This is a genomic window from Clostridioides sp. LIBA-6622, assembly GCF_056716095.1.
The window spans coordinates 3,593,125-3,823,810 of sequence record NZ_CP196998.1 but is presented as its reverse complement, the minus strand read 5'-3'; the positions used below and the strand labels follow the sequence as shown (position 1 = coordinate 3,823,810).

At 29.1% G+C, this 230,686-nt stretch carries 224 protein-coding genes, 1 other RNA gene, 1 pseudogene, 4 riboswitches and 1 other annotated feature (2 of these 231 running past the window's edge); of the genes and pseudogenes, 178 read left to right on the top strand and 48 right to left on the bottom strand.

The window, feature by feature from the left end:
• The 8 genes from ACTG47_RS17835 to clpX form a co-directional block, all read left to right on the top strand.
• Positions 1-21 carry the end of a DUF3783 domain-containing protein gene (locus tag ACTG47_RS17835; protein WP_479925547.1) on the top strand. 402 nt of this gene lie to the left of the window's left edge, so only the last 21 of its 423 coding nucleotides appear in the window; its start codon lies off the left edge, out of view; its stop codon occupies positions 19-21.
• 100 nt (positions 22-121) lie between these two features.
• The gene (locus ACTG47_RS17830) at positions 122-1,060 is read left to right on the top strand and encodes a phosphoglycerate dehydrogenase (RefSeq protein WP_479925546.1); all 939 of its coding nucleotides are present in this window, start codon (positions 122-124) and stop codon (positions 1,058-1,060) included.
• Positions 1,061-1,460: 400 nt separating this feature from the next.
• A complete protein-coding gene (gene ligA / locus ACTG47_RS17825) occupies positions 1,461-3,485 on the top strand; it encodes an NAD-dependent DNA ligase LigA (protein ID WP_479925545.1) in 2,025 nt (674 codons plus the stop codon).
• A gap of 155 nt (positions 3,486-3,640) precedes the next feature.
• Positions 3,641-4,990, top strand: a complete 1,350-nt coding sequence (gene rph, locus ACTG47_RS17820) for a ribonuclease PH (RefSeq protein WP_479925544.1) — start codon at positions 3,641-3,643, stop codon at positions 4,988-4,990.
• On the top strand, positions 4,990-5,460 hold the full coding sequence (locus ACTG47_RS17815) for a metallophosphoesterase family protein (RefSeq protein WP_479925543.1): 471 nt from the start codon (positions 4,990-4,992) through the stop codon (positions 5,458-5,460). The genes rph and ACTG47_RS17815 overlap by 1 nt, the downstream gene beginning before the upstream one ends.
• 193 nt (positions 5,461-5,653) lie before the next feature.
• Positions 5,654-6,940, top strand: a complete 1,287-nt coding sequence (gene tig, locus ACTG47_RS17810) for a trigger factor (protein WP_169467085.1) — start codon at positions 5,654-5,656, stop codon at positions 6,938-6,940.
• 149 nt (positions 6,941-7,089) lie between these two features.
• Positions 7,090-7,674 (top strand): ATP-dependent Clp endopeptidase proteolytic subunit ClpP, encoded by a 585-nt coding sequence (clpP, locus tag ACTG47_RS17805; protein ID WP_021386274.1) that lies wholly within the window; start codon positions 7,090-7,092, stop codon positions 7,672-7,674.
• Between the two features lie 18 nt (positions 7,675-7,692).
• Positions 7,693-8,943, top strand: coding sequence for an ATP-dependent Clp protease ATP-binding subunit ClpX (clpX, locus tag ACTG47_RS17800; protein ID WP_054271743.1), 1,251 nt, complete (start codon positions 7,693-7,695; stop codon positions 8,941-8,943).
• Between the two features lie 70 nt (positions 8,944-9,013).
• Here clpX and ACTG47_RS17795 read toward each other — a convergent pair whose 3' ends face one another.
• Both ACTG47_RS17795 and ACTG47_RS17790 read right to left on the bottom strand, forming a co-directional pair.
• Complete coding sequence (locus ACTG47_RS17795) at positions 9,014-9,541, bottom strand: chromate transporter (RefSeq protein ID WP_479925542.1); 528 nt, start codon at positions 9,539-9,541, stop codon at positions 9,014-9,016.
• Positions 9,529-10,041, bottom strand: coding sequence for a chromate transporter (locus ACTG47_RS17790; RefSeq protein ID WP_479925541.1), 513 nt, complete (start codon positions 10,039-10,041; stop codon positions 9,529-9,531). Before ACTG47_RS17790 ends, ACTG47_RS17795 begins: the two co-directional genes overlap by 13 nt.
• Positions 10,042-10,212: 171 nt before the next feature.
• Between ACTG47_RS17790 and lon the strand changes: the two genes are divergently transcribed.
• Together lon and yihA are read left to right on the top strand one after the other, a co-directional pair.
• Complete coding sequence (gene lon, locus ACTG47_RS17785) at positions 10,213-12,576, top strand: endopeptidase La (RefSeq protein WP_169467089.1); 2,364 nt, start codon at positions 10,213-10,215, stop codon at positions 12,574-12,576.
• Positions 12,566-13,177 carry a ribosome biogenesis GTP-binding protein YihA/YsxC gene (gene yihA / locus ACTG47_RS17780; RefSeq protein ID WP_479925540.1) on the top strand — a complete coding sequence of 204 codons (612 nt, stop codon included), beginning with the start codon at positions 12,566-12,568 and terminating at the stop codon, positions 13,175-13,177. The genes lon and yihA overlap by 11 nt, the downstream gene beginning before the upstream one ends.
• Before the next feature lie 219 nt (positions 13,178-13,396).
• On the opposite strand, the gene ACTG47_RS17775 is transcribed toward yihA, so the two are convergent.
• Positions 13,397-14,767, bottom strand: coding sequence for an MFS transporter (locus tag ACTG47_RS17775; RefSeq protein ID WP_479925539.1), 1,371 nt, complete (start codon positions 14,765-14,767; stop codon positions 13,397-13,399).
• A gap of 180 nt (positions 14,768-14,947) precedes the next feature.
• A riboswitch (FMN riboswitch) is annotated at positions 14,948-15,063 on the bottom strand.
• A gap of 287 nt (positions 15,064-15,350) precedes the next feature.
• Here ACTG47_RS17775 and ACTG47_RS17770 point away from each other — a divergent pair.
• The 18 genes from ACTG47_RS17770 to proC all read left to right on the top strand — a co-directional run bounded on the left by ACTG47_RS17770 (position 15,351) and on the right by proC (position 35,384).
• Entirely contained in the window at positions 15,351-16,430 is a 1,080-nt protein-coding gene (locus ACTG47_RS17770) for an ATP-binding protein (RefSeq protein ID WP_479925538.1), read from the top strand.
• Positions 16,431-16,646: 216 nt separating this feature from the next.
• A complete protein-coding gene (locus ACTG47_RS17765; protein ID WP_169467095.1) occupies positions 16,647-17,327 on the top strand; it encodes a DUF881 domain-containing protein in 681 nt (226 codons plus the stop codon).
• A 28-nt stretch (positions 17,328-17,355) separates the two neighbouring features.
• Complete coding sequence (locus tag ACTG47_RS17760; RefSeq protein ID WP_479925537.1) at positions 17,356-18,699, top strand: GspE/PulE family protein; 1,344 nt, start codon at positions 17,356-17,358, stop codon at positions 18,697-18,699.
• Between the two features lie 114 nt (positions 18,700-18,813).
• Positions 18,814-19,899 carry a type II secretion system F family protein gene (locus tag ACTG47_RS17755; protein WP_169467099.1) on the top strand — a complete coding sequence of 362 codons (1,086 nt, stop codon included), beginning with the start codon at positions 18,814-18,816 and terminating at the stop codon, positions 19,897-19,899.
• A 51-nt stretch (positions 19,900-19,950) separates the two neighbouring features.
• Entirely contained in the window at positions 19,951-20,301 is a 351-nt protein-coding gene (locus ACTG47_RS17750; protein WP_054271734.1) for a type II secretion system protein, read from the top strand.
• A 39-nt stretch (positions 20,302-20,340) separates the two neighbouring features.
• Complete coding sequence (locus ACTG47_RS17745; protein WP_479925536.1) at positions 20,341-21,213, top strand: pilus assembly protein PilM; 873 nt, start codon at positions 20,341-20,343, stop codon at positions 21,211-21,213.
• 18 nt (positions 21,214-21,231) lie between these two features.
• On the top strand, positions 21,232-21,657 hold the full coding sequence (locus tag ACTG47_RS17740) for a hypothetical protein (protein ID WP_479925535.1): 426 nt from the start codon (positions 21,232-21,234) through the stop codon (positions 21,655-21,657).
• Between the two features lie 14 nt (positions 21,658-21,671).
• Entirely contained in the window at positions 21,672-22,256 is a 585-nt protein-coding gene (locus tag ACTG47_RS17735; RefSeq protein ID WP_479925534.1) for a hypothetical protein, read from the top strand.
• A gap of 252 nt (positions 22,257-22,508) precedes the next feature.
• The gene (locus tag ACTG47_RS17730) at positions 22,509-23,546 is read left to right on the top strand and encodes a YecA family protein (RefSeq protein WP_479925533.1); all 1,038 of its coding nucleotides are present in this window, start codon (positions 22,509-22,511) and stop codon (positions 23,544-23,546) included.
• Positions 23,547-23,626: 80 nt separating this feature from the next.
• Positions 23,627-23,992, top strand: coding sequence for a hypothetical protein (locus ACTG47_RS17725; RefSeq protein WP_169467110.1), 366 nt, complete (start codon positions 23,627-23,629; stop codon positions 23,990-23,992).
• 4 nt (positions 23,993-23,996) lie between these two features.
• A complete protein-coding gene (locus ACTG47_RS17720) occupies positions 23,997-24,314 on the top strand; it encodes a hypothetical protein (RefSeq protein WP_479925532.1) in 318 nt (105 codons plus the stop codon).
• Between the two features lie 47 nt (positions 24,315-24,361).
• On the top strand, positions 24,362-25,966 hold the full coding sequence (locus ACTG47_RS17715) for an NAD(P)/FAD-dependent oxidoreductase (protein WP_479925531.1): 1,605 nt from the start codon (positions 24,362-24,364) through the stop codon (positions 25,964-25,966).
• Between the two features lie 123 nt (positions 25,967-26,089).
• A complete protein-coding gene (locus ACTG47_RS17710; protein ID WP_169467116.1) occupies positions 26,090-27,718 on the top strand; it encodes a Na/Pi cotransporter family protein in 1,629 nt (542 codons plus the stop codon).
• Between the two features lie 350 nt (positions 27,719-28,068).
• Positions 28,069-29,418, top strand: coding sequence for a glucose-6-phosphate isomerase (locus tag ACTG47_RS17705; protein WP_479925530.1), 1,350 nt, complete (start codon positions 28,069-28,071; stop codon positions 29,416-29,418).
• 153 nt (positions 29,419-29,571) lie between these two features.
• A complete protein-coding gene (gene htrA, locus ACTG47_RS17700; RefSeq protein ID WP_479925529.1) occupies positions 29,572-30,651 on the top strand; it encodes a serine protease HtrA in 1,080 nt (359 codons plus the stop codon).
• Positions 30,652-30,995: 344 nt separating this feature from the next.
• On the top strand, positions 30,996-31,904 hold the full coding sequence (locus ACTG47_RS17695; protein WP_479925528.1) for a trans-4-hydroxy-L-proline dehydratase activase: 909 nt from the start codon (positions 30,996-30,998) through the stop codon (positions 31,902-31,904).
• 4 nt (positions 31,905-31,908) lie between these two features.
• The gene (hypD, locus tag ACTG47_RS17690) at positions 31,909-34,278 is read left to right on the top strand and encodes a trans-4-hydroxy-L-proline dehydratase (RefSeq protein ID WP_479925527.1); all 2,370 of its coding nucleotides are present in this window, start codon (positions 31,909-31,911) and stop codon (positions 34,276-34,278) included.
• 302 nt (positions 34,279-34,580) lie between these two features.
• Entirely contained in the window at positions 34,581-35,384 is an 804-nt protein-coding gene (gene proC / locus ACTG47_RS17685) for a pyrroline-5-carboxylate reductase (RefSeq protein WP_169467126.1), read from the top strand.
• A gap of 70 nt (positions 35,385-35,454) precedes the next feature.
• On the opposite strand, the gene ACTG47_RS17680 is transcribed toward proC, so the two are convergent.
• Positions 35,455-36,036: a TetR/AcrR family transcriptional regulator gene (locus ACTG47_RS17680; protein WP_479925526.1), complete on the bottom strand. Its 582-nt coding sequence runs from the start codon at positions 36,034-36,036 to the stop codon at positions 35,455-35,457.
• Between the two features lie 179 nt (positions 36,037-36,215).
• Between ACTG47_RS17680 and ACTG47_RS17675 the strand changes: the two genes are divergently transcribed.
• Complete coding sequence (locus tag ACTG47_RS17675; RefSeq protein WP_169467129.1) at positions 36,216-36,401, top strand: hypothetical protein; 186 nt, start codon at positions 36,216-36,218, stop codon at positions 36,399-36,401.
• Positions 36,402-36,803: 402 nt separating this feature from the next.
• Here the strand turns inward: ACTG47_RS17675 and feoB are convergent, their stop codons facing one another.
• Together feoB and ACTG47_RS17665 are read right to left on the bottom strand one after the other, a co-directional pair.
• Positions 36,804-38,747: a ferrous iron transport protein B gene (feoB, locus tag ACTG47_RS17670; RefSeq protein ID WP_479925525.1), complete on the bottom strand. Its 1,944-nt coding sequence runs from the start codon at positions 38,745-38,747 to the stop codon at positions 36,804-36,806.
• Positions 38,748-38,764: 17 nt separating this feature from the next.
• Positions 38,765-38,983, bottom strand: coding sequence for a FeoA family protein (locus ACTG47_RS17665; RefSeq protein WP_021386230.1), 219 nt, complete (start codon positions 38,981-38,983; stop codon positions 38,765-38,767).
• A 206-nt stretch (positions 38,984-39,189) separates the two neighbouring features.
• Between ACTG47_RS17665 and ACTG47_RS17660 the strand changes: the two genes are divergently transcribed.
• From ACTG47_RS17660 to rgaR, 17 genes are all read left to right on the top strand, one after another.
• Positions 39,190-39,699 carry a Gx transporter family protein gene (locus ACTG47_RS17660; protein ID WP_479925524.1) on the top strand — a complete coding sequence of 170 codons (510 nt, stop codon included), beginning with the start codon at positions 39,190-39,192 and terminating at the stop codon, positions 39,697-39,699.
• Positions 39,700-39,776: 77 nt separating this feature from the next.
• A complete protein-coding gene (locus tag ACTG47_RS17655; protein WP_169467135.1) occupies positions 39,777-39,938 on the top strand; it encodes an aspartyl-phosphate phosphatase Spo0E family protein in 162 nt (53 codons plus the stop codon).
• 149 nt (positions 39,939-40,087) lie between these two features.
• Positions 40,088-40,753: an MgtC/SapB family protein gene (locus ACTG47_RS17650; protein WP_479925523.1), complete on the top strand. Its 666-nt coding sequence runs from the start codon at positions 40,088-40,090 to the stop codon at positions 40,751-40,753.
• Positions 40,754-40,819: 66 nt separating this feature from the next.
• Positions 40,820-42,604 (top strand): oligoendopeptidase F, encoded by a 1,785-nt coding sequence (gene pepF, locus ACTG47_RS17645; protein WP_479925522.1) that lies wholly within the window; start codon positions 40,820-40,822, stop codon positions 42,602-42,604.
• A gap of 256 nt (positions 42,605-42,860) precedes the next feature.
• Complete coding sequence (locus tag ACTG47_RS17640; protein ID WP_169467140.1) at positions 42,861-43,694, top strand: phosphate ABC transporter substrate-binding protein; 834 nt, start codon at positions 42,861-42,863, stop codon at positions 43,692-43,694.
• Positions 43,695-43,927: 233 nt separating this feature from the next.
• A riboswitch (cyclic di-GMP riboswitch) is annotated at positions 43,928-44,011 on the top strand.
• Between the two features lie 574 nt (positions 44,012-44,585).
• Positions 44,586-45,263, top strand: coding sequence for a response regulator transcription factor (locus ACTG47_RS17635; protein ID WP_169467141.1), 678 nt, complete (start codon positions 44,586-44,588; stop codon positions 45,261-45,263).
• Positions 45,264-45,334: 71 nt separating this feature from the next.
• Positions 45,335-47,350: an ATP-binding protein gene (locus ACTG47_RS17630; RefSeq protein ID WP_479925521.1), complete on the top strand. Its 2,016-nt coding sequence runs from the start codon at positions 45,335-45,337 to the stop codon at positions 47,348-47,350.
• 49 nt (positions 47,351-47,399) lie between these two features.
• The gene (gene cmrT, locus ACTG47_RS17625) at positions 47,400-48,080 is read left to right on the top strand and encodes a response regulator transcription factor CmrT (RefSeq protein ID WP_479925520.1); all 681 of its coding nucleotides are present in this window, start codon (positions 47,400-47,402) and stop codon (positions 48,078-48,080) included.
• Positions 48,081-48,419: 339 nt separating this feature from the next.
• Positions 48,420-49,337 carry a phosphate ABC transporter permease subunit PstC gene (gene pstC, locus ACTG47_RS17620; protein ID WP_054271711.1) on the top strand — a complete coding sequence of 306 codons (918 nt, stop codon included), beginning with the start codon at positions 48,420-48,422 and terminating at the stop codon, positions 49,335-49,337.
• Between the two features lies 1 nt (position 49,338).
• Entirely contained in the window at positions 49,339-50,163 is an 825-nt protein-coding gene (gene pstA / locus ACTG47_RS17615) for a phosphate ABC transporter permease PstA (protein ID WP_479925519.1), read from the top strand.
• Between the two features lie 18 nt (positions 50,164-50,181).
• Positions 50,182-50,946, top strand: a complete 765-nt coding sequence (gene pstB / locus ACTG47_RS17610; protein ID WP_479925518.1) for a phosphate ABC transporter ATP-binding protein PstB — start codon at positions 50,182-50,184, stop codon at positions 50,944-50,946.
• Between the two features lie 27 nt (positions 50,947-50,973).
• On the top strand, positions 50,974-51,627 hold the full coding sequence (gene phoU, locus ACTG47_RS17605) for a phosphate signaling complex protein PhoU (protein ID WP_169467150.1): 654 nt from the start codon (positions 50,974-50,976) through the stop codon (positions 51,625-51,627).
• Between the two features lie 157 nt (positions 51,628-51,784).
• Entirely contained in the window at positions 51,785-52,657 is an 873-nt protein-coding gene (locus tag ACTG47_RS17600; RefSeq protein ID WP_479925517.1) for an FUSC family protein, read from the top strand.
• Positions 52,658-52,740: 83 nt separating this feature from the next.
• Positions 52,741-54,177 (top strand): [Fe-Fe] hydrogenase large subunit C-terminal domain-containing protein, encoded by a 1,437-nt coding sequence (locus ACTG47_RS17595; RefSeq protein ID WP_479925516.1) that lies wholly within the window; start codon positions 52,741-52,743, stop codon positions 54,175-54,177.
• A gap of 47 nt (positions 54,178-54,224) precedes the next feature.
• Positions 54,225-55,052, top strand: coding sequence for a polysaccharide deacetylase family protein (locus ACTG47_RS17590; RefSeq protein ID WP_169467156.1), 828 nt, complete (start codon positions 54,225-54,227; stop codon positions 55,050-55,052).
• 314 nt (positions 55,053-55,366) lie between these two features.
• Positions 55,367-55,628 (top strand) — a binding site (T-box leader).
• Positions 55,629-55,705: 77 nt separating this feature from the next.
• Positions 55,706-58,372 (top strand): valine--tRNA ligase, encoded by a 2,667-nt coding sequence (locus tag ACTG47_RS17585; RefSeq protein WP_479925515.1) that lies wholly within the window; start codon positions 55,706-55,708, stop codon positions 58,370-58,372.
• A 425-nt stretch (positions 58,373-58,797) separates the two neighbouring features.
• Positions 58,798-59,508: a two-component system response regulator RgaR gene (gene rgaR / locus ACTG47_RS17580; protein WP_169467160.1), complete on the top strand. Its 711-nt coding sequence runs from the start codon at positions 58,798-58,800 to the stop codon at positions 59,506-59,508.
• Between the two features lie 270 nt (positions 59,509-59,778).
• On the opposite strand, the gene ACTG47_RS17575 is transcribed toward rgaR, so the two are convergent.
• The gene (locus ACTG47_RS17575) at positions 59,779-60,102 is read right to left on the bottom strand and encodes an AzlD domain-containing protein (protein WP_169467162.1); all 324 of its coding nucleotides are present in this window, start codon (positions 60,100-60,102) and stop codon (positions 59,779-59,781) included.
• Positions 60,092-60,808 (bottom strand): AzlC family ABC transporter permease, encoded by a 717-nt coding sequence (locus ACTG47_RS17570; protein ID WP_479925514.1) that lies wholly within the window; start codon positions 60,806-60,808, stop codon positions 60,092-60,094. The genes ACTG47_RS17575 and ACTG47_RS17570 overlap by 11 nt, the downstream gene beginning before the upstream one ends.
• A gap of 801 nt (positions 60,809-61,609) precedes the next feature.
• Between ACTG47_RS17570 and ACTG47_RS17565 the strand changes: the two genes are divergently transcribed.
• Together ACTG47_RS17565 and ACTG47_RS17560 are read left to right on the top strand one after the other, a co-directional pair.
• Positions 61,610-62,629, top strand: coding sequence for a S8 family peptidase (locus ACTG47_RS17565; RefSeq protein ID WP_479925513.1), 1,020 nt, complete (start codon positions 61,610-61,612; stop codon positions 62,627-62,629).
• A 133-nt stretch (positions 62,630-62,762) separates the two neighbouring features.
• On the top strand, positions 62,763-64,061 hold the full coding sequence (locus ACTG47_RS17560) for a bifunctional folylpolyglutamate synthase/dihydrofolate synthase (RefSeq protein WP_479925512.1): 1,299 nt from the start codon (positions 62,763-62,765) through the stop codon (positions 64,059-64,061).
• 122 nt (positions 64,062-64,183) lie between these two features.
• Here ACTG47_RS17560 and ACTG47_RS17555 read toward each other — a convergent pair whose 3' ends face one another.
• Entirely contained in the window at positions 64,184-64,429 is a 246-nt protein-coding gene (locus ACTG47_RS17555; protein WP_054271699.1) for a TIGR03905 family TSCPD domain-containing protein, read from the bottom strand.
• A gap of 148 nt (positions 64,430-64,577) precedes the next feature.
• Here ACTG47_RS17555 and ACTG47_RS17550 point away from each other — a divergent pair, with 148 nt between their 5' ends.
• Positions 64,578-65,444 carry a YncE family protein gene (locus ACTG47_RS17550; protein WP_054271698.1) on the top strand — a complete coding sequence of 289 codons (867 nt, stop codon included), beginning with the start codon at positions 64,578-64,580 and terminating at the stop codon, positions 65,442-65,444.
• 3 nt (positions 65,445-65,447) lie between these two features.
• On the opposite strand, the gene ACTG47_RS17545 is transcribed toward ACTG47_RS17550, so the two are convergent.
• Together ACTG47_RS17545 and ACTG47_RS17540 are read right to left on the bottom strand one after the other, a co-directional pair.
• Positions 65,448-65,984 (bottom strand): DUF4364 family protein, encoded by a 537-nt coding sequence (locus ACTG47_RS17545; protein ID WP_009891708.1) that lies wholly within the window; start codon positions 65,982-65,984, stop codon positions 65,448-65,450.
• A 190-nt stretch (positions 65,985-66,174) separates the two neighbouring features.
• Positions 66,175-66,378 (bottom strand): alpha/beta-type small acid-soluble spore protein, encoded by a 204-nt coding sequence (locus tag ACTG47_RS17540; RefSeq protein ID WP_003422115.1) that lies wholly within the window; start codon positions 66,376-66,378, stop codon positions 66,175-66,177.
• Between the two features lie 290 nt (positions 66,379-66,668).
• Here ACTG47_RS17540 and ACTG47_RS17535 point away from each other — a divergent pair, with 290 nt between their 5' ends.
• The 22 genes and pseudogenes from ACTG47_RS17535 to ACTG47_RS17430 all read left to right on the top strand — a co-directional run bounded on the left by ACTG47_RS17535 (position 66,669) and on the right by ACTG47_RS17430 (position 92,288).
• On the top strand, positions 66,669-67,433 hold the full coding sequence (locus ACTG47_RS17535) for a polysaccharide deacetylase family protein (RefSeq protein WP_479925511.1): 765 nt from the start codon (positions 66,669-66,671) through the stop codon (positions 67,431-67,433).
• Positions 67,434-67,823: 390 nt separating this feature from the next.
• Positions 67,824-69,137, top strand: coding sequence for a proline reductase-associated electron transfer protein PrdC (gene prdC / locus ACTG47_RS17530; RefSeq protein WP_479925510.1), 1,314 nt, complete (start codon positions 67,824-67,826; stop codon positions 69,135-69,137).
• 411 nt (positions 69,138-69,548) lie between these two features.
• Positions 69,549-69,634, top strand: a riboswitch (cyclic di-GMP riboswitch).
• Positions 69,635-69,649: 15 nt separating this feature from the next.
• Positions 69,650-71,839, top strand: a complete 2,190-nt coding sequence (locus ACTG47_RS17525; protein WP_479925509.1) for a Cys-Gln thioester bond-forming surface protein — start codon at positions 69,650-69,652, stop codon at positions 71,837-71,839.
• A gap of 370 nt (positions 71,840-72,209) precedes the next feature.
• Positions 72,210-73,970 carry a sigma-54 dependent transcriptional regulator PrdR gene (gene prdR, locus ACTG47_RS17520; protein WP_479925508.1) on the top strand — a complete coding sequence of 587 codons (1,761 nt, stop codon included), beginning with the start codon at positions 72,210-72,212 and terminating at the stop codon, positions 73,968-73,970.
• A gap of 437 nt (positions 73,971-74,407) precedes the next feature.
• Positions 74,408-74,830 (top strand): annotated as a pseudogene (locus ACTG47_RS17515) (D-proline reductase (dithiol) proprotein PrdA); the annotation flags it as partial.
• A 140-nt stretch (positions 74,831-74,970) separates the two neighbouring features.
• The gene (prdA, locus tag ACTG47_RS17510; RefSeq protein WP_479925507.1) at positions 74,971-76,848 is read left to right on the top strand and encodes a D-proline reductase (dithiol) proprotein PrdA; all 1,878 of its coding nucleotides are present in this window, start codon (positions 74,971-74,973) and stop codon (positions 76,846-76,848) included.
• 62 nt (positions 76,849-76,910) lie between these two features.
• A complete protein-coding gene (locus ACTG47_RS17505) occupies positions 76,911-77,195 on the top strand; it encodes a CBO2463/CBO2479 domain-containing protein (protein ID WP_074179789.1) in 285 nt (94 codons plus the stop codon).
• A 37-nt stretch (positions 77,196-77,232) separates the two neighbouring features.
• Positions 77,233-77,958: a D-proline reductase (dithiol) protein PrdB gene (gene prdB, locus ACTG47_RS17500; RefSeq protein ID WP_079739805.1), complete on the top strand. Its 726-nt coding sequence runs from the start codon at positions 77,233-77,235 to the stop codon at positions 77,956-77,958.
• Positions 77,959-78,037: 79 nt separating this feature from the next.
• Entirely contained in the window at positions 78,038-78,796 is a 759-nt protein-coding gene (prdD, locus tag ACTG47_RS17495; RefSeq protein ID WP_479925506.1) for a proline reductase cluster protein PrdD, read from the top strand.
• A gap of 14 nt (positions 78,797-78,810) precedes the next feature.
• A complete protein-coding gene (locus ACTG47_RS17490; RefSeq protein ID WP_479925505.1) occupies positions 78,811-79,278 on the top strand; it encodes a glycine/sarcosine/betaine reductase component B subunit in 468 nt (155 codons plus the stop codon).
• A gap of 26 nt (positions 79,279-79,304) precedes the next feature.
• Entirely contained in the window at positions 79,305-79,778 is a 474-nt protein-coding gene (locus ACTG47_RS17485; protein ID WP_479927095.1) for a glycine/sarcosine/betaine reductase component B subunit, read from the top strand.
• 19 nt (positions 79,779-79,797) lie between these two features.
• A complete protein-coding gene (locus tag ACTG47_RS17480) occupies positions 79,798-80,805 on the top strand; it encodes a proline racemase (RefSeq protein ID WP_169467180.1) in 1,008 nt (335 codons plus the stop codon).
• Positions 80,806-80,924: 119 nt separating this feature from the next.
• Positions 80,925-81,806: a TSUP family transporter gene (locus tag ACTG47_RS17475; RefSeq protein WP_169467182.1), complete on the top strand. Its 882-nt coding sequence runs from the start codon at positions 80,925-80,927 to the stop codon at positions 81,804-81,806.
• A gap of 658 nt (positions 81,807-82,464) precedes the next feature.
• The gene (locus tag ACTG47_RS17470; RefSeq protein WP_479925504.1) at positions 82,465-83,100 is read left to right on the top strand and encodes a single-stranded DNA-binding protein; all 636 of its coding nucleotides are present in this window, start codon (positions 82,465-82,467) and stop codon (positions 83,098-83,100) included.
• Positions 83,101-83,283: 183 nt separating this feature from the next.
• The gene (locus ACTG47_RS17465; protein ID WP_479925503.1) at positions 83,284-83,853 is read left to right on the top strand and encodes a class I SAM-dependent methyltransferase; all 570 of its coding nucleotides are present in this window, start codon (positions 83,284-83,286) and stop codon (positions 83,851-83,853) included.
• Between the two features lie 77 nt (positions 83,854-83,930).
• Complete coding sequence (locus ACTG47_RS17460) at positions 83,931-84,068, top strand: hypothetical protein (RefSeq protein ID WP_167639843.1); 138 nt, start codon at positions 83,931-83,933, stop codon at positions 84,066-84,068.
• Positions 84,065-85,840 carry a sigma-54 interaction domain-containing protein gene (locus ACTG47_RS17455; protein ID WP_479925502.1) on the top strand — a complete coding sequence of 592 codons (1,776 nt, stop codon included), beginning with the start codon at positions 84,065-84,067 and terminating at the stop codon, positions 85,838-85,840. Before ACTG47_RS17460 ends, ACTG47_RS17455 begins: the two co-directional genes overlap by 4 nt.
• A 436-nt stretch (positions 85,841-86,276) precedes the next feature.
• On the top strand, positions 86,277-87,584 hold the full coding sequence (locus ACTG47_RS17450; RefSeq protein ID WP_169467189.1) for an L-serine ammonia-lyase, iron-sulfur-dependent, subunit alpha: 1,308 nt from the start codon (positions 86,277-86,279) through the stop codon (positions 87,582-87,584).
• A 314-nt stretch (positions 87,585-87,898) separates the two neighbouring features.
• Positions 87,899-88,438, top strand: coding sequence for a hypoxanthine phosphoribosyltransferase (gene hpt / locus ACTG47_RS17445; protein WP_479925501.1), 540 nt, complete (start codon positions 87,899-87,901; stop codon positions 88,436-88,438).
• 220 nt (positions 88,439-88,658) lie between these two features.
• Positions 88,659-89,192 (top strand): sigma-70 family RNA polymerase sigma factor, encoded by a 534-nt coding sequence (locus tag ACTG47_RS17440; RefSeq protein WP_479925500.1) that lies wholly within the window; start codon positions 88,659-88,661, stop codon positions 89,190-89,192.
• 62 nt (positions 89,193-89,254) lie between these two features.
• A complete protein-coding gene (locus tag ACTG47_RS17435) occupies positions 89,255-90,472 on the top strand; it encodes a DUF4179 domain-containing protein (RefSeq protein ID WP_479925499.1) in 1,218 nt (405 codons plus the stop codon).
• Between the two features lie 103 nt (positions 90,473-90,575).
• The gene (locus ACTG47_RS17430; RefSeq protein WP_479925498.1) at positions 90,576-92,288 is read left to right on the top strand and encodes an exosporium protein; all 1,713 of its coding nucleotides are present in this window, start codon (positions 90,576-90,578) and stop codon (positions 92,286-92,288) included.
• Positions 92,289-92,498: 210 nt separating this feature from the next.
• Here ACTG47_RS17430 and dapB (ACTG47_RS17425) read toward each other — a convergent pair whose 3' ends face one another.
• The gene (dapB, locus tag ACTG47_RS17425; RefSeq protein ID WP_479925497.1) at positions 92,499-93,254 is read right to left on the bottom strand and encodes a 4-hydroxy-tetrahydrodipicolinate reductase; all 756 of its coding nucleotides are present in this window, start codon (positions 93,252-93,254) and stop codon (positions 92,499-92,501) included.
• Between the two features lie 337 nt (positions 93,255-93,591).
• Between dapB (ACTG47_RS17425) and ACTG47_RS17420 the strand changes: the two genes are divergently transcribed.
• Positions 93,592-94,581, top strand: coding sequence for an SPFH domain-containing protein (locus ACTG47_RS17420; protein ID WP_479925496.1), 990 nt, complete (start codon positions 93,592-93,594; stop codon positions 94,579-94,581).
• A 113-nt stretch (positions 94,582-94,694) separates the two neighbouring features.
• Here ACTG47_RS17420 and dapD read toward each other — a convergent pair whose 3' ends face one another.
• From dapD to dapA (ACTG47_RS17395), 5 genes are all read right to left on the bottom strand, one after another.
• Positions 94,695-95,411, bottom strand: coding sequence for a 2,3,4,5-tetrahydropyridine-2,6-dicarboxylate N-acetyltransferase (gene dapD, locus ACTG47_RS17415; protein ID WP_169467203.1), 717 nt, complete (start codon positions 95,409-95,411; stop codon positions 94,695-94,697).
• A 184-nt stretch (positions 95,412-95,595) separates the two neighbouring features.
• Positions 95,596-96,348: a 4-hydroxy-tetrahydrodipicolinate reductase gene (dapB, locus tag ACTG47_RS17410; RefSeq protein WP_479925495.1), complete on the bottom strand. Its 753-nt coding sequence runs from the start codon at positions 96,346-96,348 to the stop codon at positions 95,596-95,598.
• 66 nt (positions 96,349-96,414) lie between these two features.
• Positions 96,415-97,302 carry a 4-hydroxy-tetrahydrodipicolinate synthase gene (gene dapA, locus ACTG47_RS17405; protein ID WP_003422063.1) on the bottom strand — a complete coding sequence of 296 codons (888 nt, stop codon included), beginning with the start codon at positions 97,300-97,302 and terminating at the stop codon, positions 96,415-96,417.
• Between the two features lie 116 nt (positions 97,303-97,418).
• Positions 97,419-98,420: an aspartate-semialdehyde dehydrogenase gene (locus tag ACTG47_RS17400; protein WP_169467209.1), complete on the bottom strand. Its 1,002-nt coding sequence runs from the start codon at positions 98,418-98,420 to the stop codon at positions 97,419-97,421.
• 177 nt (positions 98,421-98,597) lie between these two features.
• Positions 98,598-98,771, bottom strand: a riboswitch (Lysine riboswitch).
• Positions 98,772-98,848: 77 nt separating this feature from the next.
• On the bottom strand, positions 98,849-99,730 hold the full coding sequence (gene dapA / locus ACTG47_RS17395; protein ID WP_479925494.1) for a 4-hydroxy-tetrahydrodipicolinate synthase: 882 nt from the start codon (positions 99,728-99,730) through the stop codon (positions 98,849-98,851).
• A gap of 322 nt (positions 99,731-100,052) precedes the next feature.
• Here dapA (ACTG47_RS17395) and ACTG47_RS17390 point away from each other — a divergent pair, with 322 nt between their 5' ends.
• The 15 genes from ACTG47_RS17390 (at position 100,053) to ACTG47_RS17320 (ending at position 118,050) form a co-directional block, all read left to right on the top strand.
• On the top strand, positions 100,053-101,246 hold the full coding sequence (locus tag ACTG47_RS17390) for an L-serine ammonia-lyase (RefSeq protein WP_479925493.1): 1,194 nt from the start codon (positions 100,053-100,055) through the stop codon (positions 101,244-101,246).
• Between the two features lie 205 nt (positions 101,247-101,451).
• On the top strand, positions 101,452-102,570 hold the full coding sequence (locus tag ACTG47_RS17385) for an N-acetyldiaminopimelate deacetylase (protein WP_169467215.1): 1,119 nt from the start codon (positions 101,452-101,454) through the stop codon (positions 102,568-102,570).
• Positions 102,571-102,700: 130 nt separating this feature from the next.
• Positions 102,701-102,946: a small, acid-soluble spore protein, alpha/beta type gene (locus ACTG47_RS17380; RefSeq protein WP_169467217.1), complete on the top strand. Its 246-nt coding sequence runs from the start codon at positions 102,701-102,703 to the stop codon at positions 102,944-102,946.
• Positions 102,933-103,679: a class I SAM-dependent methyltransferase gene (locus ACTG47_RS17375; protein ID WP_169467219.1), complete on the top strand. Its 747-nt coding sequence runs from the start codon at positions 102,933-102,935 to the stop codon at positions 103,677-103,679. The genes ACTG47_RS17380 and ACTG47_RS17375 overlap by 14 nt, the downstream gene beginning before the upstream one ends.
• Before the next feature lie 266 nt (positions 103,680-103,945).
• Entirely contained in the window at positions 103,946-104,821 is an 876-nt protein-coding gene (hslO, locus tag ACTG47_RS17370; protein ID WP_169467221.1) for an Hsp33 family molecular chaperone HslO, read from the top strand.
• A gap of 279 nt (positions 104,822-105,100) precedes the next feature.
• Positions 105,101-105,901 carry a PIG-L family deacetylase gene (locus ACTG47_RS17365; RefSeq protein ID WP_479925492.1) on the top strand — a complete coding sequence of 267 codons (801 nt, stop codon included), beginning with the start codon at positions 105,101-105,103 and terminating at the stop codon, positions 105,899-105,901.
• Between the two features lie 228 nt (positions 105,902-106,129).
• A complete protein-coding gene (locus tag ACTG47_RS17360) occupies positions 106,130-108,370 on the top strand; it encodes an ATP-binding cassette domain-containing protein (RefSeq protein ID WP_479925491.1) in 2,241 nt (746 codons plus the stop codon).
• A 354-nt stretch (positions 108,371-108,724) separates the two neighbouring features.
• Positions 108,725-110,260, top strand: coding sequence for an ABC transporter permease/substrate-binding protein (locus ACTG47_RS17355; RefSeq protein ID WP_479925490.1), 1,536 nt, complete (start codon positions 108,725-108,727; stop codon positions 110,258-110,260).
• Positions 110,261-110,274: 14 nt separating this feature from the next.
• Entirely contained in the window at positions 110,275-111,042 is a 768-nt protein-coding gene (locus ACTG47_RS17350) for an ATP-binding cassette domain-containing protein (RefSeq protein WP_479925489.1), read from the top strand.
• Positions 111,043-111,274: 232 nt separating this feature from the next.
• On the top strand, positions 111,275-111,967 hold the full coding sequence (locus tag ACTG47_RS17345) for a response regulator transcription factor (RefSeq protein ID WP_479925488.1): 693 nt from the start codon (positions 111,275-111,277) through the stop codon (positions 111,965-111,967).
• Positions 111,957-113,021, top strand: a complete 1,065-nt coding sequence (locus ACTG47_RS17340; protein WP_479925487.1) for a sensor histidine kinase — start codon at positions 111,957-111,959, stop codon at positions 113,019-113,021. The genes ACTG47_RS17345 and ACTG47_RS17340 overlap by 11 nt, the downstream gene beginning before the upstream one ends.
• Positions 113,022-113,309: 288 nt before the next feature.
• On the top strand, positions 113,310-113,999 hold the full coding sequence (locus ACTG47_RS17335) for an ABC transporter ATP-binding protein (RefSeq protein WP_479925486.1): 690 nt from the start codon (positions 113,310-113,312) through the stop codon (positions 113,997-113,999).
• Positions 113,986-116,550 carry an ABC transporter permease gene (locus ACTG47_RS17330; protein ID WP_479925485.1) on the top strand — a complete coding sequence of 855 codons (2,565 nt, stop codon included), beginning with the start codon at positions 113,986-113,988 and terminating at the stop codon, positions 116,548-116,550. The genes ACTG47_RS17335 and ACTG47_RS17330 overlap by 14 nt, the downstream gene beginning before the upstream one ends.
• A gap of 208 nt (positions 116,551-116,758) precedes the next feature.
• Positions 116,759-117,628: an AraC family transcriptional regulator gene (locus ACTG47_RS17325; protein ID WP_479925484.1), complete on the top strand. Its 870-nt coding sequence runs from the start codon at positions 116,759-116,761 to the stop codon at positions 117,626-117,628.
• Positions 117,629-117,798: 170 nt separating this feature from the next.
• Positions 117,799-118,050 (top strand): DUF3781 domain-containing protein, encoded by a 252-nt coding sequence (locus ACTG47_RS17320; protein WP_479925483.1) that lies wholly within the window; start codon positions 117,799-117,801, stop codon positions 118,048-118,050.
• A gap of 134 nt (positions 118,051-118,184) precedes the next feature.
• Here the strand turns inward: ACTG47_RS17320 and ACTG47_RS17315 are convergent, their stop codons facing one another.
• From ACTG47_RS17315 to ACTG47_RS17305, 3 genes are read right to left on the bottom strand one after another with little or no spacing between them, the layout of a single operon-like run.
• The gene (locus ACTG47_RS17315; protein ID WP_479925482.1) at positions 118,185-118,835 is read right to left on the bottom strand and encodes a flavodoxin family protein; all 651 of its coding nucleotides are present in this window, start codon (positions 118,833-118,835) and stop codon (positions 118,185-118,187) included.
• The gene (locus ACTG47_RS17310) at positions 118,832-119,335 is read right to left on the bottom strand and encodes a flavodoxin family protein (protein WP_479925481.1); all 504 of its coding nucleotides are present in this window, start codon (positions 119,333-119,335) and stop codon (positions 118,832-118,834) included. The genes ACTG47_RS17315 and ACTG47_RS17310 overlap by 4 nt, the downstream gene beginning before the upstream one ends.
• A gap of 45 nt (positions 119,336-119,380) precedes the next feature.
• A complete protein-coding gene (locus tag ACTG47_RS17305) occupies positions 119,381-119,896 on the bottom strand; it encodes a PadR family transcriptional regulator (protein ID WP_479925480.1) in 516 nt (171 codons plus the stop codon).
• A gap of 335 nt (positions 119,897-120,231) precedes the next feature.
• Between ACTG47_RS17305 and ACTG47_RS17300 the strand changes: the two genes are divergently transcribed.
• Positions 120,232-120,693 carry a MarR family transcriptional regulator gene (locus ACTG47_RS17300; RefSeq protein WP_169467245.1) on the top strand — a complete coding sequence of 154 codons (462 nt, stop codon included), beginning with the start codon at positions 120,232-120,234 and terminating at the stop codon, positions 120,691-120,693.
• On the top strand, positions 120,677-122,080 hold the full coding sequence (locus tag ACTG47_RS17295) for an MATE family efflux transporter (RefSeq protein WP_479925479.1): 1,404 nt from the start codon (positions 120,677-120,679) through the stop codon (positions 122,078-122,080). The genes ACTG47_RS17300 and ACTG47_RS17295 overlap by 17 nt, the downstream gene beginning before the upstream one ends.
• 221 nt (positions 122,081-122,301) lie before the next feature.
• On the opposite strand, the gene ACTG47_RS17290 is transcribed toward ACTG47_RS17295, so the two are convergent.
• Complete coding sequence (locus ACTG47_RS17290) at positions 122,302-122,895, bottom strand: nitroreductase family protein (protein WP_479925478.1); 594 nt, start codon at positions 122,893-122,895, stop codon at positions 122,302-122,304.
• A gap of 725 nt (positions 122,896-123,620) precedes the next feature.
• Here ACTG47_RS17290 and ACTG47_RS17285 point away from each other — a divergent pair.
• The 7 genes from ACTG47_RS17285 to ACTG47_RS17255 all read left to right on the top strand — a co-directional run bounded on the left by ACTG47_RS17285 (position 123,621) and on the right by ACTG47_RS17255 (position 129,442).
• Positions 123,621-124,271 (top strand): YidC/Oxa1 family membrane protein insertase, encoded by a 651-nt coding sequence (locus ACTG47_RS17285; RefSeq protein WP_479925477.1) that lies wholly within the window; start codon positions 123,621-123,623, stop codon positions 124,269-124,271.
• Between the two features lie 162 nt (positions 124,272-124,433).
• Positions 124,434-125,105, top strand: coding sequence for a response regulator transcription factor (locus tag ACTG47_RS17280; protein ID WP_479925476.1), 672 nt, complete (start codon positions 124,434-124,436; stop codon positions 125,103-125,105).
• Positions 125,102-126,250 (top strand): sensor histidine kinase, encoded by a 1,149-nt coding sequence (locus tag ACTG47_RS17275; protein ID WP_479925475.1) that lies wholly within the window; start codon positions 125,102-125,104, stop codon positions 126,248-126,250. The genes ACTG47_RS17280 and ACTG47_RS17275 overlap by 4 nt, the downstream gene beginning before the upstream one ends.
• A gap of 177 nt (positions 126,251-126,427) precedes the next feature.
• A complete protein-coding gene (locus tag ACTG47_RS17270; protein ID WP_285891500.1) occupies positions 126,428-126,556 on the top strand; it encodes a hypothetical protein in 129 nt (42 codons plus the stop codon).
• A complete protein-coding gene (locus ACTG47_RS17265) occupies positions 126,553-127,398 on the top strand; it encodes an ABC transporter ATP-binding protein (protein ID WP_479925474.1) in 846 nt (281 codons plus the stop codon). The genes ACTG47_RS17270 and ACTG47_RS17265 overlap by 4 nt, the downstream gene beginning before the upstream one ends.
• Positions 127,399-127,526: 128 nt before the next feature.
• A complete protein-coding gene (locus ACTG47_RS17260) occupies positions 127,527-128,426 on the top strand; it encodes an ABC transporter permease (RefSeq protein WP_479925473.1) in 900 nt (299 codons plus the stop codon).
• Complete coding sequence (locus ACTG47_RS17255; RefSeq protein ID WP_479925472.1) at positions 128,426-129,442, top strand: ABC transporter permease; 1,017 nt, start codon at positions 128,426-128,428, stop codon at positions 129,440-129,442. The genes ACTG47_RS17260 and ACTG47_RS17255 overlap by 1 nt, the downstream gene beginning before the upstream one ends.
• 137 nt (positions 129,443-129,579) lie before the next feature.
• Here ACTG47_RS17255 and ACTG47_RS17250 read toward each other — a convergent pair whose 3' ends face one another.
• From ACTG47_RS17250 to ACTG47_RS17230, 5 genes are all read right to left on the bottom strand, one after another.
• The gene (locus tag ACTG47_RS17250) at positions 129,580-130,830 is read right to left on the bottom strand and encodes an MFS transporter (protein ID WP_479925471.1); all 1,251 of its coding nucleotides are present in this window, start codon (positions 130,828-130,830) and stop codon (positions 129,580-129,582) included.
• An 85-nt stretch (positions 130,831-130,915) separates the two neighbouring features.
• Positions 130,916-131,662, bottom strand: coding sequence for a MerR family transcriptional regulator (locus ACTG47_RS17245; protein ID WP_479925470.1), 747 nt, complete (start codon positions 131,660-131,662; stop codon positions 130,916-130,918).
• 95 nt (positions 131,663-131,757) lie between these two features.
• Positions 131,758-132,780 carry a serine hydrolase domain-containing protein gene (locus ACTG47_RS17240; RefSeq protein ID WP_479925469.1) on the bottom strand — a complete coding sequence of 341 codons (1,023 nt, stop codon included), beginning with the start codon at positions 132,778-132,780 and terminating at the stop codon, positions 131,758-131,760.
• Positions 132,780-135,191: an excinuclease ABC subunit UvrA gene (locus ACTG47_RS17235; RefSeq protein WP_479925468.1), complete on the bottom strand. Its 2,412-nt coding sequence runs from the start codon at positions 135,189-135,191 to the stop codon at positions 132,780-132,782. The genes ACTG47_RS17240 and ACTG47_RS17235 overlap by 1 nt, the downstream gene beginning before the upstream one ends.
• Before the next feature lie 85 nt (positions 135,192-135,276).
• Complete coding sequence (locus ACTG47_RS17230) at positions 135,277-136,197, bottom strand: GyrI-like domain-containing protein (protein ID WP_169467269.1); 921 nt, start codon at positions 136,195-136,197, stop codon at positions 135,277-135,279.
• A 462-nt stretch (positions 136,198-136,659) separates the two neighbouring features.
• Here ACTG47_RS17230 and ACTG47_RS17225 point away from each other — a divergent pair, with 462 nt between their 5' ends.
• Positions 136,660-137,562 (top strand): conserved phage C-terminal domain-containing protein, encoded by a 903-nt coding sequence (locus ACTG47_RS17225; protein ID WP_479925467.1) that lies wholly within the window; start codon positions 136,660-136,662, stop codon positions 137,560-137,562.
• A gap of 126 nt (positions 137,563-137,688) precedes the next feature.
• Here ACTG47_RS17225 and ACTG47_RS17220 read toward each other — a convergent pair whose 3' ends face one another.
• From ACTG47_RS17220 to ACTG47_RS17195, 6 genes are all read right to left on the bottom strand, one after another.
• Positions 137,689-138,309: a response regulator transcription factor gene (locus ACTG47_RS17220; RefSeq protein ID WP_479925466.1), complete on the bottom strand. Its 621-nt coding sequence runs from the start codon at positions 138,307-138,309 to the stop codon at positions 137,689-137,691.
• Positions 138,281-139,804 (bottom strand): sensor histidine kinase, encoded by a 1,524-nt coding sequence (locus tag ACTG47_RS17215; protein WP_479925465.1) that lies wholly within the window; start codon positions 139,802-139,804, stop codon positions 138,281-138,283. Before ACTG47_RS17215 ends, ACTG47_RS17220 begins: the two co-directional genes overlap by 29 nt.
• 217 nt (positions 139,805-140,021) lie before the next feature.
• Positions 140,022-142,049 carry an ABC transporter permease gene (locus ACTG47_RS17210; protein WP_479925464.1) on the bottom strand — a complete coding sequence of 676 codons (2,028 nt, stop codon included), beginning with the start codon at positions 142,047-142,049 and terminating at the stop codon, positions 140,022-140,024.
• 12 nt (positions 142,050-142,061) lie between these two features.
• Entirely contained in the window at positions 142,062-142,811 is a 750-nt protein-coding gene (locus tag ACTG47_RS17205; RefSeq protein ID WP_479925463.1) for an ABC transporter ATP-binding protein, read from the bottom strand.
• Positions 142,812-143,100: 289 nt separating this feature from the next.
• The gene (locus ACTG47_RS17200) at positions 143,101-144,759 is read right to left on the bottom strand and encodes a cell wall-binding repeat-containing protein (RefSeq protein ID WP_479925462.1); all 1,659 of its coding nucleotides are present in this window, start codon (positions 144,757-144,759) and stop codon (positions 143,101-143,103) included.
• A gap of 194 nt (positions 144,760-144,953) precedes the next feature.
• Complete coding sequence (locus ACTG47_RS17195) at positions 144,954-145,292, bottom strand: winged helix-turn-helix transcriptional regulator (RefSeq protein WP_479925461.1); 339 nt, start codon at positions 145,290-145,292, stop codon at positions 144,954-144,956.
• Between the two features lie 180 nt (positions 145,293-145,472).
• On the opposite strand from ACTG47_RS17195, the gene ACTG47_RS17190 reads away from it, so the two are divergent.
• From ACTG47_RS17190 to ACTG47_RS17175, 4 genes are all read left to right on the top strand, one after another.
• The gene (locus ACTG47_RS17190; protein ID WP_479925460.1) at positions 145,473-146,858 is read left to right on the top strand and encodes an MATE family efflux transporter; all 1,386 of its coding nucleotides are present in this window, start codon (positions 145,473-145,475) and stop codon (positions 146,856-146,858) included.
• Between the two features lie 165 nt (positions 146,859-147,023).
• Positions 147,024-148,145, top strand: coding sequence for an aldo/keto reductase (locus tag ACTG47_RS17185; RefSeq protein ID WP_479925459.1), 1,122 nt, complete (start codon positions 147,024-147,026; stop codon positions 148,143-148,145).
• A 182-nt stretch (positions 148,146-148,327) separates the two neighbouring features.
• The gene (locus ACTG47_RS17180) at positions 148,328-148,717 is read left to right on the top strand and encodes a MerR family transcriptional regulator (RefSeq protein WP_169467287.1); all 390 of its coding nucleotides are present in this window, start codon (positions 148,328-148,330) and stop codon (positions 148,715-148,717) included.
• Positions 148,718-148,733: 16 nt separating this feature from the next.
• Positions 148,734-149,273 carry a flavodoxin family protein gene (locus tag ACTG47_RS17175; RefSeq protein ID WP_479925458.1) on the top strand — a complete coding sequence of 180 codons (540 nt, stop codon included), beginning with the start codon at positions 148,734-148,736 and terminating at the stop codon, positions 149,271-149,273.
• Positions 149,274-149,381: 108 nt separating this feature from the next.
• Here ACTG47_RS17175 and ACTG47_RS17170 read toward each other — a convergent pair whose 3' ends face one another.
• Positions 149,382-149,867: a hypothetical protein gene (locus ACTG47_RS17170; RefSeq protein WP_479925457.1), complete on the bottom strand. Its 486-nt coding sequence runs from the start codon at positions 149,865-149,867 to the stop codon at positions 149,382-149,384.
• A gap of 852 nt (positions 149,868-150,719) precedes the next feature.
• On the opposite strand from ACTG47_RS17170, the gene ACTG47_RS17165 reads away from it, so the two are divergent.
• The 17 genes from ACTG47_RS17165 (at position 150,720) to eno (ending at position 175,596) form a co-directional block, all read left to right on the top strand.
• Positions 150,720-151,097: a RidA family protein gene (locus ACTG47_RS17165; protein WP_003421988.1), complete on the top strand. Its 378-nt coding sequence runs from the start codon at positions 150,720-150,722 to the stop codon at positions 151,095-151,097.
• Positions 151,098-151,494: 397 nt separating this feature from the next.
• The gene (locus tag ACTG47_RS17160; RefSeq protein WP_169467296.1) at positions 151,495-153,291 is read left to right on the top strand and encodes a sigma 54-interacting transcriptional regulator; all 1,797 of its coding nucleotides are present in this window, start codon (positions 151,495-151,497) and stop codon (positions 153,289-153,291) included.
• 581 nt (positions 153,292-153,872) lie between these two features.
• Positions 153,873-155,087 (top strand): diaminopropionate ammonia-lyase, encoded by a 1,215-nt coding sequence (gene dpaL / locus ACTG47_RS17155; RefSeq protein ID WP_479925456.1) that lies wholly within the window; start codon positions 153,873-153,875, stop codon positions 155,085-155,087.
• A 170-nt stretch (positions 155,088-155,257) separates the two neighbouring features.
• A complete protein-coding gene (locus ACTG47_RS17150; protein ID WP_479925455.1) occupies positions 155,258-156,445 on the top strand; it encodes a YgeY family selenium metabolism-linked hydrolase in 1,188 nt (395 codons plus the stop codon).
• 15 nt (positions 156,446-156,460) lie between these two features.
• Complete coding sequence (locus ACTG47_RS17145; RefSeq protein ID WP_479925454.1) at positions 156,461-158,044, top strand: N-acyl-D-amino-acid deacylase family protein; 1,584 nt, start codon at positions 156,461-156,463, stop codon at positions 158,042-158,044.
• A 25-nt stretch (positions 158,045-158,069) separates the two neighbouring features.
• A complete protein-coding gene (gene ssnA, locus ACTG47_RS17140; RefSeq protein WP_169470030.1) occupies positions 158,070-159,398 on the top strand; it encodes a putative aminohydrolase SsnA in 1,329 nt (442 codons plus the stop codon).
• A gap of 105 nt (positions 159,399-159,503) precedes the next feature.
• The gene (locus tag ACTG47_RS17135; RefSeq protein WP_021386095.1) at positions 159,504-160,856 is read left to right on the top strand and encodes a nucleobase:cation symporter-2 family protein; all 1,353 of its coding nucleotides are present in this window, start codon (positions 159,504-159,506) and stop codon (positions 160,854-160,856) included.
• A 90-nt stretch (positions 160,857-160,946) separates the two neighbouring features.
• Positions 160,947-162,056 carry a 4Fe-4S binding protein gene (locus ACTG47_RS17130; protein ID WP_479925453.1) on the top strand — a complete coding sequence of 370 codons (1,110 nt, stop codon included), beginning with the start codon at positions 160,947-160,949 and terminating at the stop codon, positions 162,054-162,056.
• A 216-nt stretch (positions 162,057-162,272) separates the two neighbouring features.
• A complete protein-coding gene (gene hydA / locus ACTG47_RS17125; protein WP_479925452.1) occupies positions 162,273-163,664 on the top strand; it encodes a dihydropyrimidinase in 1,392 nt (463 codons plus the stop codon).
• Positions 163,658-166,219, top strand: a complete 2,562-nt coding sequence (xdh, locus tag ACTG47_RS17120) for a selenium-dependent xanthine dehydrogenase (protein WP_479925451.1) — start codon at positions 163,658-163,660, stop codon at positions 166,217-166,219. The genes hydA and xdh overlap by 7 nt, the downstream gene beginning before the upstream one ends.
• A gap of 151 nt (positions 166,220-166,370) precedes the next feature.
• Positions 166,371-167,717 carry an RNA polymerase factor sigma-54 gene (gene rpoN / locus ACTG47_RS17115; protein ID WP_479925450.1) on the top strand — a complete coding sequence of 449 codons (1,347 nt, stop codon included), beginning with the start codon at positions 166,371-166,373 and terminating at the stop codon, positions 167,715-167,717.
• Positions 167,718-168,156: 439 nt separating this feature from the next.
• Complete coding sequence (locus tag ACTG47_RS17110; RefSeq protein ID WP_479925449.1) at positions 168,157-169,179, top strand: sugar-binding transcriptional regulator; 1,023 nt, start codon at positions 168,157-168,159, stop codon at positions 169,177-169,179.
• Between the two features lie 59 nt (positions 169,180-169,238).
• Complete coding sequence (gene gap / locus ACTG47_RS17105) at positions 169,239-170,246, top strand: type I glyceraldehyde-3-phosphate dehydrogenase (protein ID WP_169470036.1); 1,008 nt, start codon at positions 169,239-169,241, stop codon at positions 170,244-170,246.
• Between the two features lie 221 nt (positions 170,247-170,467).
• Complete coding sequence (locus ACTG47_RS17100; RefSeq protein ID WP_479925448.1) at positions 170,468-171,670, top strand: phosphoglycerate kinase; 1,203 nt, start codon at positions 170,468-170,470, stop codon at positions 171,668-171,670.
• A 25-nt stretch (positions 171,671-171,695) separates the two neighbouring features.
• Positions 171,696-172,439 carry a triose-phosphate isomerase gene (tpiA, locus tag ACTG47_RS17095; RefSeq protein WP_479925447.1) on the top strand — a complete coding sequence of 248 codons (744 nt, stop codon included), beginning with the start codon at positions 171,696-171,698 and terminating at the stop codon, positions 172,437-172,439.
• An 11-nt stretch (positions 172,440-172,450) separates the two neighbouring features.
• On the top strand, positions 172,451-173,980 hold the full coding sequence (gene gpmI / locus ACTG47_RS17090; protein WP_479925446.1) for a 2,3-bisphosphoglycerate-independent phosphoglycerate mutase: 1,530 nt from the start codon (positions 172,451-172,453) through the stop codon (positions 173,978-173,980).
• Positions 173,981-174,303: 323 nt separating this feature from the next.
• Positions 174,304-175,596: a phosphopyruvate hydratase gene (gene eno, locus ACTG47_RS17085; protein ID WP_169470038.1), complete on the top strand. Its 1,293-nt coding sequence runs from the start codon at positions 174,304-174,306 to the stop codon at positions 175,594-175,596.
• A 98-nt stretch (positions 175,597-175,694) separates the two neighbouring features.
• Here eno and ACTG47_RS17080 read toward each other — a convergent pair whose 3' ends face one another.
• Positions 175,695-176,123 carry a MarR family winged helix-turn-helix transcriptional regulator gene (locus ACTG47_RS17080; RefSeq protein WP_479925445.1) on the bottom strand — a complete coding sequence of 143 codons (429 nt, stop codon included), beginning with the start codon at positions 176,121-176,123 and terminating at the stop codon, positions 175,695-175,697.
• A gap of 84 nt (positions 176,124-176,207) precedes the next feature.
• On the opposite strand from ACTG47_RS17080, the gene ACTG47_RS17075 reads away from it, so the two are divergent.
• Complete coding sequence (locus tag ACTG47_RS17075; protein ID WP_479925444.1) at positions 176,208-176,714, top strand: GNAT family N-acetyltransferase; 507 nt, start codon at positions 176,208-176,210, stop codon at positions 176,712-176,714.
• A gap of 117 nt (positions 176,715-176,831) precedes the next feature.
• The gene (gene secG / locus ACTG47_RS17070) at positions 176,832-177,056 is read left to right on the top strand and encodes a preprotein translocase subunit SecG (RefSeq protein ID WP_003421948.1); all 225 of its coding nucleotides are present in this window, start codon (positions 176,832-176,834) and stop codon (positions 177,054-177,056) included.
• Between the two features lie 168 nt (positions 177,057-177,224).
• Here secG and ACTG47_RS17065 read toward each other — a convergent pair whose 3' ends face one another.
• The 6 genes from ACTG47_RS17065 to ACTG47_RS17040 all read right to left on the bottom strand — a co-directional run bounded on the left by ACTG47_RS17065 (position 177,225) and on the right by ACTG47_RS17040 (position 180,980).
• Complete coding sequence (locus tag ACTG47_RS17065) at positions 177,225-177,611, bottom strand: DUF3795 domain-containing protein (RefSeq protein ID WP_479925443.1); 387 nt, start codon at positions 177,609-177,611, stop codon at positions 177,225-177,227.
• 200 nt (positions 177,612-177,811) lie between these two features.
• Positions 177,812-178,750, bottom strand: coding sequence for an AEC family transporter (locus tag ACTG47_RS17060; protein WP_479925442.1), 939 nt, complete (start codon positions 178,748-178,750; stop codon positions 177,812-177,814).
• A 3-nt stretch (positions 178,751-178,753) separates the two neighbouring features.
• Positions 178,754-179,128 carry a VOC family protein gene (locus ACTG47_RS17055; protein ID WP_479925441.1) on the bottom strand — a complete coding sequence of 125 codons (375 nt, stop codon included), beginning with the start codon at positions 179,126-179,128 and terminating at the stop codon, positions 178,754-178,756.
• A 251-nt stretch (positions 179,129-179,379) separates the two neighbouring features.
• Positions 179,380-179,877 (bottom strand): YbhB/YbcL family Raf kinase inhibitor-like protein, encoded by a 498-nt coding sequence (locus tag ACTG47_RS17050; protein ID WP_169470043.1) that lies wholly within the window; start codon positions 179,875-179,877, stop codon positions 179,380-179,382.
• 108 nt (positions 179,878-179,985) lie between these two features.
• Positions 179,986-180,348, bottom strand: a complete 363-nt coding sequence (locus ACTG47_RS17045; protein ID WP_479925440.1) for a winged helix-turn-helix transcriptional regulator — start codon at positions 180,346-180,348, stop codon at positions 179,986-179,988.
• Positions 180,349-180,365: 17 nt separating this feature from the next.
• Positions 180,366-180,980, bottom strand: a complete 615-nt coding sequence (locus ACTG47_RS17040) for a DNA alkylation repair protein (RefSeq protein WP_479925439.1) — start codon at positions 180,978-180,980, stop codon at positions 180,366-180,368.
• A gap of 603 nt (positions 180,981-181,583) precedes the next feature.
• Between ACTG47_RS17040 and rnr the strand changes: the two genes are divergently transcribed.
• From rnr to ACTG47_RS17015, 5 genes are all read left to right on the top strand, one after another.
• Positions 181,584-183,719 (top strand): ribonuclease R, encoded by a 2,136-nt coding sequence (gene rnr / locus ACTG47_RS17035; RefSeq protein WP_479925438.1) that lies wholly within the window; start codon positions 181,584-181,586, stop codon positions 183,717-183,719.
• A gap of 338 nt (positions 183,720-184,057) precedes the next feature.
• Complete coding sequence (locus tag ACTG47_RS17030; protein ID WP_479925437.1) at positions 184,058-184,549, top strand: YfbM family protein; 492 nt, start codon at positions 184,058-184,060, stop codon at positions 184,547-184,549.
• Between the two features lie 1,081 nt (positions 184,550-185,630).
• Positions 185,631-186,503 (top strand): ABC transporter ATP-binding protein, encoded by an 873-nt coding sequence (locus tag ACTG47_RS17025; protein ID WP_169470048.1) that lies wholly within the window; start codon positions 185,631-185,633, stop codon positions 186,501-186,503.
• A 48-nt stretch (positions 186,504-186,551) separates the two neighbouring features.
• On the top strand, positions 186,552-187,778 hold the full coding sequence (locus tag ACTG47_RS17020; RefSeq protein WP_479925436.1) for an ABC transporter permease: 1,227 nt from the start codon (positions 186,552-186,554) through the stop codon (positions 187,776-187,778).
• Positions 187,708-188,352: an ABC transporter permease gene (locus ACTG47_RS17015; RefSeq protein WP_479925435.1), complete on the top strand. Its 645-nt coding sequence runs from the start codon at positions 187,708-187,710 to the stop codon at positions 188,350-188,352. Before ACTG47_RS17020 ends, ACTG47_RS17015 begins: the two co-directional genes overlap by 71 nt.
• Positions 188,353-188,832: 480 nt before the next feature.
• Here the strand turns inward: ACTG47_RS17015 and ACTG47_RS17010 are convergent, their stop codons facing one another.
• Positions 188,833-189,660, bottom strand: coding sequence for an AIM24 family protein (locus ACTG47_RS17010; RefSeq protein ID WP_169470051.1), 828 nt, complete (start codon positions 189,658-189,660; stop codon positions 188,833-188,835).
• Between the two features lie 505 nt (positions 189,661-190,165).
• Between ACTG47_RS17010 and smpB the strand changes: the two genes are divergently transcribed.
• Entirely contained in the window at positions 190,166-190,621 is a 456-nt protein-coding gene (smpB, locus tag ACTG47_RS17005) for an SsrA-binding protein SmpB (RefSeq protein ID WP_169470052.1), read from the top strand.
• Positions 190,622-190,778: 157 nt separating this feature from the next.
• Positions 190,779-191,128, top strand: a transfer-messenger RNA (tmRNA) gene (gene ssrA / locus ACTG47_RS17000).
• A gap of 143 nt (positions 191,129-191,271) precedes the next feature.
• On the opposite strand, the gene ACTG47_RS16995 is transcribed toward ssrA, so the two are convergent.
• A complete protein-coding gene (locus ACTG47_RS16995) occupies positions 191,272-192,450 on the bottom strand; it encodes a tyrosine-type recombinase/integrase (RefSeq protein ID WP_479925434.1) in 1,179 nt (392 codons plus the stop codon).
• A gap of 47 nt (positions 192,451-192,497) precedes the next feature.
• Positions 192,498-192,719 carry a helix-turn-helix domain-containing protein gene (locus ACTG47_RS16990; RefSeq protein ID WP_107612641.1) on the bottom strand — a complete coding sequence of 74 codons (222 nt, stop codon included), beginning with the start codon at positions 192,717-192,719 and terminating at the stop codon, positions 192,498-192,500.
• Positions 192,720-192,885: 166 nt separating this feature from the next.
• Here ACTG47_RS16990 and ACTG47_RS16985 point away from each other — a divergent pair, with 166 nt between their 5' ends.
• Together ACTG47_RS16985 and ACTG47_RS16980 are read left to right on the top strand one after the other, a co-directional pair.
• Positions 192,886-193,023 carry a hypothetical protein gene (locus ACTG47_RS16985; protein WP_479925433.1) on the top strand — a complete coding sequence of 46 codons (138 nt, stop codon included), beginning with the start codon at positions 192,886-192,888 and terminating at the stop codon, positions 193,021-193,023.
• A gap of 167 nt (positions 193,024-193,190) precedes the next feature.
• Positions 193,191-194,354, top strand: a complete 1,164-nt coding sequence (locus tag ACTG47_RS16980) for a type I restriction endonuclease (RefSeq protein ID WP_479925432.1) — start codon at positions 193,191-193,193, stop codon at positions 194,352-194,354.
• Positions 194,355-194,399: 45 nt separating this feature from the next.
• Here the strand turns inward: ACTG47_RS16980 and ACTG47_RS16975 are convergent, their stop codons facing one another.
• Positions 194,400-194,717 (bottom strand): helix-turn-helix domain-containing protein, encoded by a 318-nt coding sequence (locus ACTG47_RS16975; RefSeq protein ID WP_107612637.1) that lies wholly within the window; start codon positions 194,715-194,717, stop codon positions 194,400-194,402.
• Between the two features lie 164 nt (positions 194,718-194,881).
• Between ACTG47_RS16975 and ACTG47_RS16970 the strand changes: the two genes are divergently transcribed.
• From ACTG47_RS16970 to ACTG47_RS16770, 41 genes are all read left to right on the top strand, one after another.
• Positions 194,882-195,082 carry a helix-turn-helix transcriptional regulator gene (locus tag ACTG47_RS16970; protein WP_479925431.1) on the top strand — a complete coding sequence of 67 codons (201 nt, stop codon included), beginning with the start codon at positions 194,882-194,884 and terminating at the stop codon, positions 195,080-195,082.
• Between the two features lie 58 nt (positions 195,083-195,140).
• On the top strand, positions 195,141-195,578 hold the full coding sequence (locus ACTG47_RS16965; protein ID WP_107612633.1) for a helix-turn-helix domain-containing protein: 438 nt from the start codon (positions 195,141-195,143) through the stop codon (positions 195,576-195,578).
• 11 nt (positions 195,579-195,589) lie between these two features.
• Positions 195,590-195,820 carry a helix-turn-helix domain-containing protein gene (locus tag ACTG47_RS16960; protein WP_021425779.1) on the top strand — a complete coding sequence of 77 codons (231 nt, stop codon included), beginning with the start codon at positions 195,590-195,592 and terminating at the stop codon, positions 195,818-195,820.
• A 66-nt stretch (positions 195,821-195,886) separates the two neighbouring features.
• On the top strand, positions 195,887-196,627 hold the full coding sequence (locus ACTG47_RS16955) for a hypothetical protein (protein WP_479925430.1): 741 nt from the start codon (positions 195,887-195,889) through the stop codon (positions 196,625-196,627).
• A gap of 12 nt (positions 196,628-196,639) precedes the next feature.
• Entirely contained in the window at positions 196,640-197,995 is a 1,356-nt protein-coding gene (locus ACTG47_RS16950) for a DnaB-like helicase N-terminal domain-containing protein (RefSeq protein ID WP_479925429.1), read from the top strand.
• The gene (locus ACTG47_RS16945; RefSeq protein WP_479925428.1) at positions 197,988-198,371 is read left to right on the top strand and encodes a single-stranded DNA-binding protein; all 384 of its coding nucleotides are present in this window, start codon (positions 197,988-197,990) and stop codon (positions 198,369-198,371) included. The genes ACTG47_RS16950 and ACTG47_RS16945 overlap by 8 nt, the downstream gene beginning before the upstream one ends.
• Before the next feature lie 14 nt (positions 198,372-198,385).
• Positions 198,386-198,541 carry a hypothetical protein gene (locus ACTG47_RS16940; protein WP_479925427.1) on the top strand — a complete coding sequence of 52 codons (156 nt, stop codon included), beginning with the start codon at positions 198,386-198,388 and terminating at the stop codon, positions 198,539-198,541.
• On the top strand, positions 198,534-199,184 hold the full coding sequence (locus ACTG47_RS16935) for a DUF2786 domain-containing protein (RefSeq protein WP_479925426.1): 651 nt from the start codon (positions 198,534-198,536) through the stop codon (positions 199,182-199,184). Before ACTG47_RS16940 ends, ACTG47_RS16935 begins: the two co-directional genes overlap by 8 nt.
• Before the next feature lie 24 nt (positions 199,185-199,208).
• Positions 199,209-199,652: a transcriptional regulator gene (locus ACTG47_RS16930; protein ID WP_479925425.1), complete on the top strand. Its 444-nt coding sequence runs from the start codon at positions 199,209-199,211 to the stop codon at positions 199,650-199,652.
• Positions 199,653-199,944: 292 nt separating this feature from the next.
• The gene (locus tag ACTG47_RS16925) at positions 199,945-200,100 is read left to right on the top strand and encodes a hypothetical protein (protein ID WP_479925424.1); all 156 of its coding nucleotides are present in this window, start codon (positions 199,945-199,947) and stop codon (positions 200,098-200,100) included.
• Positions 200,100-200,648: a tyrosine-type recombinase/integrase gene (locus ACTG47_RS16920; protein ID WP_479925423.1), complete on the top strand. Its 549-nt coding sequence runs from the start codon at positions 200,100-200,102 to the stop codon at positions 200,646-200,648. The genes ACTG47_RS16925 and ACTG47_RS16920 overlap by 1 nt, the downstream gene beginning before the upstream one ends.
• Before the next feature lie 275 nt (positions 200,649-200,923).
• Positions 200,924-201,214, top strand: a complete 291-nt coding sequence (locus ACTG47_RS16915; protein WP_479925422.1) for an HNH endonuclease — start codon at positions 200,924-200,926, stop codon at positions 201,212-201,214.
• A gap of 126 nt (positions 201,215-201,340) precedes the next feature.
• Positions 201,341-201,706: a hypothetical protein gene (locus ACTG47_RS16910; protein WP_021425771.1), complete on the top strand. Its 366-nt coding sequence runs from the start codon at positions 201,341-201,343 to the stop codon at positions 201,704-201,706.
• Positions 201,700-203,385, top strand: a complete 1,686-nt coding sequence (locus tag ACTG47_RS16905) for a terminase large subunit (protein WP_479925421.1) — start codon at positions 201,700-201,702, stop codon at positions 203,383-203,385. The genes ACTG47_RS16910 and ACTG47_RS16905 overlap by 7 nt, the downstream gene beginning before the upstream one ends.
• A gap of 12 nt (positions 203,386-203,397) precedes the next feature.
• A complete protein-coding gene (locus tag ACTG47_RS16900) occupies positions 203,398-204,594 on the top strand; it encodes a phage portal protein (protein WP_479925420.1) in 1,197 nt (398 codons plus the stop codon).
• Complete coding sequence (locus ACTG47_RS16895) at positions 204,566-206,581, top strand: head maturation protease, ClpP-related (protein WP_479925419.1); 2,016 nt, start codon at positions 204,566-204,568, stop codon at positions 206,579-206,581. Before ACTG47_RS16900 ends, ACTG47_RS16895 begins: the two co-directional genes overlap by 29 nt.
• 9 nt (positions 206,582-206,590) lie before the next feature.
• Positions 206,591-206,881, top strand: coding sequence for a head-tail connector protein (locus tag ACTG47_RS16890; RefSeq protein ID WP_479925418.1), 291 nt, complete (start codon positions 206,591-206,593; stop codon positions 206,879-206,881).
• The gene (locus ACTG47_RS16885; RefSeq protein ID WP_479925417.1) at positions 206,882-207,220 is read left to right on the top strand and encodes a phage head closure protein; all 339 of its coding nucleotides are present in this window, start codon (positions 206,882-206,884) and stop codon (positions 207,218-207,220) included.
• Positions 207,204-207,626, top strand: coding sequence for an HK97 gp10 family phage protein (locus ACTG47_RS16880; RefSeq protein WP_479925416.1), 423 nt, complete (start codon positions 207,204-207,206; stop codon positions 207,624-207,626). The genes ACTG47_RS16885 and ACTG47_RS16880 overlap by 17 nt, the downstream gene beginning before the upstream one ends.
• 10 nt (positions 207,627-207,636) lie before the next feature.
• Positions 207,637-208,053 carry a phage tail terminator family protein gene (locus ACTG47_RS16875; protein WP_479925415.1) on the top strand — a complete coding sequence of 139 codons (417 nt, stop codon included), beginning with the start codon at positions 207,637-207,639 and terminating at the stop codon, positions 208,051-208,053.
• Positions 208,054-208,067: 14 nt separating this feature from the next.
• Positions 208,068-209,135, top strand: coding sequence for a phage tail sheath C-terminal domain-containing protein (locus ACTG47_RS16870; protein ID WP_479925414.1), 1,068 nt, complete (start codon positions 208,068-208,070; stop codon positions 209,133-209,135).
• Positions 209,136-209,152: 17 nt separating this feature from the next.
• Positions 209,153-209,605, top strand: coding sequence for a phage tail tube protein (locus ACTG47_RS16865; RefSeq protein ID WP_196340932.1), 453 nt, complete (start codon positions 209,153-209,155; stop codon positions 209,603-209,605).
• A 52-nt stretch (positions 209,606-209,657) separates the two neighbouring features.
• Positions 209,658-210,047 carry a phage tail assembly chaperone gene (locus ACTG47_RS16860; RefSeq protein WP_021425743.1) on the top strand — a complete coding sequence of 130 codons (390 nt, stop codon included), beginning with the start codon at positions 209,658-209,660 and terminating at the stop codon, positions 210,045-210,047.
• Between the two features lie 23 nt (positions 210,048-210,070).
• Positions 210,071-210,238: a hypothetical protein gene (locus ACTG47_RS16855; protein ID WP_021425746.1), complete on the top strand. Its 168-nt coding sequence runs from the start codon at positions 210,071-210,073 to the stop codon at positions 210,236-210,238.
• A complete protein-coding gene (locus ACTG47_RS16850; RefSeq protein WP_196340931.1) occupies positions 210,231-211,985 on the top strand; it encodes a hypothetical protein in 1,755 nt (584 codons plus the stop codon). Before ACTG47_RS16855 ends, ACTG47_RS16850 begins: the two co-directional genes overlap by 8 nt.
• Complete coding sequence (locus ACTG47_RS16845) at positions 211,985-212,620, top strand: LysM peptidoglycan-binding domain-containing protein (RefSeq protein ID WP_479925413.1); 636 nt, start codon at positions 211,985-211,987, stop codon at positions 212,618-212,620. Before ACTG47_RS16850 ends, ACTG47_RS16845 begins: the two co-directional genes overlap by 1 nt.
• 14 nt (positions 212,621-212,634) lie before the next feature.
• Positions 212,635-214,368: a C40 family peptidase gene (locus tag ACTG47_RS16840; protein WP_479927094.1), complete on the top strand. Its 1,734-nt coding sequence runs from the start codon at positions 212,635-212,637 to the stop codon at positions 214,366-214,368.
• 15 nt (positions 214,369-214,383) lie between these two features.
• Positions 214,384-214,710, top strand: a complete 327-nt coding sequence (locus ACTG47_RS16835) for a DUF2577 family protein (RefSeq protein ID WP_479925412.1) — start codon at positions 214,384-214,386, stop codon at positions 214,708-214,710.
• Positions 214,710-215,138 (top strand): DUF2634 domain-containing protein, encoded by a 429-nt coding sequence (locus tag ACTG47_RS16830; protein WP_479925411.1) that lies wholly within the window; start codon positions 214,710-214,712, stop codon positions 215,136-215,138. Before ACTG47_RS16835 ends, ACTG47_RS16830 begins: the two co-directional genes overlap by 1 nt.
• A complete protein-coding gene (locus tag ACTG47_RS16825; protein WP_479925410.1) occupies positions 215,131-216,180 on the top strand; it encodes a baseplate J/gp47 family protein in 1,050 nt (349 codons plus the stop codon). Before ACTG47_RS16830 ends, ACTG47_RS16825 begins: the two co-directional genes overlap by 8 nt.
• The gene (locus tag ACTG47_RS16820) at positions 216,180-216,797 is read left to right on the top strand and encodes a putative phage tail protein (RefSeq protein WP_479925409.1); all 618 of its coding nucleotides are present in this window, start codon (positions 216,180-216,182) and stop codon (positions 216,795-216,797) included. Before ACTG47_RS16825 ends, ACTG47_RS16820 begins: the two co-directional genes overlap by 1 nt.
• Positions 216,798-217,799, top strand: coding sequence for a phage tail protein (locus tag ACTG47_RS16815; RefSeq protein WP_479925408.1), 1,002 nt, complete (start codon positions 216,798-216,800; stop codon positions 217,797-217,799). It begins immediately after the preceding gene.
• A 16-nt stretch (positions 217,800-217,815) separates the two neighbouring features.
• Positions 217,816-219,255: a hypothetical protein gene (locus ACTG47_RS16810; protein WP_479925407.1), complete on the top strand. Its 1,440-nt coding sequence runs from the start codon at positions 217,816-217,818 to the stop codon at positions 219,253-219,255.
• A gap of 20 nt (positions 219,256-219,275) precedes the next feature.
• The gene (locus ACTG47_RS16805) at positions 219,276-219,623 is read left to right on the top strand and encodes a hypothetical protein (protein WP_479925406.1); all 348 of its coding nucleotides are present in this window, start codon (positions 219,276-219,278) and stop codon (positions 219,621-219,623) included.
• 11 nt (positions 219,624-219,634) lie between these two features.
• Complete coding sequence (locus ACTG47_RS16800) at positions 219,635-219,802, top strand: hypothetical protein (RefSeq protein ID WP_479917140.1); 168 nt, start codon at positions 219,635-219,637, stop codon at positions 219,800-219,802.
• Positions 219,803-219,836: 34 nt separating this feature from the next.
• Complete coding sequence (locus ACTG47_RS16795) at positions 219,837-220,028, top strand: hypothetical protein (protein WP_107578474.1); 192 nt, start codon at positions 219,837-219,839, stop codon at positions 220,026-220,028.
• Positions 220,029-220,041: 13 nt separating this feature from the next.
• On the top strand, positions 220,042-220,647 hold the full coding sequence (locus ACTG47_RS16790) for a hypothetical protein (RefSeq protein WP_479925405.1): 606 nt from the start codon (positions 220,042-220,044) through the stop codon (positions 220,645-220,647).
• An 18-nt stretch (positions 220,648-220,665) separates the two neighbouring features.
• A complete protein-coding gene (locus ACTG47_RS16785; protein WP_479925404.1) occupies positions 220,666-220,971 on the top strand; it encodes a hypothetical protein in 306 nt (101 codons plus the stop codon).
• Positions 220,971-221,153, top strand: coding sequence for a hypothetical protein (locus ACTG47_RS16780; RefSeq protein WP_479925403.1), 183 nt, complete (start codon positions 220,971-220,973; stop codon positions 221,151-221,153). The genes ACTG47_RS16785 and ACTG47_RS16780 overlap by 1 nt, the downstream gene beginning before the upstream one ends.
• Positions 221,154-221,218: 65 nt before the next feature.
• Positions 221,219-221,647 (top strand): phage holin family protein, encoded by a 429-nt coding sequence (locus ACTG47_RS16775; protein ID WP_479925402.1) that lies wholly within the window; start codon positions 221,219-221,221, stop codon positions 221,645-221,647.
• Positions 221,648-221,650: 3 nt separating this feature from the next.
• The gene (locus tag ACTG47_RS16770; protein WP_479925401.1) at positions 221,651-222,460 is read left to right on the top strand and encodes an N-acetylmuramoyl-L-alanine amidase; all 810 of its coding nucleotides are present in this window, start codon (positions 221,651-221,653) and stop codon (positions 222,458-222,460) included.
• A gap of 77 nt (positions 222,461-222,537) precedes the next feature.
• Here the strand turns inward: ACTG47_RS16770 and ACTG47_RS16765 are convergent, their stop codons facing one another.
• Positions 222,538-223,203: a hypothetical protein gene (locus ACTG47_RS16765; protein WP_479925400.1), complete on the bottom strand. Its 666-nt coding sequence runs from the start codon at positions 223,201-223,203 to the stop codon at positions 222,538-222,540.
• Positions 223,204-223,408: 205 nt separating this feature from the next.
• On the opposite strand from ACTG47_RS16765, the gene ACTG47_RS16760 reads away from it, so the two are divergent.
• From ACTG47_RS16760 to ACTG47_RS16745, 4 genes are all read left to right on the top strand, one after another.
• A complete protein-coding gene (locus tag ACTG47_RS16760) occupies positions 223,409-223,612 on the top strand; it encodes a DUF4236 domain-containing protein (RefSeq protein WP_196340918.1) in 204 nt (67 codons plus the stop codon).
• A gap of 462 nt (positions 223,613-224,074) precedes the next feature.
• Positions 224,075-224,290 carry a DUF3791 domain-containing protein gene (locus ACTG47_RS16755; RefSeq protein WP_021426802.1) on the top strand — a complete coding sequence of 72 codons (216 nt, stop codon included), beginning with the start codon at positions 224,075-224,077 and terminating at the stop codon, positions 224,288-224,290.
• Positions 224,290-224,769: a DUF3990 domain-containing protein gene (locus ACTG47_RS16750; RefSeq protein WP_021426801.1), complete on the top strand. Its 480-nt coding sequence runs from the start codon at positions 224,290-224,292 to the stop codon at positions 224,767-224,769. Before ACTG47_RS16755 ends, ACTG47_RS16750 begins: the two co-directional genes overlap by 1 nt.
• Before the next feature lie 5 nt (positions 224,770-224,774).
• Positions 224,775-225,005: a hypothetical protein gene (locus ACTG47_RS16745; RefSeq protein WP_070441912.1), complete on the top strand. Its 231-nt coding sequence runs from the start codon at positions 224,775-224,777 to the stop codon at positions 225,003-225,005.
• Positions 225,006-225,120: 115 nt separating this feature from the next.
• Here the strand turns inward: ACTG47_RS16745 and ACTG47_RS16740 are convergent, their stop codons facing one another.
• The 3 genes from ACTG47_RS16740 to ACTG47_RS16730 all read right to left on the bottom strand — a co-directional run bounded on the left by ACTG47_RS16740 (position 225,121) and on the right by ACTG47_RS16730 (position 227,981).
• Positions 225,121-226,287 carry a tyrosine-type recombinase/integrase gene (locus tag ACTG47_RS16740; RefSeq protein ID WP_479925399.1) on the bottom strand — a complete coding sequence of 389 codons (1,167 nt, stop codon included), beginning with the start codon at positions 226,285-226,287 and terminating at the stop codon, positions 225,121-225,123.
• Entirely contained in the window at positions 226,277-227,029 is a 753-nt protein-coding gene (locus tag ACTG47_RS16735) for a Fic family protein (RefSeq protein ID WP_009891548.1), read from the bottom strand. The genes ACTG47_RS16740 and ACTG47_RS16735 overlap by 11 nt, the downstream gene beginning before the upstream one ends.
• Positions 227,030-227,120: 91 nt before the next feature.
• On the bottom strand, positions 227,121-227,981 hold the full coding sequence (locus ACTG47_RS16730; RefSeq protein ID WP_479925398.1) for a helix-turn-helix domain-containing protein: 861 nt from the start codon (positions 227,979-227,981) through the stop codon (positions 227,121-227,123).
• A gap of 139 nt (positions 227,982-228,120) precedes the next feature.
• On the opposite strand from ACTG47_RS16730, the gene ACTG47_RS16725 reads away from it, so the two are divergent.
• The 4 genes in view from ACTG47_RS16725 to ACTG47_RS16710 are tightly spaced (at most 20 nt apart) and all read left to right on the top strand, a layout consistent with a single transcriptional unit that may run on beyond the window.
• On the top strand, positions 228,121-228,315 hold the full coding sequence (locus tag ACTG47_RS16725; RefSeq protein ID WP_021362987.1) for a helix-turn-helix transcriptional regulator: 195 nt from the start codon (positions 228,121-228,123) through the stop codon (positions 228,313-228,315).
• Between the two features lie 3 nt (positions 228,316-228,318).
• Positions 228,319-228,633, top strand: a complete 315-nt coding sequence (locus ACTG47_RS16720) for a transposase (RefSeq protein ID WP_021386028.1) — start codon at positions 228,319-228,321, stop codon at positions 228,631-228,633.
• A gap of 20 nt (positions 228,634-228,653) precedes the next feature.
• The gene (locus ACTG47_RS16715) at positions 228,654-229,397 is read left to right on the top strand and encodes a hypothetical protein (RefSeq protein WP_284182390.1); all 744 of its coding nucleotides are present in this window, start codon (positions 228,654-228,656) and stop codon (positions 229,395-229,397) included.
• Between the two features lie 12 nt (positions 229,398-229,409).
• A protein-coding gene (locus tag ACTG47_RS16710; protein ID WP_219672797.1) for a DnaB-like helicase C-terminal domain-containing protein crosses the window boundary here: on the top strand, positions 229,410-230,686 show its 5' portion. It continues 58 nt past the right edge of the window; the window shows 1,277 of its 1,335 coding nt (coding positions 1-1,277); it begins with the start codon at positions 229,410-229,412; its stop codon lies off the right edge, out of view.

Below are 230,686 nucleotides of genomic sequence, written 5' to 3'. Positions count from 1 at the left end.
AAAACAATTGAGCATAAATAATTTTGAGACATCTTCTAGTGAGTTTAACTAATATACATTAAGTATCATATTATACTGTAGGATATAAAAATTTTAATATGAGTGGATGAAGGAGATTAATATGAAAGTTTTATTTACAATAAATTATGGAAAAGAAAAGTTTGAGAAAATAAGTGAATTAGGATATGATGTTATACATTACTCTGAAGATAGTATTGAAAATAATGAAGATGTAAATACAGCAGATGTACTAGTTACATACAATCCATTTAGTAGACTAGATATTTCTAAAATGAAAAATTTAAAATATATACAAACAACTAGTGTAGGTATAGACCAACTTCCAAAAGAAGAAGTATTAAAGAGAGATATTAAAATAGCAAATAATAGAGGTGGATATAGTATACCGATTGGTGAAAGTATAGTTATGTATATTTTAGAAATCTATAAAAATAGTGCGAAACTTTTTAAACAGCAACAAAATAAAGAATGGAAGATGGATTTTTCTGTATCAGAATTATATGGGCAAAGAGTTGGATTTCTTGGAACAGGGACTATATCATCAGAAGCAGCTAAAAGACTGAAGGCTTTTGGACTAGAAATATGGGGTGTTAATACTAATGGAAGTAGTAAAAAATACTTTGATAAATGTTTTGCCACTGATAATATGAATGTTGTATTTGAAGAATGTGATATAGTTGTTGTAGCAATGCCTTCTACAAAAAGTACAGATGGGATAGTAAATAAAGACATGTTTGAACTGATGAAAGAGGGGTCTGTATTTATTAATGTTGGTAGAGGAAATACAGTTAATCAGAAAGATTTAGAAGACTGTGTAGAAAAATTCAGAGGTGTAGCATTAGATGTATTTGAAAGTGAACCTTTGGGTCAAGATAATAAGTTATGGGAGTGCGAAAATGTCATAGTAACTCCTCATAATTCTTGGGTATCTGATAAGAATAAGGAAAGAACATTTAATATGGTTTATAATAATTTGAAACACTATATAATGGAGAATAAACCTATCGATAACGTTGTAGATATATCAAGAGGTTATTAAATATAAAAAAATTATTAAATATAAAAAAAGTTGATAAAAATAAAAGGAGTTGTCTTAAAATTGATTTTTTCTAATCAAATTTTAAGTCTAACTCCTTTTTGAATTTAGTAAATCACAACTACTTTATGTTCTTTGACAACTCAACATGGAATATTTAGTATTTTGAGCATGAAACTTATATAATTGAAAAGCAAAGCGACACAATAATTATACTTCCTCACAATATCCACAGACTTAGAGCAAGAGTTCCTACATTATGTGTAGATTTTTGGACAAGTACTTTTTTGTAATAAATTTAAAGTCAAAAAAGTGATATACTAAAAAATGTATAAATAGGAAATAATCAATTATAAGGAAATTTCAAAGGAATTTAATTTAAAAAATATAAAGAGGTGCAAAAGTGAGCGTTAAAGATGAAATTAATAAACTTATAGAGAAAATAAACTACCATAATGAAAGGTATTATAATCAGGATAGCCCAGAAATATCAGACTATGAATATGATAAATTAATGAAAGAATTAATTTCTTTAGAGGAAGAAAATCCTGAACTAAAGAGAATTGATTCTCCAACAAATAGGGTAGGAGGTAAGCCATTAGATAAATTCAATCAAATTGTTCATAAAACTCCTATGTTAAGTCTATCGAATGCTTTCTCAGAGCAAGACCTGAGAGACTTTGATAAGAGGGTTCAAGAATATGTAGGAGATAATGTTGAATATGTTGTTGAGTTTAAAATAGATGGTCTTTCTGTAGGTCTTACTTATAGTAATGGAGAGTTCGAAAAAGGAGCAACTAGAGGTGATGGGATTGTAGGAGAAGATATTTCTCGCAATTTAATGACAGTAAAAAGTATACCTCTTAAAATAAGTGACAGAAAAGAACTAATAGTTAGAGGCGAAGTATATATATCAAAAGATAATTTTAGAAAAGTAAACGAGCAACAAGAAGAACAAGAACAACCATTATTCGCTAATCCAAGGAATCTTGCAGCAGGTTCACTAAGACAATTAGACCCAAAATTAACTGCAAAAAGACCTTTAGATATATTTGTATTTAATATGGAGAATATAGAAGAATATAATTTAAAAAGTCATAGTGAATCATTAGAGTATTTAGAAGAACTAGGATTCTCAGTAAGCCAAAGTTACAAAGTTTGTAAAAGTATTGATGAAGTTATTGAACACATTGAATACTGGACAGAGAATAGAGGTAATTTGGAATATGAGATAGATGGTATGGTAATAAAAGTAAACAATATAAAACAAAGGGAAGAAATGGGATATACAGCAAAAAGTCCTAGATGGGCAATTGCATATAAGTTTCCAGCAGAGAAGAAAAAAACTAAAATAATAGATATAATAGTAGAAGTTGGTAGAACTGGTACAATAACACCTTCAGCAATACTTGAACCAGTCAGACTTGCAGGTACTACTGTAAGTAGAGCTACACTTCATAATGAAGATTATATAAGAGAAAAAGATATAAAGATAAATGATACAGTATTAGTTCAAAAAGCGGGTGATATAATACCTCAAGTTTTAGAAGTTATAAAAGAAGAACGTACTGGAGATGAAATAGATTTTAAGATGCCAGAAAAATGCCCTGTATGTTCAGAGCCAACAGTAAGATTAGAAGGAGAGGCTGCTGTAAAGTGTATAAACATGTCTTGCCCAGCGCAAATAAGAAGAGGAATTATACACTTTGTGTCAAGAGATGCAATGAATATAGATGGTTTAGGGGAATCGATAATTACATTGTTGTTAAATGAAAAAATAATTCAAGATGTGTCTGATTTATACTATATAAAAAAGGAAGATGTAGTCGACCTAGAGAGAATGGGTGAAAAGTCTGCTGATAATTTAATAAATTCAATTGAAAAATCAAAGGAAAATGATTTATGGAGACTTATAAATGGATTAGGTATTAAATTTATAGGAGTTAAAGCGGCTAAGATACTTGCATCTAACTTCAAGGACTTAGATGAGGTGATTTCTTCAACAAGTGAGCAACTGGAAGAATTAGAGGAATTCGGAAGTATAATGGCAAATAGCGTTGTCGAGTTTTTTAAGGAAGACAAAAATATGAATGTTATAAACAAGTTGAAAAGTGTGGGAGTAAACACAGAATCATCAGATAATACAGGAGAAAATGTAGAAAAGATATTTGAAGGAATGAAAATAGTATTGACTGGTACACTTCCTACATTAAAAAGAAATGATGCAAAAGATATGATAGAAAAAAGAGGTGGAAAAGCTACCTCTAGTGTAAGTAAATCAACAACGTTTGTTTTGGCAGGAGAGGAAGCTGGTTCTAAGCTTACTAAAGCAAATGATTTAGGAATTAAAGTTATAGATGAAGAAAGTTTTTTAGAATTATTGAATTTATCATCGAAAGATGAAGTAAAAGCTGTATTAGAGAGCTAAAAAGTCGTTTAATTTACTAGAAAACTACTATAATTAATGATAGAATAGTTCAGTAAGCTAATGAGATTATAAAAAAACAATATAATATCTGATGAAATTAAAAATTATAAAAAATAACTTTATAAAATATAAAAAACATAAGAAAGGATATGAAAATGACCAGAAGTTATGATAGAAGTAATGACCAGATAAGACCTGTAAAGATAAGCAGAAATTATACAAAGTATGCAGAAGGCTCTGTTCTTATAGAGATGGGGGAGACAAAGGTTATATGTACTGCATCAGTGGAAGAGAAAGTACCTCCTTTTTTAAGAAATAGTGGTACTGGATGGATAAATGCTGAATATTCTATGCTACCAAGAGCGACACAACAAAGAAAGATAAGAGATGCATCTAGGGGGAAAATCGACGGAAGAACACAAGAGATACAAAGATTAATAGGAAGAGCAATAAGGTCTGTTGTAGATTTAAATAAATTAGGTGAAAGAACTATTTGGGTAGATTGTGATGTTATACAAGCTGATGGTGGAACTAGAACAGCATCTATAACAGGGGCATTTGTAGCAGTTGCAGAAGCAATATATAAATTATATAAAGCAAAGACGATAAAAGAAATGCCAATAACAAATTTTGTATCTGCAATTAGTGTTGGTATAGTAAATGAAACACATTTGCTAGATTTATGTTACGAAGAAGATTCTAAAGCACAGGTAGACATGAATATAATAATGACTGATAAGTGTGAGTTTGTAGAAGTACAGGGTACTGGAGAAGAGAAACCTTTTTCAAGAAAAGATTTAAATTTATTGTTAGAGTTAGGAGAAAAAGGGAATAAAGAATTAATAAGGTTTCAAAGAGAAGCTTTAGGTGAAATAGCAGATGAGATATTAGGTATGGAGTATGGTAATGAGGTAGTAATTGCTACTAATAATGCTCATAAACTAGAAGAAATAGGCGAAATCTTAAAGGACTTTGAATATACAGTGTATTCTTTAAAAGATGTTGACCTAGCAGGAATAGAAATAGTTGAGGATGGAAAAACATTTGAGCATAACGCATTGATAAAAGCTAGAACAATAGCTAGAAAAACTAAACTTATAGCCATATCAGATGATTCGGGCTTAGAAGTAGATGCTTTAGGCAAAAAACCTGGTGTTTATTCAGCTAGATATGCAGGAGAAAATGCAACCGATGAAGAAAATAGAGAAAAGCTATTAAAAGCTATGCAAAATGTACCAATCAGTAAAAGAAGTGCAAGATTCGTCTCTGCAATAGCAGTAGTTTTTCCAGATGGAAAAGAGTTTGTAGTAAGAGGAATCTGTGAAGGAACAATAGGTTTTGAAGAAAAGGGTAAAAATGGCTTTGGATATGATAGCTTATTTATAGTAAAAGGATACAATAAAACCTTCGGTGAGATACCTAGTGTTATAAAAAATTCAATCAGCCACAGAGCAAATGCACTAAAATTTATGAAGCAAGAGTTTATAAAAAGGGTAGTGAAGTAATGAAGATAGGTATAGTAAGTGACACACATATGATGATTAAAAATATGGAAAAAGCAATACCATATTTGAAAGAATGTGACCTAATAATTCATGCAGGGGACAATTTCACAGACTCAAGATATATTCATAGTATGACTAATGTGGGAATTATTGCAGTTAAAGGTAATTGTGACTTTGATGCTGTTGAGGAAGAAGTTGTCTTTGAAGTAGCAAATAAAACTATATTTTTATGCCATGGAGATAAGTATGGTGTAAAATACGGAACACAGATGTTAGAAAACAAGGCAAATGAAGTTGGAGCTGATATAGTTGTATTTGGTCATACCCATACTCCGTTTAGAGAAGTTAAAGATAATGTGCTTTACATAAATCCTGGAAGTACTTCACTTCCAAGAGGAGTATCGTATAAAAGTTTTGTTATTATGGACATAGAAGATAATGACATAAATATTGAAGAAATACGTATATAACGGTGTATTTATCCAAAAAAACGTCAAAAAACGCTTAAAAAATTAAAATTTATCAAATAAGTGCAACGATATTAATGGAACACTTGTAAATAAAAAAACTTATGTGATATAATTAAGTGGTTGAATTATAAATAGAATGAATTATGATACCATTATCGGGTATTACATAAATATCACTAGGAGGATTAGAAGGATGAAAGCAGAACTAATTAAAAAAGAGGGTAATAAAGTTACTTTAAAAATAACAGTAGATAACAATAAATTTGAAGCATCAGTAAATAAGGCTTATAATAAAAGCAGAAATAAATACAATATACCTGGATTTAGAAAAGGTAAAGCTCCAAGAATTGTTATAGAGACTCAATACGGAAAAGGCATATTCTATAATGATGCTATAGAAATATTATTCCCAGAAGTTTATCCAGAAGCTATCAAGGAATTAGATATAGACCCAATAGACAATCCAGATTTAGACATAGAAGAAATAAGCAAAGATAATGGATTAGTTATGGTTCTTAATGTAGAAGTTAAGCCAGAGTTTGAATTAGGAAACTACAAGGGTATAGAAATAGCTAAGGTTGAGAATACTGTAAGTGACGAAAATGTTGAAGCTAAATTACAAGAAATGGTTGAAAAAAATGCTAGACTAGTAAGTGTAGAAGACAAAGCTTTAGAAGATGGGGATACAGCTATAATAGACTTTGAAGGTTTTGAAAATGGTGTAGCTTTTGAAGGTGGTAAAGGTGAAAATTATAACTTAGTTATAGGTTCAAACACATTTATACCAGGATTTGAAGAACAATTAGTAGGAAAAAAAGCTGGTGAAGAAGTAGAAGTTAATGTTACTTTCCCAGAAGAATACCACTCACAAGATTTAGCTGGAAAGCCAGTTGTATTTAATGTGAAGATAAATGATGTAAAAGTAAAAGAATTATCTGCATTAGATGATGAATTTGCTAAAGATACTAGTGAATTTGATACTTTAGATGAGTTAAAAGCAGATGTAAGAGCTAAATTAGAAGAAGAAGCTAAAAATAAAGCAGATGCAGAAACTAGAAATTCAGTAGTAGAAAAAGTTGCTGAAAATACAGAAATAGAAATACCAGAAGTTATGGTACAACATCAAATAGATAATATGTTAAACGAACTTAACTACCAATTACAATATCAAGGATTTGGATTACAACAATTATTAGAGATGACTGGTAGAACTATGGAAGAATTAAGAGAAGAAAGAAAAGAAGATGCTAAAAAATTAGTTAAATCTTCTCTAGTATTAGAAGCAATAACTAAAGCTGAAGGAATTGAAGCAACAGAAGAAGAATTTAAAGCTGAGTTAGAAAAAATGGCTTCTGCTTACAATATGGAAATAGACAAAATAGAAGCTTCTTTAAGAGATGCTGATAAAGAAGATATAAAAGGACAAATAAAGATAAGAAAAACAATAGATTTATTAGTTGAGAATGCAACAATAGCTTAATAAAATAAACGCTAACTAATATAGTTGACGTTATAGAATGTTTAGTATATAATGATGTGCAAATATAATTTAGTTAAATGCGTATAATAATTTACAGTAGCTCAAAAAAAGCTACTGTAAATTATATAGAATAAAGGGGGTATGAAACCATGGCATTAGTACCTGTAGTTGTTGAACAAACAGGAAGAGGAGAAAGATCTTATGATATTTTTTCTAGACTATTAAAAGACAGAATAATCTTCTTAGGAGATCAAGTTAACGATGCCACAGCAGGGCTTATAGTAGCACAGCTATTATTTTTAGAAGCTGAAGACCCAGACAAAGATATACATTTATATATAAATTCTCCAGGAGGAAGTATAACTTCTGGAATGGCTATATATGATACTATGCAATACATCAAACCAGATGTAAGTACTATATGTATAGGTATGGCTGCTTCTATGGGAGCATTCTTGTTGGCAGCAGGAGCAAAAGGAAAAAGACTAGCACTACCAAATAGTGAAATAATGATACATCAACCATTAGGTGGAGCTCAAGGTCAAGCAACAGATATAGAAATTCATGCAAAAAGAATTTTAAAAATAAAAGAAACTTTAAATGAGATATTATCTGAAAGAACTGGTCAGCCATTAGAGAAAATAAAAATGGATACTGAACGTGATAACTTCATGAGTGCAATAGAAGCCAAAGAATATGGTTTAATAGATGAAGTATTTACAAAGAGACCGTAGATAGAGAGAGGTGTTAATATGTCTAAATATGAAGAAAAACGACAATTAAAGTGTTCATTCTGCGGTAAAAATCAAGATCAAGTAAGAAGATTAATTGCAGGTCCAAATGTATATATTTGTGACGAGTGTGTTGAACTTTGTGACGAAATAATTCAAGAAGAGATAGAAGATACTATAGATGAAGATACTACATCATTACCAAAGCCAAAGGAAATGATGGAGATTCTAAATGATTATGTAATAGGTCAAGAAAAAGCTAAAAAAGCTTTATCAGTTGCAGTGTATAATCATTACAAGAGAATATACAGTAAAAAATCTAGTAACAAAGATATAGAAATTCAAAAGAGTAATATACTTTTATTAGGACCTACTGGTTCTGGAAAGACATTACTTGCTCAAACTCTAGCAAGAACTCTTAATGTACCTTTTGCAATGGCTGATGCTACATCATTAACTGAAGCTGGATATGTTGGAGAAGATGTTGAAAACATACTTCTAAAACTTATTCAAGCTGCTGATTTTGATATAGAAAAAGCTGAAAGAGGTATAATATATATAGATGAGATAGATAAAATTGCAAGAAAATCTGAAAATCCATCTATAACTAGAGATGTAAGTGGTGAAGGTGTTCAACAAGCCCTTCTAAAAATACTAGAGGGTACTGTTGCAAATGTTCCGCCACAAGGAGGAAGAAAACATCCTCATCAAGAATTCCTAAAGATAGATACTACTAATGTATTGTTTATATTAGGTGGAGCTTTTGATGGATTAGAAAAAATAATCCAAAAACGTGGTGGAGATAAAACACTAGGTTTTGGAGCTAAGATAGAAAGTAAAAAAGAATTAGATTTAGGAAAGTTATATGAAAAAGTACTTCCAGAGGATTTATTAAAATATGGTATAATACCTGAATTTATAGGAAGAATACCAGTTTTAGCTACTTTAGAATTACTGGATGAAGATGCATTGATGCAGATATTACAAGAACCTAAAAATGCTCTAGTAAAACAGTATAAAAAACTATTAGAGTTGGATGATGTTGAACTAGAATTTGAAGAAGGTGCTCTTCGTGCAATAGCTAAAAAAGCTATAGAAAGAAATACAGGAGCTAGAGGGCTTAGAAGTATAGTTGAAAGCGTAATGATGGAGACTATGTTTGAGGTGCCATCTAGAGATAATATAAAGAAGGTTATAGTAACAGAGAAATCTGTGAACGAAGACTCAGTAAATCCTATCATAGTACTTAAGGATCAAGAGGAAAGTGCATAAGATGATGAAAAGGAGCTTTAAAAGCTCCTTTTTTTATGTTAATATGCTTAATATAAAACTAGATACTACATTATAAAAATGAGAGTAATATACCTAGAATACCAAAGACGAATACAATTGCAATAGAGCCAATTTTTCCTTTATATAAAAGATAAAATGATGCTATAAATGCAATTATTCCATATAAGTCCCAATTAACTTCTTTGGCAGATGAAAAAGCTGCTGATAATATAAATCCCAAAGTAATTGGTCTAAGAACCATCAATAAATTTTCTACTTTTTTATTATTTTTGAACTTAGAAAATAACTTTGATATAATAGTTAGACCTATTAACGCAAAAACCGTTACACCAATAGTTGCAGACATAGAACCAAAAAAACCTGCAGTCTTAAATCCTACGAATGTAGCACTATTTATTGCTACAGGACCTGGTGTAGATTGTGATATAGCAAGTAAATCCAAGAATTCTTGATTAGTTATAAGGTGGTATTTAGATATGAATTCTTGTTGAATAAATGGTAGCATGGCATAACCACCACCAAAACTAAAGGCTCCTATTTTAAGGAATATTAAAAAGAGTAGTGTTATTTCTGACATAGACTATATACACCTCCTCCAATTATTAAATAAATAGGGCTTATATTGAATACACCAACAGATAAAACTGCTATAATTAATAGTAGTATGTTAGTTCTAGACTTTGGCAGTTTCTTAAACATGCTCGTAAAAGAATACAATATAAGAGCTATTACAACAGGGGCAACTCCTTTAAAAAATCCATCTAAAACTTTGGATGATGAATTTTTAAAATATAGATATGATAAGACTAGCACTATACAAAATGATGGTAAAGCAGAGCCTAAGGTACATATAAGGACTCCTGGTATACCATAAAGTTTATATCCTAATAATACAGATATATTAATTGCCAGTACTCCAGGGTAACTTTGAGCTATGGATAGAAAATCGATAAATTCTTCCTGCTCTAAAAGTTTTTGTTTGTTTACAAGTTCATCTTGTATAAGAGGAACCATAGCGTATCCACCACCAAATGTAAACGCACCGATTTTTAAAAAAGTTAAAAACAATTTCAACATAATAGAAACCTCCAAAAGATAAATAACATCTAAGTATACTAACATTAATATTATATCATAATAAAATAATAATATAATATGCTAAGAATTTATCATTAATGTTGAAAATTAACTTGTTCGAATATATAATATTAAAAGCAAAATAATTAGACGAGAAAAGGAGTAATGTTGATGGAACAAAATTATACTAAAATAGATCATGAATTACCATTAATTCCTCTAAGAGGATTAGCAATATTTCCATATATGATACTAAATTTTGATATAGGAAGAGAGATATCTCTTAAAGCTTTAGACCAAGCGATGATGGAGGAAGAACTTATATTTTTAACATCTCAAAAAGAAGCTGAAGTCGATGAGCCAGGAGAAGATGATTTTTATCATGTAGGAACAATTTGTAAAGTTAAACAAATGATAAAATTACCAGGAGATACAGTTCGTGTTTTGGTTGAAGGTGTATCAAGGGGTAGAGTAAAACAAATAGAACAAGAAGAAGGATATTTCAAAGCAGTAATAGAAGAAATAGTTTTCGATAGTGACAATTTAGATAGTGAGACAGAAATTGAAATCGAAGCATTTGTAAGAAATGTATTTGATGCCTTCGAAGAGTATATAAATATTGGAAATAGAGTATCACCAGAAATATTAATATCTTTGGCTGATATAGAAGATGTTGATAGATTTATAGATACAATAGCTGCAAATATATATCTAAAGTCAAGCCAAAAACAAGAAATACTAGAAGAATTTGATATTAAGAAAAGACTTGAGCTTATTTATTCTATACTATTAGAGGAGATAGATATTCTAAAAATAGAAAAGAAGATAACTTTAAGAGTTAAAAAACAGATGAATAAAGTTCAAAAAGAATATTATCTTAGAGAACAATTAAAAGCCATACAAAAAGAATTAGGTGAAGAAGAAGATATAAATTCTGAAGCTGATGAATACAGAGAAAAGCTTAAGAAAATAAAAGCACCTAAGACGACTAAGGAAAAAATAGAAAAAGAGATAGATAAATTTTCAAAAATATCTTCAATGTCTCCAGATGTATCTGTAAGTAGAAATTATTTAGATACTATATTTTCATTGCCATGGAATAAGGAGACAAAAGATAAGCTGGATATAAATAAGGCAAATGCTATATTAGATGAAGACCATTATGGATTAGAGAAAGTAAAAGAAAGAATACTAGAGTATCTAGCTATAAGAACACTTGCTAAATCACTTAAAGGTCCTATAATATGTTTAGTTGGTCCTCCAGGAACAGGAAAAACATCTATAGTAAAATCAATAGCTAGAGCATTGAATAGAAAGTTTGTAAGAATATCTTTAGGTGGAGTTAGAGATGAAGCAGAAATAAGAGGTCATAGAAGAACTTATGTAGGTTCAATTCCAGGAAGAATAATAAATGGAGTAAAAGAAGCACAAACAAAAAATCCTGTATTTTTATTTGATGAGATAGATAAAATGGCAGCAGATTATAAAGGTGACCCAGCTTCAGCAATGCTAGAAGTATTAGACCCAGAGCAAAATAAGGACTTTGTAGACCACTACTTAGAAATACCTTTTGATTTATCAAAAATACTATTTGTTACAACAGCAAACAGTTTAGGTAATATACCAAGACCATTGTTAGACAGAATGGAAATAATAGAAGTATCTGGATATATAGAAGAAGAAAAATTAAATATAGCAAAAAAATATTTACTTCCAAAACAAATTAAAGAACATGCTTTAAAAGAAAACTTCATAAAAATGGATGATGAGACTTTAAGAAGTATAATAAATCATTATACAAGAGAAGCAGGTGTAAGAACATTAGAAAGAACTATTGGTAAAATCTGTAGAAAAGTTGCAAAAAAATATGTTGAAGACCCAACTCTTGAAGAAGTTGTTGTAAATAAGTCTGACTTAGAAACATATCTTGGAAAAGACTTATTTAAGTATCAACTTGCAGAAGTTAATCCTCAAATAGGCTTAGTAAATGGTCTTGCATGGACAGCAGTTGGTGGAGTTACACTTGAAGTAGAAGTAAATGTACTTAAAGGTAAAGGCGAAATTGTATTGACTGGGAAGCTAGGGGATGTTATGAAGGAATCTGCTAAGACAGGGATATCTTATATAAGATCAATAGTGGACAAGTTTGATATAGACCCAGAATTTTATAAAACAAATGATATTCATATACACATTCCAGAAGGTGCTGTCCCAAAAGATGGACCATCAGCTGGTATAACTATGGCTCTTGCAGTAATTTCAGCACTTACTAAAAGACCTGTTCCAGGTAATATAGCTATGACAGGAGAGATAACTTTAAGAGGAAGAGTCTTAGCAGTAGGGGGAGTTAAAGAAAAATTATTAGCAGCTCATAGAGCTGGTATAACAAAAGTATTAATTCCTAAAGAGTGTGAAGCTGATTTAGATGAAATACCAGAAAACGTAAAAGAAAAAATGGAGTTTGTACTTGTAGAACATATGGATGAAGTACTAGAACAAGCTTTATTAAAGAGTGGTGAGAAGAATGAAAATTAGAAGCTCAGAGATAACTATGAGTGCTGTGAATAAATCACAGTATCCAGCAGAAGGCGTTCCAGAGATAGCATTAGCAGGTAGGTCAAATGTTGGAAAATCATCAATAATAAACACATTGCTTAATAGGAGAAATTTTGCTAGAACTAGTCAAACACCAGGGAAGACTAGAACTATAAACTTTTATCTAATAAATAATGAATTTTATTTTGTTGACCTTCCAGGTTATGGATATGCAAAGATAGCTAAGTCTGAAAAAGAAAAATGGGGAGGTATAATGGAAAGATATCTAGAAAGTAGACAAGAATTATGTTCTATATTTCTACTTGTAGATATTAGACATGAGCCTACAGCAGACGATAAGCTTATGTATGAATGGATAAAACACTTTGGATATAACTGTGTGGTTATTGCAACTAAGGCAGATAAAATATCTAGAGGGCAATATCAAAAACATATAAGTATAATAAGAAAAAAATTACAAATGGAAAGTAGCGAAAAAGTAATACCTGTATCCTCATTAAAAAAGACTGGTGTTGAAGAATTATGGGAAGAAATTGTAAATCAATATAAGCAACATGGATATGAGATAACAGTAGATTAAATTTAAAGTATCAAATGCTGATATAATACTTGTTTAAATAATCTATATAAAATAACATTAGATTAGCTTTAATCGTATTAATATCAAAATAAAATAAGGATGCCTAGAAATGGTTTTAATGGACATTTTCGGGCATCCTTATTGACTATAAGCAATAAATATTAGCAATTTATTTTTAAAAATTAAAAAAACTACACAATTTAATATAAATTAGCATATTTAAGAAATAGATTTTTCTGTTTTTCTCATAAAGAAAATAGTTAGTATAAGTCCTATAAAACATACTGCTGCTGCAATCCAATAAGATTGATTACTAGCTATTACATAGGCTGCTGTATGGCTTTTGAAATTTTGATTATATGTAAGGCTTTGTGCAAAGAAGCTACTAAAAAATGCTGTACCAAGAGCAAATGATAAATTACGAACTGTTGCAAGAAAGCTACCTCCATATCCTTGTTTTTGAGGAGGAACATCTGCAAGAATGCTACTATTGTTTGGTGAACTAAAAGCACCTAGACCAAGTCCGAAAATAACTAAGCATACAATTAAAAGAGATAATGGTGAATCTGCTTTTAAAAGTGCCATTCCAACGAGGGCAATAGTCATAAATGAAAAAGAAGCTGTTAGAATATTCTTTGCACCATGTTTATCAGAAAGAGAACCTGCAATAGGAGCTATAAGTACCATAATAAGTGGATGGACAGTCATTACAGAACCAGCCATCATAGGAGATAAATTTTTTAATTGCTCTAAATAAAATGGAAGTAGGAAAGACACTGCCATTTGAGGAAAGTAACAAGCAATTCCAATGATATTGCCTACAGTGAAATTTCTATTTTTAAATAAAGGTAGGTCAATAAAGCTCTGTTCAAACTTTACTTCTCTTAATGCTAATAATAAGAAGATTATAAGTGATGCTATACCTAGATACAATCTTGTATTTCCTTTTCCATTCATCGCAAGTAATATAAGTGTAGTACAAGTCGCAAAGAGCAGAAGACCTGGAATATCAAAGCTCTTATTTTGTTCATCTAAAACAGGTCTAGGAAGAAATTTAATTCCAAGAAAGACTGCTATAATACCAATGGGTATATTGATAATAAAAATAGAAGGCCATCCGAAATGTTCTAAAAGTATCCCTCCAATTACAGGACCACTCATATTTCCTATACCAACTACCGCTCCAGTAATTCCTATAGCCTTTCCTTTTTCATTTGCTGGAAATGCATTAGAAACTATACCAAGTCCAGTTGCCATTAAAATACTTGCTCCAACAGCTTGAAATATTCTTGAAGAAATTAATGTTGACAAGTTGTGTGATATACTACACAGAAAAGAACCTATTGTGAATACAAAAAATCCTAATGTGTATAGTCGATTTGAGCCTACTTTATCGCCAAGTTTTCCAAAAAATAACATAGTAGCTGTTACGACAAGCATATAAGCTGTTACAACCCACTGAATCTGTGACATGTTAATTTTAAAGTCAGTAGCAATTGTAGGATTTGCGATATTTAGTATACTTCCATCAAGAGTAGACATAAATACACCAATACAGATGATAATTAATACTATCCATTTTTGTTTCATGATAACACTCCAATCTTTTATATAGTAGATTTTATAAGTACAGAATAGTTATAAAATAAACAACAAAAAAAGCACCTACATCTTAGGTACCTCGAATGTGTTTAATTTCATGAATAAATACGGTAGTTGAAGGAGTTGTATAGATTACTCATGTAAAATTACATAAAGGTACTCATATACTATTTTCTTCTACCATCCAGATTTTACTGTCGGCTTTGGAATCTGACCAAATTATGCCATAAGGCTCGCGGGCTTTTACCGCCGATAGGGAATTTCACCCGTTTCTGAAGAAAAACAGATGTATTTTGTAATATTATTTTAACATAAAATTACAACAGAAACAATTGGATTTAAGTAATATGCAACTATATTACTGTATAAAGTGCTAAATTATACTTCCAAATAAAAAGCATGTAAAAATTAAATAATACAGTATAGAATCTACTATAAGTATATAAAATTAATTTGTCAATGGTATTAAATGATAAGTTTTAGATTTATCAAAAGCATAAAGCTGTAACAAAACTCGTATAATATTAATATCTTAATTAAGAGATATTGTAAATTATGAGGAGGCGCTAATATGGAAGGAAAGGTTAAAAAGGCATTTCCAGGTGGGAACACATCACAAGGCTCATATTCTTTTTTTGAATATATAATTCCTGAGAATGTAAAAAGAGTTTTTTGTTTAAAAGGTGGTCCTGGAGTGGGAAAATCTTCACTTATGAAAAAAATTTATAAAGAATTTTTAAGTAGAGGATATGATGTTGAATTATATAACTGTCCTTCTGACCCAAGTTCATTGGACGGTGTAGTTATAAAGGAATTAGGCGTGGTACTTATGGATGCAACTGCTCCACACACTATGGACCCAAAGTTACCAGGAGCTTTAGATGAGATAATTAATTTAGGCGATTACTGGAATACAGAAGAGTTAGAAAAAAATAGACAAGAAATATCGGCATACGATAAAGACATTAGTAACGCATTTAAAAGAGCATTTAAGTTTTTAAAAGCATCAGAACCAATTTTTAGAGACATAGAGGAAAAATATTCTGACTGTATGGATTATGGTAAAGTGAATCTAGTTACAGAAGAATTTATTAAAAAATTGTTTGATGGAGTTGAGAGCACAGGGAATTTGAGAAGAGAGAAGCATTTATTTGGCTCAGCCATAACTCCTGTAGGATGCTTAGATTATACAGAAAATATTTTAAAAGATGTAAATAAGGTTTATTATTTGGATGGAGAAATAGGCACTGGCAAGACTACACTATTAAACAAAGTGTATAAGAAAGCTATTGAAAAGGGTTTAAATGTAGAAGTTTATCATTATCCACTTATTCCAGAAAAAATTGAGACTGTGCTATTGACTGACCTAGATATAGGTATAACTATAAGCACAACCTTTAAAGAAGAGGATACAATTAATTTAAATCAATTTTTAAATAGAGAAAAATTACTTAAATATGAAGAAGATATTAAATTTGACGAGAAAGTTTTGGATGATTTAATTTGTTGGGCTGTGTTAAATCTTAAGAGAGCTAAATCTAAACATGATATTATAGAAAGTTACTATAGCCCTAATATGAGATTTGATGAAGTTGGAAAGTTAAGAGACAAACTAGTTAAGCGAATTTTAAAATACGAGGAAAATGTATAAAAAAATATCTTAAATTAGATGTTAATTATAAAATATAATTTTTAGTAAATTGGTGTAGCTTTGAAGCTATGCCATTTTGCTTTTTTTGATGTATGATATTATATACTAAAGATGAATTTTAATATATAAGTTTGATATAATAAACATATGTAAATGTTCAATATTTAATCAAAGAAAATTATCATATAAAAATAAATTTGTAAGGAGTAATACAGTATGAAAAAACAATATGTGTTTATAATACTAGCAAGTACTATTTTAGGTATACTTGTTGGAACCATATTTAGAGATTATAGTAATGAAGAAACAGTTTATACAAGTAAAGATAAGTCAATAAGAAAAGAAATAAAATTGACAAGAAAGTCTATAAAAGAATTAACAAAAGAAAAAGATAGATTAGATGAAGAAATTGATTCAATGAAAAAAAATCAAAAAAATTCTGAAGAAATCTCAGAAATAGAAAATCTTAGAAATGGTTTATCATATTCAGATGTGAAAGGCAGTGGAATAGTAGTAAGTATAGATGCTATAGATGAAAAAACAGGGAATATAGCAAATAGTATAGACTATAATAAAATACTTGTAAAAGTCATAAATGAATTAAAAGTAAATGGAGGAAAATACATAGAAATAAATGGTCAAAGAATCAATCAATACTCAGAAGTTGTACTTGCAGGAAGTCATATAAACATAAATGGAGTTCCTGTGGCACAGCCCTATGAAATAAAATGTATTGGGGATAAAAATAAACTATCTAATTATGTAGATAAAGGCAGTAAATATTTAGATAGTATACAAACTACTTATCCAATGAAAGTAAGTATAAAAACTGAAGAAAATATCTCTATGAAAAAAATGAATATACCTAATAAATTAAAGTATATAAAGGGTGATTAAGATTATATTAGAGGAAAGCAGCTTACCAATGTTAATACCAGAAAAGCTAGCAAAAAAATATAATGTATTTCCAGTAGAATTTCAAGATGATAATTTAGTAGTAGAAATAGAAGATGAAGATATATATGCTCTACAGGATTTAAGATTGGCGACAGGTAAAGAAATTATATTGAAAAAAGAGAAAAAAGAACTTATAAGTGAGAAGATTGATAAATATTACAATAACTTTGAACTTGATGAAGATTATGCAAAAAAATTATTTGAAAATCTTTTAGATAAAGCTATAAAAGAAAACGCAAGTGATATACATATAGAACCATTTAAAGAGCATTTAATAGTGAGAATGAGAGTAGATGGAGAACTAAAAGAAGTATCAAAGTTTTTAATTGATATATATCCATCATTATCTACTGTAGTCAAATTAAAGGCCTCAATGGATATAACGGAAAAAAGACTTCCACAAGATGGCAGAGTGGATATAAAGTTAGGAGGGAATTTAATTGATATTAGAGTCTCATCAATACCAACTGTATATGGTGAAAAAATTGTTTTAAGAATACTTAATAGAGACTCTTTCTTAAAAGATAAGTTAGAACTTGGTTTTTCAGAGGAAGCGATAAAATCTATAAATAATATAATAAGTAAAAGAGCAGGAATATTACTAGTGACAGGACCTACAGGTAGCGGAAAGACTACAACAGTATATTCCCTATTAAATGATTTAAAAGGTATAAATAAAAATATAATGACTATAGAAAATCCAGTAGAGTATAAGATGGATGGTATAAGTCAGATTCAAGTAAACTCAAAAGTAGGACTAAGTTTTGATGTGGGTCTTAGAGCAATATTAAGACAAGACCCAGATATAATAATGGTCGGAGAAATAAGAGATGCAGAAACTGCTAAAATAGCAGTAAGAGCAGCTATAACAGGTCATTTAGTTATAAGTACTTTGCACACTAATGATGCAGTGTCTTCTATAGCTAGATTATTAGAAATGCAAATACCACCATATCTTTTAAATGCATCTCTTATAGGTGTTATATCTCAAAAATTGGTTAGAAAAGTTTGTAATCATTGTAGTCATGAGATTATGATAAAAGATAATTTTAGTGGAGATGTAAATACTAAAGTAGCTGTAGGCTGTGAAAGATGTAATGACAAAGGGTATTTTGGAAGAACGGCAATTTATGAAATATTAGAAGTAAATGATGACATGAGAACATGTATAAGAAATATGGATGATTCTAGTGCTATTAAAGACGTGGCACAAAAAAATGGAATGATAACATTTGAAGATAGTTGTAAAAGACTAATAAATGAAAAAATAACAACATTAGAAGAATGTCTAGTAGTAAATGAAATGATTTAATTAAAATGTTTGAACATAAGTTATATTTAAGTGAAACAAAATTGAATGTATTAAATTAAAAAATATTGAGTTTATTTAATTGCAATTAATATAATTTGGAAGGAATTATAGTACATGAGATTATCTAAAAGTATATTTTATAATTTAGAAAAATTCTATTTAATATTAAATAGAGTTAGTGATAAAGAAGTTAGAGTAATTTGCAAAGAGATAGGTATATTATTAGAATCTGGATGTGAAATTACAAAGATATTTGAAGTCATTGAGGGTCAGTCTAGTAAAAAAGTAAAAAATTTGCTTAATATAGTATCAAATCACATCCAAAAAGGTAACTCAATAGCAGAATCATTTCAGATAACAGGGACATTTTCTAAATTCTTTATAAGCATGGTAAGAGCAGGAGAAACCAGTGGAAACCTAGATGTAATAATGAATGATTTATCTAATTATTATGATAAAGAATACAAATTAAAAATGAAAATAATAAATATTTCAATCTATCCAATAATACTTATAGTATTATCTATCGTGTCAATGATATTTATATTCGTATTTGTAATACCTAACTTTCAGGTGGTTTTTACAAGTAATGGAATTGAGCCACCTTTAATAACTAGAGTCTTAATAGGAATATCCACAATAGTTACAAATAACCTAGGTTATCTTATGCTTAGCTTTTTATTATTTTTTATAGCAACCATTTATTTTCTTATAACTAATGATAATGTAAAAAGATTAATTAATTCTCTGAAATTTAAAATGCCTTTTATAAGAAAAATTAATCAGTTAGTAGCTACAACCAGATTTTCTAGAGCCTTGTCTATTTTAATTAGTAGTGGAATACAAATAGTGGAAGCTATAGAAATGTCAGCAAGTGTAGTAGATAATGAGTTTATTTGTGAAAGGCTAAAGATTTCCAATAACTATATAAAAAAAGGAAATGGTATAGGTAAGTCCTTGAATCTAGCAAATATTTTTCCTAAATTATTTATTTCAATGGCAAATACAGGAGAAGAAAGCGGAAAACTAGATAAAAGCTTAGATGTAATAAATAAATTCTATGAAAGTGAATTAAATAATAAAATAGAGCAAATAATGAAATTTATAGAGCCTATTTTAATTGTTTTTATGGGATTAATTATTGGAACTTTTATTTTAGCTATGGTTATTCCTATGTTTGATGCAGTTACTAGTTTTTAAGAAAAAAATAAATTTTATCTAATAAAATTTTTAAAAGGAGAGAATATTTAATTGATAAATAAAAAACGAAAGGGATTTACACTTGTTGAAATGATTGTAGTAGTAACAATTTTAGGTGTTATATCTAGTATAGCATTAGTTAAGTACAGTAAGGTTCAAGAAAGTGCAAAACTAAATGCAGATTATACAAATGCTGCCAATATAGTAACAGCAGCAAGTATGGCTATTAATGATGATGAAAACATAACACAATCTCTAAGCGTAGAATCTTTAAAGGAAAAAGGATATTTGAATACTGTTCCAGTTCCTCAAAGTACATCAGGTAAATTTGAACTTGTTATAAGTGATAGTGGAGCAGATATAAGTGTAAATGTAAATTCTAAACAATTCTATCCAAAGTAATATTTACATCTATGTAGTTTTATATTTTAATCAAAGGAGATGGTTGTAATTAAAAAAATTTTAAATTTAGAGATAAATGATGATTACATAAGGATTGTATTTTTAAGAAAAAATCACAAAAAAATTTTTATAGATAAATCAGTCACAAAAGAGATAAATTTTAATATAAAAAATGATAGTAAAGATATTATTAAGATTAGATACATAGAAGATGTAGTTAGATTTGTAAAAGAGGAGATAGGTAAATTAAAAATATCATATAAAAATTTATACTTTAATATCCAAATTCAAGACATAGTAATTAGAAATATTGAGATTCTAGACACTAAGAAAAAAAGAGATATATTAAATATGATTGAATTTGAAATAACACAATACATTCCAATAAATATAAACAACTATTCAATAAAATATAAAGTTATAAATTCTAGTCATGGGAAATTGAATATACAAGTAGTTCTTTTTCCAAAGATTATTATTCAATTAATTAAGAGCATTTCAACAAATCTAAACTTAAATCCAAAGGTCATAAATATAAATTTTGATATATTACAAAAACTCATAAACTTAGACTTGATAGAAAATTTTTTAGAAGAAGGGATTTTTATAGAGTGTAAAAAAAATCAGTTCATTATAAATATAACAAGAGATAAAAAAATAGAAGAAACATACTTACTATCAAAAGAAATAAAATCCTATGAATCAGTAAAGAAGCTATTAAGTAGTTTTAAGTGCATCTATTACTATGGGATAGAAAATTATTTTATTAAAGAATGCTTTAAAGATACAGATAGGTATATAGAAATAAGTCCATTGAAATTAAAAGATAAAGTAAAAATAGAAAATAATTTTGATAGAGATTTAGAAAATAGCAGTATAAATTATATAAGTAGTATAGGAATGCTTGTTTAAATGAAATCTTGTAAAACTATGAATTTTCTCAATGGATTAAAAGAAAATAAACCTTGTAATAAGGTATATAAAGTAATAATAGTTTTAATTTTAACATGTATTTTATTTAAGTCGTTTATTTATATGAAATCTATAAATGAACTTGAAAATTATATAAGTAAAAATAATTCAATAAATGAACCAAAACAGACTATACCAGTTGCTGAAAAGACTAGAGAGAAATTTTCTAAAATAAAACTTAACGAAATAAAAAAAATATATGAAATTGTAGGAATAAATAACATTACTAAAATATCAATAGATAAAAATAAGCTGGAAATGGAAGGCATATGTAATGATTTAGATATTTTAAATAATCTGAGAAAAATAAGTTACATAAAAGATTATTATATAGACAGTATTGTAAGAGATGGAGAAAATTACAAATTTAGAATAAAAAGTTAGATGGGTGATTGTTTTTGAGATTAAATAATAGAGAAAAAAATCTACTTAAAATATTGTTCATATTAATTATTGTATTAGCTACTAATATAATATTAAGTCCACTAGAAAAAAACTTGACTAGTTTGAGGAAAGAAAAACAAAATCTAATGGATAAAATAAATAAGCAAGATAATTATCAAATAAAGGATAATAGTTATAAAGATGATAAATATATAGAAAATGTTGAATTAAATGGAAATGAAGAATTGAAAAGTAATTTTAATAATTCATTTTTAGATAAAAAAACAGATAAAGATATGGTGTTATTAGTAGAAAATAAATTGAGAGATATAGTAAATATAGAATATATTAACCAAGAAAGCAGCTTAGATAATAATAATAAAAAACAAGTTAATTTAGAAATAAAAGTTAATGGTGAACTTGAGAATGTATTGAAAATTGAAGGTTTAATGAAGAATTTAAATTTAAATAATAAACTTGAAAAAATAGAAATTAACAAATTGAAAGCGAGTAATTTAGATGTTCAAAACATTTCTAATAAGTATGAACAAGGAAAAGACAATATTATTGAATGTAAAATGACAATTAGAGTCATATAACAAAAAAGAATAGATAAAGTAAAAAACTATTATCAATTAATAAAATTTTATAGAGGAATTAGTTTTACGATAATCCATTTCTACAAGAGGGATTGTTAGTGATTTTATCGAAATCCTAATTAAAGTTAATATATTATACCAAAATATAAGTGAATTTAAGAGAATATTTACTTATACTATAGATTGATTAATAAAAAAATGGTATAATAACAAATTGTACTTTAATTTAATAATAAGGGAGTGGAAGTCATATTGTTAGGGAGAAATGAGCTATGCCCTTGTGGAAGTGGCAAAAAATACAAGAAGTGTTGTTTAAATAAAGATATTGTTTCAGAAAGAGCATGCAGAAAAACTGAACTTTCACAAAAACAATATACAGATTTATATTCAAAGTTATATGATTATTCAAGACAGGATAAATTCAAAGACGAATGCGAAAAAGCTAAAGAAATGTTTTATATAATGCAAAATGATAGTGTAAATGAAAAGTTTGAAAGATTTTTTAATACTTATTTAATACAAGACCACATAATGGAAAATAAAAAGGTTATGACAGTTGGGTTTCTTGAAGAAAATGGTGCAAACCTAAGTCAATCAGAAGTATCAATATTAAAAAGTCTATTTGAATCATATGTAAGTATTTATGAAGTAAAAGAAGTTTCTGTGGGAAGAATAGCCTTAAAAGATTGTCTAAGTGGGAATGAACTTTACACAGAAGATGTAAAACTTCTAAGAAGTTTTAAAAGCGGAAGTTGTATGATAGCTAGAATTATTGATATTGAAGGAACTAACATACTTATAGATGTAACTATAAGTATATCAAATGAAGTTAAAGACATAATATTAAAAGATGTTATGAATTTATTTAATCAATATCAAGACTTATACAAAGATATGAAGACTTTCTTAATTTATCATACACATATACTATACAAGTATATACAACAGCTTTTAGACCCAAGTATAGCTGAATACTTAAAGAGAGAAAGAGATAAGAAAGGCATAAAAGTTAATTCAGAAAATGAATTAGCTGAAATAGAGTGTAAAGTTTTAGATACTCTTAAAGAAAATGTAGAAGAAGAAAATATAGATGCCTGTATAGAATTTTGGAATGAGTATAAGAAAAAACATGAAAATATAAAAGGAGCTGAAAATGGTTGGGCAGCTGCTGTTGAATATTATGTTAAGAAAGAAGCAGGACAACCTATAACTCAAGTACAAATATCAAAAAAATATGATATAAGTTCTAGTACGTTAGGAAAAAGATACAAAGATTTAAAAATATCTTAATTAATTATAAAAAGCTTTAAGTCATAGATAAAGAATATATAGTATAATATATGTATAATGTTGAGAAAGAGGTATTAATAATGAGTCTTAGTTTAGGAAATGCAATTGCTGTGTCAACGAACTTTATAAAATCTAATCCAGCAGTACCTGTGTACAATGGAGAAGAAATATATGCAGTTATTTATCATATAGAAATAGGATATAATAATGGTGTATCACCTGATACCAAACAATATATAATAATAGACTATAAAGAGTTCGATTTATCTATGGATAAAAAAAATGAACTAACAGAAATAGCAAAAGAATACTGCAAATCTAAAGGTATTATAGAAAATGATAACCTTGAAATAAATCTTTTAGATAATGAAGAAGCAGAAAACTTCTTAGAAAAAGTGTTTAATAACATGAAAGTTATAAGAGGTCTTATAACTAAAAGAGGATAAATAAATGGACTATGTAGGAATAGAAAATATAACACCTTACGAAAATGTACATGAATTTAGCGTGTATAACTATAATGATGAAATTACTTTAGGTAGTGAAGAATTATATGTGTGTGAATTAAGTGTTGTATTAATTAAAGTGAATTCTCTGTATATTGAAAGATTGAATAAGTCAGTTGAAGCAATGGCCTTAGTAAAAAACTTGAAAAAAGATTTAGATAAAGCAATTGTTGTAAATAAAATAAAGAATTTTGTGTTAGACGAGATTTGGGTAGAAAATCTAGTAAAAGAGAATATAGAAGTTATATTTGTAGAAAGCTAGGAATAACCCTAGCTTTTTTATATTACAATCTAAGAGAGGAAAACAATATGTTAAGAGTATCTAATATAAAACTTGGAATAGATAAAGATATATCTTTATTAAAAGATATTGTACTTAAGAAGCTAAGAATAAAGGAAAAAAACTTAGTCAAATACAGTATATATAAAGAATCTATAGATGCTAGAAAAAAAGGAAAAATGGAGTTTGTTTATTCTGTAGATGTAGAAGTTAAAGATGAAAATAAAATACTCAGTTCAGAAATAAAAGATGTAACAAAAATAAAGGAATTCAGATATGTAAATGTAAGCATGGGTAATAAAAAATTAAAGAATAATCCTTTAGTAATTGGTAGTGGACCAGCAGGCTTGTTTGCAGGTTTGATTTTGGCTCAAATGGGTTATGAACCAATCATACTTGAAAGAGGTCTTGATGTAGAAAATAGAACTAAAGATATTAGTGATTTTTGGACAACTAGAAAATTTAAAAATAATTCAAATGTTCAATTTGGAGAAGGTGGAGCAGGGACTTTTTCAGATGGGAAACTTACAACTAGAATAAAAGATATACGATGTAGAAAAGTATTAGAAGAGCTGGTTCAATTTGGAGCACCAGATGAAATCTTATATTCACATAAACCACATGTAGGAACAGATATATTAAAAAATGTAGTTAAAAATATAAGAAATGAAATAATAAATTTAGGTGGTCAAGTTAGGTTTAATTCAAAAGTTACAGATGTAGTTGTATCAAATGATTCTATACAATCTGTAACAATAAATGATACTGAAAAAATAGATACAGATACAGTTATATTAGCTGTTGGGCATAGTGCAAGAGATACTTATGAAATGTTGTATTCAAGAGGTGTAAAAATAATTCAAAAACCTTTTGCAATAGGAGCTAGAGTTGAGCACCCACAAGATTTAATAAATAAAGCACAATATAAGGAGTTTTACAATCATCCGAGACTAGGAGCGGCTGATTATAGACTTATAGAGCACGTTTCAAATGGAAGAACAGCGTATACTTTTTGTATGTGTCCAGGTGGTAGTGTCATAGCATCTGCATCAAATGATTTTGAAATAGTTACAAATGGTATGAGTGAACATGCAAGAGATAAAGTAAATGCAAACAGTGCATTTTTAGTAAATATAACTCCAGAAGATTTTAAGAGTGATAATCCTCTAGCAGGTGTACATTTCCAACAAAAATATGAAAAATTAGCCTTTGAATTAGGTGGAAAAAATTATAATGCACCCGTTCAACTTGTTGGAGACTTTATCAATAATAGAACCTCTACAAATTTAGGAAGTGTTGAGCCATCATATAGACCTGGATATACACTTACAAATTTAAGTGAATGTTTACCTAGTTTTGTAACAGAAACTATGAGAGAGGCATTTATATCTCTTGATAAAAAATTGAATGGATTTGCAATGTATGATGCTGTTTTAACTGGAGTAGAAACTAGGTCATCATCGCCAATAAGAATAGTAAGAGATGAGAATACTTTAGAGTCAATAAGTGTTAAGAATCTATATCCATGTGGTGAAGGTGCAGGATATGCAGGTGGGATAGTTACAGCAGCAGTTGATGGTATAAAATGTGCAGAAAAAATAATACAAAAATACACTAATAATACAAAAATTTAACATAAATTTAATGATTTTTTAATATTTAACATAAATTTAACATTACTACTCCTATAATTTGATAAAATACAATAGGTTATAAAATTTTTAGATACAGTAATCTCTTTACAAGGAGGAAATAATTTGAACATTATAATAAGTCTAATGGGTGGATTAGGTCTGTTCTTATATGGTATGAACCTTATGGGAGAAGGTCTACAAAAATCTGCTGGGACAAAGCTAAAGAAGATAATAAAATTACTTACTAGTAACCTATTTATGGGAGTTTTAGTAGGTACAGGAGTTACAGCAGTAATACAAAGTTCAAGTGCTACTACTGTAATGGTTGTCGGTTTCGTAAATGCAGGTATAATGACCTTAAAACAGGCGATAGGGGTCATAATGGGTGCCAATATAGGTACTACTGTTACAGCTCAATTGGTATCTTTTGATTTAACTGGTATGGCTCCAGTAGCATTAGGTATAGGTATTATACTTTATTTATTTGGAAATAAGCCTAGGATAAAAAATATAGCCGAAATACTTATAGGTTTTGGTATATTGTTTACAGGTATGGATTTTATGAAAATGGCAGTTGAGCCACTAAGAGACTATCAAGGCTTTACTGACTTACTAGTTACATTTGGTAGATATCCACTACTTGGATTATTATTGGGATTTGGGATTACAGCAATAATACAAAGTTCAAGTGCCTCTATGGGTATGTTGGTTGCATTAGCGGCAGAAGGTCTAGTGCCATTATCTGCAGCATTGCCAATTCTTTATGGTCAAAATATTGGTACATGTGTAACTTCACTGTTATCGAGTATTGGTGCCAATAAAAACGCACGAAGAGCAGCTATGATGCATCTAATCTTTAATGTTTTAGGAACGGTGATATTCTTAATATTATTAAACAAACCAGTAGTAAATATGGTTACAAGTTGGGACCCAAGTAATGTTGCAAGACAAATAGCTAATACACATACTCTGTTTAATATAATATCTGTCTTAATACTTTTACCATTTACAAAGATTATCATAAAGTTAGCAATAAAACTTGTTCCTGATAAAGAAGGCGATATAGATGAAGATGAAGCTAAGACTATTAAATATATAGATGATAGAATGATAGAAACTCCTTCTATAGCACTTGCAAATACGATAAAAGAAACACTTCGTATGGGTGAAAAAGCTAAGGAAAGTTTAAATGCATCTATGGAAGCTTTAGTAGAACATTCAACTGAAAAAATAGACAAGACATATAGACGAGAGAGATTAATCAATGACTTGCAGAAAGCTATTTTGAATTACTTACTTAAACTTTCAAAGGCACCTTTAGATGATGATTCGAGAGAAGTTGTAGATACATTGTTTAATACAGTTAATGATATAGAAAGAATTGGTGACCATGCTAAAAATATAGCTGAGTTATCACAAGTTGCAATAGATTCAAATATTTCTTTCTCAGAAGAAGGACAATCTGAACTTGATGTTATGTACAATAAAGTTGTTTCAGCATATACTTATGCATTGGAATCAATGAGAACGGATAATGTAGATTTGGCTTGTAAGGTTATAAAAATTGAAGAGCAGGTTGATATAATGGAGAAATCTTGTAGAGCTAATCATATGTATAGATTAAATAATAATCTATGTAGTATAGAAAATGGAGTTATTTATTTGGATGTAATAAGTAATCTAGAAAGAATTTCTGACCATGCTGTCAACATAGCACAACAAGTTATAGCTAAGAGATTGGGAAATGATTAAAGATAATATAAGAATTAAAATAGAAAATCAATAAAAAAAGAAACTCTAAATGATACGTTTAGAGTTTCTTTTTGTTGAACTAGTTATTTATAATATAGTTATATTGGGTGTATACCTATTCACAATGAAGGTATTTTAGTATTTACTAAAAATTCAGACAAGTAATGATTTCTCATAATTTTATTTGATTAAAAATTTATAATTTGTAGATAGTTATAGTATTTAGAAGAACCGATTTCCTAATAACAAATGGTGATATATGTACAATTTTGTGGCAAACTTTTAAAAAAAACACCCATATTTTGTGTTATAATCTCTTTAAAACGAATATGCTGAAAAGAGGGATTTAAATGGGAAAAATAAATTTTGATTATAGTAAAGCTACAGAGTTTTTTTGTCAAAACGAAATAGATGTTATGCAACCATATGTAGATATTGCGCATGACATGTTACATAACAAAACAGGTTTAGGAAATACTTTTTTAGATTGGATAGACCTTCCTGAAAATTATGATAAGGAAGAGTTTGATAGAATAAAAAAATCTGCTGAAAAGATAAAATCTGACTCAGATGTTCTTCTAGTAATAGGTATAGGAGGCTCTTATTTAGGTTCAAGAGCTGCTATAGATATGGTAAGCCATTCTTTTAGAAATGGAATTAAAAAAGAACAGAGAAAGGCTCCAGAAGTATATTTCGTAGGACATAATATAAGCTCAACATACATTATGGATTTATTGGATGTAATTGAAGGCAAAGATATCTCTGTAAATGTAATATCTAAATCAGGAACTACTACGGAACCAGCTCTTGCTTTTAGAATATTTAAAGACTACTTAGAGAAAAAGTATGGTAAAGAAGAAGCGAAAAAGAGAATTTATGCAACAACAGATTCAAGTAAAGGTGCACTTAGACAATTAGCTACAGAAGAAGGGTATGAGACTTTTGTAATACCAGATGATGTAGGTGGTCGTTTTTCTGTATTAACAGCAGTGGGATTACTTCCTATAGCTGCTGCAGGTCTTGATATTGATGCTATGATGAAAGGTGCAAATGATGCCAGAGAAGCATTTCAAAATCCTGATTTAAAAAGTAATGATAGTTATAGATATGCTGTTGCTAGAACAATTTTACATAGAAAAGGAAAAGATGTAGAGCTATTAGTTAACTACGAACCTCAATTACATTATGTAAGTGAGTGGTGGAAACAGCTTTATGGTGAAAGTGAAGGAAAAGAAAATAAAGGTTTATTCCCTGCTTCTGTAGATTTTTCAACAGATTTACACTCTATGGGTCAATATATTCAAGATGGGAAAAGACTTTTATTTGAGACAGTACTTAATGTTGAAAACTGTAAGAGAAATATAACTATAAATTCAGAAGAAGTAGATTTAGATGGTCTAAACTATCTAGCAGGTAAGACTGTAGATTTTGTTAATCATAAAGCTTTTGAAGGAACTCTATTAGCTCATACAGATGGAAAAGTGCCTAATTTAATAATAAATATACCTCAATTAGATGAATATAATTTTGGGTATTTAGTGTATTTCTTTGAAAAAGCTTGTGGAATAAGTGGATATTTATTGGGAGTTAATCCATTTGACCAACCAGGAGTAGAAGCCTATAAGAAAAATATGTTTGCTTTATTAGGAAAACCAGGCTATGAAAAAGAAAAGGAAGAATTAGAAAAAAGACTTAAATAATTTCAAATAGTTAAGGTTTAATTAAGATTAAAATAATATAATGAAATCATCGAAAAGGAGTTTACTCAAAATAGATGATTTCATTTTTTTATGAAAAATTGGGAAAAATATATTTTGATAATTTATATTATATTAGATAGGGAGTGGTATGAGATGTCAAGAAGAAAGAAAGGTATAAGTTTAGTAATATTAGTCGCTATAATAAGTTCAATACTTAGTAGTTTGCTAACAATAATTTTAGTTAAAGATAATTTAGGAAGTAAAAGTACAGGCAACTCTACGCCAATAGTTGTAAATGATGATGGTAAGAGTCAAAATATTTATCAAGCAGTTGCAGAAAAAGCTACACCATCTGTTGTAGGTATTACGACAACTAGTGTTGATAATAATAATATGTTTGCAATTCCAACTGAAACACAAGGTGTAGGAACTGGAATCATAGTAGATTCAAATGGCTATATACTTACAAATTCTCATGTTATATCAGATGGTCAAGCTACAAGTGTAAATGTACTATTTAATGATGGTTCAACAACTTCAGGTAAAGTTGTATGGTTTGACCAACAACTTGATTTAGCTATAGTTAAAGTTGATAAAACTGGTTTAACACCAGCAGAATTTGCTGATAGTGATAAAGTAAAAGTTGGAGATATATCAATAGCAATAGGTAATCCGCTTGGATTAGATTTTCAAAAAACAGTTACTCAAGGGATAATAAGTGGTTTAGATAGAACTATACAAACAGAAAAAACTAATATGACTGGTTTATTACAAACTGACGCAAGTATAAATGCAGGAAATAGTGGAGGACCATTATTAAATCAAAAAGGTCAAGTAATCGGTATAAACACAGCAAAAGCTTCTCAAGCAGAAGGACTAGGATTTGCAATACCAATTAATACTGCTAAAAGCATAGTTGAAGAAGTAATAAAAAACGGAAAATATGAAAAAGTGACTTTAGGTATAAAAGGTACAGATGTATCAAACTATGAAGCAGCTACAGGTACAAAATTAAGTACTGATAAAGGTGTTTATGTTGCAGAAGTAGTATCTGGTTCATCAGCAGAAAAAGCTGGTGTAAAAGTAGGAGATATTATAACTAAAGTAGGAGATGCAAATATAACAGGTATGAATGACCTAAATAAAAAGCTATATACTTTCTCAAAAGGAGCTAGTACAAAAATTACAGTAAATAGAGGCGGAAAAGCAGTAACAATAAATGTGAATTTCTAAATATGACTAGAGAGATAGAGACTACATGATAAAGTGTAGTCTCTATTTTTATTTAATTTTTATAGCATATATATCTAAATTAACAAAAATAATATATTGTTTATGTATTATAGCTATATTTACTTATAAAAATAAATTTAATAAATATTTAAATTTAATTTATAAAATCAATATAAATATCACAATAAAATAAATTTTTTTAATATGACTAAAAAAATATAGACAAAATAATAACAAATATAGTATTATGTAATTGTAGAAATGCTTTTCATAGATATAGTATATGAAGAAGAATCGCATAAAAGTGAAAAAATGAAATGGATATTATTTAGGGGTGAAAAATTATGAATCCATTAGTTATAAATTTACAAAAATGTAGTATACATGATGGACCAGGAATAAGAAGTACGGTTTTTTTTAAAGGATGTCCACTTGAATGTGTTTGGTGTCATAATCCAGAGAGTCAAACATATACAAAACAAGTTCTGTATAATGAGGAAAGATGTTCAAAATGTGAAGCATGTATAAACATATGCCCTCATAAAGCAATTTTTAAAGGGGAAACAAAAATATGTTTAGACCAAGACAAGTGTGAATTTTGTGAAACTTGCTTAGACTATTGTGTAAATAATGCAAGAGAGATTGTCGGTCAAGAGTATTCTGTAAAAAACTTGGTTAAAGAGATAGAGAAAGATAGAATTTTTTATGAAGAATCGGGTGGAGGAGTAACTCTATCAGGTGGGGAAGTAATGGCTCAAGATATGGATTTTATTTGTGGAGTAATAAATATGTGCAAATCAAAGGGGATTCATGTAGCAATTGATACTTGTGGCTATGCAAAGTCAGAAAATTATGAGAGAGTTGCAAAATGTGCAGATTTATTTTTATATGATATTAAGCTTATTGATGAAGAAAAGCACATAAAATTTACAGGAAAATCAAATGACTTGATATTAAAAAATGTTAAACTTTTGAGTGAATTAGGAGCGAATATAAATATAAGAATACCATTAATTGTAGGAGTAAATGTAGATGATGAAAATTTAGAGGTTAAAAAAATGATAGAGTTTTTAAAGCCTTTGAATATAAAAGATGTAAGTCTTCTTCCATATCATAATATTGGTAAACATAAGTATGATAAGATATATAAAAAGTATGAGGGAGAAGAATTACAAAGACCAACTGAAGAAAAATTAGAAGAAATAAAAGAGCTATTTGAAGCAAGTAATTTCAATACTAAGATTGGGGGGTAATAAAATGTCAAGAGGAACTTTTGAGAGAACTAAAAAATTAAGAGAAGAAAGTGTTAATGCAGAACCACACATATCTATTGAAAGAGCAGTACTTATGACAGAAGCTTATAAAAAATACGAGGGAAGTGTAGAGATTCCTGTACTTCGTGCTTTATCATTTAAGCATTATATTGAAAATAGAACTCTTAGCATAAATGATGGCGAATTAATAGTCGGTGAAAAAGGTGATTCTCCTAATGGAGCACCAACATATCCAGAAATTTGTTGTCATACATTAGAAGATTTAGATGTAATGCACAACAGAGATATAATAAATTTCAGTGTATCTGAAGAAGCTAAAAAAATACAACAGGAAGAAATAATACCTTTCTGGAAAAAGAGACAAACAAGAGAAAAAATAATAAATGCAATGACACCAGAATGGTTAGCGGCATATGAAGCAGGTATGTTCACAGAGTTTATGGAGCAAAGAGCTCCTGGGCATACAGTTTGTGGAGATACAATATATAAAAAAGGGTTTTTAGATTTAAAGAAAGATGTAGAAACAAGACTAAAAGAATTAGATTTTCTTAATGATTTAGATGCTTATAATAAAAAAGCTGATTTAGAAGCTATGGCAATAGCTTGTGATGCAATGGTGATATTAGGTAAGAGATATGCTGAGAAAGCAAGACAAATGGCAGAAGAAGAAACAGATGAAGCTAAGAAAAAAGATTTATTACTAATTGCTGAAACTTGTGATGTTGTACCAGCTCATAAACCTGAAACTTATCATCAAGCTATACAAATGTACTGGTTTGTTCATATAGGAGTTACTACTGAGCTTAATATATGGGATGCTTTTACTCCAGGAAGACTTGACCAGCATCTAAATCCTTTCTATGAAAGAGATGTAGAAAACGGAATACTAGATAGAGATAAAGCACAAGAATTACTTGAATGCTTATGGGTTAAATTTAATAATCAACCAGCACCACCAAAAGTTGGTATAACATTAAAAGAAAGCAGCACATATACAGACTTTGCAAATATAAATACTGGTGGAATAAACCCAGATGGTCAAGATGGCGTTAATGAAGTTAGTTATATAATACTTGATGTTATGGATGAGATGAAGTTGATACAACCAAGCTCAAACGTTCAAATAAGTAAAAAAACTCCTCAAAAGTTCTTAAAGAGAGCTTGTGAAATATCAAGAAAAGGTTGGGGGCAACCAGCATTTTATAATACTGAAGCAATAGTGCAAGAGCTTATGGAAGCTGGAAAGACTATAGAAGATGCAAGACTTGGTGGAACTAGTGGTTGTGTTGAAACTGGATGTTTTGGTAAAGAAGCATATGTTTTAACTGGATATATGAATATTCCAAAGATACTTGAATTAACATTAAATGATGGGTATGACCCAATTAACAAAAAACAAATAGGTATTAAAACTGGAGACCCTAGAAGTTTTAAATCTTATGAAGAATTATTTGATGCGTTTAAAAAGCAATTACATTATATGATTGATATAAAAATAGAAGGAAATGCTGTAATAGAAAATATATGTGCAAAACACATGCCTTGCCCACTTATGTCTACAATAGTTGATGATTGTATAGAAAAAGGTAAAGACTATCAAAGAGGTGGAGCGAGATACAACACTAGATATATACAAGGTGTTGGTATAGGAACTATAACAGATAGTTTAACAGCAATAAAATATAATGTATTCGATAAGAAAAAATTCGATATGGATACATTACTTAAAGCACTTGATGCTAACTTTGAAGGATACGAAGCTATATTTAATTTAGTTTCAAATAAGACTCCTAAATATGGAAATGATGATGATTATGCTGATGAAATAATGCAAGATATATTCAACACATATTATAATGAGGTAACTGGTAGACCAACTGTTTGTGGTGGAGAATATAGAGTAGATATGCTACCAACAACTTGTCATGTATACTTTGGTGAAATTATGGGAGCAAGTCCAAATGGTAGACTTTGTGCAAAACCAGTTTCAGAGGGAATCTCACCTGAAAAAGGTGGGGATACTAATGGACCTACAGCAGTTATAAAATCTTGTGCTAAGATGGACCATATAAAAACTGGTGGAACATTATTAAATCAAAGATTTGCACCATCAGTAGTTCAAGGGGAAAAAGGATTGGATAATATGGCGAATCTAGTAAGAGCATACTTTAATATGGATGGACATCATATACAATTCAATGTATTTGATAAAAACGTATTATTAGAAGCTCAAAAGAATCCTCAAGATTATAAAGACCTAATAGTTAGAGTCGCAGGATATAGTGACCATTTTAATAACCTAAGTAGAACACTACAAGATGAGATAATAGGAAGAACTGAGCAAACATTCTAGGATTGTTTGTTAACAAAACTTATTACCATATAAAAACGCAACTGGTATAATAGAGTATATACTATTAGATACCATTTGAAAAATTTAAGATTAATTATGAGCTAACTTTCTAAATTGGAAGTTAGCTCGTTAAGTTTAATGAAAAAATCGTTAAATTTATATTTAATAAGCCTTACAATAGGAATAAATTATATTAATATAATGAGGTTAAATTTCATGAGTATAAGACAATTTTAAGCAGTTAAAATACAGTTAATTTAGCTACTTTAAAATAAAAACTAATAGAAAAAAGGAGATTTGATATGAAAACTTTAGGATTTATTGGTTCAGGAAATATGGGAAGTGCAATGATAGGTGGTATAGTAAAATCAGGTCTAGTAAAAGCAGAAGATATAACTGTATCAGACTTAAGCCAAATTGCTTTAGATAAAGTAAAAGCAGAATTTCCAGTAAACACTACAACTGATTCAAAGGTAGCTGTTTCAAATTCTGATGTAATACTAGTGGCACTTAAGCCTAATATATGTGAAAAAGCTTTAACTCCACTTAAAGAATTAATAGATGCAGATAAAATAATAGTATCAATAGCAGCAGGAAAAACTATAGAAGCATTAGAAAATATTATAGGTTCAGATAAAAAAATAGTAAGAGTAATGCCAAATACTCCAGCTCTTGTTGGGGAAGGAATGTCGGCCCTTTGTAAAAATAATAATGTAACTGATGAAGAACTAAATACGATTAAGGCTTTATTTGAATCATTTGGAGAGGCAGAGATAGTATCAGAATATTTAATGGATACTGTTACAGGTGTTAGTGGGTCTTCTCCTGCATATGTATTTATGTTTATAGAAGCTATGGCAGATGCAGCAGTATTAGCTGGTATGCCAAGACAACAAGCTTATAAATTTACATCACAAGCAGTTATGGGGTCAGCTAAGATGGTTCTTGAAACTGGTAAACATCCAGGTGAATTAAAAGATATGGTTTGTTCTCCAGCAGGGACTACTATAGAAGCAGTTAGAGTGTTAGAAGAAGAAGGGTTTAGATCAGCAGTTATAAAATCTATTGTTGCTGCTATAGATAAATCTAAAGATATGAGTAAATAATAAATTACGAATAATATAAAAATAAATGTCTCAAAATTACTCTCATGGTTTGTTTTGAGACATTTTTATTTTAGATTTTATTTTTTAGTCCATTCATACCATGTGCAATAAATGTGCTAATAGTTTTTGCAGTCTTTTCTGCTGTTTCTATATTGTTTTCGCTATACTCTTTAGAAATCATCTCTAAACAGCCATCTATAATTCCTCCTATAATACAAGCATCTAAAATGTCTACAGTTTTTTTATCTTTTATTGTGTGACTACTTTCTTGGAGTCCTTTTTTTAGTATATCTTTGTATTTATAAAAGAAAGATGCATTTCTACCATTACAAGATAAATTTTTAATTGTACTTGCATGTTTTTGGAAGAAAATAACAACCTCTAAAATTTGAGGATATGGATTTTCAACTATATCGTAAATATTGCTTTCTTTCATTACAGACAGGCATTTATTGAAGAGTTCTTCTTCTATTTGCTCTTGAACTTCGTAAATATCTTTAAAATGAGCATAAAATGTTCCCCTACTTACATCAGCTAATTCTAAAATTTCTTTCACAGTAATTTTATTAATATCATGGTTTATACTTAGTTTAATAAAGGCTTGTTTTATTGATTCTCTTGATTTTCTTATATCTCTTCTTTCTTTTTTCATGTTCTAATTGTCTCCAATAGTCTTTAATAATTTTTTAATATATGTATAAATATATACAAATATAATTTAAATTGTATAAATTCATATAAAATATTAAAATCTATACATTGTGTATAATATTATATAATAGTATACTCTACTTAAAATAAAAATCAAGGCTTTAGAAAGGTGGAATATATATGAATAGTATAAAAAAAGAAATAGAGAATATTGTATCTTCTTCTAAAAAAATTGGGAATGCATATCGTGATACTGGTATTGAAGTCGGAAAAGCTTATGCAAAAGCAGGGAAAAAAACTGCAAGATTATTCAAAGAATTATATGATAGTGAAGAAACATATGAGATACAAAAAAAAGAAGATTAATCTATGAAACAGATTAATGATTGAGTGATAATTTATTACTTAAAGGTTAACGATTAACTGGATAATTTTTTAACTATATTGTAACTGTATCATAGCAGGAAGATAAAGTTTATAAGTATCATTATAGATAATCCTTATTATCAAACATTCAACTTTATAATACCTATACAATTAATATGTGGAGAAATACCTACATTAAGAGGAGTAGACCCAAGTATTCCAAAAGATACTAAGTTCCACATGAAGTTAGGTAGTAAGAAGCTTAACAAGTAAAAAAAGCTATCACATAACAATTTAAAATTGTTTGTGTGATAGCTTCTTCTATTTTATAATAAGATTTTTGTAAAACTATGTGTAAAAGATAGTTCTTTAAATTTATTTTCAAATTAAAATATTTCTATATTAGTGTGTACTGCTCTTTTTATTATTTTTATCATCTGAGCAAGAATTAGAACTTGGACATCCAGAACAACCAGAGCATCCACTACAACCGTCTCCATTCTTTGTAGATTTGAATTTGTTAAATAAAATTACAAATGCAATAACTATAATTATTCCGCCTATCAAAGCTTCCATTACTGAATTACCCATAAATAATACTCCACCAATACTTTTAACTATAAATGCCATTATCCATGCTAATATAAACTGATATGCAAATGATGCAAACATCATCTTATTACCATATTCTTTTTTCATAGTTGCAAGTGCAGCTATACATGGAGTATATAAAGCAGTAAATATCAAGAAAGTATATGCAGTAACTCCATTAAATATTGTTGGCAATACAACAGTTAGATTGCCATATAGTATATTTAAAGAGTTTACTACGATTTCTTTTGCTCCAAGACCACTTAAAATGGCAACTGAAGTTCTCCAGTCATCAAAACCAAGAGGCTTGAATATAGGAGCTATAATATGCCCCAAAGTAGCTAAAAAGCTTACATTTATATCTTCTGTATATCCAAAGACATTAAATGAAGAAAGTCCCCAAATTACAACTGACATTGCAAACATAACAGTAACAACTCTTATTAAGAAACCTTTTGATTTGTTCCATGTATTTTTAATAAGTGCATCTATAGTAGGAACTCTATATTCTGGTAATTCTAATATAAATGGTTCAGCCTCTGTTTTAAATGCTGTTTTATTTAAGAATAATGCAATTACGATTGCCATAACTATACCAACTAAATATAGTGATGTAGTCACTAAAGCAGCATTATGTGGAAAGAATATAGCTACAAATAGTGCATATATAGGTAGTTTTGCTCCACAAGTCATAAGTGGTGCAATAAGAGCTGTAACCCTTCTGTCTTTTTCACTTTCCAATGTTCTAGTTGCCATTATAGCTGGAGAAGAACATCCCATACCCATAACTATAGGTATAAAAGCTTTACCAGATAGACCAACCTTTCTCATAACTTTATCCATTAAAAATGCTGTTCTTGACATATATCCACTATCTTCAAATAATGATATACCAAAAAATAATGTAAATATTAAAGGGAAGAATGGTAAAGTACCACCAACACCTCCAATTATACCATCAACTATAAGTGACTTAAACCATGGACTAGAGTTAGATAACATATCACTAGCAGGTGTAGAGATATAAGTTTCTATAAGACTAGCAAAGCCCTCTTGTAGTGGTCCTCCGACCCAATCAAAGGTAAATTTAAATAAGAGGAACAATACACCAATAAATATTGGATAGGCTAATATGGGATTTAAAACTATATTGTCTATTTTATCACTGATAGATTTTTTTTGTGTATATGTAGTTTTTGTACATCTTGATAACATGGATTCTAATTTTTTGTATGTTTCTGTTTCACTTCCAAAATTTGTTTGATATATAAAAGCTTTTTGGGTAGCTCCTTTAATTTCTTCTTCTATTTTCTCAACGCCATTTTTCTTTTTTGCAATAATTGGAACAACGATTACTCCAAGTTCTTCACCTAATTTTTTAGCATCTATATTAATACCTTTAGATTCTGCTATATCTAACATATTAAGCAGTATAACTATAGGTTTTTTAAATTGCATAAGTTGAGTTGTTAAATATAGGTTTCTCGATAAGTTAGAGGCATCCACTACATTTACTATTACATCAACATCTTCATTTTCTAAATATGACTTAGAAACTTTTTCTTCATTTGAGAAAGTATCCATTGCATATATACCTGGTAAATCTACAACCTTTATTTCTTTCCCAATAAATCCTTCTTTTTTTTCTATAGTAACACCAGGCCAGTTACCTACATATTGATTTGAACCTGTAAGTAGGTTAAAAACAGTAGTTTTACCAACATTTGGGTTTCCTAATAATGCTACATTAATCACGGGTAGCTCCTCCTCTATTATTGTAAAGAAATATTTTTAGCATCAGATTTTCTAATAGCAAGGTCAAAACCTCTAAATCTGATTATAATTGGGTCTCCAAATGGAGCAACCTTTTTAACTTCTATTTCAGTACTATTTATACATCCAAGTGCAAGTAATCTTTTAGATAATTTAATATCTCCATCTATACTATTAATAAGTCCTTTTTCTCCTATTTTTAAATCGTAAACAGTCATTATTAGCACCTCCTAATGAAATTCATTATCATTAAAATTGTAACAAGTATGATACAAAAAGTCAAGAAGTATAGAGGTAATTGAACATTGAAATCACTAATATTTATTCTAAACAAATTGAAAAATATTTTAATCTAAATTAGGTGTTTTTATATATTTTGTATTATAATGTAAGATGATAGATAAATTTTGAAGGAGTTAACTTAATGAAAACTAGAAAAATGACATTTTTAGGTCTTATGATAGGGTATAGTTTAGCTTTATATGTATTAGAGACATACATACCAAATCCTCTTATAGTTATATTTCCAGGGGCAAAATTGGGTTTGAGCAATATTATAACTTTAATTTCATTAATGTTGTTAGGTGTCAAAGATACTGTTATAATTGTTACTATCAGGGTAATTTTGTCATCAATATTCGCAGGTCCTTTGTCTTATCTTCTATTTAGTATAGGAGGAGCTTATCTAAGTCTTTTATTTATGTATTTAGCAAGTAAAATAAAAGGTTTATCATTGATAGGAATAAGCATTATAGGTGCAATAGGACATAATATAGGTCAATTAATAGTTGCAAGTTTAATTATAGAAAATATACTTACTATAGGATACTTACCATTTATGTTAATGGCATCATTGGTAACGGGTATGTTTGTAGGCTTAGTATCTAGGTATACAGTACCCAAGTTGAAGCACTTTTATAGTAAGTTTTATTGACATAATATTGACAAAATATAATATTGTTTGATAAAATGTATATAAAAATATACAAATTTGTAATAGTGGTGATTATTATGGCGAACAATGAATTAGAAGCGTTAAAAAATGAAATTGAAGCAGTTAGGGAAGAGATAAATACATACATAGAATATCCAGAAATATTTCAAGAAGAGTTAGTAGAATCAAGTAAGAAAATAGATATATTAATAAATAAATACATGTACTTATGCAAATAGCCCACAGTTGTGGGTTTTTTTGTATCAAAAATTAACAGATAGCCATATTTTACATATATTAATAATAATATTAAGATATAAAATATTATTTCTGATGTGTAGATTATCTGTAGGACATAATTATGATTAAGTCAGGAGGGTTTTATATTATGGTTGATATAGGAAGCAAGGAGATAGCAATAAGATTATTTTTAGCCCTAATAATAGGAGGAATAATAGGTTTAGAGAGAGAAAAAATAAGGCAATTTGCGGGATTTAGGACACATATATTAATAGCAATAGGTTCTTGTATTGTTTCGATAACTTCAATTCAGTTATTTTTTGATTATAATTTATATACAAATGCTGATCCAGCAAGAATGCCTGCCCAAGTATTATCTGGAATTGGTTTTTTAGGTGCAGGAGCAATTTTAAAAAATAAAGGTGGAGTAAAGGGACTTACTACAGCTGCTGGTATGTGGGCAACTGCATGTATTGGAATAGCAGTAGGTTATGGTTATTACGAATTGTCAATTTTAGGCGGGCTATTTGTAATGATAGCATTATTTGTACTTAGAATAATAAATACTTTTCTATTCAGTCAAGAAAAAAATGTGCTGATATTAAAACTAAGTAATCTGGATTCAATACCTTTTTTATATGATAAATTTGAAAAAAATCAACTTATTGTAAGAAACATGGAAATAGAATGTCGTAATGAAGAATACTGGAAGGTTAATTTTTTTGTATCTTATGGCAAAAGAATACACTTACATGATGTTATGAAAGAAATAAATATGATAGAAGGAGTAATAAATGTAGATTATTTGGACTAAAATATATACAATATATTTTGTAAAGAGAATAAAATATAAAAACAAATCAAAATAGAGGTGTATTATATGGGAACTGATAGAAGTACAATGGAAGAAAAGTATAAGTGGAAGATAGATAAGATGTATTCTAGTAAAGAAGACATCGAAAAAGATATAAGCAAAGTAAAAAATCTTATTCAAGAGGTAAAAGGATATAAAGGTAAAGTTTCTGATAGTAAAGAGAATTTATATAAAGTATTAAATATCTCTGAAAATGCATCTAGGATTGTTCAAAATCTATATGTATATACTCATATGAAACAACATGAAGACACTAGAATTAATGACAATCAAGGTAGAGCTACTAAGACAGAAATGTTATCAACTGATTTGGGTGTGGCTACTTCTTATATAGTTCCAGAGATACTGGCTATAGAAGAGAATAAATTAAATGAATATTTAAAGGATGAGAAGTTGTCTTTTTATGCAAAGTATATCAAGGATATATTAAGAGATAAACCTCATACTTTAAGCGAAAGAGAAGAAGAAATACTTGCAGCTACATCAGAACTATCAACAGTTCCAGAAAATGTATATGATATGTTAACATATGCAGATATGGAATTTCCTGAGATAGAAGATGAAGAAGGTAATAAAGTTAAGCTTTCTCATTCTAATTACTCTTTATTTATAAAAAGTAAAAATGGTAGAGTTAGAAAAGAAGCTTTTGAAGGTGTATTTTCAACTTATGGAAAGTATAAAAATACATTTGCATCAACACTTTATGGTGGGGTAAAGTCAGAGATATTTTATGCAAAAACTAGAAAATATAATTCAGCAATAGAAGCTTCTTTATTTTCAGATGATGTAAGTTTAGATGTCTACAATAATCTTATATCAGCTATAGATGAAAGTCTCCCTACTTTGAATAAATATGTTGAACTTAAAAAGAAATTTTTAGGGTTAAGTGAAATACACATGTATGATTTATATGTTCCTTTGACAGATAAATTTGACATGGATATACCATATGACAAAGCACAGGATATCATATTAGAGGCACTTAAGCCTTTGGGAGAAGAATACTTGAAAGTTATAAGAAATGCTTTTGAAGAAGGTTGGATTGATGTATATGATAATGAAGGTAAAAAAGGAGGAGCTTATTCTTGGGGAAGTTATGATTCGCATCCTTATATATTAATGAGCTATAAAAATGACCTTAATTCTCTATTTACTTTAATTCATGAATTGGGCCACTCTGTCCATAGCCATTATTCAAGAACAAGTCAGCCATTTTTATATTCAGACTACAAAATATTCGTTGCAGAAGTTGCTTCTACTTTAAATGAATTACTTCTTATAAATTATTTATTAGAAAATTCTAAGTCTAAAGATGAAACTATATATCTACTAAATTATTATTTAGAACAATTTAGGACTACAGTCCATAGACAAACTATGTTTGCTGAATTTGAAAAAATTGTACATGGAAGAGTAGAGGGTGGAGAGCCACTTACAGCTGATGAATTTACTGATATATACTATAAACTAAATGAAAAGTATTATGGAAAATCTGCAATAGTAGATAAACAAATAGGAATAGAGTGGGCTAGAATTCCTCATTTTTATTCAAATTTCTATGTATATAAGTATGCTACAGGGTTTTCGGCTGCAAGTGCTCTAAGCCAACAGATACTTTCAGAAGGAGGTACTGCTGTAGATAGATATATAAACTTTTTAAAAAGTGGAGGGTCAGAGTATCCTTTAGAACAATTAAAGACTGCTGGTGTAGATATGACAAAAAAAGAATCTGTAGAGGAAGCTTTAAATGTATTTGCTGGTTTAGTTAAGAAACTAGAAAAAGAGTTATAAAATATAGTAAATCAATGGTTTTAGAGAACGCTTATAATAATGACATATGTTGTATGATATTCATATGCTTCAAAGGAAACTTAAAAAAATTAATCTAATTTGAAATATACCGTACAAAATTAAATCTTTACATGCATTTAACAATATTTACACTTACTTAACCTCGCTCTAATATTCACTTAACAAAAAATATGTATTATTAAAATATAGAAACTGTGACAATAAAAAAATTAAAATATAAGCGGGGGTAAGTGAAATGTTTAAAAAGAAAATAGGAGTTCTTTTAGCTAGTACAATGTTAGTTGGAGTTTTAGCAGTAGGATGTGGTTCTGGATCAGGAGGTTCAGGAGACTCAAATAAAGTTTCTGTTTCAGGTTCGACTTCAATAGGTCCTCTTATGGAAACTATCGGAGAAAAGTTTCAGGAAAAAAATCAAGGTGTTAGTGTAGAAGTACAACAGATTGGTTCTTCTGGAGGTATAAAAAATGCTATAGAAGGAACATCTGAGATAGGAATGAGTTCAAGAGATTTAAAAGATGAAGAAAAAAGTGCTGGATTAAAGGAAACTAAGATAGCGATAGATGGTATAGCATTGATAACTAATACTGCTAACCCAGTAAAAAATCTAACAATGGATGATGTTAAAGGTATTTATACAGGAAAGATAACTAACTGGAAAGACGTAGGAGGAAATGATGCACCAATAGTAATTGTATCAAGAGAAGAAGGTTCAGGAACTAGAGATGGATTCCAAGAAATTGTAGGATTCAAATCAGAAGAATTAACTAAAGATGCACAAATAAGTGATGGTTCAGGAAATATAAAAACTACAGTTGAAGGAAATGAAAATGCTATAGGATATATATCATTTGGATATGTTGATGAAAAGGTTAATAGTTTGAAAATAAATGATGTTGAAGCAACTGATGCAAATGTAATAGCTAATAAATATCCAATATCAAGACCATTTATATTAGTTAATAAAGAAGATAATTTATCAGAAAAAGGGAAAGCTTTAATCGATTATATATTGAGTGATGAAGGACAAGCACTTGTTTCAGAAAAAGGATTTATTAAAGTTAATCAATAAAATGAATATTTAATATAAAATAGATATATTACCCTGTAAGATAAGCACATAAAAATGTTGCTATAACTTGCAGGGTATTGTCTATTATTGGTGATAGAAATTCAAATATTTTAATTATATAATAGATATTTTAGTGCATTATCTCTAAAGAATATTGGAATATTGACAAAATAATATTACAATGTTAGAATAAAAAGGAAATTTATTAAAATGTATTAAAATTTTTCAACACAAATATTTTAGAAACTGAGAAGTATACCTTATTATTGGGCATCTAGGGGTATATGGAGTTAGTGGTGCAACCGGCTATGAATATAATTTTATATTGCATAGCCTTTTTTTGTTTTAAATTTAACAAAAATATAAAAAAACTAAATACTATCTTATTTAGTAGTTAGATTTAATTTAATATACGGAATTTTGGCTTGTAAAGTAGCCATTTGTTGGAAAAGGGGAATTTTTAAAAAAGCATAATACAATTATAATAAGAAAATAAAGCTTTTATAAACTTTAAGATGCGAAATATAAACTTTTTGTAACAATATATTTACCAAAATAATCCAATTTATTTTATATTATAACTATATAAACGACATAAATCAATACTCAAACTAGCTGATGAACAAGTTTATAGAGAAATAATAAATTTATAATATAAAATCGCCTTAAGCTCCATTTTCCAACAATCGGAGACTTTGATTAGTATTTAATAATGAATCTTAATATTTTATAAAATATTCAAGAATTATTCAAAAATACTTAAGTTTTATAGTCTAGTTTGTAAAGATATTATAAAATAATAATACCAGTTATATAAAAAATAAAACATCATAATTTGTAATAATTAAAATCTGAGACTATGATTGAAATATTTTTGAATGGAGTGGTGTAATGTATAACTTACTAATTGTAGATGATGATGTTGATATTTTAAATATAAATCAAATTTATTTTTCAAATATAGGTTTTAATGTATATACATCTAAGACAGCTAGAGGTGCTATGAAGATAGTAGAAAGTGTAGTTTTAGATTGTATAATTCTAGATATTTCATTGCCAGACTTAGATGGATATAAGGTATGCAATCTTATAAAAGAAAAGGTTAACATACCTATAATATTTTTATCTAATTATGAACATGAAGAAAAAAGAGTTCAGGGATTCTTAGCTGGAGGGGATGACTATATAACAAAACCATATAGCTTAAAAGAGCTTGAACTTAGAATATATGCTCGTATGAGGCAATATAAAAACATTACATCAGTTCCTAATGTGTTAAAGTTTTCATCTTTAGTAATAAATGTGAATTCAAGAAAAGTAACTTTTGACGAAAAAAGTATTGACTTAACCACCATGGAGTTTGAAATACTGTTGTTTCTAGCTGAAAATAAAGAACAAGTATTCTCAAAAATAGAAATATATAATCAAGTTTGGAAAATGCCTGATATTGGAGAACAACATACAGTACAGGTTCATATTGCACAGATGAGGAAAAAAATTAATTCTTTAAGCAGAGAACATCAATACATTCAAACCGTATGGGGAAAAGGATATAAGTTTGTACCATAAGTGAGATACTGGAATCAATAAATAGTTCTTGTTTTATTTAGTACTACTATGAAAGAGATGTGGTTGATGCAATGAAAAAGTATAATATGCTAAAAGGAACACTCATTGTATTGATAGTCTCTCTGTTGGCAATAACAGGATTAAATCTTCTGTATAAATATGATAATAAATATACATATAAGTCTATTAGAGCAAGTAATGGAATTTTAACTATAAATAATGATACTTTTACTAAAAATAAACTTGTATTCCTAATAGATGACTGGGAGTTTTATAATCATAAAATATATAAACCAAATAATTTTATAGAAAAACATATAAAACCAGAATACATTTTTATAGGTCAATATCCAGATTTCTCGATGAGAAAAGAGAACCAATCACCATATGGTAATGCAACTTATCGTATGAGAATAAAAAATGAAGGTAAGGATAAGGTGTTAAGTTTAGAGATCCCTGAAATTTTTTGTGCAAGTGAAGTATGGATAAATGGAGAACTAGCTTCCAAATTAGGAGATGTAGGCACAGAGAAGTATAGACCTAAAATTAAAAATTCAGTAGTGAGTTTTGTTGCAAAGAAAGATACAGAAATTATAATCAATGTATCTAATTTCTCACATTATTATAGTGGTATGTATTATCCACCTGCATTAGGGGAAACAAAAGACGTAAGCAATATGATATTTTATCGATTACTTTTTTATAGTATAATTTGTTTCACAACTTTTGCAATAGCTATATTTTCATTGGCTGTTTGGTTTTTATCAAAAAAAAGTAAACTCTACTTTTATTTTGGATGTATGTGTATTTTCTTTGCAATACATGTATCATATCCCTTTGTACATTTATTGGGACTTCCTTTAGTGAATTTTACATATGCAGTTGAAGATTCATCATATTTTATAGCAGTCTTATGTATTATTTGTATAAATGGAAGTATATCAAAAATAGAAGGAAATAAAGGATATAGATTTTTAATTTTACCATTAGGAATTACAATGTGTATCATATCTATTGTGATACCAGTTGTTCTTCTCCCATATGATATATATTTTGTTGATATGTATGGAAAATTAATAGATATATATAAATATATTGTATTTATTTATATACTGGTGTCTTCACTGGTTTCAATCTATAAAAAGACATGCTCTGAGCATTTAATTTCTTATATTTTAGTTTCAGTGAACATTGTGTTTGGTATTAGTGTATTATTTGATGTAGTAACTAGTAACAGGTTTGAGCCTATATTTACGGGATGGCAAACAGAATACTGTGGATTTATGATTGTAATGTTATTTTCTATTATGATGATACATAGGAACAAGATGATAATAAAAGAAAATGAGAAACTAACAAAGAATCTTGAACATGAAGTCGAAATAAGAACTAATGAACTTACAACACTATTAAATGAACGTAAAAAGTTCTTAGCCGATGTGGCTCATGATTTAAAAGCACCTGTTTCAGCTATACAGGCATTTATAGATTTAATAAAGGTTGGTAATATTCGTGTAGATGAAGAAACAAAAACTTATCTATATGCGATAAATCAAAAATCGAATGAGGTACAAAATAGAGTACGTAGTCTACAAGAATTTACATCACAAGATAAAGAGATTGGTATTAGTGAGAAGATATGTCTAAATGATTTCATCAAGGAGATATATGAAAATAACTTACCAGACACACAAGCATGTGGTGTGAATTTTGAATTGTATATGTTAGAGAAAAAGATATATGCAAATATAAATAAAGAAAGATTAGCTAGAGCATTTGAAAATTTAATCTATAATGCTTTAAGTTTTACTTCATTTGATGGGGAAATAAGTTTGTCAATGAATAAAGAAGATGGATTTGCAGTTATTAAAGTTTGTGATAATGGTAAAGGAATACCACCAGAAAATATACCAAAGATATTTGAACGATTCTTTACAGCAAGAGATACTGACATTTCAACAGGTCAAGGGTTAGGGTTATATATTGTAAAGTCCATTGTAAAAGAACATAATGGAGAAATTTTTGTAGATTCGCAGCTAGGAAAAGGAACTGTTTTTACAATAAAATTAAGTCTATGTTTTTCATAGTAATGGATTATTTAATATAAAAGAATAATGATATTTAGGAGTGATTATAATGCAAACTAAGATATTGATAATAGATGGAGACAAGAATAATTGCCAGGAATTGAAAAACTTTTTAGAAGGAAAAGGGATAAATATAGATTTAGCCTATAGCTGTGAAGAAGCTATTGGAAAAATATTTAGTAATAAATATGATTTAATATTTTTAGAGATAATCCTAACTGATGGTGATGGATGGACTCTTTGCAAGAAAATAAGAAATGTAACTACTTGTCCAATTGTTTATATGACTTACATAAATGAAGACCAAAGTATTTTAAATGCCTTAAATTCTGGTGGAGATGATTATTTAATTAAACCTCTAAATTTGGAAATTTTATATGCAAAAGTAAAAGCAATTTTAAGAAGAGTAACTTCATATGTAAATAGTAATGAAAATAATTCAAAATTAGAGGAATATAATAGAACTAGTGGAGTAATAAAATTAGAGGACAAAATAATAAAATTAACTCCAACAGAGAATAAACTATTAAATTATTTTATAGAGAATCCTGAAAAGACATTGACTACTAAAGAGATATATGAACATGTGTGGTTAAATGAATATTTAGAGGATAATTATAGTGTAGTAGTTGCAGTGAACGGATTGAGAAAGAAAATAGAAAAAGATTATAAAAATCCTCAAAAAATTATAACAATAAGAGGAGCAGGATACTATTTTAATAAGGAATAATATGAATGTATAGGTTATAAAGGACTAAATTTAATTAATAAATATCAATAGCAGATATAAGTAATGAGTTACATGGAAATGTATTATTACTTATATCTGCTATTTTAATATAATCAAATACCATCATAATGTAAACTAAATGTCAAAAATAGTTCTAAAAGTAAAATCAATGTTAAAAAAGTGAATATAATTTTACACTTGTTTAACTTAATCCTAATATAGATTTAACTTAAAAAAAGTAGAATAAAAGTATAGAAAATTTAATTGATACGAATTATAAAAATTTAAATTTTGAATACAGAATGAAAATTGATAAGTATATTTTAATGGGAGGATATTATGATAGTAAAATCTAGGTTAGTAGGTTTAGAAAAAAATGATAATAATGGCAACAAGACAAAGTATATAGTTGAAAAAGTAGCAAAAAATATTTTTCTACTTAGCGCTTTGGTAGCAGTTGCAAGTTTACTTTTGATAATAGGATTTGTATTTTATAAAGGATTAAGACCATTTATATTTGAGGGATACTCATTTATAGATTTTTTAACTGGTGCAGATTGGGTTCCTTCTGCTAATAAATTTGGAATATCATCTATGATAGTAGCATCAATATTTGCAACACTTGGAGCACTTGTGATAGGAGTACCAGTAGGGATATTAACATCTATATTTATAGCAGAAGTAGCACCTAAGAGATTAGCAAAAATAATGTCACCAGCAGTTGAGCTTTTAGCAGGTATACCTTCAGTATTATATGGTGTATTTGGTCTTGCAGTGATAGTTCCAATGATACAAAATATATTCAATCTTCCAAAAGGTCAAAGTTTATTAGCAATAGTAATAGTATTAGCAGTAATGATGTTACCAACAATAATATCTGTATCAGAAACTGCTATAAGAGCAGTGCCAAAAGCATATAAAGAAGGTTCATTAGCACTTGGTGCATCAAAAATAGAAACAATATTTAAAGTTGTATTACCAGCTGCAAAATCTGGAGTATTAGCTGCAGTAGTATTAGGAGTAGGAAGAGCTTTAGGAGAAACAATGGCAGTAATACTTGTTGCAGGAAACTCACCAGTTATGCCAACTTCAATAACAGATAGTGTAAGACCACTTACAACTAATATAGCACTTGAAATGGGATATGCATTTGGTACACATCAAGAAATGTTATTTGCAACTGGAGTAGTGTTGTTTACATTTATATTAATCTTAAACTTAGTTTTAAATAAACTTTCAAATAAGGCGGTAAATTAGGATGAGAAAGTTCAGAGAGAATACATTAAAATTATTAGTATACCTATCAGCACTATTTACAATAGTATCATTAGTAGCCATAGTAGGATTTATATTTATAAAGGGAATTGGAAATATGAATTTTAATTTCTTATTTAGCAATTATTCAGCATCAGGTGATGGTGGTATACTTCCAATGATAATTACAACATTATACACAGTAGTAGTTTCTATAGTTGTGGCAACTCCTATAGGAATCTTAGCTGCTATATATCTGCAAGAATATGCAAAAAAAGGAAAAGTAGTTACAGCAATAAGATTTGCAACTGAAAGTTTATCAGGAATACCATCTATAGTATATGGATTATTTGGAGGAATTTTCTTTGTTGTTACGTTAAAAATGGGATACTCAATAGTTGCAGGTTCGCTTACAGTTGCAATAATAATATTGCCAGTAATAATTCGTACAACAGAAGAAGCTTTAAAAACAGTACCTCAAGCATACAGAGAATCATCATTAGCATTAGGAGCTACTAAATTTCAGACATTATATAAGGTAGTACTTCCAAGTGCGATACCAGGAATCTTATCAGGAGTAATCTTGTCAGTTGGTCGTATAATTGGAGAATCAGCAGCAATCTTACTTACAGCAGGTACTGTGGCTAAGATGCCAGGGGGAATATTTGATAGTGCAAGAACATTAACTGTACACTCATACTTACTAACTAAAGAGAGTGGAGATATAGCGGCGGCAGCTAGTATAGGCATTGTTTTAATAGTAATTGTATTAGCACTAAATATGCTAGCAAGATTTGTTGCTAAGAAGTTAAATAAGGCTAATTATTAAATTTAAGAGGTGTAAATAATGGAATTAATCGATAAGATAAAAATGAGTGTAAAAGATTTGGATTTATTTTATGGTGACAAGCAAGCATTAAATAAAATAAATATGGATATAAAAGAAAATAAAGTTACTGCTTTAATAGGTCCATCAGGATGTGGAAAATCAACTTTTATAAGAACATTAAATAGAATGAATGACTTAATAGAAGATGTAACAATTAAAGGCAATATTTTTGTAGATGGAGAAGACATATATACTTCAGATGATGTCATAAATCTTCGTACTAAAGTAGGGATGGTATTTCAAAAACCAAATCCATTTCCTATGAGTATATATGATAATGTTGCATATGGTCCACGTACACAGGGACTAAGAGATAAGAAACGATTAGATAAGATTGTAGAAGAAAGTTTGAAAGGGGCAGCTATTTGGGATGAGGTTAAAGATAGACTTAAATCATCTGCATTAGGGCTATCTGGTGGACAGCAACAACGTATATGTATAGCAAGAGCAATTGCTATGAGACCAGAAGTTATTCTTATGGATGAACCTACATCTGCTTTAGACCCAATTTCAACATTAAAAGTTGAAGAACTTATAGAAGATTTAAAAAAGGAGTACACAATAGTCATAGTTACTCATAATATGCAGCAAGCTGCTCGTATATCAGATGAAACAGCTTTTTTCTTAAATGGAGAAGTTATAGAATTTAGTGATACAAAAACTATGTTTACCACTCCTATAGATAAAAGAACAGAAGACTATATAACAGGTAGATTTGGTTAAAATATATAACTATAAAGGAGTTAGACAATGGTCAATAATAGCTTAGATATAAGTATTGATACTTTAAAGGAACAAACAGTACTTATGATGGAAAAGTGTGAAGAAGCAATAGAAAAGTCTGTGACTTGTATGATAGAGAAGGATTTAGAAGGTGCAAGAAAAGTAGTAGAAAATGACGAAGAGATAAATAAATTGAGAGAAGAGATAAGAGATAAGAGTATAGAACTAATCGTATTGAAACAACCAATGGCAAGAGACTTAAGGTTTATTTATTCATTAGGAAATATATCAATAGAGTTAGAAAGAATAGGAGATTATGCAGCTAACATAGCTAGAGAAATGCTGAAAATAGGTGGAGAAGCTTATATAAAGGAGCTGATAGATATTCCTAAGATGGCAAAAGAATGTAAGTCTATGATGTCTCAGACTAGAGAAGCTTTAATCTTATTTGATGCAAGTATAGCTTATGATGTTGGAACTAAAGATGACATTGTAGATGGTTTGTATGAACAAGTACAAGTTGATTGTTTAAAAATAATGCATGAAAATACGAATACCATAGACCAAGGAGTAAAACTTTTACTTATAGGAAGATATCTTGAACGAATTGGAGACCATATAACAAATGTATGTGAAAAGATAATTTTTGCAATTGAAGGTAAAATGGTAGAGATAGGATAAAAAGCTGCTTTAAAGCAGCTTTTTTTATTGTCTAAATTAATAAGTAATTGATAAAAAATTATGATTAATGGGTAAATTTAAAAAATTGTGATATACTAGGAACATATTAAATATGAGGATGCGTATTTTATATAAGGTGCTTTTAGGAGGTGGAACTTTGAAACTTCAAAAGATGGGTATGAGAACTATAAAAACAGGAATTAGTGTAACTTTATGTATGATTCTTGGTGACTATTTAGTTGAGAATATGTTTTATTCTCTGGTAGCATGTATAATTTCTGTCCAAGATACAGTAAAAGGGTCTTTAAAAACAGGAATCAATAGAGTGGAAGGTACTATTTTAGGTGGTATAATAGGATTCATATTTGCCATCACTAAAGCTGGAGACCCATTTTTATGTGGTCTAGGAGTAATGTGCGCAATATATTTATGTAATCTGTTTAAAATAAAGTCAGTAGTAGTTGCTTGTGTAACTTTTCTAGCTATACATTTAGGTGTAGGAAATAATGACCCTGTATACTATTCTTTACATAGGGTACTAGACACATCTGTAGGTGTTTTGTTTGGGGTACTTGTTAATTACTATGTTGCTAGACCTAATTATCTAAATAGTGTTATAGATGAATTTAAAAAGATAGAAGAACTTTCAATGTCACTTATTGAAGATAAAATACTTAGAAAAAATAATTTAGATGTAGAGAGATTCGAAGAAGAAGTGGAAAAATTAGAAGAAATATACTCAAAACTTATTGATGAATTGGATTATAGTTTGAGTGAAACCAATGTAGAAAAAATCGAGAATGCCTTAAGGATATGTAGAGAAATACATTTTCATATGCAGTCTATAGAGTTACTAGAAAATAAACTTTATTTAAAGGAGCATACATATAAATACCTTAAGAAAATATATAATGTGGATGAATTAGATTGGAATATAGACGAAGAAAAAAGTCCTGTATTCAACTATCATCTAATGAAAATAATGCTTGAAATAGAGATGTTAAAGAAATTAAATAAATTATATCAATAATAGTAAGTAAATAATAAATAAAAAATAGTATCTTTGTAAATATTAAACATATATAAGTTTAATTTACGGAGGTACTATTTTTTATGGATACTAGAAATGATAATTCTAAAATATTAGAAATATATAAGATGAAGCTTTTTGGAGAACTTGTAAAGGCAGTGTGGAATGATGATACAGAAGATATTGAAAACTTACCCCAAAAAATATTGAGTGAAAATTTAAATGAAAATTTAAAAACTAATTTTGGTGAAGAATTTGATAAAGATACTATGGTAAATCTAATTAGGGTAACTATGGGATTAGATGTAACAGGAGATACAGATAAAAATCTAAAAGATACACTACATGAAGCTGTAAATTTAGATGAAGTCAAAAGACCAATAATATCTATAATATCAGATGCTTGCAAATATTGTGATGAAAATAATAAGGAAGATGAGTCATGTAAGATAAGAAGCAAGCATATTAATTGTAATGAGGAAGATGTATGTAGTGCTTGTGGCGATTGTGTATCAAGATGTAAGTTGGGTGCAATATCAGATAAGATAGAATTCATACCAATGATAAAGTTATTGAAAGATATAAAAAGTCCTGTATATGCAATAGTAGCACCAGCTTTTGTAGGTCAGTTTGGAAAAGATGTAAGCCCTGGTAAATTAAGAACTGCGTTAAAAAAGATAGGATTTGAAGATATGATAGAAGTTGCCTTGGCGGCAGATATGCTTACTGCAAAAGAAGCATATGACTATTATGAACATATGAAAAAAGATGAAGAAGGATGCTTTATAACTAGTTGTTGCTGTCCTATTTGGGTCAGCTTGATACAAAATAGTTTTCCTCAAATATTAGAGAATGTATCACCATCTGTTTCTCCTATGATTGCTTGTGGTAGAGCGGTTAAAATTTTAAATCCAGATGCTAAAGTTGTATTCATAGGTCCTTGTATGGCAAAAAAGAAAGAAGCAATGTTAGAAGATATAAAGGATGCAGTTGATTTTGTGCTTACATTTAAAGAATTACAAGAAATATTTGATGCATTAGAGTTAAATCCAGCAATCATGGATGAAAGTAATAGAGTAGAGGCATCCCTTTCAGGTAGAGTTTATGCTAGAACAGGAGGTGTAAGTAAAGCAGTTAAGTTATCAGTTAGAAGAATTGACAAGAATATAAAATTTGAAGAAAAAGCATTTGAAGGAACAAAAGAATGTATGGACGGTTTGAAAAAAGTTCTAAATAAGGAGATAGAAGCTACATTTATAGAAGGAATGGGGTGTGTAGGAGGCTGTGTAGGAGGTCCTAAACGTATTTTAAGTGTAGAAGAAGGAACTAAAAATGTTGATGAATATAGTGAAAGTACAAATATGGAAACTCCTTTTGACAATTTAAATGTATTGCAATTTTTAACTTCTTTAGGAATAAAAAGAGTAGAAACTCTAGGAGAAAAAGAAGAAGAAAAAGTGAAAAAAATATTTAGTAGAGATATAAAAAGCAATAAAAAAGAGAATAAGTATAAAAAGTAATTTTTTTACTCTTAAACTTATGCTTTTATAAAAGGGAGATATGGGGGATGAAAATTAAAGATAATAAGGCTGTTTTTCATGTAATTATAAGGATATTTCTTATAGCTGTTTTAATTTTAACTGGGACATTATTAGAAGAAAAAATTAATAATGTTCCAGTACAAAATATAAGCGCGAAAGAAGAAAATACACTAGAATTACTTTCTCAAAGTAATACTTTAGGAGAAATTATGTATAAAGCATCTCAAGAGGAATCAAAAGGACCTGGAGCTACTTCTGAAAAAGTAGCGTACATAACAATAGATGACGGACCATCAAAATATACAAATGCACTACTTGATATTTTAAAAGAAAATGATGTCAAAGCGACATTTTTCATGCTTAATCAAAATATGAAAAACCATAAAGAAGAAGTAAAAAGGGTATTAGAAGAGAAAAATTCAATTGGTTTTCATAGTGTAAGTCATGATATACATAAGCTATATAAAAGTCCAGAAGTAACAGTTGGTGAGTTTAATACATGTAATGATACTTTACAAGATATAACTGGTCAGAGCTCAAAATTAATAAGATTACCATATGGAAGTAAACCATATATGCCAGAAGGTTCATATAGTAAACTTATGGCAAATGATTATTTAATTTGGGACTGGAATTTGGATACACAAGATTGGAAATCTTCTACAAGTCAAATAGTTAGTAATATATTGTATTATGGAAGAAAAAGAGATGAATTGGTAGTGTTAATTCATGAGAAAGAACAAAGTTTAAATGCTTTAAATAACATTATAAGAATTTTAAAAGAGAGAGGATACACAATATTGCCAATTACAGAGAATATTACACCTAAAAATTTCTGGCAAGAAAATTTATAATAAATTTAAATATAGTAAAAAATAGAGTAAATTATTTATGAAATAAAACATATAATTTATAAAATAGAATATAAAAAATACAGAATAATAAGCGAAATGTAAAGAAAATATAATGTGAAATTGAAAAAATATTGTTAAGATTTAAACGAAATAATAGTATATTTGTTGGAATTAGAAAATGAAATAAGTTGAAAAGATAGTATAGAAAATAGGAATTGTCATAAAATATAAAAATACAATTAAGAAAATTCAGAAAAAATAAAATAAAAATAATTGACAAAAAGAATAATATTTGTATATAATAATATGTAACATTAAAGACTGAGAAGAAGAGGAGTAAGTAAATACTACTAAAAGAGAGGAAAATTCACTGGCTGTAAGATTTTCTGAGTATAAGGTTTGCTGAATGTAGCTTTGGAGTTTCTAAACTGAACTGTTAGTAAGTTTAGACGGTTAGAACCGTTAAATTCTTTGAGAGTCAAAGTTGATAAAACAACATTAAACAATATTTGATTATATATTAATGTGTTTTAAGCTTTGGAATTAAGGTGGTAACGCGAGCTTTTCGTCCTTTTTAAAGAGGATGAAGGGCTCTTTTTTATTTCTAGAGATATTTTAAAAAATTTATTTATAAAAATACAGGAGGCAAGACAATGGAAAATACGAACTTATCAAAAACTTATAATCCAAAAGATTTTGAGGCTAGGTTATATAAAAAATGGATGGATGAAGGGTATTTTAAATCTAAACCAAATCCAGATAAAAAACCATTTACAATAATGATGCCACCACCAAACATAACAGGGCAATTGCATATGGGACATGCTCTTGACCATACACTTCAGGATATATTAATCAGATGGAAGCGTATGGATGGGTATGAAGCTTTTTGGCTTCCAGGAACAGACCATGCTTCTATAGCAACCGAAGTTAAAGTTGTTGAAAGAATAAAAAAAGAAGAAGGTAAAACAAAGTATGAAATAGGTAGAGATGAATTTTTAAAGAGAGCTTGGGAATGGAAAGATGAATTTGGAGGAAAAATATCTAATCAGCTTAAACAATTAGGAGACTCTTGTGATTGGGATAAAGAGAGATTTACTATGGATGAAGGGTGTAATGAAGCAGTTATAGAATTCTTTGTAAAGCTATATGAAAAAGGTCATATATACAGAGGAAATAGAATAATAAACTGGTGCCCAGATTGTAAAACTACTTTATCAGATGCAGAAGTTGAACATGAAGAACATGACGGAAACTTTTATCATATAAAATACCAACTAAAAGATAGTGAGGATTTCTTAGAAATAGCCACAACTAGACCTGAGACGATGATAGGAGATACTGGTATAGCAGTAAATCCAGAAGATGATAGATATAAACACTTAATAGGAAAAACAGCAATACTTCCATTAGTAGGAAGAGAACTTCCAATAGTTGCAGATAGTTATGTTGACTTAGAGTTTGGAACTGGTGCAGTTAAGATGACTCCAGCTCATGACCCTAATGATTTTGAAGTAGGATTAAGACATAATCTTGAACAGCTAAATACTATGAATGAAGATGGAACTATGAATGAAGTTTGTGGAAAATATGAAGGTATGGATAGATTTGAGTGCAGAAAAGCTATCGTAGCAGACTTAAAAGAGCAAGGTTACCTAATTAACATAAAAGAGCATAATCATAATGTAGGAACTTGTTACAGATGCCATACAGTAGTTGAGCCTAGGCTATCAGAGCAATGGTTTGTTAAGATGGAAGAACTTGCAAAACCAGCTATAGACATTCTTAAAAACGGAGAACTAGAATTTGTTCCAGAAAAATTTGATAAAACTTATTTACAATGGTTAGAAAATATAAGAGATTGGTGTATATCAAGACAATTATGGTGGGGCCATCAAATACCAGCTTACTATTGTCAGGAATGTGGAGAAACAGTAGTTGCAAAAGAAATGCCAGATAAATGTCCTAAATGTGGAAGCACTCATTTTAAGCAAGATGAAGATGCATTAGATACTTGGTTTAGTTCTGCACTATGGCCTTTCTCTACTTTAGGATGGCCAAATAAAACTGAAGCTTTAGATTACTATTACCCAACAAGCGTGCTTGTTACAGGATACGATATAATATTCTTCTGGGTAGTTAGAATGGCATTTGCAGGTATGTTCTGTATGAATGAGAAGCCATTTGACCATGTATTAGTTCATGGATTGGTTAGAGATTCTCAAGGGAGAAAGATGAGTAAATCTTTAGGAAATGGTATTGACCCATTAGAGATAATCGAGCAATATGGAGCTGATGCACTAAGATTTACATTAACAACTGGAAATTCCCCAGGAAATGATATGAGATTCTATATGGAAAGAGTAGAATTTGCTAGAAACTTTGCCAATAAATTGTGGAATGCATCAAGATTTGTATTTATGAATATTGATGAAGATATAATTAAAAACATAACTAGAGAAAGTGTTGAAGATAACTTAACTCTAGCAGATAAATGGATAATATCAAGAGCAAATAATATTGTAAAAGAAGCAACTAATAATATGGATAAGTTTGATTTAGGAATAGCACTTCAAAAGATATATGATTTCACTTGGTCAGAGTACTGTGACTGGTATATTGAAATGGTTAAACCTAGATTATATGGAGAAGATACAAACGCTAAATCTGCAGCATTATACACATTGACTTATGTTCTTGAAAAGATATTAAAATTATTACATCCATATATGCCATTTATAACAGAGGAAATATACACTTATCTTCCTACTGTTGAAGGATGTATAATAGTATCTGAGTGGCCAAAATATAATGAAGAAGATAACATGGTTGAAGAAGAAGAAATGATGAACTTATTAATGGAAGGTATAAGAAGTATAAGAAATGTGAGAGCAGAAATGAATGTACCGCCTTCTAAAAAAGCTAAGTTGATAATAGTACCAAGTGAAGAAAAGATAGAAGCTATTGAACTTGGTAAAGATTATTTTATAACTTTAGCATCTGCTTCAAATGTTGAGATAGCAAAAGATAAATCTAATGTTCCAGAAGATGCAGTTGGAGTAGTTATTGATGGTGTTGAGATATTTATACCTCTTAATGAACTAGTTGATTTTGAAAAAGAAATTGAGAGATTATCTAAAGAAAAGAAAAAATTAGAAGGAGAAATAAAGAGGGTTAATGGAAAACTTGCAAACCAAGGATTCCTAGCAAAAGCTCCTGAGAGTCTAATTGAAGAAGAAAAAGCCAAAAAGGAAAAATTTGAAGAAATGATTAAATCTGTTGAAGAGAGACTAACAAATTTAGAATCTAAAATAAAATAGATACAATAGTTAATAAAAACATACAAAAAGTACGTAATCTGTACTTTTTGTATGTTTTTCTTTCTATATATACAAATATGATGTTATAATTCATTACAGATGTGTTATATTTTTATCTTATTTTATGAGTATATTAATCCTATATATAAAAAAATTATAAGTAATAAAAATTTGCTATATTATGATATTTAATATAGGATGATAAAATACATATTACATTTATTTTCATATATTTTTTACACAATATATCTAGAAAAATAGATGAATTTATCGTAATTTAACTTTATGTATCAAAGATAATTACTAGAGGTAGTTTAATCGACAATTTAAGTTTGTAAAAAAATTTGAATATAAAAGTCAATGAGTACAGTTTGTAAATTGAAATAAAGTAAACTAAATGATATTTTAGATTTGGAGGTGATATTATGTTCAGGGTAGTTATATGTGATGACGAAAAAATACAAAGAAGCATACTGAAGGAATTTGCAGAAAAACTTTTGTCTGAAAGGTGTCTAAATTATCAAATACTGGAATTCTCCTGTGGAGAAGATTTAATATCCAGATACCCAGAAAAAATTGACATTATATTTTTAGACATCCAAATGAAAGATATCAATGGAATTGAGGTGGCTAAAAAAATAAGAAAGTTTGATGAAAAAGTAGAAATTATATTTACAACTGCTTTTTCAGAGTATGCCCCCCAAGGTTATGAAGTACGTGCTTATAGATATTTAGTAAAACCTATAGAGTATAATAACTTTGCAATGGGTGTAAATCTTTGTATTGATAACCTTCAAAGAAAGAAGGAGCGTTATATAGTTTTAAATAGTAAAAAAGGATTTAATAGAATACTTATAGATTCTATTTTATATGTTGAAACTGTAAAGAGAGATTTAGTTGTACATACATTAGGGAGAGATTATAAAGCCAATATGAGCATGAAACAAGCAGAAAAGTTACTGTGTGAAAATGGATTTTTCAGATGTCACACGAGTTTTATTGTCAATTTGAGAAGAATAGAAGATCTTGGAGATAATATGATTACTATTAATGAGAAGTTTATACCTATTAGTAAGTATAGACTTAAAGATTTAAAAGTAGCATTAACAAGCTTGTTATGTGATATAATGTATTAATTTTGAAAAAGGTAAACTAAAATATTTTAAAAAATATTTAAAGTCATCACAGAGCTATTGATTCAAGACTGTCTTAGTATGGAAAAAATTCTCTGTATTAAGACAGCCTTTATTATGATGTAAAATAGTAGCTTATAGATTCTTGATATTATTTCATTATGTGGAGTGCACAATTATAATAGATTAATTATTAGTATATTATGACTGATTTCTATATGCAGTATTTTTCAGCATCTTAGTTTTTTAATATACATTAAAGAATATTAAATCTTACAATATGACTCCGAAAAAGCATATAGATATTGCACCTACAGCTATTGAGATAGCAATAGACTTGAATTTATAAGCTACTAATAGTACTATTACACCTGATATAATTTTTGGATTGGTGAATGACATATATAAAGTATCTCCATTAAAAAAAATATCCTTTGCTATAAGTGAACTAAGTATAGCTATAGGTATAAACTTCATGATGTCTTTAATAGAATCAGGCATATCATTTTTTGAAAATATTATCATAGGCAAAATTCTCGGAATATAAGTGACAATTGCCATACCTAAAATAACTATAAGTATGTAATTAGTATTCATAGATTTCCTCCTTCTTGCGAGTTGATTTTTGTATATAGAATCCAAATAAAGCAGATAAAATAGATGCTATTATAATGACTAAACTGCTTTTAAAGAAAGTATATAAAACTATTGATAATAGGATAGAAAGCACTGAAACGAGTATATATACTTTACTTTTAATTTGATTAACTACTAATGTTATGAACATTGCTGTAAGTAGAAAGCCTGCAACAGAATCACTTATAGTGACAACTTCTCCAAGAAATGCTCCTAAGAAACAACTACCAGCCCATACTATTATACAAAGATTGTTTAGGTATAATGCGTGTCTATCTGTCCAATTGCCATAAGTGTATTTTTCTAAGTTTATAGCGAATGTTTCATCTGTAACACCATGACAAAAATACATTAGAAACCTCATATTTTTATTTTTTATATGCATATGTAAGTTGGAACTCATTAAAAAATTACGAAGATTCAATATAAATGTGGTTAGTATTATTGAAGCAATACTTCCATTTGAAGCCAACATTGAAGCAGCTACAAACTGCGAGCTACCTGCAAATACCATAAGTGACATCATTAATATGTAAAAGGCAGATAACCCTGCTTTTTGAAGCATAATACCACAAATAAGTCCTAATGGAATATATCCTAGAAATATTGGGATTGATGTCAGAAAACTTTCCTTTAAAATTTCTTTTCTTGATATTTCTTCTCTCAAATATAATCACCTCTCTAAAATAATGAATATTTATAAAATTCTATAAATATTTGTTTCATTTTATTATATCTATTTTAATTAGTTATATCAATGCCTGAGGCGATGCAGTATATATATTAAAAGAAGCATTTATAATTTGTAGAACTTATAGTAATGAATTTATAAATAGTTTAATTCTATTAAAAGATTTCCTTTTATGCAATTTATTTATTGAAATATGATATAATGTATAAGGGTGTAGGCATTAGTCATTAGGATAATGCCTATATAAATTTTTTAGAGCTTACTTGGCGCAAGTTTTTATATATTGATTTAAATGTATATTTATTCGCTATCTTTGGTGTTTTTTTACATATTGATTCATACCTTGTAGAATAAGATGTTTTGTAAAATAGACTGCAAGACAATTACATTTAAATTAATGTTCTTATAGTATATAAATAATTATTCCCCTAAATAAAATTGAGATTTATGATATTTAAATAAAAAAGTAGAATGTGTAATTGATGGTTAATTATAAATAAAGTATACAAGGGGATTGTCTTATAAGAAGGATAATCTCCTTTTTACAAATAATTCTAAATTGTGATATAAATCTAAAAATTTTATCTTATTATTTAACAATTTAATGATAATAATTGATATAATGAATATAAATTGAATATATAGTATACTTAATTTATGTTTTTAGAAACAAATAGGGCATTTAAAAGAGAAATTGTGCAACTTAAATTAAAGTTTAAGATGAACTAATTAACATAGATATATTAAAAACTTTTAGTAATGGAGAATATATGTGATATGAATAATAAAGTTAAGGTTGCAGTAGTAGATACAGGAATAGATAAAGAACATGATTACTTAAAGGATAACTTAGTTGGAGGAATTGCTTTTGAATGTATACATGATTATATTTTTATATCAGATAAATTTGATGATGAAGATGGTCATGGAACTGCTTGTGCATCAATAATAAAGAAGGAATATGAAGATGTAGAGCTATTTGTCATAAAAGTTTTAGGAAAAGATAGTATTGCAGATATAAAAGTTCTTGAAGAAGCATTAAAATATCTTTTAGACACTAACATAAGATTGATTAACTTAAGTTTATCAGTCATAGGAGTAGAAAGTGTTAAGGGATTATTTGAGGTTTGTTATGAATTGTTTAGAAAAGGAAAAATAATAGTATGTTCATTATCTAATAACTTTGACTTAAGTTATCCAGCAATGTTTAATAATGTTATAGGAGTTAGAGGATTTACTTTAGATGTAAATGATTCTTTTTGGTACAATAAAAGATATGATGTTCAATGTGTTATGGATAGTAATTCATATATAAGTTGTGATATAAACAACTCTTACAGATTACCACCAAAATGTAATAGCTATGTAGCAGCAAAGTTTACTGGTAAAATAGCTAAGATATTGTCAGAAAATCCAGATATAGCAATATCTGATTTAAATGATAAACTTGAACTATTAGCAACTAAAAATCATTGGCATAGTTTTGATTTCAATGAATATAGTAGAATTCCAAACTTTAAACTTGATTTGTATGACAAAGAAAATACTCTTCTTATGAAAGTTGCTGATGTTGTTAGAGATTGCCTAAATATTAAAGCTGATAATGAAAAATTATTTCAAGGTAGTCTTTTTAATAAAGAAATAGGATTAGTTTATGATAATTGTTTTAATTTACTTCAAAAATTAGAACAGGTATTTAACATAAAATTTAATTATATGGATATATCTAAATATGATTTAGTTTCAATATATACATTAACTGAGTTAGTAGAAATGTATATAAATAAAAAATTATAAATAAAGAAGAAGTAGTTAGATTTAATGTATAAGGTATTAGATTATATGTATTCTTTGTCAGTAGATTAAAAGCAGAAAATATACTATAATTAGATAACATAAAAGAAAATGCCGATACAGGGGGAATTAGATAATGAAATATGAAGAAGCATTAGAGTATATATCACAAACCAATAAATTTGGTGTAAGATTAGGTCTAGAGAATATTGGAAAATTATTAGAATTATTGGGGAATCCACAAGAAACTTTAAATATAATACATGTAGCTGGAACTAATGGAAAAGGCTCAGTGTGTTCTTTTGTTTCTAATATACTAAGAGAGTGTGGATATAAAGTTGGTTTATATACATCTCCGTATTTAGAAACCTTTACTGAACGTATAAGAGTAAATGGAGAAAATATACCACAAGACGATGTTGCTAGGATAATTGAATTAATAAAAGAAAAAATAGATATTATGGTAGGACAAGGCTATGCATATCCAACAGAGTTTGAGGTGGTTACTGCAATGGCATTTTATTACTATTCAGAGCAAAAGGTGGATTTTGTAGCGTTAGAAGTTGGTCTAGGCGGAAGATATGATGCTACAAATATAATAACAAAATCACTTGTAAGCGTGATAGCATCTATAAGTTTAGATCATACAGGGATACTTGGAGATACGATAGAAAAAATAGCATATGAAAAGGCTGGTATAATAAAGGAAAATGGAGTAGTGCTTGTATATGACCAGACTGATGAAGCAAAAAATGTCATAAAGTCAGTTTGCAATGAGAAAAAAGCACAATATATAGAAGTTAATTTTGATAATATAAATATAAAGAAATCAGATATAGAATCTCAAATATATGACTGTACTGTAATGAAAGAAATTTACAAAGACCTTGAAATAAAATTGATAGGTGAACATCAGATAAATAATTCTATATTGGCAATAAGTGTAATAAAATATCTAAAAGATATAAATAAATTAGAAAATATAAATGAAAAATCTATAAGAAAAGGGCTTATAACTACTAAGTGGCCAGGGAGAATAGAAAAAATAAAAGAAAATCCAATTTTTATAATAGATGGTGCACATAATGAAGATGGAGCAAAATCTTTAGCAAAGGCACTTAATAATAATTTTAAAGATAGAAGTTTAACTCTATTAATAGGCATGTTAGAAGATAAAGACATTGATAGTGTTTTAGATATATTATTGCCACATTTTAATAAGGTAATAACAACAACACCTAGCAATCCAAGAGCCATAAATTCAGATATACTAAAAGAGAAAGTATTAAAATATGTAGATGATGTAACATCAAAACATGAGATAGAAGATGCAGTAAATTATACATTAGAAACATCAAATAAGGATGATGTGATAATAAGTGCAGGTTCTTTATATATGATTGGTACAGTGAGAACTTTAGTAAAGAAATTATAACTTTATAAAATAAATATATGAATACAAATAAAAATATGAAAAAGAGCTATCTACTAACTTAGATAGCTCTTTTTATATAAAATAAGTTTTTAATAATTTTTCTGATGTTTATATAGCAGTAATTATATAGATTGACGTATAGCTTTAGATAACTGGTCTGGGCAAGAAGTACCTTTTCCTCCACAATCAATACCATTTAATTTATCAGCAACTTCAAGGGCATTTTGACCAATGATTAAGCTTCTAAGCCCTGATAAATTACCATTACATCCTCCTATGAACTCAGCATCAACAATCACATTATTTTCATCCACTTCAAAAACCATTTCTCTACAACAGACACCGCTTGGGTTAAATGTTACTTTCATTAAAAAGACCTCCATTAAATATTATTTCATTTTTTTAACATTAATAATAATACCAAATATATGCGTAATAATGCAACTATAAAGCATAATACAAGCTAATGAAATAATATATTATTGTAGTATATGTATTGTGGAGAGGAGGGGTTATGTGAAAATCTATATTTCTAACTATCTATCAAAGAGTATTAGCATAGTTGATTATTCTACACTTGAGCTAGAAAAGGAAATAGTATTAGAAGATAATATATATCCACATCATTTTTGCATAGAAAAAGAAAAAAATTTAATATACATACCTAGCTCAAGTAATGGGATACTCTATGTCTTGGATTTAAGCAATGATAAAATAATTGATACTGTTTCCATAGGAGGAAGTCTTAGTCAAGTTGTGCTTAGTGATAATGAATTATTTGTAGCAAATGAAGATTCTAATAGTATATATGTATTGGATAAAAACACATTAAATCCAATAGGAATTATTGGTGTTGATAATATGCCGCATGGATTTGATTTTGACAGAGAAAGCAAGAAGTTATATGTACCATGTATAAATTCAATAGTATGTATAGATACAATAAATAAAAATATACAAAAGAAAATTAATATGGACTTTAGAGCCTGGCATATAGAACTTGATAAACAAAAGAAAGAAATGTATATATCAACACTCGATGGAAAGCTTATAATAGTTGATGAAGTAAGTATGGATATTAAAAAGGTATTATATGAATTCTTATTACCAGTAGAAATAAGATTTAATTATAGTGGGAAAAAAGTTTATGTCGCTGATTTGGGTTATAATAATGTGAGAATTTTAGATTATACAACAAGTAGATACATTGGAAATATTGAGATAAACGGAATTCCACAGGGATTAGAAATATCTAAAGATGAAAGGCTATTATTCGTATCAGATACACAAGAAAACTCAGTAAAAGTTTATGAAACTGCAAATAACAAATTGATAAAAGAAATTAAGGTAGGAAAAGAGCCTACAACTATAATTTGTTTGTAGGCCTTAATGTATGTCTCTTATAAGTAAGTCGATAACTTCGGCATACATATAAGATGCATTATTTTTCCAGTTGTTGCAAATAAGTTTTGCTTGTTTTTCTGATGAAACATTTAGATTTAAATCTATTAAGTTAGACTGATTTTCTATGACTCTAAGGTTGACAATAAATTCATTATCACTTTGTTTTACAAAACTAGACTTTACTTGAGTATCTGCTAGTAAATTTTCTTTATTAGAATCTATATACTTGTCTATTTTTTCTGTAACACTAGTAGGTATTCGATTAAAGAAGTATTCTAGACTTTCTACGCCTCTTTGAGTAAGAGCATAATATTCTCTGTCAGAGTCTTTATATGTAGTCAAAAACTTAGATTCCATAAGCTGAGATAAAAGCTGTTGCAATGAAAAGTAATTCATCATCTCAGTCTCTAATACTACTTGAGTTATTTGAGAATTAGTTAAATCCATTTTAATTTTTTCTAATATATATAAAATTAAAAGTTTATGATACGCTAATTCTTCAGACGAGTTTTCAAACATAAATATCATCCTCCGTCAAACTATTTCTATATATAATATATTAAACTAATTTATACAAAATTAAAAGAACAATTTGTATAGTATTATGAATCTTTAACAAATCATATAAAATTAATTTTATAAACAAATACAGAGAAACAGGGCTACTAATTAGCAGCCCTGTTGATACCCAGGTGTCAAAATTTACTATCTATTTTCCAGCCATTTGTCTTTCAGCCATTTCAACTAATTTCTTAGTCATGTATCCACCAACATATCCATTTTCTCTAGCTGTTAAGTTACCTTTGTCTATGTTTTCATAGTTAGATAAACCTATTTCGTTAGCTATTTCTAATTTCATTTGGTTTAAAGCAGCTTTTGCTTCTGGCACTACTGTTCTGTTTGAATTTGACATAGTAAATTTCCTCCTCAAATAATTAGTTTATGATGTCTAACAACACTTTTATTTATGTGATGTTAATACTAATTTCTCCAAAATAAAAACAATATATACAGAAAAATAAAGGTAAAAATGTAAAAAATATTAAAAAATTAAATAAATGAAGATTTTGAAGCATCTAACTAGAACAATATAGGCTTTGTTTTTTTACTTATTGTCTTATAAATTAAATATTACAGTACTTTTTTGAGCTAAAAAAAAATAAATTTTAAATATAGAAGAAATTATTTAAAAGGGGGAATTGTATGAAAAGAGAAGTCAAAAGAACTAAAGCTTTGATATATAGTGTTTTATTTTTTTCATTATTATTAGTATTAATATTTGCTCTTGTTTATGGAATAAAGTACATATGTTCCAATTCTGATAACTCAAAAATGCCTATATATAAAGTTGATACAAATGAGAAAAAAATAGCTTTAAGTTTTGATGTTGCGTGGGGAACTAATAATATGGATGAAATTCTAAAGATTTTAGATAAACATAATGTAAAAGCTACTTTTTTTCTAGTTGGTAGCTGGGTAGATGATAATCAAGATATTGTAAAGTCTATAGATGAAAAAGGACATGAAATTGGAAATCATTCAAATACCCATGCGAATTTGAAAGAAATATCAAAAGAAGATATAAAAAAGGAAGTAGAAACTACATCAGGAAAAATATTTAATATAACAGGAAAAAGGACTAATTTGTTTAGACCACCTTTTGGAGATGTAAACAACAAAGCTATGGACATTTGCAGTGATTTAGGTTATAAAGTAATTAAGTGGGATGTAGACTCTATAGATTGGAAAGAACTTGGTCCAAATCACGTAATTGAAAAAGTAATAAAAGAATCTCAACCTGGTTCAATAGTTTTATTTCATGCTAATATAAATGATGTAGATAACTATTTAGATACTATAATAAGTAAACTTAAAAAAGATGGATACAGTTTAGTAAAAGTATCTGACTTATTGTATAAAGATAATTACATAGTTGATTCTAATGGAGTGCAAAAACCTAGGAATTGACAAGCAGTAAATGTATATTTTAAGTAAAGTTGTGGTAAATTATATAGTATATGTTAGAAAAGTGTCGATAAAAAGACGGTGTCTATTTATTGACACTTTTTATGCATGTATGCGATATCAATAATTATAGATTAAATTGATTAAAAAAGTGTCTAATAATTGACTTTTTCAAAATGAGTTTAAATGTCTAAAAGAAATTATGGATGCTGTAAGATAGTATTTTCAAAGGGTATAAGTTTGTTTAAAAGTTGGCATAGAAATTGCTTTGTTAATAATCGATATGTTCTATAGAAATAAACAATATGTTAAGACATTGTAATAGAAAAACAACATTAACATTATTTGAACAAGCTTATAAAAAAAATTAATATACTTAAGGGGGCGTACTAGTTGAACAAACTATATTCTATTTTATTAAAACAACACGTTGGTGGTCCAGATAAGCCAGTAGTAAGTGTTGGAGATGTAGTAAAAAAAGGAACTCTAATCGCAGAACCAGCAGGATTAGGGGCAAATATTTATGCCAGTGTTAGCGGAAAAATAAGTGAAATAAATGACCAAGCTATAGTAATTGAAGCTGATGAAGTGCAAGATGATACTTTTGAACCATTAAAAGGAGAAGGTATACTTGACCTAATTAAAGAAGCTGGAGTTGTGGGAATGGGTGGAGCAGGATTCCCTACTCATATAAAATTAAACATAGATTTAAAAGGTGGAACAATATTAGCAAATGCTGCTGAATGTGAACCTTTATTAGCTCATAACATAAAAGAAATAGAAGAAAGACCAGAAATAGTTTACCAAGGTATAAAGTATGCTATGGAAGTTACTAATGCTGGAAAAGGTATGCTAGCAATAAAAAGCAAGCATCCAGAAGCAATAGCAGCATTCAAGAAAGTAATAAAGCCAGGAGATAACATAGAAGTTGCAGAACTAGTTGACATGTACCCAATGGGAGAAGAGAGAGCGATAGTAAGAGATGTTCTAGGTAAATTACTTGAGCCAACTCAATTACCTTCAGAAGCTAATGCAGTAGTAATAAATGTAGAAACGTTAACTAGAATAGTAGAAGCTGTTGAGAAAAAAAGACCAGTTATATCTAAAAATGTAACTGTAGTTGGTCAATTAAACAGTGGAAAAGAATCTATAGTATTTGAAGATGTGCCAATCGGAACTACTGTTGGAGAATTAATTGAAAGAGCTGGTGGAATAAAAGGTGAATATGGTGAAATAATCTTAGGAGGACCTTTCACTGGTAAAGCTACTACTTTAGATACTCCAATAACTAAAACTAGTGGTGGTATAATCGTTACTATGCCATTTGTTAATGAAAAGAGAAAAATGGGTCTTTTAGTCTGTGCATGTGGACCTAATGAAGAAAGAATGAGAGACATAGCAGCTAAAATGGGAGTTACTGATATAGTATCAGTTCAAAAATGTAAACAAGCTCAAGAAATTAAAGGTGCATTAAAATGTGAAAATCCAGGACACTGTCCAGGACAAGCTCAAAAATGTATAGAATTTAAGAAAGCTGGAGCAGAAGTTATATTAATCGGAAACTGTACTGACTGTAGTAATACAGTAATGGGTTCTGCACCAAAATTAAAATTAGGTGTATATCATATTACTGACCATGTAATGAGAACAGTTAATCACCCATTAATAAGAAGAATAAAAGGTGATGTAAGATTAAAAATAAAATAATATAAAAATATATAATAAAACATCCTTGGAAAAAATTTTAAAATTATTTTCAAGGATGTTTTTTGTTGTGATATGTCGATAACATTAACGAATAATATAAATAATATGGAAAAAATAGACAAAATATAATATATACTATATAATAGTGGCAATAGCTATTAAAATTATATTAGACAAAAACAAACTCAGATATGTGGCCATATTGACATATAAAAATTGAATTGAGTCAATTATCCAATAGAGTTAAGATTTTTTGTATTATCTCAAGATACTCTAAAGTATCTTTTTTAGTGTGGAAATAAGTTTTTGTCTCTTGCTAATAATTTTAGAATGTTCGTAAAGAGTGCACTTAAAAAATAAAAAGTATTACAAAAAAATAAAAAGTATTACAGACATAAAAATTACTAAAAACCTATTTATAGAAACTGTGAAGTATATCTTAAATTTGGGCACTTAAAAGATATATGGAGTTAGTAGTGCAACCTGCTATAAATATAAATAGGAGGAAAATCTTGAAAATAAAAATTAAAAAATCAAGTATAGTTAGTTTAGTAATTGCTTTTAGTATAGCATTTACTGCATTTGCACCAATAATATCTTATGCTGACGAAGTAAGTGGAAAAGATACAATACTTGATGGAGAGAAACCATCAGGAGGAGAAACACCAGACGGAGAGAAACCATCAGGAGGAGAAACACCAGACGGAGAGAAACCATCAGGAGGAGAAACACCAGATGGAGAGAAACCATCAGGAGGAGAAACACCAGATGGAGAGAAGCCATCAGGAGGAGAAACACCAGATGGAGAGAAGCCATCAGGAGGAGAAACACCAGATGGAGAGAAACCATCAGGAGGAGAAACACCAGATGGAGAGAAACCATCAGGAGGAGAAACACCAGATGGGGAGAAGCCATCAGGAGGAGAAACACCAGATGGAGAGAAACCATCAGGAGGAGAAACACCAGATGGAGAGAAACCATCAGGAGAAGAAATTCCAGATGGAGAGAAACCATTAGATGAAATTATACCATCACAAGAAGAGGAAGAATTAGAAGTAGAAGAAATGAGTTTGAATAAGAATATTGAAGATATTCTTAATCTTACTATATCTCAAATAAATAAGCTTGTATATAATTTCTGGGGAGACGAAAATGATGTAAAAACAGATGGACAGTCAGAAATTAATGAAGTACTTACTTCAAAGGATGGAAATACTAGTCTTTGGTATAATGATAAAAATTCAAAAGTAAAGAATACTTTTTTATTAAAAGAAACAGATGGTTCAGATAGACCTTATTTTAATATAAGATTTGATGAGAATACAAAAACTTTAACTTTCGATTATGTAATAGAAGGTCTTATAGGTGGAAGTTCTAAGGATGGTAAATATGTAATAGAAGGTGAAGATGGAGACCAAACTGCATTCTGTTATAATAATCATTTAAAATCTCCAAGTAGTGAACATAAGAGTCCATATTTACCAGCAGAAGACTTTAATGGTCAAGAAAATCAAAATGAAGATGCAATTAAATCTATACTATATGCAGGTTCTGAGTTTGATGGATTTGGATATAAGCAACAATTTAATTTAGGTGGAAAAGAATATGAAATTATGGCTCATTCTGTTACTCAAGATGCAATTTGGATTACACTTGGACAAATGAATGAGCAAGAAAGACTTAAGTTATATCAAAATACTATAAAACTTTATGATAGATTTATAGCAGATGCAAAAACAGAAGAAGAAAAAGCTGAGTATCTAAAAGGCAAAGAAGCAGCAATAAATAGAAAAGCTTATTTAGAAGCATTATTAGAAGCTGGTCGTAAGGAGTTAAAGCCAAATGATACAGGAAAACCTAGTTTAAGTAATGGTTTAACTGATATTAAATTTGATAAAAATCAAGATGGAACTTACGAAACAGAAGCTGTAGCTCTAGTGGGTTATAGTGGTGTGGTTAAGTTGAAATTACCAGATGGAGTAACTGCTTATGATGAAAATGGAAATATAATAGGTACAGGTGAAGTAGAAATTTCAACACAACAAAAGTTTAAACTTAAGAGTGTAGATAAGCCAGATGTAAAAGATAAGATATCTGCGTTATCTTATGATTATATTTTCCCAAAAGCTATTCAATATTTTAAGACAGTTTTCGATTTTGGAAAAAAAGACCACTCATCTACACTACCAGCTAGTAAGCAAAATTTATTGAGCTATACAATAGAACAAAAAAGTGGTGAAGAAGTTAATTTCAATATAGGTGTACCAACAGATGGAAACCCAGATGTGAATCCACCAATACCACCATATAATGGTAATGATAACTCAAATGGTCATAAACCTAAACCATCACCACCAACAGATGACACAGTGATAAATCCACCAGTGCCACCAACAGATGATACAGTGATAAATCCACCAGTACCACCATCAGATGATGATACAGTGGTAAATCCACCAATACCACCAACAAATGATGATACATTGGTAAACCCACCAGTGCCACCATCAGGTGATGTAGTGGAAAATACATCAGTACCATCAAAAGATAATACAATAGTAAATCCACCAGTACCACCAACAAATGACACAGTTGTAAAATCACCAAAAACAGGTGATGAAACTCAAATAGTGCCATATGTACTTATTGGCATTATAGCAATTTGTGGATTGGTATATCAAACTAAAAGAACAAAAAATTAATATGAAGTATTGTTTGTTATTAAATTTAAAAATATATTGTCTCAAATTGATTTAAAATCACTTTGAGGCATTTTTTTATGTAAGTATAACCTTTTTGAAAACATATGTTAATTGTTTTGTGAATAGAAAAATAACTTGAAGGTGAAAATAGTATTGAAAAAATAATATACTAAGGGTATAATTCATTTGGTTTCATTTGTATAGATTTAAGTGTTAATTTTAGTATTTACATGAATTTATATTAGAAATTTGTATATTAATAACTTAATAAATTTTAATATTAATTATTTAATGAATTGTTATTATGATATGCTAGAATAAATATATATAAATAAGTTTTGATGATGTACTACTATAAAGGGGGGACTTTATGTTTTCGATACCAGAAGTAAAAAAAGTAGAAGAGGTAATGGATACAAAATTTACAACTATAGACGAAGACACAAGAATTGAAGATGCAATAAAAGAAATGATAAAAAGCAATACAAAAACTCTAATGGTAATAGATTCATCTGGTGAATTAAAAGGTATTATATCTATGACAGATATACATAATCTTTATGACATGCATAAGAAGTATGACGGTCAGCCAGTAAAACTTATAATGAAAAAAGATGTAATATATGTCAGTGAAGGTTTAACCTTAGATGAGTGTAGAGATATAATGATATTGAAAAATATAGGAATTCTTCCTGTTCTTAGAGACAATAAAATTATTGGAGTCTTAAAACAAGAGCATATTAGAGACTATTTATATATGCATTTAGAAGACTATGGATTGACTTTGAAATATATTATAGGACAAATTAAAGAAGGAATTTGTGCTATAAATAACGAAGGTGTAGTTATATTGTGGAATAAGTTTATGGAGGAAAGGTATGATATAAAATCTGAAGACATAGTCGGTCGACCGATGAACGAATTTTTGGAAAATACTATTTCAGAAAAAGTATTAAATAGTAAAATCGGTATGAGTGACTTATATTTTACGGATAAAAAAGAAAATATGTATGCATTAGTTCATGCGAATCCTATATTTTATAAGGAAGAATTTATTGGTGTTGTATGTACAGAGGTTGATGTTACAGAAGCAAAGATACTTTCTCTTGAACTTGAAAAGGTAAATGACACATTGAAATATTTAAAGAATGAAGTTAAAAACCTATCCAAAGGTAGCTTTGATAAAATTTTAGGTAAAAGTTATAAATTGGAAAAATCGAAAGCGATTGCAAAACAAGTAGCTAGAACCAATAGTAGTATATTTATTTGGGGCGAAAGTGGTACAGGTAAAGAAGTATTTGCAAGAGCTATTCATGATTATAGTGAAAGAAAAGGTCAATTTATACCTGTTAACTGTAGTGCCATACCAAATGAGTTATTTGAAAGTGAGTTTTTTGGGTATGAATCAGGTGCATTTACTGGAGCAAGTAAAAAAGGTAGAATAGGTATATTTGAACTTGCAAAGGATGGAACCGTATTTTTAGATGAAATTGCTGATTTACCTCTTAGCATGCAGGCTAAGTTGCTTAGGGTGTTGCAAGAAAAAGAAATAAGAAGAGTTGGTGGAGATACTACAATAAAAATAAATCCTAGAATAATATCGGCTACCAATAAAGACTTAGAGAAAATGGTAAAGTCAGAAAAGTTTAGAGAAGATTTATATTATAGATTAAATGTTGTGGAGATAAAGATTCCACCACTAAGAGAAAGAAAAGAAGATATAGGATTATTAGTTCATAGTTTTTTAGAAGAAATATGTAAACAAAACAATAAATCTGTTCTTACAATTAGCAAAGATGTAATAGATATATTTCAAAATTACAGATGGAAAGGCAACATTAGAGAATTAAAAAATACAATTGAAAATATGGTTGTTTTATCTCAAAACTCTAGAATAGAGGTGGAAGATGTACCAAGTTATATGATGGATTCCACTAATAAGAGTATTGAGGAAGAGGAATATCCTTTAGATTTGACAAAAGCTACTCAAAAGATTGAAGTAAAAAATATAACAAAGGCACTTAAAATGTCCAACGGAAATAAAGCTAAAGCAGCCAAAATATTAAATATACCAAGAACTACATTGTATTATAAGATAGACCAATATAAAATAGATGTGTCTAAAATATGACACATGACTAAATTTTGACAAAATAATAAATATAAGTCTGAAATATAGTGAAATCAATGGTTGTAACAATGATGTGTATGTAGGTGTGTTAAAAAAAATGAAAAAGTGTTGATAAATTGACACTTTTTTTTGTTTGAGAAAATGTTTACATATATAAAAAATAAACTGTTTTAAATAAATATTTATGTGATATTTGGCTAAAAATAGCGATAAGAGGAGAATCTATTATAGAAAAAATCTTTTTGTTAATAAGTTGGCATAGGAATTGCTTATATATAAAGTGACTTCAAATGAGAAAAAAACAATAATTTTGATGACTTACGTGGTTTAAAAATCTTAACACTTAGAGCTGTTAGTAGGGAACAGTAAAAATGTTGATTATTAAAAGTGTTAAGATATCAATATAAATTAAAAATCAAAAGAAGGAGGCATTTTATATGTCAATAACTTTAGAAACAGCTCAAGCTCATGCAAATGACCCAGCAGTATGCTGCTGTAGATTCGAAGAAGGAACAATAATAGCACCAGAAAATTTAGAAGATCCAGCAATATTTGGAGATTTGGAAGATTCAGGATTGTTAGTTATACCAGAAAATCATTTAACAGTAGGTCAAGTATTAGGAGCTAAGTTAACAAAAACTTTAGATGCTTTATCTCCAATGACTACAGATAATGTAGAAGGATATAAAACAGCAGAAACAGATGTTGAGGAGTCTACTGAAGAAGAAGTAGAAGTTCCAGTAGCACCTGTAGCTACTTTGGCACAAGCTACAACAGGTCAAGTAATAAAAATACACATACAAGAAGGTAAAGATATAAACTTAGAGATACCTTTAGCAATTGCTACTCAAATGGGAGTAGTACCACAAAAATAATAGTTAAAATACAACTATTTAAGTAGGTTTTAATTTACTTGATTCCTCAGTTAAGGGGTTACCTGTTGAGGAATCGAGATTTAAAATAATAAATAAGAAAATAATGTAAGGAGGTATTTTATACTATGTCAATAACTTTAGAAACAGCTCAAGCCCATGCAAATGACCCAGCAGTATGTTGTTGTAGATTTGAAGCGGGAACAATAATAGCACCAGAAAACTTAGAAGATCCAGCAATATTTGCAGACTTAGAGGATTCTGGATTATTAACAATACCAGAAAATGGATTAACTATAGGTCAAGTACTAGGAGCTAAGTTAAAAGAAACTTTAGATGCGCTATCTCCAATGACTACAGAAAACGTAGAAGGATACAAAGCAGGAGAGGCTAAAGAAGTAGTAGCAGAAGAAGCAGTAGTAGAAGAAGCTCCAGCAGCTTTAGAAGCAGTAGTGCCAGTAAGCACAGGAGTTTTAGGTGAAACAGTTAAAATACACATAGGTGAAGGTAAAAATATAAGCTTAGAAATACCTTTATCAGTAGCTGGTCAAGCAGGAGTTGCTGCTCCAGTAGCAAACGTTGCAGCTCCAGTAGCAGGTGCAGCAGAAGTAGCTCCAAAAGTTGCAGAAAAGAAACTTTTAAGAAGCTTAACTAAAAAACACTTTAAAATAGATAAAGTTGAATTTGCTGATGAGACTAAAATAGAAGGAACTACTTTATACATCAGAAAAGCTGAAGAAATATGTAAAGAAGCTAATGATACTCAAGAGTTAGTTGTAGATATGAAATTAGAAATAATAACTCCTGATAAATATGAAACTTACAGTGAAGCTGTATTAGATATACAACCAATCGCTACTAAAGAAGAAGGCGAATTAGGCTCAGGTATAACTAGAGTTATAGATGGAGCTGTAATGGTATTAACTGGTACAGATGAAAATGGAGTTCAAATAGGTGAATTCGGTTCTTCAGAAGGTGAGTTAAATACTACTATGATGTGGGGTAGACCAGGTGCTGCTGACAAAGGTGAAATATTCATCAAAGGTCAAGTAACAATAAAAGCAGGAACTAACATGGAAAGACCAGGACCTCTAGCTGCTCACCGTGCATTTGACTATGTAACTCAAGAAATAAGAGAAGCATTAAAAACAGTTGACAACTCTTTAGTAGTTGATGAAGAAGTAATAGAGCAATACAGAAGAGAAGGTAAAAAGAAAGTTGTTGTTATAAAAGAAATAATGGGACAAGGTGCAATGCATGACAACCTAATATTACCAGTTGAGCCAGTTGGTACATTAGGAGCTCAACCAAACGTTGACTTAGGAAACATGCCAGTTGTATTATCTCCACTTGAAGTATTAGATGGTGGTATCCATGCATTAACTTGTATAGGACCTGCATCAAAAGAAATGTCAAGACATTACTGGAGAGAGCCATTAGTAATAAGAGCTATGCAAGATGAAGAAATAGATTTAGTAGGTGTTGTATTTGTTGGTTCTCCACAAGTAAATGCTGAGAAATTCTATGTATCTAAGAGATTAGGTATGTTAGTTGAAGCTATGGAAGTTGATGGAGCTGTAGTAACTACTGAAGGTTTCGGAAACAACCATATAGACTTCGCATCTCACATAGAGCAAATAGGTATGAGAGGTATACCAGTAGTTGGTGTAAGTTTCTCAGCTGTTCAAGGTGCTCTAGTTGTTGGTAATAAATACATGACTCACATGGTAGATAATAACAAGTCTAAGCAAGGTATAGAGAATGAAATATTATCTAACAATACTTTAGCTCCAGAAGATGCTGTTAGAATAATGGCTATGCTTAAAAATGCTATAGCTGATGTAGAAGTTAAAGCTCCTGAAAGAAAATGGAATCCAAATGTTAAATTAAATAACATAGAGGCTATAGAAAAAGTTACAGGAGAAAAAATAGCATTAGAAGATAATGAGCAATCTTTACCAATGAGTAAGAAAAGAAGAGAAATATACGAAAAAGACGAAAACTAAGATTTAGATAATAGTATAAATTTAGATCCAAGTTTAAAATAGTGTAGAGAGGTAGAATTATAATGGATAGATTAAAATATATCTCATCAGAGACTTTTTATGAGGGTATTATAGTTGACATCAAAGGTGGTGGAGTGACTATAGACCTGAAAGGTAGACTTGGACAATTTAAAATACCTAATAGAATGCTTATAACTGACTACGAACTTAAGATAGGTCAAGAAGTTGGATTCATGCTAAGCTATCCTGAGGTATTAAGTCCAGAGCCTAATCAAGAGTATGTAGAAAATATTAGGAGAGAAAAAGAAAAACAAGAAGAAATGCAATCAAAGCAAGAAGAAAAATAATAAATAATCGTTTGAAAATAGAAGGGAGAGGAAATATATGAGCCTTACAACAGTACAAGGACTTCAATCTGAAATATTCGTTCCAATAACACCTCCTCCAGTTTGGACTCCTGTAACTAAAGAATTAAAAGATATGACTATAGCTTTAGCTACAGCAGCTGGTGTTCACTTAAAATCTGACAAGAGATTTAATCTAGCAGGAGATACTACATTTAGAGCCGTACCTAATACAGCTACAGTTGATGAAATGATGGTATCACATGGTGGATATGATAATGGAGATGTAAACAAAGATATAAACTGTATGTTTCCTATAGATAGATTACATGAATTAGCTGCAGAAGGATTTATAAAAGCAGTAGCTCCTATGCACTACGCATTCATGGGTGGTGGAGGAAACCAACATGTCTTCACTGAAGAAACTGGTCCTGCTATCGCTGCTAAACTTAAGGAAGAGGGAGTAGACGGTGTAGTCATGACAGCTGGCTGAGGTACTTGCCATAGAACTGCCGTGATCGTGCAGAGAGCAATAGAGGAAGCTGGAATACCAACAATAATAATTGCAGCTCTTCCTCCAGTAGTTAGACAAAACGGAACTCCTAGAGCAGTTGCTCCATTAGTTCCAATGGGTGCTAATGCTGGTGAACCACATAACATAGAAATGCAAACACATATATTAAGAGATACATTAGAGCAATTAGTTGCAATACCATCTGCTGGTAAGATAGTTCCATTACCATACGAATATAAAGCTCACGTTTAAAATGTAATTTATATTTGAAAATATAAAACCCTTCTCCCACACAGTTGGGAGAGGGGTTTTAAGAACAAAGGTGGATATTATGGAAGAAAAAATAATGAGAAGACTTGTTATAAAACCGTTTCATATGAATGAAGTTAATTTCGGTTCAAAAACTTCTATAAAGAAAGATGTACTTACAATCAATTTATCAAGTATAGATGAAATAAAAGAAAAAGAAGATTTAATAACAGACATAAAAGTAGATATCATAAAGCCTGGAGATTATGACAGAGAAATTAACACTATTATGGACATTATACCAATATCAACCAAAGTTTTAGGCAGATTGGGAGAGGGAATTACACATACTTTAACTGGTGTATATGTAATGTTAACTGGTGCAGATGAAGATGGAAATCAAATGCATGAATTTGGCTCTTCAGAAGGAATTCTGAAAGAACAAATGGTGTTTGGTAGATATGGAACCCCATCAGTTGAAGATTATATAATTCATGTAGATGTGACTCTAAAGGGAGGTTTACCTTTCGAAAGAACACTTCCTCTTGCAGCATTTAGAGCATGTGATGATTTTATACAAGAAATAAGAACGTCTTTGAAAATGGAAGACGGAAGAAATGCTACTCAAGTTCGTGAATATTTTGACAAAATTCGACCAAATGCAAAAAAGGTTGTCATAGTAAAACAAATAGCAGGTCAAGGTGCTATGTATGACAATCAGTTATTCTCAAAGGAGCCTAGTGGTTTTGAAGGAGGGACATCAATTATAGATATGGGAAATGTACCTATGATTATATCTCCTAATGAATACAGAGATGGTGCCCTTAGAGCTATGACTTAAGAGAGGTGGATATTATGGGAATAGGACCTTCAACAAAAGAAACATCTCTTCATCACTTTAGAGACCCGCTTTTAGACATTGTTGAAAGTGATAAAGATGTAGACTTACTTGGAGTAATAGTAGTAGGAACTCCAGATGGAAACGAGAATAAGACTTTTGTGGGACAAAGAACAGCCGCTTGGCTGGAAGCCATGAGAGCAGATGGAGCTATAGTTTCATCAGATGGATGGGGAAACTCACATGTTGACTATGCCAATACATTTGAAGAAATAGGAAAAAGAGATATACCTGTAGTTGGAGTTACATTTAATGGTACTCAAGCTAAATTTGTTGTAAGTAATCAATATATGAATACTATAGTTGATATGAACAAATCAAAAGAAGGTATAGAGACAGAAGTAGTTGGAGAAAACAATACAAGTGAAATAGATGCTAAAAAAGCTTTAGCGTTTTTAAAACTTAAAATGAGAAAGCATGGATAAGAAATTTAAGTAAGGGAATGAGTTTTGTGGGAATTTCTACATCAATGAAAAACACATCACTTCATATATTTAGAGACCCATTACTAGATTTGATAGATAATGATTCTGACATAGACTTGTTAGGAGTGGTTGTAGTTGGGACATCAGAGCACAATGAATGGAAAACATTTTTAGCAACTAGACTTGGAAGATGGATTGAATCATTGCGACCTGATGGAGTGATTATAACTTTAGATATGGCAGGAAACCAGCATATTGATTTTACAAATGCTATATCAGAATTTGTAAAATCAGATATACCTACAGTTGGTCTTACTATTATGGGAGCAGATGGATTAGTAATTACCAATCCATATTTGGATAAAGCTACTATAATTGATTATAAAAAGACAACAAGCTACATAGAAACAGAAGTAGTTGGAGACAATCACATGAATGAAGTTGATGTTAAAAAAGCATTAGCTTTCCTAAAATTAAAAATGCGTGAACACGCAAAATAAACCTAAGGGGGAATTTGATATGAAATTTAGCAGAAGTATACAAGCTATAGACTCTCATACAGCAGGTGAAGCAACTAGAATAGTTGTAGGTGGAATACCTAACGTAAAAGGAAATTCTATGCCTGAGAAAAAAGAATATTTAGAAAAAAATCTAGATTATTTAAGAACTGCTATAATGTTAGAGCCAAGAGGACATAATGATATGTTTGGTTCTGTAATGACTCAACCTTGTTGTCCAGATGCTGACTTTGGAATAATCTTCATGGACGGTGGCGGATACCTTAATATGTGTGGCCATGGTACAATAGGAGCTATGACAGCAGCTATAGAAACAGGTGTAGTTCCAGCAGTAGAGCCTATAACTCATGTAGTTATGGAAGCTCCAGCAGGAATAATAAGAGGAGAAGTTACAGTTGTAGATGGAAAAGCTAAAGAAGTATCATTCTTAAACGTGCCAGCTTTCTTATATAAAGAAGGTGTTGAAGTTGAATTACCAGGTGTTGGAACAGTTAAATTTGACATATCATTTGGTGGAAGCTTCTTTGCTATAATACATGCAAGTCAATTAGGTTTAAAAATCGAACCTCAAAATGCTGGTAAATTAACTGAGTTAGCTATGAAACTTAGAGATATAATAAATGAGCAAATAGAAATACAACATCCAACTTTAGCTCACATAAAAACTGTAGACTTAGTTGAAATATATGATGAGCCAACTCATCCAGAAGCTACTTACAAAAATGTAGTTATATTTGGTCAAGGTCAAGTTGACAGATCTCCATGTGGAACTGGAACAAGTGCTAAATTAGCTACTTTACATGCTAAAGGTGAATTAAAAGTAGGAGAAAAATTCGTATATGAAAGTATATTAGGAACTTTATTCAAAGGTGAAATAGTTGAAGAAACTAAAGTTGCAGATTTCAATGCTATAGTACCTAAAATAACTGGTTCTGCTTATATAACTGGATTCAATCATTTTGTAATAGATGAAGAAGATCCACTTAAACATGGATTTATTCTTAAATAAGTAATAAATAAATTGGGAAATTAAAATAGAATAGTAGCCTTTTAGTGGCTACTATTCTATAGCTTTTAGGCTATAAGATTCAGAATATATTAAAAAATAAAAAAATAGGAGGATGGATTATGGTAGCAATATTAAAGGCATTATACGTAGTATTCGCAGCAATCTTTGCAGTTGTGTTTGGTAAAGACGTAGCTAAAGCAAACAAAGAGGGGAAACTAGAAGAACAAAGTACTCCAAAAGTTGCTGTAACAGGATTTATAACAGACTTCTTTGATACATTAGGAATAGGGTCATTTGCTCCAACAATAGCAATGTCAAAAGCTTTAAAATTAAATATACCAGATAAAAAAATGCCTGGTACATTAAACGTAGCACATACTATTCCAGTTGTTACAGAAGCATTCATATTTACATCAATCATACCAGTTGATGGTGTTACTCTAATATCTATGGTTGTGGCTGCAGCTGTTGGTTCATACATAGGTGCAGGAATAATAGCTAAGATGGACGAAAGAAAAATACAACTTGTTATGGGTGTAACTCTAGCATTAACAGCAATATTAATGTTATTAGGTCATCCTTGGGTTAACGTATTACCAGGTGGAGGAAATGAATTAGGTCTTACTGGTGTTAAATTAGTAATAGGTGTATTAGGTAACTTTATACTAGGTGCTTTAATGACAGCTGGTATAGGTCTATATGCTCCTGGTATGGCAATGGTTTACTTCTTAGGAATGTCTGCAAAAGTTGCATTCCCAATAGTTATGGGTTCTTGTGCATTATTAATGCCAGTTGCAAGTATGAAATTCATAAAAGAAGATGCATATACTAAAAAAGCATCAGTTATAATAGCTATCTGTGGTCTAATAGGGGTTTTCGTAGCTGCATATATAGTAAAAACTCTACCAATGGATATATTAAAAGCATTAGTAATAGTTGTTATAGCTTACACTTCTGCTACAATGATAATGGCTGCAAATAAAAATAAAAAGACTGCTTAGTGTTTATTAAATATTACAGCTAATAACAAAACTATAAACTGCTTTAAAATATTAATTTAATATTTTAAGGCAGTTTTTTATTTATTAAATTAATATAATTATATAAAGCAATTAATATGCCAATTGTGTAATATATATAATAATTTGGTAAATTAGATGTAGAAATTGTCATATTTCTAAAAATTAAGATATAATTTGAAGTTAAATATTTATATTTTATACTCAATAAACTCAATAAACGTTCATATATTAATACAGATTAATAAAAGCATTATTATATCAAGTCTAAAATAACTTATATCTAATAAAAATTAAGTTTATAATGACTTGGAAATTGTTTGAATTATTTGAATAAATCTAAGGTATTGAATTTACTTGTATACAAATATTTAAAATAAGTTATATATGACTTGAAGAATATATAAAGAGTTTTACAAATAATCTAAGGTGAAATAGAGCAATTAATCAGTATCATGATATATAAACCTAATAACAATTTTATAAATTCAAAATGAAAAGATTAAATGAAATTTATAACTAAATAAAAATTTTTAAATAGCAATCAAAGATTTGTAATAAAATACATCTCTTCCAAATATATTTATTATATAAGCTGATACCAGAAATATAAGAATTAACAATTGTGGAGGGATAAAATATGATAGCTGTTAAAGATGAGAATAACGTAGTAAACTTAAGAGGGGAGTTAGACAATAAGCTAGAATTTAGTCATGAGATATTTGGAGAAAAATTTTATAATATGAAAATAAAAATAAACAGACTAAGTGATTCTTTTGATATACTTCCAATGACTGTATCAGAAAGACTTCTTCAAGATATTGACCTTGATAAACAAAATTTAGTCAATGTCGTAGGTCAATTAAGATCATATAATAAAACATTAAATAATAAAAATAGATTAGTACTCACTGTGTTTGTCAGAGAAATAAAAAGCATAGATGAGGAAAATAAAGACCCCAATAGTATATTTCTAGATGGATATGTATGTAAGGAGCCTGTGTATAGGAAGACTCCTCTAGGAAGGGAAATAACCGATTTATTAGTGGCTATTAATAGACCTTATAATAAATCTGACTATATACCATCAATAGTATGGGGAAGAAATGCTAAATTTGCAAAGAATCTAAAAGTTGGTGACAGGATACAGCTTTGGGGTAGGGTTCAAAGTAGAGAATATGAGAAGAAAATAGATGAAAATAATGTAATTAAAAAAATGGCATATGAAGTATCCATATCTAAAATAAAAAGATTGGATGAAAATAACAACGAATAGACTAAAAAAGTATACTGTTTTTTATAAACAAAATATCAATAATTCTGCTATAATAACATATTAAAATCCATAAAGATTGTTTAAAAAAATACTAATGAAATATCTCTTGAATAGTTGCTCGCCATTTATTATAATGTAATCTGTACATAATTTATAATTGAGGAAATGAAGAGGTGAAGCATTGTGAAAAGCATATTGTATCAGATAAATAGACAGCCAGTTAAAGCTAAATATACATCTGATGAATTAGAATGTTTTTTGGATACAATTGAGTATAATGTAGGTGATAAAATATTGCTTGTTGGTCATATAGGAAACCTAGGCAAGAGATTGAGAGGTCTTGGTACTTCTGTAACTATACTGGAGAATAGTAACTATGAAGATGTCTGTTATTCTTTAGTATATAATGAAAATTGTAATGTAGTTAAAGGTAAGTTAGAGTTTTTACCGTTTGATGATAATCATTTCAACAAGATAATAATAGTAGACCAATTTAATGTTATTACAGATTGTGAAAAAGCTTCATCTGAAATACAAAGAGTTTTAAAGGGCAATGGAGAGGTTATATTAGAGGATTTAAATTTAAAAAATTTAAAAGTTAAGTTAAACTATCTTAAACATAAGTTTTGTGGTTCTGTTGCAAAGATTCACTATCCACATGAAGTATTCAATATATTTTCAAGATTAAACTTTGATGGTATGATTAAAGAATCAAATAAATTAAGATATATTTATGTGGGAAAAAGAAGATAAATGAGTTAAAATATAAATATGGATATAATATAAAAGACTAGGTTAAGCCTAGTCTTTTGTTATAAGGAGATGTTTAGATGGAAATAAATTATGAGTTGATAATAATTGTTATGCTCTTTGTAATCCTAATGTCAATCCAATTTACTTTAAATAAGATATACTTGATTCTTAAAGAAATAAGACAAATACTTATGTTAAGAAAAAATAAGGAATGATGATTATGATAGGTCTAGAATATATAAAATCTGATATTCAAAATATAGCTGAGGCTATAGTATCAGTACTCAATATAGATGTGACTATAGTAAATAAAGAGTTATTTAGGATTGCAGGAACAGGGATTTATGTAGATAAAATAGGTGAAAAAGTAGATAAATATACTGCTTTTAAAAAATCACTCACAGAACAAATTACAATACTAATAGACGACCCAAAGCGTAGTGATATATGCAAGGAATGCTATAAGAATGATGTTTGTGTAGAGTTTGCAGAGGTGTGTTGCCCTATTATATGTGATGGCGATTCTCATGGCGTTATAGGCCTTATAGCCTTTACAAAAGAGCAGGCACAGATTATAGAAAACAATAAAAGTGGTCTTATAAACTTTTTAGGTAAGATGGCAGATTTAATATCGAGCAAATTAAAAGCTCAAATTAAAACATATGAACTGGAATTAGAAAAGAAAAAATTAGAAACTCTATTAAACAACATGGATAAGGCTGTTGTATCTATTGATGTAGATGGCAAAATTGATAAATATAACTCAAAATTTAAGGAGCTTTTTAATCTAAAGGATAATATAACTGGAAAAAATATATTTGCTGAATTGGATTTTATACAGAAACCTTCCATAAATAACTTTAAGAAAGATAAATCATGTAGCTTTTTTTATAAGAGATATGGATATGATTCAAAAGGAATATATAATATCAATAAAATAGTATTAAAAAATGAATTAAAAGGATATGTTATTGATTTCATAGATAAAAGAGATGCTATAAAAAACTACAATAAGATTAATAAAGATTATAAGATAAAATTAGAAAATATAATTGGAGAAAGTGTTGCCATAAGAAACTCTAAAAAAGAAGCACTGATAGCTTCTAAGTCAACTTCAACAGTACTTATTACTGGCGAAAGTGGAACAGGTAAAGAACTCTTTGCAAGAGCTATACACAATCATAGTAATAGGGTTGATAATCCTTTTATAGCTGTAAACTGTGCAGCGATACCAGATAATTTATTAGAGAGTGAATTATTTGGATATGAAGAGGGGGCTTTTACTGGAGCTAAAAAAGGTGGAAAGCTTGGAATGTTTGAGGTAGCTCATAAAGGGAGTATCTTTTTGGATGAGATAGGAGATATGAGTTTGCACTTACAGTCAAAGCTATTGAGAGTCTTACAAGAAAAAGAGCTCAATAAAATTGGAAGTAAATCAAATGTTTTGATAGATGTAAGAATTATTGCTGCGACAAATAAGGATTTAGAAAAAATGGTTCAAAATGGGACTTTTAGAGAAGATTTATATTATAGATTAAATGTTATACCTATAAAATTACCTAGTTTAAGAGAAAGAAAAGATGATATACCACTTATAATTAAGCATATGGTTAAAGAGTACTCAAAAAAACTAGATAAAAATGTTATTGATATAGATAGTAGGGTTGTCGATGCTATGATTGAATATAAGTGGCCAGGTAATATAAGAGAACTACAGAATATGATTGAATATAGTGTGAATATGTCCTCATCTCCAGTCATTACAATGAATGTGATTCCTCAGAAGATAAAAAACACATCTGTAGAAGAATTGGAAGTTAAAAGTGATAGAATAGTTCCGCTTGATGAGCTTGAGAAAATTGAGATAATAAAAGCTTTAAATAGATTCAAAGATTATAAAAAAGATAAAGAATTAACAGCTAAAGCACTTGGGATATCAAGAGCTACATTATATAGAAAAATTGAAAAATACAATATAATCTCATAGAAACATAAGAAGGTAATAAAAAGTTATATAAAACTTGAATATAAATAAAAATGCTAACTGTTTGAATTTCTCTAAATTTATAAATTTTAACAGAATCATAACTATTTATTATGAGTACTTTGAATCATGTATATTTAAATCTAAAAAATAGTATATGTTAACCGTCTCAAAATGATATAGAATCTCATTTTGAGATTTTTTTTTGTCTTTTTGCGAAATTTTCATTGTTTTCTTGATTAAAGGTAATATGAAATCTTTGTATAAATAAAAAAAGTATATATATAGAATCAGCTATAGCAATGATTATAGCGTATTAAAATAAAAATATAGAAAAAATAAAAATATGGCATGTATCTTGCTATAAATATAGATAAGAAATTATTTAATAAAATTATTTGAGTACTAAATCTAAACTTAATTGGGAGGTTTATATAAAATGAGAGATATAAGAAAAGAATTGGTAGAAATGTTAAAGGCAGAAGTTAAGCCAGCGGTAGGATGTACTGAGCCAGTAGCTTTAGCACTTGCATGTGCAAAAGCAAAAGAATTGTTAGGAGAAGAAATAGTTGAAAATCGTATGTTAGTTAGTCCTAGTATATATAAAAATGGTATGTGCGTAGGTATACCAGGGACTGAAAGATTAGGATTAAAAATAGCAGCAGCTCTAGGCATAGTAGGAGGTCATTCTGAAAACGGATTAAGTGTTTTAGAAACTTTAACAAAAGAAGAAGTTAAAGTAGCTGAAGGTTACATGGATAACACTCCTTTATCAATAACACCTGCTGATACAAGAGAGAAAGTATTTATAGAAGTTGTATTAAAAGGAGCAAATCATACTTCTAAAGTGAGAATAAGAACTAAACATGATAACTTCACATACTTAGAGAAAGATGGAGAAGTATTACTAGATAATGAACCAAAAGTATCAGCTTCAAATGATTCAGCAGAAAAAGCTGAGAGCTTAATGGATACTGTAACTATACAAGAATTAGTAAAAAATATAGAAGATATTGATTTTAAAGATATAGAGTTTTTACTAGATGGAGTAAAAATGAATGAAGAAATGGCTGAATATGGATTAAAGCAAAAAACTGGTATTGGTGTTGGATATGGAATTAAAAAATCTATGGAAGAAGGTCTTTTAGGTAATGATGTTATAAACTATGCAATGATGTTAACTGCTGGAGCTTCAGATGCAAGAATGGCAGGAGTAAAAATGCCTGTTATGAGTTCAAATGGTAGTGGAAACCACGGTTTAACAGCAATTCTTCCAATAGTTGCTTACAATAAAAAATTCCCACAATCTGATGAAAGACTAGCAAAAGCTTTAGCTATATCACATCTAGTAACTGGTTATATTAAGAACTATACAGGAAGATTATCTGCTGTATGTGGATGTGGAGTTGCTGCATCTACTGGAGCTACTGCAGGTATCTCTTGGCTTATGAATGGTACTGAAAAGCAAATAGAAGGAGCTATAGAAAATATGATAGCTGACCTAAGTGGAATGATATGTGATGGAGCAAAAGCTGGTTGTGCATTAAAATTATCATCTGCTGCATCTGCTGCTATACAAAGTGCTATAATAGCTAAGCAAGACTGCTTTGTACCACCACTAAATGGTATTGTTGGTTCAAGTGTTGAGCAAAGTATACAAAACTTAGGTAAAGTAAGTGATAAAGGTATGTCTATAACAGATGAGATAATCTTAAATGTAATGAATGATATGAATAAAGTTGATTAGTATTTTAAAATATTTTTATCTTATAAAATACAGTAGAAATAACATAAATAAATTTAATTAGTGCCCCTAATAAAATATGATTATGTATAAATGGAAAAAACTTGTTATTGCAAGTTTTTTCTTTTTTTGTCTAAAATATATAGTATGTAATTTAGTATTAATATATGAGACATTTAAAATATAAGATACGTTGTTAATAATTGTTGAATGTACTTAAAAACTCAATAATATTGGCTAATATTGAATAAGAGTATTGAAAAAGTGAGCAATCTCTTATAAAATTAAGAAGGATTATTACAATTGGAGGTCTTTTTATGGATATAGAAACAAAAAAATGGGAAATGTTGTATTCAGAAGAAAAAATTAAAGATAAATTAAAAGAATTAGGAGCAGTTATAGAAAAAGATTATAAAGATAAAAATCTTATGGTAGTTTCTCTATTAAAAGGTAGTTTTATATTTTGTGCGGACTTAGTTAGAAATATAAATTTACCACTTAGAGTTAATTTTATGACTACATCTAGTTATGGAAATAGTGAAGAAAGTACTGGAAGGGTTAAAGTAGTTTCAGATGTAACTACTGATATAGCAGGATATGATGTGTTGGTTGTAGATGATATTACCGATTCTGCATTGACTATGGATTTTGTATTAAAACATTTAAAAGATAAAAATCCAGCAAGTTTAAAATGTTGTGTCCTTTTGGACAAACCAAGTAGAAGAAAAGTCGATTTAGTGCCAGATTATTGTGGATTTGAAATAGAAGATAAGTTCGTGGTTGGGTATGGATTTGATTTTGGTGATTACTATAGAAATGTTCCTTATATATTTAATGTTACTGATGAAGATAGATAAGGAATTATATAATTTTGTGGATGCCTTAATATGATTTTTTTAATCATGTTGAGGCATTTTTTTGTTTGAAAAGTAATTTAAAGTAGGGTTAGTTTAATTTTATACAATTCAACTATTTCTATTTTTATAAATATAATAAAAAAATTTAAAATAAGTGATAGGAAATGAGATTTTTAATTGTATTAGTAGTTGTAAAGGCTTTTACAAAGGAGGTATTAATTTGGAAGATAAACTGATAATTAAAAATATAAAAAAGCAAAAGGAAAAAGGGATGGAAATGCTTATTGATGAGTATGGAAATTTTATAACATCTATAGTTAGAAGAACCCTTGCTAATGCTAGAATCTATGAGGAAGAGTGTATAGACGATGTACTTTTATCAATATGGAATAACATAGAAAAATTTGATAGCGAAAAGAATTCTTTTAAAAATTGGATAGGTTCTATTTCTAAATATAGAGCAATCAATTATAGGAAAAAGTACACAAATAATAATATGCACTTGGAATTGGAAGATAGAGAAATACTCTATATAGATAAAAAATTGGATAAAAAAGAAATTGAAGAGGAAGTAAACGAACTTATAAGTACATTAAGTGATAAAGATGCAGAGCTCTTTAGAAAGTATTATTTAGAAGATATCTCTCTAAAAGACATAGCAACACAAAATGAGACTACTGTTGAAAATTTACATAATAGACTCTCAAGAGGTAGAAAAAAGATGAAAGTTCATTTAAATAGGAAGAAAGCTTAAATATAAAATGTATAATAGCAAGTATTTGAATATGAAAAATATAGAAGAAAAGGAGATTTTTTATGAAAGATAAATTTGATTTATTTAATGAGACAAAGATAGATATAGAAGAATATGATGACATTGTATTGAGTAGTGGAGAAAAAGAGGAGATGAAAAAAAGAATGAAATCTAAGGTTAAATATAATAAGAGTAATAATTTTAAGAGGTATGCTCTTGTAGGAGGATTATCAGTAGTTATTTTAGGGACATCTGCATTTACTAATGAAACTACTTTAGCATACATGCAACATATAGGAAAACAAATAGAATATTTCTTTAATAAGGATACTGAAGAACTCAAACCTTATAAAAATATTGTAGATAGTGTTGTTACAGATAAGGGAATAAGTATAACATTAAATGAGATAATGCTTGGAGATGGAGAACTATTGCTAAATATAAGTGTTGATGATAGTAAACTTGATAAAGATGCTTTGGGATTAAAGAAAGAAAATGGATTCTTAGGAATTGATGATATTAAAATTAAAGTTGGAGATATGAGTTTTGTTTCAGTGTCAGGGCCTTCTACATCAGAAAAAAATAAAGATGGGACTACTAATATGGTTATGACATGTAAACTTGAGAACTTGGATAAAGATGGAGATGGAAAAAGTGATGTAGAAAATTTTGACTTATTGAAAAATGTTGATTTAAATAAAGACTATGATATAAGTATAAGCATAAATAAAGTTGAGTATGAGTTAAATAAGAATATAAAGACATCAAAAGAGATAGAGATAGGAAATATGGGAGGAGTAGAAGGTAAGCACTTAAATGGGTATCTAAGTGGGAATTGGACATTTAATACTAGTATAAATGGTTCAAATATAGCAAAAGATACAAGAATTTATAATGTAGATAAGAATGTAAGATTAAAAAATAAAAATGTTGATATAGATTTATTAATAAAAGAGATACGAGTTTCTCCTACAAAGATTAGAGTAATGTATGGGTTTAAGACTAATGAATATAATTTTAATAAAGATGATAAAACTCCAAAAATATTAGGTTTTGAACTTAAAGATTCAAAAGGAAAAAGTTTGGAATTACTTAGTGGAGCGGGAGGCTATGGCCTAGATTATTCTAAAGGTAATTATATTGAATCTTATTTAGAGTATGAAGTCAAAAAAGATGTTAAAAAAGTAAGTGTTACTCCAATAATAGAAGATTGGAGCAAAGAAGTTAATAACATAACGACATTTAATAATCAAAGTATAGATATTGATATAAGTAAATAGATATATTCTCACATAAGAAATTGTCGATTCATATAATAATATAGAGCAATACTCAATATTTATAGAGTATTGCTCTAATTTTAAAAGGGAGAGGATTTATTATATGAGTGATTATAAAGACAATTCAGGTCCAAGCTTATATCAAGACGTAGGTCCAACAGGACCAACGGGTCCTATAGGGCCAACAGGGCCAACGGGTCCTATAGGGCCAACAGGGCCAACAGGCCCTAAAGGAACAACAGGAGCGACAGGAGCCAATGGGATAACAGGTCCAACAGGAAATACAGGAGCGACAGGAGTAAATGGAATAACAGGTCCAACAGGAAATACAGGAGCGACAGGAGTAAATGGAGCTACAGGAATAACAGGTCCAACTGGAGCAACCGGAGCAACCGGAGCCAATGGAATAACAGGTCCAACAGGAAATACAGGAGCAACCGGAGCCAATGGAATAACTGGCCCAACAGGAAACAAAGGAGCAACAGGAGTAAATGGAATAACAGGTTCTACAGGTCCAACAGGAGCAACAGGAAATACAGGAGCGAATGGAATAACAGGTCCAACAGGAAATGCAGGAGCAACCGGAGCAACTGGTCCAACAGGAGTAACAGGGAATACAGGAGCAACCGGAGCCAATGGGATAACAGGTCCAACCGGAAATACAGGAGCAACAGGGGCAAATGGAATAACTGGAGAAACAGGAGCAACCGGAAATACAGGGGCAACAGGTCCAACAGGAACAACGGGAGCAACTGGAGTAAATGGAGTAACAGGTTCTACTGGAGCAATAGGAGCAACAGGCCCAACAGGAGCAGATGGAGAAGCGGGTCCAACAGGAGCAGTAGGAGCAACAGGTATAGATGGGGCAATAGGTCCAACAGGAAATACAGGTCCAACAGGCCCAACGGGAGCAGATGGAGCAGTAGGAGCGACAGGAGCAACAGGCTCAACAGGAGTAAATGGAGCAGTAGGAGCAACAGGAGCGACTGGAGCAACCGGAGCAGCAGGTACTATAGGCCCAACAGGAGCAGTGGGAGCAACAGGCCCAACAGGAGCAGATGGAGAAGTAGGACCAACAGGGTCAACTGGAGCAACTGGAGCGAATGGAGTAGCAGGTCCAACAGGAGCAGTAGGAGCGACCGGAGCAGATGGAGCAGTAGGGGCAATAGGTCCAACAGGTCCAACAGGGGCAAATGGAGTAGCTGGAGCAACCGGAGCAACCGGAGCGACAGGGGCAAATGGAACAGTAGGACCAACAGGGGCAACCGGAGCAACTGGAGCAAATGGAACAGCAGGTGTGATAGGTCCAACTGGAGCAACTGGAGCAAATGGAGTGGCTGGAGCAACTGGAGCAACCGGAGCAACTGGGGCGAATGGAGCGACAGGTCCAACAGGAAATACTGGAGCAACAGGAGCATTGGCATCAAACAATGCACAATTTACAGTATCTTCCTCAAGCTTAGTGAATAATTCATTAGTGACATTTAACTCATCATTTGTAAATGGAACTAATATAACTTTACCAACAAGCAGTACTATAAATCTTGCAGTTGGAGGAATATATAATGTATCTTTTGGTATACGTGCTACACTTTCACTTGCAGGGTTTATGGCAATTACTACTAACTTTAATGGAACAGCTCAAAATAACTTTGTTGCAAAAGCAGTAAATACACTTACCTCATCAGATGTAAGCGTAAGTTTAAGCTTTTTAGTTGATGCTAGAGCAGCAGCAGTAACTTTAAGCTTTACCTTTGGTTCAGGTACAACAGGTACTTCACCAGCTGGATATGTATCAGTATATAGAATACAATAATTTATATGATAAATAAAAAAATTATAAAAAAGTAAATAATATAATTCCATATAAATAATTAACAAAATAATAGCTAGAAGAATATTTATATACGAAAGCAAATTATAGAAGTTATAAACTTTAGAAATATATTAAAATCTCAATCTATTAAGTATTCGAACTTTTAAGTATGAATATATAAATAGATTGAGATTTATTATGTATAAAAAACTATCCTAATATATCTGACATTTTATAAAGTCCAGATTGTCTAGTAATTAAGAATTTAGCAGCAACTATAGAACCGTTTGCAAACACCTCATCAGATTGAGAATGATGACTTAATGTAAGAACTTCATTATCGCCTGCAAATATAACATCATGGTCACTGATTATATTACCACCTCTTATAGAATGTATTCCAATCTCGTTTGGTTTTCTTTTGCAATCTCTACCGTATCTTCCATGTGTATTTATACTTTCAGGTAATACTTCTTTAATTGCATTTGCTATCATAGTAGCAGTTCCACTAGGAGCATCTTCTTTTCTATTGTGATGTTTTTCTATGATTTCAATATCAAAACCATTTAACATCTTTGATGCATCTTTAACCAATTTTATTAATATATTTACTCCAAGAGATGTATTTGATGATAATAATATAGGAATATTTTTTGATGCTTCTTCTATTCTGTTTAAATCACTATCATCATAGCCAGTAGTGGCTAATACTACAGGTGTATTATTTTTTAGTGCATATGATAATATTGGCTCTAAAGTGTCATGATGTGAAAAATCTATTATAACATCAGCTTTTTCAGTCACATCAGTCATTGTTTTATAAAGCTTTGTATCGTTATGACAACTTTTTTCATCAGCAGACCTAGCTACACCACACACTAGTTCTAATTCGATATCTTTTTTTACGCATTCTGCTAATACTCTTCCCATCGTTCCATTATAACCACTAACTATAACTTTCAACATAAATTCCTCCTATGAAATTAATAAAAATTTGTTGTATTACTATAAGTTTATTTTATCACTAATATAATTTATATAAAATAATATTAGTGAGAATAGGATTATAATTTACTGGATATCTAAAAGAGAGTATTCAAATTTAATATATATTAAATATAAGTTCATATTCTATAAAATTTACTTAAAAATCAGTATTAATAGATTAAAAACAATAAGGATATATATAAATATAGATAAAAATTTAGAGTATTAACTTCAAACCCAACATTTAGGGTATTAAAAGTGATATTATTAAATTAGAAATATCTTAACTTAATATACTAAGATGGGAGTGATAGATATGTTAAAAGAAGAAAAAACTTATCAAGAGAAAGAAGCGAAGACATTTAATGGAGTAGTAGCTTTGATAATGATTATCTTATTTTTAGTAGTTTCAATAGCTATTATGGTTTTTGGAATAATAAAACTTGATAATGGTTTTGCTGGGATAGGCTCACTTATGTTAATTTTAGGGCTTGTATTTATACTAGTAGATTTTATCCTATGTTTTGGACTAAAAATGATTAATCCTAAGGAAGCTATAGTTCTTGTTTTGTTTGGTAACTATTATGGAACTATAAAAAAAGAAGGATACTATTGGGTAAATCCATTTTGTTCTGCAATAAATCCAACATCATCAGGAATTAATATATCGAAATCTTCATCTGATGAAAAAGTAGATATATCATCTAATCCAAGAGGCAAAAAAGTATCTTTAAAAACAATGACCCTTAATAACGAAAAGCAGAAAGTTAATGATTTATTAGGAAATCCGATTATAATAGGAGTTGTTGTAATTTGGAAGGTTATAGATGCAACAAAGGCAGTATTTAATGTGGATAATTATAATACATTTTTATCTATTCAATGTGATTCGACTATTCGTAATGTTTCAAGACTTTATCCATACGATGTGTCTGAAGATGGCGATGAGAAATCTCTTCGTGGTAGTAGTCAAGAAATAGCAGATAAATTAAAAGACGAATTACAATCAAGAGTTGATATTGCAGGAATTGAAGTGTGTGAAGTGAGAATTACTCACCTTTCTTATGCACCAGAGATTGCAGCAGCAATGTTACAACGTCAACAAGCAGAGGCTATAATAGCCGCACGTAAAAAGATTGTTGAAGGGGCTGTAAGTATGGTAGAAATGGCACTAACTAATTTAAGTGAAAACAATGTTGTAACTTTAGATGAAGAACGTAAAGCAGCTATGGTAAGTAATCTATTGGTTGTCCTTTGTGGTAATAAAGATGCACAACCAGTTGTAAATAGTGGTTCAATATATTAATCTAGGGTAAAGTTAAGACATTTTAAATAATTTCAAATATCCTAAAAAGAGGGTGTCTCTAATGAATTAAATTCATGTTGAGACACCCTTTTGCTTACACATTACTTATTTAATTAGTCTAAATTTCTAAGGTCATCCATAAGTTTAGTCTTGTCAGCCGTTTTTTCATCTTTCATTTTTATAACTTTAGCAGGAGAACCAGCAACAACAGCACCAGCTTCTACATCAGTAGTTACAATAGCACCAGCTGCAACAACAGCACCTTTACCGATTCTAACACCTTCAAGAATAACTGCGTTAGCTCCTATCAAAACATCATCTTCAACTATAACAGGAGTAGCAGAAGGTGGCTCTAAAACACCAGCAACAACAGCTCCAGCACCTAAATGAACATTTTTGCCAAGAGTACCTCTAGCTCCAATAACAGCATTCATATCTACCATAGAACCTTCACCAATAACAGCTCCTATATTTATAACAGCTCCCATCATTACAACAGCATTTTTTTCTATAGTAACCATGTCTCTTATTATTGCACCTGGCTCAATTCTAGCATGTTCACTTAAAGTATTTTTTAGAGGAATAGCAGAATTTCTTCTATCATATTCTACATGAGTATCTATTATATCGTTACCATGTTTATCTAATACTTCCATTATATCTTCATAGTCACCTATAAATATATAAGAACCATTGCATCCAAATACTTTAAATTTATCAGTTGATTGGAAATGTAAAGAGTTAGTATTTACATATACCTTAACAGGTGTTTTCTTTTTAACTTCTTTTATATATCTTGCTATTTCATAAGCATCGTTTAAATTTACCATTTGTTAATTCTCCTTGTATTTCATTATATTTCTTTTATTATATACTTATTTATCAATTTTAGTATATACTTACTTTTCATTATTTATATTTTATTTTATAGATTTTTTATTATATTAAGCATAGTATCAAATAAATTTATTTATTACATATATTTGAGTTAAACTGTGTATTCTCATTATATTATTATTGTCCTAACATGCTATCCATATTATAAAATCCTGGTTTTTGTTTAACTAAATATTTAGCAGCAGCTATAGAACCACTTGCAAAGATACCACGAGATTGGGCTTGATGACTTATTGTAAGTACTTCATTATCTCCTGCAAATAGAGCATCATGTTCACCAACAATATTTCCACCTCTTATAGCATGAATACCAACTTCATTTGGTTGTCTTTTTGCACTACGACCATATCTACCATAATTATTTTCAACGTTTGGTAAAACTTCTTTTATAGCGTTAGCAATCATAACAGCTGTACCACTTGGGGCATCTACTTTTCTGTTGTGATGTTTTTCTATTATTTCTATATCAAATCCTTCTAATAATTTAGCTGCATCTTTAACCAATTTTACTAATACATTTACACCAAGAGACATATTATATGATTGGAATACAGGAATAACCTTAGCCGCTTCATGTATTTTGTTCATTTCTTCATCATTATATCCAGTAGTAGCAATTACTAAAGGTGTCTTAGTCTTTAAAACATAAGATAAGATATTATCTAAATTAGAGTGATGAGAAAAGTCTATAACTACATCAACATTTTCAACTATAGTGCTCATATCTTCATAGATTTTAAGGTCGCCTTCACAACTATCCATACCTCTAGCTGCAACACATACCAATTCTAATTCACTATCTTCTCTTATAGTATCGGCTAAAATCTTACCCATTTTTCCATCATAACCAGTTGCTATAACTTTTAACATAATTTCCTCCTATGATTAAGGGCTAACTTTTGACCAAACTTATTTTTTACCATGCATCAATTTTTACTATGCATTAACTTTTAGTCCAAAGTTAACTAATTCTTTCTTTAATACTTCTAAATTTGCTGGGTCCATTTCTGCTAGAGGTAATCTTAAATCTCCAACATTGAATCCTAGTAAATTCATTGCAGTCTTAACTGGTATAGGATTTACTTCTATAAATAACGCTGCTATTAGAGCATCCATACCAAGTTGTAATTTTCTAGAGCCTTCTATATCACCTTCAAAGAATTTGGCTACTAAATCGTGAGTTTCTTGAGGGCAAACATTAGCAAGTACTGATATAACTCCTTGACCTCCTAAAGATAATAAAGGAAGTATAGTATCATCGTTACCAGAGTAGATAGCAAAGTCATCTGGAACTAAACTAGCTATTTCTGCAACCTGTCCTAGGTCTCCACTAGCTTCTTTTACAGCGACTATATTATCTATTTTAGCAAGTTCAACTATAAGGCTAGGACTTATATTTACACAAGTTCTTCCAGGGACATTGTAAAGTATAATTGGAAGTTTGACACTGTTAGCTATTGTTTCAAAGTGACGTTTAAGCCCAGCTTTATTAGCTTTATTGTAATAAGGAGTTATGATTAATAGAGCATCTACTCCTAATTTTTCAGCTTCCTGGCTTAGATTAACTGAGTGCATAGTATCATTAGAACCACTTCCAGCTATAACAGGAACTCTTTTATTAACTTTTTCTACAACATACTTAATAGTAGCAAGTTGTTCTTCATCAGTCATAGTATTAGCTTCACCAGTAGTACCACAAGATACTATAGCATCAGTACCATTAGCTATCTGGTACTCAACCAATTCACCTAATTTGTCAAAATCAACTTTGTTATCCTTTGTAAATGGTGTAACTAGAGCAACAGCAGAACCTTTAAATATCATATAAAATCAATCCCCTCTTTTTTATTTTTGTGTTTTATATTACAGTTACTTCTAATGCTTATTTTTGTGTTATTATTAATATTTTACAAAATTATATATTTATACAAGTTTGTATATTATACTAAATCGTATGATAAAGCCATTTCAGCTATTTGAATTGCATTAGTTGCAGCACCTTTTCTGATATTGTCAGCTACAACCCAAAGATTTACACCATTGTCAACACTGAAGTCTCTTCTTATTCTTCCGACAAATACTTCATCTCTATTGTCAAATTCTACAGCAGTTGGATATTCATTTTTAGCAGGATTATCAACTACTACAACACCTGGAGCTTCTTCAAGTGTTTTCACTAAATCTTCTAATTCAAATGGATTATTAAATTCAACATTTATAGATTCACTATGACCATTTCTTACTGGAACTCTTACAGTAGTTGCAGTTATTTTTAAGTCGTAGTTACCAAGTATTTTCATAGTTTCATTTACCATTTTCATTTCTTCCTTAGTATATCCATTTTCAGTAAATGAATCTATATGAGGAAGACAATTGTAAGATATTTGATGAGGGTAGAATCCAGTAGGATTACCGTTCATTCCTTTCTCTAAATCTTCAACACCTTTAACACCAGAACCAGATACAGCTTGGTAAGTAGAGTATACAACTCTCTTAATTTTGTACTTATCATCAAGTGGCTTAAGAGGAACCATAGCTTGTATAGTAGAGCAGTTAGGATTAGCTATTATGCCCTTATGTTCTTTTATTGCTTCAGGATTTACTTCAGGAACTACTAAAGGAACATCTGGGTCCATTCTCCAGTGACTAGAATTATCTACTACTAAGATTCCATTTGATGCTGCTATTGGAGCATACTTCTCACTAATACTTCCTCCAGCAGAGAATAATGCTATTTGTATACCTCTATCAGTAAATGAAGTTTCCTTTAATTCTTCTACTATATATTCTTTACCACAAAATGTTACTTTAGAACCAGCTGATTTAGAAGAAGAGAATAAAAATAGATTTTCTATTGGAAAATTTCTTTCTTCTAATACTTTTAAAAATGTTCTACCTACCATTCCAGTAGCACCAACTATCGCCACGTTTACTTTTTTCATATAAATTCACCCCAATTTTAAATTATTAAAACATTGTTTTATTTGATTTTAGTTATACAAGTAAGATATGTTAATATTTTTTTATATCTAAAAACTTTAATATTATATTAACAACTTTAATTATATACAAAAAACGTACAAAGGTATACTTTGTACGTCTAATTTATCACTCAAAGTAAACCCTGTAGCTCATCACTTATAATATAAGTGACAGTATTACACATATTATGTGTAATCCCAGAAAATATAATTGCAAGAAATATTTTCTTCGGCTGTAAATCCTTTTTCCAATCATTAACGCCTGCCAGCTACTATTGGATACTCTTAGTTACAGCTACCTCTACCCTAGGTTAATAGGATATTAAAATTTGATTATTCTAATAATAATACATATTTAAGAAAAAATCAACTTATTTATATAAATATTGCTAAAATTTAAATCCAGAATTTGTCAATTCTTGTTTTAATACATTAAGATTAGTTTCCTCCATTTCAGCTAGAGGAAGTCTTAAATCTCCAACATTAAAACCTAAAATATTCATGGCAGTTTTAACTGGTACTGGATTTACTTCTATAAATAAGGCAGCAATTAAAGCATCCATATCAAGTTGTAATTTTTTTGAGCCTTCAATATCACCTTTAAAGAATTTAGTTACTAAGTCATGTGTTTCCTTAGGACAGATGTTAGCAAGTACAGAGATAACACCACTTCCACCTAATGATAATAATGGTAGTATGGTATCATCATTACCGGAGTATATAGCAAAGTCTTTAGGTACTAATTTAGCTATTTCCGCAACTTGAGCCAAATCTCCACTTGCTTCCTTTACAGCAACTATATTATCTATTTTAGCAAGTTCAGCCACAACAGTTGGCTTTATGTTTACTTTAGTTCTTCCAGGTACATTGTATAAAATAATTGGTAACTTAACACTATTTGCTATTGTTTCAAAGTGAAGTTTAAGACCTTTTTCATTAGTCTTATTATAGTAAGGAGTTATTATTAAAAGACCATCCACTCCTAATTTTTCAGCTTCTTGACTCATATGAACAGACAACATAGTATTGTTTGAACCAGTACCTGCAATGACAGGTATTCTTTTGTTAACTTTTTCAACTGTATATTTTATTACAGCAAAAATTTCAGATTCACTCATAGTAGTTGCCTCACCTGTTGTTCCACAAACAACTAGTGCATCTGTGTCATTCTCAATGTGGTATTCGATTAATTCACCTAATTTTTCGAAGTTGACATTATTATCCTCTGTAAATGGGGTAACTAAAGCAACAGCAGAACCTTTAAATAACATATAATCAAATCTCCTTTTTTATCTAAATTTAATTTTTTAAGTACAATAATAATTATAGTACAAATTAATTAATTTTAATAGGTATAGTTAATATCTTAACTGTTTAAATAAGATATTTATATTATATTAATATTACAAAAATTTGAAATAAATGTTTTATTCTCAAAATATGCATATTAATTTAATAAAATATACCAAAATGGAAATAAAAAATAAATTTTATGCGAATTTAATAACTAATAATTAATATATTTAGGTTATAATAAATATGTGCGTAAAATCTAATAATAAGCAATAATACCGTAAATTTAGGAGGAATAATATGGATACTTTAAAGGAACTTTTTAAAATAGGAAGTGGGCCTTCAAGTTCTCATACTATGGGACCACAAAGAGCAGCAGAAAGATTTAAAAATGAAAACCCAAATGCAGAAAGTTTTAGAGCAATATTATATGGTAGTTTGGCAGCTACGGGTAAAGGGCATTTAACTGACTATATAATTGAAAAAACTATATCACCAAAAAAAGTTGAAATTGTTTGGGAAGAAGATATTATAAAAGACTTTCACCCAAATGGGATGAAGTTTGAAGCTTTAGATAAGGATGGAAATGTAACAGCTGAATGGACTGTATATTCTGTTGGAGGAGGAACTATAGCAGAAGAAGGTCAAAGAAATAATAAAAGTAATAGTATATACCACTTAGATACTATGGATGAAATAGTAAAATGGTGTAAGGAAAATAATAAGACTTTAGTAGATTTTGTGTTGGAATGTGAACCAGAAGACATAAAAGATTATATAAAAACTATAAAAGATGCTATGAGAAAATCTATTGATGATGGACTAAGTACAGATGAAATAATACCAGGTAAATTACTATTAAAAAGAAGAGCAAGTACATTTTATAATGCATATCAAAAAGATAAAAACTTCTCAACACTTGTATATGCATATGCACTAGCAGCTTCAGAGCAAAATGCTTCTGGTAATATAATAGTTACAGCTCCAACTTGTGGTTCTGCTGGTGTAATACCAGGAATATTCTTTGCAATGCAAGATTTCTATAAGTATGATGACCAAAAAATTATTGAAGCATTACTTGTAGCTGGGATAATAGGTAATATAATAAAGACTAATGCCTCAATATCTGGTGCAGAGGTAGGTTGTCAGGGTGAAGTTGGTGCAGCTTGTTCTATGGCAGCAGCGGCAGTAGCATACCTAAAAGGTGGTACTATAGACCATATTGAATATGCAGCAGAAATAGCACTTGAGCATCATCTAGGAATGACTTGTGACCCTGTATATGGATATGTCCAAATTCCATGTATAGAAAGAAATGCTATGGCAGCTCAAAGAGCTTATGATGCGGCTAATTATGCATTATTAACTGATGGCTCACACTCTGTCTCCTTGGACCAAGTTGTTGAAACAATGAAAGAAACTGGTATCGATATGATGGATAAATATAAAGAAACTGCTAAGGGTGGACTTGCTAAACATTTCTTCTCTTGTTAAAAAATAAAATTTTTAAGTAATAATTCCCCTGTTTTGATTTATGAAACAGGGGAATTATTATTAATGGTGAATTATTTAATAATGTAAAATATTTTTATATTAAATTTAACTTTTTATTTTTAATTAGTGTGGTTTGTTATATAATGTTTTAATTATGAGAGATATAGAAATATTTTTTAATAAATTAGAATTTGGAGGAGATTACATGAGAGATGCATCGTATTTACAAGAACAACTTTATAAGCATAGAAAGGCATTAAATCCAATTGCAGAGATTGGGAGAAAAGAATATAAGACTTCAAAATACATAAGGGATTATCTTGATAAATTGGGGATTAAGTATGAAGTTTACTTAGAAACAGGTATAGTAGGAATAATAGAAGGAAAAAGACCTAAAAAAGATATAGCTTTTAGAGCTGATATAGATGGGCTTCATAGCGAGGAAGGTGTAAAACATTTATGTGGTCATGATGGACATGCTACTATATTACTTGGATTAATTGAGTATATGAATGACAATCAAGAAGAGCTAAATGATAATATAATATTCATCTTTCAACCAGCAGAAGAAGGACCAGGGGGAGCAAAAGCTTTAATAAATGAAGGTGTACTTAGAAAATATAATGTTGATGAAATATATGGGCTTCATATATATCCAGAGTTGCCAGAAGGTTATGTTGGTACAAGAGAAGGATACTTTATGGCTCAAATAGGAGATATTGATATAGAAATAGTGTCTAAAAGTGGACATGGTGCTATGCCACAAAATGGAATTGATGGGATAGTAATAGCTTCAAACTTTATAAGTTCACTTCAAACGATAGTATCGAGAAATATAAGTCCAATAGACAATGCAGTATTGACTATTGGTAGAATTGAAGGTGGAGCTAGAAGAAATATAATAGCTGAAAACATAAAGATGGAAGGTACTATGAGATGTTTCAGTCCAGAAGTGTATGAGAAAATGAAGCTTAGAGTTAGAGAACTTGCTAGAGGGTTTGAACTGGCTTATAACTGCAAGGTTAATATAAATATCATAGACGATTATATTGCTGTTAAAAATGACAAGGACTTGTATCAAGAATTTGTAACAGCTGTTGGAGATGATACTGTTGTGGAGTTAGAGCCACTTATGATATCAGAAGATTTTTCTTATTATCAAAAGGAAGTACCAGGTTTATTTTTTATGTTAGGTTCAAAAAATGAGGAAAAAGGATTTGTAAATGGTCTTCATAATATAAACTTTAATTTTGATGAAAAGATATGTGTAAATGCACTGAACGTCTATGCAAAATTATTGAAATATAAAGAGGCTATAGATTAAAAAGTAACTTATAAAGATTAAAAAGTTAAAATACTTAAATTTAAAAAAATGTGAATTGATAAATACCCCTTACATATTTGTATAAATTTCTTTTAATTGACAAAAATACAAATAAGAAGGGGTGATTTTTTTGAAAGAAAATATACAAAGAGAAAAGAAGATAACTAATAGCAAGAATACTAAAATATTGACAAATGATGATATAATGAAATATGAGATAGCCTCAGAACTAGGTCTTATGGACAAAGTTGGAGAACGTGGATGGGCAGGGCTTACAGCCAAGGAAGCTGGAAGAATTGGAGGTATGCTTACTTCACGTAAAAAGAGGCTGAAAAAGATTGTGGAGGGGCAGAATAAAAAGGATGAGTCAATATAGCGATTTTGCGTTTGTATACGATGAACTTATGAATGAAGTTGATTATGAAGGCTGGGTTAAATATATAGAAGATATAATAAATGATGAAGGTGTAAAAGTAAAAAATATATTGGAATTGGCATGTGGTACAGGGAATCTTACAATTCCATTAACTAAAAAAAGTTATGATATAGCTGGTATAGATATATCTGATGAGATGCTTAGTGTAGCAAGAGAAAAAGCAGAAAAAGAAGGAGTAGAGTTGGTCTTACTCCAACAAGATATATCAGAACTTGATTTTGAAATATCTGATTTGGATTGTGTGCTTTGTGCTTGTGATGGATTCAACTATATAACCTATGATGATGATTTGGAAAATGTATTTTCAAAGACATACGAATTATTAAAAAAAGATGGAATATTTATATTTGATATAAGTTCTTTTTATAAATTAGCCAATATATTAGGAAATAATATGTATGGTGAAAATAGAGAAGATATAGCATATATGTGGCAAAATTACTTTGATGATGAAGAAAATTTAATTGAAATGGAGCTAACATTTTTTATTAAAGATGAATGTGGAAAGTTTGAAAGATTTGAAGAAGTACATCAGCAAAGGGCGTACACTGAAGATGAAATAGTTGATATGCTTAAAGAATCTGGATTTAAATATATAAAATCTTATGGAGATTTTACATTTGATGAGCCTAATGAAGAAAGTCAAAGGATATTTTTTGTATGTAAAAAATAATATATCTTTGTAAAAAGTAAAAAATTGTGTTTTGTATGTGTACAGAAGATAAACATCATATAAAAATATAATAAATACAAGTTTATATATTAAAACAAAGTGATGATGTTTTATAAACCGTTACTTTTTAATAATTATAAAGCTTTATAAATTGAGAGTAACTATAATATAGAAGAACTCTTACCTAAGACTTAAAGAGGTAAGTATTTATATATTAAAATTAAAATAGTAAAATTAGAAAATTAATGAAATATGGAGGAATATGAATGAGAGATTATGTACTAAGAGCGACATCAGGAAATGGTCAAGTTAGAGCATTTGTTGCAACTACTAGAAATACAGTAGAAGAAGCTAGAAGATTACATGAAACTACAAAAGTAGCAACAGCCGCACTTGGAAGAACATTAACTGCAACATCTATAATGGGACTAATGATGAAAAATGATAGTGATAAATTGACTGTAATAATAAAGGGTGGAGGTCCAATTGGAACTATTATTGCAACAGCCAATTCTAAAGGTATGGTAAAAGGATATGTAGGAAATCCACAAGTAGAGGTTGAGGACTATCCAAATGGTAAGTTAAATGTAGCGGCAGCAGTAGGTACAGAAGGTGTTGTAAAGGTTATTAAAGACTTAGGTCTTAGAGAGCCATATAATGGTACTTATCCATTAGTAAGTGGAGAAATTGCAGAAGACTTTACGTATTATTTTGCAGTATCAGAACAAACTCCATCAGTAGTAGCTTTAGGTGTACTTACAAAAGAAGAAGAAGTAGAGTTTGCTGGAGGATTTATAGTACAATTGATGCCAGATGCAGAAGAAGAGACTATTGCTAAATTAGAAGAAAATGTAGCTAAATTACCTTCAGTAACTAATCTACTGAAAGAAGGAAAATCTCCAGAAGATATATTAAATATTGTTTTAGATGGTTTGGAGCCTAAAATACTTGATACTTGTGAAGTTGGCTTTATGTGTGAATGTTCAAAGGAAAGAGTAAAAACTGCTTTAGTTGCAATAGGTAAAAAATCATTAGCTGAAATAATAGAAGAAGATAAAAAGGCAGAAGTTGGTTGTCAATTCTGTAATAAGAAGTACATGTATAGCGAAGAAGAGTTACTTGAAGTTTTAAAAGAAATGTAGACTATGAAAATAGTCGCATTCATATTGTAATTAAAGTATAATTTATCTAAAATAGACATATTTAGATTAAAAATAAGCTTAATAAATTTTAAGAATTGAGAAGCTTTCTGGCTGTGATATTTGCAATATTGCGGTTAGAAGGCTTTTTTATTTTATTATAGTTCGTGTCAAAGATTGTATGAAACTATAAAATATTGTAAAATAATTTGTGTATTTCAACCTATTTGCCACAAGGATTTATCAAATATTTGAATTGATACGAAGGAGAAAATTTTAAATATGGAAAATAAAACAAAGCACATAGGCATAAGTATATTAGTATTATTGATTATATTTTTAATTGCAAGGAATTTTGATGGAAAACTTGAAATGCCTATTCCTGAAAGCAATAGCAGAAAATTTAAATCAGCAGCAGTATTTTATCCTCAACATCAAGATGATGAAGTCTTATGGGGAGGAAGTGCAATTGTAGATGCTATAAAACAGTGTGGTGTAAATAATGTATATGTTGTACTAGTCTCAGATGGCACTGGAGTTAACGTTTTTAAAGCTAATACCAAGTTTAGAAATCTAACTAGAAAGCAAAAAGAGGAGCTTAGAAACAATGAATTTAAATCTGCTTTGAAAGAACTTGGGGTAAAACCTCAAAATGTGATTATACTTGCAGATATAGATAAAAAAGAAGGAACACATTATGAGTTAATGGAGAAGACGATATTAGACTTTGAGCATAAATTTAAAGGTGATGTCACTCATATCGCTCATCATTACAAGTATGATGACCATATAATGCATAGAAAGAATGGAGAAGTTTTAAAGAAGCTTAAACGTGAGCGTAAAATACAAGATGATTTATATTTTATCAAGCCAAAATATGTGAAGTATATACCAAGAAACGAAAGAGCTATTTATAAGGCTGTGGATTTTAATGACTATAATAAAGTAAAGAGTGCATGTTATGAATATAAGGTTGTAAATTCAAAACGTAAAATGTATGGTATAGGATATATTTCAGCACATAGCTATTTTGAACATCTTTTAAATGACCCTGAACTTACATCTGTGTTAAGTGAAGATTAATTTTTTAGAAACAATAGGTTACATTTGATATCTAAATTGCAGTGTTTTAATTATGTAAAAAAGTATCTTATTTATGATTTTAAAATCGTAAATAAGATACTTTTTTATATTTTCCATAAAAATTGAACCCTACATTATACTACTATATAAAACCTACATGCTATAATTTGACCTGTGTTTATGAAAAATAAAGAGCAATTTGGATAAAAACAATGTAGGAGGGAAACTATGAAGAATGAGTTTATAATTTTAAAAGGATGCAGAGAGAACAATTTAAAAAATGTATCTTTAACAATACCAAAAAGAAAAATAACCATATTTACAGGTGTATCAGGTTCTGGGAAATCATCTATTGTATTTGAGACAATTGCAAAAGAATCTCAACGTCAATTAAATGAAAGGTTTAGTACTTTTATAAGGAGTTTTTTACCTAGATATGGAGAAGTTAAAGCTGATTGTATAGAAAACCTATCAACACCAATTATCATAGACCAAAGTAGACTTGGTGGCAATTCAAGATCAACTCTAGGGACTATTACAGATGTAAATTCATTCTTAAGAACTTTATATTCAAGATTTGGCAGTGAGTATATAGGTAATGCTAACATGTTTTCTTTTAATGATATTGAGGGTATGTGTCAACACTGTCATGGGCTTGGAAAAAAACTAATTCCTAATATGAGTCAGATTCTTGATACTAATAAATCACTAAATGAAGGAGCCATATTGCTTTCAGGATTTGGAATAGGCTCTTGGCACTGGAATATATTTGCTGAATCAAGATTCTTCGATAATGATAAAAGAATATGTGATTATTCAGAAAGAGACTTAGAAAAGTTCTTATATGGTAAAGCAGAAAAGGTTAAAGTAGAAAATGCTGGTCAATCAAACATGACATATGAAGGGTTAATGGTTAAATTTAATCGTCTATATTTAAGTAAAGAAGGAGAAATCTCAGACACTACTAAGAAAAAGTTGAGCAAACTACTTATAGAAGACAAATGTCCTATATGCAATGGGAGAAGACTTCATGAAAGAGTGTACAAGTCTTTAATTAATGGCTATAATATAGCAGATTTAACTAGTATGCAAATTGATGAATTAGTTGAAGTTATTAAAAATATAGATAAAGCAGAAGCACAACCTCTACTTAAGGGAATAATAGAAAAATTAAATAGTATTATAGATATAGGTCTTGGATACTTAAGTTTAGATAGAGAGACATCTTCCCTATCAGGAGGTGAATCTCAGCGTATAAAGATGGTCAAATATCTGAATAGTAATTTGGTAGATTTAATGTATATCTTTGATGAACCAAGTGTAGGGCTTCATCCAAAAGATGTATATAAATTAAATAACCTTTTAAGACAATTACGTGATAAAGGAAATACGATTATAGTTGTTGAACATGACCCAGATGTTATTAAAATTGCAGACCACATTGTAGATGTGGGACCAAAGGCTGGTAAGTATGGTGGAAAAATTGTGTATGAAGGGAGTTATGAAAATCTACTTGTAAGTGGAACGGTTACAGGGAATGCCTTAAATAAATCTCTTGCTATTAAAGAAAATGTAAGAGAGCATAGAGGATATTTAGAACTTAAAAACTGCAATACAAACAACTTAAAAAATATATCTATTAAAATACCTAAGGGTGTATTGACTCTAGTTACTGGAGTAGCAGGTGCGGGTAAAAGCACATTAATTAAGGACGAACTTTTAAAGCAAAATCCTAATGCTGTACTTATAGACCAAAGTCCTGTGTCAGTAAACTCAAGGTCAAGTTTAGCAACATATAGTGGCATTATGAACCATATAAGAAATGTATTTGCAAAAACAAATGGAGTAAAAGCTTCTTTATTCAGTTCAAATTCAGAGGGAGCCTGTGATAATTGTAAAGGTTCTGGGATAGTAGAAATGAATCTTGCCTTTATGGATAGCATAAAGAGTATTTGTAATATTTGTGAAGGCAAAAAATTTAAAAAAGAGGTTTTAGAATATAAATTCCAAGGGAAGAATATAATAGAAGTTCTTGAAATGTCTGTACTAGATGCAATTGAATTTTTTAGTTTAAGACAGATTAAAACAAAATTACAATGTATTGAAAAAATGGGTATCGAATACCTTACTTTAGGGCAAACTCTCGATACATTATCTGGTGGAGAATGCCAAAGATTAAAGCTCGCTAGCGAATTAAATAAGGAAAGCTCAATATATATATTGGATGAGCCTACAACAGGGCTTCATATATCTGATATTGAAAATTTTATAATTATAATTGAAGAAATTGTAGATAATGGAAATACAGTTATAATAATTGAACATAATATAGATGTAATAAAAAGAGCAGATTGGATTATTGATATAGGTCCTGAAGGTGGAGCAAAAGGTGGTAAAATAATATTTGAAGGAACTCCAAAACAATTGTGCAACAATAGAGTATCATTAACAGCAAAATATATAGTATAATAAGTAAAATATAATTAATATATGATATATTAATAAGTAGAATGGGTATATAAAATGATACTTAAACTTAACAGTAGTAAATAAGATAAGAAATATTCAAATTTAATTAAATATAGTGTCAGAAATCCGTTTAAATATCAAACTTTTAACGGTTCTGGCATTTTTTCTTATTTTTATGGAGAATATTGAGAGAGTATTCTCCGATAGTTACTTTTTTGTGCCTACTTGTAAGTTTGATATTATAATCTTAACATGTAATTTATGGAATAATTTATTGATATATTAAAATAAGTACTATTACTAAATTAAAATTTAAATCTTGTTAAGTAAAACTCATAAAAAGGAGTGAGATAAATGATAAATGATATTTTGACATTATTATCTGAGAGAAGTGATTTTTTTATAAAATTATCTATAGAGCATTTGACGATTTCTATTATTTCTATAATAATTGCAATTATTTTAGGTGGTATAATTGGTATTATTGTAAGTGAATATCATAGTTCTTCTAAACCTATATTAGGAACTATCAATTTTCTATATACTATTCCATCAATTTCTATGTTGGGGTTTTTGATACCATTTTCTGGGATTGGAAATACTACTGCCGTTATTGCTCTTACTATTTATGCATTATTGCCTATGGTTAGAAATACATATACTGGAATTACTAACGTAGATAAAAATCTTCTTGAAGCAGCTAGAGGTATGGGAAGTACAGATTTTCAGATACTATATAAAATAAAGCTTCCACTAGCCTTACCAGTTATTATGTCTGGTATTAGAAACATGGTCATTATGACAATTGCATTAGCTGGTATTGCTTCATTTATAGGTGCAGGAGGGTTAGGTGTAGCCATATATAGAGGAATCACTACAAATAATACAGTGATGACAATTACTGGAAGTATACTTATCGCTCTATTAGCTTTAGTATTTGATTTTATTTTAGGATTAGTAGAAAGCTTTTTTCAAAGAAAAAGAAAAAAGAAAAATAGAAAAAAAGTTTTTGCCATTCTAGGAAGTCTTATTATAGTGCTAGCCATCTTTACGTCATACTTCTTTAATTCTTCAAAAGCTCAAACTATTCATATTGCTACAAAACCTATGACTGAACAATATATTCTTGGTGAGATGTTGGATATTTTAATTGAGAAGAATACAGGTCTAAAAGTAGAAATTACACAAGGTGTAGGTGGAGGAACGTCTAATATTCAGCCAGCTATGGAAAATGGAGAATTTGATATTTATCCAGAGTATACAGGAACAGGCTGGAATATGGTATTAAAGAAAAATGAATTATATACTGAAGATATGTTTAATAAACTACAATCAGAATACAAAAATAAACTTAAAATGCAATGGACTGGTATGTATGGATTTTCTAATAGTTATGCATTAGCAGTTAGAAAAGAGATTGCAGAAAAATATAATTTAAAGAATATCTCAGATTTAAAACAGATATCTTCTGAATTAACATTTGGAGCAGAGTATGATTTTTATGAGAGAGAGGATGGATATACTCCATTGTGTAATACATATGGATTAAACTTTAAAAATACAATTGATTTGGACATTGGATTAAAATATCAAGCTATCAATGAGGGTAAAATTGATGTAATGCCTATATTTACAACTGATGGTCAGTACAGTGTTTCAGATGTTGTAGTTTTGAAGGATGATAAAAGCTTTTATCCATCTTATCAATGTGGAAATGTTGTCCGTTCAGAAGTATTAGAGGAACATCCAGAGTTATCAAAAGTATTTAAAATGGTCGAAAATATTTTGACTGATAAAGAAATGGCTAAAATGAATTATGATGTAGAAAACAATAATTTAGAACCTAGAGAAGTCGCACGTGAGTTTTTGAATAAAAAAGGTCTTTTATAATTGGAGGAAATATAATGACACCTATTATACAATTTAAAAATATTGAAAAACAATATGATGATAAAGCTATAATAAATAATCTTGATTTAGATATAGAAAAAGGAGAATTTTTAACTGTTATTGGTTCATCTGGTTCAGGTAAGACAACTCTTTTAAAAATGATTAATGGTTTAATTTTGCCAGATAGTGGTAATATATTGATAAATCAAACAGATATTAAAAACGAAGACTTAATTAAATTAAGAAGAAAAATAGGATATTGCGTACAGGGAAGTGTTCTTTTTCCTCATATGACTGTTGAAGAAAATATTTCATATGTACCAAATCTTCTCAATAAAAAAAATAAATTAGAAGTGAAAAGTGCTGTAGACAAGTGGATGGGGATAGTGGGTTTACCAAATGATATGAAAGTTCGTTATCCATCGGAATTATCTGGTGGTCAACAACAACGTGTAGGTATTGCAAGAGCTCTAGCTTCTTCACCCGAAATTTTACTTATGGATGAACCTTTTGGAGCAGTAGATGAGATTACACGAAAGCAATTACAGAAAGAGATAAAAGAAATTCATAAAAAAACAGGAGTTACAATTATATTTATTACACATGATATTTATGAAGCCTTGATTTTAGGTACAAAGACTTTGGTATTAAATCATGGAGTTATTCAACAGTATGACACTCCTAAGAATATTTTAAACTCTCCTGCTAATCAATTTGTAGACCAATTATTGAATATAAAAAAATCTATAATAGATGATGAGGATTATAGTAAACTCAAATAAAAATTCTAGAGATGATATTAAAAGTAGTAAGTATTAATATTTCATATAAAATGTAAATAGCATAGAGTGTATAATAAGTAAATTACTAAATATACACTCTTTTTGTTGTATATAAGTTGTATATAATAAAAAATTATGCAAAATAGTAGTATTTGAGAAAATAAAATTAGTATAATAAAAGAAACTAGAAGCTTAATAATTCAGTATACATATGTAATTTGGGGGAAATAAAATGGAGACTATAATGGTTGTAGAAGATGATGTCATGCTTAATAATGGTATATGTTTTAACTTGCAAAGTGAAGGCTTTCAAGTTATACCAACATATAATCTAAAAGAAGCAAAAGAAAAATTTAAGACAGAAAAAATAAATTTAATTATACTAGATATAAATCTTCCTGATGGAAGTGGATTTGAATTTTGTAAAGGTATAAGAAATGATTCAAAGATAGGGATTCTTTTTTTGACAGCTTGTGATATGGAATCTGATATTGTAAATGGATTTAAGATAGGAGCAGATGATTATATAACAAAACCATTTAGTATAAACATATTAATGCAGAGAATAAAAGCACTGCTTAGAAGGTGTGGTAGTGAGATACAAGAAAATATTCTAATTGAGGGTGAGTTTGAATTTAATTTTGATAAAATGACAGTTAGTAGGAACAATGAAAGTATAGTTTTTTCACCTATAGAATATAAGATTCTAAAACAATTAGTACAACATAAAAATGAAATAGTTACAAGACAAGCATTGATAGATGCAATATGGGATAGTGATAGTGAATATATGGAGGAACATGCATTAACTGTAAATATAAATAGATTGAGAAAACGAATAGACCAAAAAACATCTAAACATAAATATATAAGGACTGTTTATGGAATAGGATATATGTGGGCTGGTGAACAAGATGAGAAATAGCAAAACTTCAATGAAAAACTACTATAAAAGTATTTCTATTGTATATTTTATAGTATCTATATTAACCTTGATAGTTCTGAAATCACAAACTAATAAAATCTTATATATGTATCCTAATTCAATTGATATTCTTACAAATATTGATTGTATCATTTTGATTTTTATAATCTTTATGTTTCTAATATCATTATTTTTTGTATTTAAAATAAGAAGAGATATAGTTGACTTTAGTAATAATATTGTATGTAATATAGATGATTTTATAGTAGGTAATAAAAATATTAAGTTTAATTTAAATGAAGATACTTTAACTGCAAAAGTTCAAAATAAAGTAAAGCATATGATAGAAGTAATAGAAATTAAAAACAATAAGTATTTAGATGAAAAAGAAAATATAAAAACTCTAATATCAGATATATCACATCAAATAAAAATACCAATAGCTAATATATCAATGTACAATGAGACTTTGTTGCAAAAAGAATTGGATAGAAAAAATCAAATACTGTTTTTAGAAAATATGCAAAATCAGGTAAATAAATTAGACTGGCTAGGAAAGTCTCTTATAAAAATATCGAGACTAGAAACTGGAATTATATCTTTAAATGTAACTAAAAGCAGAATAAGCGATACTATCGCAAGTGCTTTAAGTGGTGTGTTTTTAAGGCTTGAGGAGAAAAATATATCACTAGAAATTGATTTAGATGATAAGGTAGAGGTTTATCATGATAAAAAGTGGACTGGTGAAGCTATATTTAATATTATAGAAAATGCAGTCAAATATACGCCTGAAGGTGGTAAGGTAGGAATAAAAGTTGATAAGATGGACATCTTTACTAAGATTATTATAAGTGATACTGGAATAGGTATAGATGAGAGCGATATAAATAATATATTTAAGAGGTTTTATAGAAGTATAGAAGTCACAAATACAGATGGGATAGGAGTGGGGCTGTATTTAGCAAGAGAAATTATAAATAAACAGAATGGATATATAAAAGTTGATTCTCAAAAAAACATTGGAACTACATTCAATATCTATATGAAAAATTGAGGACAATATTAAAGGGCAAGTGTAATACTTATTAAAAATTTATATTTAAAATCCTTGGAAATAGTGTATATAGTGTTTGTTAAACAACATCATATACACTATTTTTATTTAAATATCTCAAAACTGTTATAATTGATGTCTAAAATATAACAGTCCTGTGAGGATTAAAAGATGTTTAGATGATAATATCTAAGTAAGAAATTTATTCTAAGTAAAAAACTTATCAAATTAGAATTTTGGCATGTGTTTGGAAAATATATTAAAAAAAGTTAGTAGGGAGATATGATTATGAAGATACTGGAAACTAAGAATTTAAAAAAATATTATGGAAAAGATGAAAATATAGTAAAAGCTTTAGATGGAATAAATATAAGTATAAATAGAGGTGAATTTGTTGCAATAGTAGGAACATCAGGCAGTGGAAAAAGTACATTACTACATATGATAGGAGGTCTTGATAGAGCGAGTAGTGGAGAAGTAATTATTGAAAGTAACAATATATTCAATATGGATGATGAAGAGCTTACAATATTTAGAAGACGTAATGTAGGATTTGTATTTCAAAATTATAATTTAGTTCCAATACTAAATGTTTATGAAAATATAGTATTACCAATTGAACTTGATGGATGCAAAATAGACAATAAATATGTAGATGAAATAATACAAGTTTTAGGGCTTACTCAAAAAGTGGATGATTTACCAAATAATCTATCAGGAGGACAACAACAGAGAGTAGCTATTGCAAGAGCCTTGGCTACAAAGCCATCTATAATATTAGCTGATGAACCAACAGGTAACTTAGATAGTAAAACAGAACAGGATGTATTAGGTCTTTTAAAAGTTACTAGTAGCAAGTTTAGTCAAACTATAATTATGATAACCCATAATGAACAAATTGCTCAAATGGCAGATAGAATTATAAGAATTGAAGATGGAAAAGTTGTAAATAGAGGTGAGACTGATGTTAGAAAATAACAATAAAGAAATCATAAAAAAGTTGAGTGATAGAAGCTTTAAAGCAAATAAAACGAGGAATTTAGTTTCAGTAATTGCGATAGCGTTGACGACAATTTTATTTACATCGTTATTTACAGTAGGATATAGTATGTTAGAAGCCTTTGATAGCTATAAAGCTATGGAATATGGAACAAATAGCCATGTTCAACTTCAGGATGTAAATAAAAGACAGATTGAAATTATAAAAAAAGATAGTTCAGTAGACAAAAACAGTATTGGTATAATGAAGAATATAGGAAGTTTAAAAAATCCAGAGTTTTCAACACAGGCGGTGAATTTGGCTGTCTATGATGAAAAAAGTCTTGAAAATGCTGTAAATGTAGAGATGATTGAAGGAAGTTTACCAAAGAATAATGATGAAATAGTTATGCCTATAGAAGTACTAGATATGTTGAAGTTACCTCATAAAATAGGTACTGAAGTAAAGGTGATAATTTCAAAAGTTAAAGATGGAGTATCAACTGATGAAAAAGAAACTTTCAAATTTATATTAAGTGGATATTTTGGATACAAGACAGCCACAGCAATACCTCTACATGATGTATATGCAAGTGAAGCTTTCTATAATAATTATAAGGAAAAAAATGAAGTAGCGGCTACAAGTCTAGTTCTTAATTTCTTAGATGATAATAATTTGCAAGCTAGATTTGATGAATTAATTAAGAAGATTCAACCATATTCAGGAAAAGCAAGCATAAATCCTGTATATCTAAGTAAACAAGGAACCACTTTTAAAGAAATGATTAAAAATATATTACCAATAATATTAATCATAGTACTTATTCTTTTAAGTGGATACTTGTTAATTTACAATATCTTTTATATTTCAGTAGTTAAAGATATAAAATATTATGGCTTATTAAAAACAATAGGAACATCACCATATCAATTAAAAAAATTGATTATTAAACAAGCTAATAGACTATGTGTAGTAGCAATACCAATAGGTCTAGTATTAGGTTTTTTATTGGGGATGATATTTGTTCCTTTGGTTGGTAAATTTATGGACGGATTAAATAGTAACGCATTTGAATATTTTAATCCATTAATATTTGTATTTGCCATTGTGTTTTCATATATAACTGTAAGACTTTCATGTCAAAAACCTGCTAAGATTGTAAGCTCTGTATCACCTATAGATGCAGTTAGATATAGTGATAAAAGTAATAGGGTTAGACGTAAATCTAAAAAAGGTAGAAATGGTTCTAAACTTCATAAAATGGCACTTTCAAATCTATTTAGAAATAAACGCAAAGCAATTTTAGTTTTGGTTTCTATGTCGTTAAGCTCTATAATATTCTTAACTGTATCTGCAATTATAAGTAGCTCTAATCCAGAAAAAGCTGCTGAAGGTATGATGTTAGGAGATATAGAAATACATCATGGTCTTGTCGATTCTGTAAAATTTGAAGAGAATGATATTATTCCAATTGATGAAAAGTTAATTAAAGATATTAAAAATTTAGATGGAGTAAGTAAGGTAAGTAAGTTATACAAAGATTTAAGTTATATAGCTTATGAAGGCGATTTGAAAGATGAGATATTGACTCAAGAAGTAGATACAGAATATAAAAAGCAATTTCTTCAAAATAGAAATCCAGATGAAGATGCAAAGGAAAGAGGATTCTTAACTTCTGATACAATTGGATTATCTTCAGGAGAATTACTAAGTAAATTGTCAAAGAATAATATCATATATTCTGAAAAAAATCCTAAGATATTATCAGGTGATATAGATGAGAAGAAATTTGATGCAGGTGGATATGTGGTAATTAATGGGCATAAAGGAAGTAAGATAAAAGCAGGAGACAAAATTAAATTTAAATATTTAAAAGGAAATAATATAGATGAAGGGTATGTAGATACTGAATTTAAAGTTATGGCAGTTCTTGATGGAGCAAAGAATTTCCAAATTAGAATGTATATCAATGAAAATGACTTTAGAAATATGGTTGAAAAATCATATGTACAAAATCTAATAATAGATGTAAATGGCAATGTGAAATCTATTGAAGATAAAATAAAAAATTTGAATGAAAAATATAGTAACCCATATACAAAGATTTACTCAAAAAATATTTATATAGAAGAAGCACGAGAAAGTCAAAAAGTCATAAAGATTGTAGGTATGAGTGCAGTGCTTATAATAGGATTAATTGGAGTATTAAACTTTATAAATACTATGATAACGAATATAATGTCTCGTAAACAGGAATTTGCAATGATTGAAGCAGTAGGAATGACAAAAACACAGCTTAAGAAAATGATAATACTTGAGGGCTTTTATTATGGTGTAATAATAACTATTATAAATCTTATATTTGGAAGCATGGCAACATTTTTAGGATTTAATATTATGAAATTAAGATACTCTGTGTATACTTATCCAGTAGAAGCATTGGCAATGAGTGTATTGATAGTATTCTTGATAACATCTATAGTACCATTGATGGTTTATCATAATGTTTCTAAAGATAGTATAGTTGATAGGATTAGAGAAGCTGAATAAAGCTTATATAGAGTAATTTTGATAGAGTCTATATATAGTATTTTATGATTTCAAAAACGATATTTAGAGTATAAAAATAAACATGTGATGGAAAGGTACTTCAAGTTGAGGTGCCTTTTATATGTAAGAAAATAAATCAAAATATTAGCAAAAAATGTGAAAAATAAACTAAAATAATATGTTATCTTTAAAACAGGAGGTGTTTTAGGTGGATAATAATTTAATTACTGTTGAAAAAGCTTTGGATTATATAGAAATACATCTTTTGGATGAAATGTTGAATTTAGAAGCTATTGCTAAAGAAACAGGTTATTCAAAGTACCATTTACATAGAATATTTACATCTGTTGTAGGTTTTACTGTTCATAATTATATACAAAGACGTAGATTGACTGAAGCGGCGAGAATGCTTATTTTTACAGAAAAGCCAATTATTGAAATTGCTTTCATATCAGGTTATGACACACAACGTTCTTTTTCACATAGATTTAAAAAAATGTTTAAATCTAGTCCAAATTTTTTTAGAAAACATAAAGACTTCTTGCCAATACAATTAAAATTTGATATTAATAATCGAAAAAAATTACGTGGAGATATGATTTTAGATGTTAAAAAAGTTGACTGTAAAGATATAAATATTGTTGGTTATTCTGGTAAAGTAAAAAGAGGATTTCATGTTATTGGAAAGTGTTGGAGGGATTTGCATAAAAATAAAGGCTTGATAGAAAACAAAGTGGATTTAGATTTCTTAATTGGAGTCAATGATTATAGTGATTTTAAAGAAATTGAAAATACACCTACATTTACATATATTGCAGGGGCGCAGGTATCTTGTTTTGGTAAAATACCTAATGGAATGGAAAAATTCACATTGCCAAAAAGTAATTATATTGTTTTTACATTCATTGGAAAAAATGAAGATAGTATGCAAAATGTTGTAGAATATATCTATCAAGAATGGTTTCCTAACTCAAGTTGCCAATTTAATGAAAATAATTTATATGATTTTGTAAAATATGGAGAAAATGTTGATGATAGTGGTTTGAGCGAAATTCAGTTTTGGGTTCCAATTCTTTAAAAAAGTAGCAATATAAAGGAGACAAATTCATATAAAAATAGTTTTATAACTCTATGTATAAATAAGTAATTTTTAAACAGTAGGAAAGAATCTATTTTATTATAAGGTTATGATAAAATAGAATTAAATAATATATTTAACTTTGTAAAGGATGAGGTGTTACAATACAAATGAATTCAAAAAATGAATTACTTATAAACCTAGATAAATTGCATACAACAGAATTAGGTGTAGTAAGAATTAAGAAAAACCTTTCTTTGGAGACTAATAATGTAGTGAACTGGTGTAAAACCAAAATAGAATCTTCAAGTACTGTTATCAATAGAAAGGGAAAGAACTGGTATGCAAGTGTAGATGATTGTATTATAACAGTAAATGCTTATAGTTATACAATCATCACAGCGCATAAAGAAAAGAAATAAATTGTAAGATATAGAAATTAGGTGGATTTTATGTTATCTATTGTCCAGTGAATATAAATATAATAAAAACCATCAAGATGAATGGCTTTGCTATACTTGATGGTTTTTTTGATATTGTTATACCATTCTATTTTTTATTTTTTTAGTATATCACTCTTAGTTAAGCCATTTGATTTAGCTTGAGGATTCCATTGATAATTACCCATAAATTTATATAGAAATCTAGGAAAATTAGGTGAAATAAAAATATTATTTTTATGAGGATTATCAAGATTTATATTGTCATTAAGTATATTTTTTGATAATTCTTTTAGTGTAATGCCTAATTTTTTCTTAGGACCTTTATCTAAAGGCACAGAAGTCAGTGAACCAAACATCTCCCCAGCGCCAATTCCAACACCTTGAACCCATATAAAGTTGACCTTTTTACACCAATGTTCTACCATCTGAATTGCCAAATGATTATGTTTACCCTCATAGAATCCACAGTTAACAATTGCATACACTGGAATAGGCTTTTTATTTTGTGTTTTTAAAAATTTTTCACACTCCTCTAAAAAATGAACTAAATGAGATGGAATACCATCTACATAAAGAGGAAATGCAATTATCAATCTATCACAATTAAGTATAGCATTAAGAGCATCAGGATATTTAGAAGGGTTATCTACTTTAAATGTAAAAATTTCATTGTCCTTTTGAATAAGTTGTTCTACTTCAGATAAAAAATATTGTGAATTATTTTTATTTACTTTTGGACTACCATTTATCATTGTTATATTCATATAGATTCACCTCTTATATCTTGTATATTTTCATAAAAACAAACAGAGTGTTCTTTCATATTAAAATTTATAGAATTTCCATGTACTAATTTGGCAGCAGTGTCTTTTTCAGCTTCTGTAATGTGATTTCCATAGAAGATGGCTTTTAAATTTATTTGTTTGCTATATCTACTTTTATGACGCATCATATTATCTTTCATTACAAAGTATGGTAGGATATAGCTAATACTTTTATCAAGTATATTTTTTACAAAAGGGCTAAACCCCCCATAACAACATCTGCTTATTATAATAAGCTCATCAGATTCATTTATAAGTTTACTCATATTACTATAATAATCTTTTATAACACATTCAGTAGGAGTTTTAATCCAGCAACCAAAACAACCAATACACTTGTGAATTTCTTTTGTGTTTGGAAGTATTTTTATGTTGTCATCAAGTTTAGGTGATAGTCTATCTAATTCTTCTTCAGTTAAATCATGTATTAAAAGTCTCATAAGTTTCATCTCCTTTTATGTATGCTTATTTTTAAAAATTATATCTTAAAATTTTTTTAGTAAATCTTTACACCAGTTAATTACAAAACTATAATAGTCAACTCCATAAATCATTGTGGAATACATGTATGCATATTCTTCAATACAATGATTTTTTTCTGCATCAATTTTTTGTTTATTTAGTTTATCTGAGAGTAATTCAACCTCAGCTATAAATAGTTTTAAGTTTGCTTCAATTATTTCTTTAGGTAGATACTTGTAAAAGAATATATTAACAAGATGGTCTTGCTTTGTTTTAGAAAATTTTATCGGTTTCTTTAGCCATTCAAGAAAGTATTCTTTACCTGCATCAGTTATAGAATATAGTTTTTTAAATTTGCTACCGTCAATAGCTTCATGACAGTGGATATACCCCTTTGTCTCTAATCTTTTAAGTGCTGGATAGATACTGCCAAAACTAGCATCAAAAAAGTATGATGTACTATGCGACATCCATTGCTTTAAGTCGTACCCACTCAATTCTTCTTCCATTAAGAATCCTAAAATAATGTATTCTAACATATTGCCTCCTAGTATCAATTAGATATATATCGATTCGATATAAATATTATCACAGATAATAAACATTGTGTCAAGATGCCTTTTAAAACAAACTTAAAAGTAATTGATAAATAATCATGCAAAAAAATTAATAAAAGGTAATTAAATATTAGTGAGAAATTAAAAATAGTTAAATTAGAGTAATAGTCTAATATATAAAATTTATAGTAACTTTATAATTTAGATATAAATTTGGGTACTATTGACAAAGAGTAAAATTAGCAGTAAAATAATTGCATGAGCAAATAGATTATTGCGTACGCAAAAATGACGACGAATAATAAAAAGGAGAGAATATGAGAGAGCTATTAAAATGGGTTTCCATTATAAATAGATATAATACAAATTATATTGACAGGAAATTGGCGGACATTGGAATCAATAATAGCCAATATTTTTATGTGTTACACATATGTAATAATCCAGGTATTACACAAGATACTATATTTAAAAAAATCCTTGTGAATCCTAGTAATATAACAAGAGCTTTGGCAAACTTAGAAAAAGAAGGATTCATCACTAGAAAACCAAGTGTAAAGGATAAAAGAACATGGCATTTATACCCTACAGAGAAATCTTTAGAATGTTATGATGAAATATTAAAAATAACAAATGGATATGTGGAAGAATTGTTGAGTTCATTTGAGAAAGAAGAGAAAGAGTTATTTATATCAATGTTAGAAAAAGTTGCATTTTTAGCTATTGATATGAATGAAGAAGCAAAATTGGAGGCGAAGGAAATTGGAAGAAAAATATAAAGAACCATTGGAGTATGATAAAGTTTCAAAATTATTAACTAAGTATGCAATTCCTAGTATTATAGCAATGTTAGTAAGTGCCTTATATAACATTGTTGACCAAATATTTATTGGGCAAGGTGTTGGGGTATTAGGTAACGCTGCTACAAATGTTACTTTCCCATTAACTACAATATGTACAGCAATTGCCTTATTATTAGGTATTGGAGGAGCATCTAAGTGTTCATTAGAATTAGGAGCTAAAAACTCAGAAAAGGCTACAAAAGCAGCAGGAAATTCTATTTGTTTGATGGCTATTTTTGGAGTAAGTTTGTTTGTAATAGTATCAATATTTTTGACACCATTGTTAAAATTCTTTGGATCTACATCAGAAATACTACCTTATGCACACACATACACAAAAATTACATCAATCGGATTGCCATTTCTTATAATGTCCACTGGAATGAGTAAGTTGATACTTGCAGATGGGAGACCAAAAGCTTCTATGTTTTGTATGTTAGTAGGAGCAGTCATTAATACAATATTAAATCCACTATTCATCTTTGTTTTTGATATGGGTATTGCTGGGTCTGCTTTAGCAACTGTCATTGGGCAGCTTATATCTTTTGCAATCAGTGTTTATTATATAAAGAATTTTCAACATATTAAATTACATAAGAGAAGTTTTAAATTAGAAAGTATAATTTATAAACATATATTTGCACTAGGTTCAAGTTCATGTTTTAACCAATTAGCAATGACTGTAACACAGATAGTTATGAACAATACATTGGCATACTATGGAGCTAGGTCAGTTTATGGAAGTGATATTCCACTTGCTTGTGTTGGTATTATTATTAAAGTAAATATGATTTTTATATCTATAATTATAGGTATATCACAAGGTATGCAACCGATTATAGGATATAATTATGGAGCTGAAAAGTATAATCGTGTAAAAGAAGCATATAAGCTTGCAGTAGGAAGTGCAACTGTTATAGCTATTATTGCATTCTTGTGTTTCCAACTATTCCCAAGACAAATTACATCTATATTTGGTAATGGAAATGAGACTTATTTTATATTTGCAGAGCATTATTTTAGAACTTTCTTATTCTTAACATTTATAAATGGTGTTCAAATAGTATCATCAACTTTCTTTACATCAATTGGGAAATCAGTATTGGGACTTTTTACTTCATTGACTCGTCAGATTCTATTCCTAATTCCATTGATAGTAATCTTACCAATGTTTATGGGAATTGATGGAGTAATGTTTGCAGGTCCAATAGCAGATGCTGCGGCAGCAATTGTATGTATATACTTTGCACTTCATGAAATGAAGTCATTAACCATAAAGCAAAATAAGGTGATAGGTAATCATAAGGAGATTGTGGAAGTATAATAGAATCTCTAAGAAATATAATAAATTAAATTTTATTGATTAACACTAAAATAATATTCATGTATAACTTTAAAGGTGCATTTTCAAGAGCTACAGTTAGATTGCAGAGTGTAGATACATTATCTCACTTGAAAAGATTGTTTAAAAAACAATCCACTCTGCATAATAGTTCAGGAAAATGCACTATTTATAATGTTTATTTTTTTAATAAAAACAAAAACCTATCTCCACTCAGTTACATCACTTAATGGTAATCTAGGTCTCATTGATGGCTCTTCATCAGGATAACCTAAAGATATTGCTGCTACCAATTGATTATCTGTGTCTAGCCACTCACGTAATTCATGATATGCAAAATATATATCACAAATCCAAAGACTACCTAGACCTAATTCTACAGCCATAAGTGACATGTTTTGAATTGCAGCGCCAATTGATTGTATGTTTGCCATTTCATAGAAGCGTTCTTCAGCAGAGAGGCTTTCTAAAGGTGATTTACCTAATTTGTTTAAAATAAAGATTGTTACTGGAGCTTGTTCCATAATTTTGACTGTATAATTTGCACCAGCTATATGTTGACGGCTTTCTGGAAGAAGTCCATTGTCATCAATTTCATTTTGAATACCTTTGCTCATAGCTTTAAGCATGGATTCTTTTTCCTTTTCAGTGACAACAACAAAATGCCATGGTTGTCTGTTTTTAGATGAAGGTGCATTTATTCCAGCTTTAATTATTTTTTCTATAGTTTCATGTGAAATACTTTGATTTTTATATTTTCTAATACTGCGTCTTTTTGATATAGAATCACTTATCATCTTAAGTAACCTCCATTTATTTTTTGGGAAAATACATATGAGTTTTAGTTTCCATTTTTAATTATTTTAGCATTAATCAGGAAAAAAGTCATTAATCTTGAGATAGGGCTGTATTTGATATTATATTAAGGATTATAGAAAAATAAACTATAAAAATTTAGTATTGTTTTGTTAATTATACGAAATCCTATGAAGCAGGAACCCTGTGATTTTAGTCATGGGAGGTTCAGATGTGGAAAAGAGTAACATATATGTTTTCTATTAAAAGTTACATATGAAAGTATTGGATACTTATAAATATAAAATATTGTCGATAAAATATGGTAAATATAATAATATGTATGTTTACATTAGATAATTTATATACTATAATTATTTAAAACTAAATATAAAAACTCAAATTATTTAAAACTAAGTATAAATACTGAAGAGGTGATGTAGTGAAATTAGATATGGATAGTATGATATATATACTAATTTATATGACATTATTGGTATCTATCATTGGAAGTATAATTTATTTTTGTAAAGACCTCTTAAATAATAGAATTACATATGTTTTAATAAGAGACATATTTGTAAATAGAATTACATATTCTGAAGAAAGATTACCTAAACAGTATATCGTTTTTCAAAAATATGATATTTGGAGGTATTGTAGTCTGTTTTAATTTGAAATGAATCTATTATAATTCTAAAGATTAAAAATAAAAGGAGATAATAAAATGGATTTCATTTCAAGTATATTACAAGGATTATTAAGTATATTATTTAATTTTACAGGAGATTTTGGGATTTCTATCGTACTTATAACTTTAATAGTGAAGTTAGTACTAATGCCACTGTCATTGAAACAAAGATTTTCTGTAAAAAAACAACAAGAATTAGCAGAAAAGATGGAACATATAAAAGAAAAGTATAAGAATGATACTAAAGAATTGGAAAAGCAAATACAAGTAAATTCTGTAGAAAGCATGAAGAGTATGCTGGGATGCCTTATAATTTTAGTGCAAATGCCAGTAGTATATGCGTTATATCATGTATGTCTAGATATGACAAAGGAATTTACAACAATTATAATTCCATGGATTGCTAATTTAGGTACATTTGATAATTTATTTGTACTGCCTTGTATATATACATTAATTATGTTAGCTTCAAATTTGGTGAATTATATACCGTATTTTAAGGTGAATTCTCAAGTAAAGTTTAACAAGCAAATGGCTTTAGTAACTACTATAACAAGTCTTATATTGACTGTTAGAACTCCAGTAGCAATAGGTCTGTACTTTATAACAAGTGCAATTTATTCATTAATTGAAGATATTTGTTTTAGAATATATTTTAATCGAAAAAATAGAATAGTAGCAAAGTAATATAATTATTATTTTAGAAAGATTTTAGCCTGCTAACTTGAGATATAAGTTAGTAGGCTATTTTTATCAGTAATACTATAATAATACTATTAAAAATAGTTGCAAAATAAATAAAGTAATATAGACTAAAATAAAGTCTACAAAAAGAGGTGATAAACAAAAATGGCTAAAATACTGGTTGTAGAAGACGAAAAAAGAATGCAAGATATTATTGTAGAATACATGCAAAAAGGAGGATATACTTGCATAACTGCTGATGATGGAGTTGAAGCACTTGCAATATTAAAAAACAATAATATAGATTTAATGATATTGGACATTATGATGCCATATTTAGATGGATTCTCAGTATGTAGAGTTTCACGTGAAATGACTAATATACCTATTATTATATTGACAGCTAAAGGGGAAGAGGAAGATAAATTAAAGGGGTATGAGTATGGGGCAGATGACTATATAACAAAGCCATTTAGTCCCAAAGTACTCTTAGCAAAAGTTAATGCCTTATTACGTAGATGCACTAGTAATATTCCAAAAAATTCGCTAAACTTAGGAAAGATACATATTATGCTAACATCAAGACAAGTATATGTAGAAGATAATTTGATGGATTTAACATACAAAGAATATGAATTGTTGAATTTATTTATGGAAAACCCTAATCAAGTTTTCTCTAGGGAAAAACTTTTGACTTGTATATGGGGGTATGATTTTGAGGGTAATACACGAACTGTGGATACACACATAAAAACTTTACGTAAAAAACTCGGGACTGAAGGACATCATATAGTTACATTAATTCGTTCAGGATATAAGTTTGAGGTTAAAGAATGAACAGATTAAGAAAACTTAAAGAAATAATAAAAAATGTAGATATTTCAAACTGGATTAAAAAGAATTTTGGACTACATTCAGTCAGAAAAAAAGTATTTTTTCTCTCTAAATTATCAGGAGCACTAATCATATTCTTTTACTTACTTGTTGAAGAATTTTCGATGGATACTAAATTTGAATTTTGGATTTGGTTTATAATACTAGTTATATTAATTATGAATATTGATTTTTTATTGGGTAAATTTATTTCAGAACCAATCACATCTATAAATAAATCGGCAAAGAGTATGTCTCAACTTGATTTTTCTAATCCATGTACTGTAAATACTAATGATGAATTTGGAGAACTTTCTAGGAGCTTGAATACAATGTCTAAAAATCTACAACAAGCATTATTAGAACTGGAAAATGCGAATATCCAACTTGAAGAAGATGTAAATAAGGAAAGGATGTTATTAGAGCAAAGAAAAGAATTGGTAGATACAATTTCACATGAAATGAAGACTCCTCTTGGTATCATACGTGCATATACAGAAGGGCTTATGGATGAAGTTGATGAAGAAAAAAAGAAAAATTATATGGGTGTTATTATAGAGGAAACGGATAGAATGAATAATATGATTGTATCGCTATTAGATTTATCTTCATTAGAGGCAGGAGTCTCCAAACTTAATCCAGAATGTTTTGATTTTATAGAGTTTGTTGAAACTGTAGCAGGTCGTCTTTTAATTGATATACCAGATGTCAACTTCTATTTTACATATGATTTACCAGAACATGAAGTTTTTGTAGTGGCAGATAAAATGAGAATGGAGCAAGTAGTAGAAAATCTGATTGTTAATGCAAAAAAACATGTTATATGTGATGGAAATTTAGATTTATCTATTACATGTTTAGATGGACTACTTTCATTTAAAATGTACAATGAAGGTAGGGCTATAGAGCAAGAAGAGATTTCAAAGATTTGGTCTAAATTTTATCGAAGTGCTCAATCTCAGCGTACAGGAGGGTCAGGTCTAGGACTTGCAATTGTTTCACAAATACTTACAATGCAAGGGCTAGAATATGGTGTAAAAAATTATGATAAAGGAGTAGAGTTTTATTTTATAATTCCGATTTCTGAACAAAGGAGTACTAATTTATAAGTTCTTGATATGAAACTTATAAAAGCCTTGTTTTCTTAATGAAAACAGGGCTTTTTATTATTTCACCTCGATTTCACAAGAGAGACACTTCGATTTCACAGGATGGAAATAAAATAAGTTAAATAAATTAAAAAAGATTAGAAAAGTAGTCAAATAAATTGGAGAGGGGGAGCACTTATGAGATGGTCTACATGGCTGATTATTGTATTGATAGTATTAGTTTCTATTCCATTTAAAATTAAATTTGTAAAGTGGTGGGATAAACGACAAAAAGAAAAAAGTGATAGAGGAGGTCATGACAGATGATAAAAGTAAAAGAGTTGACATTTTCTTATGGGAAAGATAAAGAAATATTACATGGGCTTAATTTTGAAGTAAAAGAAGGAGAGATATTTGGATTTCTTGGACCTAATGGTTCAGGAAAATCCACAACACAAAAAATCTTAAATGGTGTTTTAAAAGGATATAATGGTCAAATGTCAATTTTTGGCAAAGAAGTTGAAACATATACAGAGTATTTATATCAAAAGATTGGTGTTTTATTTGAATTTCCTTATTTATATACAAACTTAAGTGCAATTGATAATTTAGAATATTTTTCATCTTTTTATCCTAAAAATCAGAGGAGAGATATACATGAGCTTTTAGAGTTATTAGAGTTTAAGAAATCATTTATAAATAAGCCTGTATCTTCATATTCAAAAGGGATGAAGCAACGTATTAGTATGGCAAGAGCATTAGTAAGTAACCCAAGATTGTTATTTTTAGATGAACCTACTAGTGGGCTTGACCCATCTGGAGCTGTGTTATTTCGTAAGATTATTGAAGAAGAAAGAAAAAAAGGAACAACTATATTTTTGACTACACATAATATGATGGACGCAGATTTAATGTGTGATAAGGTGGCATTTATAGCAGATGGCAAGATTATAACAATAGATACTCCTAAAAATCTAAAAACAAAAAATAGTAATAACAAAGTCGAGGTGGAATTTATACATAATGGTAAAAGATATATTAAAATTTTAGATATACAAGAACTGAAATTTGGAATGACTTTTAATTATGACGAAATTTTAAATGTACATTCTAAAGAACCTACACTAGAAGAAATTTTTATCAAATATACAGGAAGGATGTTGGAGTAATGTATTCTAAATTTTTCACCTTAATAAAAAAAGATTTTTGGATGATGATTTATGGTAAATTTTTTGTATTAACACTCGCGTCTCTTATTCTTTATTCATGTTACATTAACTTTGGTTATGTAAAATTTATGGATGAGGATAGCTATCATAATAATGTATATTTATATAATCCAGAGAATACAAGCATGGATGTCTCTTCATTAATTCATAAAGTATCTTCTATATATGAATTAAAATCAAAACTGGATGAAGATACGAATGCCATTGGTCTTGATATGAGTGATGGTAAACCAAAAGTAATCTTACATGAAGGAATTAATGGTGTTGATAATTACAGAACTGACTATGCATTGTCTTTGTTAATATCGGAAAAAGATAAGAATACTAAAAACTCGGATAACGATGGAATAATTCAAATAAGTGATAAAGATATATCTGAGATAAAACTAAGAAAAGAAATGACTTGTGAGATTTTGTTCTTTGAAATTGTAGCTATTGGATTTCTTGGGATTGCTTCTTTACTGTTTAAAGAAAAACAGATGGGGGTAATGCGTATTACTGGTATTTTACCTGTAAAAAGAAGTCTTTTTATATTATCAAAGATATTTGCTTTCTTGATATGTGACTTGTGTTTTACAGTGCTTTTAGTAGTACTTAATATTGAGATTTCTGAAGGAATAAAAATACTACCTCAAATATTAGTTCAAGTTAGTATTTTATCAATTATTATGTCTTTGATTGGATTTGGGTGTTCAATGTTATTGAGGGATTTTAAACAATTTTCTCTTGTGTATCTTTTGGTTGCCGTATTTATAACAACACCTGTATTTTTGTCTGCAAATACATCTTTTAAAATAAGTTGGATTAAATATCATCCTTTTTATCATGTCTATAGTCAACTTAAAAAAGCTTTTTTTACAAGTTTTACAAATGAATCAATCTATTTTATTGTATGTTCTTTAACAATAGTAGCTCTGTTTTTAATTGTAAAAAATATTTTTAATAAAGAGTTGGTTAGGGAGGGATAATGTTGATAGGATTACGTTACCAGTTAAAGAGTATAAGAAAAGATAAAATGTGCATAATTTCCTTCTTCTTACCAGTTATTATGGCGATTTTAATAACTTTTATGGGAAGGATTGATATATCTTCAATAGGAGAACTACACTTTGGTATAGTAAAAGATACACTTTCCATACAAACAGAGCAGTGGTTAAAAAGGTATGGAACAGTAAGTTTATATCAAACAGAGAATCATTTAATGAGTGAAATTAAGGACATTAAAACAAATACAATTGGAGTCATAAGTGATAGCAAAGGGATTAAAACTATACTTTATGGAGATGAAACTAATGCTATAAAAAATGTAGGAAATATATTACCGAAGATTTTTAGAATAAATGAAGATTTAAAAGGCTCTGAGATTACAATATTACCTAAAGATAGTATTTTAAAAGAATTTCAAAATATTTTTATTGCTATGATTCTAATTACAGCTATGTTTATGGGGTGTACCTTTAATGCAATGAATATTATATCTGAAAAAGAAGATGGAATAGCATTTATAAATGAGGTTTTACCACAAAGTCGAAGTCAGTATATTATACAGAAGGTATTTTTAGGATTTTTATGTGGGTGTCTATCTTCAATGATAACTGTGTTTATATGTCTGAATATTTCTATGTTAGATATGATAATGATGTTGTTACTTGTTGTGTTTTCAGCATTTATTTCATCATTGATAGGTCTATTTATTGGTAAGTTGTCAGAAGGTCTTATGGTGGGTATTATTTATATTAAAATAATAATGATTTTATTTATAGGTGCACCATTACTAATATATCTTCTGGGGATTGATATGAGTGGTATAGGGAATGTATGTTATATGATTCCTTCAGTAGCTACATTCAATGGAATTATGTTGATTATCAATGGGAATTCTATCGTTGTAAAAGATATTGTGATTTTAATCTTACATTGTATAGCATGGTTTATTTTGTATATGATTTTAGATAAAAATAGGAAGTTATCTTTTAGTAGATAACTAAATATAATTATCATGACTTATAGATATTTGTAAGATATGAATACTTTTGTTTTCCTCCGTTTCTACAGTAAATTTAAGTATCGATATTTATTGAATTTACTATAGAAACGGAAGTAGTATTATCCTAGTATATATTATTTAGATTCTTTTGACTTAAATATTCCTTGCTTATAAAACTGTTTTGAGTAGGGAATAGACAAGGCAAAAAATAAGAGTATAATACCTGATATTATGATTAAATTATTAATAGATATTGTATCTGCCATTGGTCCAAAAACCATCATACCAAGGGGAATAAAGCCCGTATATATAATGATAGGTAAACTAAGAACTCGACCTTGCATTTGTGGTGCTACATGTTCTTGCAACATAGTCATAGCTGATGCCTGAATAATTGGAATAGAAAAATTGGTAAAAAACATAAATATAAAAAATTGCCAAGCGTGTGTTACAAGACCTAAAATAATTGAGAAAATAGCATAAGATAATATTGCTAAGAAAAAGGTCTTATTTCTGTTTTTAAAGCCACCAAAGATTCCTATAATCAATCCACCTAAAACCATACCTAAAAATCCAATCATTTCAATAATAGACAGATATATATAACCCTTGCCAAATGTACGTTCAATCAACAGTCCTATAAGAAAGCCTGATGGAACACAGAGAAGCATGAAGGCACTATAAGTAAAAAGTATTTTTCTAATGAATTTATTTGAAAAGCAGTACCTTATTCCTGATACCATATCTGCAAAAAATGATACTTTCTCAACTTGTTTTGGTATGTTATGTTTAGGAATCTTGATAAATATCAGTAATACAATAGCTATAATTGCAGTGAATATATCAATTAAAAGAATTTGACTTATTTTATTTCCAAAGCTAAGGATTGTTGCAGCTACAATAGGGACGATAAATTGTACTATAGATTGTAGACTACCATTTATCCCATTAAAACGCATTAAATGTTCTTCTGGTACAAGTTGAGGAATCATTGCACTTACAGCAGGTGTTTGCACGCCACTTCCCAATGAATGTATAACAGATATTATTGCTATAGCTATCATTTCATCCTTTGTTCCAGTTGATGACATCATAAATAGAATTAGAACTACTGTAGAGATAGCAATTATTGCATCTGATACAATGATGAGAAATTTCCTATTGTAGTAGTCTGCCCACACACCAGCAAAAAAAGAAATTATCATTTGAGGGATAAAGGAACATATAGTCAAAATTGTTACCCATATACCTGATGATGTTTGAAGTGTGACATACCATATAAGTGCCATCTGTACAAGTGATGAGCCAAATAAGGAAATATATTGGCTAGCTAGAAAGGTGATTACTTTTTTCTTCCATGTAGAATTATTATTTTTATTTTCCATTCTATTCCTCCTTTGATTTATGTGTTGAATTTTTCTCGGTCTTAAGGATAACACACAAATCAAAGTCTGGAGTTAGAGTGTAGGGTTAAGAAAATTGTTTTTTCATAATTTGAAGATGGGTTTTCATGGTTTTTGCATTATGTTCAGCTTCTTTCAATGAAGTTATCAACTTATCACATACTGATATAATTTCATCATCTTCTTTTGGAGTGTCAATGACAACCTTAATATTGGTATTCGGATTACAAGATAAAGCATTTAACATTCGTAAAATAGCTGAAAGAGAATAGTTAGCGCAACGAAGTGAACTAATAATTTTAAGTCGCTTTATATCTTCATCAGTATATACACGATAACCATTTTGTTTTCTTTTTACTTTTAGTAAACCATTCATCTCCCAGTTTCTTAAAGTATCTATTGTAACTTTTAAGTGTTCAGCAGTTTCTTTTCTAGTTAAAAATAATTTATTTGTTTCAGTAGTAGTTCCGTTTAAAATTTGTGCAACAATAGTAAGTGCTTCCTCAGCATTAGATTTTTCTATTTCTAATTGTTGTAAATAGTGCTCTACAAGACAAATAGCCTTATCAAAGTCTCTACTTGCTGATGTTTTGATAATTTCAAGAGCGTTTTTTCTCAATCCTCTTTGCATAACTTCAATTTTTAAGGCTGTGCGAGCAAACCTAAATTGCTCTATATGAAAATCATTAAAGATACGGTATCCATTGGTATTACGCTTAGGTCTAGGTATTAAGTTGAGCTCTTCATATAAACGAACTGTATTAGGATGTACACCAATTAAATCTGCTATTTCTGATGTCGTGTAAGTGTTCATTAGTATTCAACTCCTTTATGTATGTAGTATCAATCATAATATCACTAAACCAAAGTCTGGTGTTATAGTGGAGGGTTTTGCTATCTGTAGTATGGTTAATCTACTATAGCAGTAAGTATATGTTTTTGAATAAGTTCCCATCTATCACGAGGTTTAAAAACTATCTTAGATGGTATGGCTATTACTAAGTCATATTGTGGAATACAACAGATAGCATTTCCCCCAGAGCCCATTGCTGAATACCATAAAGCTCCATCTTTTTCACATAACCACCATAGATAGCCATACTCATTAGTATTCATTTTGACTGATTCTTCAATCCATGATTTAGATATAATACTTTTATTATTCCAAATGCCATTATTTAAATACAGAAAACCAAATCGTAACATATCTCTAGCACTCAATGTAAGCCCCCAACCACCTGTAGAATTACCTTGCCTATCTTTTGCCCAACCCTTAAGATTTTTCCCAAATAAATCTTCAAAACCGAAATCATTCATATCATAATCTGGTATCACTTTCATACCAATAGGTTTAAATAAGTGTTCATTAGCAAATTCACGAGCAGATTTACCAGTAGTCTTCGTGATAATAGCTGAAAGCAGATGAGTTCCAGCAGATGAATATTTGAAAGTTCCAATATTCCCTTTTTGACCAAGTTGATTCAGAGTATACTTTATCCAATCTTTCTGTTTACAAAGTCTCTCTAATGACTCAGTCATATTTTTAAAAGGGTATGGTGCAGTCATTGTAAGTAAATGGCGTATAGTTACTGCTTTTTTACATATTTCAGAAGGACTACAAATGTATTCAGGGAAAAAATCAACAACTTTTTGGTCAATATCTTTTATATAGCCTTTATCTATTGCAATACCAATTAAAGCAGATATAATATTTTTTGTAACTGAGGCAACATGAAAAGTATCATCAACATTATAACCATTGTAATATTTTTCAAAGACTATATTTCCTTTCCTTGAAATAATTATCCCATTTATATTACTATATTGTGAAATTATTAAAGGTTCAAGCTGTGAAAGTTTTTTTGAACTCATCCCAACGATTGAAGGGTCTACATTTTCAAATGTTAAATCTAAGCAGTTGTTTTTATTCATTATAGATACCTTCCTGTTATAGATTTTGGATTTTCTTTTAGAGAGTTAGGAGAGCCTTCTGCAATTACGTAACCTCCCTTATCACCACCTTCTGGACCAAGTTCAACAATCCAATCGCAAACTTTTAAAACATCTATATCATGTTCAACAACAATTACAGAGTTTCCATTTGCTACTAATTCATCCAATAGTTTAATTAGTTTAGCAGTATCATATAGACTTAGACCAGTAGTTGGCTCATCCAATACATAAAGGATATTACCAGTTCGTTTTTTACCAATTTCTTTTGCAAGCTTAACTCTTTGGGACTCACCTCCACTTAAAGTAGGAGTAGGTTGACCCAATTTTATATATCCCATACCTATTTGTTCTAGTACATTTAAGTGTGAAACAATATTTGGAATATCTCCAAAGAAATCTACAGATTCAGAAACACTCATATTTAAAACATCATGAATATTTTTATTTTTATATCTAATAGATAAAGACTCATCATTAAATCTCTTTCCATGACATTCACTGCATATATGGTCTATACTCAAATTAGTACCAAGCCAGACTTTTTCATATCCACTACCACTACATTTAGGACAAGCTCCTTTAGAATTAAATGAAAAATGACCAGCTGTAAATCCTCGTTTTATTGATTCTGATTGATTTGCAAATAATGTACGTATCTTATCCCATATACCAATATAAGATGCAGGAGTTGAGTTCATATTTTTGCCAATAGGGGATTGAGATATCTCTGAATATCCAGAAATGTACTTAGTACCTATCAATCTGTCTGCTATAGTTTCAACAAGTGTATAATCATCTTCATCACTTATTTCACTATCTGTGCTACTATTTATATTGTGGTTATTAAAGTAACTTCTAAGAAGAGGGAGTAGGGTGTCTGATACAAGTGAACTTTTTCCACTGCCTGATTTACCAGATATTCCAACCATAGCACCCAAAGGTAGTGATACTGTTACATTTTTAAGGTTGTTTGTATTTGCATTTTGGATAGTTATACAAGGTATTTTATCAATATTAGTAATATTTTTAGAGGTTAATTTCTTAGGCATTGAGTATTTTCCTGATAAATATTGTCCAGTGAGAGATTTATCTGATTGAAGTAGACCTTCTAAATCTCCTTGATACACAAGCTGTCCACCTTCAATACCAGCCTTTGGACCAATATCAATAATATGTTCTGCCATTTCAATTGTATTTCTATCATGTTCAACTACTATAACTGTATTACCTAAGTCTTTAAGTTTTTTGATGGACTTTAAGATGTCTATCTTTTCTGATTCATGTAATCCAGCAGTTGGCTCATCAAGTACATAAATTAACGAATCCATCTCTGAATCAAGATGTGAATTTAAAAATAGTCTTTGTATTTCTCCACCACTTAAAGTTGACATTTCTCTGTATAAGGATAAATGACCTAATCGTGATTCTATTAGGTGTCTTGTTTTAGTTAAAATATCATTTATAATGTTTGTAGCAAATATGCTTAAATTTTCTTGATTCAATAAGATTTTGAGAAACTTATCAACTTCTAAAATCGTCATTTTTCCAAGTTCACCAATATGTTTTCCATTTAGGAGTACTCCACGTGCTTCTTCACCAATCTTAAAGCCATCACAATCAGAACAAACAGTCATAGTATAAATTCCATTCAAATCTTCACCTCTTTTGTAACGGTTGTGAAATAATTTTGATAAAGAGGAACTTTTTTTACCATTTTCATAATGCCCATAGAGTACTTCATTTTTTACTTCCTCAGGTAATTGTAAGAATTGTATCTCTAAGTAATCTTTGAATTTTTTAGATAATACTCTTAAATATCCTGGTGTGATTTTTGCCCTATTTAAGACTTGCTTTAAGGTATCATGCTTATCCAAGACTAGCTTTTCAATATTAATCTCAAAATATGCCCCATGCCCAGAACATTTCATACACATTCCATCTGAAGAATTGTACGAAAAGTAACTTGGTCTCAATCGTTCCTCTTCATGACCACAATTATTACAAATTAGATTAGTGTCTACAGGAGTATTACACATCGTACACATTATCTGTCCTTCTGTTGAGTACAATAGTGTAAGCATATTAAGTATATTGGTTCTTGTACCTACTGTTGAACGAGGATTACTTTGACGAATAATATTTTGTTGAACAGCTATAGTAGGAGCTAGACCTTGAATATTATCGAATTTATCTTCCTTATCAATACCTAAAAGTATACCTAAAGATTGCAGATATTGTTTACGCCCCTCTTCAAATACAATGTCAAACATAAGGCTGGATTTACCTGAGCCACTGACACCTGTTGCAACAATAAGTTTATCTTTTGGGATAGAAACATCTATATTTTTAAGATTGTGTATCTTAGCTCCATTAATTTTTATTTCTTTCATTGGTTCACCTCATTTTATCAATCTTATCAAACCGTAAAATAGGGATATTTGAATCCTTAGTGCAAGAATAATTTAGATGAGGTCATTAAAAAGGTTCTATAGGTAAATATATATCAACCAAGTGCCTATTTTGAGGGTGATTATTTGGGTTATTAAGATATACTTCAAACGGGAAGGATGCTCTTAACTTGTAATTACTATTTGATAACCATTCGCTATACATAAAATCCCAAGCATCACTGTATTCATATTTTGAAATATCAAAATGTCCCACAAGATACTTTCCAGAAGGTATTATCATATTGCCAATATTATTATTTTCTTTGACAATCTTATTATTTGGAATTGTCATACAAATACTAGTCCTTAATTGATGCTCCTGTGTAAATTGTGGATTATCATGATAAATAGCTAATATTTTTGTATTATCAAGTCCAATTAGATTCTGCTCACTTACATATGTAAAGAGCTTTTCTAAAAGTTTTGGGAAAGTACTAGTTAAATTGCCATATGAACCAGTATATCTAGTATACACAGTATTCATATTATCAAGTTCCAAAATTTCAATTTCACCCTTAACCTCTCTAGTATTCTTAACTTTAGGTTTTGATATGCTTCTATTGTACTGAGAAATTTTATATGGTTCTTTGCAATTCTTGCTATAATTATTTCTATATTTTATAGGGCTTATTTTATAATAATTTTTAAATGCTCTAGAAAAAACTGCAGAATCAGTAAAACCAAAGTAATGAGCAATATCAGTAATTGTCATATCAGTACGATGAATAAGAAAAGCTGTTGCGTTCTCTAGTTTTAACCTATTTACATACTGAGATAAGGTTTCTTTTTCTATGGCTTTGAAAATTCTATGAAAATGAAATTTTGAAAATCCTGCTATATTGGAAAGTTCATCAAGAGAAAGTGGTTCATGTAGATGTTCTTCTATATAGTCTTGTACTTTGCAAATACGATTTAGATATTCTGTTTTACTTTTTGAGCTTGTCATAAATATCCCTCCTCATTGTGTAAACTGTATATTAACTAAGTGGTAGTAATAAAATCTTATATATTTATAATTTATGGGAAATAAGGTAGTATCCAATTTTTTTATAATTAATAAAAAGTATAAGATGTCTTATATTTGTCTTTGTAGATATCAGTATGATATTTGTAATAATTAGTATACCATAGTGATTTATTTTTGATTGTGTATTTATATAAATACATAACTTATTATATGGGATAGTTATCAGGTGAATAAGAACTGAAGTTAGTTAAGGTAGAGTAGTTTAATAAAATTTTTATATTAAAAATAATATTAAATTTATTGTTTAAATAAAAAAGTTAAATCTACACCATTAACTTATTATACTTAAAGCTTTAAAATAAAAATAATCATCTAATAGATTATTTACAAATCTAAATACTTTTATAAATGATTATTTATTTAAATTGGGAGAGTGAGAATATGAGTAACAGTTTTTATCAATTAAATTCAGCAGTATTATATTTTAATGAACGAAGTGATGTAAATAGAATAAGATTTAATCATTATGTAATGAGAAAGGAAAATATACAAAGATTAAAAAAGACTTTGCCAAGAGGGCAATTTATGATGACAGTAAGAAAAGCTGCATCCGACCTTGATGTATCCATATCTACAATAAGCAGACTTGTAAATGAGTTTATAGATTTAGGCATATTGAGACTAATAAGTAGAGGCGTAAAGGGGAATTGTTGTTCTGTATATAGTTATGTTTGTTCTGAAGATAGTAATACAGAGGTTGTAACGAGAAATAGTGATATTTTCAAAAATATAGAGAAATATATTAATGGAACTATTAACAATACTCAAAAAACTATGAAATATAAACATAGAGATAAGTTGTTCAAAACCAATAATGCCAACACATATGGATGTATAGATGAAGAGAGTATAGACGAAGACTATGAGTGTGTAATTGATACAGGATGTGAAACAGAAAATGAGACAAAGAAAAAAGAGCTATTAAAAAACAATTTAAATAAAAAGAATTTAAATAAAAATACACTTGAAGAATCAACTTACAAAGCTTTAGAAAGTATTCATGAAGTTATTATAAGAAAACTAAATAATGAATCAGGAAAAAATTTTAAAGTTGATTTAGGTATAACTAAGGAGATTATAGATGAAAGATTAAAAGAAGGGTATAGTTTAGAAGATTTCTATAAGGTTATAGAGGCAAAGGTAAGAAAATGGAGATATACATCTATGGAGATGTATATAGAACCAGCAATTTTGTTTAGCAGTGACTTTAAGTCGTATTTAAGTGAAGAAAGTTCTTTAAGACCTTGTAATTATGGGGATAGCTGTGAGGATATGTATGAGTAACTGTATAGAGATATTTATTAAGAGGTTAGTTTGTTTTTAGTTGATTAAAATATGAGTATATGTAAGAATAAACAGTATATTAAAAAATAGTGTGTATTTTTTTAGTGAGAAATACACACTATTTTTTTAACATACTGGAGAAATATAACCCATTTGAATTGCTTTTGTAATGGCCTCAACTGATGAAGAAACATTTAGTTTGTCATATATGTGTTGTAAATGATTTGATAATGTCCTTTCACTTATGTATAATTCATCAGCAATCATTTTTCTTTTTTTACCACTACATATAAGTTGTAATATTTTTTTCTCCATAATTGTCAAATCTTCAATAATTATTTCATCATTTTCAGATGGAAAGCAAGTTCTACCTTGATAGACATTTAATAGAGAATCAATTAAACTATCAGGGCTAATATTTTTATTAAGGAATCCACAGATACCTATTTTTTTAGCTTCATATTTATAAACTGGTAGGTCATATCCAGTTAACATTATTATTTTAATAGTAGGGTTAGTTTCTAGTAGATTATAAGCTACCTCTAATCCACTACATTCACTTAAATCTCTAAGATTTATGTCCATTAAGACAATGTCTATTCTTTTATCTATAATCATTTCTGATAAATTATGAACGTCTTGTGTAGAATAAAATTTTTCAATTTCATCATATTCTTCTAATGCAATGGACAAGCTCTTAGCAAAAAGTATATGGTCGTCAACTAATAAAATATTTATAAGAACCATCTCCTTTCATAGGTATTGTAATTTGCACACAAGCACCATGAGGTATGTTATCAGATATGTTTATTGTTCCTCCTAGATTTTCTACTTGTTCTTTAATTGATACAATTCCTTTATGATTTGTTGCATCTAAAGGAATTTTAGATGTATCTAAATGAGTTTTAAAGGATGTATTTGTCATACCATTATCACTAATATCTAATTTTATTATGTATTTTTTAAGTGATAAAGTTATCCATGCGTGGTTACCATTTGAGTGTTTATATACATTTGTCAACAATTCTTTAATTAAACGGTATATCAATATATCATATGGCTCAACTAAGAATAAAGTATCAGAACATGTAAATGAAACTAAGATGTTTCTTTGTGGAAAAGATAAGGAGACACTTTCAATTAAATTCTGATAATTTTCTTTTACTGTCAAATTTTTTAATATTACAGGATGATAGTCTTGCATTTGATTTCTTATTAGTGTGTTTAAGTTGTTAAGTGTTTCATATATAATATCTTGTACATCTGGGCGATACGACTTACTTGTCATGTTTTTTATTGAAAGCAAGTCCTGCAATATATCATCATGTAAAAAATTAGAAAACTCTGCTTTTAGTTGTTCCTCTTGTTTTAATTTTTCTAATGCGAGAGTGTACTTGCTATCTTTAGTTATTTGATTTTTTTCATGTCTTAGATTAAATTCCAAAAGAATATTACAAATAAAAATTAACATAAATAAGGTATTTATAGCTATTAATATTATAGATAAATTGCCACCACTAAATATCACTATCATATTAATTAATGTGATACTTATAAAAAGAAGAATAGTCCCTTGTTTTAGGCTAAAGATTGTTGAAAGAGGAAAACTATCATTTTCTCTAAGTACAATCCCATGAATACTCATAGAAAATATCAATACAGTTAGATAGATGCCAAAATTACTAATATGATTTGATATTTTTATTGTGAAAAAGTAATAAATAATAAATCCTATTAGTGTTATAAATATAGAAATAAATATAGGTTTTTTTTCACTTCTTATAACAAAATTAACCCTTTTCCAATGGTAAAAAACAATATATAAAAAGCCTGTTACACTTACTACAAACTGTAGCCCATATATACCAGCATATATTCTTTTAGAAATAAATATTCCCATAATTGTACCAAAGCAGGTGATAAGTAATAAAATGTCTATTATTTTGCGAAACTTATATCCACTACCTTGAAACAAAAATAAAAGTATAAACTTGATAGAGATATACAATATAATTGGGCTTAACATTTCAAAAATAATAGTGCTTACTGGTGTTACTACAGAGGATAGAAGTAAATACCAACTATCTAGCACTAACAATCCACAAAACAATGAGATAGTATGATTTTCTCTGACATTACAAGACGTTATATATGTAATATCTATAAGTAATAATGTTGCAATTATTAAGGGAATGATGTTTTGTATACTCATAGAAGTTTCAATATTTGCGGAAGTTACCATAAAGAGGAGTGACAGGATATAATTTCCTAAAAATAATATTTTTAAATTAAAGTTTGGCAATCTTATACACCTCCTTATAGATTTATAGTATTGTATTATATCAAGTTTATGGTTACATTAAACCTATGAATTTATAGTTTTGTATTATATCAAATATTTATAAATAAATAAAGTGTCCTAAATCGTCACACATTTAAGTATGACGATTTGGAAGATGTTATTTTTTTAATACGATTTTACAACAAGATTTAGTAGTGAGTATATAATATATTAAATATACTATGGCAGTTGAGAAAATCGCAATAATTACAGGTATGTATTGTGAAAATGAGTTTCCAAGTAAATTTTGCATCAAAGCGGTTTTATAGACCAAAGTAGCAAATACACAGTCTGATATCCCAAGTAAAAACGGAATATTAAAAAATGGCAACACCTGCTTCTTAATAATTTTTTTTATTTGAACATTAGTGTAGCCCATTTTTTGTAAAATAACATAATCAGACTTTGAATCTGAAATTGCTGATATATTGTTAAAGTATAAAATACTTCCAACAGCAATAAAGAATAAAACAACAAGAAATCCTATTAAAAGAAATGTAGAGCTATTAATTGATAGTAAGTCATTAATCCTGTGGGAATGCCCTTGCAAATAAGGACTTTTATTTAAATAACCTGAGAGCTTACTATATAATCTTTCGTTGTTTTTAATTGATTTACCATTGATACTCACAATACTCGTTGTTGGTAACTTATTTTGAGCTATTTCCCTATATATACTATCACTAACAACAAGCGTTCCAACACTATTACCAAAGGAAATGGCATTGTTTAAAGATGTTTCTCTCACAGTTATAGGTATTTCTTTATCATTGATGAGTAGTGGATAAATCGTTCCATTTTCACTACTTCCATCATTATTTGGTTGATATTTCATCAAAATACATTCATTATCTCTTAAAGAGGGAAGTTGTTTTAGTAGTTTTATTCGATTTTGTGCCTTTAATAAAGTATAGTAATCAGAAAAAGATATACATTCAAACCCCGCTTCTCTTGGAATAACTTTTTTAGAGGAACTATTTTTAGATAAATTATTCTTAGATTCACCAATTGCATATTCAAGTGGAAGGTTTTTTGCTGAAGATTTCACTTTATAAATATCTGTCTGTGTAAAAATAACATCATCTGTATTAGATGTATATTGACTTACAATTTGTTTTACATCTTCAATTTGCTCATTTTTTTCTACTCTAAATTCTATCTCTGAAGGTGCAATACGTGAAATTGATGCAATTGGATAGTATAAAGAGAGTGCCATAACACTTGAAACTGTTAAAGTAGCAGCACAGAGCAGTGTAAGCATAATTAGAGTTTTAGAATTTGAGCGAATGCGATAGATAAAGTTTGGAGTAGTTATTATCTTTATATCTGTATAGAAAGCTCGTTTATTTTTTTTGCTATATTGCATAATGTATGGAAGAAAGGAACTGATAAAGAGAACTGTACCAACTACGATAATAATCATAGTTATCAAGCCTATTTGGTAAAATCCTATACGTATCCATACTGACTTAACTCCATGAAGAATATCTAATGCTAAACAATAGCCACCTAAAATCATGATAAAACCTATAAAAGCTGGAAGTTTTCTGAACTTCAACTTTTTTTCTGCACTCTTTTCATATCTCACTAATTTTATAAGTGAAGTCTTATAAAGGAATTTACCATTTGATATAGCTAATACTAAAATAACTAATACTATAAAGAGTATTGTTTTAGATATTGCACCCATATTAAAAAATTGGATTTGTGAATTGTCAATTGATAAATTGAGAAGTGCATTAATTCCAAACACAATACCCTTATGAGCCAATGCCCCCAATATCAATCCAATAATAAGAGCTCCACTACAAATTAATATATTCTCAAAAGTAAGTAGCGATAAGATTGTAAACTTGCGATAGCCAAGTAAAGCATATATGCCTAGTTCTTTTGTACGACGTCTCAAGAAGAATCGATTTGAGTATGCCATATAGAAGATAACAAATGCCATTAAAAATATAGATATAACATTACACATAGACTCAACTCTGCCATCAGTTGAAATCTTTTCTAACATTACTTTATTAACAGAAAATGAAGTAAATGCAAAAAATACAGTGATAACAAAAGAGACTGAAAGCATATATAGAGAATAGACTGAAAAGTTTTTTTTAAGGTTTTTTATTGCCATGTAAAAAATGTTCACTAAATTATCCTCCTATCTTTTAGTATCCAATTTTGTAATTTCTTTAATAATCAATTCATAAAATGTATGCCTGTTGTTTTGCTCCTTGTTTATCTCTTTAATGATATAGCCATCTTTAAAAATCAAAATTCTATTTGCAAAACTAGCTGCATAGGCATCATGCGTTACCATTAAAATTGTAGTTTTCAATTCCTCATTTGCTTCTTGTAGTGAGTAGAGTAGTTCGGTAGCTGAGTTGGAATCTAAAGCGCCTGTTGGCTCGTCTGCAAACAGAATGCTAGGTTGTTTAACTATTGCTCTAACTGCTGAAGCTCTCTGTCTTTGACCTCCAGATAATTCATTTGGATATTTATTTAATTGAGCAGTTATACCAAATCGTTCGGATAGACTTCTTACCATGTTTTCTATTTTATCTGGAGGTAGTTTTTGAAGTGTAAGAGGTACTGAAATATTTTCAAAAATTGTGAGACTATCTAGTAAAAAATATTCTTGAAAGATAAAACCTAAATTATCTCTACGAAAATCAGCAGAACTGGCATCATTAAGTGACTTCAAGTTCACATTGTTTATGAAAATATCTCCACTCGTTGGTTTATCAATTGTAGATAATACATTAAGAAGAGTGGTTTTTCCAGAACCAGAGGCCCCCATTATCCCTATAAATTCTCCTTCTGATACATTAAAGGACACCTTATCTAAACTCGGTTTTTGACCTTTAGTATAAATTTTAGTTATGCTATTTACTTTTAATATGGTATTCATTGTATATACCTCCCTTCATCTCGTTACAGTCAAATTATATATTAACTTTATTGTTAATTCATGAGTAAATCACGCAACAATTTTGTGTAAAGCAATAAAGGAATTATTATCAAAGTATTGAAATAGTAGATTATTATCAAGATATATAATATCGAATACATTTTATTAGCTTTAAGTTAAATTGTATGTGAGAGACACAATATTTAAAAAACAAAAAATAAAAAAGCCATAAATACAGAAAAATCCAGTATTTATAGCTTTATAATAATTAATAAAAGTATGAATTTTATTAATTATCTATTTCAAATTCTAATATCTTACCAGTAATTGCATTGATTGTTATCTCATATTCAGTATTTCCTTTTATTATTTCACCTTCGTATTCTTTGTCATCTTCATCATATTCAAATTTTACTATTTTTCCACCAGGTACTTTATCCAGCATTATTGATTTAGCCTTTTCAGCACCAATAATGGAATTATTGTCATTAGTATTAGAGTTATTATGATTATTATCATTGTCATCAAAGTCATCATCAGAATCATTGTCCATATCAATATCTACAATTCTTCCATCAAATGCATTTATATCTAATTCATATGTTTTATTATCCTTTACTATTTTAGCTTCATATTCATTATCTTCAGCATCGTATTTGCAATAGATTAAATTACCATTAGGAATAGCATCTAGTGCTATAGATTTAGCTTTATCTAATGATATATTTTTTGTACCTAGATTGTTATCATTTAAGTCATCATCTTTTTCAATTTCTATTATTTTACCAAAGTATGCATCAATCTCTACCTCATATACAACATTATCTTTTAGAACTTTGCAATCATACTTATTATCATCTTCATCATAGTAACAAACCAAAACATTGTTTCCTGGAAGAGCTTGTTTTAATATTTCTTTAGCCTGTATTAAAGATAGTTTTTTAGTTTTATTTCTTATGTTGACGTTTTTTAGTTTTAAAATATCTTCAAATGCTTTTTGGTTATATCCTCCTCCTACTTGTGTTATTTCATCGATGTCTTTGTTTTTTATGAATTCTTTTTGACTATCTACAAGGTTACCATTAGATATCATTATAGGTGAATTTTCTTTAGCAGCTAGTACTCCTATTGATAGTGAATCTACCAGTGCATTTTCTTGATTAATACCATCTTTGGCTACAAATATATTATTTATCTTTTTGTCTTTATAAAATCGTTCGATAATTTTTGCATTAGTATTGTTTCTATCTGAGCCACTGATTCTTTCTTTGTTTGGATATTTTTTTACTATGTTGTCTGATAAGACCTTATTTCCTCCAACTATATAAGATTTTTTTATAGACCTATTATTTAAGAAATTTATACTGTTATCATTGCTATTTTCGTCTGATACTAGTATTATAGGCATATTGTGTACTGCTGCAGGAGAAGCTATACTGACTGCATCAGATAATCCCTTTAATCCATTTACAATAGCAACATTTTCTACTTTTTTTATCTTATCTATTTCTTTAAGTACATTTGTAGACATTTCATATATATTATTTCCTGCTACTTTATTTATCTTTATGTTAAGTGATTTTATTTCATTTTCTACTTTAGCAGAAATACTATTTCCGCTATCTACTATGTATACATTGTCTACTCCAAGCCTTTTAAGTTCAGCTTTAGTCGAACTCTCAATGCTATTACTATTTACTAAAAGAATAGGTGCATTCTTTAGTATAGCAAATGGATTTGCGCAAAGAGCACTTTGAATAGAGTTACCATTAACAAGAATAGCTGTTTTTGATTGAACCCATCCTAATTTACTTACTTCTACGGCTGTTTCATATCTTGTTTTACCTATTAGTCGCTCTTGCTTTGTAGTGTTATTTGCAAAAATTACTGAAGAACTAGAAAAAAACATCATACCCGATACCAATATAGCTAAATTTTTCCTATTCATATTTTTACCTCACAATCTTTAAAATTTTATTATTTAGCATTATTTAGTAAAATATAATCTTAAAATCAAGTTGATACTGAATCTAATATTATAAAATCAACAGATAAGATTATTTAAACATAAAATTTTCCTATTTATATTTAATATTGTAGCATAAATATAAACAGGAAAATGTTTTTTAAAAGGGGTATACACTATTCATTTTTATCATTTGACAAATAAGCTTTTCCCCATTGTTTCATATTTTCTAAAACAGGAACAAAACTTATTCCTAAATCTGTTAGAGAATATTCTACCTTAGGTGGGATTTCTTCATAAATATGTCTAGAAATAAAACCATCTGCTTCTAGTTCTCTAAGTTGTTTTGTTAATGTAGATTGAGTAATATTTCCAATCTGTCGTTGTAGTTCTCCAAATCGTCTTGTTTTTAAAGATATATAGTAGAGAATTTCAATTTTCCATTTGCCACCTAATATTTTTTGTATCTTGACTATCGTTTCACATCGTTCAACTTTTGATGAATTATTTTTCATAAAAACCTCTCCTTGAATTTAAGTATAAAGCAGAGTATTTTTAAATTCAACACACTTTATTTTGAGATACTTAGTAGCACATTTGATACTATAAACATAAAAAGACAGTACTTTTCCATTTCAATATGCAATGCTATTATTAGCCCTGAAAGAATTTTATTGATAGAGGAGAGTTGCGTTATGCCAGAAATAGAAAAAATAAATAAAGATTTACAGAAAACAGATATTTTTAAAAAGGGAATGTTTTCTAAAAAAAGTTTAAGAAAAATAATCATTCCATTGATAATTGAGCAGACATTGATGTTATCAATAGGTATGTTTGATACATTGATGGTATCTTCAGTGGGAGAAAGTGCAGTTTCTGGTGTTTCTCTTGTAGATACAATCAATACTTTGCTTATTTACCTGTTAACAGCTCTTGCTACTGGTGGTGCTATAGTAGCAGGTCAATATCTAGGTAGCAAAAACTCAGAAAAGAGCAATCTTGCTGGAAAGCAGTTGTTGATTGTCAGTTTAGGGATATCTATGTTATTTATGACAATCTGTTTGATTTTTAATCACAGACTTTTGTCGTTATTTTTTGGAGCTATAGAGTATGATGTCATGAGAAACGCTAGAACTTATTTCTATATAACAGCAGTTTCTTTTCCTTTTATAGCTATTTATAGTTCGTCAGTAGCTTTATTTAGAGCTATGGGAGATACTAAAATTGCTATGATTAATTCTCTTATTATGAATATAATCAATATAGGGATAAATGCTTTATTAATATATGGTTTGCAATTAGGGGTATTAGGTGCAGCACTAGGTACTTTAACTGCACGAATAGTTGGAGCTACAACAACCCTGTTTATGTTACGTAATCCTAAATTAAAAATTTCTATTCGTTCGTATTCGTTTTGGGATATTAACTTAGATACAATCAAAAGTATCTTAAAAATTAGCATTCCTGCAAGTCTAGAAAATAGTGTTTTTCAAATAGGAAGAATAATTCTTACAAGCTTGATTGCCGTATTTGGAACAAGTGCAATTACAGCAAATGCAGTGACAGGAAGTCTCCTTAATGTAGCGACTATTCCAGGTCAAGCATTAGGTCTAGCAATTACTACTGTAGTGGCTCAATGTGTAGGTGCTAAGGAGTTTAAACATGCCACTTTATATACAAAGTATATGCTTAAATTATCTTGGATTTATATGATTATACTAAATTTAGGAATTTTACTTCTATTAAATCCTATTCTCAATCTTTACAATCTATCTAATATTACGTTTTATTTGGCTTTTGAGATTATGATTATTCACATTATTGGCTGGATAACTATTTGGCCTCTCTCCTTTGTATTGCCAAACTCATTTAGGGCTGCTGGTGATGTGAAGTATCCCATGATTATTTCTATTTTTTCTATGATTATTTTTCGTATTGGTTGTAGCTATCTATTAGCCTATGTTGTGGGAATTGGTGTTTTGAGTGTATTTATAGCAATGCTTATGGACTGGGTTTTCCGAAGCCTATGTTTCTTGTGGCGTTGGAGAAGTGGGAAATGGAAAGAACATGCAGTAGATTAATATCGAAAACTATATTTTTATAATATTTATCTTAAAAATAAAAAAATCTATTGACTTGAAGTTAACTCCAAGTAGTAAAGTATAATTATACAAGATTTATATATATTCAAAAGAGAAGTTAAAAGAGAAATAAAACAAATAAGTTTTAAAGGGGGAAGTAAGACGATGGAGGCAAAAAAATTAGGTTTTGGATTAATGCGTTTACCAATAAAGGATGAAAATGATGTTACAACTATTGATATGGAATATTTAAATAAAATGGTTGATACTTTCTTGGAGAGAGGATTTACATATTTTGATACAGCATATGTATACCATATGGGAAAAAGCGAGATAGCACTAAGAGAATCTTTAGTAAAGAGACATAAAAGAGATAGTTTTACTGTAGCTACAAAACTACCATTAATGGTTTTAAAGAAAAAAGAAGAACAAGAAACTATTTTTAATGAGCAGTTAGAAAAGTGTGGCGTAGATTATTTTGATTATTATCTTTTACACAATATAGGTGTATCGCATTATGAAATAGCTAAAAAATTTGATAGTTTTAAGTTTATTGAAGAAAAGAAAAAGGAAGGTAAGATAAAGAATATTGGTTTTTCTTTTCATGACAGTGCAGAATTATTAGATGAAGTCTTGACTGAGCATCCAGAGGTAGATTTTGTACAATTACAGATTAACTATATAGACTGGGACAATGAAAGTATACAGTCTAGAAAATGTTATGAGATAGCAGAGAAACATAATAAACCTGTGATTGTTATGGAGCCAGTAAAAGGTGGCACACTTGCCAAAATACCAGAAAAAGCAGAGAAGTTATTCCATGATTATAATTCAGATATGTCAATACCATCTTGGGCAATCCGTTTTGCAGCAAGTAAAGACAATGTAATAATGGTCTTAAGTGGAATGTCAAATATGGAACAATTATTAGATAATACAGGGTATATGCAAGACTTCAAACCATTCACAAAAGATGAATATGATGTTATAGATGAAGCTGTAGAAATTATTAATGAATCAATAGCAGTTCCATGTACTGCCTGTCAATATTGTGTAGAAGGATGCCCAAAAAATATTGCTATTCCAAACTACTTTGCATTGTATAATTCAGAAAAACAAGCTCTTAACGCTGGATTTTCAACACAGATGGTTTACTACAATAACTACACTAAGACTTATGGTAAAGCATCAGATTGTATTGGATGTAAACAATGTGAGGAAAGTTGCCCACAACATATTAAAATTATAGATGCCTTAAAGAATGTGGCAGAAATTTTTGAAAAATAATTAATAGCTATAAATAAACAGGATAAATAATTTTGAAAACAATTACATGTAGATAAATAGGGTAAATAATTTTGATAAATTGCTGACTATAGATAAATAGAATAAGCAATTTCGATAGAATATTATTTAAATTATTTAATGATATTTTAATCTATACAATATCAAGAGAGAGGTATATATGTATGACAATTTCAGAAGTTAGCAAAAAATACGGACTTTCAGCAGATACTTTACGATATTATGAACGAATTGGTCTGATACCACCTGTAGGTAGAAATAAAAGTGGAATTAGGGCTTTTACAGAAAAAGATTGCGAGTGGGTTAATTTTATAAAATGTATGAGAGGTGCAGGTCTTTCTATTGAGACATTGATTGAATATGTGGCTATGTTTCAACAGGGAAATAGTACTATTCAAGCGAGAAAAGAACTCTTAATAGAACAAAGAAATCAGTTGGCAAAAAGAATGGAAGAAATGCAAAAAACTTTGGAACGATTAAATTTTAAGATTGATAGATATGAAGAAGGTTTTGTTGAAAAAGAAAAGACATTAGAAAACAGCATAAATAAATAAGTGGAGGAAGCATATTATGAGTAAAAATGTATTAATAGTGTCCGCAAGCCCTAGAAAAGGTGGAAATTCTGATTTATTGTGTGACCAATTTATGCAAGGGGCATTAGAATCAAAAAATAAAGTAGAGAAGATATTTTTAAAAGATAAGGATGTTAACTATTGTACTGGATGTGGTGCCTGTTATGAAAAAGGAGCAAGTTGCCCACAGAAGGATGATATGGGAGAAATTCTTGAAAAAATGATTAAAGCAGATGTGATTGTTTTAGCAACTCCAGTTTATTTTTATACTATGAATGGACAAATGAAAACTATGATTGATAGAACTTGTTCCAGATATACTGAAATTTGTGATAAAGATTTCTATTTTATTGTTGCAGCAGCAGATAAAAATGTGGATGATATGGAAAGAACAATAGAAGGTTTTAGAGGGTTCACATCATGTTTAAATGGGTCTAAAGAAAAAGGTATAGTATATGGTGTAGGAGTTTGGCATGTAGGAGAGATTAAGGGCAGTGAGTCAATGAAAGAGGCATATGAAATGGGCAAGTTGGTATAGTATGTTTGTATAAAATAAAGGACAGATTAATTTTAATCTGTCCTTTATTTACAATGTTTATTTAAATACCTAGTGTCACCCATATATTTTAATAATCACTATAAAAATTTATACAGATTCTTGCATTATATTATTTTCTTTAGTAATTAATTCTTCTAGGCTTTTCCAATCAACTTCTTCCATATTTGCAAAATAATGACCACTTCCTATACAAGTTAAGTAAGATTTCCCATCTAATTCAAATGAAGAGCCACCAATACACTTTGAATTACATTTTTTACAAGTACGAGTTTTAGTGATACTTTCCTTAATAGTTTTAGAGCATTCTTCTACAGAATTTCTATATGAGTTTAGATGAAAAAGATTTGCTTTAACCCTCCATTTTTTTTCATTACATTCAATAGTAAATAAGCTACGTTTTGGTTTTTTAGTTGAATATACTATTTTGTAAGAACGAGCTCCTGTCTTTGGCTCAATTTTGCAATCTAATGATTTGCCAAGTTCATGTAAATCACAAGCAATATTATAATCTTTACCACTTAATACATTTAACATTTCCTCTGTTGTTTCTGCTGTTAATTCACTTTTACCCATATTAAAAAATCCCCCTAATAAATAATAATTTCATATAAAAATAATTAATATCAGTATATTAAATAAATTTATTGAAATCAATAAAATAACTATAATCTTACATTATTGGGCATAGAATGAGAGCTAATGCTTTATTTAGAAAAAAGACTTAATAGTATGAAAATTCACTTAGACATGATACAATTCTATAAAAGATTTAAAAAGTAGGAAAGGAGAAAGTTGCTGGGAGATAATCAACATAATAATTTAATCATAGATTATGAATTTATTATGAGAGGGGTAATGTTGTGAAGAAAGATTATTAAAAGAGTGATTTGTGAGTTCTCAGCAATGGTGATAGGTATTGATAATTTTTTGGTTACTATTATATTTGGCTATTATATTTTCAATAGGCTCTATGATAACTAGAGTAAATAAGGTTTGGGTAAAGGTTTTGCTATTTATGGCAGTTGGATTGTCAACTATAGTTCTTTCATATGTAATAACTTGATGATTTAAGATTAAGAAGCCAGTCTTAATCAATAAATTCTCAAAACAAGAATTCTCAAGTTGGTAAAATTCTATATATGAGAAAAAAATTGACATTAGAAAAAAGTGATTTTGGGGCATTTTCTTATAAAAATATTTGGATATGGCTAGTTTGAATGACTTCACAAAATTTTATATATAGGTAAAGTTTGGCATGTTAATTGCTTTAATAAAAGTTAACATGGATACAAATAAATATAATCATCTAAGTATTGATTATTTGAAGTTTTAGATTTGAAATTTAATCTAAAAGTTCATATTGATATTGATGTTTAGGAAATTTTATTTTCCTGTAAATATAACCTAATAATAGGAGGTGAAATTATGTCAAAAGTAGTAATAGCTACAGAGAAAGCTCCAGGAGCAATTGGACCATATTCTCAAGCGATACAAGTTGGAAATATAGTTTCTACATCAGGTCAACTTCCAATAGATATGAAAACTGGTGAGTTAGTATCTGACCCAAAAGAAGCAACAAAAGCTTCTTTAGATAATGTAAAGGCAATATTAGAACAAGCTGGTACAAGTATGGATAAAATATTTAAGACTACAGTATTCGTAAAAGATTTAAAAGATTTTAATGATATTAATGAAGTGTACGCTACATATTTTAAAGAAAATCCACCAGCAAGATCATGTGTACAAGTTGCTCAATTACCAAAAGATGCAGTTTTAGAAATTGAAGCAATGGCAGTATTATAACAATAAAACCAATAACAAAACTAATGAAAATTAAAAACTAATAAAAAAAGTCTACAATTAAAACAAAAAAGTTTATATTAAAAAAGTCTATATAAAAATCTATCTAAATATTTAACTATTGAGCTTTTCTCATGTAATGTATATTTTGTGCCAAAAATATATCTGTTACAAGAGGAAGGCTTTTTTGTATTTTATTATTGTATGATTATTCATTTTATTATTTCTATATTATAATTAAGGTAATCAATATGTAAAACAATCTTTTTATAATTAATATTATCTATTTTAATCCAAATATATAAATAAGTAATGTTTTATATATATTTTAAAAATTGACTATATGTTAAAATATAGCTAAACTGATAATTTGGTAAATTAAATTATAATGGGGGAGACTATGTTAAGTAAATTAAAAGAATTTCAACAAGAAATGATAAAATACACTGAAACAGTAGCTAGTGTATTAGATGTAGATATTGAAATAGTTGACGATAGATTAATAAGGATTAGTGGCACAGGTCTATATAAATCAAAGATAAATGAAAGCGTTGTTACTGAGGGTTTTATTTATGATAAAGTTATACAGACAGGTCAGGAATTAGTCGTATTGGATATATGTGATAATCAGCTTTGTATAGAATGTTCCCATTACATGAAATGCCTAAATAAAGTAATAATAGCAGTCCCAATAAAATATAATAATCGTACTATAGGGGTAATTGGTGCTATTAGTACAGATAAAACTAAAAAAGTAGAAATAAGTGCAAAAATAGATAATTATTTAAAATTTGTCAATCATATATGCGATTTAATTTCCATGAAGATAGAAGAACACGAAGCGTCAAAAAATAGTAGCAGAAAAATGAATATGATGATAGAAATAATTGAAAACGTTGAAAAAGGCGTTATAATACTGGATATAAATAGCAAAATATCCTATATAAACAATATAGCTCTAAAAAAATTAGATATTGAGAAAAATCTAATAGAAAATATAGTAAATATAGTATCTGTTGAATCCTCCTCAAATGGACATGAATTACTAGAAATTGATATTGATAGCAAGATTTATAATATAAATGCCAAAATAATTCCTGTATATCCATATATAAATCAATATGACAAAATAATAATATTTGATAAGACATATATCAACCATAAAGGAAATGGAAAGGTAAATAGTGGATGGGGAAATAGTGATATAGAGTCTATAATTGGAAATTCAGAATCTATGGTGAAAGTTAAAGAGAGAACTAAGAAATTGGCAAAATCAAATTCGACTGTTCTTATAACTGGTGAAAGTGGTACAGGTAAAGAGCTAATTGCTAGAGCGATACATGCAGAAGGTAGTAGATGGAATAAGCCATTTATTGCTATAAATTGTGCTGCTATTCCAGAAAACCTTCTTGAAAGTGAACTGTTTGGATATATAAAGGGTGCATTTAGTGGAGCTAGTAGTGGAGGTAAGGTAGGTAAATTTGAACTAGCAAATGAAGGTGTTATATTTCTTGATGAAATGGGCGATTTATCAATGCCTCTACAAGCAAAGTTACTTAGAGTCTTACAAGAGAGAAAATTTGCGAGAATTGGGTCAAATAAGCTTATTGATTTAGATATAAGAGTAATTGCAGCTACAAATAAAAATTTACTGAAATTAGTAAATGAAGGTAAGTTTAGGGATGATTTATACTATAGACTAAATGTAATTCCTATAAATTTGCCACCTCTTAGAGAAAGAAAAGATGATATAGAAGCAATAATGATGAAATTTGCTTCTAAATATTCTTTAGAATTAGGTATTCAATTGAATAAAATAGAAGAAAATGTTATGAATATGTTGATTAACTATAATTGGCCGGGAAATATAAGGGAACTGGAAAATGCAGTTGAGTATATGATGAATTTAGTTGGAGATGATGGAATAATATATAAAGATATGCTTCCATTAGATATTTTGAACTATTATAATATTAATGGAAATGTATGTAAGAGTACAGGTATAACGTTTGAAGATGATATAGTTGAAGGAATAGTAGAAAATCAAGAAAGGATACTTTCTATTAAAGAATTAGAGTTGACTTACATAAGTAAATTGTTAAATAAGTATGGAAGAGATACAAAGACAAAGAAAAAAATAGCGAAAGACTTAGGGATAGGTCTAGCTACGTTATATAGAAAATTGGAAGAAGAATAAAATTAATATAATGGAAAGCCAAAATTATAAGTATCTATATACTATGCTTAGTATCTATATATTGCGTTGATATGAAAATGTTGATATACAAATGTATACTGTACTAACATGAATATATTTTACTAATATAAATGATAGGAAATTACTATGCTAGATTGCTAAGTGTAAATATAGAATATATATAAATAGTAACAACACAAAAAATCAAAATATAAAATTATAGAAGGTTATAACCAGATATTTATAGAAAATAAAATACAGTAATATATCCAACAAAATAATAGACACATAAAGAATAAGAGCATAATAAAGGAAAAATTAAAACAAAGAAACGGTTTCTCGAATTGATAATTCTCGTATTGATAAAAATTTCCCAATATGAGAATTTTTTCTTTTATAAATCTTATTTTTCACATTCAAAATTTATAAACTTTAAAGAAATTTTATAAAAGTATGTAATTCCAACATAAAAAAAATATTTTTAGAATAAATAATATTGGCATAGTAATTGCTTTACTAGAAGACACAAAGATAAAAACTTAAAATGACACCGAAAAATTTGAAAGGGGAATATAAAATAAATGAGAGAAATAAAATGGAAATTAAATAATCTACCTAAATCTGAGGAAAAAGAAAAAGGGATTGAATTTTTAAAAGATGAAGAAATTGCAAAGGCTAAAGCTTTCCATGAGAGCTTTCCACAATATGAAAAAACTCCTTTAGTTAAGTTAGATAACTTAGCAAAATCATTAGGAGTAAGCGGAATATATGTTAAAGATGAATCTTATAGATTTGGATTAAACGCATTTAAAGTTTTAGGTGGTTCTTACTCTATGGGTAGATATTTAGCTCAAAGATTAGATACAGATATATCTGAACTAGGATATGACAAATTAACTTCAAAAGAAATAAAAGAAAAATTAGGAGAAATAACTTTCTTTACAGCTACAGATGGAAATCATGGTAGAGGAGTTGCTTGGACAGCTAATAAATTAGGTCAAAAATCTGTTGTATTAATGCCAAAAGGTTCTTCTGAATTTAGATTAAACAAAATCAAAGGAGAAGGAGCAGACGCTAGTATAACAGACTTAAACTATGATGATGCAGTAAGATTAGCTAATGATTATGCAGAAGCTGATGACCACGGAGTAATGGTTCAAGATACAGCATGGGATGGATATGAAGAAATCCCAGCATGGATAATGCAAGGATATGGAACTATGGCTAAAGAAGCGATAGAGCAATTAAAAGAATATGGAGTAGATAGACCAACACACGTATTTGTGCAAGCAGGAGTTGGTTCACTTGCTGGTGCAGTTCAAGGATATGTTGCTTCAATATACAATGAATGCCCAATAACAGTAGTAGTAGAAGCTGATGAAGCTGATTGTTACTATAAATCAGCAGAAGCAGGAGATGGAAAACCAAGATTTGTTGGAGGAGATATGCCAACTATAATGGCTGGTCTTGCTTGTGGAGAGCCAAACACTATAGGATTTGAAGTGTTAAAAAATTATTCATCAGCATTCGTTTCAGCACCAGACTGGGTTTCTGCTAAAGGTATGAGAATACTAGGAAATCCTCTAAGAGGAGATGAAAAAGTAATTTCTGGAGAATCTGGAGCAGTTACAACTGGAGCATTAGTTTCAATCCTTGAAAGTGAAGATTTAAAAGATTTAAGAGAAGCTTTAAAATTAGATGAAAATTCTAAAGTATTATTAATAAGTACAGAAGGAGACACTGACCCTGATAAATATAAAGATATAGTTTGGAATGGTGAGTGCCAAAGTAAATAAAAGATTTAAAATAAGAATTAAATAAAATTAAAATAAAGTCTAAATAAAAATTTAATAAATAAAATATTAAAGAAGTGAAAAATCAATAAATTAAGTAAAGTATAAATTAAAAAAGTAAAATATCAAAGTGAAACATCAACAAATTAAAAATTATATGGGGGAATATCAAAATGTTAAATGAAATAAGAAAAAAACAATTAACTGAAGTATGCCAAGATTTAATAAGAAATGCTAGTTATTCAGGTCATGAAGAAAATGTAGTAAAAGCAATAGAAGAAAACTTTGCTTTGCTAGGTTTTGATAGCTGGTCAAGAGATAGATATGGAAATATAGTAGGATGTATAAAAGGAAACAAACCAGGTAAAAAAATATTATTTGATGGGCATATAGATACAGTTCCAGTTCCAGATGCAAGTAAATGGAGTGTTCCTCCTTTTGAAGCGAGAATAGTAGATGGAAAAATATATGGTAGAGGAACTTCTGATATGAAGGGGCAAGTAAGTGCTATGATGGCTGCTGTTTCATACTTTGCAGAAGATACTAACAAAGATTTTGAAGGTGAATTATACGTAGCAGGAGTTGTTCACGAAGAAATATTTGAAGGAGTTTCAGCTAGAGAAATAAGTAAGGCTGTTGAGCCTGATTATGTTGTGATAGGTGAATCTTCAGAGCTAAACTTAAAGATTGGTCAAAGAGGTAGAGGAGAAATAGTAGTAGAGACTTTTGGTAAACCAGCTCACTCTGCTAATCCAGAAAAAGGTATAAATGCAGTTTATAAAATGGCTAATGTAATCCAAAAGATACAACAATTAGTACCTCCAACTCATCCAGTTTTAGGTGATGGGATACTAGTTTTAACAGATATAAAATCTTCTCCATATCCAGGAGCTTCAGTAGTGCCAGATTACTGTAAAGCAACTTTTGATAGAAGATTATTAGTTGGAGAAACAAGAGAAGGAGTATTAGCTCCAATACAAGCATTACTAGATGAAATGATGAAAGAAGATGCAGAATTAAATGCAAAAGTTTCTTATGCAGTTGAAAAAGCTGATTGTTACACAGGAAATACTATAGAAAGTGAGAGATTCTTCCCAGGTTGGTTATATGATGAAGAGGATGAATTTGTTCAAGCAGCATATAAAGGATTAAAAGAAGCTGGAATAGATTCAGAAATAACTCAATACTCATTCTGTACAAATGGAAGCCACTATGCAGGTGAGGCTGGAATAAGAACAATAGGATTTGGTCCTTCTAAAGAAAATCTTGCTCACACAATAGATGAGCATATAGAATTAGACCAATTATTCAAAGGTGCAGAAGGATATTATGGTATATTAAAATCAGTTTATAAAAAATAATTAGGAGATGGTTTTGTGAGAACTTTAATAAAACATGGGCTTATAGTAGATGGAAGTAAAACACCAGCATATGAAGGAGATATTTTAATAGAAGATGAGAAAATATTAAAAATATCACAGGATTTAAATGAAGAAGCTGACAAAGTTATAGATGCAAAAGGTAGAGTTATATGTCCAGGTTTCATAGATACTCATAGCCATTCAGACCTAGTGATTTTAGTTAATCCATATAATGAGGTAAAGATTAGACAGGGAATTACAACAGAAGTGTTGGGCCAAGATGGTATATCTATGGCCCCTCTACCTCAAGAACATATATCTTCTTGGAGAAAAAATTTAGCAGGCCTAGATGGTGAAAGTGATGAAATTGATTGGAAATATGAAACAACAGAGAATTATCTAAAAATGATGGATAATAATGGGGTAGGCTTAAATGAAACTTATTTAGTACCTCATGGAAACGTTAGAATGGAAGCAATGGGGCTTGAAGATAGACCTGCAACTAAAGAAGAAATTCAAAAGATGTGTGAAATCACAGAGAGAGAATTAAAAGCAGGAGCTATAGGCTTGTCTACTGGACTTATATATATACCTTGTGCATATTCATTGACAGAAGAAATTATAGAAATGTGTAAGGTCGTAGCAAAATATGATGGAGTATTTGTAGTTCACCAAAGAAGTGAAGCAGACACAATTTTAACATCAATGGAAGAAATTATAGAAATTGGAAAACAATCAGGAGTAAAAGTTCATTTTTCACACTTTAAGGTTTGTGGTAAATCAAATTGGAAGTATATACCTCAAGTTATAGAGCTTTTAGAAAAAGCAGAAAAAGAAGGAATAAGAGTATCTTTTGACCAGTATCCATATGCTGCAGGAAGTACAATGCTTGGAGTAGTTTTACCTCCATGGGCACATTCTGGAGGAACTGATAAGTTAATAGAAAGACTAAGTGATGAAAATGAAAGAGCAAAAATGAAAAAAGATATAGCAAATGGAATAAAAGGCTGGGATAACTTTATAGAATTTGCAGGGATAGACCAAATCTTTGTAACAAGCGTAAAAACAGAAAAAAATAAAGATACAATTGGTAAGAGCCTATTAGAAATTGGAAAAATGAGAGGAAAAGACCCACTAGATGCAACGTTTGATTTATTAAAAGAAGAAGAAAATGCAGTTGGAATGGTAGATTTCTATGGATTGGAAGAACATATAATAGGATTTATGAAAAGAGACGAGCAAAATGTATGTACAGATGGTCTTTTAGCAGGTAAACCACATCCAAGAGCTTATGGTTCTTTCCCTAAAATACTAGGAAGATATGTTAGAGAGTTAAATGTGCTAACAATTGAAGAAGCTGTCTATAAAATGACTAAAAAAGCAGCTACAAGCTTTAGTATAAAAGATAGAGGAGAATTAAAAGAAGGATATTTTGCAGATATAGTTATATTTGATAAGGATACAGTTAGTGGATGCGATGATTTTATAGATTCTATGCAGTACCCTACAGGTATAGATTATGTAATTATAAATGGAAATTGTGTTGTTGAAGAAGGAAAATACAATAAAATTAAAGCAGGAAAAGTACTTAAAAATTAAATCTTAGCTTTAAGGAGGAATATTTATGATTTTAGTGGGGAATGGGAGGCTAATAAGCCAAGATTCTTTAAATCCCTATATGGAAGATGGATGTGTAGTAATAAACGATAATCTAATTGAAGATATAGGTACTACAGAGGAAATGAAAGCGAAATATCCAGTACATGAATTTATAGATGCAGGCAAGAAGATAATCATGCCTGGTCTAATAAATTCACATATGCATATATACAGTTCATTTGCTAGAGGAATGGCAGTTCCAGGAAAACCTTCTGAGAATTTTTTAGAGATACTAAACAATTTATGGTGGAGACTTGATAAACAACTTACACTAGAAGATACTAAATACAGTGCATATGCAACGTATATAGAGTGTATAAAAAATGGTGTAACAACAGTTTATGACCATCATGCAAGTCCAAATGCAATTGAAGGAAGTTTGTTTACAATATCAGATGTTGCAAAGGACTTAGGAATAAGAACATGCCTTTGCTATGAGGTATCTGATAGAGATGGTGGAGATACAATTCAACAGGGTATCAATGAAAACGTAAACTTCATAAAATACGCTCAAAAAGATGATACAGACATGATAAAAGGTATGTTTGGTCTTCATGCTGCCTTTACACTATCTGATGATACATTAAATAAATGTGCTTCAGAAATGGATGGTCTTGATACAGGGTATCATGTACATGTTGCTGAGGGTATAGACGATTTACAGTACAATATAGACAAATATGGAAAGAGAGTTTTAGAAAGATTTAATGACTTTGGAGTACTAAAGGAAAAGACTATAGCAGTTCATTGTATATATATAAGCACAGATGAAATAAGTCTTTTAAATAAAACAAATACATTTGTAGTTCATAATCCAGAATCTAATATGGGAAATGCAGTTGGATGCTCTCCAGCAATAGAATTATTAAAAAGAGGTGTTACAGTAGGTCTAGGAACTGACGGATATACTAGTGATATGTTTGAATCACTAAAAGTTGCTAATATAATTCACAAACACCACTTAAAAGACCCAAGAGTTGGGTTTGGAGAGTCACAAACAATGTTATTTGATAACAATAGAAAAATAGCTAAAGCTTATTATAAAAATGACCTAGGAGTACTTAAAAAAGGTGCTTATGCAGATGTAATAGTAGTTGATTATATACCACATACTCCATTGACAGAAAATACAATAGGGGGACACACTATCTTTGGTATGAGTGGAAGAAGTGTAGATACGACTATTATAAATGGAAAGGTACTTATGAAAGATAGAAAGTTAGTAAACATAGACGAAGAAAGTATTTTAGCTAAAAGTAGAGAATTAAGCCAAAATTTATGGAATAGAATTTAAACATTATAAAATATAACTTAGACAAAAATAGGAATTTAAATGAAGTATATAGATAAAAAATATACGGAATAGAATATTAAATTAAATATAGAAGGGAGACCCAAAATGTCTCAAGATAAAAGCCCTAAAATAGCTCCAGTAGATGAAAGGTTACCCGTATCCAAATCTTGGGTATTTTCACTACAGCACGTTTTGGCAATGTGTGCAGGAGCAGTAGCGGTTCCTATGATGATAGGAAGTGCTGCACGACTAGATCATGCTAGTATTGTTTTTTTAATAAATGCTTGCTTATTTATGGCAGGGATAGGAACACTCATACAAAGTGTTGGTATAGGAAATATTGTAGGTGCTAAAATACCAGTAATAGAAGGAACTAGTTTTGCCGCTGTGGCAGGTATGACAGCAATAGCCTCATCATATAGTGATTCTCAGGTTGCAATACAGACAGTATTTGGCTCTGTAATCGTAGCTGGATTGTTTTGTATATTACTTGCTCCAGTATTTGAAAAATTAATAAGATTTTTTCCTAGTGTAGTTACTGGAACAGTTGTTATGGTAATAGGTATTTCACTATTTCCAGTTGGGATAAAGTGGATAACTGACAACAAATTGGAAGCGGTTGAACCAAACTCATTAGCATTAGCTCTGGCAGTATTGGCAATAACTTTACTTTCATTTAAATTCTTAAAAGGAATTTGGAATAGTACAGCTATATTGGTAGGTATAGTACTTGGTACACTACTTTCCATGGCAGTTGGAATGGCAGATTTTAGTGCAGTAAATGGAGTTGGTTGGCTTAACTTAAATGTACCTTTAAAATTTGGAATGCCTAGATTCGAACCATCTGCAATACTATCATTGTGCTTAATTATGTTAGTACTTATGACAGAATCAGTTGGTAATATGATAGCTATTCATGAAATGGTGGATAAAGAAGTAACAGGTAAAAATATTAAAAGAGGTTTATTTGGAGATGGAATATCTACAGCTTTATCTGGAATATTCAACTCATTCCCAATAACTCCATTTGGTCAAAACACAGGAATAGTAGGTCTTACAGGTATAAAATCAAGATTTATAGCAGTTTATGCAGGGGTTATATTGCTAGTACTTGGTTTCTTACCAAAATTTGCAGCAATAATAGGAGCGATACCTAAACCTGTTCTTGGAGGCGTAGGGTTTGCAATGTTTGGAATGGTAATGGTTGGAGGAGTAAAAACTCTAAGTAAAGTAAAATTTGATGGAACTAAAAATGGAGTTATAGTAGCGGTTAGTGTTGGTTTATCTATGATACCACTAACAAATCCTGCTTTCTATAATAATTTCCCAACTTGGGTACAAACAATATTCCATAGTGGAATAACAACAGGTAGTTTATCAGCAGTACTTTTAAATATATTCTTCAATGAATTAGGTTCTAAAAAAGAGAAGAATAATAAAGTTGAAGAAGCAAAATAGAAATAATATAAAGAAAAAATAAATAACAAATACAAATAAAAGAATATAAGATAAATATTAAAAATATTTAATTAAGGGAGAGATAATAATATGGCTAATTTAAAAGTTAATTTATATGGAATGGAATTCTTAAACCCAGTTATGACAGCAGCAGGTCCTGGAGCAAAAGATGGTGCTCTCTGTCAGGAAGCAGCAAAAGGTGGAGCAGGAGCTATATGTACAAAAACTATATCTGTATTACCAGCAGATGTACCAAGACCATGTATGGCAAAGACTAATAGTGGTTTCTTAAACACAGAATTATGGTCAGAGCTTCCAAAAGAACAATGGATAGAAGAAGAATACAAAAAAGTAAAAGAAACAGGTCTTCCAGTAATAGTAAGTATGGGGTATTCAGCAGAGCAAATAGCTGAGGTTGCTCCTTTAGTGAAACCTTATGCTGATGCAGTTGAATTATCTACTCATTATGTAGGTACAGATGTTGCTCCAATAGTAAATGCTTTAAAAGCAGCAAAAGCTGTTTTAGACGTACCAGTATTTATGAAAATGAGTCCTCATACTGATATTCAAACTATTGCAAAAGCTGTTGAAGAAGCAGGAGCAGATGGACTTGTAATGATAAACTCATTTGGACCATGTATGGCTATAGATGTAAATACAGGATACCCTATAATGGGAAGTAAAGCTGGATATGGATGGCTATCAGGTGCACCAATAAGACCTTTAGCAATAAGATGTATATATGAAGCTTCTCAAGTTGTAAATATACCAATAATAGGTGTTGGTGGAATCACTTGTGGAAAAGATGTAGCTGAAATGATGATGGCTGGAGCAAGTGCTGTTCAAGTATGTACAGAAGCAATTCTTAAAGGACCTTCTATCTATGGAAAAATTGCTAAAGAATTAAATGAATTTTTAGATGAAAACGGATATGATGATGTTAATGAAATAAAAGGATTAACTCATAAAAAGATGGCAGCTAGAGGATTTAGAACTCATTCAGTAGCTCCAGTTGTAGATGATAATAAGTGTATTAAATGTAAGCAATGTGTAACAAGTTGTGTATATGAAGCATTAGAAGTTACAGATAAATTAAATATAGATGCAGACAAGTGTTTTGGATGTGGACTATGTGTAACTAGATGTCCAAAAGGAGCTTTAAGTATCTGCTACAATCAAGTAGAAGCTGTAAACGAATAATATTGTATAGAAATTTAATAATTAACTTAGAGTAATATATACTGAAGAGATAAATATATGAGATTAATAGACGAGCTATAGTAATAATCTAATATAAAGCAATATACAAAACTATTCTAGTTCAGTTTAGGATGTATAAGAGTTCTAGTAAAATTACTTTAAGTTAATTTCTTGAGATAAAATAAATTGATACATTATAAGTAAGGTGGAGTCTATATGGGAATTGTTTTAAAAGGTGGGAAAGTAGTAACAAGTGAAAAAACTTACTGTGCAGATGTAAGAATAGAAGATGAAAAAATAGTCGATATAGGTTTTGATATATCAAAAGAAAATGATGAAATAGTCGATGTTAGTGATTCTTATGTTATACCAGGAGGTATAGATACACACACTCACTTTGACTTAGATACAGGGGTCACTAAAACAGCAGATAACTTTGAGACAGGAACAAAAGCTGCTGTAGTTGGAGGAACTACTACTATATTGGATTTTGCGACACAAGCTAAGGGATGTTCTTTAAGAGAAGGATTAGAAGAATGGCATGAAAAAGCCAAAGATAAGTCCTATTCAGATTATGGTTTTCACATGGCTATAACAGACTGGAATGACTCAGTTTGTAATGAAATGGAAGATATGGTGAAAGAAGGAGTATCTTCGTTTAAATTGTATATGGCATATAAGGGAAGTCTTCAAGTTGATGATGGTGTCATATTTGAAGCCTTGAGAAAAGCAGAAGAGATAGGTGGAATTATTGGATTCCATTGTGAAAATGGGGATATAATATGTGAACTTGTGGATAAAGCAAGGGCAGAAAATAATTTGTCTCCAAAATATCATCAATTAACTAGACCAGCTATACTTGAGGCAGAAGCTACTTCAAGGCTTATGAAGATAGCTGAAGTTGCAAATTCTAAGGTGTATGTAGTTCATCTAAGTTGCAAAGAATCCTTGGATGAAGTTTTAAAAGCTAAGCAAAGAGGTGTGGATGTAATAGTTGAAACTTGTCCTCAGTACCTTCTATTAAATGATAAATTGTATGATTTAGATGGGTTTGAAAGTGCTAAATATGTTATGTCACCACCTTTAAGAAATAAAGAAAATAATGAAATATTATGGAATGCTATTTCAGATAATCAAATAGATACTATAGGAACAGACCATTGTTCTTTTAATTATAGGGGACAAAAAGAGTTTGGAATAAACGATTTCAGCAAAATACCAAATGGTTCTCCAGGTGTAGAACACAGAATGAGTCTTTTATACACATATGGAGTATGTAAAAACAAAATATCTATTAACAAAATGGTAGAAGTAACATCAACTAATGCAGCAAAGTTATTTGGAATGTATCCTAATAAAGGAACTATAGAAATAGGTAGTGATGCAGATATACTAGTCTTAAATCCAAACAAAAAATTTAAAATAGAAGCAAAGAAACAATTGCAAAATGTAGATTATACACCTTATGAAGGGTATGAAGTGGATTGTCAAATAGAACATGTTTATTTAAGAGGAAAAGAAGTAGTTAGAGAGGGAGAGTTAATCTGTAATACTCCAAGTGGGAGATATATAAAGAGGCGTCTAACAAAGGGGGCTAGAGAATGGTAGAATTTATATTAAATGGAAAGAAAGTTGTTGCAAAAGAAGGCAAAAAACTTTTAGACTTCCTTAGAGAAGATATGAATATAACTTCAGTTAAAAATGGATGTTCAGAAGGTGCTTGTGGAACATGTATGGTTATAATAGATGGTAAAGCAACTAAAGCATGTGTATTTAAAACTGATAAATTAGCTGGAAAAAACATAACAACTATAGAGGGATTATCAGAAAGAGAAAGAGATGTTTTTGCATATTCTTTTGCTAGCCAAGGAGCTGTACAATGTGGATTTTGCATTCCAGGTATGGTAATTAGTTCAAAAGCACTCATAGACGTTAATAATAATCCTACTGAAGATGATATAAAGAAAGCTTTAAAAGGTAATATATGTAGATGTACAGGGTATGTAAAAATAATTAAAGCTGTCGATTTAGCAGCAAAGATTTTTAGAGAAGATATAGATGTACCAAAGGTAAATTGTAAAGGTCTAGTAGGTGAAAATCTTCCTAGAGTTGATGCAGTAGGTAAAGCACTTGGATACTCTGAATATGTAGATGATATGAGAATTGAGGGTATGATTTATGGTTCAGCAGTTAGAGCAAAATATCCTAGAGCTTTAGTTAAAAAAATAGATATAGAAGAAGCAAAAGCATATCCAGGAGTTGTTGCAGTGTTAACAGCTAAAGACATTCCAGGAACTATAAAAGTAGGTCACTTAAAGAAGGATTGGGACACCTTAATACCAGAAGGTGAAATAACTAGATATTTAGGTGATGGAATAGTCCTAGTAGCATCAGAAACTAGAGAAGCATTAGAAGAAGCAAAAAAGCTAGTTAAGATAGATTACGAAGAATTAACACCATTAAGTACTACAGCAGATGCTCTTAGAGAAGATGCTCCAAAGATACATGAGACAGGTAATGTACTTGTTAAGGAACATTTAGTAAGAGGAAACGCTGAAGAAAAGATAGAAAATTCAAAATATGTTGTAACTAAAAGATATACTACACCTGCTACAGAACACGCATTTTTAGAGCCTGAATGTGCAGTAGCTGGTCCTTATGAAGAAGATGGAGTAATAATCTATTCAACAGACCAAGGTGTATTTGCTACTCAACATGAATGTGCAGATATGTTAGGATTACCACATGAGAAAGTAAGAGTGATAAATAAAATGGTAGGTGGAGGATTTGGTGGAAAAGAAGATATGAGCGTTCAACACCATGCAGCCCTACTTGCTTATCATACGAAAAGATTTGTAAAGGTACAGTTAACAAGAAAAGAGAGTATTATTGTCCATCCAAAACGACATGCCACAGAAATGGAATTTACGACAGCATGTGATGAAAATGGATATTTAACAGGTATGAAAGCAACTATAATATCTGATACAGGTGCATATGCATCTCTTGGAGGTCCAGTACTACAAAGATTGTGCACTCATGCAGCAGGTCCATATAATTATCAAGACATTGATATAACAGGAACAGCAGTATACACTAACAATCCTCCTGGTGGAGCATTTAGAGGTTTTGGAGTTACACAGAGTTGTTTTGCAACAGAATGTAACCTAAATTTACTTGCTGAGATGGCAGGCATATCACCTTGGGAAATAAGATATAAAAATGCAATAAGACCTGGTCAAGTTTTACCAAATGGTCAATTTGCAGATGAAGGAACAGCAATGGCAGAAACACTAGAAGCTGTGAAAGAAGAGTATGAAAAGCATCCACGTGCAGGTATAGCTTGTGCAATGAAGAATAGTGGCGTTGGAGTTGGTATACCTGATGTTGGAAGATGCAGATTAGTAATAAAAGATGGAAGAGTTCATATAAGAACAAGTGCTTCTTGTATAGGTCAAGGTCTTGGTACTGTTATGACTCAAGTAGTTTGTGAGGCTACTGGTTTACCACCTGAAAGTATAGTGCATGAAGTTCCAGATACTCATCTTACACCAGATTCTGGTAATACTACAGCTTCAAGACAGACAGTATTTACAGGAGAAGCTACTAAAGTTGCATCAAATAAATTAAAAGAAGTTTTAGGAGCTGGTAAAACTTTACATGAGCTAGAGGGAGAAGAGCTTTACGGCGAATATGCAAGTGATACAGACAAAATGGGTTGTGACAAAGAAAATCCAGTAAGCCATGTTGCTTATGGATACGCAACACAAGTTGTAATGTTGGATGAAAATGGAAAATTGGAAAAAGTAGTAGCAGCGCATGATGTTGGAAGAGCTATAAATCCAATCAGTTTAGAAGGGCAAATAGAAGGTGGAGTAGTTATGGGTCTTGGATATGCTCTAACTGAGGATTACCCAGTAGTAAATTCTGTGCCTACAGCTAAATTTGGTACATTAGGTTTATTTAAATCTACAGATATACCAGAAATACAAGCTGTAATAGTTGAAAAGAACAAAGATTTACTGGCTTATGGAGCAAAAGGCGTAGGAGAAATTTGTACAGTTCCTACTGCACCAGCAGTACAAAATGCCTATTATGTATTTGATAAAGAGTTTAGAACTGAACTACCACTACAAAATACTCCATATAGCAAAAAAAAGTAACAAAAAAAAGAAATATTAAATAAAAAAATAGATGAAATTGTAAATAAAAAAAACCCTTTTGCATAAGGTATATTTTAAATGATAGAATATACATATACAGGAGGGTTTTTCTTTTATAAAATAAGTTTAATAAAATTGAGAGGTGAGCAGAATGAATTTTAATAATAGTCTAGAATTAACTCAGTCTCAGAAGCTAATAATGACTACACAACTCAAGCAATCATTATCAATATTAAATATGAGTAAGTTAGAATTAGAAGAAGAGATTAAAAGAGAAGCAGAGAATAACCCATTAGTTGAAGTTGAAAAAAGTGGGGAAATAAATTGGGAAGAATATATAAAGGACATGGATAAGTCAAGACGTTTAGACAGAACAGATATAAGTTATAATCCCGATAATGAAGTTAATCTAGAAAATTTAGTTAAATATTCGTCAAATTTATATGAGGATTTAAAATTTCAGATAAGTTTATATAAACTGACAGATAAAGAATTGGAAGTCTGTGAGTATATAATTGACAGTTTAGATGAAGATGGATATTTAAGAACTGAGGAAAAAGTAATTGTTGATACTTTAAAGATAGATGAGGAACTTTTTGAAAAATGTTTGATTAGTGTTCAGCAGTTGGAACCTAGTGGGGTAGGAGCAAGAAGTCTTTCAGAATGTCTGATGATTCAAATGGCAAGTTTAGGAATATATAATGAAATTTTAGAGGAAATCGTTACAAAAGACTTAAATTTGATTGCAAATAATAAATACAAAGAGATAAGTAAAAAATACAATATGTCACTACAAAAGTGTGTTGAACTAATAAATATAATTAAAACATTAGACCCAAAACCAGGAAGAACTTGCTCAGTAGAAAAAAGTGTGTACATTCAACCAGACGTAACTGTAGAAAAAATTGATGATGAATTTATTGTATATTTAAATGAGAAAGATTCTTATCAGATAAGAATCAATAGTTATTATAAAGATATATTAAAAAATTCACAGTCTGATGAAAGTGCAAAGGAATTTATAAAAGAAAGACTAAATTCAGCAACAGGGCTTATGAAAAATATAGAGAGTAGGAAAACTACCGTACTTAAGATTGCAGAAGAAATAGTAAAAGCTCAAGAAGAATTTTTGAGAAAGGGTACAAAATATATAAAACCTTTAAAGATGAAAGACATAGCAGAAAAATTAGAATTTCATGAATCTACTATAAGTAGAGGTGTAAATGGTAAATATATGCTAACACCTTTTGGTGTATATGAATTTAGATATTTCTTTAGTAGTGCCATTGAGACTGAGAATAATGAAATGGCATCTAGTACAAGCATAAAAAAAATTATAAAGGAAACAATAAAAGACGAAAATAAAAAGAAACCTTTGAGTGATGACCATATATCTAAGCTATTAAAAGAAAAAGGAATCAATGTTGCAAGAAGAACAGTTGCCAAATATCGTGAAGAATTAGGAATTTTATCTTCAAGTAAGAGAAAAGAATACTAATAAGTAAAAGACAAATATCTGTATAACAAGGGGAAAAGGCTAATTAAAAGGGGAATGAAAATTAGGCTAAAAATGTTATGAAATAAAATGCTAAAAAATAGAAAACATAATTATATAAAAGTTTGGAAAGAATGATTAGATATTAGAAGAAGAATGCTAGTATAAATAAAATATTATTATTAAATTTAATAATTACAAAAGGAAAAACACATAGAGTATAAATAATATAAAAATATATATAAAAAACATTATATAAAAATAAAAAATACTGTAATTTGAAAATGGTGGAGAAATGTTCTACAAAACAAAAAAATAAAAAAGTTTTTGAAAAACTATTGAAATCTATACGCAAATCCTATAAAATAAAAATATCTTGTGGGACTTAAATAAACACTAGGGACAAAAAAAGTCCCGAAAGGAAAGTAATAAGGAGTATGTTATGAAGAACTTATTAGAAATTCAAAAGAAATTAATTCCACAGGCAATTGAACTTATGGAAAGAAGATACTCTATTTTAAGACAAATATCTTTAAGCGAACCAATAGGTAGAAGAACCTTATCAAATATATTAGAAATTAGTGAAAGAATAATTAGGTCAGAGACAGAGTTTTTAAAAGAACAAGGGCTTATAGATGTGGCTGTATCTGGAATGACCATCACTAAAGAAGGTTCGGATTTGTTAGACAAACTTAAAGACATCATGAGTGACATAATGGGATTGTCTAAGTTACAAGATAGAGTTAGAGAAAAGCTTGGAATAAAAAAGGTAATACTAGTTCCTGGAAGCTGTGATGAAAATGGAAGTTTACTAAAAGATGTAACTCGATATGGATGTGAGTATTTCTTAAACATTTTAAAAGATGGAGACATTGTTTCAATAACTGGTGGAAGCACTATGTTGGAGTTTTCAAACGTTATTAAAACTGATAAGAGATACCCAAACTCTACAATAGTACCAGCTAGAGGAAGTATGGGAACTGATGTAGAGATGCAATCTAATAATATAGTTGCTTCAGTAAGTAAGAAGTTACATTCTAATTGCAAACTTTTACATATACCAGATGAGTTGGACGAAAGTGCAATGAAAACTCTTAGCCAAGTGCCAGAGATTAAGACAACTTTAGAGTATATTAAAAGAACCAACATTTTAGTTTTTAGTATAGGTAGAGCAGATGTCATGGCAAAGAGAAGAAAACTTCCAGAGGATAAGGTCGATGAGATATTATCTAAAAATGCGGTTGGAGAAGCGTTTGGATATTATTTTAACAAAGATGGAGAAATAGTTTATAAATTGAACACTGTTGGAATTGATTTAGAGACAGTTAAACAAGTAAAAGAAACTATTGCAATCTTTGCAGGTACTGAAAAAGTAGAAGCCTTATTAGCCATATCAAATATGCATAAAAACATGGTTCTTGTAACAGATGAAGAAAGTGCTTATAAGATATTGTCATTATTATAAAAGTCAAGACCTAGCATAGAGCTAGAAAACATACATTTACTTTATAGGAGGTAGCGAAAATGGTTAAAGTAGCTATAAATGGATTTGGAAGAATAGGAAGATTAGCATTAAGAAAAATGATGGAGCAACAAGATATGTTCGAAGTTGTTGCGATAAACGACTTAACAGACGCTAAAATGTTAGCTCATTTATTTAAATATGATACAGCTCAAGGAAGATTTAATGGAGAGATAGAAGTTAAAGAAGGTGCTTTTGTAGTAAACGGAAAAGAAATAAAAGTAACAGCAGAAAGAAATCCTGCTGACCTACCATGGGCTGAACTAGGAGTAGATATAGTATTAGAATGTACAGGATTCTTTACATCTAAAGATAAAGCTGAAGCTCATATACAAGCAGGAGCTAAAAAAGTTGTTATATCTGCACCAGCTACTGGAGATTTAAAAACAATAGTATTCAATACAAACAGTGACATATTAGACGGTTCTGAAACAGTTATATCAGGAGCTTCTTGTACAACTAACTGTTTAGCTCCAATGGCTAAAGTGTTAAACGACAAATACGGTATAGAAAAAGGATTAATGACTACTATACATGCATACACTAATGATCAAAATACTTTAGATGGTCCTCATCCAAAAGGTGATTTAAGAAGAGCTAGAGCTGCTGCTGGAAATATAGTTCCAAACACTACAGGAGCTGCAAAAGCAATCGGTCTAGTAATACCTTCATTAAAAGGAAAATTAGATGGTGCAGCACAAAGAGTACCAGTTGTAACTGGTTCAATAACTGAATTAATTTGTACATTAGGAAAAAATGTTACAGTTGAAGAAATAAATGCAGCTATGAAAGAAGCTTCAAACGAATCTTTCGGATACACTGAAGAAATGTTAGTATCTTCTGACATAATCGGAATAAGCTACGGTTCATTATTTGACGCTACTCAAACAAAAGTTATGGAAGTAGATGGAAAGCAATTAGTTAAAGTTGTTTCTTGGTATGATAATGAAATGTCTTATACTTCTCAATTAATAAGAACTTTAGGATACTTTGCACAATTAGCAAAATAGTCAGCTTTGAGAAAATAGAAAAGTAGATTGACAAAGTCCGAGTTTGTAGTTTAATACTACGGACTCAGGACTTTTTTTAAGAAAAAATATATAAAATACACCTAAATAATGTTACATACTATATATAAAAATATGATAATATGATATATTTAATAGGGTAAAAGTATGTACTATATTATACTTGGCAATAAAAAATTACTTTATTAAAAGGAGAGATATTTATGTCAATGCTTAACAAAAAAACTATAGAAGATATTGATGTGTGCGGAAAAAAAGTATTAGTGAGATGTGACTTTAATGTGCCATTACAAGATGGTGTAATTACTGATGAAAATAGATTGAACGGAGCTTTACCAACGATTCAATATTTGATTTCTAAAGGAGCAAAAGTTATATTATGCTCTCATTTAGGAAAACCAAAGGGAGAAGCAAAACCAGAATTATCTTTAGCACCAGTTGCAAAGAGATTATCTGAAATGTTAGGTAAAGAAGTGGTATTTGCAGCGGACGATAATGTTGTAGGAGAAAATGCCAAAAAAGCTACTGAGAATATGGAAAACGGAGATGTAGTATTATTAGAGAATACTAGATATAGAAAAGAAGAAACTAAAAACGAAGAAAACTACTCTAAAGAATTGGCTTCACTTGCTGAAATATTTGTAAATGATGCGTTTGGAACTGCTCATAGAGCACATTGTTCAACAGTTGGAGCGGGAGAATTTTTACAAGAGAGAGTTTGCGGATACTTAATTCAAAAAGAATTAAAATTCTTAGGAGAAGCTGTTGCAAATCCAGTAAGACCATTTACTGCTATACTTGGAGGAGCTAAAGTTTCTGATAAATTAGCTGTTATAAACGAATTATTAGAAAAAGTCGACAACCTAATAATAGGTGGAGGAATGGCTTACACATTCTTAAAAGCTCAAGGTTATGAAGTAGGAACATCTCTACTTGAAATAGATAAGGTAGAATATGCAAAAGAAATGATGGAGAAAGCTAGAAATAAAGGTGTTAATTTACTATTACCAGTAGATGTTGTTATGGCAGACCATTTTGCACCAGATGCAACTCCAATAGTAACAGAAGATGCTAATGTAAAAGAAGATTATATGGGATTAGATATGGGACCTAAGACTATAGCAAACTTCGTAAAAACTATAAAAGAATCAAAAACTGTAGTATGGAATGGACCAATGGGAGTGTTTGAATTTGAGAACTTTGCAAATGGAACATTATCAGTAGCTAAGGCTATGGCAGAGTTAACTGATGCAACTACTGTAATTGGTGGTGGAGATAGTGCAGCAGCAGTTAATCAATTAGGATTTGGTGATAAAATGACTCACGTATCAACAGGTGGAGGAGCATCACTAGAATTCTTAGAAGGTAAAGAATTACCAGGTATTGCAGCATTAGATAATAAATAAACTAATATATAGAGGAGATTGTAAAATGAGAAAACCTATAATTGCAGGAAACTGGAAAATGCATAAAACAATAAAAGAAGCTTTAGAATTTGTAAATGAAATTAAAGATAAAGTGAATTCTGATAAAGTAGAGGCTGTTATATGTGCGCCATTTACTTTATTAAAGGATTTAAAAGAAGCTACTAAGGGTACAAATATAAAGATAGGTGCTCAAAATATGCACTTTGAAGAAAAGGGAGCATTTACAGGAGAAGTTTCACCTCTTATGTTAAAAGAAATAGATATGGACTATGTTGTAATAGGACATTCAGAAAGAAGACAATACTTCAATGAAACTGATGAAACTGTAAATAAAAAAGTTTTAAAAGCTTTAGAAGTAGAAATAGACCCAATACTATGTGTTGGAGAAACTTTAGAGCAAAGAGAAGCTGGAAAAACTAAAGATGTTTGTAAAGTTCAAGTTGAAAAAGCTTTAGAAAATGTTCTTAAAGATGATTTAGCAAAAGTAGTTGTTGCATATGAGCCAATTTGGGCTATTGGAACTGGTAAAACTGCAACTGCTGAAGATGCTAATGATGTTATATCATATATAAGAGAAGTTATAAAAGGATTATATGGAGAATTAGCTAATGAAGTTAGAATACAATACGGTGGAAGTGTTAAACCTTCAAATGTAGCTGAAATAATGGGTCAAAGTGATATAGATGGAGCTTTAGTAGGTGGAGCTAGTTTAGCTAGTAATGACTACCTAGACCTTGTTAATTTCTAAGGAGTGAAATGATGAAAAAACCAGTTGCTTTAATTATTATGGACGGGTTTGGATATAATAAGGATGTTAATGGAAATGCAATTGCTAAGTCCAAAACTCCTAACTTAGATAAAATAATGAAAGAGTATCCAAACACATTGATAAATGCCAGTGGTCTTGATGTTGGTTTACCTGATGGTCAAATGGGAAATTCAGAAGTTGGTCATACTAATATAGGTGCAGGTAGAATTGTATATCAAGATTTAACTAGAATAACAAAATCTATAAAAGATGGTGACTTTTTTAATAATGAAGTTTTATGTGAAGCTATGGATAATGCAAAAGAGAATTCTCTTCATGTAATGGGACTTTTGTCTGATGGAGGAGTACATTCACATATAGACCATCTTAAAGCTATAATCAAAATGGCAAAAGATAAAGGTATAAAAAAGGTGTATGTTCATGCATTTACTGATGGTAGAGATACTGACCCTCAGAGTGCACTTGAATATGCCAAAGAAGTACAAGCTAGTATGGATGAAATTGGAGTAGGAGAATTTGCTACAGTTTCTGGTAGATATTATGCTATGGATAGAGATAAGAGATGGGAAAGAGTAGAACTTGCATACAATGCTATGGTTAGAGGTATTGGTGAAAAAGCAACTTCTATTGAGGAAGCTATTCAGAACTCTTATGACAATGGAAAAAATGATGAGTTTATAATGCCAACAGTTATTATGAAAGATGATAAGGCAGTTGGAAGTATAAAGGAAAATGATTCAATTATATTCTTTAACTTTAGACCAGATAGAGCTAGACAAATAACTAGAGCTCTGGTTTGTGAAGAGTTTGATGGCTTTAAAAGAGAAGATATTAAAAACTTCTTTGTATGCTTAACAGAGTATGATATAACTATAAAAAACGTGCATATAGCATTTGGACCTCAATCTTTAACTAATACTCTAGGTGAGTATCTAGCTAATAATGGAAAGACTCAACTTAGAGCTGCTGAAACTGAAAAATATGCACATGTAACTTTCTTCTTCAATGGTGGAGTAGAAGAACCAAATAAAGGTGAAGAAAGATTATTGATACCTTCTCCAAAGGTTGCAACTTATGATTTACAACCAGAAATGTCAGCAGATGAGTTGACAGATAAAGCTTTGGAGAAATTAGGAGAAGATAAGTTTGACTTTATAGTGTTAAACTTTGCAAATCCTGATATGGTAGGTCACACAGGAAGTGTAGAAGCGGCTATAATAGCTGTTGAGACTGTGGACACTTGTGTAGGAAAATTAATAGATAAAATAGTAGAATTAGGTGGAAGTGCAATAATAACTGCTGACCACGGAAATGCTGAATATATGTTAGACCCAGAAACAGGAAAGACTGTAACAGCTCATTCTATTAATCCAGTGCCATTTATTGTAGTTGGTCAAGAATTTGAAAGTGCAAAATTATTGGATGGAGGAAGATTATCTGATATAGCACCAACTGTTTTAGATATGATGAAGTTAGAAAAACCAGAAGAAATGACTGGTCATTCACTTATTTCAAAATAATAAATAATAATAATTAATATATATTATAAAAGCAAAAATTTTAGAATCATTAGTTGTACATTTTATGTTTAATATTTTAAATCTATTACTAATATTAGTGTATTGAAGATTGTTTTTGAATTTCGGACAAGTTTTTTAACTTATATAAATTAAAAAATAAAATTAAAATAGAAACTTTTACAAATTTACCCATCAAATAAATTTGTATCTAATTTTCAAAAAGGGCTTTATGTACTATAATATAAAAAGTAGATTAAAATAGTAGACGGATGTTTACAGTAAATGAAAATTTAACTAATAGAAAATCGAAGGGAGATATACAAATGTCAGTTATTGAATTAGTATATGCTAGAGAAGTATTAGACTCAAGAGGAAATCCAACTGTAGAAGTTGAAGTAGTATTAGAAGATGGAGCAATGGGAAGAGCAATAGTACCATCAGGAGCATCTACAGGAGCTTTTGAAGCTGTTGAATTAAGAGATGGAGATAAAGATAGATACTTAGGAAAAGGTGTAGAAATAGCTGTTGCTAACGTAAATGAAATAATAGCACCAGAAATAGAAGGAATGGATGCATTTGACCAACCAGCGATAGATGCAATCATGATAGAATTAGATGGAACTCCAAACAAAGGTAAATTAGGAGCTAATGCTATCTTAGGTGTTTCAATGGCAGTAGCTAGAGCAGCTGCTGATGAAATAGGTCTTCCATTATTCCAATATTTAGGTGGAGTAAATGCTAAACAATTACCTGTTCCAATGATGAACATATTAAACGGTGGAGAGCATGCTGATAATAATGTTGATGTTCAAGAATTCATGATATTACCAGTAGGTGCTTGTTGCTTTAAAGAAGGTTTAAGAATGGGTGCAGAAGTATTCCATTCATTAAAGAAAGTTTTAGGCGAAAAAGGATTAGCTTGTGGTGTTGGTGACGAAGGTGGATTTGCTCCAAACTTAGGTTCAAACAGAGAAGCTTTAGAATTAATAGTTGAAGCTATAGCAAAAGCTGGATATAAGCCAGGTGAAGATGTTATGTTAGGACTTGACGTTGCTGCTACAGAAATGTACAACAAAGATACTAAAAAATATGTTTTAGCAGGAGAAGGAAAAGAGTTAACTGCTGCTGAAATGGTTGCTTTATATGAAGATTGGTCAAACAACTTCCCAATAATAACTATAGAAGATGGTTTAGACGAAGAAGATTGGGATGGATGGAAGTTATTAACTGAAAAATTAGGAAACAAATTACAATTAGTTGGTGACGACTTATTTGTTACTAATACAGAGAGATTAGAAAAAGGAATTGAAAATGGAGTAGCTAACTCTATATTAGTTAAAGTTAACCAAATAGGTACAATAACTGAGACTTTAGATGCTATAGAAATGGCTAAGAGAGCAGGATATACTGCTGTTATATCTCATAGATCAGGAGAAACTGAAGATTCTACTATAGCAGATTTAGCTGTTGCAGTAAATGCTGGTCAAATAAAAACTGGTGCTCCATCAAGAACTGATAGAGTTGCTAAGTACAACCAATTATTAAGAATAGAAGAAATGGTTGGAGAGCAAGCTAGATACTGTGGATTAAAATCTTTCTATAATTTAAAAAAATAGTTATTAAAGATTAAAAATATAATATAAAAGATTAAACTTTATCTTATAAAGGATAAGTGATAGTTGATTTTTCAATTCACTTATCCTTTTTTTATATTTCATTTCTCACTTTTATTCACAGCTTTAGAAAAAATATGAATAAAAGTTTCTATTTCATCTTTATCTAATTGATGTAAGAGATTTTTAAATACAATTATTTCTACATCTCTATGTTCTTTTTGAGCTTTTAAACCCAATTCAGTTAAAACTAAGTTATACCCCCTTTTATCTTTAACACAGGGATTTTTTTTAATAAATTTTTTTAATTCAAGACGTTTTACAGCACTTGTTAATGTACTTTTTGGCAATTCTAAAATTTCACTAATTTCTTTCATCATACTGTTTGGATACTGTTCAACTATTTCTAAAATGCTTAATTCTACTAAAGAAATACCATAAATAGTAGGATATTTACCACTACACATTTCTGTTTTCATCTGCATACTAACAATATGCCACAGGTTGCTTAGCTCTTTTACAGGATTCATTGACTTTTACCTCCATATATGATACGATTATCGTACTAATATAGTACGATAATCGTATTAATTTGTCAATAGGATGGTGTTTTTATGAATTTAGAGATTATACGAGCTACAAGTGAAAATGCTACAGAAATGGGTCTTATACATTCTTGTTCATGGAGAAAAGCATATAAAGGAATTATTCCAGATAATATAATAGATGAATTCACTTCTGAAAAAAGAGCAGAAGTTTTTCAAAATGTTATTCCAAAAGCTGAAGAGGAATATTATCTTTTTAAAGTGGATGGTATGCCTGCTGGCTTTGCTTCATTAAATAGAAGTCATGAGGATAATGCTCCAAAATGTGTTGGAGAAGTATATTCTATATATTTCCATCCAGATTTTTGGGGAACATCTGTGACAAAAAAGGGATTACAATTTTGTGTTGATAGATTAAGTAATTTAGGATATTCATATATAACGATATGGGTTCTAAAAGACAATACTAGAGCTATAAATTCCTATAAAAAAAGTGGTTTTACTTGTGATGATTTTGAGAAAGAGATATATATTGGAAAAAAATTATTAGAAGTACGTTATTCAAAAAAGATATAGTAATTGCGTATTATTTTTGTAGATGATTTATAACATAATGGTCTTGAAATGGCTATGTTATTGTGATACACTAAAGAGTAATGAAATTTAAGTAATAAATAGATAGGAGGGGCAATAATGAGCAACATTTTAATGGGTGTGCAAGTAGTACTAGGGATTTTACTAGTAATTAGCATAATGCCTCAAGATTCAAAGAATGCTTTGCCTTCAGAGTTTGGTGGAGAAGGAAGTCAAGCTTACTTTAAACCAAAAGGGAAACAAGCATTTCTTGCTAGAGTTACAAAGATAACAGCAGTATTATTTTTTATAAATGCATTGGCATTACTTATAGTTAAGAAGTAATGATATTGTTGAATAACTGGCCATTATTTAATTAGTGCATTTGGAAAATATTTAAAAATTAAATTTAGTTTTTAATGAAAGTACGTAAAGTAAAAAAATAAGAACAGGACTAATAATTTTATATTGTTAGTCCTGTTTTTATTTTAAAGATTAAGTTAGGTATTTTAATTATTTACATTTATGCGTATCTTTATCAAACCAGAAAATTAGTTTATTACAATTTGGACAAGTACTTTCAGTGATTTGTTTTTCAATCCATTTGGGAACACTATTTTCTTTCATATACTGTAGATTATTAATAACATTTTTATGATGGTAAATTCCGTTAACAATATGTTTGTTTTTAAAATCATGTAATCTATCACAAGGGAATTTATCACATTCATAACATCGTGTAACATTATTTAATTCTGCACAATCTCTAAATCCGTGGTCACAAATTGAACATTCAACGTTGACATTATCTGAGAGACAACCATGACAGTTTTTAGGGTATTCAGGACAAGTGCCACAAAATAAGCCACAAATAGCAGCAGTATTTTCATAAGGTTTCATAAAATCATCTCCATTAAGTTTTATAGTATAGCTAATATTTTGTAAATATAAATAACACTTTCATAATATTTTATAAAATAATCTTCATTAAGGCTTATATCGTAAATATGATGTAGAAGTAAAAGCATACAACTATAAAATATCATATAAGCAAATTTGAACATTTAATAAGTAAATCCAAATATTTAGATAGGATTAGTTTAAATAAGATTATTCTGTTTTAAAATAAATATTATTAAAAATACTGTAATTATAGAGAATGCAGAGGTAAACACTACAATTTGACCAGCTAGTTCACTATCAGAATCCATCTGTTGTGCCATTGTAAATGAAGAAACTGCAGTTGGAGCAGATAACATTATCATAAGCGAAGCTAATTCTACATTTCTAAATCCAAGAAGAATACTAATTGGCAAGAATATAGTAGGTACAAGTATAAGTCTTCCACATACCCCAAATACAATAGGTCTTGTATGTCCCTTTATAGAAGAAAAACTAAAAGAGCCTCCGAGGATTATAAGAGATAAAGGTGTTGCAATTTTGGATATATCTCCAATTGTCTTATGTAAAAATGTAGGAATATTGATATCTAAAATTAACATGATAAGGCCTATTGCAGAAGCTATTATAAGTGGATTTGTTATAATACCTTTAATCATATGTTTTATATTTACTTTACCACCTCTAAAAATTTCAAGTATTATAACAGACAATACGTTAAACATAGGTACAATGACTGCAATTAATAAAGATGTGACTCCAATGCTCTTATCTCCAAATAGTGAAATTGTTACAGGTATACCAAATATAACGAAATTGCTACGGAATATACCTTGTATTAATGCACCTCTTGATTTATTATCTTTTTCAATTTTAGGGATAATAAAAACTAGGATTAAGAAGGTTGAAAAAATGATTATAACAGCCACAACCATAAGTCTAAAATTAAGAGAGCCATTTAAATCTGTGTTATATATGTTAAAAAATAATAATAATGGCAAGAAAGATTTGAAACAAATATTATTCATTTTATTTAAGGTATGTTCATCAAATAAACCTAATTTTTTTAGAACATATCCAAGTGACATTGTGAGAAACAAAGGAAGAACAACATTTACTGATAGAATTAAATTTTCCAAAGTCTATTCCCCATAACTCGATAATTCAATTAAATTTCCATCAGGGTCTCTTAAATAAATGGATTTCATTTTACCTAAGACTCCTGTACGTTCTACAATTCCTTGTTCAACTTGAATATCATTTTGTTCTAAGTATTTTTTTGTCTCATCAATATTCTCATTTATTTCAAAACATAAATCAGCACTACCTGTTTGTATATTTTTGCTATGTGGTGAAAGTTCATGACCTTTTATATGGACATTTATCTTGAAATCTCCAGCATAAAGTTCATATCTTTTATTCATTTCCTTAAATGTAAAACCAAGTTTGGTGTAAAATCTGATACAATTTTCTATATTATTAGTAGTAATTACTACATGGTCTATTTTCTTTATCATAACAACTCCTTAAAATTTTATAAATTGATAAACTTAACATAAATTTGTTTCATTGTATAAACTAATACAATTTATATTGATTGTCTAATTTTATATTGATTATTGAATTTCATGTAGAGTGTTGAATTTTATGCAAATTGTAGAATTTAATGTAATCTGTTAATTAAAATATAAAAAATATTCTAATAACAATTAAGCTAATCATTAATCAAATGTAGGCATTTAATTAATGATTAGCTATAGTAATCTAATTAATTAGAATAACTTCCTTTTAATGTAACTGTCTCTAAAACATGTCCATCAATAGCTTTGAAAAACTCATTCATATAGAATCCTTTTTCAAGGTCAAGAATAGTATCAAGTGCAAATACATGTATCTCATAAACATGAGGTCTGTCTGGAGGTGCCATACCACCATATACACTGGCTTCTAATCTATCAAGACCTCCTAGTTTACCATGCCAGCTAGTAGTTCCTTGAACAAAATCAGTAGCTGTTATACTTTCATTTTCTTTTAACTCATCTCTTGTTATATTTATAGCTAACCAATGTATCCACGCGAATCCACATACAGGGACAGAGTCTTTGTCTTCTAAAAATATAGCAAAGGATACTGTATTCTTTGGAGCATCTTCAAACTTTAGAGGTAATGAGTATGTAGGCATACCACCTTCATTGAATTGAGTTCCTCTTTTTCCATATTTATCTTCTATAACACCATTTACTATACCAGTACTAGTTACTTTCATAATAATTTACCTCCTAAATATATAATAAATTAATAGAATATTTCTATAATTTAATTATATACTAATTGAAAATAATGGTAAATTACTTACTTTTTTGTGTGTATCTATTTATTTCAAAATACCCTTTTCCTTAAGGACATCTTCCATCCCATTATCAAGCATAAAGTTAATTCCTATATCTTGCATTATAGCTAAAGCATCTAACATCTGTTTTCCTCTAATAGGTGTAAGTGAATATTCAACCTTAAGTGGGTAACCATCATATGTCTTTTTATCTACAAGACCAAACTCGATTAATTCTTTAAGTTGTTCAAGCAACATTTTTTGATTAATACCATTAATCTCTTTCTCAAGTTTTGATAAGGAAGTAGGTCCCATACGTAATCTCCATAATATAATAGATTTCCATTTGCCTTTTATCATATCATGTGTTAACTCTAAGGGGCAAGTATATTCATCACGAAGTTTCAAATAAGGTCACCTCCAATTTATTTTGCTAATATACGCTTTGAAGCAAGCTTATATACAAACTCAACTTTTTTATTTGAGATATCCCATGAATCTAATTCTTTTTTTATTAAATCGGGATATTTTTTACTTATATCTTTAAGAGCATTACCAACCGATTTTCTTAAGTATTCACTATCATTATCTTTCAAACTAGAAAGTATAGATATAGCGGCATCAGGATTAGATTTAAAATAATCTCGATTGGTCCAAATCCTAAGCCCTTCTGTGACAGCTCTTTTTATATTTGGACTGTCAGAATAAATCCATTCTTTTATCACAGGAAGCGCTTTTTCATATCCTACTTGGCTACAATAATAATCAAATGATTTAGCTAGTATTTCTTGTACTCTCCAGTTTTCATCTTTACTCACATTATCTTTTAAAAATAACAAAGCTTCAGAAATAGTTATTGATATAAAGCCAAGTATAAACACTGCCAATTCTCTTACTTGATAGTATTCTGATCTATATAAGTAGATTGACAGATAATAACATTTTTTTGATTCATTATTCTTTACAATCTTTTTAGCTATAGTTTCAATTTCTTTAAAGCCATTTTCTATAGTAATAATTTTTGCAATTACTTCTTCCAATTTTATCTCCTCCAATAAGTAGATTAGTTTAAATTTCATGTATTTATTTGTAAAAAAAAGTTTGTTTAGTTTAGATAAAATAAAGACTTGTCAAAAAACGTTTGCAAGTCTTTAGTACTAGCATAAATAAAAAATAATAAAAAATCAACCTAATTTAACATATAAATTTACTTTTATTAAGAGTTTTATATTATGAAGTTGTGTTTAAAAAATTAATTGAGTTATATAAATTTTACATGATTTGAGTATACTAATAGAATAAATTATTATATAGTAATACTTATATGAGATGAATATTTTACCAATCTTATATGATAGTGTATAATTAGGTGATAAAGTAGATGATAAATAGTAATTTAAACAATCATAATGACATTTATACAGATAATTTATTTTTAAAGAATCATCATAATAGTGTTTTAAGTTATTACTTTACAATTTATAATAATACTAAAATATAAATAAGTAATTTAGCTTGTAGGAATAATAAAAAGTATAAAAAGTCATATGTAATTAATAAAAAAGTTTTGTTCTAAAGAATATAAAGGGTAATGTAATATAAACAATAAATAATATAATGAAAGATTAAAATAGGAGGGAAAAATGATACCAGGACTTAAAGAGAGTTTGCTAGGATTAATAAATGAAAGTGCATATAATCCTCTAAAAAAAGAAGAATTAGCAGAAATTTTTGATATACATTCATCAGAAATGCCAATGTTTTATAATTTTTTAAATGAATTAGAAGAAGATGGTTATATAAGTTTTACTAAGAAAGGAAAAATAATATCTCCAAATCAAATGGGATATTTTGTTGGAAAATTTATAGCACATAAAAAAGGATTTGGGTTTGTGGAGTCTGATGCTGAGTATACACAAGATTTATTTATCTCAAGTGACAATATAAATGGAGCTATGCATAACGATAGAGTTATGGCAGAAATAGTTGTGCCTGCGACTGAAGAAAAGAGAGCTGAAGGAAGAATAGTAAAAGTTATAAAGAGAGAGATAACTAGAATAGTGGGTACTTTTCAATCAAGCAAAACCTTTGGATTTGTGACACCAGATAACAAGAAATTTACTAAAGATATATATATACCTAAAAAACATTTTAGTGGAGCAGTAGATAATGATAAAGTAGTATGTGAAATTACAGTATGGCCACAAGAGGATAGAAAACCAGAAGGAAAAATTATAGAGATACTAGGTCAAAAAGGTGAAAGAGGCGTAGAAATAGATTCTATAATAAGAGAACATGGTTTGCCAGAAGAGTTTCCAAAGAAAGTGTTGCAAGAAGCTGAGGCTGTAGCTGTTGAAATTCCTCAAGAAGAGCTAAAAAGAAGAAGAGATTTAAGAGATTTAAACATATTTACTATAGATGGAGATGACGCAAAAGATTTAGATGATGCTATATCAATAGAAATACTACCTAATAAAAACTTTAAATTAGGGGTTCATATAGCTGATGTTACACACTATGTAAGAGAAAAAAATAAACTTGATAAAGAAGCTTTAAAAAGAGCTACATCAGTTTATTTAGTAGATAAAGTAATACCAATGTTGCCAAAGACTCTTTCAAATGGGGTATGTAGTTTAAATCCATTTGAAGATAAGTTAACTCTTTCTATATTTATGGAAATAGACCATAAAGGAAATGTAGTTAAACATGAGATATGTGAATCTATAATAAATTCAAAAGCTAGAATGACCTATACAGAAGTATCTGACATATTAGAGAAAGATGATGAAAAACTTAAACAGACTTTTGAACATGTTGCAGATGACTTTAAGAATGCTGAGGTTTTAGCTAGAATTCTTATGTCAAGAAGGGAAAAAAGAGGGGCTATAGATTTCAATTTCCCAGAAGCAAAGATAATTCTAAATGGAAAAGGTGAAGTTGCAGATATAAAGCCATATGAAAGAAGAATATCTAATAAAATAATAGAAGAATTTATGCTTATAAGTAATGAAACAATTGCAGAACATTTTTATTGGATGGGGATACCATTTGTGTATAGAATACATGAGACACCATCTTTGGAAAAAATGGAAGAATTAAGTAAGTTTATATCTACATTTGGATATGTAATAAAAGGTGATAAAGAAGAAGTACATCCAAAAGCATTACAAGGCATAATAGAGAAGATAAAGGGCAAAAAAGAGGAAGGTGCTATTAGTACTATAATGCTTCGTTCTTTAAAACAAGCCAAGTATTCACCAGAATGTAGTGGACATTTTGGATTAGCTGCTAAATTCTACTGCCACTTTACTTCACCGATAAGAAGATATCCTGACCTTCAAATTCATAGAATAATAAAAGAATCTTTAAATAATAAGATAAGTGGAAAGAGACAAGAACAGCTTACTACTATAGTGGATTATGCATCTGTTCAATCATCTGAAAAAGAAAGAAAAGCAGAATTGGCTGAAAGGGATGTACATGATTTCTATAAGGCTCTTTATATGAAGGATAAAGTTGGTCAAGAGTTTGAAGGTGTTGTGTCTAGTGTAACTTCATTTGGAATATTTGTTGAGCTAGATAATACTATAGAAGGATTGATAAGACTTGCAAATATGAATGATGATTATTATATTTATGGTGAGAGTTCTTATAGTGTTGTAGGAGAAAGAACTAAGAAGTCATATAAGATAGGTGATTTAGTTAAGATAAAAGTTGAGGGTGTAAATGTAGACTTTAAAGAAATTGATTTTGAAATAGTTGAAAAAATAGAGGAATAAGTAAAACATCTAAAATAGATATGAGAAGTTGTGTATTTATGGTATAACTAAATTTATAATACTTAATTCTCAATGAAAATTAGTAGTTAGAAAATATTTAATGAAAATAGATAATATGAAAGTATTTAATGAAAATAGGTAATATAAAAATACTTAGTTAAAAACAGATATTTAGAAAATAAATTTTTAATATAAAATAAGTGTATCATTTAAAACTTGAGATGCACTTATTTTTTTGTTCTACATAAATTTTTGTTTTATTTAATTTATAACAATATATTACTTTATATAAATTTAGTGTTAAAATAAAAAAAACACTACTTAGGAGGAATAGAATTATGGGTATGATAGGATGTTATATTAGAATAAGTGAAGAAAATGTTTTGAAATTACAACAAGCAGAAGATAACTTACAAGGCCTTGTTTTTGGAGATATGGATGAAGATAATACTATCAGTATTGATAAAGCATGGCATGCTATTCACTTTACTTTAACAGGTTGTCCATTTGGAGGAGAGGATGATAATATATTTAGCAAACTAGTAATGAGTGGAAATGTATTTATGGAGATTGATGGAGAACCTCCTGCAATGCTGATTACTGCTGATGATGTAAAGAAGCTATCAGAAGCAATGGACAGTTTGGAAGAACAGAAGTTTAGAGAAAAATTTAATATTAGTGAGATGTTAGAAAATAATATTTACCCTGTTATGGATGATGAGAATGAAGAAGAGTTTTTTGATTATGTCTGGGCAAATTTAATTGAACTTAAAAAGTTTATAGAAGAAGCTGCTAATGAGAGACAAGCAGCAATATTTTATATAATGTGATGATTACTAGAAAACTATGAACAATTAATATATTTACATATCTTAGACATGAGGAAGTATGATTTTATAATGGAAGGTACATATTAGCCTTTTAATTATTTATTTAATAGTAGCACTTTAAAATACATCAATTATTTTTAGATTCTTGAGGTGTGTAGCTACATATATTTTATTTATCTTAAAAGGCTAAATGATTTATCCTAAGTTAGTATCATTAGGATGTAAGTATGTGATAAATATTTCTTAGAACAGAATATATAATATGATTCTGAAATATATGAGTCTACAATAGGCATTTAATAATCTTTCAGATTCTAATTCAATTGATAAAATAGAGGATTTTTTAATTATATTTTTGAATCTACTATATTTTTGAAATTTATCTATTGTGTCCTATAATTCTCTTGTATATCTATAATATTTTTTCATTATGTGACTCGATTTATTTTTGAAGCTAACTTATTATATTAAATAATTCTTTTAATTAGATATTATATTTTTTTATTATGTGAATTAATTTTTTAAAAAATTTATCTCTTATATCCAACAATTCTTTTGTATACTTATCTTATTTTTTCATTATGCAAATCAACTATCTTTTGAAGTTAATCTCTTATATCCAACAATTCTTTTGTATACTTATCTTATTTTTCATTATGCAAATCAACTATCTTTTGAAGCTAATCTCTTATATCCAACAATTCTTTTGTATACTTATCTTATTTTTCACTATGTAAATCAACTATCTTTTGAAGCTAATCTCTTATATCCAATAATTTTTTTAGTTATCTACAATATTTTTCCGTTATAGCAACTTACCATCACATTGAAAGCTATCCATTATAAATAATTCTTTTAGCCATCCACCATATCTTTTTATTATATAAAATGGATTCACAAATAAAATAAGTAAAAATTAAAAATATAGATATTTTAATTAAAAGTAGCAAAATTAAAATCTTTAGGAAAAATTTAGAAATTTATAAACAATATCTTAAGTTTTAGAATTTATTATGAAAATACAATAAAAAGTTTATAGAAACACAATTCTATAAAACTATTTCTGGAGGTGTATTTATATATGGAAACGAAAATATCAGTGTCTAACCTTAGTAAGAGATTTGGGACAAAAAGTGCTCTTGATAGTATAAATCTTGAAATTGACAGTGGAATGTTTGGGCTTTTAGGAAGAAATGGAGCAGGAAAAACGACTTTTATGAGAATTTTAGCTACTCTGTTATCCAAAACAGAAGGTTCAGTAGATATGTGTGGAGTTCCTATTGAGAATACTAAAGATATTAGGAATATGGTTGGGTATTTACCACAAGATTTTTCAATGTATCCCAATATGACAGTATATAAGGCAATGGATTATTTAGCAGTTTTATCGAATATACCACTAAGAAAAAGAAGAAAAATTATATGCAAGTTATTAAGTAAAGTAAACCTTACTAATCATCAAAATGTTAAGGTAAAGTCTTTATCTGGAGGTATGAATAGAAGGCTTGGTATAGCACAAGCGCTAATTCATAATCCAAGAGTTTTAATAGTAGATGAACCAACAGCAGGTCTTGACCCAGAAGAACGTATAAGATTTAGAAATCTATTATGCGAAATTGCAAATGATAGAATTATTATATTATCAACACATATTGTTGGAGACATAGAAGCTACATGTGAAAATGTGGCTATATTAGATAGTGGAAAAGTTATATACAATGGCTCTACTGAGGCATTAGCAAAACTAGCTGAAGGAAAAGTATATAGTATTGAAGTAGATAAAAAAGATATTGAAAATATAAAAAGTAGATTTGTAGTTATAGGTATGTTAACCCAAGGTGGAAAGGCTATACTTAGGGTCATATCAGATGATAAACCTTTCGAAAATGCAGTAGAATGCAATCCAACTATTGAAGATGGCTATATGCTTCTAATGGGGGGAGAGAAGATATGAATCTATTTGTAAAAGAATGTAAAAATATATTAAAAAGTATAGTATATTATGTTTTTATTATCTTTCTATGTTTCTCAACTTGGTGGTTCAGTTTCTAAAGATATAAGTAAAAATGTTCCCACTGATGGGAATCCATTAGTTGCTCCTCAAAGGGTAGAAAATATTGAGGAATATTATTCTATACACAATCAGTATCCATATGGTCAAAAAGAATCTATGAAAACAGAAGAAGTCATTCCAAATGCAACTATAAATTTAATTAGAGAATATCAAGAAAACTCATATACAACATATCCAACAGGAATAGCTAAATCTATAAAATTGGACCAAAATAAAACTAAGACTATAGAAGAATATATAGAAGAGATAACTGGCAGAAGTATTGAGGAAATAAATTCACTATGGAAAAATGGAGATAGCATCAAAACAGATTATTCAAGAATATCTATTGGAAGATTTGAAGAAATAATGCAAAAAGTAGATGGTATTTTAGGTGGAGGGTCTGCATATGCCTTTGATAAATTGCAAAGATTTGGAGTGATTCCAATTACTTATAATGAAGCAATGCAGAATTATAACTATACGATACAAAAAGATAAAGTTAGTAATGGGTATGCAAGACTTTTTTGTGATTACATGGGTATAGTTTTAAGTATATTTCCAGTATTTGTGGCAGTTTTCATGTCACTTAAAGATAAACGTTCAAGAATGAGGGAAATTATTTATTCAAAACAAGTATCGTCATACAAAATAGTTTTATCAAGATATTTTGCACTTGTTTTTATGATGTTATTACCAGTATTAATTTTAGGTATAAAAGATTTGCTTCCTTTGATTTCATTTGGCAAAAATGAAGGGATATCAGTTGATAATTTAGCATTTATAAAATATACAATATGGTGGCTACTTCCAACACTTATGATAACTACAGCTATAGGTATGAGCCTTACTATATTAACAGATACACCAATAGCAATTATTGTTCAATTAACTTGGTGGTTTTACAGTATAAATTCTACAGGTCTTAAAGGTGATTATCCAACAATGGGGTTAATGATAAGACATAATAGTGTGCTGAGTGGGAATATTGTTGCACAAAACTTTAATCAAATTATGAGTAATAGGCTTATGATGAGTCTAGGTGCATTAGTGATTGTCTTATTAACTATATTCTTATATGAGCAAAAAAGAAGGGGGAATCTTGATGTTGGGTCAAAGTTTTCAAAACTGTTTACTTTTAATAAAAGAAAACTTCAAATTAAGCACTTTAATTAATTTGATATGTTCAATTATATTGTTATGTTTGATTCCTCTAATACAAGGAGTAGCTAATTTAGATAGAATTTCAGCAGCCATCTGCCTAGAAAATTATGTTGTAATAGTAGGAATAATAATGTTGGTACCTATATTTTCACTAGAACAATCAAAAGAGATTGATGAGATAGTATCATCAAAAACATTATCTCAAGTTGTTGTACAATTAATTAGAATACTGATGTCAATTATAAGTATAGCTGTTTTAATCATAGGTTTTGTAAATATTTTAATATATTTAGATGGGGATTTTCCAGTAACTGAGTATATTGTTGGAAGTTTTGCATCAGCTATGTTTGTTGGAAGTTTGGGAATGTTTTTTTCGAATTTATTTAACAATACAATCATTGGATATATGGTGTCTATAGGATATTTAATTTTAAATATGATGACTAAAGATAAGTATGTTGGAAATTTTTTTATAATGTCTATGAGTCAAGGCAGTTTTGATGAAAAACATTGGTTGATATCTGGAAGTGTAGTGTTGATAATCATATCTCTATTGATAAAACCTATAAAAAGGAAGGTTAGGTAATAAAATGAGAGCTTTAATAAAATGAAGGTAATAGAAATAAAAAGTACATTTATGAAATACAAGTTTATTTTTATATACACAAGATATAATTTGATATTTATGTATGTAAATAGATGTATTTATCTATTAGTATAAGAATATATATATTGAATTTTATTAAAAGCTCTCAAATTTATATTTTATAGTGATTTCACAATAATAGTTTAATAAAATCTATAGTAATTTTATAACTTATATAGTGAATTCATAGTGATAGTCAAATAAAATCTATATTGATTTTATAAATTTTATGGTGATTTTACAATAATAATCTAATAAAACTTATAGTAATTTTATAAATTTTATATTGATTCACAGTGATAGTCAAATAAAACCGATAGTAATTTTATAAATTTCATAATGATTTCACAGTGATAGTCAAATAAAACCTATAACAATTTTATAAATTTCATAATGATTTAGTAAGTATTTATAAAACTACTATTTTTGTCTAGAAACTTTATTATTCATATTATCATTAGTAGGCATTGAACCAAAGCTTAATTTTTCGTACATTACTTGAGTTGGTGCTAACCATACTGTACCATTACCAGTAAACGTATTTAAGAAACCTTCACCATTTAAAGCAGAACCAATTAAAGACTTATCTGATTTAGTAACAGAGAAATTAACTCCAGATGTTCTTGCTATTGCAAAGTTGCCATCTACCTTTAATTCTTCTCCATTTTTTAATTCATACTCTACAATTTCACTTTGAGGGACAACACATTCTAGAACGATTACACCAGTACCACTTAATTCTATTTGGAAGAAACCTTCACCACCAAGTAAAGCAGATGAGAAATTCTTTTGTGTAAATGCCTTTACGTCTATTGTATCAGAACAACAATAGAATAATCCTTTATCAACAACTATTGAGTCGTTATCAAGACTCATAAATAAATAATGTCTAAAAGAAGGTTCTAAGTAAACTTCACCAGTACCTTTATATACAGGTTTCATCATTGATTCATTAGTAAGTGCTCCTGATATTCCTTTTTTGAAAAGACCTCCAACTCCACCAATCTTAGTTTCAGAAGATATATTTCCTTTATAATAATATAATGCACCAGCTTCTGTTTTTATTGATGAATTATTTAGTTTTATCTTAATTTGTCTAGCTCTTAAGCCAGCTTCTCTAGCAAAATATAATCCCATTGCCATCATTGGGCTAGAAGCGCCTTCAAGTTTTTCAAATTCCAATATCTCAAATTCACTTTTACCATCTGATGCATTTTCTAAAATTCTTACTTTTTTGCTTAAATCCATACAAATTTCTCCCTACTATGTTAAGATTTATCTCTAAAATATTACAAGATATAATTATATATTACATTTTTTTTGGAAAAATGGCTACTTTATCATAAAATTTTTATATCTTTTAAGAAATTTTAAGATGGTTATAGTTGAAGTGGTATTGTTTAAGTAAGTGTGATTATTTAAATGGATATTTTGAGTATTATTTATTATTTGTGGGTATTATATTTTATGGGTATGTTAAAAGATAAAGATAGAGTAGTTTTTGTTTTGAAGTTAATAAATTGAGTTTAGAATTAAATTTAGCTTGGTATTGAATGTATTTGATATGGCTTGTTATTTATTTCGATTCATTATTTATTATATTACTTAAGAAACTTAATATATTAGTGTAATCTTGACTAAAATTCCTAAATATGTTATTATACAGGTTAGTCAAATGATTTAGTAGAATGAAAAATTTAGTAAATTCTTAATATTGATTGAAGAAATTTCTAGCAAAGAAGGTGAGATTTATATGGCTGGTAAGAAAGTATTAGCAACAAACAAAAGAGCACGACATGAATATTTTATAGAAGAAACTTATGAATGTGGAATTGAATTAAAAGGAACAGAAGTAAAATCAATAAGACAAGGTAAAGTTAACTTAAGTGATGGATACGCATCTGTAGATAATAGTGAAGTATTTTTGAAACAAGTTCATATAAGTCCATATGAGCAAGGAAATATATTCAATGTGGATCCTTTAAGAGTTAGAAAATTATTGCTTCATAAGCATGAGATAAGAAAACTTATTGGAGCAACTACTATAAAGGGGTATTCACTTATACCACTTAGTTTATATCTAAAAAATGGTAAAGTTAAAGTAGAAATTGCTTTAGCAAAAGGTAAGAAGTTATATGATAAGCGTCAAGATATGGCTAAGAAAGATGCACAAAGACGTATAGAAAGAGAAATGACAGGCAAGTATTAAATTAGATAAAAGTGTATTTTTTAGAATAAAATTCTTTATTATCTAGAACATAACATTGATTTTTATTCTTAAAAGTATTATATTATATATACATTAAAAATTTAATAAAAATGGTGATAAAGTTTGTGAAAAGTCTACTGGACTATAAACTACTCAAGGGGGCGTAAAGGTTTCGACGTGGGTTTGGAACTTGAGGCTGCATGTCGTGTTACTCTGGGTCACGTAAAAACTGGGGAACTTTAAAATAAACGCAGACGATAATTTCGCGATAGCAGCCTAGTTGCTGCTCGTCCCTCTTAGTCCTCCTGCCGGCTAAGACTGGACGTCATTATGCAGGGAACTACTTTAAGGGTGTCTCGACTTAAAGTAGATTAATTGGGACTGGCTAAGCATAGAGCCTGCCACTTGGCGTTATGTGAGGCGAGATATTAGTGAAGTTGGCTAAGCATGTAGATGCAACGAGGAAAAGACTTACGGACAGGGGTTCGACTCCCCTCGTCTCCACCAATTTTGAAAAAAGAATGATGAAATGACTGGGATTACTTAGCTTTAGGCTAAGTAATCCTTTTTGTTTTGTTGGAAAACACACAATCAGCACACAACCATGGATTTAGATTAAAAATGGTAAAATTTAATATACCTTATTTCTATCAAAAAATATCATTTATTTTATCAACAGCATCTTGCTTGGTATTGTGCATAACGTGTGTATATATATCCATAGTTATACTTATATCATAATGACCCATTAACGTCTGAACAGTCTTAGGAGGGACACCAGCCTCGAATAATCGTGTTGCATATGTATGTCTAAGAGCATGAAATTTAATTTTAGGTATATTTAATTTTTTTAGCAAAGAATCTAAAATTTTACCAGGTCTATTATTGTTTAAAGCAAGACCTGTATCATTACAAATTACATAATTATTATTTACATAAGCATCACCTAACAATAATCTTTGTTCTGTTTGTTGTATTTTATGTCTTTTTAATTTAACTAAAATATTTCTTGGAATAGGAACTGTTCTTATAGAATTTTTAGTCTTTGGATACTGTTCAATAACCTTTTTTTCTCTAGTTCCATCTTTATTTATTTCAGTAACTCGTTGCAAAGTTCTATTAACAGTTAAAGACTCATCATCAAAACTAATATCACTCCATTTCAAACCAAGTAATTCCCCTAATCTTAAACCAGTACTCAAAGCAAGAAGAAAAAGTATTTCAAACTTATCTCCATCAATGCTATCAATAAATTTCTTCTGGTCAGCAAGACTTAATATTTGTACTTCTTTTATCTTGTTATCAGAGGGGAGTGTTACCATTTTACAATAATTTTTTTGTATATAACCTTGTTTTTCTGCTTCTGTTAAACAAGGTTTTAATCTTGTATTTAGAGTTACAATTGTTGATGCAGGTTTATTATATATATCCATAAGTTTATTGTAATATCTTTGTATATGTGTAGCTCTTAAGTCTATTAATTTTATTTTTCCAAGTTCAGTATCTTTTATGTAATTTCTATAAATGCCCTCATATCTTTCAAAAGACTTAGGTTTTAAATCTTTTGCTCTATAATCAAATAACCAAGTATAAAACCAATCCTCAAAGGTTATTTTATCAGCGGAGACTATAGAGCCTAAGAGCATCTTTGTCCTATAAATATCTAATTTTTCTTTTACCTCTTTTTGTGTTTTTCCAGTAAATTGTTTTCTTATAAGTTTGCCCTTTTCATCACGACCAATACTTATAGAAGCACGCCATCCTATTTGAATACCATTTCTTATATTTTTAACAATAGACCCCTCGCCATTAGCTCTTTTAGTTGCCATTTTGTCACCTCTTATACAGTATTAATTATATTTATTATACTACATAATTATCTTTTTTTATTATACGCATTTTCTTTGTCGATAAAATAATTTGATAATTTATAAGCACTAATATCTAATGCTTTTGATAATGATATAATTTGTCGTATAGTAGGACTATTTATAAAAATATCTTGTTCTAAGCGTGAAATATAACTTTGACTAATATTAGCGATTTTACTTAATTGTTTTTGAGTTAAGTTTTTGTCTTTTCTAGCTTGTTTTAGCATTAGATGTCACCCAATATTATTATATGTCGAAGTAGGTCAGAATATTCGTCGTACGAATATTTTTGGTATGGTAAAATATGGTAATATATAAGTATAAATAACTCATGTGCATAAGATTATTTAAAAGTAGCAATTTTAATTTTTTTATCAAAATAGGGGTGATTTTATGTGCAAAGAGAAGGAGAAAAAAGCCATTTCTATAAGTGAGCTGAAAAAAATGAATAAGAAAGATTATGATTATTTTATAGAATTTGTAATTAAAATCGCAGAAGAAAGAAGAGATGAAATAGAGTTACATTATTAAATTTAATAAATATTCCATAAAATACATTGGCATATTGTCAATGTATTTTATTTTGTCGAACGATTCAGAAATATATATTGACATATCTTTCTTATTTAAAACAAAATTATTGTATAATAAAAATAACAAACCATAAATCCAAGCATTTTTTAGGGGGAGGCGATTATGTGGATTTTTCAGATAAAATAAAACAATTTAGTAAAAGAATAGAGGTGATAAAAGGAAATTTAAGTACAGAAGAAGCAACAAAAACAGCATTAATAATGCCATTCTTTCAAATCTTAGAATATGATGTTTTCAATCCATTAGAATTTATGCCAGAATATACAGCAGATGTTGGAGTTAAAAGAGGGGAAAAAGTCGATTATGCAATACTAGAAGATGGCAAGCCAATTATTTTAATAGAAGCCAAGAATATAAAAGATAAGCTTACAAAACATGATGCACAATTGTTCAGATATTTTACAGCTACTGAGGCGAGATTTGCAATACTTACAAATGGAATAATTTATAAGTTCTTTACAGATTTAGAAGAAAAAAATATAATGGATGAAAAGCCATTTATGACTATAAATTTACTGGATATAGATGAAAATAAAATATCTCACTTAAAAAAATTTGCAAAAACAAATTTTGATATAGATGTAGTTTTTAATATAGCTTCTGAATCAAAATATACTAATCTAATAAAAGAACAATTAAATGAACAGCTTGAGAACCCATCTGATGAATTTGTACGATTTATAATAAATGACTTTTATAATGGTGTAAAAACACAGAATGTTGTAGAAAAATTTAGACCTATTGTAAAAAGGTCTATTCTACAATTTGCGACTGATTTTATGAATGAGAAATTGAAAACATTACTAGAAAGTAATAACGAAGAAAATGAAAATGAAAAAAAGAAAATGACTGAACAAAAATCAAAAGAGGATTCAGAAAAAAAAGCTAAAGAAAAAGTTGAAAAAGAAAAAATAAAGAAAGATGAAGAATGTCATAAAAAAGACATAAAAACAGATGTTACAAAAGAAGAGCATTTGCAAGAAATAAGTAGGGAAGAAAAAGAAGCTTTTAATATAGTACAAGATATTTTGGTAGATTTTTCATGTAAAGAAGATATAACATATAGGAAGGATAAAGATTGGCTAAAGGTACTATATAAAGATAACGATAAGTCATGGATATGTAATATAAAGCTCACTCCTTCTGATAAGCTAATATCTTTACCAAATCAAAATGATGAGCCTACAGAGTATCGTATGGATGAGATTATAGATATAAGAGAACTGAAAGATGAGTTAAATTATGTATTATCGGAATATATAAACTAAAAAATAAATAAAAAAATACATTGATTATTTTATCAATGTATTTTTTTATTTATTTTTCTTTATTAAAGTATCAAGCATATGAAAAATTGCTTTTCTACTTTCTTCATCAAGTTCAAATATCATGTCAGTTATTTCTTTTACATCCTCATCTATTTCTATTTCTTTTGAGGATGTTCTACCAAATAGATAATCTACAGACACATTAAAAAAGTCGGCTATTTTTTCTAATGTTTTGAAATCTGGTTCACGTTTATCTAATTCATACATTGCTAAAGTGCTATTACCAATATTTAACTTTTTAGCTAAATCACGTTGGTTCAGACCTGCATCTTTTCTTAACTGAGCAAGTTTTTTACCTATCATAAAATCACCTCGTTTATAAGACATTGTATCACAAAAAGTGAGCAAAAATATATAAAAATAAATTTGCTTACAAAACGTGAAAAATAACTTGACTAGCTCACTTAAGAGAAGTATAATAAATTTAAGCTTACAAAACGCGAGTATAAATGAAAGGGGGTCACGAAATGAAAGCTGAAAGATTATCTGATTTAAGAATTAGAAATAATTTAACTCAAAGAGATTTAGCAAAACAATTAAATATTGGTAATAGTACAATTGCAATGTATGAAACAGGTGAAAGAACTCCTTCTCTAAAGAGAGCAATTAAAATAGCGAAATTTTTTAATACTACAGTAGAAAAAATAATTTTTGCAAATGACAAATAAGATATAAGCAAAAAAGTAGTTTACAATATAAGCTTATAACAAATAGAGGTGAAATTGAATGTCTGAAAAATACCAAAACATCTATCAATTAAGTAGAGAAAACACTAATCTAACACAAGAAAAAGCATCTGAGCTACTAAATATATCAGTAGAGAGTTTAAGAGCATATGAAAATGATAAAAGAATACCACCAAATGCAATAGTAGCCAAAATGGTTTATACATATAATAACAGTCTTTTAGGCTATGAGCATGTTAGAAAGACCACAGAAGCGGGAGTAATGTTTTTACCAAAACTGGAACTGAGAAGTCTTTCAAGCATAACTTTGAAGTTACATAAGGAAATCAAAGATTACTTAAAAAAAGAAGATGATTTCATAGACATAGTTGAAGATGATGTAATTGAAGAACATGAAGAAATAGTATGGAATACTACTATGAAAGAATTAGATGCTATATTTGAAGCTATATTAGCATTGAAATTTGCAAAAAAATAGGGGGTATTTTTATGGAAGTTAATGAAAATATGCAAACAAAGGTTGTAAATTTTAAAACTAAAAAATCTAAAAAGGTGATGACTGTAAAAGAGTTTTCCGAAGAATATGGTATAGGTATAAATAATTCATATGAAATGACTCATATAAAAGGATTCCCTGCATTTACAGTGGGCAGAAAAATATTTATTTTAAGAGATAAAGTTGATGAATGGTTTTTAGACAATATTGGTGGCGAATTCTAAAATAATGTGTGGAAAATGTTAATAAGTAGGTGGTAAACAATGAGATATATGTTTTCTCCATTGGATATGTCGCCAGAAGAATTACTAGTATATCATCAATTATATTTAAGAAGTGACCTTGAGACCATGATTGTTAAATATACTGATAGGCAAATTGAAGAGTCACTAAAAGACTTCAAAGTAGGAAGAAAAAAGATAAAAACAATATTGAAAAAGTTTGTTGATGAAGGATTATTCGTTGAAATTTCAATGGGAGTGAAGGGGAAAAATCCAAAACCAGCTACTGGAAAACTTGTATCAATAAAGGCTATTTTAGGAACCTTAAACGAACCTAAAAAGAACCTAAAAGGAACCTTGGAAACTGTTGAAAATAGCAATGTTTACAATGTTGAGGAACCTAAGACGAACCTTGAAGGAACCTTGGACGCTCCACTTATTAAGGAACAAGGAATAAGGAATAAAAAACTATATGTCGAGACCTCTAACGAGTATCGACTAGCAGAGTTTTTATTTAAGCATATAAGAAAAAATAATCCTAATGCAAAAGAGCCTAACTTGCAAAACTGGTCAAAAGAATTTGATTATGTTCTCAGATTAGATAAAAGAAATTTAGAAGAAGTTCAAGAACTAATTAGGTTCTGCCAAAACGATAGTTTCTGGTGTACAAATATTTTAAGTGCTTCTAAGTTCAGAAAGCAGTATGACCAGTTGTACCTAAAATATAAAAGTGAAAAAAAGAAAAAGTTAAAAGATTTAAAACAACAAGGGAAAAGTTATTTAAACTTAAAAAATTTTGAATCTTTCTAGGAGGGAATGAGAGTGCTAGAATTAAATAATTTGCAGGCAGAACAAAGTATCCTTGGTTCTATTATGCTAGATAATACAGTCGTTTATGTCTGTAAAGAGTGTAATCTACTAGAAGATGATTTTTTATATAATAGCAATAAAATAATATATAAAACTATGATTAAGTTAAGCAATGAGGATAAGGCAATTGACATTATTACACTTACAGATGAACTAAATATTGTAAACCAACTTAAAGATGTTGGAGGATTAAGTTATATAACAAGTTTAACGACTATAGTTCCAACTGTTTCAAATGCCAAGTACTATATAGAAATTGTAAAGGAATTGTCTAAAAAAAGAGCAATAAGTGAAAAGCTAAATGAAGCTATAAATCAAGTTACCACGAGTTCTACAATTGAAATTGTATCTTTCCTTGATGAAGTAAAAGAAATAGCCTTAGATGCTAAAAAGATTGATGATTTGTATATTGATGCTTCATTAGTCAAGAGAAATAAAAGTAGTAAAATGTGTATCAAAACAGGTTTTAGAGTTCTGGATGAAAAAATGAATGGACTTACTTATGGAAGCATGACAATAATTACTGGTGACCCAAGTAGTGGTAAATCAACTATAATTAATCAAATAGTTGCAAATGCAATTTCAGATGGATATAAAACATTTATTTATTCTGGTGAATTACCATCATATCAGTTAAAAGAATGGTTTGTAAGAACTGTTTGTAATGATTATCACCTAGAAACAATGATAAATTCATTGGGAGAAAAATACAAGGATGCAACTGAATATTCATGGGAACTTATTTCCGAGTGGATAAAAGGAAAGTTTTATATATATGGTGAAGATTCAAAAGCTAATGAAAAAAATCTAATACAGACGATAGAACATTTATATACAAGAAAAGGTGTTAGATTGTTTATTCTTGATAATTTAATGACTATAGATAGTAATGGTAAGGATAAGTACGAAAAACAAGAAAATTTAGCAAAGGAATTAAAAAGAGTAGCTAAAAAATATGGGCTTGTAATTATACTTGTAGCTCATCCAAATAAGAGTAGTCATATGAATAATGAACCTTCAATGTTTGATGTATCTGGAGCAAGTGAGGTTGTAAATTTAGCTGATTATGTATTAAAGACAATCAGAACAGTTGAAGATGGGAAAGATGAAAGTTCTATATTGATATTGAAAAATAGGATAACTGGAAAACAGAGAATAACCATAAGAACTTATTTTAATTCAGAACGTAAAAGATTCTATACCAATGATAATACTGAACTTAAAAAAGATTTTGGATATGACCATAATAAAAAATTTGTTCAAGCAGTTATAGAGGATGATATTTTTGGAGGTAAGAAAAATGAATAGTGTAAGTTTAGTTGGCAGAATCGCAAGACAACCAGATTTAAGATATATTCCAGTAACAGGCACACCAGTAGCAACTTTTCAAATTGCTATAAATAGAGATTTTGTTAGAAAAGATGGAACTAGAGAGGCTGATTTTATTAACATAGAGGTTATTGGCAAGTCAGCAGAGATTTGTGCCAATTATTTAGAGAAAGGAAGGCTTATATCATTACAAGGGTCAATAAGAGTCAATAATTATGAAAAAGATGGTGAAAGAAGAACATATACAAAAGTTGTTACAAAAGGAATTCAATTTTTAGATTACAAAAAGCATGTAGAAGAACCAAAGCAACCAAACTATACAGCTATAGAAAATGACCCAGATATACCTTTTTAAAGGGGTGGATTTAAATGAGTAAGTGTAAGTATAAAGATAAAACTTTAAAGCCTGGTAAGTATATTTTTTGTGGATGGTGTGGTAGAAGGTTTTATAAATTAGAGTTGCAAAAAAGTGTTTATTGTTGTAAGAAGTGTGTAGCTTATGCAAGGGGGAGAAGAAATGGATGATAAGATAATTAATAAAATTAAGAAATTGCTAGCTCTATCAACCAATAATACAAGTTATGAAGAGGCTCAATCCGCTATATTAAAAGCACAAAGATTGATGGCTAAGTATGATATAGATGTAATGGATATTAATGAAGGAGAGGACGAAGAAGAAATAAAAGTATCATATGAATATGTAAAAGTATCAAGGGCATGGAAATATGAATTAGCATCAATAATAGCAAGCAATTTTAGATGTAAAACTTTTACTAGGGGAAGAAACATATCATTTTATGGTAGAAGCATGGATTCAGAGGTAGCCAAAGAAGTATTCTCTTTTTTATTTAAACTAGGACATAGTCATGCGAATAAAATGGTTTATAAAAAATTAAAAGAAGATGGATATTGTGTTGGTATCTATAATAGCTATGTTATAGGATATATGGATGGTATTAGGTCTAAGTTAGAGGAACAAAGCACAAAACTAGCATTAGTTATTCCAAAAGAAGTGGAAAAAGAGTATAAGAATTATGTATTAAGTAAAAGGATGGGTGTTAAAAAATGTAAGTCTTTAGAAGAAAGTGGAATTGATAGTTATTCATATAAAGCCGGATTATATGATGGTAAACATGCTATGCAAGGTAGAGAAATTTGTAGCAAATAATTATTAAAAAGGAGATTAAATGTGATGAATAATGTAAAAGATGATACATTTAAAAGAGCAGAGGGTAAATTATATGGTTATAACAGGATAAAAGCAGAAATAAATCATTTAAATTTAGATATAAAAAAGAAAGAAAATTCCTATTTGGGATGTAGAGCTATAGGCTATACCGAAAAAACTTCTCAAACTCGTAACTCATCAAATTTAGTTGAAAGTGAAGTATTAAATAAGGAAAAAGAAATAGAAGCAATAAAAAGAGAGGTAGAAGAAAAAGAGATTCTAATAAAAAAAATTGACAATGCAATGTCTTTATTAAGTGAAGATGAAGTTGAATTGATTAAGTGCAGATATTTTAGTAATAAAAATAATTCATGGAGATATGTAGCTAATAAAATAGGTTTTTCTACTGCAAGATGTAAACAAATGCGTATAGAGATTATAAATAAGTTAAAAGATTTATTGAGTTAATTACATTGGCTAGTGACAAAATTACCATTATACCTATTAAGTTGGGTTTTATGTAGTGATTATACTAAAGGTGTAAAAAAAGTGTTTGGGTTATGACTAAAAATTATACTAAAACTATACTAAAATTATACGATTATTATACTAAATGTATACTCTTTTTATACTTAACTTGATATATAATAAAAACATGGTTAAGTATATTAAGCTACAGAGCTGAGATTGGTAACTTTGCTCTGATGAAAGACTAGGTTATGAAACCTGGTCTTTTTTTATGTATAGAAAGGAGTATGATATGGAATGGGTAGATATAGGTAGGGTAATTAATAAAGAGTATAAACTATCCAAAGAGGAAAAAGAGTTGAAAAAAGAAATGGAGAAGATTCCTAATTTTGACCATGACTATTCTATAAAATTTGAAAAGCTGAAAGGAGCAAAAGAATGTAGATAATGAATTTTGTTGAACCTATTAGAGACTTATCTGTATTGGAAAATATGTGTGATTATTTAAAAAAAACAAATGAGAGAGACCATATACTATTTCTTATGGGAATTTACACTGGTTTAAGAATATCAGATATATTAAAACTTAGAATTAAAGATGTAAGAGGAAAAGAATATATAACACTAAAAGAAAAAAAGACAAGTAAGAAAAAAATTATAAAGATAAATCCAATATTGAAAAAAGAATTAAAAAGTTATACTCAAGATAAAGATTTGAAAGAATTTCTAATTAAAAGTAGAAGTGGTTATAACAAAGCTATTGAGAGAAATAGAGCTTATGATATAATAAAGAATTTAGGTGAATTATTTGGAATAGAAAGACTTGGAACACATACTATGCGTAAGACATTTGGATATCATTATTATAAACAAACTAAGGATGTTGTAACATTACAGAGGATATTTAATCATAGTAGCCCAAGCGTGACTCTGAACTATATCGGAATAAATCAAGACCATTTAAATAAAGCCTATTCAAGTTTTAGATACTATTAAATATACTTATACTATTTTTAAAAAAAACTTATGAAGGATACATAATAAATTGATGTATTGTTCATATTTTTGTGTATCAATCTGTCATACTTAGATATATTGATATGACAACTGTACAAGGTATTTTATATGTAAATAAATGAAGGATACAGAATATGTAATATGTATTGTTAGAGCAAGATTTCAATAGTATTAAATTCAAGTATAAATATAATGATATGTCGAAATTTAGGAGGGTTGATTTATGAAAATAATAAGAGGCAGAGGGATGTGTTATGAAACAGTATGCTAAAAAGTTTTATTTAAGTAAGACTTGGAAAGAATGTAGAGATAGTTATTTTCAAGCAAAGCATGGACTATGTGAAAGGTGTGGAGGTCTAGGAGATATTGTTCATCATAAAAAATATATTAATCCAGATAATATTGATGATATTGATATAACATTAAGTTGGGGTAACCTAGAGTTGTTGTGTCAGAATTGTCATAATAAAGAACACTTTGCCAAATATGAAGTTTTACAAGATGGATTGATGTTTAATGAGAATGGAGATTTGATTGAATTATAGGTCTTACTCCCCCCTAAAAAGTAGTTATTTAGCCATTTAGAAATACCGATGACCAACCTCCAAACAACATATAGGTCATTTTAACATACCCCCCACCCTTAGATAAGTTGTAGGGAAGTGAGAAATATGTCGATTAAGAATAATATAACTAAAGAAGCAAAGATTAAAAAAGAAATAAATAGACTTAATAGGATATTTAAAGATGTTGATGAAAAAAAGAAAAAAAGTGTAGAAGGTCTTATACAAGAAAGTGCATTTATGAGGATTACATTAGAAGAATTAAAGGAGAATATAAATCTCTTTGGAGTAATAGATGAAATGCAACAAGGGGAATATTCAATTTTAAGAGAAAGCCCATATGTTAAAACATACAATACTATGATTCAAAGATATACAACATTAAATGATAAGCTCCTTGCTCTATTACCAAAAGATACTCCTAAAATCATTGATGATGGTTTTGATGATTTTGTAAGTGAAAAGCAATGTTAAGATATCCATTTAATTATAATCCAATCTTAGAATATTGGAATAAGATAGAAGAGGGTCAAGAGGTTGTAAGCATAAAGGTGCATAAGGTTTATAAAGAAGTAGTTAGAATTATACATGATTCAGATTCAGAGTGGGAGTATGATTCAAAAAAAGGTAATCATGTTATAGAGTTTATTGAAAACTATTGTAAGCATAGCAAGGGCAAGCTTGGTGGGAAGCCATTCATATTAGAGTTATGGCAAAAGTCATTAGTAGCTACAACTTTTGGTATTGTACACAAAATAGATGGAACTAGAAAATATCAAGAGGTAATGTTAATAGTTGCTAGAAAAAATGGAAAGTCTACTCTTGCATCATCTATAGGTCTATATATGATGATAGCAGATGGAGAGCCGGGTGCAGAAATATTTGCAGTTGCAACAAAGAAAGACCAAGCTAAAATAATATGGAGTGAAGCTAAGCGAATGGTAAAAAAGTCACCTTCATTATTAAGAAGAATAAAACCATTAGTGGCTGATATGGTTAGTAGTTTTAATGATAGCTCTTTCAGACCATTAGGTTCCGATAGTAATACACAAGATGGTCTTAATGTTCATTGTGCTTTGCTTGATGAAATACATGCTTGGAAAAGTAAAGATTTATACGATGTAATAGTTGATGGAACTAGTTCAAGAGATGAACCACTTATATTTATAACATCAACAGCTGGAACAGTAAGAGAGAGTATATTTGATATTAAATATGAAGAGGCAGAAATGCTTTTAAATGGTTATGAAGATGAAAATGGATATAAAGATGAGACTTTTTTACCTATAATTTATGAGCTAGACAACAAGAAAGAATGGTTAGAACCATCAGCTTATAAAAAAGCTAATCCAGGTTTAGGTACAATAAAAAAAATAGAACAACTTGAAAAAAAAGTAAATAAGGCAAAGTCAAATTCTCTATTGGTTAAAAACTTACTTACTAAAGACTTTAACATAAGAGAAACTTCAAGCGAAACATGGCTTATGTTTGATGAATTAAACAACAAAGATAAGTTTAATGTATTAGATTTAAGACCTAACTATGGAATTGGTGGAACTGACTTATCTAAGACAACTGACTTAACTGCAGCAGTTGTTATTTTTATGTGTGGAAATGATGAGAATATATATGTTTTGAGTATGGCATGGTTACCACATGATTTGTTAGAGGAAAGAAGTAAGGAAGATAGAATTCCTTATAACTTATGGTATGAACAAGGGTTAATTAGAACATGTCCTGGTAATAAAGTACATCCCAAATATGTAACAGAGTGGTTTTTAGAAGTTAGAGAACAATATGGGATATATTTACCTTGGGTTGGATATGATGCATGGTCAGCAGCTTATTGGGTGGAGGAAATGGAGGGTTATTTTGGTAAAGAAGCAATGGAAAAAGTACATCAAGGTAAAAAAACATTATCAAGCCCTATGTATCAACTTAAAGCAGATTTAAAAAGTAAAATTGTGAATTACAATAATAATCCTATAATGAAATGGTGCTTATCTAATATGGCTATAGATATAGATAAGAATGAAAATATACAACCATGTAAAACAAACAATAGAAGAAAGCGTATAGATTTAGCAGCAGCACTATTAAACGCATATACAACACTTAAAAATCATGATACAGAATATCAGAATATGATTTAAGGAAGGTGAAAGATGGGGTTACTAAATTTTAATAATAAAAGTAAAGATATTGTAACTAAGATAGAATTAGTAACTGTAGAAGGGAATGGATTTTTTTGCTGGAATGGAGACCTATATAGGAGTGATATTATAAGAGGACTTATAAGAACAAAATCAAAAGCAGTAGGAAAGATGGTAGCAAAACATATTAGAGATAGTTTAAATGGTTTTGAAATTAATCCAATGGCAAGTATAAGGTTTTTATTGGAAGACCCAAATCCACTTATGTCAGGTCAGTTATTGCAAGAAAAGATGGTCACTCAATTAGAGCTTAATGGAAATGCTTTTGCAATAATAATTGATGATGAATTTGGGATACCAAACCAAATTTATCCAGTAGTAGCTTTTAGTGTAGAGGCTGTATATGATGAAGCTAATGTGCTTAATTTGAAGTTTAAGCTAAAGAATGGAAAAGCTCTAACTTATCCATATAATAAGATTATACACCTTAGAAAAGATTTTAGTGACAATGATATATTTGGTACATCTCCTAGCATGTCTTTAATTAATTTAATGGAAATTGTTAACACAACAGACCAGGGAGTTGTTAAAGCAATACAAAATAGCAATGTGATTAAGTGGCTATTGAAGTTTAAACAAGTTCTTAAACCAGAAGACATAAAAATTGAGACTAAAAAGTTTATTGATAATTATTTAAAAATAGATTTAGGAGAAGGTGGAGCAGCTGCTATTGACCCAAAATATGATGTAGAGCAAGTTAAGCCAGAAAGCTATGTTCCTAATGCAGCACAAATGGATAAAACAACACAGAGGTTATACAATTTTTTTAATATAAATGAAAATATAGTACAGAGTAAATATTCAGAAGATGAGTGGAATGCATATTATGAATCAGAGATAGAGCCTCTAGGAATCCAATTGGGAAATGAGTATACCAGAAAATTATTTACAAGGAAAGAGAGAAGTTTTGGAAACAAGATAGTTTTTGAATCATCTAATCTTCAATGTGCAAGTATGTCTACTAAATTGGGTCTAGTACAAATGGTTGATAGAGGAGCTTTGACTCCAAATGAATGGAGAGCTGTGTTAAATCTAATGCCAATTGATGGAGGAGATAGGGCTTTGAGAAGATTAGATACAGCTGTATTAGAAAAAGAAGGTGAAAGTATTGTCAATAGAAATGAAAACGAACATACAAATAAAGGATAATTTGAAAGACTTTTTAAAAGTTAAAAACTCTACAGAGACAAATGCAGATTTATTTTTTTATGGTGATATTGTCTGTGACGAGTGGGATGCTTGGACAGAAGAAGACCAATACCCACTTGCAATAAAAGATTTTTTAACACATGAACAGGGAAAAGATTTAAATATTTATATCAATTCTGGCGGTGGTTCTGTATTTGCAGGTATGGCAATATATAATATGCTAAAGCGACACCAGGGTTTTAAAACTGTTTATATAGATGGTGTTGCTGCAAGTATCGCAAGTGTAATAGCTTTAGCAGGTGATAGAGTTGTAATCCCTAGCAATGCTTATTTTATGATACACAAACCTTGGCTAGGTCTATGGGGTGCATATAATTCAGATAAATTAATTAAATCAGCTGAAGATTTAGATAGGATAGAAGAAGGAATTTTAAATGTATATAAAGAGAATCTAAGAGAAGGAATTGACATTGAAGAAATAAAAGAAATGTTAAAAAATGAGACTTGGTTTACTGGTAGAGAAGCATCAAATTATTTTGATTTTGAAGTTGATGAAGTAAAAGAGGTAGCTGCTTGTGTGGGCAATTATTTTAATAAGTATGATAAAATACCTAATGCTTTAAAAAATAAAATAGATAAGATTGATGGAGAAAAAGAAAATAATAATAAAAAAAGAGTCCAACTTAGGTTGGGCTTATTAAATTTAGGGGGATTAAAAATGACTAGAGAAGAATATTTTAAAAAAAGACAAGAAATGATAGACGAAGCACAAAAATTACTTGATGATGAAGTTGGAGAAGAAGGAACAGGAGAGGAAAAGACGGAAGAAGCTGAAAAAATAGCTAATAAGATAAAAGCATTAGACGAGGAATATGAAAGAAATGCAAAAGCTAGAGCAAATTTAAAAGCATTACAGGATAGTAATAAAATACACCCTACTATTTTTAATTTAACTAATAATAAAGGTAGAATAGAAGGTACAGAAGACACATTTATTAAAGATGAGCAAGAAAAATATAAAAATGCTTGGGCTAAGGATATGTTAAGGAAGCCATTAAGCACAGAAGAGGAAGAAGTATTTAATAAAGTAAATATGGAATATAAGGCTGAGGTTCAGACAACTGAAAGTAACACTATTTTAATTCCTAAAACTGTAGCTACAGGCATATGGAAAGAAATTGGAGATATGTATCCTCTTTTTGGAGACACTTCACCAACTTTTGTAAAAGGTGATTTGACAATCATAGCAGAGGAAGATGGTGGTGATGATGCAGAGTGGTATGATGAAGAAACAGAGGTCAAAGAGGATGGCTACAAATTAAAAGAAATAACATTAAAAGGTTGTGACCTTTCAAAAGATATAACTGTATCATGGAAGTTAAGAAAAATGAGTATTGATGAGTTTATTCCATATATAACTACCTTATTAGCTGAAAAAATGGGGGCAGCATTGGCGAAAGCCATTATTAATGGAAAAGGAAAGCCAGGAGAAAGTGATTCTTTTAAGCCTCAACCACTTGGAATAAAAACTGTTTTAAGTAAAGAAATTAATAAAACTCAACTAATAGAGTACACTGATAAAATAGCCTATACTGATATAACTAAGCTAATGTCTGTACTAAACAAATGGAGTAATGGGGCTTGTATTTATGCTAATAGTACAACTATATGGACGCAATTAGCAGAAATATTAGATACAACAGGGAAGCCAATTTTTATTCCTGATACTGTAAATAGCGATGGTATTGGTAGACTATTTGGAAGAGTTGTCAAGATGGATGATAGTATGGCAGATGGAGAAATTCTTGCTGGAAATATAACTAAAGGTTATGCAATAAATATAAATGAAGATGTAACTTTATATACAGAAGAACATGTAAAAAGTAGAAAAACAGATTATTTAACTTATTCTCTAGTTGATGGTAATGTTATAAGTAGCAAGGCTTTTGGTATGATAGTAAAAAAAACTAGTACAGTTACGAAGTAGGTGTTTTGAATGATTGTATCATTAGAAGAAATAAAAGAATATTTAAGATTAGAAGCAGATTATAACGAAGACAATAATCTGCTTTTGTCTTTTCTGAAAGTAGCAGAGGAAAGCTTGGAGAATCAGACAGGGAAGGTTTTTAATGAAAATAATAAATCTGAACTCGCTAGTTTATATGTAAAAATGTATGTTGCAGAGCAGTATGAGAAAAGGGGAGCAACAGAAAGTAATAGTGAAAAAGTTAGGTTTGTTTTAGAAAGCATAATATCTCAACTTAGTATATGTGGGAGGTATAAGTAATTGGATGTTGGAAAATTAACACAAAGAATAGAGGTTCAAGTATTTGGAGAGGCAGAAAATATAATCGGCGAAATTATCAAAGGATGGACTACTTATATAACGTTGTGGGCGAATAAGTCTTTATTAAGAAAGAGTAGTAACTATATCTTAGATAAAGAAGGCACTGAATATTCCTATAGGTTTAAAGTAAGATATAGAACTGATATAACCGAAGATATGAGGATTGTCCATGATGGAATTATTTATGATATTAAGCATGTAAATAATATAAAAGAATTAAATCAATACGAAACTAATATTGATTGTGTTGTTTATAAAGAGGGTGTTTATAACGAGTAATACAGATTTTAATGTAGGTGGATTAGATAGCTATACAAATAGAATTGTTAATCGACTAGCTAAAGAATATCCTAAAGAAGCCAAAAAATTAATGAATGGAATTGTTGGAGGTTGTAAAGGTGAAGCTATAGCAAGAACACCTAAGTCTGATAAAAAGCCAAAAAAGTATAGAAGAAGTAAACATATGAAAGACAATTGGAAAACTAAGGTAACGCAAAAAAAAGGAAATTGTATGGGTTTATTAAAAAACAATTCACCACATGCACATCTACAAGAAAATGGTTGGTCAACAAAAAATGGGGGATATGTGGAAGGAAAGCATATGCTGCAACAGACTATGGAACACCAATCCCCTAAGATAGATAAAAAAGTTGATAAATTTCTTGATAAAATGTTTAATTTATAGGAGAAAAAATATGTTAAAAATAGTCTCTGTAAAAAAGGCTATAGTAGATAAATTAAAGCCTTTAAAAATAAAAATAGTAGCAAATGAGATAAGAAGCGGGTTTGAAAAGCCTGCTTTCTTTATTCAAATTATTCCTGTTGAAATTTCAAATGACCCTGGATTTGCAAGTAATAAATTAATAGTTAATATACATTATTTTCCTAGAGGGAAAACAGAGTTAGAAAACTTAGAAATGATTGATAGATTAAATGTATTATTCCAGGATTGCATTTTAGAAATTGACGATGGGGAATTGACAATAGAAGAAAAAAATGCAGAAATAATTGAAAATATTCTACAATATAAATTTAATTTGCAAGTAACAGAAATTATACCAGAAGATGAAAGTGAATACGAACTTATGCAAAATCTTGAAATGAATATTTAAAGGAGGTATATATCTTGGGATTACCAGAAGCCATAATTGAGTTTGAGAGACGCTCAAAAACTATAAAATTTAGAAGTCAAAGAGGAATTGTCGCTTTAGTTCTTAAAGATACTACTGCAACAAAGAAGTCTTATTCCTTAGATTTTTTGATGGATATAAATGAAACTGAATTTACAAAAGAAAATTATGATTATATAAGACTTGCATTTTTAGGAAGTCCTAACAAGGTCATTATAGAAGTTATGAATGATTCAGTTGAAGATAAAAGAACTTTAGATGATGTGCTGAAAGCTTTAGATTTAAAAAAGTTTAATTATATAGCTATTCCTTGGATAGATGCAGAGGCTGACAAAACTAAAGTAGTCAACTGGATAAAAGGAGCTAGAAGACAAAAGAAAATATATAAGGCTGTTTTACCAAATATATCAGATGCAAATGAAAAAGCTATCATAAATTTTACAACAACAGGAATAAAAGTTAATGAAAAAGATTACACAACAGCAGAGTACACAGCAAGAGTTGCAGGTATTTTAGCAGGGATATCTCTTTCAGAGAGTTGTACTTATTTTGTTTTAGATGAAGTAACTGAAATAGAAGCAAGTGAAAATCCAGATGAAGCTGTTGAAAGAGGAGAGTTAATTCTTATAAGTAATAATGGAATAAGAATAGCAAGAGGTGTAAACTCTTTGGTGACATTAGGTAAAAGTGAGATAGAGGACTTAAAGAAAATAAAAATTGTTGAAGCATCAGATATGATACAAGATGATATTTTGCAAACTTGGAATGAAAATTATGTAGGAAAAGTTACAAATAAGTATGATAATAAAATACTGTTTTTATCTGCTGTAAATAATTATTTTAAAGAACTACAGCGTGATGAAGTACTAGATAATAGTCAAGAGGCATCTGCACAAATAGATATAGAAGCACATAAGAAGTATTTAAAAGAAAAAGGCATTGATTATAGCGAAATGACAGAGCAACAAATAAAAGAAGCCAATACTGGTTCTTATGTATTTGCAGAGGGAAGTATAATAATTACAGATGCAATGGAGGATTTGAAATTTAAAATATATATGTAAGTGAGGTGATTAATTAAATGGGTGATAATAGCAATATTTTAGGAAGTAGGCAGATTTCTGGTACTTGGGGTAAGCTTTGGCTAGATGGAAGTTTAATCGCAGAAGTTCTCAGCTTTGAAGCTAAGGTGACAGCAAATAGAGAAGAAGTTCAATATGGAATGAGTAAGGACTCTAAAATAACATCTTTAAGTGGGGAAGGAACCATAAAACTTGGTAAAGTATATTCACGTGGTAAGAAAAAATTACTGGAAGCATGGAAAAATGGAGAAGACCCAAGAAGCACAATCACGAGTAAGTTGAAAGACCCTGGGACACTTGGAAAACAATCAGAAGCAACCACTATTAACAATGTTTGGTTTAATGAGTTAGCTTTAGCTCAGTTTGAAAAAGGTGGAAAAATTGAAGAAGAATTAAGCTTTGGATTTACGCCAAATGATGCAGATGTTATTGATGAAATTGAGGAGATTTAAGGATAGTTTTTTACTATCCTTTTTTATGTAAAAATATTAGGAGGATTAAAAAATGGATAACAAAAAAAATAAAAAAGAAATAATAACAATAGAAGACATTTTAAGAAGAAAAGAATATTTTTCAAATAAAAGTGAAGAAACAAAGCAATTATATATTCCTTCTCTTGGTGCAAATATAGAAATTGCAAAACCTGATAGGGAATTATGTATTGATGCGACTGAAATGGAGGATGCAGATGAAGGTGAAAAATATTTTGTTTATGAAGTAGTTAAAAATCCAAATTTAAAGAATGAAAAATTACAGGATGAATTTAAATGTAATGACCCATTAGAAATAGTTGACATCTTATTTGAACCAGGAGAAATTACTGATATTGCTAAAATTGCTATGAAATTTGCAGGTTTTGGAACTGTTGAGGAGATTGAAAGCTTAAAAAACTAATTAAAAGCGATATAGAAATGCAAATGTTTAGTCATTACTTAGATAGAGGGATTGACTTAGATAAATTGACTAATTTAAGAATGACAAGAAAAAATTTTTATATTGCTAGTATGCTATATGAAGAAGAAGAAAAAATAAAACTTATTTCTGAACTGATAAGTGCTATGTTTGGAGGTTCAAAAAATGGCTAGAAGACATATAAGTGCAGTTATATCTCTAAAAGACAACATGAGTGCAACTATGCGAGGAATTAGAAGAGAGCAAACGCAATTCCAAAGGGAAGTTAGAAGAACAAGGAATGAAATGCGTGCAGCAAGTAGGGAACGTATGCGTATAAGAATGGACGCAACACCTGCTAATAGAGTTATGCAGAATCTAAACCAAAAACTAGCACCTCTTAGGACTAAACTTGTAAAAATAGTTGCAATTAAGGATTTGGCAAGTGAAAAAGTTGAGAGAATAAAGTCAAACGTAAAGGCTTTTGGGAGATTTATTGCAAGACCAGCTATAAAACTAAAAGATGAAACAAAAGGAATGATTGATAAAATAAAAAATCGCCTTACAAGTTTATCTACTATAGTCCCAATTGGAATGGCAGCAGGTGCGGCTGCTGCTACTGTTAAAAGTGGTATGGAACTAGAGCAACAACAAATAAGCATGAGACATTTTATGGGGGTTGGAAATAAAGGTAAATCTAGTAAAGAGTTAGATGGTATGAGTGCAAGTTATTTAAAAGAATTAAGAGGAAATGCTAATGCCACACCTTTTGAAACTGGGGAAGTTATATCAGCAGGAACTCGTTCTTTACAAATTGCAGGAGGAAACACAAAGGATGCTATGCAGATGGTAAAATTAGCTGAAGATATGGCAGCGTTAAATCCAGGTAAAACTGTTGGTGATGCTATGGAAGCCTTGGCGGATATGAACATTGGAGAGATGGCTAGATTGACAGAATTTGGAGTCAAGGCAAGTAGTACAGATGACCCAAAAGATGTGCAAAAAAAATTAGAAACAATGTATGCAGGAGGTGCAGGTAAACTAGCAGAGAGTGGCTCTGGACTACTTTCTACAATAATGGGGAAGTTAAAATCTAATGTAGCAGATATTGGGTTAGGTATGTTAGAACCTTTGAAGCCTGTAATGTCTGGATTAATTGGATTTATAGACCAGGCAAGCCCTAAGATACTAGAAGTAGGTACAAAAATAACAAGTGGTATAGGAACAGCAATAGGATGGTTTCAGCAGCAAATGCCAACGCTAGCACCTATTTTTCAGACAGCATTTAGTGCTATATCTTCAATTGTATCAACAGTTGCACCAATAATCGGGCAAGTTATAAGTGCGTTAGCTCCGATTTTTATGGGATTACTTTCTGTTGCCTCGTCTGTTCTATCAGGAATTGCTTCTGCTGTCAAAACTGTAGCTCCTATTGTAAGTTCTTTAATTTCTAAGTTTTCGCCAGTTTTTTCAAATGTTGGAAGTACTTTAAAATCTATGGGTAAGATTTTTAAAAATGTTTTTGATAGTGTTATGAAAGTAGTTAAAAAAGCATCTGATTATATAAAACCACTTATAGATGGAATAGCAGGTGCAGCAAATGGATTAAGTGATGGATTTAACTGGGTTGTTGGTAAATTAGCAGGAAATGCTACTGGTACAAAGTACTGGAGTGGTGGACTTAGTGTAGTTGGTGAACATGGTCCAGAACTTGTGCAAATGCCAAGAGGTTCTAAAGTTTTTACTAATTCAGAAAGTAAATCTATTGTTAATAAGAGCATACCTACATTAAGACAGAAACAAGAAGGAAATGTAAATTATAATATATCTATTCCGAAGTTAGCCGAAACTATAGTAATTAGAGAAGACGCAGATATTGAAAAGATTATGTCAAGATTAATAACAGAAATACAAATGGCAAAAGTAGGAGGAGTAGTTTAATGGAAATGTGGCTTAGGCAGGCAAATGATGCTTTTAGATTTCCTGTTTTCCCTTCAAGCTTTGAGATAAATGGAAATATAAATACAAATACATCAAATGTATTGAAACTTGGAGAAATAATAGTATGTGGTGGTGTAGGGCTTAGAACAACAGAGGTAACTAGTTTCTTCCCAAGCCAAGAATATCATTTTTGTAATTATAAAGGATTTCCACAACCATATGACTGTGTAGAAAAACTTAAAAAGTGGATGGAACAGGGACTAATTTTAAGATATATAATAACTGAAACAAATATAAACATGGAGGTCATTATAGAAAGTTTTAAGTATGGGAAACAAGATGGAACACGAGATATACATTTTACATTAAGCTTAAAAGAGTATAAAAGAATACAGATACCTAAAGTAAATACTAATAATGATGAAAAGCTATCTTCTGCAAAAAATGTTCCTTTGACAAAAGGATTCGATACAAAACAAAAGACACATAAAGTAGGTAAAGACGATAGCCTATGGTCACTTGCAAAAAAATATTATGGAAATGGAGATTTGTGGAAGAAGATTTATGATGCGAATAAAAAATTAATTAAAAATCCTGACATAATAAAAGAGGGTTGGGTGTTAGTAATCCCATAGTTTGGAGGTGATTTATAATTAATAATATAAAGTTAAAAGTACACATAAAAAGTGGTAATATCTATGATATAACTGATATAGTAGAAAAAGTTACATGGTCAGGTGATTATAAGTCCCCATCAAGGACATTAGAATTTTCTGTAGTACAATCAGCTTCTGATATTAATTTTAGACAGGTAGATATACCTATAGCTAGTACAGTTTGTTTTTATGTAGATGATAAAGAAATCTATCGAGGAATGATAATTAATAGGTCTAAAGACTCCAGTAATAATAGTATTAGCTTTACATCAAAAGACATGGGATTTTTACTTACACAAAGCGAGGTATCATACAATTTTAAAGATAAGTTAGTTGAAGATATTGCAAAACAAGTTTTTAATGACAATAAACTTTCAATTGGAAATATACCTAAAACTAATGTCAAATATACTAAGATGTTTATTGGTGTAACTGGCTATGATACTATAATGAGTGCATATACAGAAGCTAGTAAGACAACTAAAAAAAAGTATATGATAGAGTCTAATGTAGATAAATTTAATATCATTGAAAAAGGAACTGTTACATTAAATGTTATGTTTGAAGAAGGTTCTAATCTTATAAATACTAGTTTTTCAGAAAGTATGGAGAATGTAAAAAACAAGGTCTCAGTAGTAGACCAGTATGGCAATAAAATTAGCGAAAAAATTGACAATGAAATTTTTAAAGATGTTGGAGTGATTATGCAAAAAGTTATACAACAACAAGAAAACAATACTGTAGATGTTGAAAGTGAGTTTAAAGGAATAGAACAGACTTGCAATCTGAAAGGATATGGTGACGTGACTTGTATAACTGGTAGAGGTGTAAAGGTTAAGGATAGCTATACAGGACTTGTGGGGTTATTTTATATAGACACAGATAAGCACAACTGGGATAGCAACGGAAATTATGAGATAGATTTAGATTTGAATTTTCAAAATATCATGGATGAAAAGACAGCAGGACAAGATGAACAGAAAGAAGAAAGTTCTGATTTGAGTAGTGGCGAAGGCACTCTGAATGGGAAAGAAGTAAAAGCAGAATTTACAGCATATTATCCTTCAAATAACCCACTTGAGGGTGGATATTATCAAGCAATGGACAACAAAAGGCTTGTACCTAGCAATAATACTTGTGCTGCACCTAGTAAACTTAAATTTAAAACACAAATTCAAGCAAAATGTCCTGGCACTAAAATTGATGGCAAAACTTATACAGTAACGGATAGAGGTGGAGCGATTGACTTAAAAAATGGAGTGTATAGAATAGATATATTAATGTCTAGTGAAAAAGAATGTAATGATTTTGGAAGAAGAAAAGGAAGCATAATAATTGGAGATGGCACAGGATATACAAATGCAACAGGAAAAGCAGGTACAGTAATAGCAGAAGCAAAAAAACATCTAGGTAAGCCTTATAAATGGGGTGGAAATGGACCTAGTAATTTTGACTGTTCGGGGTTAATGGTATATTGTTTTAAAAAAGTTAATGTTAATCTACCGAGAACATCAAGACAACAAGCTACAACAGGGAAGAAAATAGATGAAAAAAAATTACAAGCAGGTGATTTAGTGTTTTTCCACGACCCAGTTAGTCATGTTGGTTTATATATAGGAAATGGAGAATTTTTACATGCACCACAAGCAGGTGATGTAGTTAAAATAACAAAAACAAACAGTAGTTATTACACTAAAAATTTTGCTACAGCTCGAAGGGTTTTATAAAAGAGAGGTGAAATAATGGCTAATCCAATCAATGAATTTATAGGAATAATAAGAGAAGAAGGAAAACATTATAATGAACCTTCTTTTTTTATTGGAAAAGTTAAAGATAAATTACCAAATTTAAAAATAGAGGTAAATAACATTATATTAGAAAAAGAAGATATTTTAATAGATAGTTGGATACTTGATAGACAGATAGAATTATTTGATACAGAAACAAGTCAAGAACATAAACATGAAATAAAAAATCCGTTTATAGATACTTTTGAGGAAGAGGACACAGTAATAATGTTTAAGATAGGTGATAAATTTGCTGTTGTAAGTAAGTTGGTGAGCTTATAATGAGTACAATATTCCCATTTATAGGAGTACCAGCAGACTACGAAATATCAAAAGAAAAAGAGTTAGAATTATTCAGAGAAGTGGCTTGGAATTTTGAAAAAGATGAGCCTATTTTAGAAAATGGAGATTTTAAAGTTGTTGAAGGAAATGAAGCTATCAAAGTTTGGGTATACAAATGTATTAAAACTAATAGATACGAGCATGAGGTACATTCGTGGAATTATGGAACAGAGCTATCTGAATTAATAGGTCAAAAGTATAGTAAAGGTCTTACAGAAAGTGAAGCATCTAGGTATATAAAAGAGTCTCTATTAGTTAATCCATATATACTAGATATTAATGTTGCAAATACAAAATTTACAGATGATTTATTAAGTGTAGACATAACTATAAATACAATTTATGGAGAGGTGGAAGTTAATGTATAGTAGTCAAACATATGATGTTGTTAAAAGCAGAACTCTATCCAATATAGATTTAAATATCTATAAAGGCGAGGGTTCTTTTTTAAGTGATATGGTATCTCCTGTTAATAGTGAATTAGCAAAATTCTATATAGAACTTTCATACCTTCATAAGAAAGCTTTTATAGAAGATAACTTCGATGATTTTTTAGATAAGAGAGTAAATGAATTTGGAGTGTATAGAAAACTAGGAACAGAAGCTACAGGGGAAGTGACATTCGAGGGAAAAGTTGGAACAACTATTCAAAACGGAACTATTATTTCTTACAACGAGCTATTATTCGTGGTAATTAAAGATATAGTAATTAGTTCAGAAATCGAACAAAATACAAGCCCGATACAGGCTTTAGAAATCGGAATTAGATATAATATACCTGCAAACACAGAATTTAAGCTACAAGACGAAATAAATGGCATAACTAAAATTTATAATAATTTAGCATTCCAAGGTGGGACAGAAATAGAAACAGACGAAGAATTAAAAGAGAGATTCTATAAAATACAGAAAAATCAAGCTACAAGTGGAAATAAAGCACACTATGAGGAATGGGCTTTAGAGGTTGATGGGGTCTATAATGCTAAGGTTTATCCAAGATGGGATGGAGCAGGAACAGTGAAGGTTTTATTATTTGGTCAAAATAATCAAGCTGTTGAAGAAGAAATAATAACTAAATGTAGAGAACATATCGAGGCAGAAATGCCAATAGGATGTACACTAACAGTCACAACACCTTCGCCACTTGATGTAAATATAAGTGCAACTATAAAGCTAGAAGCAGGATACACACTAGATTTTGTAAAAGAAAGTTTCTTAGAAAGCATTAATAGCTATTTAATAAATGTTAATAAAGAAATAATTTACACTAAAGTAAGTGCAATACTTGCAAGTGTAGAAGGTCTACATGACTTTAGTAATTTACTTTTAAATAATAAAGCTGAAAATATAAGTTTTGAAGAAGATAAAGTCCCAAGTGTTACAACCTTAGAATTTAGTGAGGTGGTTTAATGAAGTTAATTGATAAGCTACCTCAATTTTATAACAATGATGTTACAAGAAAAATACAAGAAGCTTATGACATAGAACTAGAGACGCTTAGAGAAACTTATGACGATACTTTTGACCAGTTCTTTGTAGATACTGCAACATGGGGACTCGATTACTGGGAAAATATTTTATCTATTAAAAATAGATTTGATTTAAGTATAGAAGATAGAAGAAGTAATATAACAGCAAAAATGAGGGGCAAAGGCACAACTACTATAGGAGTAATAAAAGCTATCTCAGAAGCTTATACAAAGACTAATGTTGATGTAGAAGTATTCAGTAATCTATTTAGTTTTACGCTTAGTTTTATAACAAATAATTGTAGTTATAACACTATCTTGGAGTTAGATAAGAAAATAGAAGAAATAAAACCATGTCATCTTGAACATAAATTTGAGATGCTTTTATTCAATAAAAATGATATGTTTGCAGGTTCTACAATGAATACAGGTGAAACAGTTACCATATACCCATATGCACCAACAAACTTTGAAAGCTTTGGAGAATTAACTATAGCTACAGGTAATGATAGGAGTATGGAAAAAGTAACTTTATACCCAAAGCAGGAGGTGATATAGTTGGCAGAACAAAAATATTATACCCTTTTAACAAAGATAGGTAAGGCATCTATTGCAAATGCTACCGCACTTGGTAATAAAGTAGATTTAGTTAAATTACAACTTGGTGATGGAGCAGGAGCGGAATATAATCCAACAGAAGAACAGACAACACTTAAAAAAATAGTTTGGGAAGGTTCTGTAAACAATGTAAAAGTAGATGAAGAAAATCCAAACTGGATAGTAATAGAAACTGTAATACCAGGTAGCGTTGGTGGATTTATGATAAGGGAAGTAGGTATATTTGACTCGTTAAATCAATTAATTGCAGTATCTAAATATCCCGAAACATATAAACCAACAGCTGATAGTGGGAGCGTAAAAGATTTAGTTATAAAAATTATTTTAGTAGTCTCTAACACTTCAAGTGTAAATTTAAAAGTAGACCCAACTGTCATTTTGGCAACATTAAAAGATATACAAACTTTAGATAGTAAAATAGATACAACTAAAACAGAGTTAACAAGCAACATAGAAACTGCTAAGACAGAGTTAAACACTAGAATTGACACAGAAAACGAGAAACAAAATATCAAGATTGACAGTATCGTTGCAGGGGGAGTTAATGTATCTCATACACATATCATAGAAACAGATGATTGGGTTTTAAATAGTGAAACTAGCATGTATGAAGTAACTATAAATCATCCTTTATTGACTAAAAGAATACTAATAGCTTTATATGATGAAATTGGAGAAGCACTTACACCAAATGCTAGAGCTATTGATGATAATAGCATTCTTGTTAGGAATGAAGAAAATATTAAAATGTATGTGTATTTGATAAATGGGAATGCACAAACTAGTTTAATTAATGCGACTGTTGATGATAATAGAGTGTCTGAAATGACTACTTATTCAAGCGAAAAAATACATGAGGAAATTAATAAAGTAGCAGAGCAATTAACAGGAATCAAAGCCGATATTATATCAAACATAAATAGTAATTTAATACCAATGTAGAAAGAGAGGTGATAAAGTGAAAATTTGGAAATACAATAGAACTGTGAAAAAAAGAAGAGGTATCTATACAGAATTAGATATACTTGCTCAACGATATGAATTTGAAGAAGATGGAAAATTTTATACAGCTTATTTTCATTTATATACTAATAAAGATATAGATATATTCAGAGATAAAGATTTATATAAAGAATCTTATATGATGAACTATAGAGTTGGAGGCGTATCAACTGATATTGATGATGTAGTACAACAAACAACTACAGTAAGATTTATACCTGACCCTGTTATTGATATTGTAATTGATAACATTAGCAGAGGATGTGAAATAAACTACAAAATTATAGATAATGAGCCAAGCATAAAATTCATTGTTACAGAAAAATTAAATGGCACAATAATAGAAACAAAAACAAATTCTAGTGATAATAATTATAAACTCAAATTAACTGATGAACAAATAGTACCATTAGCACTCAACTCTTCAAATTCAATAGTAATAGAAATAAGTACAGAAGATGGAGGTTTAGTAACAAGCAAGACAGTAACATTTACAAGAACAAATAATAAGCCATCTATTTTGGTTAATTCATATAGTTCTACTTCTGCAAAGTATGTAGTATCTGACTTAGATAATAATTTAAGTAAAATAGAATGGTATCTTGATGATGTGCTAAAAGATACATTTACTACAGATTTAATAACAGAAAAAACAATAAACTATGAACTTACAGACAATGCAATACACACACTTAAAATAGTAGCTACAGATGCAGAAAATGCAACTTCTGAGAAGGTTTTAAGTATCAGTAAAGAAATTATGCCACTTCAAACAGATGCAACTTTACAAGATATATCATCTAAATTAGTAGAAATTGGAGAAGGGTTTAAGAATGGGAAAACAAGTATTATAAATGTATTGGCATTAAAGAATATTGAATCAAGTTTAAATAATACACTTGTGGAACTGTCAGAGAAAATTAAAACTTCTTTTGATAGTTCGGATGCTAGTGTTGAGGAGTTGCAAAATAGGATAACTGAATTGAATAATCAGCTTAGTCAACGTAAAAAATGGGCTAGTGGTACTTATACTTTTACTCAAAATGATTATGACAATTTTTACTCACGATATTCGGCTGGTAGTGACTATGCGAGAAGTCTTACTGTTCCTATTAATCTAAATTTTACTCCTAGTCTTATCATTGTTGAAAAAATTATTCTTCACGATGGTAGTTATGATTTAAACTTTTATGCTGTTAATAATTTAAACAGATTTACTTCTGTTGGTCGTGTTGATAGGAGTAGCGAATATTTTTTTAATGCTCATATGTTTGTTCTAAGTGCAGATAGTAGCAATTTTGTTTTACGTACTTATCGTGATGCACGTACTGGTGCAAGTGATGCGATATATCGTTGCAAAGCTGGAGAAAGCTTTACATGGTATGCTTATGAATAATATGAAAGGCGGTAATTAAAATGGAAAGAGGAAATAGAATAATTTATAATCAAGACGGAAAAATATTACTTCAAACTGGAGAAACAACAGGAGATGTATCAGAGCATGATACAATAACCGAATTACATTACTTAGATGTTGAGTTTGGAAGTATAGACTATAGTAAACAGTATATAGAGTCAATAAATCCAGTTACAAAAGAACCTGTTTTAAAAAATATAGAAATTGTTTTGACCGATGAACAAAAGAGATTACAAGCATTAGAAGAAGAACTAAGTATGTTAAAAGAAGAAAATAAAAATAGAGATAGTGAGATAGTAAATGCAGCATTTGAAATAGAAAATATGAAATTAAATAACAATCTTTAGGAGGAATTAATATGTATAACTTATTAAAATTAATGATAGAACAAAAGAATTATAGCACTAAGGAGGATTTACAACATAAGATGGATGTATTCTATGCAGTAAATAGAATTACAGAGGAACAATATTTAGAGTTAACAGGTTTATTAAATAAAGAAGAAACACCAGTAGAACCAGCATAGAAGGTTCTTTTTTTATTGGAAAGAGGTGATTTAATTGACTTTCAAAGAGTTAGTTAACAAAGTTAGAAATCTTGTTTTAGAAGCAAAGAAAGTAACTATAGAAGATACTGATAATTTATTTGAAAGTGATAATGTAGAAGGAGCGTTGAAAGAACTGTCAACAGAAGTAAATGGTCAGAAAGCAAAAGGAATTACTATAGTAAATAATTTAATAGATATGATATAAATGAGGTGAAGATATGACAGAAAAATTAACTGATAATGCTAGTTTAGGGGAGCTTATGGCAGCATTAGAAAGTGTAAAAAATGAATTACAAATTGGCAAAAATAATATAACAAATATGTTAGGAAGCCCATTTTTAAGCACGGATAAACTGGATGTAACTAAAACAAAAATAGAAACATTAAAAAATACACTAGCAATCAGTTTGTCTATTAAAAATATATCTGCAAATAAAACTGAAAGCATGAAAAATTTAATAGATAAAGTATTAAACATAGAAAATATTTTTATTGCACAAGGAGAATGTACTCAAGTTGGAGAAAAAACTTTTCAAATTTATCAAGTAGATAATAATACACCAAAAACTTGTTCAATAAATGCAATAAGTTTTAATTTAGCTTTCACACCAAAATTTATTATTGTCTACAGAGAAGCTTATAATATTGATGTGTGTAATTTTACTTTTTACTCATCTTTTCGCAATATTATAACATCAGTACCTCAACCTAGTAATTTTGGAGAAATGTATATGCCAAATAAATTTGATTGCATGGTAGGAAACACTTGTATTTTACCAGTAAAAGACTATAAAATACCGCATTATTTCTATGCAATTGCTTAAAAGATAAAGGAGAATAGTATGATTGAATATATAGAAATAGGAAGAAGAATTTTTTATGATGAAGACGGAGAGGTAATTTTTTATGAAGGTCAAGCGAAAGGAAATGTCCCAAAACGAAAAGATATTAAAAAAATAGAATATATAGATTTGAGATATGACTATATTGACTATGATAAATATAGAGTGACCAGAATAAATGTAGAAACAAAGTGTCCAATTTTAGAAGAAATAAAAATAGAATTAACAGAAGAACAACAGAGAATGCAAGAGTTAGAAAATCAATTATTGATTGCAGAAAATGAAAAAGTGGGAGGATTGTTGTAATGAATATAAATAATGTTGTAGTAAGAATATTGTCAGAGAGAATACTAAATGGGGGATTAAACCCTTTGAAAAATAGAGAATTTCAACTAGATGATGTTACTAACACAGAGTATAGAAAAGCAGTAGAAGATTATATAATTAAAGAAAGTGGAGTAGTAGAAGGAGCAGAACCTACAATTTAAGAGGTTCTTTTTTTATGGGCTTAGATAATTCTAAGTCCTATTTTAATACAAAATTAGGAGGATGTATGAATATAACAATAGTTTTTTTAGCAACAAATATATTTATAAAGTTAGTAATATTAGCAATAGCATTTGATACATTACTAGGTTGTTTAAGAGCAATAAAAACACATCAGTTTAATAGCTCTTTTGGCATAAATGGAGGAATAAGAAAAGTTGCAATGATAGCATGTATATTTTTTCTAGCAGTAGTTGACATACTTACAAAGTTTAACTTTTTATTTATGTTACCACAAGAATGGATTGATTTTCTGAGATTAAATCATCTTGGAATATCTGAATTTTTCTCTATTTTATTCATTTTGTATGAAAGTGTAAGTATATTAAAAAATATGTATCTATGTGGGTTACCAGTTCCTAAAAAACTAAAAGAGAAAATAGGAAATTTACTAGATACAATGACAGATGAATTGAATGTTAAAGGAGGAAAATAAGTAATGAAAATAGCAATAGTACCAGGGCATACGTTAACAGGTAAAGGAACTGGAGCAGTAGGTTATATAGATGAAGGAAAAGAAAATAGAATACTAACTGACTTAATAGTGAAATGGTTAAAACAAGGTGGAGCAACTGTATATACTGGCAAGATAGATAAATCGAATAATTATCTATCTGAACAATGTCAAATAGCAAATAAACAAGACATAGGCTTGGCAGTGCAAATCCATTTCAATGCAAATAGCACAACTCTAAATCCAATGGGTACAGAAACAATATACAAAACTAATAATGGCAAAATGTATGCAAATAGAGTCAATGATAAACTATCAATGGTATTTAAAAATAGGGGTGCTAAATCGGATGTAAGGGGCTTGTATTGGCTTAGTCATACAAAAGCACCAGCAATATTGATTGAGGTATGCTTTGTAGACAGTAAAGCAGATACAGATTACTATATTAAAAATAAAAATACAGTTGCAAAGCTAATAGCTGAGGGTATATTAAATAAGAAAATAGATAATACAGAGGAGAAAAAGATGGTCAAACATACAATAGTATATAGCGGTGATGATAAAGTATCAGCAGACATCTTAGGATTATATTACAAGAGATTAAAAGAAAGTTATTTAGTTACAGATATAAAAGACTATAAGCCACACCAAACACAAAATCTATATGTAATTGGTGGAGTAACTTGTAATGAAATGAAGGAAATGAGTAAGACTACAAGCGAAAGATTTACTCAAATATATGGAAGTGATGTGTGGTCAACAATGGATAAAGCTAGAGAATTTGTGAAAATATAATTATATATTATAATTACTATATTCCAAATTCTATGGTTATAGGGCTTGGAATATAGATAATATTATAATTTTATTGTTTAATAGATGAGAGAAATATTATTTTTAACAATAAGTGCATACTTAAATGAAGAGTCTTCTTTTGTATATATTAAAGTTCTTTCAATACATTGATTTAATAAAATTAATTTTGTCAAGTTATATCTTAAATTAATTGATATATCATATTGACTTTTATTTAAATAATGTTTATTTAAATAATTTTCTAAAAAGATTTCAAAGTCTCTTTCAATAAAGTAAACATCTGGAATGTCTTCCTTACGTATAACTCTAAGTATATCTTCTTTATCCTTTTCATCTATTTTTATACCTTTTTTCTGCAATTCGCTTATTATAAAAATATTAAAAATATGAGTTTGCTTACCAATACCATGTAACGATTTTATTGCTGATTCTTTGTATGCTCCAGACACTGAGATTAAAAAAGAAGTAGCTGCTACAATAACAAAAGATTCTATAATAAATAAATTTACATAATGATTAAAAGGTTGAGGAATAGCAATATACATATTGCTTTCAGGGGAAGAACTACACCAACAGAAAAAAGCATTAACAATAAGTGTGAATATTATAAATCTATTTACCTTTTTTAAAGTTTTGCTTCCTAAATCGATAGAATTTATATAATTACTTACTAATAGACTATAATGAATTCTTTCAATTCTCATTTCATTTATACTTAACATTTTAGCACCTCGTTTTAATAAAGTAATATACTTTAATTTATAGCATATTTAAGGGTTTATATCAGCAATTTGTCGAACGATTTTACATGAAAATAAAGTATAATGATAGAGTCATTTTATTAAAATATAAACTATATCTAAAAGTTGTAATATATTCATTTTACAAGTATAATTTAATTAATTATATTTAATAGGGGGGATTTTTATGGGATTCAACTTTAGAAAAAGTATAAATTTAGGTGGAGGGGTAAAACTAAACTTAGGTAAGAAAAGTGTAGGTGTAAGTGCAGGTGTAAAAGGTGCGAGAGTATCTGTAAATTCAAAAGGAAGAAAATCCGCAACACTTAGTATCCCAGGTACAGGAATATCCTACACAAAGACAAGTACAAAAAAACGTAAGCCAAAATAAATAATATATGAATTTAGCACACATTTAGCACACAACTAATTTAATAATATACATGAACTTATAAAAATATATATGAAATATAAAAATTATAAGTGTTGATATAACACAAAAAGTGATGAGACATGGAGATGTAAAAATAAGAATGTAGCATCCCCTCGTCTCCACCAATTTTGAAAAAAGAATGATGAAATACTTGAAAATACTAGTCTTTATTGACTGGTATTTTTTGTTTTGGTGATAAAATCCACCAACCGTACCCCAACCACAGAAAATGAGGTTTTTTTGTAGGTATATTGGGGTGCATTTAGGGTGTATAAAAAGCCTTTATTTATTATGATATTAGGTAACATAGAATTTTAATATCTACTTTATGATATAATATTTTTATAAATGTAAAACAGTTGAAGTTGTTAATTAATAAAAATATATATTATATAAGTTTGATAGGAGTTGAGGTTTGTAATGGATGAAAGAAAACTAGAATTTTCTATTTTTTGCATTGAAGCTTTAGCAGAAAAGTTGAATATAGATTCAGAAGGAGTTTATAAACTTCTTAAACATGATACTGATATTTTAGATAACTATATAATACCTTGCTATGAAGCACTACATTCTCAAAGTAAAAGTTATATAGTGCAAGATTTAATACAAGTGCTTAAAGAAAAGGGTGTGATATAATGATTGTATATCATGGTTCATACTGTGTGGTAAAAACGCCTAATATTACCTTTTCAAGAGATTCTTTAGATTTTGGAAAAGGATTCTATTTAACTAGTATAAAAACACAGGCACTTAACTGGACAGAACGTTTTAAGAAAAGGGGTAAAAAAGCATATTTAAATAGCTATTCTTTAGATATTGATGAATTAAAAAAAATTTGTAATGTAAAAATATTCGATAGTTATAATTTAGAATGGCTTGACTTTATATTAGAATGTAGAAATATGAGTGATGTATATATGAAATATGATGTTATAATAGGTGGAATTGCTGATGATAAGATTTACAATACAATAGAACTGTATCAAGATAATCTTATTGAAAAAGATGAAGCTTTAAAAAGATTAAAATACTATAAACCAAATGAACAAATATGTATAACCAATCAAAATGTAATAGATAAATATTTAAAGTTTAGATGTGAAGAGGAGGTATAGTGCTTATGGAAGCAAATAAAACATTATTACAGATACTATATAAAAAAATTATATTAGAATTTTCTAGGCAGACAGGCAAGAGTTTGGAAGAAAGTATGGATTATTTATATACTTCTGAAACATATAAACTTATAAGTGAGGGTGTATCAGATATGCACTGTAAGGGTCATATATACTTGGCTCAAGAATTAATGTTAGAAAATGGATTAATGTACCATAAAGGCTATCCAAGATAAATAATTAAAACTAGATACGAAATAAGGATACAAGATAATATAAAATTAATTTGTATCCTTATTTTGATTTTGTAATTAACTATATGAAATCACAATATTTATATGTATTTGATTTTTACAATGAAAATATTTTATTCAACTTTTCTACAGCTTCAACCTTCTTATCTTCCATAACTTGAGTATATATATTTAAAGTTATTGATATATCATAATGACCCATTAAAACTTGTACAGTTTTAGGAGGGACATCATTCTCAAAAAGTCTAGTTGCATAAGTTTTTCTAAGACCATGAAACTTTATAGGCTCTATATTTAAGCTATTTAATATGGACTTTAAATTCCTTAAAGGTCTTTTATCATCGATAGGGACACCTAATTCATTACAAAATACATAATTATCATTTCTATATAATTCTCCAGCCTTTAATATATCCGAATTTTGATTTACTTTATTCTCTTTCAATTTATTTAAGACATCCTTTGGAATAGGCACAGTTCTGTAAGAATTTGATGTCTTTGGCTCTTGTTCTAATACTTTAAGCTCTCTATTTCCATTTTTATCTATAAAATATGTTCTTTGAAGAGTTCTTTTAACTGTTAAATTAGAATTTTTAAAATCAATATCAAACCATTTAAGTCCTAATAATTCTCCTAATCTAAGTCCAGTACCAAGAGCAAGTAAAAATAATACCTCTAATTTATGACCATCTATAGCTTTTATAAAACTCTTTTGTTGTTCAAGAGTCAATATTTCAAGCTTATTTTCCTTTTTTTCAACTGGTATATTTACCATAGTACAATAGTTACGTTGTATAAGACCTTGTTTTTCAGCTTCTGATAAGCAGGTTTTCAGTTTAGTGTTTATTTGTCTTATAGTAGGTATACTTTTATTGGAATCAAGCAATCTATTGTAATATTTTTGTATGTGGGATACTCTTAAGTCTTTTAATTTAACATTACCTAAATCAGTATCTTTAATATAATTACGATAGATGCTTTCATATCTTTCAAATGACTTAGGTTTTAAATCTTTTATTCTATATTCAAATAACCAATTGTAAAACCAATGCTCTAAAGTTATTTTATCATCTGAAATATCAGAGTTTAAATAATATTGTTTTTTATAAGCATCTAGTTTATCTTTAACTTCCTTTTGAGTTTTACCATAAAATTCTTTTCTTATTGGTTTTCCATCTTCATTATAACCAATCATTATACGAGAACGCCAACCATCTTTATATTTTCCGATAGAGCCTTCTCCATTAGCTCTTTTAGTTGCCATTTTTAAACAACTCCTTATATGATTTATAGTTATATCCATCGAAGAATGTAATACATTTCTCTAATAAGAATTTTATAACTTCATCAGCTTCTAGTGTTTCATAGAAGTTTAGCATTAATGTGTTGTATTCTTGTTTATGTTTGGCTGGTATTGATAGAACTCCTATATCATTACTTATAAGTATTAGGTTTGAGGTAAGTCGAGCAGTTCTTTTGTTACCATCATAGAAGAATTGACAATAGGACAACCATAAATTTATTATTATAGCCTTTTCTAAGGGGTTAGTTATTTTATTTATGATACTTATGTCACTTATAAATAAATTATTTAATAGAGTGGCTTCTATGCACTCATATTGAGTAGTACCAGCTATACCTATGTTACCGTTTCTAAAATCTCCAACAATTAGAGCTTCATCTTTTGCAACTATTTTATGTATAGAGCAAATTGTATCTTTATTTAAAGATAAGTTTTCTTTGTTACTTAATTTTATTATATAATCCCATGATGATTTGATATTTAGTATTTGATTTTGGTCACTTAATTTATGTCCACCTACTGTTATACCATCAAGTAATGTTTGTACCTCTGGGAATGTGAAGGGGTTATTTTCTAGGTTACCCATATCATATACAAATTCACTTATCATTCTTCTAATGTATGTTAAAGTATATTTTTTATCTCCATGAGGTAGATTAGTAGGGAATTTATGTGTGTATTTTGGTATATATGATTTATTCATGATTTTAGCTCCTTTCATATCTAATTTTTATTTATTAACTATGAATGTATAAAAGTTAATAGGTAAACCCATATTTTGAAAATGTGTAATATTAATATTCTTCATCCTCATCTTCAATAAGACCATTAGAGTTTTCTTGTATAAAATTTTCAACAAGACCATTTATCACCCAATTTAGATTTTTGGAGAAGTCTTTGAAGTCAGAGAAGTTTAAGCTAATTGGTTTTATTGTATCTGCATTATCTGCAATTTCAAACTTTGTCTTATAATCTGTTTTTACATCATAACCATAATTTTTTAATATATGAATTACTAAATCAAATTCTGACTTATCTATATAATAAGAAACTGGAGTATTATCTATGTTAATATCTTTATTTATAAAATCGATAAGAAAGTTATCTATAATATATCCAGTCTGGGGATTTCTATAGAGGATTGTTTGGTTATCGATTTTTATCTCTTCTAATGGAAATCCAAATAAGTCTTCAATATTAGTATAAGTAGCAAGTGCTATTTTTTTTAATATTTCAATTCTAGGCATTTTTGTTCCATTCTCATAATTTATAATTTCATTCTCAGAACAATTTATTTTTTCTGAGAGTTCTTTGAGAGATATATTATTTATATTTCTAAATTTGCTTATATTATTTCCGATGAGTTTTGCTGAGTAATTATCAAATGTTTTTACAACTAAATCCAATTCTTTTAAATTAGTATAATTATTTGTTGAAGTATCTAAATCACTTTCATCAATAATAAGCCTATTTATAGGAATTGATAATGCAGTAGATATTTTTTTTATCATATCTAAACTAGGCTTTCTTTGGCCTTGCTCATATTTAGCTACAGCATAAACTGAGCAACCAATCTTATTAGCTAACTCATCCCTTGACATATTTATAGATTTTCTATATTGTTTAATCTTTTTTCCAATTGTATTATTTATCATAATTTCACCTCAAATACATTATAGCACTAAATGGGTCTATTGATACACTTAAATATATTGACAATACACCGAATGGGTGTTAGAATATTTTATAGAAATGAGAATACACAAAATGGGTATGAAAGAAAGGAGGAAATCAATGAAACTCAAATTAAAAAGAATTGAAAAAGGTATAAAGCAATATGAATTAGCTGAAAAAGTTGGCATCTCAAGATATTATTTATCTTCTTTAGAAAGAGGTAAATCAAAAAATCCAAGTAATATGTTGATGTTAAAATTGGCTCAAGAACTAGATACAAGTGTAGAAGAATTATTTTTTGATAAGGAGGAATGATGTATGGCAGATACAAATAATCTAGAAGTTCTTAAAACACTACAAGCTACATTGAATATACTTGTCAAACAAGAACAAGAAGCACAAGAAAGGGCAAAAGGGTACAAGGAGATACAGACATATAGAAGAGATAAAGCTCAACTTATCACATGTAAAGAAGCTTCTAAAATTTATCCCATAGGGGAATCAAAATTTAGACAGTTATGTCATTCTAAAAATAAAGGATTTCCTTGTATATGGATAGATAATAGAGTATACATAATAAAAAATAAACTAGATGATTGGTTTATTGAAAATGCAAATGGCATAAAATTATAGGTTTAAGTGGGTGATAGTATTTGAGTAATCTAGGTTGGATAAAGCTTCATAGAAAGATAAAAGAAAGCCCACTATATAAAGATTGTAATTCCAAACAAAGAGATATACTCATAAACCTATTGCTGTCAGTTAATCATAAGCCTAATAAATGGGTTTATGGAGGTAAAGAATATGAAGTTAAATCAGGACAGTTAATAACATCTTTGGAAAGCATAGCAAATATGTGTTCAAAAGATGTAAGTATTCAGAATGTAAGAACTGCTTTAAAGAAATTTGAAAGATATGGATTTCTAACAAATGAATCAACAAACAAAAATAGGCTTATAACTATTGAAAACTGGGAGCTATATCAATCTAATGAAGAAAATCAACAGACTAATCAACATGCAATTAACAAGCAACTAACAACTAACAAGAATGTAAATAATGAAAAAAGTAAAATATACAGTGAAATTATAGAAAAATTCAATACTACTTGTACAGAACTATCAAAAGTAAAGAAACTTACAGAGGCTAGAAAAAAAGTAATTAATGCTAGGATAAAAGAATATGATAAAGAGACTGTATTAGAAATTATTCATATAGTTAGTAAAACTAGTTTTTTAAATGGAAGCAACGAAAAAGGTTGGAAGGCAAATTTTGATTGGATAATGAGCCAAAATAATTTTATTAAGATATTAGAAGGCAATTATCAAGATAAATCAATTAATGTCAAAGTAAATGCAGATGCATATAGTCCAGATGATTCACAATTAAAGTGGTAGGGAGTTTATATTATGGATAATATGAGTAATTTAGTTAAGAACACAGAAGCAGAACAATCTATATTAGGTAGTATTTTACTAGATTCGAGGAAAATAGAAGAGGTTGAGATATTAATAAGTGAAGATATGTTTTATCATCAAGAACACAAACATATATTCAATTCAGTGAAAGATATACATAAAAGGGATGAGCCTATAGACATAATAACTCTTACAGAAGATTTAAAGAAAAAGGGGCTTATAGATTATGTTGGAGGTATAAGTTATTTGACAAAACTATCAACAATAGTTCCAACTATAGGTAATGTATCCCATTATATTGAGATAGTTATTGAAAAATATAAAAATAGAAATATAATTGATAAATTTAATAAATTCAAATTAGGTGAAATAGATGATAATACACTTATATATCAATTAGAAAAATACGTTAATGAAGTTAATCAGAAATTGGTTAAGAAGGATTCTAGTATAACAGCTATATCAGAAAGAGCCTTTGAATACATAAATGATGAAATTGAAGAAGGTATCAATATAGGAATAAAATTTTTAGATGAAACTATTGGAGGTCTATATAGTGGTGAATTAATTACAATAGCAGCCAAAAGTGGAAGAGGAAAAACAGCACTAGCTTTGCAGATAATGAGAAATGTAGTATTTCAAGGTAAAAAAGTACTTTTTATAAGTGGGGAAATGAGTGATATACAAATTTTGTTTAGAAACATAGCTTCTTTAACTGGAATATCAGTTGTAAAAATGAAGAATAGAAATCTAAATGAAGAAGAAATAATTAAATACATAAATGCTTTAAGTACTTTAAATCAGGAAAATAATCTCTATATTAATGATTCAGTAAATACAATATCAGGAATTAAGAGAGAAATAAAAAGTATTAAACCAGATGTTGTTATAATTGATTACCTTCAGATTTTGGATTACGAAGGTAAAGAAGTTGGAGAAGCTAAATTTGCTGATTTATCAAGGCAAATAAAAAAGATTACTTTAGATTTTAATATTCCAATTATACAGTTGGCTCAATTGAATGATGAATTGAAGGATGAAAGACCAAAAGGGGATAGAGTAATGAGAAGTTCAAAACAGATATATATGGATTCTAATTCAGTTATATATATTCATAGACCTACAGAGAAAGAGGCTCTTGATTATTGTAAGACAATGGGAATAGAGGATATAAAAGAATTAAGGCGTAGAGAAAAAGGTTTTGGAGCTAATTTAAGTGAGATTATAGTTGCTAAAAATAGAGATGGGGAATCAGGTTTTAGACCTTA

Coding starts and splice junctions, on each gene's coding strand:
- ACTG47_RS16910 (WP_021425771.1), top strand. CDS start 201,341: ATGTCGATTAAGAATAATATAACTAAAGAAGCAAAGATTAAAAAAGAA.
- ACTG47_RS17065 (WP_479925443.1), bottom strand. CDS start 177,611: ATGAAACCTTATGAAAATACTGCTGCTATTTGTGGCTTATTTTGTGGC.
- ACTG47_RS16740 (WP_479925399.1), bottom strand. CDS start 226,287: ATGGCAACTAAAAGAGCTAATGGAGAAGGCTCTATCGGAAAATATAAA.
- ACTG47_RS16750 (WP_021426801.1), top strand. CDS start 224,290: ATGATTGTATATCATGGTTCATACTGTGTGGTAAAAACGCCTAATATT.
- ACTG47_RS16835 (WP_479925412.1), top strand. CDS start 214,384: ATGGCTAATCCAATCAATGAATTTATAGGAATAATAAGAGAAGAAGGA.
- ACTG47_RS16930 (WP_479925425.1), top strand. CDS start 199,209: ATGAATAATGTAAAAGATGATACATTTAAAAGAGCAGAGGGTAAATTA.
- ACTG47_RS17215 (WP_479925465.1), bottom strand. CDS start 139,804: ATGGTAACTTCCGCAAATATTGAAACTTCTATGAGTATACAAAACATC.
- dapB (WP_479925497.1), bottom strand. CDS start 93,254: ATGTTGAAAGTTATAGTTAGTGGTTATAATGGAACGATGGGAAGAGTA.
- ACTG47_RS17275 (WP_479925475.1), top strand. CDS start 125,102: ATGAACAGATTAAGAAAACTTAAAGAAATAATAAAAAATGTAGATATT.
- ACTG47_RS17830 (WP_479925546.1), top strand. CDS start 122: ATGAAAGTTTTATTTACAATAAATTATGGAAAAGAAAAGTTTGAGAAA.
- ACTG47_RS16725 (WP_021362987.1), top strand. CDS start 228,121: ATGAAACTCAAATTAAAAAGAATTGAAAAAGGTATAAAGCAATATGAA.
- ACTG47_RS16900 (WP_479925420.1), top strand. CDS start 203,398: ATGGGGTTACTAAATTTTAATAATAAAAGTAAAGATATTGTAACTAAG.
- ACTG47_RS16825 (WP_479925410.1), top strand. CDS start 215,131: ATGTATAGTAGTCAAACATATGATGTTGTTAAAAGCAGAACTCTATCC.
- cmrT (WP_479925520.1), top strand. CDS start 47,400: ATGCAAACTAAGATATTGATAATAGATGGAGACAAGAATAATTGCCAG.
- ACTG47_RS17100 (WP_479925448.1), top strand. CDS start 170,468: ATGTCAATGCTTAACAAAAAAACTATAGAAGATATTGATGTGTGCGGA.
- htrA (WP_479925529.1), top strand. CDS start 29,572: ATGTCAAGAAGAAAGAAAGGTATAAGTTTAGTAATATTAGTCGCTATA.
- ACTG47_RS17675 (WP_169467129.1), top strand. CDS start 36,216: ATGAATAGTATAAAAAAAGAAATAGAGAATATTGTATCTTCTTCTAAA.
- ACTG47_RS17170 (WP_479925457.1), bottom strand. CDS start 149,867: ATGGGTAAAAGTGAATTAACAGCAGAAACAACAGAGGAAATGTTAAAT.
- ACTG47_RS16925 (WP_479925424.1), top strand. CDS start 199,945: ATGGAATGGGTAGATATAGGTAGGGTAATTAATAAAGAGTATAAACTA.
- ACTG47_RS17680 (WP_479925526.1), bottom strand. CDS start 36,036: ATGAAAAAAGAAAGAAGAGATATAAGAAAATCAAGAGAATCAATAAAA.
- ACTG47_RS17635 (WP_169467141.1), top strand. CDS start 44,586: ATGTATAACTTACTAATTGTAGATGATGATGTTGATATTTTAAATATA.
- ACTG47_RS16730 (WP_479925398.1), bottom strand. CDS start 227,981: ATGATAAATAATACAATTGGAAAAAAGATTAAACAATATAGAAAATCT.
- ACTG47_RS17375 (WP_169467219.1), top strand. CDS start 102,933: ATGAGTCAATATAGCGATTTTGCGTTTGTATACGATGAACTTATGAAT.
- ACTG47_RS17725 (WP_169467110.1), top strand. CDS start 23,627: ATGAGTCTTAGTTTAGGAAATGCAATTGCTGTGTCAACGAACTTTATA.
- hslO (WP_169467221.1), top strand. CDS start 103,946: ATGAGAGATTATGTACTAAGAGCGACATCAGGAAATGGTCAAGTTAGA.
- ACTG47_RS17195 (WP_479925461.1), bottom strand. CDS start 145,292: ATGAAAAATAATTCATCAAAAGTTGAACGATGTGAAACGATAGTCAAG.
- ACTG47_RS17705 (WP_479925530.1), top strand. CDS start 28,069: ATGGGAAAAATAAATTTTGATTATAGTAAAGCTACAGAGTTTTTTTGT.
- ACTG47_RS17460 (WP_167639843.1), top strand. CDS start 83,931: ATGGAAATAAATTATGAGTTGATAATAATTGTTATGCTCTTTGTAATC.
- rph (WP_479925544.1), top strand. CDS start 3,641: ATGACCAGAAGTTATGATAGAAGTAATGACCAGATAAGACCTGTAAAG.
- ACTG47_RS17455 (WP_479925502.1), top strand. CDS start 84,065: ATGATGATTATGATAGGTCTAGAATATATAAAATCTGATATTCAAAAT.
- ACTG47_RS17270 (WP_285891500.1), top strand. CDS start 126,428: ATGAGATGGTCTACATGGCTGATTATTGTATTGATAGTATTAGTTTCT.
- ACTG47_RS16855 (WP_021425746.1), top strand. CDS start 210,071: ATGTTTAGTCATTACTTAGATAGAGGGATTGACTTAGATAAATTGACT.
- ACTG47_RS17595 (WP_479925516.1), top strand. CDS start 52,741: ATGGATACTAGAAATGATAATTCTAAAATATTAGAAATATATAAGATG.
- ACTG47_RS16830 (WP_479925411.1), top strand. CDS start 214,710: ATGAGTACAATATTCCCATTTATAGGAGTACCAGCAGACTACGAAATA.
- ACTG47_RS17555 (WP_054271699.1), bottom strand. CDS start 64,429: ATGAAAGTAACATTTAACCCAAGCGGTGTCTGTTGTAGAGAAATGGTT.
- ACTG47_RS17590 (WP_169467156.1), top strand. CDS start 54,225: ATGAAAATTAAAGATAATAAGGCTGTTTTTCATGTAATTATAAGGATA.
- hypD (WP_479925527.1), top strand. CDS start 31,909: ATGTCAAGAGGAACTTTTGAGAGAACTAAAAAATTAAGAGAAGAAAGT.
- ACTG47_RS17655 (WP_169467135.1), top strand. CDS start 39,777: ATGGCGAACAATGAATTAGAAGCGTTAAAAAATGAAATTGAAGCAGTT.
- ACTG47_RS17055 (WP_479925441.1), bottom strand. CDS start 179,128: ATGATAAAGAAAATAGACCATGTAGTAATTACTACTAATAATATAGAA.
- ACTG47_RS17130 (WP_479925453.1), top strand. CDS start 160,947: ATGGCTAATTTAAAAGTTAATTTATATGGAATGGAATTCTTAAACCCA.
- xdh (WP_479925451.1), top strand. CDS start 163,658: ATGGTAGAATTTATATTAAATGGAAAGAAAGTTGTTGCAAAAGAAGGC.
- ACTG47_RS16960 (WP_021425779.1), top strand. CDS start 195,590: ATGGAAGTTAATGAAAATATGCAAACAAAGGTTGTAAATTTTAAAACT.
- ACTG47_RS17030 (WP_479925437.1), top strand. CDS start 184,058: ATGGGTATGATAGGATGTTATATTAGAATAAGTGAAGAAAATGTTTTG.
- ACTG47_RS16820 (WP_479925409.1), top strand. CDS start 216,180: ATGAAGTTAATTGATAAGCTACCTCAATTTTATAACAATGATGTTACA.
- ACTG47_RS17245 (WP_479925470.1), bottom strand. CDS start 131,662: ATGAACACTTACACGACATCAGAAATAGCAGATTTAATTGGTGTACAT.
- ACTG47_RS17535 (WP_479925511.1), top strand. CDS start 66,669: ATGAAAAGAGAAGTCAAAAGAACTAAAGCTTTGATATATAGTGTTTTA.
- ACTG47_RS17585 (WP_479925515.1), top strand. CDS start 55,706: ATGGAAAATACGAACTTATCAAAAACTTATAATCCAAAAGATTTTGAG.
- clpX (WP_054271743.1), top strand. CDS start 7,693: ATGTCTAAATATGAAGAAAAACGACAATTAAAGTGTTCATTCTGCGGT.
- yihA (WP_479925540.1), top strand. CDS start 12,566: ATGAAAATTAGAAGCTCAGAGATAACTATGAGTGCTGTGAATAAATCA.
- prdR (WP_479925508.1), top strand. CDS start 72,210: ATGTTTTCGATACCAGAAGTAAAAAAAGTAGAAGAGGTAATGGATACA.
- ACTG47_RS17660 (WP_479925524.1), top strand. CDS start 39,190: ATGAAAACTAGAAAAATGACATTTTTAGGTCTTATGATAGGGTATAGT.
- ACTG47_RS17185 (WP_479925459.1), top strand. CDS start 147,024: ATGGAGGCAAAAAAATTAGGTTTTGGATTAATGCGTTTACCAATAAAG.
- ACTG47_RS16720 (WP_021386028.1), top strand. CDS start 228,319: ATGGCAGATACAAATAATCTAGAAGTTCTTAAAACACTACAAGCTACA.
- ACTG47_RS17205 (WP_479925463.1), bottom strand. CDS start 142,811: ATGAATACCATATTAAAAGTAAATAGCATAACTAAAATTTATACTAAA.
- ACTG47_RS17080 (WP_479925445.1), bottom strand. CDS start 176,123: ATGAATCCTGTAAAAGAGCTAAGCAACCTGTGGCATATTGTTAGTATG.
- ACTG47_RS17745 (WP_479925536.1), top strand. CDS start 20,341: ATGGTTGTAATTAAAAAAATTTTAAATTTAGAGATAAATGATGATTAC.
- ACTG47_RS17575 (WP_169467162.1), bottom strand. CDS start 60,102: ATGAATACTAATTACATACTTATAGTTATTTTAGGTATGGCAATTGTC.
- ACTG47_RS17165 (WP_003421988.1), top strand. CDS start 150,720: ATGTCAAAAGTAGTAATAGCTACAGAGAAAGCTCCAGGAGCAATTGGA.
- ACTG47_RS16985 (WP_479925433.1), top strand. CDS start 192,886: ATGTGCAAAGAGAAGGAGAAAAAAGCCATTTCTATAAGTGAGCTGAAA.
- gap (WP_169470036.1), top strand. CDS start 169,239: ATGGTTAAAGTAGCTATAAATGGATTTGGAAGAATAGGAAGATTAGCA.
- ACTG47_RS17420 (WP_479925496.1), top strand. CDS start 93,592: ATGTTAAAAGAAGAAAAAACTTATCAAGAGAAAGAAGCGAAGACATTT.
- ACTG47_RS17200 (WP_479925462.1), bottom strand. CDS start 144,759: ATGAATAGGAAAAATTTAGCTATATTGGTATCGGGTATGATGTTTTTT.
- ACTG47_RS17505 (WP_074179789.1), top strand. CDS start 76,911: ATGGATAGATTAAAATATATCTCATCAGAGACTTTTTATGAGGGTATT.
- secG (WP_003421948.1), top strand. CDS start 176,832: ATGAGCAACATTTTAATGGGTGTGCAAGTAGTACTAGGGATTTTACTA.
- ACTG47_RS16765 (WP_479925400.1), bottom strand. CDS start 223,203: ATGTTAAGTATAAATGAAATGAGAATTGAAAGAATTCATTATAGTCTA.
- rnr (WP_479925438.1), top strand. CDS start 181,584: ATGATACCAGGACTTAAAGAGAGTTTGCTAGGATTAATAAATGAAAGT.
- ACTG47_RS17310 (WP_479925481.1), bottom strand. CDS start 119,335: ATGAGACTTTTAATACATGATTTAACTGAAGAAGAATTAGATAGACTA.
- ACTG47_RS17560 (WP_479925512.1), top strand. CDS start 62,763: ATGAAATATGAAGAAGCATTAGAGTATATATCACAAACCAATAAATTT.
- pepF (WP_479925522.1), top strand. CDS start 40,820: ATGGGAACTGATAGAAGTACAATGGAAGAAAAGTATAAGTGGAAGATA.
- clpP (WP_021386274.1), top strand. CDS start 7,090: ATGGCATTAGTACCTGTAGTTGTTGAACAAACAGGAAGAGGAGAAAGA.
- ACTG47_RS16890 (WP_479925418.1), top strand. CDS start 206,591: ATGATTGTATCATTAGAAGAAATAAAAGAATATTTAAGATTAGAAGCA.
- ACTG47_RS17760 (WP_479925537.1), top strand. CDS start 17,356: ATGTTAATACCAGAAAAGCTAGCAAAAAAATATAATGTATTTCCAGTA.
- ACTG47_RS17715 (WP_479925531.1), top strand. CDS start 24,362: ATGTTAAGAGTATCTAATATAAAACTTGGAATAGATAAAGATATATCT.
- ACTG47_RS17540 (WP_003422115.1), bottom strand. CDS start 66,378: ATGTCAAATTCAAACAGAACAGTAGTGCCAGAAGCAAAAGCTGCTTTA.
- ACTG47_RS16755 (WP_021426802.1), top strand. CDS start 224,075: ATGGATGAAAGAAAACTAGAATTTTCTATTTTTTGCATTGAAGCTTTA.
- ACTG47_RS17630 (WP_479925521.1), top strand. CDS start 45,335: ATGAAAAAGTATAATATGCTAAAAGGAACACTCATTGTATTGATAGTC.
- prdD (WP_479925506.1), top strand. CDS start 78,038: ATGGAAGAAAAAATAATGAGAAGACTTGTTATAAAACCGTTTCATATG.
- ACTG47_RS16745 (WP_070441912.1), top strand. CDS start 224,775: ATGGAAGCAAATAAAACATTATTACAGATACTATATAAAAAAATTATA.
- ACTG47_RS17795 (WP_479925542.1), bottom strand. CDS start 9,541: ATGTCAGAAATAACACTACTCTTTTTAATATTCCTTAAAATAGGAGCC.
- ACTG47_RS17430 (WP_479925498.1), top strand. CDS start 90,576: ATGAGTGATTATAAAGACAATTCAGGTCCAAGCTTATATCAAGACGTA.
- ACTG47_RS17345 (WP_479925488.1), top strand. CDS start 111,275: ATGGAGACTATAATGGTTGTAGAAGATGATGTCATGCTTAATAATGGT.
- ACTG47_RS17475 (WP_169467182.1), top strand. CDS start 80,925: ATGGTAGCAATATTAAAGGCATTATACGTAGTATTCGCAGCAATCTTT.
- ACTG47_RS16865 (WP_196340932.1), top strand. CDS start 209,153: ATGGGTGATAATAGCAATATTTTAGGAAGTAGGCAGATTTCTGGTACT.
- ACTG47_RS17010 (WP_169470051.1), bottom strand. CDS start 189,660: ATGGATTTAAGCAAAAAAGTAAGAATTTTAGAAAATGCATCAGATGGT.
- ACTG47_RS17175 (WP_479925458.1), top strand. CDS start 148,734: ATGAGTAAAAATGTATTAATAGTGTCCGCAAGCCCTAGAAAAGGTGGA.
- pstA (WP_479925519.1), top strand. CDS start 49,339: ATGAGAAAGTTCAGAGAGAATACATTAAAATTATTAGTATACCTATCA.
- dpaL (WP_479925456.1), top strand. CDS start 153,873: ATGAGAGAAATAAAATGGAAATTAAATAATCTACCTAAATCTGAGGAA.
- ACTG47_RS17075 (WP_479925444.1), top strand. CDS start 176,208: ATGAATTTAGAGATTATACGAGCTACAAGTGAAAATGCTACAGAAATG.
- ACTG47_RS17335 (WP_479925486.1), top strand. CDS start 113,310: ATGAAGATACTGGAAACTAAGAATTTAAAAAAATATTATGGAAAAGAT.
- ACTG47_RS17565 (WP_479925513.1), top strand. CDS start 61,610: ATGAATAATAAAGTTAAGGTTGCAGTAGTAGATACAGGAATAGATAAA.
- ACTG47_RS16990 (WP_107612641.1), bottom strand. CDS start 192,719: ATGCTAAAACAAGCTAGAAAAGACAAAAACTTAACTCAAAAACAATTA.
- ACTG47_RS17640 (WP_169467140.1), top strand. CDS start 42,861: ATGTTTAAAAAGAAAATAGGAGTTCTTTTAGCTAGTACAATGTTAGTT.
- ACTG47_RS16850 (WP_196340931.1), top strand. CDS start 210,231: ATGGCTAGAAGACATATAAGTGCAGTTATATCTCTAAAAGACAACATG.
- ACTG47_RS17285 (WP_479925477.1), top strand. CDS start 123,621: ATGGATTTCATTTCAAGTATATTACAAGGATTATTAAGTATATTATTT.
- hpt (WP_479925501.1), top strand. CDS start 87,899: ATGGATATAGAAACAAAAAAATGGGAAATGTTGTATTCAGAAGAAAAA.
- ACTG47_RS16895 (WP_479925419.1), top strand. CDS start 204,566: ATGAAAACGAACATACAAATAAAGGATAATTTGAAAGACTTTTTAAAA.
- rpoN (WP_479925450.1), top strand. CDS start 166,371: ATGAATTTTAATAATAGTCTAGAATTAACTCAGTCTCAGAAGCTAATA.
- ACTG47_RS17355 (WP_479925490.1), top strand. CDS start 108,725: ATGATAAATGATATTTTGACATTATTATCTGAGAGAAGTGATTTTTTT.
- pstB (WP_479925518.1), top strand. CDS start 50,182: ATGGAATTAATCGATAAGATAAAAATGAGTGTAAAAGATTTGGATTTA.
- ACTG47_RS17225 (WP_479925467.1), top strand. CDS start 136,660: ATGAGTAACAGTTTTTATCAATTAAATTCAGCAGTATTATATTTTAAT.
- ACTG47_RS17755 (WP_169467099.1), top strand. CDS start 18,814: ATGAGATTATCTAAAAGTATATTTTATAATTTAGAAAAATTCTATTTA.
- ACTG47_RS16945 (WP_479925428.1), top strand. CDS start 197,988: ATGAATAGTGTAAGTTTAGTTGGCAGAATCGCAAGACAACCAGATTTA.
- ssnA (WP_169470030.1), top strand. CDS start 158,070: ATGATTTTAGTGGGGAATGGGAGGCTAATAAGCCAAGATTCTTTAAAT.
- ACTG47_RS17050 (WP_169470043.1), bottom strand. CDS start 179,877: ATGAAAGTAACTAGTACTGGTATAGTAAATGGTGTTATAGAAGATAAA.
- ACTG47_RS17385 (WP_169467215.1), top strand. CDS start 101,452: ATGAGAGATGCATCGTATTTACAAGAACAACTTTATAAGCATAGAAAG.
- ACTG47_RS17720 (WP_479925532.1), top strand. CDS start 23,997: ATGGACTATGTAGGAATAGAAAATATAACACCTTACGAAAATGTACAT.
- ACTG47_RS17790 (WP_479925541.1), bottom strand. CDS start 10,041: ATGTTGAAATTGTTTTTAACTTTTTTAAAAATCGGTGCGTTTACATTT.
- ACTG47_RS17435 (WP_479925499.1), top strand. CDS start 89,255: ATGAAAGATAAATTTGATTTATTTAATGAGACAAAGATAGATATAGAA.
- dapB (WP_479925495.1), bottom strand. CDS start 96,348: ATGTTAAAAGTTATAGCAACTGGTTATGATGGAAAAATGGGTAAGATT.
- rgaR (WP_169467160.1), top strand. CDS start 58,798: ATGTTCAGGGTAGTTATATGTGATGACGAAAAAATACAAAGAAGCATA.
- proC (WP_169467126.1), top strand. CDS start 34,581: ATGAAAACTTTAGGATTTATTGGTTCAGGAAATATGGGAAGTGCAATG.
- ACTG47_RS17265 (WP_479925474.1), top strand. CDS start 126,553: ATGATAAAAGTAAAAGAGTTGACATTTTCTTATGGGAAAGATAAAGAA.
- tig (WP_169467085.1), top strand. CDS start 5,654: ATGAAAGCAGAACTAATTAAAAAAGAGGGTAATAAAGTTACTTTAAAA.
- ACTG47_RS17400 (WP_169467209.1), bottom strand. CDS start 98,420: ATGAAAAAAGTAAACGTGGCGATAGTTGGTGCTACTGGAATGGTAGGT.
- ACTG47_RS17025 (WP_169470048.1), top strand. CDS start 185,631: ATGGAAACGAAAATATCAGTGTCTAACCTTAGTAAGAGATTTGGGACA.
- ACTG47_RS16935 (WP_479925426.1), top strand. CDS start 198,534: ATGGATGATAAGATAATTAATAAAATTAAGAAATTGCTAGCTCTATCA.
- ACTG47_RS17350 (WP_479925489.1), top strand. CDS start 110,275: ATGACACCTATTATACAATTTAAAAATATTGAAAAACAATATGATGAT.
- ACTG47_RS16775 (WP_479925402.1), top strand. CDS start 221,219: ATGAATATAACAATAGTTTTTTTAGCAACAAATATATTTATAAAGTTA.
- ACTG47_RS17480 (WP_169467180.1), top strand. CDS start 79,798: ATGAAATTTAGCAGAAGTATACAAGCTATAGACTCTCATACAGCAGGT.
- ACTG47_RS16970 (WP_479925431.1), top strand. CDS start 194,882: ATGAAAGCTGAAAGATTATCTGATTTAAGAATTAGAAATAATTTAACT.
- ACTG47_RS17290 (WP_479925478.1), bottom strand. CDS start 122,895: ATGATAAGTGATTCTATATCAAAAAGACGCAGTATTAGAAAATATAAA.
- ACTG47_RS17775 (WP_479925539.1), bottom strand. CDS start 14,767: ATGAAACAAAAATGGATAGTATTAATTATCATCTGTATTGGTGTATTT.
- ACTG47_RS17545 (WP_009891708.1), bottom strand. CDS start 65,984: ATGTTTGAAAACTCGTCTGAAGAATTAGCGTATCATAAACTTTTAATT.
- dapA (WP_003422063.1), bottom strand. CDS start 97,302: ATGATATTTAAAGGTTCTGCTGTTGCTCTAGTTACACCATTTACAAAG.
- ACTG47_RS17765 (WP_169467095.1), top strand. CDS start 16,647: ATGAAAAAACAATATGTGTTTATAATACTAGCAAGTACTATTTTAGGT.
- ACTG47_RS16805 (WP_479925406.1), top strand. CDS start 219,276: ATGGAAAGAGGAAATAGAATAATTTATAATCAAGACGGAAAAATATTA.
- ACTG47_RS17315 (WP_479925482.1), bottom strand. CDS start 118,835: ATGAATATAACAATGATAAATGGTAGTCCAAAAGTAAATAAAAATAAT.
- ACTG47_RS16975 (WP_107612637.1), bottom strand. CDS start 194,717: ATGATAGGTAAAAAACTTGCTCAGTTAAGAAAAGATGCAGGTCTGAAC.
- ACTG47_RS16965 (WP_107612633.1), top strand. CDS start 195,141: ATGTCTGAAAAATACCAAAACATCTATCAATTAAGTAGAGAAAACACT.
- ACTG47_RS17015 (WP_479925435.1), top strand. CDS start 187,708: ATGTTGGGTCAAAGTTTTCAAAACTGTTTACTTTTAATAAAAGAAAAC.
- ACTG47_RS16770 (WP_479925401.1), top strand. CDS start 221,651: ATGAAAATAGCAATAGTACCAGGGCATACGTTAACAGGTAAAGGAACT.
- ACTG47_RS17260 (WP_479925473.1), top strand. CDS start 127,527: ATGGATGAGGATAGCTATCATAATAATGTATATTTATATAATCCAGAG.
- ACTG47_RS17020 (WP_479925436.1), top strand. CDS start 186,552: ATGTTTTTATTATCTTTCTATGTTTCTCAACTTGGTGGTTCAGTTTCT.
- ACTG47_RS16860 (WP_021425743.1), top strand. CDS start 209,658: ATGGATAACAAAAAAAATAAAAAAGAAATAATAACAATAGAAGACATT.
- lon (WP_169467089.1), top strand. CDS start 10,213: ATGGAACAAAATTATACTAAAATAGATCATGAATTACCATTAATTCCT.
- smpB (WP_169470052.1), top strand. CDS start 190,166: ATGGCTGGTAAGAAAGTATTAGCAACAAACAAAAGAGCACGACATGAA.
- ACTG47_RS16760 (WP_196340918.1), top strand. CDS start 223,409: ATGGGATTCAACTTTAGAAAAAGTATAAATTTAGGTGGAGGGGTAAAA.
- dapA (WP_479925494.1), bottom strand. CDS start 99,730: ATGTTATTTAAAGGTTCTGCTGTTGCTTTAGTTACCCCATTTACAGAG.
- ACTG47_RS17470 (WP_479925504.1), top strand. CDS start 82,465: ATGATAGCTGTTAAAGATGAGAATAACGTAGTAAACTTAAGAGGGGAG.
- ACTG47_RS17110 (WP_479925449.1), top strand. CDS start 168,157: ATGAAGAACTTATTAGAAATTCAAAAGAAATTAATTCCACAGGCAATT.
- pstC (WP_054271711.1), top strand. CDS start 48,420: ATGATAGTAAAATCTAGGTTAGTAGGTTTAGAAAAAAATGATAATAAT.
- phoU (WP_169467150.1), top strand. CDS start 50,974: ATGGTCAATAATAGCTTAGATATAAGTATTGATACTTTAAAGGAACAA.
- ACTG47_RS17220 (WP_479925466.1), bottom strand. CDS start 138,309: ATGGTTCTTATAAATATTTTATTAGTTGACGACCATATACTTTTTGCT.
- ACTG47_RS16790 (WP_479925405.1), top strand. CDS start 220,042: ATGACAGAAAAATTAACTGATAATGCTAGTTTAGGGGAGCTTATGGCA.
- ACTG47_RS17230 (WP_169467269.1), bottom strand. CDS start 136,197: ATGACAAGCTCAAAAAGTAAAACAGAATATCTAAATCGTATTTGCAAA.
- ACTG47_RS17180 (WP_169467287.1), top strand. CDS start 148,328: ATGACAATTTCAGAAGTTAGCAAAAAATACGGACTTTCAGCAGATACT.
- eno (WP_169470038.1), top strand. CDS start 174,304: ATGTCAGTTATTGAATTAGTATATGCTAGAGAAGTATTAGACTCAAGA.
- ACTG47_RS17235 (WP_479925468.1), bottom strand. CDS start 135,191: ATGAAAGAAATAAAAATTAATGGAGCTAAGATACACAATCTTAAAAAT.
- dapD (WP_169467203.1), bottom strand. CDS start 95,411: ATGGTAAATTTAAACGATGCTTATGAAATAGCAAGATATATAAAAGAA.
- ACTG47_RS17365 (WP_479925492.1), top strand. CDS start 105,101: ATGGAAAATAAAACAAAGCACATAGGCATAAGTATATTAGTATTATTG.
- ACTG47_RS17305 (WP_479925480.1), bottom strand. CDS start 119,896: ATGTTAGAATACATTATTTTAGGATTCTTAATGGAAGAAGAATTGAGT.
- ACTG47_RS17665 (WP_021386230.1), bottom strand. CDS start 38,983: ATGACTGTTTACGATTTAAAAATAGGAGAAAAAGGACTTATTAATAGT.
- ACTG47_RS17160 (WP_169467296.1), top strand. CDS start 151,495: ATGTTAAGTAAATTAAAAGAATTTCAACAAGAAATGATAAAATACACT.
- ACTG47_RS16875 (WP_479925415.1), top strand. CDS start 207,637: ATGTTAAAAATAGTCTCTGTAAAAAAGGCTATAGTAGATAAATTAAAG.
- ACTG47_RS16955 (WP_479925430.1), top strand. CDS start 195,887: ATGTCGCCAGAAGAATTACTAGTATATCATCAATTATATTTAAGAAGT.
- ACTG47_RS16845 (WP_479925413.1), top strand. CDS start 211,985: ATGGAAATGTGGCTTAGGCAGGCAAATGATGCTTTTAGATTTCCTGTT.
- ACTG47_RS17320 (WP_479925483.1), top strand. CDS start 117,799: ATGAATTCAAAAAATGAATTACTTATAAACCTAGATAAATTGCATACA.
- prdA (WP_479925507.1), top strand. CDS start 74,971: ATGTCAATAACTTTAGAAACAGCTCAAGCCCATGCAAATGACCCAGCA.
- ACTG47_RS16940 (WP_479925427.1), top strand. CDS start 198,386: ATGAGTAAGTGTAAGTATAAAGATAAAACTTTAAAGCCTGGTAAGTAT.
- ACTG47_RS17815 (WP_479925543.1), top strand. CDS start 4,990: ATGAAGATAGGTATAGTAAGTGACACACATATGATGATTAAAAATATG.
- ACTG47_RS16785 (WP_479925404.1), top strand. CDS start 220,666: ATGATTGAATATATAGAAATAGGAAGAAGAATTTTTTATGATGAAGAC.
- ACTG47_RS17300 (WP_169467245.1), top strand. CDS start 120,232: ATGAGAGAGCTATTAAAATGGGTTTCCATTATAAATAGATATAATACA.
- ACTG47_RS17250 (WP_479925471.1), bottom strand. CDS start 130,830: ATGGAAAATAAAAATAATAATTCTACATGGAAGAAAAAAGTAATCACC.
- ACTG47_RS17255 (WP_479925472.1), top strand. CDS start 128,426: ATGTTGATAGGATTACGTTACCAGTTAAAGAGTATAAGAAAAGATAAA.
- ACTG47_RS16780 (WP_479925403.1), top strand. CDS start 220,971: ATGAATATAAATAATGTTGTAGTAAGAATATTGTCAGAGAGAATACTA.
- ACTG47_RS17360 (WP_479925491.1), top strand. CDS start 106,130: ATGAAGAATGAGTTTATAATTTTAAAAGGATGCAGAGAGAACAATTTA.
- ACTG47_RS16995 (WP_479925434.1), bottom strand. CDS start 192,450: ATGGCAACTAAAAGAGCTAATGGCGAGGGGTCTATTGTTAAAAATATA.
- ACTG47_RS17450 (WP_169467189.1), top strand. CDS start 86,277: ATGAGAGATATAAGAAAAGAATTGGTAGAAATGTTAAAGGCAGAAGTT.
- ACTG47_RS16800 (WP_479917140.1), top strand. CDS start 219,635: ATGTATAACTTATTAAAATTAATGATAGAACAAAAGAATTATAGCACT.
- ACTG47_RS17650 (WP_479925523.1), top strand. CDS start 40,088: ATGGTTGATATAGGAAGCAAGGAGATAGCAATAAGATTATTTTTAGCC.
- ACTG47_RS16905 (WP_479925421.1), top strand. CDS start 201,700: ATGTTAAGATATCCATTTAATTATAATCCAATCTTAGAATATTGGAAT.
- ACTG47_RS17190 (WP_479925460.1), top strand. CDS start 145,473: ATGCCAGAAATAGAAAAAATAAATAAAGATTTACAGAAAACAGATATT.
- ACTG47_RS17340 (WP_479925487.1), top strand. CDS start 111,957: ATGAGAAATAGCAAAACTTCAATGAAAAACTACTATAAAAGTATTTCT.
- gpmI (WP_479925446.1), top strand. CDS start 172,451: ATGAAAAAACCAGTTGCTTTAATTATTATGGACGGGTTTGGATATAAT.
- ACTG47_RS17240 (WP_479925469.1), bottom strand. CDS start 132,780: ATGAATAAAAACAACTGCTTAGATTTAACATTTGAAAATGTAGACCCT.
- ACTG47_RS17490 (WP_479925505.1), top strand. CDS start 78,811: ATGGGAATAGGACCTTCAACAAAAGAAACATCTCTTCATCACTTTAGA.
- tpiA (WP_479925447.1), top strand. CDS start 171,696: ATGAGAAAACCTATAATTGCAGGAAACTGGAAAATGCATAAAACAATA.
- ACTG47_RS17740 (WP_479925535.1), top strand. CDS start 21,232: ATGAATTTTCTCAATGGATTAAAAGAAAATAAACCTTGTAATAAGGTA.
- ACTG47_RS17280 (WP_479925476.1), top strand. CDS start 124,434: ATGGCTAAAATACTGGTTGTAGAAGACGAAAAAAGAATGCAAGATATT.
- hydA (WP_479925452.1), top strand. CDS start 162,273: ATGGGAATTGTTTTAAAAGGTGGGAAAGTAGTAACAAGTGAAAAAACT.
- ACTG47_RS17150 (WP_479925455.1), top strand. CDS start 155,258: ATGTTAAATGAAATAAGAAAAAAACAATTAACTGAAGTATGCCAAGAT.
- ACTG47_RS17330 (WP_479925485.1), top strand. CDS start 113,986: ATGTTAGAAAATAACAATAAAGAAATCATAAAAAAGTTGAGTGATAGA.
- ACTG47_RS16920 (WP_479925423.1), top strand. CDS start 200,100: ATGAATTTTGTTGAACCTATTAGAGACTTATCTGTATTGGAAAATATG.
- ACTG47_RS17390 (WP_479925493.1), top strand. CDS start 100,053: ATGGATACTTTAAAGGAACTTTTTAAAATAGGAAGTGGGCCTTCAAGT.
- ACTG47_RS16735 (WP_009891548.1), bottom strand. CDS start 227,029: ATGAATAAATCATATATACCAAAATACACACATAAATTCCCTACTAAT.
- ACTG47_RS17770 (WP_479925538.1), top strand. CDS start 15,351: ATGGAAGGAAAGGTTAAAAAGGCATTTCCAGGTGGGAACACATCACAA.
- ACTG47_RS17695 (WP_479925528.1), top strand. CDS start 30,996: ATGAATCCATTAGTTATAAATTTACAAAAATGTAGTATACATGATGGA.
- ACTG47_RS17135 (WP_021386095.1), top strand. CDS start 159,504: ATGTCTCAAGATAAAAGCCCTAAAATAGCTCCAGTAGATGAAAGGTTA.
- ACTG47_RS16915 (WP_479925422.1), top strand. CDS start 200,924: ATGAAACAGTATGCTAAAAAGTTTTATTTAAGTAAGACTTGGAAAGAA.